At 70.0% G+C, this 175,519-nt stretch carries 145 protein-coding genes, 5 tRNA genes and 1 CRISPR repeat array; of the genes, 78 read left to right on the top strand and 72 right to left on the bottom strand.

All coding sequences use genetic code 11. The annotated features are described in order from the left end of the window. Positions 1-88: 88 nt before the first annotated feature. Positions 89-517, bottom strand: coding sequence for a nucleoside deaminase (locus QQA02_RS04270; protein WP_284773868.1), 429 nt, complete (start codon positions 515-517; stop codon positions 89-91). A gap of 170 nt (positions 518-687) precedes the next feature. Further along, on the bottom strand, positions 688-1,221 hold the full coding sequence (locus tag QQA02_RS04265) for a tRNA adenosine deaminase-associated protein (RefSeq protein ID WP_284773869.1): 534 nt from the start codon (positions 1,219-1,221) through the stop codon (positions 688-690). A 37-nt stretch (positions 1,222-1,258) separates the two neighbouring features. Here QQA02_RS04265 and QQA02_RS04260 point away from each other — a divergent pair, with 37 nt between their 5' ends. After that, on the top strand, positions 1,259-2,314 hold the full coding sequence (locus tag QQA02_RS04260; RefSeq protein ID WP_284773871.1) for a prephenate dehydrogenase: 1,056 nt from the start codon (positions 1,259-1,261) through the stop codon (positions 2,312-2,314). Between the two features lie 287 nt (positions 2,315-2,601). Here QQA02_RS04260 and QQA02_RS04255 read toward each other — a convergent pair. The 5 genes from QQA02_RS04255 to QQA02_RS04235 form a co-directional block, all read right to left on the bottom strand. Next, positions 2,602-2,674 (bottom strand) — tRNA-Arg (locus tag QQA02_RS04255). 256 nt (positions 2,675-2,930) lie between these two features. Then, positions 2,931-4,514 carry an SLC13 family permease gene (locus tag QQA02_RS04250; protein ID WP_284773873.1) on the bottom strand — a complete coding sequence of 528 codons (1,584 nt, stop codon included), beginning with the start codon at positions 4,512-4,514 and terminating at the stop codon, positions 2,931-2,933. 512 nt (positions 4,515-5,026) lie between these two features. Beyond that, positions 5,027-6,388 (bottom strand): magnesium transporter, encoded by a 1,362-nt coding sequence (gene mgtE / locus QQA02_RS04245; RefSeq protein ID WP_284773875.1) that lies wholly within the window; start codon positions 6,386-6,388, stop codon positions 5,027-5,029. Positions 6,389-6,506: 118 nt separating this feature from the next. Beyond that, a tRNA-Arg gene (locus QQA02_RS04240) sits at positions 6,507-6,582 on the bottom strand. A gap of 1 nt (position 6,583) precedes the next feature. Beyond that, positions 6,584-6,674: transfer RNA gene (locus tag QQA02_RS04235), tRNA-Ser, on the bottom strand. 255 nt (positions 6,675-6,929) lie between these two features. Between QQA02_RS04235 and QQA02_RS04230 the strand changes: the two genes are divergently transcribed. Beyond that, entirely contained in the window at positions 6,930-7,967 is a 1,038-nt protein-coding gene (locus QQA02_RS04230; protein ID WP_284773877.1) for a histidinol-phosphate transaminase, read from the top strand. A gap of 92 nt (positions 7,968-8,059) precedes the next feature. Next, the gene (locus QQA02_RS04225; RefSeq protein WP_284773878.1) at positions 8,060-9,067 is read left to right on the top strand and encodes an MDR family oxidoreductase; all 1,008 of its coding nucleotides are present in this window, start codon (positions 8,060-8,062) and stop codon (positions 9,065-9,067) included. Positions 9,068-9,172: 105 nt separating this feature from the next. Here QQA02_RS04225 and QQA02_RS04220 read toward each other — a convergent pair. Further along, positions 9,173-9,257: transfer RNA gene (locus QQA02_RS04220), tRNA-Ser, on the bottom strand. A 169-nt stretch (positions 9,258-9,426) separates the two neighbouring features. Here QQA02_RS04220 and QQA02_RS04215 point away from each other — a divergent pair. Then, complete coding sequence (locus QQA02_RS04215) at positions 9,427-10,404, top strand: NAD(P)H-quinone oxidoreductase (protein ID WP_284773879.1); 978 nt, start codon at positions 9,427-9,429, stop codon at positions 10,402-10,404. 312 nt (positions 10,405-10,716) lie between these two features. Here the strand turns inward: QQA02_RS04215 and QQA02_RS04210 are convergent, their stop codons facing one another. The 3 genes from QQA02_RS04210 to QQA02_RS04200 form a co-directional block, all read right to left on the bottom strand. Further along, a complete protein-coding gene (locus QQA02_RS04210) occupies positions 10,717-11,763 on the bottom strand; it encodes a hypothetical protein (RefSeq protein ID WP_284773880.1) in 1,047 nt (348 codons plus the stop codon). Positions 11,764-12,104: 341 nt separating this feature from the next. Next, the gene (locus tag QQA02_RS04205; protein WP_284773881.1) at positions 12,105-12,452 is read right to left on the bottom strand and encodes a hypothetical protein; all 348 of its coding nucleotides are present in this window, start codon (positions 12,450-12,452) and stop codon (positions 12,105-12,107) included. A gap of 201 nt (positions 12,453-12,653) precedes the next feature. Further along, entirely contained in the window at positions 12,654-13,940 is a 1,287-nt protein-coding gene (locus QQA02_RS04200) for an aminotransferase class V-fold PLP-dependent enzyme (protein ID WP_284773883.1), read from the bottom strand. Between the two features lie 313 nt (positions 13,941-14,253). Between QQA02_RS04200 and wzm the strand changes: the two genes are divergently transcribed. From wzm to glfT1, 7 genes are all read left to right on the top strand, one after another. Next, positions 14,254-15,102, top strand: a complete 849-nt coding sequence (gene wzm, locus QQA02_RS04195; RefSeq protein ID WP_083666743.1) for a galactan export ABC transporter permease subunit Wzm/RfbD — start codon at positions 14,254-14,256, stop codon at positions 15,100-15,102. Between the two features lie 24 nt (positions 15,103-15,126). Continuing rightward, entirely contained in the window at positions 15,127-16,038 is a 912-nt protein-coding gene (gene wzt / locus QQA02_RS04190) for a galactan export ABC transporter ATP-binding subunit Wzt/RfbE (protein ID WP_284863375.1), read from the top strand. A 137-nt stretch (positions 16,039-16,175) separates the two neighbouring features. Further along, the gene (locus QQA02_RS04185; protein ID WP_284773887.1) at positions 16,176-16,382 is read left to right on the top strand and encodes a hypothetical protein; all 207 of its coding nucleotides are present in this window, start codon (positions 16,176-16,178) and stop codon (positions 16,380-16,382) included. Positions 16,383-16,386: 4 nt separating this feature from the next. Continuing rightward, the gene (locus QQA02_RS04180) at positions 16,387-17,181 is read left to right on the top strand and encodes a hypothetical protein (protein WP_284863374.1); all 795 of its coding nucleotides are present in this window, start codon (positions 16,387-16,389) and stop codon (positions 17,179-17,181) included. Positions 17,182-17,315: 134 nt separating this feature from the next. Then, positions 17,316-17,930, top strand: a complete 615-nt coding sequence (locus QQA02_RS04175) for a hypothetical protein (protein ID WP_284863373.1) — start codon at positions 17,316-17,318, stop codon at positions 17,928-17,930. Positions 17,931-17,954: 24 nt separating this feature from the next. Beyond that, positions 17,955-18,479: a hypothetical protein gene (locus tag QQA02_RS04170; RefSeq protein ID WP_284773893.1), complete on the top strand. Its 525-nt coding sequence runs from the start codon at positions 17,955-17,957 to the stop codon at positions 18,477-18,479. 122 nt (positions 18,480-18,601) lie between these two features. Beyond that, entirely contained in the window at positions 18,602-19,510 is a 909-nt protein-coding gene (glfT1, locus tag QQA02_RS04165; protein ID WP_284863372.1) for a galactofuranosyltransferase GlfT1, read from the top strand. Here glfT1 and QQA02_RS04160 read toward each other — a convergent pair. The 4 genes from QQA02_RS04160 to QQA02_RS04145 all read right to left on the bottom strand — a co-directional run bounded on the left by QQA02_RS04160 (position 19,507) and on the right by QQA02_RS04145 (position 22,490). Beyond that, positions 19,507-19,989, bottom strand: coding sequence for a hypothetical protein (locus QQA02_RS04160; RefSeq protein ID WP_284863371.1), 483 nt, complete (start codon positions 19,987-19,989; stop codon positions 19,507-19,509). The genes glfT1 and QQA02_RS04160 overlap by 4 nt on opposite strands. A gap of 75 nt (positions 19,990-20,064) precedes the next feature. Next, on the bottom strand, positions 20,065-20,565 hold the full coding sequence (locus QQA02_RS04155) for a GtrA family protein (RefSeq protein ID WP_284773899.1): 501 nt from the start codon (positions 20,563-20,565) through the stop codon (positions 20,065-20,067). An 11-nt stretch (positions 20,566-20,576) separates the two neighbouring features. Next, positions 20,577-21,614 (bottom strand): hypothetical protein, encoded by a 1,038-nt coding sequence (locus QQA02_RS04150; RefSeq protein ID WP_284863370.1) that lies wholly within the window; start codon positions 21,612-21,614, stop codon positions 20,577-20,579. A gap of 249 nt (positions 21,615-21,863) precedes the next feature. Next, positions 21,864-22,490, bottom strand: a complete 627-nt coding sequence (locus QQA02_RS04145; RefSeq protein WP_284863368.1) for a hypothetical protein — start codon at positions 22,488-22,490, stop codon at positions 21,864-21,866. A 42-nt stretch (positions 22,491-22,532) separates the two neighbouring features. Between QQA02_RS04145 and QQA02_RS04140 the strand changes: the two genes are divergently transcribed. The 5 genes from QQA02_RS04140 to QQA02_RS04120 all read left to right on the top strand — a co-directional run bounded on the left by QQA02_RS04140 (position 22,533) and on the right by QQA02_RS04120 (position 31,742). Further along, positions 22,533-22,757, top strand: coding sequence for a hypothetical protein (locus QQA02_RS04140; protein WP_284773904.1), 225 nt, complete (start codon positions 22,533-22,535; stop codon positions 22,755-22,757). A 425-nt stretch (positions 22,758-23,182) separates the two neighbouring features. After that, positions 23,183-24,607 carry a decaprenylphosphoryl-beta-D-ribose oxidase gene (dprE1, locus tag QQA02_RS04135; RefSeq protein WP_284863367.1) on the top strand — a complete coding sequence of 475 codons (1,425 nt, stop codon included), beginning with the start codon at positions 23,183-23,185 and terminating at the stop codon, positions 24,605-24,607. Between the two features lie 136 nt (positions 24,608-24,743). Beyond that, on the top strand, positions 24,744-25,505 hold the full coding sequence (gene dprE2, locus QQA02_RS04130) for a decaprenylphospho-beta-D-erythro-pentofuranosid-2-ulose 2-reductase (RefSeq protein ID WP_284863366.1): 762 nt from the start codon (positions 24,744-24,746) through the stop codon (positions 25,503-25,505). A 540-nt stretch (positions 25,506-26,045) separates the two neighbouring features. Continuing rightward, positions 26,046-28,133: a galactan 5-O-arabinofuranosyltransferase gene (locus tag QQA02_RS04125; RefSeq protein ID WP_284863365.1), complete on the top strand. Its 2,088-nt coding sequence runs from the start codon at positions 26,046-26,048 to the stop codon at positions 28,131-28,133. A gap of 138 nt (positions 28,134-28,271) precedes the next feature. Next, a complete protein-coding gene (locus QQA02_RS04120) occupies positions 28,272-31,742 on the top strand; it encodes an arabinosyltransferase domain-containing protein (protein WP_284863364.1) in 3,471 nt (1,156 codons plus the stop codon). Here the strand turns inward: QQA02_RS04120 and QQA02_RS04115 are convergent. Beyond that, complete coding sequence (locus QQA02_RS04115; protein WP_284863362.1) at positions 31,739-33,049, bottom strand: PrsW family intramembrane metalloprotease; 1,311 nt, start codon at positions 33,047-33,049, stop codon at positions 31,739-31,741. The two genes, QQA02_RS04120 and QQA02_RS04115, sit on opposite strands and share 4 nt — an antisense overlap. Next, a complete protein-coding gene (locus QQA02_RS04110; protein ID WP_284863361.1) occupies positions 33,046-33,903 on the bottom strand; it encodes a hypothetical protein in 858 nt (285 codons plus the stop codon). The genes QQA02_RS04115 and QQA02_RS04110 overlap by 4 nt, the downstream gene beginning before the upstream one ends. A 49-nt stretch (positions 33,904-33,952) precedes the next feature. On the opposite strand from QQA02_RS04110, the gene QQA02_RS04105 reads away from it, so the two are divergent. Continuing rightward, positions 33,953-35,890 carry a M13 family metallopeptidase gene (locus tag QQA02_RS04105; protein ID WP_284863359.1) on the top strand — a complete coding sequence of 646 codons (1,938 nt, stop codon included), beginning with the start codon at positions 33,953-33,955 and terminating at the stop codon, positions 35,888-35,890. A 273-nt stretch (positions 35,891-36,163) separates the two neighbouring features. Here QQA02_RS04105 and QQA02_RS04100 read toward each other — a convergent pair whose 3' ends face one another. Together QQA02_RS04100 and QQA02_RS04095 are read right to left on the bottom strand one after the other, a co-directional pair. Beyond that, positions 36,164-38,302: an acyl-CoA dehydrogenase family protein gene (locus QQA02_RS04100; RefSeq protein ID WP_284863357.1), complete on the bottom strand. Its 2,139-nt coding sequence runs from the start codon at positions 38,300-38,302 to the stop codon at positions 36,164-36,166. Positions 38,303-38,540: 238 nt separating this feature from the next. Beyond that, positions 38,541-39,839, bottom strand: coding sequence for an acetyl-CoA C-acetyltransferase (locus tag QQA02_RS04095; RefSeq protein WP_284863356.1), 1,299 nt, complete (start codon positions 39,837-39,839; stop codon positions 38,541-38,543). 290 nt (positions 39,840-40,129) lie between these two features. On the opposite strand from QQA02_RS04095, the gene QQA02_RS04090 reads away from it, so the two are divergent. Next, positions 40,130-41,527 (top strand): 3-oxoacyl-ACP reductase, encoded by a 1,398-nt coding sequence (locus QQA02_RS04090; RefSeq protein WP_284863355.1) that lies wholly within the window; start codon positions 40,130-40,132, stop codon positions 41,525-41,527. 3 nt (positions 41,528-41,530) lie between these two features. After that, positions 41,531-42,574: a MaoC/PaaZ C-terminal domain-containing protein gene (locus QQA02_RS04085; protein WP_284863354.1), complete on the top strand. Its 1,044-nt coding sequence runs from the start codon at positions 41,531-41,533 to the stop codon at positions 42,572-42,574. A gap of 184 nt (positions 42,575-42,758) precedes the next feature. Here QQA02_RS04085 and QQA02_RS04080 read toward each other — a convergent pair whose 3' ends face one another. Next, the gene (locus QQA02_RS04080) at positions 42,759-43,394 is read right to left on the bottom strand and encodes a CG0192 family protein (protein WP_284863353.1); all 636 of its coding nucleotides are present in this window, start codon (positions 43,392-43,394) and stop codon (positions 42,759-42,761) included. A 90-nt stretch (positions 43,395-43,484) separates the two neighbouring features. Between QQA02_RS04080 and QQA02_RS04075 the strand changes: the two genes are divergently transcribed. Beyond that, a complete protein-coding gene (locus QQA02_RS04075; RefSeq protein WP_284773930.1) occupies positions 43,485-44,447 on the top strand; it encodes an alpha/beta hydrolase in 963 nt (320 codons plus the stop codon). A gap of 12 nt (positions 44,448-44,459) precedes the next feature. Here QQA02_RS04075 and QQA02_RS04070 read toward each other — a convergent pair whose 3' ends face one another. Both QQA02_RS04070 and QQA02_RS04065 read right to left on the bottom strand, forming a co-directional pair. Then, a complete protein-coding gene (locus tag QQA02_RS04070; protein WP_284773932.1) occupies positions 44,460-46,226 on the bottom strand; it encodes an ATP-binding protein in 1,767 nt (588 codons plus the stop codon). A gap of 315 nt (positions 46,227-46,541) precedes the next feature. Beyond that, a complete protein-coding gene (locus tag QQA02_RS04065) occupies positions 46,542-47,417 on the bottom strand; it encodes a hypothetical protein (protein WP_284773933.1) in 876 nt (291 codons plus the stop codon). A gap of 80 nt (positions 47,418-47,497) precedes the next feature. Here QQA02_RS04065 and QQA02_RS04060 point away from each other — a divergent pair, with 80 nt between their 5' ends. After that, positions 47,498-48,052 carry a hypothetical protein gene (locus QQA02_RS04060; RefSeq protein ID WP_284773934.1) on the top strand — a complete coding sequence of 185 codons (555 nt, stop codon included), beginning with the start codon at positions 47,498-47,500 and terminating at the stop codon, positions 48,050-48,052. 154 nt (positions 48,053-48,206) lie between these two features. On the opposite strand, the gene QQA02_RS04055 is transcribed toward QQA02_RS04060, so the two are convergent. The 4 genes from QQA02_RS04055 to QQA02_RS04040 all read right to left on the bottom strand — a co-directional run bounded on the left by QQA02_RS04055 (position 48,207) and on the right by QQA02_RS04040 (position 50,557). After that, entirely contained in the window at positions 48,207-48,551 is a 345-nt protein-coding gene (locus QQA02_RS04055) for an MGMT family protein (protein WP_284773936.1), read from the bottom strand. Position 48,552: 1 nt separating this feature from the next. Then, entirely contained in the window at positions 48,553-49,383 is an 831-nt protein-coding gene (locus tag QQA02_RS04050; RefSeq protein WP_284773938.1) for a VOC family protein, read from the bottom strand. After that, the gene (locus QQA02_RS04045; RefSeq protein ID WP_075663028.1) at positions 49,384-49,674 is read right to left on the bottom strand and encodes an RNA-binding S4 domain-containing protein; all 291 of its coding nucleotides are present in this window, start codon (positions 49,672-49,674) and stop codon (positions 49,384-49,386) included. A gap of 187 nt (positions 49,675-49,861) precedes the next feature. Continuing rightward, positions 49,862-50,557: a LysE family translocator gene (locus QQA02_RS04040; RefSeq protein WP_284773941.1), complete on the bottom strand. Its 696-nt coding sequence runs from the start codon at positions 50,555-50,557 to the stop codon at positions 49,862-49,864. Positions 50,558-50,751: 194 nt separating this feature from the next. Here QQA02_RS04040 and cas7g point away from each other — a divergent pair, with 194 nt between their 5' ends. From cas7g to cas2, 6 genes are read left to right on the top strand one after another with little or no spacing between them, the layout of a single operon-like run. Beyond that, a complete protein-coding gene (gene cas7g / locus QQA02_RS04035) occupies positions 50,752-51,960 on the top strand; it encodes a type I-G CRISPR-associated RAMP protein Csb1/Cas7g (protein ID WP_284773942.1) in 1,209 nt (402 codons plus the stop codon). Positions 51,961-51,963: 3 nt separating this feature from the next. Then, on the top strand, positions 51,964-53,505 hold the full coding sequence (csb2, locus tag QQA02_RS04030; protein ID WP_284773943.1) for a type I-G CRISPR-associated protein Csb2: 1,542 nt from the start codon (positions 51,964-51,966) through the stop codon (positions 53,503-53,505). After that, positions 53,498-56,329 (top strand): type I-G CRISPR-associated helicase/endonuclease Cas3g, encoded by a 2,832-nt coding sequence (gene cas3g / locus QQA02_RS04025; RefSeq protein ID WP_284773944.1) that lies wholly within the window; start codon positions 53,498-53,500, stop codon positions 56,327-56,329. The genes csb2 and cas3g overlap by 8 nt, the downstream gene beginning before the upstream one ends. A 26-nt stretch (positions 56,330-56,355) precedes the next feature. Beyond that, a complete protein-coding gene (locus tag QQA02_RS04020; RefSeq protein WP_284773946.1) occupies positions 56,356-57,402 on the top strand; it encodes a hypothetical protein in 1,047 nt (348 codons plus the stop codon). 59 nt (positions 57,403-57,461) lie between these two features. Beyond that, entirely contained in the window at positions 57,462-59,030 is a 1,569-nt protein-coding gene (cas1, locus tag QQA02_RS04015; RefSeq protein WP_284773947.1) for a CRISPR-associated endonuclease Cas1, read from the top strand. After that, a complete protein-coding gene (gene cas2, locus QQA02_RS04010) occupies positions 59,027-59,335 on the top strand; it encodes a CRISPR-associated endonuclease Cas2 (protein WP_284773948.1) in 309 nt (102 codons plus the stop codon). The genes cas1 and cas2 overlap by 4 nt, the downstream gene beginning before the upstream one ends. A gap of 199 nt (positions 59,336-59,534) precedes the next feature. Continuing rightward, positions 59,535-60,224: direct repeats of the CRISPR family, unit length 37 nt; unit sequence ATCGCTGCAGCAATCTGCTGCAGCCCTTCATTGAGGC. A 93-nt stretch (positions 60,225-60,317) separates the two neighbouring features. On the opposite strand, the gene QQA02_RS04005 is transcribed toward cas2, so the two are convergent. Together QQA02_RS04005 and QQA02_RS04000 are read right to left on the bottom strand one after the other, a co-directional pair. Then, positions 60,318-61,052: an SDR family NAD(P)-dependent oxidoreductase gene (locus tag QQA02_RS04005; protein ID WP_284863352.1), complete on the bottom strand. Its 735-nt coding sequence runs from the start codon at positions 61,050-61,052 to the stop codon at positions 60,318-60,320. Between the two features lie 157 nt (positions 61,053-61,209). Then, positions 61,210-61,896, bottom strand: coding sequence for an alpha-ketoglutarate-dependent dioxygenase AlkB (locus QQA02_RS04000; RefSeq protein WP_284773951.1), 687 nt, complete (start codon positions 61,894-61,896; stop codon positions 61,210-61,212). 29 nt (positions 61,897-61,925) lie between these two features. Between QQA02_RS04000 and QQA02_RS03995 the strand changes: the two genes are divergently transcribed. From QQA02_RS03995 to hrpB, 3 genes are all read left to right on the top strand, one after another. Next, positions 61,926-62,564 (top strand): sugar O-acetyltransferase, encoded by a 639-nt coding sequence (locus QQA02_RS03995; protein WP_284773953.1) that lies wholly within the window; start codon positions 61,926-61,928, stop codon positions 62,562-62,564. 641 nt (positions 62,565-63,205) lie between these two features. Beyond that, complete coding sequence (locus QQA02_RS03990) at positions 63,206-64,723, top strand: hypothetical protein (protein WP_284773955.1); 1,518 nt, start codon at positions 63,206-63,208, stop codon at positions 64,721-64,723. Positions 64,724-64,817: 94 nt separating this feature from the next. Then, positions 64,818-67,265 carry an ATP-dependent helicase HrpB gene (hrpB, locus tag QQA02_RS03985; RefSeq protein WP_284773957.1) on the top strand — a complete coding sequence of 816 codons (2,448 nt, stop codon included), beginning with the start codon at positions 64,818-64,820 and terminating at the stop codon, positions 67,263-67,265. A gap of 65 nt (positions 67,266-67,330) precedes the next feature. Here hrpB and QQA02_RS03980 read toward each other — a convergent pair whose 3' ends face one another. Together QQA02_RS03980 and QQA02_RS03975 are read right to left on the bottom strand one after the other, a co-directional pair. Then, positions 67,331-67,492 carry a hypothetical protein gene (locus QQA02_RS03980; protein ID WP_284773959.1) on the bottom strand — a complete coding sequence of 54 codons (162 nt, stop codon included), beginning with the start codon at positions 67,490-67,492 and terminating at the stop codon, positions 67,331-67,333. A 10-nt stretch (positions 67,493-67,502) separates the two neighbouring features. Further along, on the bottom strand, positions 67,503-67,958 hold the full coding sequence (locus QQA02_RS03975; protein ID WP_284773960.1) for a TSUP family transporter: 456 nt from the start codon (positions 67,956-67,958) through the stop codon (positions 67,503-67,505). Positions 67,959-68,123: 165 nt separating this feature from the next. Between QQA02_RS03975 and QQA02_RS03970 the strand changes: the two genes are divergently transcribed. Further along, positions 68,124-69,182, top strand: coding sequence for an AbrB family transcriptional regulator (locus tag QQA02_RS03970; protein ID WP_284773962.1), 1,059 nt, complete (start codon positions 68,124-68,126; stop codon positions 69,180-69,182). Between the two features lie 17 nt (positions 69,183-69,199). On the opposite strand, the gene QQA02_RS03965 is transcribed toward QQA02_RS03970, so the two are convergent. Further along, positions 69,200-70,876: a DUF885 domain-containing protein gene (locus QQA02_RS03965; RefSeq protein WP_284773964.1), complete on the bottom strand. Its 1,677-nt coding sequence runs from the start codon at positions 70,874-70,876 to the stop codon at positions 69,200-69,202. A 263-nt stretch (positions 70,877-71,139) separates the two neighbouring features. Here QQA02_RS03965 and QQA02_RS03960 point away from each other — a divergent pair, with 263 nt between their 5' ends. Next, on the top strand, positions 71,140-71,868 hold the full coding sequence (locus QQA02_RS03960) for an NAD-dependent deacylase (protein ID WP_284774013.1): 729 nt from the start codon (positions 71,140-71,142) through the stop codon (positions 71,866-71,868). Between the two features lie 259 nt (positions 71,869-72,127). Next, positions 72,128-73,282, top strand: coding sequence for an ROK family transcriptional regulator (locus QQA02_RS03955; RefSeq protein WP_284773965.1), 1,155 nt, complete (start codon positions 72,128-72,130; stop codon positions 73,280-73,282). A gap of 57 nt (positions 73,283-73,339) precedes the next feature. Here QQA02_RS03955 and QQA02_RS03950 read toward each other — a convergent pair whose 3' ends face one another. Together QQA02_RS03950 and QQA02_RS03945 are read right to left on the bottom strand one after the other, a co-directional pair. Next, positions 73,340-74,404, bottom strand: coding sequence for an FAD-dependent oxidoreductase (locus QQA02_RS03950; RefSeq protein ID WP_284773966.1), 1,065 nt, complete (start codon positions 74,402-74,404; stop codon positions 73,340-73,342). Positions 74,405-74,408: 4 nt separating this feature from the next. Beyond that, positions 74,409-74,738 (bottom strand): ArsR/SmtB family transcription factor, encoded by a 330-nt coding sequence (locus tag QQA02_RS03945; RefSeq protein ID WP_284773968.1) that lies wholly within the window; start codon positions 74,736-74,738, stop codon positions 74,409-74,411. 144 nt (positions 74,739-74,882) lie between these two features. On the opposite strand from QQA02_RS03945, the gene arsB reads away from it, so the two are divergent. Further along, positions 74,883-75,944, top strand: coding sequence for an ACR3 family arsenite efflux transporter (arsB, locus tag QQA02_RS03940; protein ID WP_284773970.1), 1,062 nt, complete (start codon positions 74,883-74,885; stop codon positions 75,942-75,944). A gap of 58 nt (positions 75,945-76,002) precedes the next feature. On the opposite strand, the gene QQA02_RS03935 is transcribed toward arsB, so the two are convergent. Both QQA02_RS03935 and QQA02_RS03930 read right to left on the bottom strand, forming a co-directional pair. Next, positions 76,003-76,539, bottom strand: coding sequence for a gamma carbonic anhydrase family protein (locus QQA02_RS03935; protein WP_284773972.1), 537 nt, complete (start codon positions 76,537-76,539; stop codon positions 76,003-76,005). Next, positions 76,536-77,132 carry an HAD family hydrolase gene (locus tag QQA02_RS03930; RefSeq protein ID WP_284863350.1) on the bottom strand — a complete coding sequence of 199 codons (597 nt, stop codon included), beginning with the start codon at positions 77,130-77,132 and terminating at the stop codon, positions 76,536-76,538. The genes QQA02_RS03935 and QQA02_RS03930 overlap by 4 nt, the downstream gene beginning before the upstream one ends. A gap of 59 nt (positions 77,133-77,191) precedes the next feature. Here QQA02_RS03930 and QQA02_RS03925 point away from each other — a divergent pair, with 59 nt between their 5' ends. Next, on the top strand, positions 77,192-77,605 hold the full coding sequence (locus QQA02_RS03925) for a phage holin family protein (protein ID WP_284863349.1): 414 nt from the start codon (positions 77,192-77,194) through the stop codon (positions 77,603-77,605). Between the two features lie 87 nt (positions 77,606-77,692). On the opposite strand, the gene QQA02_RS03920 is transcribed toward QQA02_RS03925, so the two are convergent. From QQA02_RS03920 to QQA02_RS03910, 3 genes are all read right to left on the bottom strand, one after another. Then, complete coding sequence (locus tag QQA02_RS03920) at positions 77,693-78,271, bottom strand: nitroreductase family protein (protein WP_284773976.1); 579 nt, start codon at positions 78,269-78,271, stop codon at positions 77,693-77,695. Positions 78,272-78,429: 158 nt separating this feature from the next. After that, positions 78,430-79,821, bottom strand: coding sequence for an amidohydrolase (locus QQA02_RS03915; RefSeq protein ID WP_284773978.1), 1,392 nt, complete (start codon positions 79,819-79,821; stop codon positions 78,430-78,432). Between the two features lie 5 nt (positions 79,822-79,826). After that, positions 79,827-81,548, bottom strand: a complete 1,722-nt coding sequence (locus tag QQA02_RS03910; protein ID WP_284863347.1) for an AbgT family transporter — start codon at positions 81,546-81,548, stop codon at positions 79,827-79,829. Positions 81,549-81,812: 264 nt separating this feature from the next. Here QQA02_RS03910 and QQA02_RS03905 point away from each other — a divergent pair, with 264 nt between their 5' ends. Both QQA02_RS03905 and QQA02_RS03900 read left to right on the top strand, forming a co-directional pair. Next, a complete protein-coding gene (locus QQA02_RS03905; RefSeq protein WP_284773982.1) occupies positions 81,813-84,176 on the top strand; it encodes a DUF6541 family protein in 2,364 nt (787 codons plus the stop codon). A 134-nt stretch (positions 84,177-84,310) separates the two neighbouring features. Next, positions 84,311-86,068, top strand: coding sequence for an FAD-binding dehydrogenase (locus tag QQA02_RS03900; protein WP_284773984.1), 1,758 nt, complete (start codon positions 84,311-84,313; stop codon positions 86,066-86,068). 128 nt (positions 86,069-86,196) lie between these two features. Here QQA02_RS03900 and QQA02_RS03895 read toward each other — a convergent pair whose 3' ends face one another. Together QQA02_RS03895 and QQA02_RS03890 are read right to left on the bottom strand one after the other, a co-directional pair. Next, on the bottom strand, positions 86,197-86,979 hold the full coding sequence (locus tag QQA02_RS03895) for an ABC transporter ATP-binding protein (RefSeq protein WP_284773987.1): 783 nt from the start codon (positions 86,977-86,979) through the stop codon (positions 86,197-86,199). Between the two features lie 49 nt (positions 86,980-87,028). Beyond that, complete coding sequence (locus QQA02_RS03890; protein ID WP_284773989.1) at positions 87,029-88,060, bottom strand: FtsX-like permease family protein; 1,032 nt, start codon at positions 88,058-88,060, stop codon at positions 87,029-87,031. Between the two features lie 133 nt (positions 88,061-88,193). Between QQA02_RS03890 and QQA02_RS03885 the strand changes: the two genes are divergently transcribed. The 4 genes from QQA02_RS03885 (at position 88,194) to QQA02_RS03870 (ending at position 91,915) form a co-directional block, all read left to right on the top strand. Then, entirely contained in the window at positions 88,194-89,741 is a 1,548-nt protein-coding gene (locus tag QQA02_RS03885) for a sensor histidine kinase (RefSeq protein ID WP_284773991.1), read from the top strand. Positions 89,742-90,011: 270 nt separating this feature from the next. Next, complete coding sequence (locus QQA02_RS03880) at positions 90,012-90,785, top strand: response regulator transcription factor (protein ID WP_284773993.1); 774 nt, start codon at positions 90,012-90,014, stop codon at positions 90,783-90,785. A gap of 102 nt (positions 90,786-90,887) precedes the next feature. After that, entirely contained in the window at positions 90,888-91,466 is a 579-nt protein-coding gene (locus QQA02_RS03875; protein ID WP_284773995.1) for a Panacea domain-containing protein, read from the top strand. Next, a complete protein-coding gene (locus QQA02_RS03870; RefSeq protein WP_284773996.1) occupies positions 91,463-91,915 on the top strand; it encodes a type II toxin-antitoxin system death-on-curing family toxin in 453 nt (150 codons plus the stop codon). The genes QQA02_RS03875 and QQA02_RS03870 overlap by 4 nt, the downstream gene beginning before the upstream one ends. 9 nt (positions 91,916-91,924) lie before the next feature. Here the strand turns inward: QQA02_RS03870 and QQA02_RS03865 are convergent, their stop codons facing one another. Further along, positions 91,925-93,145, bottom strand: a complete 1,221-nt coding sequence (locus QQA02_RS03865) for an acyl-CoA dehydrogenase family protein (RefSeq protein ID WP_284773998.1) — start codon at positions 93,143-93,145, stop codon at positions 91,925-91,927. Positions 93,146-93,275: 130 nt separating this feature from the next. Further along, positions 93,276-94,175 carry a LysR substrate-binding domain-containing protein gene (locus tag QQA02_RS03860; protein WP_284774000.1) on the bottom strand — a complete coding sequence of 300 codons (900 nt, stop codon included), beginning with the start codon at positions 94,173-94,175 and terminating at the stop codon, positions 93,276-93,278. 272 nt (positions 94,176-94,447) lie between these two features. Between QQA02_RS03860 and QQA02_RS03855 the strand changes: the two genes are divergently transcribed. The 3 genes from QQA02_RS03855 to QQA02_RS03845 are packed head-to-tail and all read left to right on the top strand — an operon-like array spanning position 94,448 to position 97,340. Further along, positions 94,448-95,662, top strand: coding sequence for a CaiB/BaiF CoA transferase family protein (locus QQA02_RS03855; protein ID WP_284774002.1), 1,215 nt, complete (start codon positions 94,448-94,450; stop codon positions 95,660-95,662). A 6-nt stretch (positions 95,663-95,668) separates the two neighbouring features. After that, the gene (locus tag QQA02_RS03850; RefSeq protein WP_284774003.1) at positions 95,669-97,018 is read left to right on the top strand and encodes a TRAP transporter large permease subunit; all 1,350 of its coding nucleotides are present in this window, start codon (positions 95,669-95,671) and stop codon (positions 97,016-97,018) included. Positions 97,019-97,064: 46 nt separating this feature from the next. Beyond that, positions 97,065-97,340: a hypothetical protein gene (locus QQA02_RS03845; protein ID WP_284774004.1), complete on the top strand. Its 276-nt coding sequence runs from the start codon at positions 97,065-97,067 to the stop codon at positions 97,338-97,340. A gap of 118 nt (positions 97,341-97,458) precedes the next feature. Here QQA02_RS03845 and QQA02_RS03840 read toward each other — a convergent pair whose 3' ends face one another. The 3 genes from QQA02_RS03840 to QQA02_RS03830 all read right to left on the bottom strand — a co-directional run bounded on the left by QQA02_RS03840 (position 97,459) and on the right by QQA02_RS03830 (position 100,200). Beyond that, positions 97,459-98,109 carry an ImmA/IrrE family metallo-endopeptidase gene (locus QQA02_RS03840; RefSeq protein ID WP_336620408.1) on the bottom strand — a complete coding sequence of 217 codons (651 nt, stop codon included), beginning with the start codon at positions 98,107-98,109 and terminating at the stop codon, positions 97,459-97,461. A 19-nt stretch (positions 98,110-98,128) separates the two neighbouring features. Beyond that, complete coding sequence (locus tag QQA02_RS03835; RefSeq protein ID WP_284774005.1) at positions 98,129-98,578, bottom strand: hypothetical protein; 450 nt, start codon at positions 98,576-98,578, stop codon at positions 98,129-98,131. A gap of 242 nt (positions 98,579-98,820) precedes the next feature. Next, positions 98,821-100,200, bottom strand: a complete 1,380-nt coding sequence (locus QQA02_RS03830) for a hypothetical protein (protein ID WP_284774006.1) — start codon at positions 100,198-100,200, stop codon at positions 98,821-98,823. Positions 100,201-100,434: 234 nt separating this feature from the next. Between QQA02_RS03830 and QQA02_RS03825 the strand changes: the two genes are divergently transcribed. Beyond that, the gene (locus QQA02_RS03825; protein WP_284774007.1) at positions 100,435-101,673 is read left to right on the top strand and encodes an acyl-CoA dehydrogenase family protein; all 1,239 of its coding nucleotides are present in this window, start codon (positions 100,435-100,437) and stop codon (positions 101,671-101,673) included. 85 nt (positions 101,674-101,758) lie between these two features. Here the strand turns inward: QQA02_RS03825 and QQA02_RS03820 are convergent, their stop codons facing one another. From QQA02_RS03820 to QQA02_RS03795, 6 genes are all read right to left on the bottom strand, one after another. After that, positions 101,759-102,220 carry a hypothetical protein gene (locus QQA02_RS03820; protein WP_336620409.1) on the bottom strand — a complete coding sequence of 154 codons (462 nt, stop codon included), beginning with the start codon at positions 102,218-102,220 and terminating at the stop codon, positions 101,759-101,761. A 202-nt stretch (positions 102,221-102,422) separates the two neighbouring features. Continuing rightward, positions 102,423-103,550, bottom strand: coding sequence for an FAD-dependent oxidoreductase (locus QQA02_RS03815; protein WP_284863380.1), 1,128 nt, complete (start codon positions 103,548-103,550; stop codon positions 102,423-102,425). An 83-nt stretch (positions 103,551-103,633) separates the two neighbouring features. Beyond that, positions 103,634-104,443, bottom strand: a complete 810-nt coding sequence (locus tag QQA02_RS03810) for an amino acid ABC transporter ATP-binding protein (RefSeq protein WP_284773835.1) — start codon at positions 104,441-104,443, stop codon at positions 103,634-103,636. A 15-nt stretch (positions 104,444-104,458) separates the two neighbouring features. Continuing rightward, the gene (locus QQA02_RS03805; RefSeq protein ID WP_284773833.1) at positions 104,459-105,322 is read right to left on the bottom strand and encodes an amino acid ABC transporter permease; all 864 of its coding nucleotides are present in this window, start codon (positions 105,320-105,322) and stop codon (positions 104,459-104,461) included. 1 nt (position 105,323) lies between these two features. Further along, on the bottom strand, positions 105,324-106,211 hold the full coding sequence (locus QQA02_RS03800) for a transporter substrate-binding domain-containing protein (RefSeq protein WP_284773830.1): 888 nt from the start codon (positions 106,209-106,211) through the stop codon (positions 105,324-105,326). 560 nt (positions 106,212-106,771) lie between these two features. Continuing rightward, positions 106,772-107,803, bottom strand: coding sequence for a PucR family transcriptional regulator (locus tag QQA02_RS03795; RefSeq protein WP_284773829.1), 1,032 nt, complete (start codon positions 107,801-107,803; stop codon positions 106,772-106,774). 343 nt (positions 107,804-108,146) lie between these two features. On the opposite strand from QQA02_RS03795, the gene QQA02_RS03790 reads away from it, so the two are divergent. Further along, on the top strand, positions 108,147-110,186 hold the full coding sequence (locus tag QQA02_RS03790) for a hydantoinase/oxoprolinase family protein (RefSeq protein WP_284773827.1): 2,040 nt from the start codon (positions 108,147-108,149) through the stop codon (positions 110,184-110,186). Then, positions 110,144-112,150 carry a hydantoinase B/oxoprolinase family protein gene (locus QQA02_RS03785; protein ID WP_423777754.1) on the top strand — a complete coding sequence of 669 codons (2,007 nt, stop codon included), beginning with the start codon at positions 110,144-110,146 and terminating at the stop codon, positions 112,148-112,150. Before QQA02_RS03790 ends, QQA02_RS03785 begins: the two co-directional genes overlap by 43 nt. A 128-nt stretch (positions 112,151-112,278) precedes the next feature. On the opposite strand, the gene QQA02_RS03780 is transcribed toward QQA02_RS03785, so the two are convergent. The 4 genes from QQA02_RS03780 to QQA02_RS03765 all read right to left on the bottom strand — a co-directional run bounded on the left by QQA02_RS03780 (position 112,279) and on the right by QQA02_RS03765 (position 117,540). Next, positions 112,279-114,387: an MMPL family transporter gene (locus tag QQA02_RS03780; protein ID WP_284773824.1), complete on the bottom strand. Its 2,109-nt coding sequence runs from the start codon at positions 114,385-114,387 to the stop codon at positions 112,279-112,281. Positions 114,388-114,554: 167 nt separating this feature from the next. Next, positions 114,555-116,426: a DUF2075 domain-containing protein gene (locus tag QQA02_RS03775; RefSeq protein ID WP_284773822.1), complete on the bottom strand. Its 1,872-nt coding sequence runs from the start codon at positions 116,424-116,426 to the stop codon at positions 114,555-114,557. After that, positions 116,413-116,733, bottom strand: a complete 321-nt coding sequence (locus tag QQA02_RS03770; RefSeq protein ID WP_284773819.1) for a nucleotide pyrophosphohydrolase — start codon at positions 116,731-116,733, stop codon at positions 116,413-116,415. The genes QQA02_RS03775 and QQA02_RS03770 overlap by 14 nt, the downstream gene beginning before the upstream one ends. A gap of 111 nt (positions 116,734-116,844) precedes the next feature. Next, the gene (locus QQA02_RS03765; RefSeq protein WP_284773818.1) at positions 116,845-117,540 is read right to left on the bottom strand and encodes a TetR/AcrR family transcriptional regulator; all 696 of its coding nucleotides are present in this window, start codon (positions 117,538-117,540) and stop codon (positions 116,845-116,847) included. Between the two features lie 126 nt (positions 117,541-117,666). Between QQA02_RS03765 and QQA02_RS03760 the strand changes: the two genes are divergently transcribed. Genes QQA02_RS03760 through QQA02_RS03745 form a run of 4 tightly spaced genes read left to right on the top strand, consistent with a single transcriptional unit; the run spans position 117,667 to position 123,004 of the window. Next, a complete protein-coding gene (locus tag QQA02_RS03760) occupies positions 117,667-119,139 on the top strand; it encodes a flavin monoamine oxidase family protein (RefSeq protein ID WP_284773817.1) in 1,473 nt (490 codons plus the stop codon). A gap of 9 nt (positions 119,140-119,148) precedes the next feature. Further along, entirely contained in the window at positions 119,149-120,027 is an 879-nt protein-coding gene (locus QQA02_RS03755; RefSeq protein WP_284773816.1) for a universal stress protein, read from the top strand. A gap of 18 nt (positions 120,028-120,045) precedes the next feature. Continuing rightward, positions 120,046-121,602 (top strand): APC family permease, encoded by a 1,557-nt coding sequence (locus QQA02_RS03750; RefSeq protein WP_284773815.1) that lies wholly within the window; start codon positions 120,046-120,048, stop codon positions 121,600-121,602. A gap of 28 nt (positions 121,603-121,630) precedes the next feature. Continuing rightward, entirely contained in the window at positions 121,631-123,004 is a 1,374-nt protein-coding gene (locus QQA02_RS03745) for an NAD-dependent succinate-semialdehyde dehydrogenase (protein WP_284773814.1), read from the top strand. Between the two features lie 86 nt (positions 123,005-123,090). On the opposite strand, the gene QQA02_RS03740 is transcribed toward QQA02_RS03745, so the two are convergent. The 3 genes from QQA02_RS03740 to gabT form a co-directional block, all read right to left on the bottom strand. Next, a complete protein-coding gene (locus QQA02_RS03740; protein ID WP_284773813.1) occupies positions 123,091-124,389 on the bottom strand; it encodes an aromatic amino acid transport family protein in 1,299 nt (432 codons plus the stop codon). 144 nt (positions 124,390-124,533) lie between these two features. Then, positions 124,534-125,973 carry an NAD-dependent succinate-semialdehyde dehydrogenase gene (locus QQA02_RS03735; RefSeq protein ID WP_284773812.1) on the bottom strand — a complete coding sequence of 480 codons (1,440 nt, stop codon included), beginning with the start codon at positions 125,971-125,973 and terminating at the stop codon, positions 124,534-124,536. After that, positions 125,973-127,295 (bottom strand): 4-aminobutyrate--2-oxoglutarate transaminase, encoded by a 1,323-nt coding sequence (gene gabT / locus QQA02_RS03730; protein WP_284773811.1) that lies wholly within the window; start codon positions 127,293-127,295, stop codon positions 125,973-125,975. The genes QQA02_RS03735 and gabT overlap by 1 nt, the downstream gene beginning before the upstream one ends. Positions 127,296-127,417: 122 nt before the next feature. Between gabT and QQA02_RS03725 the strand changes: the two genes are divergently transcribed. Beyond that, entirely contained in the window at positions 127,418-128,869 is a 1,452-nt protein-coding gene (locus QQA02_RS03725) for a PucR family transcriptional regulator (protein WP_284773810.1), read from the top strand. On the opposite strand, the gene QQA02_RS03720 is transcribed toward QQA02_RS03725, so the two are convergent. Then, a complete protein-coding gene (locus tag QQA02_RS03720) occupies positions 128,853-130,358 on the bottom strand; it encodes an APC family permease (RefSeq protein WP_284773809.1) in 1,506 nt (501 codons plus the stop codon). The genes QQA02_RS03725 and QQA02_RS03720 overlap by 17 nt on opposite strands. Next, positions 130,355-131,518: a histone deacetylase-like amidohydrolase gene (locus QQA02_RS03715; protein WP_284773808.1), complete on the bottom strand. Its 1,164-nt coding sequence runs from the start codon at positions 131,516-131,518 to the stop codon at positions 130,355-130,357. Before QQA02_RS03715 ends, QQA02_RS03720 begins: the two co-directional genes overlap by 4 nt. A gap of 438 nt (positions 131,519-131,956) precedes the next feature. Here QQA02_RS03715 and QQA02_RS03710 point away from each other — a divergent pair, with 438 nt between their 5' ends. From QQA02_RS03710 to rbsD, 5 genes are all read left to right on the top strand, one after another. After that, positions 131,957-133,066, top strand: a complete 1,110-nt coding sequence (locus QQA02_RS03710) for a LacI family DNA-binding transcriptional regulator (protein ID WP_284773807.1) — start codon at positions 131,957-131,959, stop codon at positions 133,064-133,066. Between the two features lie 57 nt (positions 133,067-133,123). Next, entirely contained in the window at positions 133,124-134,731 is a 1,608-nt protein-coding gene (locus QQA02_RS03705) for a sugar ABC transporter ATP-binding protein (protein ID WP_284773806.1), read from the top strand. 80 nt (positions 134,732-134,811) lie between these two features. Beyond that, positions 134,812-135,726 (top strand): ABC transporter permease, encoded by a 915-nt coding sequence (locus QQA02_RS03700; protein ID WP_284773843.1) that lies wholly within the window; start codon positions 134,812-134,814, stop codon positions 135,724-135,726. Positions 135,727-135,759: 33 nt separating this feature from the next. Next, a complete protein-coding gene (locus QQA02_RS03695; RefSeq protein ID WP_284773805.1) occupies positions 135,760-136,725 on the top strand; it encodes a substrate-binding domain-containing protein in 966 nt (321 codons plus the stop codon). Positions 136,726-136,746: 21 nt separating this feature from the next. Next, the gene (rbsD, locus tag QQA02_RS03690) at positions 136,747-137,124 is read left to right on the top strand and encodes a D-ribose pyranase (protein ID WP_284773804.1); all 378 of its coding nucleotides are present in this window, start codon (positions 136,747-136,749) and stop codon (positions 137,122-137,124) included. Between the two features lie 272 nt (positions 137,125-137,396). Here the strand turns inward: rbsD and QQA02_RS03685 are convergent, their stop codons facing one another. Then, positions 137,397-138,629 carry an arginase family protein gene (locus QQA02_RS03685; protein ID WP_284773803.1) on the bottom strand — a complete coding sequence of 411 codons (1,233 nt, stop codon included), beginning with the start codon at positions 138,627-138,629 and terminating at the stop codon, positions 137,397-137,399. 79 nt (positions 138,630-138,708) lie between these two features. Between QQA02_RS03685 and QQA02_RS03680 the strand changes: the two genes are divergently transcribed. The 8 genes from QQA02_RS03680 (at position 138,709) to QQA02_RS03645 (ending at position 148,589) form a co-directional block, all read left to right on the top strand. Next, positions 138,709-139,584, top strand: coding sequence for an IclR family transcriptional regulator (locus QQA02_RS03680; RefSeq protein ID WP_284773802.1), 876 nt, complete (start codon positions 138,709-138,711; stop codon positions 139,582-139,584). A 292-nt stretch (positions 139,585-139,876) separates the two neighbouring features. Next, a complete protein-coding gene (gene hutU, locus QQA02_RS03675) occupies positions 139,877-141,580 on the top strand; it encodes a urocanate hydratase (RefSeq protein WP_284773801.1) in 1,704 nt (567 codons plus the stop codon). 208 nt (positions 141,581-141,788) lie between these two features. After that, on the top strand, positions 141,789-142,955 hold the full coding sequence (locus QQA02_RS03670) for an acyl-CoA dehydrogenase family protein (RefSeq protein ID WP_284773800.1): 1,167 nt from the start codon (positions 141,789-141,791) through the stop codon (positions 142,953-142,955). 99 nt (positions 142,956-143,054) lie between these two features. Further along, a complete protein-coding gene (locus QQA02_RS03665) occupies positions 143,055-144,230 on the top strand; it encodes a CaiB/BaiF CoA transferase family protein (RefSeq protein ID WP_284863341.1) in 1,176 nt (391 codons plus the stop codon). Positions 144,231-144,258: 28 nt separating this feature from the next. Beyond that, positions 144,259-145,635: a YjiH family protein gene (locus QQA02_RS03660; protein ID WP_284773798.1), complete on the top strand. Its 1,377-nt coding sequence runs from the start codon at positions 144,259-144,261 to the stop codon at positions 145,633-145,635. Between the two features lie 76 nt (positions 145,636-145,711). Further along, a complete protein-coding gene (locus QQA02_RS03655; protein ID WP_284773797.1) occupies positions 145,712-146,893 on the top strand; it encodes an amidohydrolase family protein in 1,182 nt (393 codons plus the stop codon). A gap of 262 nt (positions 146,894-147,155) precedes the next feature. Beyond that, a complete protein-coding gene (locus tag QQA02_RS03650; protein WP_284773796.1) occupies positions 147,156-148,028 on the top strand; it encodes a hypothetical protein in 873 nt (290 codons plus the stop codon). Between the two features lie 180 nt (positions 148,029-148,208). After that, a complete protein-coding gene (locus tag QQA02_RS03645) occupies positions 148,209-148,589 on the top strand; it encodes a hypothetical protein (protein WP_284773795.1) in 381 nt (126 codons plus the stop codon). A 75-nt stretch (positions 148,590-148,664) separates the two neighbouring features. Here QQA02_RS03645 and QQA02_RS03640 read toward each other — a convergent pair whose 3' ends face one another. Next, the gene (locus QQA02_RS03640) at positions 148,665-149,447 is read right to left on the bottom strand and encodes a hypothetical protein (RefSeq protein ID WP_284773794.1); all 783 of its coding nucleotides are present in this window, start codon (positions 149,445-149,447) and stop codon (positions 148,665-148,667) included. A gap of 41 nt (positions 149,448-149,488) precedes the next feature. On the opposite strand from QQA02_RS03640, the gene QQA02_RS03635 reads away from it, so the two are divergent. Both QQA02_RS03635 and QQA02_RS03630 read left to right on the top strand, forming a co-directional pair. Then, positions 149,489-150,631: an alkene reductase gene (locus QQA02_RS03635; RefSeq protein ID WP_284863338.1), complete on the top strand. Its 1,143-nt coding sequence runs from the start codon at positions 149,489-149,491 to the stop codon at positions 150,629-150,631. Between the two features lie 137 nt (positions 150,632-150,768). Next, complete coding sequence (locus QQA02_RS03630) at positions 150,769-150,954, top strand: PspC domain-containing protein (protein ID WP_284773792.1); 186 nt, start codon at positions 150,769-150,771, stop codon at positions 150,952-150,954. Between the two features lie 47 nt (positions 150,955-151,001). On the opposite strand, the gene QQA02_RS03625 is transcribed toward QQA02_RS03630, so the two are convergent. Beyond that, positions 151,002-152,888 carry an LppP/LprE family lipoprotein gene (locus tag QQA02_RS03625; protein WP_284773791.1) on the bottom strand — a complete coding sequence of 629 codons (1,887 nt, stop codon included), beginning with the start codon at positions 152,886-152,888 and terminating at the stop codon, positions 151,002-151,004. Between the two features lie 195 nt (positions 152,889-153,083). Between QQA02_RS03625 and QQA02_RS03620 the strand changes: the two genes are divergently transcribed. Together QQA02_RS03620 and QQA02_RS03615 are read left to right on the top strand one after the other, a co-directional pair. Further along, complete coding sequence (locus QQA02_RS03620; protein WP_284773790.1) at positions 153,084-153,683, top strand: DUF4352 domain-containing protein; 600 nt, start codon at positions 153,084-153,086, stop codon at positions 153,681-153,683. A 160-nt stretch (positions 153,684-153,843) separates the two neighbouring features. Beyond that, the gene (locus QQA02_RS03615) at positions 153,844-154,812 is read left to right on the top strand and encodes a hypothetical protein (protein ID WP_284773789.1); all 969 of its coding nucleotides are present in this window, start codon (positions 153,844-153,846) and stop codon (positions 154,810-154,812) included. Positions 154,813-155,137: 325 nt separating this feature from the next. Here the strand turns inward: QQA02_RS03615 and amn are convergent, their stop codons facing one another. Then, entirely contained in the window at positions 155,138-156,565 is a 1,428-nt protein-coding gene (gene amn, locus QQA02_RS03610) for an AMP nucleosidase (RefSeq protein ID WP_284773788.1), read from the bottom strand. Positions 156,566-156,657: 92 nt separating this feature from the next. Between amn and QQA02_RS03605 the strand changes: the two genes are divergently transcribed. Next, entirely contained in the window at positions 156,658-157,674 is a 1,017-nt protein-coding gene (locus QQA02_RS03605; protein ID WP_284863337.1) for an esterase/lipase family protein, read from the top strand. A 232-nt stretch (positions 157,675-157,906) separates the two neighbouring features. Then, positions 157,907-159,583, top strand: coding sequence for a peptide MFS transporter (locus tag QQA02_RS03600; RefSeq protein WP_284863335.1), 1,677 nt, complete (start codon positions 157,907-157,909; stop codon positions 159,581-159,583). 139 nt (positions 159,584-159,722) lie between these two features. On the opposite strand, the gene QQA02_RS03595 is transcribed toward QQA02_RS03600, so the two are convergent. Then, positions 159,723-160,475 carry an SDR family oxidoreductase gene (locus QQA02_RS03595; protein ID WP_284863334.1) on the bottom strand — a complete coding sequence of 251 codons (753 nt, stop codon included), beginning with the start codon at positions 160,473-160,475 and terminating at the stop codon, positions 159,723-159,725. Positions 160,476-160,505: 30 nt separating this feature from the next. On the opposite strand from QQA02_RS03595, the gene QQA02_RS03590 reads away from it, so the two are divergent. From QQA02_RS03590 to QQA02_RS03570, 5 genes are all read left to right on the top strand, one after another. Then, positions 160,506-161,966, top strand: a complete 1,461-nt coding sequence (locus QQA02_RS03590) for a succinic semialdehyde dehydrogenase (RefSeq protein ID WP_350309451.1) — start codon at positions 160,506-160,508, stop codon at positions 161,964-161,966. 151 nt (positions 161,967-162,117) lie between these two features. Beyond that, the gene (locus QQA02_RS03585) at positions 162,118-163,383 is read left to right on the top strand and encodes a hypothetical protein (protein WP_284863332.1); all 1,266 of its coding nucleotides are present in this window, start codon (positions 162,118-162,120) and stop codon (positions 163,381-163,383) included. Between the two features lie 114 nt (positions 163,384-163,497). Continuing rightward, positions 163,498-164,853: a M20/M25/M40 family metallo-hydrolase gene (locus tag QQA02_RS03580; RefSeq protein ID WP_284863331.1), complete on the top strand. Its 1,356-nt coding sequence runs from the start codon at positions 163,498-163,500 to the stop codon at positions 164,851-164,853. A gap of 252 nt (positions 164,854-165,105) precedes the next feature. After that, positions 165,106-166,713, top strand: coding sequence for a hypothetical protein (locus tag QQA02_RS03575; protein ID WP_284863330.1), 1,608 nt, complete (start codon positions 165,106-165,108; stop codon positions 166,711-166,713). Positions 166,714-166,766: 53 nt separating this feature from the next. Beyond that, the gene (locus tag QQA02_RS03570) at positions 166,767-168,620 is read left to right on the top strand and encodes a DUF5129 domain-containing protein (protein ID WP_284863329.1); all 1,854 of its coding nucleotides are present in this window, start codon (positions 166,767-166,769) and stop codon (positions 168,618-168,620) included. 19 nt (positions 168,621-168,639) lie between these two features. Here the strand turns inward: QQA02_RS03570 and QQA02_RS03565 are convergent, their stop codons facing one another. From QQA02_RS03565 to QQA02_RS03540, 6 genes are all read right to left on the bottom strand, one after another. Then, positions 168,640-168,912 (bottom strand): hypothetical protein, encoded by a 273-nt coding sequence (locus QQA02_RS03565; RefSeq protein ID WP_284863327.1) that lies wholly within the window; start codon positions 168,910-168,912, stop codon positions 168,640-168,642. Positions 168,913-168,927: 15 nt separating this feature from the next. Then, positions 168,928-169,119 (bottom strand): biotin synthase auxiliary protein BsaP, encoded by a 192-nt coding sequence (gene bsaP / locus QQA02_RS11695; protein ID WP_075664757.1) that lies wholly within the window; start codon positions 169,117-169,119, stop codon positions 168,928-168,930. Between the two features lie 241 nt (positions 169,120-169,360). Then, entirely contained in the window at positions 169,361-170,389 is a 1,029-nt protein-coding gene (gene bioB, locus QQA02_RS03555) for a biotin synthase BioB (protein ID WP_502870969.1), read from the bottom strand. Positions 170,390-170,900: 511 nt separating this feature from the next. Beyond that, the gene (locus QQA02_RS03550) at positions 170,901-171,380 is read right to left on the bottom strand and encodes a hypothetical protein (protein ID WP_284863326.1); all 480 of its coding nucleotides are present in this window, start codon (positions 171,378-171,380) and stop codon (positions 170,901-170,903) included. A 278-nt stretch (positions 171,381-171,658) separates the two neighbouring features. Further along, entirely contained in the window at positions 171,659-172,885 is a 1,227-nt protein-coding gene (locus tag QQA02_RS03545; protein WP_350309450.1) for an amidohydrolase, read from the bottom strand. A gap of 112 nt (positions 172,886-172,997) precedes the next feature. Next, positions 172,998-173,333, bottom strand: coding sequence for a CHY zinc finger protein (locus tag QQA02_RS03540; protein WP_284773777.1), 336 nt, complete (start codon positions 173,331-173,333; stop codon positions 172,998-173,000). A gap of 39 nt (positions 173,334-173,372) precedes the next feature. Between QQA02_RS03540 and QQA02_RS03535 the strand changes: the two genes are divergently transcribed. Continuing rightward, positions 173,373-174,110: an NAD(P)H-binding protein gene (locus QQA02_RS03535; RefSeq protein ID WP_284773776.1), complete on the top strand. Its 738-nt coding sequence runs from the start codon at positions 173,373-173,375 to the stop codon at positions 174,108-174,110. 294 nt (positions 174,111-174,404) lie between these two features. Here the strand turns inward: QQA02_RS03535 and QQA02_RS03530 are convergent. Next, positions 174,405-174,490 (bottom strand) — tRNA-Leu (locus tag QQA02_RS03530). A gap of 258 nt (positions 174,491-174,748) precedes the next feature. Between QQA02_RS03530 and QQA02_RS03525 the strand changes: the two genes are divergently transcribed. Continuing rightward, on the top strand, positions 174,749-175,519 hold a 771-nt coding region (locus tag QQA02_RS03525; protein WP_284863325.1), incomplete at its 3' end, for a DUF3662 domain-containing protein.

The raw sequence follows: 175,519 nt of genomic DNA, 5'->3' as shown, positions 1-175,519 counted from the left end.
CTTTCCGACGCCGCGCCCGTCACCGTCGCGGCCGCCGCGGCGGCGTCGGCGCCCCGCGCCGCGCGCACCGAGGCAGGCGCCCCACGCCTCACCGTCGGGCGGCGAAGAACTGCGCGAGCAGACCGGCGCACTCCTCGGCGAGCACCCCGGCGCGCACCTGGGGCCGGTGCATCGTGGCGGTGTCGCGCACGAGGTCGAAGGCCGAGCCGCACGCGCCCGTCTTCTCCTCCCAGGCGCCGAAGACCAGCGAGCCGACGCGCGCGCCCACCAGGGCGCCGGCGCACATCGAGCACGGCTCGAGGGTGACCACGAGCTCGCAGTCGGTCAGCCGCCAGTCCCCGCGCGTCTTCGCCGCCGCGCGCAGCGCGAGGACCTCGGCGTGCGCGGTGGGGTCGCCGTCGGCGTCGCGGCGGTTGGTCGCCGCGGCCAGTTCCTCACCGTCCGGCGCGAAGACCACCGCGCCGACGGGCACGTCACCGTCCGGGGTCGTGCGCGCGACCTCGAGGGCCCGGCGCATCCGCTCGCGTGCGCGACGCTCCCCCGTGGCCTCAGGAAGAACAGAGCCCCCGTCCCCGGCCGAACGGGACCCCGGCCCTCCGGCGGCCGCGGAACCGGCACCACCACTGCCCCCGCGCACGGGCGCGCCTGAGCGCCGGGCGCCGGGGGACGGGACGTCGGAAATCGAACTCAATGCTCCGGGATCTCGACCTCGTCGAAGAGCTCGTCGTCGAAGCCGAGCTCCTCGGCGACACGCACGATCTGCTCGCTGGCCCAGGCGTCGAGGTCGTCGGTGATCAGCCCCATGACCTGCTCGGAAAGCCCGAGGTCGGCGAGGATGTCGAAGTCGCCCTCGGCCCAGGGGTCGACGTCCTCGACCTCGTCGGGGTTGAGGTCCGGCACCTCGGCGCCGATCTCCTCGAGCGCGGCGGCGGCGATGTCGTCCTCCACCCCGGCGGTCGCGTCCGAGAGCAGCACGCGGGTGCGGTTCGGCGAGGGGCGCACCACGATGAAGTAGTCGTCGTCCACGCACAGCAGCGCGAACGCGGGCCCCTCGGCGCGCAGCGCACGCACCGCGCGGATCGAGGTGTCCAGGTCGTCGAAGTCGTCGTCGAACTCGCACACGTGCCAGTGTGCGTCCGTCCTGGTCACGGTCACCGCGAAACTGGCGAAGTCCTCGCCCTCGCCGTCGAAGTCCACGTCGTCCGTGGTCTGGGGCTGCATACCGGCAACGGTAGTCGTCTTGTGTCATGCTTGTCAGGTGAGCTCACAACGCATCTCCCGCCCCGTATGCATCCTCGGCCTCGGCCTGATCGGCGGGTCCCTGCTGCGCGACCTCGTGGCCGCCGGCGAGACCGCCTACGGCTACAACCGCTCCCCCGATGCCGTCGAGGAGGCGAAGAAGGAGGGCTTCGACGTCACCTCCTCAATTTCCGACGTCCTGTCCCGCGCCCAGGGCGATGACGCCCTGGTCGTCGTCGCCACCCCCATGGGCGCCGTCGGCGAGATGCTCGACGCCATCGCCGAGCACGCCCCCGACTGCGGCTTCACCGACGTCGTCTCCGTGAAGGGCGCCGTGCTCGACGCCGTGCGCGAGCGCGGCATGGCCGAGCGCTACGTCGGCTCGCACCCGATGGCCGGCACCGCCGAGTCCGGCTGGGAGGCCTCGCACGAGGGGCTCTTCCGCGGGGCGGCGTGGGTGATCGGGTTTGACCTGGCGTGCGGGGCCTCCGGTGCCGGGGCCTCGGGCACCGGCGCCGCGGAGGTCCCGGCCTCCTGGGTGGAGCTGTGGAAGGACGTTGCGACGCTGGCCGGCGTCGTCCACGCCGAGGTCGTGCCCGGCCGCGTCGGGGTGCACGACGCCGCGGTCGCCCGCATCAGCCACATGCCGCACGTCCTCGCCGAGGTGCTCGCCGTGGTCGGCGACCAGGGCGGCGCCCTGGCGCACTCGCTGGCCGCGGGCAGCTTCCGCGACGCCACCCGGGTGGCAGGCAGCGAGCCCGCCCTGGTCCGCGCCATGTGCGAGACCAACGCCGCGGCCGTGGTCGACGTGCTCGACGAGGTCCTCGAGCTGCTCAACGAGGCCCGCGAGTCGCTCTCGTGCCCCGAGCCCGACATCGCCGAGCTCGCCGACGCCGGGCACAGCGCGCGCATCCGGTTCAAGGCCCGCGAGGCCTCCGGGGCGCGCGGCGGCGAGTCGGTCAGCCCGGTGCCGGTCTCCTCGCGCCCGGTGCTGCGCGTGCGCCCGGGTGAGGGCGAGTGGGTCCAGGTGCTCATCCAGGCCGAGTCGCTCGGCGCCCGCGTCGAGGTGTTCTAGGGGTTGGCGTGGGGCGGCCTGGGGTGGTCTGGGGGCGTTCCGCGTGCTCAGTCGACGTGCTCAGTCGGCGCGCCTCGCTCCCCCGGCCGGCGCCGGCCAGCGCCCCGCGCGTGCGGTTTTACCGGGCGCGGGTCGGTAAAAGCGCGCGGATCCGGGCGGGAAACCGTCCCCGCTCCCCCGATTGGCCCCGATGACCGGCCGACCGGACCGGTCAATCAGTCGGCCCACCCGCTGAATCGGGTCACAGACACGAAAATGGACCCCACCTTTCGACGGGGCCCTGATCGTGCGCCCGGAGGGATTCGAACCCCCAACCTTCTGATCCGTAGTCAGATGCTCTATCCGTTGAGCTACGGGCGCAGTCCGTCACCGGGGCTAGCCCCTGCAACGAGGAAATACATTACCCCCGGCCCCCGCGGCCACCAAATCCCCTGCTCACCAGGCAAAAATGCGCCGGCAGGCCCGGCCTTTCGCCCCGGCCCACACACAGACCCGGATCACACACAAAACCAGCCCGCGCAGGACCCTCCCCACGAAACGCAGAACCGGCCCGGACCCCACGAGGGGGCCGGGCCGGAACCGGGGTCACGCAGACCCGACGGTCACCGCACGGACGTCACAACACGATGCCGAAGACCGGGATCGCGATGAAGTACACGGTGATGGTGGTCAGCACGACGGCGATCAGGTTCAGCCAAATGCCACCCTTGATCATGTTGTCGATGCTCACGTAGCCGGAACCGAAGGCGATCGCGTTCGGCGGGGTGGCCACCGGCAGCATGAACGCGCAGGTGGCGGCCAAGGCGACCGGGATGGTCAGCAGCAGCACGTTCTGCTCGTTGCCGCCCTCGGTCAGGCCGATGCCCACGGCCACGCCGGCGAGGATCGGCAGGAAGGTCGCGGCGGTCGCGGTGTTCGAGGTGAACTCGGTGAGGATGAGCACCAGGGCGGCCACGGCGGCCACCAGCAGGATCACCGGCAGGACCTGCAGGCCCTGGGCCAGGTCACCGATCCAGAGCGAGAGCCCGGACTCGGAGAACATCTTGGACAGCGCCAGGCCGCCGCCGAAGAGGAGCAGCACGTCCCACGGCAGGTCGTTGGCGGTCTTCCAGTCCATCAGCTTCACGCCAGGCTTGTAACCGGAGGGCAGGATGAACAGCAGCAGCGAGGCGGCCAGGCCGATCGCGGCGTCGGCGATGGTGACGGACCAGCCGAAGTTGTCGATGAGGATCGGCACGAAGATCCAGCACAGCGCGGCACCGGCGAAGACGATCGCGGTGACGGCCTCGGGCTGGTGCATCTTGCCTAGCTTCTTGATCTCCTCGCGGATGAGCTCCTTGCCGCCGGGGATCTCCTTCATCTCGGGCTTGAACGCGGTGACCAGCACCAGCCACGCGATGATGAGGAAGACCACGGCGATCGGCACGCCGACGAGCATCCACTGGCCGAAGCCAATCTCGATGCCGTGATTGTTGGACATGTAGGCGACGAGCAGGGCGTTCGGCGGGGTGCCGATGATGGTGCCGACCGATCCGATCGACGCCGAGTAGGCGATGGCGAGCATCAGGGCGGTGGCGAAGTTGCGCTGGTTGCGCATGCCGCCGACGGTCTCGGCGGTCAGCTGCAGCACGGACATGCCGATCGGCAGCATGACCACGGCGGTCGCGGTGTTGGAGACCCACATCGACAGGAAGCCGGTGGCCAGCATGAAGCCGAGCACGAGCCGCTTGGGCTGGGTGCCCACGGCGTTGACGACGGTCAGCGCGAGCCGGCGGTGCAGGTTCCAGCGCTGCATGCCGAGCGCGAGGATGAAGCCACCCATGAACAGGAAGATCGTGGGTTCGGCGTAGGAGGAGGAGATCTCGCCGAACTCGATGACCTGGAGCAGCGGGAACGCGACCAGCGGCACCAGGGCGGTGGCGGCCAGCGGGATGGCCTCGGTCATCCACCAGGCGCCCATGAGCACGGCGACGGCGGCGGTGATCCGCATCGCGCTGCCGGTGTAATCGACGCCGTCCTCGGCGTAGGCGTCGTTGATGCGCTCGGCCGCGCCGTCCGGGAAGATCAGGTAGATGACGACGGCCAGCAGCAGGCCGACGATCAGGCCGGTCACCCGCCGGCGGATGTCCTTGAAGTCTGGGGTGCGGGAGTCCTCGCCTACTGCGTGTGAGGAACTCTCTTGGACCTTGGGTGTGGTCATGGCTACGGCGTCCTTCGTGCTGGGGGTCCCGAGTTTTTCCGGGGGTTTTCCCGTGGGTGACCGCGCCTCCCGCCCAGGGAGGCCAGCACCTCCCGCCCGGGGAGGTCAACGGGGTGGACGTCGATATTCTCCACCACCGGCGGTTACGATAATGATCCTAACCACCGGAACACCGGACTCCCAGACGCCTCACACTCCCGCCCCACCTGTCACACATATGCGCAGGTCCGCCCGGTCAGGCGAACCTGGGTGCGGGGGTGGTGCCACCCCCGAAGCGGACGAAATAAATACACCCGGATTTCCGACGTCCCGCCGCTCGCCGCCGGCGCCCACCCGCGCCCATCGCGCAGATCACCCACGGCCCCACACCCCGCCGCGAACCCACCGCACACCTCACCCACCGCCGCTCCCCTGCCACCCGCACCCGCCGCGCGCCGCAGGCGCGCGGCCGCCCCACGCCGGACGGCGCACGGGACGCGCACGGGGTGGGGCGGGACGTCGGCAATCGAAGGTCAGAGGCCGAGCACGGAGATGGCGATGAGGAAGTAGATGATCAGGCCGGTGGCGTCGCAGAAGGTGGAGATGAACGGGTTGGAGAAGACCGCGGGGTCGGCGCCGACGGACTTGGCAACGATCGGCATCGCACCGCCGACGGTCGCGGACATCGTGCACACGGCCAGCAGGGTACAGCCGATCACGGCGCCGATCGGCACGCCGTAGACGAGCGCGGCCAGGCAGAAGCCGATCGCGCCGAGCAGCACGCCCATCATCAGGCCCACGCGCAGCTCGCGCCACATGACCTGCAGGATGTCGCGCTTGCGCACGTCGCCGAGCGCCAGCGCGCGGGTGACCGTCGTGGCCGCCTGGTTGCCGGTGTTGCCGCCGGTGCCCGTGAGCAGCGGGATGAACAGCGAGAGCGTGACCACCTTCGACAGCGTCTCCTCGAAGACGTCGAGGACCTGCACGGTCAGGATCGCCGAGACCGCCAGCACCAGCAGCCACACCACGCGCGAGCGCACCAGCTTGGCCACCGGGGTGGACAGGTAGGGCTGCTGCAGCGGCTCGGAACCGCCGGAGCGCGCGGAGTCCTCGCTGTCCTCCTCCTCGACGATGTCCTGGGCGTCGTCCCAGGTCAGAAGCCCGACGAGGCGGTCGGTGTCGTCGACGACGGGCAGGGCGAGGTAGTCGAGCGGCAGGAACCAGCGGGCGGTGTCCTCGGCGTCGTCGTGCGCGCGGCAGTAGACGGGCTCGTTCATGATCTCGGCCAGGCGCGTGTCGTCGTCGGCGGTGAAGATCTCGGTGAAGGAGCAGAAGCCCTCGAGCTTGCGGTCGTGGGCGACGACGGGCACCGCGTAGATCGTCTCGACGTCCTCGGCGGAGCGGCGCAGCTTCTCCAGCGCCTGCGCGGCCGTCATCGTCGAGTAGATCGTGGCGACCTCGGGGCTCATGCGGCGGCCGACCGAGCCCTTCGGGTAGCCCATGACGACCTCGGTGACGTGCGATTCGCCGGGGTCGAGCTGGCGCAGCAGGGCCTCGGCGATCTCCGCGGGCAGCTCGTCGAGCAGCGAGACGCGGTCGTCGGGGTCGAGCTCGTCGAAGAACTCGTAGATGTCGCGGTTCTGCAGCGCGCCGATCAGGTCGGCCTGGTGGCGCGGGTCGAGCGCGTCGAAGACCTCGATGGAGCGGCGCCGGCTGAGCAGGCGCAGCACCAGGGCCGCGCGGGTGGGGTCGCTGCGCTCGACGAGGGCGACGACGTCCTGGATCGGGGGTTCGGCCAGCCGGGCGGCGAGTTCGTGGGCCTGCTCGGGGCGCAGGCTGTCGGCGCGCAGGATGCGCTTGAGTCCGTCAAGATCCCAGGTTTCGGTGACGCCCACGGCGCACCTCCCGTCTGTCATGGTGCTTGTCCCCCGCCGCGTCCACCGACGCCGCGGCACGAATGAGGCCCCGCGCCCGCCGACTCTAACCGGCGGCCACGAGGCCGTCACTTCATGGTGGTGCGCCCGGAGGGATTCGAACCCCCAACCTTCTGATCCGTAGTCAGATGCTCTATCCGTTGAGCTACGGGCGCGTGGCGGAGACGAGAGGATTTGAACCTCCGGACCTCATCACAAGGTCAACTCCTTAGCAGGGAGCCCCATTCGGCCGCTCTGGCACGTCTCCTGACCGTCCGACTCGAAGTCGGACTGCGTAGAGCCTACCGGAGCGTCGCGTGCGAATTCAAACTTGCTTGACGACGTCCCGGGGCACCCGCCCAGCGCGCACCTGCGGCGTGGGTGGGGGCGGCGCTGTCCGGGCCCCGGGGACTGGGCGGGCGCGGCGCCGGCCGGGCCGGGCGTCCGGTGGTGGGCCCGCCGGGGCGGGCGTCCGGGCGGCGCCGGTGCTTCGGTGCACGCAACCGGTACTAGGGTGAATCCCATGATCCGCCCTGACCTGGACACGCTGCCCTCCTACGCCCCCGGCCGCAAGCTCGCCGACGCCCTGAAGCTCTCCTCCAACGAGGTGACCTTCCCGCCGCTGAAGGCCGCCGTCGACGCGATGGCCGAGGCCGCCGCCGGCGCCAACCGCTACCCCGCCATGCCCGCCGCCGAGCTGACCGCCGCGCTGGCCGACCACCTGAGCCTTTCCCCGGAGCAGGTCACCGTCGGCTGCGGCTCCTCCGCGCTGTGCCTGCAGCTGCTGCAGGCGACCACCCGTGAGGGCGACGAGGTCATCTACCCGTGGCGCAGCTTCGAGGCCTACCCCATCTTCGTGCAGGTCGTCGGCGCGACGTGCGTGCCGGTGGAGCTCACGGAGACCGGCCGACTGGACCTCGACGCGATGGCCGCCGCCGTGACCGAGCGCACCAGCGTGATCTTCGTGTGTAACCCGAACAACCCCTCGGGCCAGACGATCACGCGCGCCGAGTTCGCCGAGTTCATGGACAAGATCCCGGAGCGGGTCACCGTGGCCCTCGACGAGGCGTACTTCGAGTTCAACCGCGCCGAGGACACCCCGGTCGCCACCGAGGAGATCGCCGCGCGGCCGAACGTGGTGGGGCTGCGCACCTTCTCCAAGGCCTACGGCCTGGCCGGCGCCCGCGTGGGCTACGCCTTCGGCGAGCCGGGCATCATCGACGCGATGACCAAGGTCGGGGTGCCTTTCGCGGTCTCCGCCCCGGCGCAGGCCGGCGCGCTGGCCTCGCTGAACTCGGCGGACGCGCTGATGGAGCGCGTCGAGGGGATCGTCGCCGACCGCGACCGGGTCTCCGACGCACTGGGCACCGCGCCGACCCAGGCGAACTTCGTGTGGCTGCCCACCCCGGCCGGCGACGCGGACTACCCGCGGCGGGTCTCCGAGGCGCTGGCCGGGCACGGCGTGGTGGTCCGCGCCTTCCCCGAGGGCGTGCGCGTGACCGTGAGCACGCCCGAGGAGAACGACCGGCTGCTCGAGGCCTGGCGCGCCGCGGGGCTGTAGGTCCCGGGCCGCACCCGGCCGCAGTCCCGGGCCGCACCCGGCCGCGCGAAACCCCCTCACCGCGGCCGGGTTCTCTCCTACACTCACGAGGCATGAGCCACTCCCCCGCCTCCCCCACCCGTGCCGTCATCGTCCGCGAGCTCAAGCAGCCCGCGCAACTGACCGAGGTCGACCTGGACGCCGTCGAGGTCGCCGACGGTGACCTGCTCATCGACGTCGCCTACTCCTCCCTGAACTACAAGGACGCCATGGCGCTGGCCGGCAACCCCGGCATCGTGCGCACCACCCCGCTGATCCCCGGTATCGACGCCGTGGGCACGGTCCTCGAGGCCCCCGGCGGTGAGTTCCGCCCCGGCCAGACCGTCGTCGTCAACGGTGCGGGCCTCGGTGAGCGCCGCGACGGCGGCTATGTCGCACGCACGTCGGCCCCCGCGACGTCGGCAATCGCGGTGCCGGACCGCTTCGACGCGCGCCAGGCCGCCGCGATCGGCACGGCCGGGTTCACCGCGGCGCTGTGCGTGCAGGCGCTGGTCGACCACGGGGTGACCGCCGGCGACGCGCCGGTGCTGGTCACGGGCGCGACCGGCGGGGTGGGCAGCATCGCGCTGCACCTGCTGACCGGGCTGGGCCTGGACACGGTGGCGCTGACCGGGCGGGTCGACGAGCACGGCGACTACCTGCGCGGGCTCGGTGCCGGCGAGATCCTCGACCGCGCCGACTTCGCCGAGCAGGGCAAGCCACTGCAGAAGGCGCGCTTTTCCGGGGTGGTCGACACCGTCGGCTCGCACACGCTGGTCAACGCGGTCGCGCAGCTCAAGTGGGGCGGCGTCACGGCGGCCTGCGGCATGGCGCAGGGCCCGGACCTGCCCGGCTCGGTGCTGCCGTTCATCCTGCGCGGCGTCACGCTGGTCGGCGCGAATTCCGTGGACGCCCCGGCTGAGCTGCGCAAGCGCGCCTGGGCGCTGCTGGCCCGGCACCTGGACACGGAGGTTCTCGAGTCGCTGACCGAGGAGATCGACCTGTCCGAGGTCATCGACGCGGGCTCCGAGCTGCTGGCCGGCCGGCGCCACGGGCGCACGGTGGTACGCGTCGCCGATTGACGACGCCGCGCGGGTCGGCGTTGTGTGAATGGCGCGGGTCGGCGCGTGGTGACGTGAAAAGACCGCCCCGCGGATCCCGGTGGACCCGCGGGGCGGTCGCTCGCGCGGAGGCGGGGGGATTTGAACCCCCGGACGGTTGCCCGTCGCCGGTTTTCAAGACCGGTGCATTCGGCCGCTCTGCCACGCCTCCCTGCCCCCGGAACAATACCGAAGCGGGGCTCGACGACCCGCATGGGCCCGCCCGTGGACCAGGCTGCACCGGCGTCGGGACCGGGTCCGTGCCGGCGTCGGGGCGAGGTCTGCGCCCGGGGGCGGAAACGGTGGCCGCGGCCCCGCGGTCGCCTTTAGGGTGGGGCGGTATGAAGGCCATCACACAAAAGGACCCGAACGACCCGACCTCCCTCGTCCTCGAGGACGTCGCCGACCCGGTGCCCGATGCCGGCGAGATCCTGGTCAAGGTGCACACCGCCGGGGTCAACCGCGGTGACCTGCTCCAGGCCCGGGGCCACTACCCGCCGCCGCCCGGGGCCTCCGAGATCATCGGCATGGAGTGCTCGGGCACCGTCGTTGCGAACGACACCGGTAAAGGGCCTGCGGTCGGCTCCGAGGTCGGCTGTTTGCTGGCCGGCGGCGGCTACGCGGAGCTGGTCGCCGTGCCGGTCGGGCAGACCGCGCCGCTGCCTGCGGGGCTGAGCCTGGCGGAGACCGGCTCGATCATGGAGGTCACCTGCACCGCCTGGTCGAACCTCGGGATGGCCGCCGGCCTGCGCCCCGGCACGGCCGAAGGCAAGAAGGTGCTGGTCCACGGCGGATCCGGCGGCGTCGGCTCCTTCGCGGTGCAGCTGCTGCACGCGCTCGGCTGCGAGGTGGCGGTGACGGCGGGTTCGGCGGAGAAGCTCGAGTACTGCCGTGAGCTGGGTGCCTCGAAGCTAATCAACTACCGCGAGCAGGACTTCGCCGAGGAGCTCAAGGGCTGGGCCGACGTCATCCTCGACATCATGGGCGCGAAGTACCTCAAGGGCAACATCCGGGCGCTCGCGCCGGACGGGCAGCTGGTGATCATCGGGATGCAGGGCGGTACGAAGGCGGAGATCAACCTGGCGCCGCTGCTGCCGAAGCGGCTGACGGTGCGCGGCACGACGCTGCGGGCGCGCCCGGTCGAGGGCAAGGCGGAGATCGTGGCCGACGTGGTGGAGAACGTGTGGCCGCTGATCGCGGACGGGTCGATCACCCACCGCGTGCACGAGACCTTTCCGCTGGCCGAGGCCGCCCGGGCCCACGCCGCGCTCGACTCCGGCGAGGTGACGGGCAAGCTCGCGCTGCGGGTGGAGAGCTGAGGGAGGGGTCTTAGGCCTGTTGACCGGGTATCCGGGGCCGGTTTTCCGGTGAGTCTGGGGCCGGCCCGGGGTCGGCCCGGGCTTTCGGGTCTCCAGCCGAGGTCCGGCGACGCGGTTTTCCGGTCAGCCCGGGGCCGGTCCGACTTTTTGTGTCATCCCAGAACTCCGCTCGGATGCCGACCTGGGGAAACGCGGTTCGTTGAAAGCCCCCATGACACATTTTCCCGGTCCCCCCTGCTATCCCCGGTCGCCCCCTGCTATCCCCGGTCGCCGGTACCTCTCACTCACGCACACTCCCGGAATTCCGCCGACTCACGCACAGTCACGGAGATCCGGCGGCAGATGCCGACTGCCGCTCCCGGTCGGGTACCGGACTCCCCGGTCCCACTGCTCCGGGGACGGTGGCGGGGCCCAGAACCGCCGGTCCACCGGTCTTCCCCTCACCTGGAGCGCCCGGTGGAGGTCCTTCACCCCGAAGAGAGCGCTCGGATCCCGCAGTGTCTCGGCGTCGAGGTGGCGCAGCACCATGCCCAAGTTGTGGAAGCCACGGCTGCGGTGAAGCTCGCGCAGGGCAGTGTTCCTCCCCTCCGCCCCCGTCGTCTTCGCCGCTCCCTCGTATTCCAGGATCATCCCGACGTCCGGGAAGAAGAAGTCCACTCTCCCGATGAACACCCCGTCCCCGTCGAAGATCGACACCTGACGCAGGGGTGCCGGCAGGCCGACGGCGGCGATGTGCAGCGCCGAGATGCTCTCGGCCGGTGATTCGCCGTAGGGAGTGGCGATCTCCCGCGCCTTCCTCGCATACGGCATCCCTGGTGTCCCGGCCAAGAGGTCCAGTTGGACGTCCAGGTCATGTCCGGTCAGCCTCCCCTCGTGCCAGGCGTTCTCGAGAGGAACCAGCCCCGCCGCCGCGCCGTCGAACCGGGCCGCGTCGAGAGCAGCCCGGACCGGGGAGACCACGCGGACCGGCATCCCCGCCACCGTCGTAACGCTCGTCGGGAAAGTGCCACCGGTCTTCGGCCGGTGCAGGCGTACTCCCGGCAGCCGTCTCGGACGGCGGCCCTCGGGAAGGTAGAGGTCGATGCGCATCTGCCCCGGCCCACTCCAGGTCGACAGCCCCATCGCGAGTGCCGCGGCCTGCCCCGTCAGCACACCGCCAGGCACTGCGTGCTGAAGAGCCGCGACTCTGAGGAACAACCTCTGCTTCGGGGTGAGCCGGCGCCAGTCCTTGGAAAGCACATAGGCCCCCTTGGCCAGCTTGATCAACTTCGATTCCCCGTGAGTGTCCCGCCGCCGCAGCTTCTCCTGCTGCCAGGAGGAGAGCCTGTCGGTCAGGATCAGCGCCGCCCCGAAATCCATGACTCCACCCCAGCAGATGATGGGCCGGGAAGGTATCCCCCAAAGTCGGGACTGTGGATACCGCTTCCCGATCACAGCGGTCTTCCACAGGCGAGCGGAGCTATCCCGCGCGGGCCGCCGGCGGGTGCTATCGGCTGTCCTGCCACCGTGGAACGACTCTCCTGCCGCCAGAGAACGGCTCTCGAGCCACCGAGGACCGACTTTTTGTGTCATTCCAGAACTCCGCTCGGATGCCGACTTGGGAAAACGCGGTTCGTTGAAATCCCCCACGACACATTTTCCCGGTTGGGGCGCTTCGCGGCCCCGATCCTGGGCCACCAGGGCACCACTCCGGCGGGGCGCTACACCGGCGGGCCCGAGAAGCAGCAGCCGAACGCCACCGCGATGACCACGAAGGGCGCGGCCACGGCCAGCAGCGCCGCCAGGAACAGGTCGTATTTCTTCCTCGTGACCGCCAGATAGCAGTTCGCGGCGAAGACCCCGACCAGGACCGCGCAGGTCACGATGACGGCCGGCCACCACCAGTCCCGGCCGATGATCCAGAAGAGGTAGCCGACCACGTAGGCGAGGACGGTGAGTCCCCAGCCGATCAGACGAGGCGAGCGGGTCAGCAGAGAATCGCGGTTCGGAGAACCGCCGTCCGAGGAACCACCGTCGGGGCCTTTATCGACCGAATGCGACTCGACCATGGTGCGCCTCCCGGAACATGCGTGCTGCGCTTCTAGGAATAGGCACACAATAAGTGAGCTAGGTCTCGCTCACAAGGGGTCGCGGAGGCACCAGCGCCACGCCCACGGAGCCAACTGCCCCGCTGACCCCGCGGGACCCGCGAGCCCCGACCCAGCGAGGCCAGCGAGGCCACCGCGCCCCGCACCCACAAACCCCGCGGTCTAAGCCAGCGAGGCCACCACGCGGGTCAGGTGCTCGATGTCGTGGCTCTGGTTGAACGGCGCCAGCGAGACCGTCACGGCCCCGCCGACCTCGTCGGCGCCCATGTCGGAGAGCAGCCCGCCGGTCGGCGCGACCGTGGTGACCAGGCCGTTGTCCAGCAGCCGGCGGTGCACCGTCTCGGCGGGCACGCCGCGCACGGCGAAGGAGATCCGCGGCACGCGGTCGACCCGCGAGCCCTGCGCGACCTCGCCGGTGACGCCCAGGATGTGCACCGCGGGCAGCGAGCCGATGAAGGTCACCAGGTCGCGGCTCAGCGAGCGCAGGTAGGCGGCCATCTCGGTCGCCGAGCGCACCAGCCGGTCGCGCCGCGGCCCGCCGGCGCCACCGCGCGCCCCGGAACCGCCGCCGGCACCGGCACCCGAACCCTCCGGGCGCGCCAGCGCCGCGAGGTGCTCCACCAGCGGCGCCACGCCGCCGGCCAGCCCCTCGGAGACGGGGAACTCGAGGCTGCGGTTTGTGCCGCGCTCGGCGGCCGGGTCCACCGGGTCGAGGCGGCGCAGCATCAGCTCGTCGCGGAAGACCAGCGCCGCCAGCTGCGGCCCGCCCAGGCGCGCGAGGTCCACGCCGACGATGTCGGTGCCCCACTCGCCCATGTCCACCGGGCGGTAGGCCGCGTACGTGGTGGCGTCGACGAGCACCCACAGCCGGGCGGCGCGGTGCGCGGCGTCGACGATCTCGGCGACCGGGGTGACGGTGCCCAGAAGCTCGTGCGCCGCGGGCAGCGAGACCAGACGGGTGCCCGGCTCGACCAGGCGCTCGTACTGGTAGGCCGGCAGCTCACCGGTGCCCAGGTCGGGCTGCGCCCAGCGCACGTGGTCGGTGGCGGCGGCGAGCTGGTGACTCAGCTCGGGCCGGTCGAGGTTGGTCAGCAGCACGCTCGAGCCGCGCCGCCACATCGGCCGCATCGCGCGCGCGAGCGTCGCGTAGAGCTGCTCGAGGCTGGAGCCGAGCACGACCTTCTCCGGCGAGGAGCCGACCAGGTCCGCCACGGCCAGGCGCGCGGCCGTCAGGTGGAGCTCGCCTTCGAAGCCGCCGCCGGTGGTGCGCGTGTGCGAGCCGACGCGCCCGGTGGTCGGCGGCAGGGGCGCGGCGGACGTGCGGAAGGCACGCGCGACCCCGGCGGCGACCCGCTCGGGGATCTGGGGCCGGTCGTGCGCGTTCAGGTACGTCCAGCCGTCACCCAGCGACACGTACTGACCGCGCACCTCCGCGACGTCGTAGACCATGGTTCTCCTGACGAGAGTGTGCGCTGTAGTCCCCACCAGTATGCCCGCCCCCGCCCGCCGCGCCACATCGCCAGGTCAGGGCGGGCATGGGTGACGACCAGCACATAATGTGATCCGTCACTGACCGCCATTCACTTTCCGACGTCGCGCCGGGCGACGTCCCCACGCACCCGCGGCGTCGGCGCGCACGACGCCGCGCGGCGCGGCGTCGTCAAGCACGCCACGGCTCACGATCCGCCCACCCCGCCCGCTAGGCTTGGGTGCCGTGCAGGAACAAACACGTACCCAGCAACTGCGCGCGGACCTGGCGCGGATGACGTCGGAGCCCGAGGGCGAGGCCCCCGCCTCGCAGTCGCGCACGATGAAGGCCGCCTGGGCCGACCTGGTCCGGGGGCTCGGCCAGCATGAGCTGTGGCTTTTGCTGGGCTGGCAGGACATCAAGCAGCGCTACCGGCGCAGCGTGCTCGGCCCGCTGTGGATCACCATCGCCACCGGCGTCATGGCGCTCGCCCTCGGCCTGCTGTACTCGGTGCTGTTCAAGGTTCCGATCGCGGAGTTCCTGCCGCACGTGACCGTCGGCCTGATCATGTGGGGGTTCATCTCCGGGTGCATCAAGGAGGGCGCGGACATCTTCATCGACAACGAGGGGCTGATCAAGCAGCTGCCCTCGGCGCTGTCGGTGCACGTCTACCGCCTGGTGTGGAAGCAGACGCTCTTCCTGGCGCACAACATGGTCATCTGGCTGATCCTGGTGCTGATCTTCCCGCGCAACCTGGGCTGGGACCTGCTGCTGGCGATCCCGGCGTTCGCCCTGCTGATCATCAACGGGGTGTGGGTGGCGATGTTCTTCGGCATCGTGGCCACCCGCTACCGCGACATCTCGCCGCTGCTGGAGGCGGGCACGCAGCTGCTCTTCTACGTCACCCCGATCGTGTGGATGACCTCGACGCTGCAGGAGAACATGGCGGAGATGGGCTCGCGGGCCAAGCTCGCCCAGCTCAACCCGCTCTACCACTACCTGGAGATCGTGCGTGCGCCCCTGATCGGCGCCCCGCTGCCCGCCTACCACTGGTGGATCGTCATCGGGTTCACGGTCTGCGGCGTGATCCTGGCGCTGATCGCGATGCGCCAGTGGCGCTTCCGGGTCTCGTACTGGGTCTAGGTCTAGGCGGATAAGGAGCACATCATGGTTTCCATCGACACCCACCACGCGTGCGTGGACTTCCCGATCTTCGACGCGAAGACCCGCTCGCTGAAGAAGGCGTTCCTGGGCGCGGCCGGCGGCGCGATCGGCCGCAACACGGACAACGTGGTCGTCGTCGAGGCGCTCAAGGACGTCAACCTGCACCTGCGCGAGGGCGACCGCGTCGGGCTCGTCGGCCACAACGGCGCGGGCAAGTCGACGCTGCTGCGGCTGCTCTCGGGCATCTACGAGCCGACCCGGGGTTCCGCGACGGTGCGCGGGCGCGTCGCGCCGGTCTTCGACCTGGGAGTGGGCATGGACCCGGAGATCTCGGGGTACGAGAACATCATCATCCGCGGGCTCTTCCTGGGCCAGACGCGGCGGTCGATGAAGAGGAAGATGGACGAGATCGCGGAGTTCTCCGAGCTCGGCGAGTACCTCAACATGCCGCTGCGCACGTACTCGACCGGTATGCGCGTGCGCCTGGCGCTGGGCGTGGTCACCTCGATCGAGCCGGAGATCCTGCTTCTCGACGAGGGCATCGGCGCCGTCGACGCCGCCTTCATGGCCAAGGCGCGCGTGCGCCTGCAGGAGATGGTCAAGCGTTCGGGCATCCTGGTCTTCGCCTCGCACTCGAACGACTTCCTGGCGCAGCTGTGCAACACGGCAGTGTGGATCAACCACGGCGAGGTGCACCGCACGGGCCTGGTCGACGAGGTCGTCGAGGCCTACGAGGGCCCCGAGGCCGGCGCTCACATGCGCCGGATGGTCCGTCAGTTCCAGGGCGAGGACGCCGCCGTGTCCGTGGCTCCCGAGGACGAGGAGGCCCACGCCCGTGCGTTGGGCCTCGCGATTGACGACGCCGCGTCCCCCGCCCCGGGTGCGGACGCGTCCGGTTCCAGCGACGAGGCGTAGGCCGGCTAGCGCCGGCGGGGCCGGCGGGGGAGCCGGCGGATCTCCTCGCCGACTTTCGTTGTTCCGCACCTCAAGCACCTTAGACTCGGTACCACCACAGACTCGGCACGACCACCGCCGGCAGAGGGAGGCGAACCATGTCCAGCCCGACTTCCCCGCTTCGCTACGTCGTCCTCACCCGTGAGGAACCACTCGACGAGATCGACCGCATCCTTGAACGGGTCGGCATGACCGAAGACGAGCTGGGCGAGCTGGGCGAGAGCTCCCTTCTCTCCGAATCCGAGTACACGGATTGGCGGCGCCTCGATGGACCCCGCTGGTTGACGCGGCCCGACGCGGAGTAATCCCGTGAGCGCCAGAGACGATCGAGAGGTTCCCGGCGCCATCAGTGACTTTGTGTCGTCTTTGAACACGTCACTGGAGTTCTTCACTGATTGCCGCGTGGAGCTCGAGATCACCCGGCTCGAGAGCATCAACGACTTCTCTATCGCGCCACCCCAGAACGAAGAGGAGAAGGGCAGGCCGACGTCACAACTTGTCGCGCTCACTGCTTACGACGCGATTGCGGAACACCCGGTCGCGCTTCTGGGGCTTGATCTCAATTTCCGCGGATTCATCAGTGATCGACACGGCGACCTCACGATTCCGCAGTCCACGATCGCTGTGTGGCCACTCGCCAAGCGGAGAGGAACTCAGCTTTTCCGCTACGACTACCTACGCAAACCCGGCAGGGAAATTCCGGCGGCACATCTCCAAGTCGCAGCGCATCGAGATCAGTTCACCCACCTTCTCGGTTTCCCGGGACGAGGAACCCATCGATCCAGGGGACGCGCCAAACGAGACCTTTCCGCCAAAGTCCCCTCGGTCGCCGAATATCATTTCCCGCTCGGAGGCCCTCGCTTTCGCCCCTGCCTCGAAGACATCCTCGAGTCGCTGCGCGCCGAATTCGGTCTGGAGGTCGACACAAACAAGTGGAAAACCACACCTCGAAAAGCTCGTGACGAGTGGCACCGCATCCAGCTGACGGCCGCGATTCTCGACGATCCCCGCGTGGCCGCCGAGATTCTCTCCCGGTACACCAACTCGGAAATCGTCCTCGACGAAGAAAAGCTGCCTCAGCCCCGCTCTCCTCACTCCTGGTAGCTGGCCCGCGCGAAAGCTGAACGGCCCGTAGCCGAAGCCTCCGCAGAGTCCGAGGCCAACAGCTGCGCAGATACTTTTTGGTACACAAATGGCGGTATTTTTATAAATAGCATTCACTTTGGCATATTTACGAAGTGACCTTTGCAATCGCCGATAAATCCCTGAACGCGCTCGCGGCTCAGGTTCACCTCTTTGAGAGGATCTTCTCCATGAAGAAGCGCCTGATCGCCGTCGTCGCCGGCGCCACCATGCTGACCTCCGTCCAGGTCGCGCAGGCCGAGGAGGCCACCCCGGGCACCCCAGGAGAGTTCGCCTCTCACATCGGCGAGATCGTCAATCGGACCCAGAAGTACCCCAACTGGAACCACGGTACGGAGTGCCCCCGCTCTCAAGGGCTCCTGAGAAACCGCTCTCGAGCAGCAGCCGGGCAAGACCACAGATCAGAGCTCAAGGAGCACGACGACTGGCGGACCGCGGTCGGCTCCTCGATCGAGAACGACGCCAAGCAGAACTACCCTGAGGGCACCACCTGGGACATCCTGTGGGGCGTCGGTATCGCCACCGGCATCGTCGCTCCCCTGGGCGCGCTCGTCCAGGGCCTCGGCCTCCCGATCCCGGGCCTAGGCCGTCAACTCGGCTCTTTCGAGTCACCTGTAACCCGGCCCGTCGCTCCCTGCGGCGCGGCGGGGTTTCCTGCAACCACCACCCGTGCAGATGGCCACCTGAGAGCCACCCGGATAATCTTGTAACCCAGTCGTCCCGAAAGGAAGCCCATGAAGAAGCGTCTTCTCGCCGCCGTGATCGCCGGCGCCACCATGCTCTCCACCGTCCAGGTCGCCCAGGCCGCGGACAACGTTCCGCAGTCCACGGCCCCGGGCACCACCGCGGGCGCAGGCGCGAACGACAAAACCGACGCCGAGAAGGACCCCTTTCTCGACGGACTGGACCGCTACGGCAAGCTCCCTGAGATCGGCAAGCTCCGCGAGGAGCACCCCGAGTGGGCCGAGGGCAACGGCAAGAAGACCAGCGAGCCCTTCAACGGCTCTTCGGCGCTAAGCTCTGAGCGCAGCGACCTCGAGAAGGGCAAGGCCGCCGCCGATTGGTGGTCGATCGCCGGTTCCTCGGTGAAGAACGACGCCGAGAAGGACTACAAGGTGGGCACCACCTACGACATCCTGGCCGGCACCGGCATCGCCGCCGCGGTCATCGCCGTGCTCGGCAGCGTCGCCAACTTCTTCCTCAACGGCGGCCAGCTCCCGCCCCTGCCGCAGATCCAGCTGCCCGGTCTCCCGCAGTAGATCCCTCGTCCGCGCCCCCCACGCACGGGCGAGTTGGGCGACCGCCGAGCGGTGCGCCCCGGCCCCACCCACGTCGCGCGGCGCGGGCGGCGCGCCGGCGACCGTGTGCCAGAATTGAGCCCATGGAGATCCCGCCGCTCAACCGCGAAAACCCGACGATGGCCGTCATCGTCACCCACCACCGCGCCGAACTGCTGCGCAACTCGCTGAAGGTCGTCGCGGACCAGACGCACCGCGTCGAGCGGATCATCGTCGTCGACAACGGCAATGAAGAAGCTGTGCGCGACGCCGTCAATCACATCGCCGGGGACCGCGGGGTCTACCTGTCCAGCCGCACCAACCTCGGCGGCGGAGGCGGATTCGCCTACGGGTTCCTCACCGCGCTCGCGCTCGGCGCCGGCGCCGTGTGGTGCGCCGACGACGACGGCCGGCCCGCCGACGAGCACGTGCTGGAGAAGCTCTTCGACGCCGCCGAGGCCCACGGCCTGCACGAGGTCTCGCCCGTGGTCTGCAACATCGACGACACCGACCGGCTCGCCTTCCCGCTGCGTCAGGAGCTGACGTGGAAGCGTCGACGCTCGGAACTCGAGGGCGACCTGGTCGAGGGCATCGCCAGCCTCTTCAACGGCGCGCTGATCTCCGCGCGCACGATGGAGGTCATCGGCGTGCCGGACTACCGGCTGTTCATCCGCGGCGACGAGGTCGAGTACCACCGCCGCCTGGTGCGCTCGGGGCTGTCCTTCGGCACCGCGCTGAACACGGCGTACCTGCACCCGGACGGCTCGGCGGAGTTCCGCCCGATCCTCGGCGGGCGGATGCACACACAGTACCCGGACAACGAGAACAAGCGCTTCTTCACCTACCGCAACCGCGGCTACCTGATGAACCAGCCCGGCATGCGCCGGCTGCTGCCGCAAGAGTACGCGCGCTTCGGCTGGTTCTTCCTGGTGCAGCGTCGCGACCCGAAGGGGTTCCGCGAGTGGCTGCGGCTGCACCGGCTGGGCCGGCGCGAGCACTTCGAGCGGCCCTAGCGGGCGGTGGGGCCGGCCCCGGGCTCGCCGAGCTCCCCGCCCGTCTCGTCCCCGCGGCGCCGCTGCAGGAACAGCGCGGCCGAGGCGCCGAGCAGCACCGCGATCGGGCTGAGCGCCACCAGTTCCGCCACGCGCAGAAAGGTCGCCAGTCCCCCGGTGCCGATGGCCGCCGAGTAGACCAGCGACCACACCGCACGCACCGCCAGGTAGGCCAGCGCGCCGCTGAGCGCGATGCGCGCGTGCCCGCGGCGCTTGCCGGAGGTGCGCCGGAAGATGAACCAGGACACCGTAGCCAGGCCCAGGCCCGCGGCGACGCCGATGAACTCGACGCTGGCCATCACCCAGCTGATCGAGCTGCGCACGCCGCTGCCGAGCTCCGCGAACGAGTCGCCCATGAGCACGACGACGACCACGGCCAGGACGGCGGAGAGCACCCCGGCGCAGACCAGCTCGGCCCGGCGCGCGCGCACGGCGGTCATCGGCGGCTCCTCTCCTCGTGTTCCCGACCCGGTGATTCCTCCCCGAGACTACCGGGCGGGACGCGAGAGGTCAGATCAGCGGGCGCCGCGGAAGATGATGGTGCGCTGGATGACGAAGTTGGCCACCGTGGCCGTGCCCTGAGAGACGACGAACGCGATCAGCGTGGACAGCCAGTCCGGCAGCCCCCAGCCGGCCAGCAGGATGAAGCCGTACTTGTAGCCGCCGACGTTGATCAGGTACGTCACGCTGTAGAGCAGGCAGACCGCCAGGAAGCGGCGGACGGAAGGCTCGGCGCGGAAGGTCCAGCGCCGGTTGATCATGTAGGCGCTCAGCGTGCCGAAGATGAAGCCGACCGTGCGCGAGACCGCCAGGCTCTGCCCGAACAGGTACTGCATCACGGCGGTGAAGCTCAGGTCCACCACCGCCGAGGCGACGCCCGAGATGATGAAGCGGACCGCCTGGGTGCGCAGGCTGGATTCGTCGGTGCCCTTGATCACGGTCGTCTGCCTGCCTGAGTGGTGCTCCTCGTGGCCGGTCGGTTCGGTGCGGGAGTCGTCCTCACGTGCGTCGCGCATGGTGGGAAAGCCTAGTCCACCGGGGCCGCACCGCCCGCGAGCAGCGCACGGTAGAGGTCCAGGCGGCCGACCGGCGGGAGGCGGTCGGGGCCGTAGCCGCCGTGCGCGGCGAGCCGGTCGAGCGAGTGCCGGCACAGCCCACGGATCTCGTCGGCCTCCAGGTTGCCGCCGCCGGGGGCGGTCCAGCCGAGGGCGGCCATCGTGGTGGTGATCACTTCGTCGGTCAGTTCCTCGTCGGACAGGCACGTCAGCGCCAGCACGGTCGCCCAGAAGGCGTCGGCGCCGCGCTGGTCCTGCTCGAGGGGCAGCTCGGCGAGCGGCACGAGCTCGGGCGCGGCGTCGTCTGCGCCGGGCCCCGCGCCAGTGCGCGTACGGGCGCGGGGCGGGACGTCGTCAATCCGCTCCGCCGCGGTGAGGTCGAGGGCCTGCAGCAGGGGCACGAAGTCGAAGAGCCCGCTGCGCGAGATCAGCCCGCGCACCTGCGGGTGCACCGCCGCGAGGACGTCGGTGATCGTCTCCGCGCCGGTCAGGCGTGCGTTGATGCCCGGCAGGTCGAAGGGCGCGCCGGTGAAGCTGCCGTAGCCGCCGACGCACAGCGCGTCCGGGGTGGCCGCGTCGCGCGGGAAGCCGCCGACCACGGTCACGGGCACGGCCCACAGGCCCCAGTGGTAGGTGACCTCGTCGTCCTCCTCGGCGAGGTGGAGGTGGAGCTCGTCGTCGCCGTGGAGTTCCTCGTCGTCGCCGGGGGCGGTGTCGGCGGCCGCGGGGCCGAACCACCAGGCCACGGTGCCGTCGCCGGTGGCCTCGGGGGTGTCGAAGCCGAGGCAGACGTCCAGGATCTGGTGCAGGTCGAACAGGTGCAGGTGGTCGTTGACGCCGATGTGGCGGTAGACCTCCCCCTGGCTCTCCGCCCCCGCGACGCGCAGCACCACGGTGCGCGCGGCCGGGTCGTCGCGGGGCCCGCGGCTGCGCTCTCGACGCGCGGCTGCCAAATCGACGACGGTGTCGTCGTCGATCCCGTGGCGGACGCCGGCCGGAGACGGTGACATGAGCCCCAGCGTAGCCGCGTCCGGCCGCCTCCCGCCGGGGCGAAACCCGGGGGCCGGCCGGGGTGCGGCAGGCTCGTGGGCATTTTGGGTGGGTTTGTCGGATCGGCCCGGTATTTCCCCAGGTCAGATTCCGGCCGTCCGCGCAAACTGCAACAAAATGCCCAGGGTGGCCCGGGATCTGGAACCAGGTCAGGGGCCAGCCCAGCCCCTGCCAGGCCAGCCCAGCCCCTGCCAGGCCAGCCCAAACCCCTACCCCAGCTCGGGCAGGGGGATCGGGCGCACCGACTTACCGAACTCGTCCTTCAGGAAGGCCCGCGAGCGCCGCTTGTTCTCCACCGCGCGCCACCCGTCGACCACGTCGGCCACCGCGCGCGCCAGCGCCCAGCAGGCCTTCGCCCCCGGCTCCCCGTGGTAGGCCTCGGCGAGGTGCCCCGGGTCCGGGACCTCGACCTTCGGCAGCAGCAGCCCCTTGGCCTGCGGGTTCTTCTCCTTGTTCGCCGCGACGGCCGCGCTGATCTCCTTGGCCGCCGCGCGGATCGGCTCGACCAGCGCCGGCAGGACCCCGGCACCGGAGCCGGGTAGCACGCCGGCGGCCGTGGGAAAGTCAAGCCCCCGCTCCACCGCGGCCTCCGTGCGCGCGACGACCGTGCCCGTGAGCAGGTCGTCCAGCCGGTCCGGGTCCACGTCACCGTCGCCCTCCGAGAGCACCCACGCCCCCGAGAGGATCGCCGCCGGCGAGGAGAAGTCCGGGTTGGTCTGCACGTGCCAGACCACGGTGCGCGCCTCCCCGGCGTCGACGACGGCGATGACGGGGTGCTCGGCGGGGGCGGCGTTCTCAGCCGCGGTCTCTGCGGCGGTGGTCTCAGGCGACGTCATGGCTCCCGACGTTACCGCCCCGACCCCGCTAGCCTGGATGCCATGTCCGAGATCAGCCACGACGAACGCCACGGCGTCCACGAGGCCGCGCAACGCACCAACCTGCCGCTCGACGACTTCATGGTGCGCCTGGTCGCCCAGGAGCTGCCCATGGTGGACACCACCAGCCAGTCCCTGGTGCTCAAGGAGCTCCGCGAGTACTCCGGGCCCACGATCACCAGCCAGGAGGAACTGCCCGAACCCGTGCGCCGTCTGCTGGACCTCTGAAGCCCGATTGCCGACGTCGCGCCCCTCCCCGCCGGCGGTTCCCGCCCCCGTAGGTGGGCACCACCCCAGGGGCGGGCCCGCCGCGGGCGGGCACCGCACCACGGCGGGAACAACCCAGTGACGGAACGCACCGCACCACCCGGAGGGTGGCGCAGAGCTCATGTGACGGGACGTCGTCAATCACAACCGGGCAGAACCGGAAACACGGACACGCAGATGTACGCAGACTCACCCCCTGGACACAGCTGTTACATTGTGGATTCCTACGCCCACCCGGGTATCGTTGACCACGTATGAGACCGAAAAGGTCAACATATCCACCCTGCGCGTCGCGTAGGGCCTCTCGTCTGCCCCGAGGCCACAGCCACGGAACCGGGCACAATCCCACATCCATCGGCACCGAGCACAAGGAAAGATAGCTTCCCATGGCACAAGAGACCATCCCCACGACGGAACAGTCGCTGCACGGCTGGGGCCGCACCGCCCCGTCGACGGCCCACGTCCTGTCGACCCCGGACGTCGAGACGATCATCGACGCCGTCAAGATGACCGCCGAACGCAACTCGTCGCTGCCCGAGCGCGAGCGCCGCGGCATCATCGCCCGCGGCATGGGCCGCTCCTACGGTGATCCGGCCCAGAACGGCGGCGGCATCGTCGTCGACATGCAGCCACTCAACAAGATCCACTCGATCGACCCGGACACCGCCATCGTCGACGTCGACGGCGGCGTGACCCTCGACCAGCTGATGAAGGCCGCCCTGCCCTACGGCCTGTGGGTCCCCGTCCTGCCCGGCACCCGCCAGGTCACCATCGGCGGCGCCATCGGCCCGGACATCCACGGCAAGAACCACCACTCCGACGGCTCCTTCGGCGACCACGTCACCTCCATGGAGCTGCTCGTCGCCGACGGCCGCGTGCTCCACCTCGAGCCCGAGGGCAGCGAGGACGACCCCGAGGGCACCCTGTTCTGGGCGACCGTCGGCGGCATGGGCCTGACCGGCATCATCCTGCGCGCGCAGATCCGCATGACCAAGACCGAGACGGCCTACTTCATCGCGGACACCGACCGCACCAGCAACCTCGACGAGACCATCGCCGCCCACTCGGACGGCTCGGAGAAGAACTACTCCTACTCCTCGGCCTGGTTCGACGTCATCTCCCCGGAGCCCAAGCTGGGCCGTGCCACCATCTCGCGCGGCTCGCTGGCCACCCTCGACCAGCTCAAGGAGTTCGCCCCGAAGCTGGCCAAGGACCCGCTGAAGTTCAACGCCCCGCAGCTGATGACCGTACCGGACATCTTCCCGTCCTGGACGATGAACAAGCTGACGCTGTCCGCCATCGGCGAGGCCTACTACATGATGGGCGCGCCGGCGCGGAACCAGGTCAAGAACCTCACGCAGTTCTACCAGCCGCTCGACCTGATCGGTGAGTGGAACCGCGGCTACGGCAAGGCCGGCTTCCTGCAGTACCAGTTCGTCGTGCCGACCGAGGCCGTCGAGCCGTTCAAGGACATCATCAAGCAGATGCAGGCCAGCGGCCACTACTCTGCGCTCAACGTGTTCAAGCTCTTCGGCGAGGGCAACCGCGCCCCGCTGAGCTACCCGATGCCGGGCTGGAACGTCTGCGTCGACTTCCCGATCCGTCCGGGCCTGAACAAGCTGCTCGACGACCTGGACCGCCAGGTCCTCGAGTTCGGCGGCCGCCTCTACCTGGCCAAGGAGTCGCGCACCACCCCGGAGATGTTCCACAAGATGTACCCGGGCATGGAGGGCTGGCTGAAGACCCGCAACGAGATCGACCCGACCGGCGTGTTCGCCTCGGACATGTCGCGCCGCCTCGAGCTGCACTGATCCGGCGAGGGCGCCGTGCGGTCGCGGGCCGCGTGGTCGCGAGCCGCATGCTCGCACGCCGCGCCGCGCGGCGCCCACCTACACTCACCGCAAAGCCAAGCGAAGCTACAAGGTAAGCAACAAGGAGAGTCACCAAATGCTCAACGCTGTGGGACAGGCCCAGAACATCCTGCTGCTCGGCGGCACCTCGGAGATCGGCCTGGCCGCCGTCACCGAGTTCCTCGAGCGCGGCCCCGCCCGCGTCATCCTCGCCGCCCGTGAGGACTCGCCGCGCATCGAGGCCGCCGCCAAGCAGGTCCGCGAGGCCGGCGCGTCCGAGGTCGAGGTCATCGACTTCGACGCCACCGCCTTCGACACCCACGAGGAGGTCATCGACAAGGCCTTCGCCAACGGCGACGTCGACGTGGCCATCGTGGCCTTCGGCACCCTGGGCGACCAGGAGGAGCTGTGGCAGAACCACGACAAGGCCGTCGCCTCCGCGCAGGTCAACTACACCGGCCCCGTCTCCGTGGGTGTGCTGCTCGGCCAGCGCATGCGCGAGCAGGGCCACGGCACCATCGTGGCGATGTCCTCGGTCGCCGGCGTGCGCGTGCGCCGCTCGAACTTCGTCTACGGCGCCTCCAAGGCCGGCCTGGACGGCTTCTACACCCAGCTCGGCGTCGCCCTGAAGGACTCCGGCGTCAACGTGCTGGTCGTCCGCCCGGGCCAGGTGCGCACCAAGATGTCGGCCGGGGTCAAGGAGGCCCCGCTGACCGTGGACGCCAAGGAGGTCGGCGAGCGCATCGTCAACGCCGTGCTCAAGGGCAAGGACATCATCTTCGTCCACCCGGCCTTCGAGGCTGTCGCCGGCGTGTTCAACTTCATCCCGCGCCAGATCTTCAACCGCCTGCCGCTGTAAGGGTGGAGTCTGAGGCGGCGGCGCCCTAGAGCGCCGAACGTCCTAGCGCGCCCCGCGCGGAGTGAGACCCGGGTTCCGGTCCTTTGATGGGCCGGGGCCCGGGTTTCCTGTTGCTTGGAGGGGCTGGTGGGGTTGGTGGGGGGTTGGTTTTGGCGGGGTCGGTGGGGTTCGGCGCAGGGTCGGCGGGCATTTTGTGTCGTTTTGTGCCTGGACCGCGAAATCGACCTGGGAAACGTCGGCGCGGCCGGACAAACCCACCCAAAATGCCCACAGTCGGCCCGCCACAGCCCACGGCCCGCCCGCCACAGCCCACCGCCTACCCGCCACAGTCCACGGCCAGCCCGCCACAGCCCACGGCCCGCCCGCCAGAGCCACCCAGGAGACCCCACCAACCCCACCCGCCCCAGGTTCCCCGCGCTGCGGCCGCCTGCCCTCCCCGACCGACCCCGCCACACCCGCCCCCGAGCCCGCCGAACCCCACATGCGACCCGGGCTCCGGGGTGCCGGGCCGCAGACCACCAGTGTGCAAGACTTGAGCTCATGGCAACCAGCAGCACCGCCTCCCCCACCGGCGACCCGGAGATCCCGGTGGGTGCCTCCGCGGCCCCGGTGAGCGGGGAAACCACCACCGACCCCGAGGCCCACCGCCTCACCCCGCCGCCGGCACCGGTCCGCCCGGACCGCTGGGGCCGGGGCGCAACGGTGGCCGCGATCCTACTGGCCGCACTGGCCGGCGCGGTGGCCACGCTGGCCGGCTGGCTGGTGCTGCGCGCGGTATCGCTGCCAGCCTTCAACACCTCGATGGTCACCCGCGCGCTGGCCACGGCGGGGACGGTCGTCGTCGTGGCGGCCGTGGTGGTGCTCTGCGCGCTGTGGATCCGCGAACGCGACACAGACGCCGACAAGACCGGCGCCAACACCGGCGCCGACACAGACAACCCCCGCCCCCGCTGGCGCACCTGGCTGACCGTCGCCGTGACCTACCTGGCCCCCGCCGGCCTGGTCCTGACCTCCACGGGCGTCCCGCTCTCGGCGACCCGCCTCTACCTCGACGGCCTGCAGGCCGACCAGTCCTTCCGTACCCAGTTCCTCACCCGCATGACGCAGACCGCGCACCTGGCGGACATGAACTACTGGGACCTGCCCAGCTACTACCCGTCCGCCTGGTTCTGGGGCGGCGGCCGGCTGGCCAACCTGCTGGGGCTGCCGGGCTGGGAGGTCTACCAGCCGTGGGCGCTGGTCTCCATCGCCGCGGCGGCCTGCGCGCTGGTGCCGGTCTGGCAGCGGCTGACCGGCTCGCTGCCGCAGGGCGCGGCGATCGCCCTGGTGATTACCTCGATCATGCTGGTGATGAACCCCGAGGAGCCCTACGCGACGATCATCGCCATGGGGGCGGCGGCCGCGGTGCTCGTCGCCCGGCGCGCCGTGGACGGCTCCTGGTTCGCCACCCTCGGCGTCGCCGTCTACCTGGGTGTCTCGGCCTCGATGTACACCCTCTACACGGGCCTGCTCGCCGGCACCGTGGTGGTCCTGGCCTTCTGGGCCGCCGCCGCGCACCGCTCGATCCGCCCGCTGTTCCACCTGCTCGCCGCGGGCCTGGGCTCCATGGCGATCGCCGCGGTCGTCTGGGCGCCCTACCTGATCGAGGAGCTGACCGGCGGCCACGCCTCGGGGGCGACGGCCATGCACTACCTGCCCGGCGAGGGCACCCGCCTGCCGATGCCCTTCCTGGCCTTCTCCCTGGTCGGCTTCCTCTGCCTGGTCGGCCTGGTCTACCTCATCGCCGGCTGGCGTGACCTCGACGCGCGCGCCCTGGCCATCGCCACCGGCTGCTTCTACGGCTGGATCCTGCTGAGCATGCTGGTCACGGCGCTGGGCACCACGCTGCTCGGCTTCCGCGCGGACGTGCTGGTCACCGTGGCGCTGGCCACGGCGGGCATGCTCGCGCTGGCCCGGCTGCGCGCGGTCGGCTCGGACAAGCTCTACCCGGACCGCGTCACCCCGGCCGCGCGCCGCACGGTCAGCCTGGTGCTCGTCTGCCTGCTGGGCCTGGCGGGCCTGGCCTACGCCCAGCAGATCCCGGGCCGCAACGAGGAGCACATCGACCACGCCTACGTGGACACCGACGGCTACGGCGAGCGCGCGGACCGCTTCGCCCCGGACGCCACGCAGTACTACGCGGAGATCGACCAGACGATCCGCGAGGCCGGCCGCGTGCCCGAGGACACCGTCGTCTTCACCGACGAGATCCGCTTCATGGCCTACTACCCCTACTTCGGTTTCCAGTCCTTCACCAGCCACTACGCCAACCCGATGGGCGAGTTCGACCACCGCAACGAGGCCATCGAGCAGTGGGCGGACGACTCCTGGGAGGCGGACCCGCGGGGCTTCGTCGACGAGCTCGAGGACACCCCGTGGCGCGCCCCGGACGTCTTCGTCATGCGCGGCGACGTCGAGGCGGGGCTGGCCGGCGAGGACGCCTACAAGGTCCACCTCGCCGAGGACATCTACCCCAACCAGCCCAACGTCCGCTACCGCGCGGTCTTCTTCAACCCGGAGGTCTTCGACGACGCGGACCTGTGGACCGTCGAGCAGGTCGGCCCCTTCGTCGTCGCGGTGCGCCGCTAGGAGAGAGATTGCCGACGCCCCGACCTCGCCGCGCCGCACCCGCTGCGATGGCGCGTGGGGTGGGCGCCGCGGGCGCCCACCGGGCGGCCCGGGCGCGGCTTGGGGCCGCGCCGCGGGGCTGCCGTAGACTCACGATGTGTGACTGACCCGTCGAGATCCCCCAAGAACCCGCACCCCGACGCACCCGCGGCGGAATCGCCCGCGGCGGCCACGGCGACGTCGGCAAGCGTGCGCGGTGACCACGACGCACGGCGCACGCACACCGCGGAGCTGCCGCAGCCGGAGCGCCCGCTCGCGCCGCGGTGGCTGAAGACCCTGGCCGTCGTCACCGGCGTGCTGGCGTTCCTGTGCTTTTTGGCCGTGCCGTTCCTGCCGGTCAAGCAGACGCAGTCGACGCTGAACTGGCCGCAGGACGGCGACCTGGCCAGCGTGAACGCGCCGCTGATGTCCTACGCCCCGGAGGAGCTCGAGGCCACGGTGCCCGTCGACGCCGTCGACCGGCTCAACGAGGGCGAGACGCTGCTGCTGGGCACGGTGCCCTCGGACTCGGAGAAGTCCGGGCAGCGCGGGCTGTTCGTGCGCTCCGTCGACGGCGACCTGAGCGTGGCCAGCGCCGGCACCGTCTTCTTCCGGCTCTCGCCCGAGGAGGTCGACGCCCTCGACGCGGACGCGGCGCTGCACGTCAAGGTCACCGAGGATGCGGCGACCGTCGATGTGACCGGGCAGGCCGCCGGCGTGGGCACCCTCGACGAGGACACCCTGACCGGCGAGAAGCCCGACGAGGACCTGCGCCCGATGGTCACGGGCGTCTACTCCGAGATCGCCGACGCCCCCGACAACGCCGCCGCCCTGGCCGATGCCGGCCTGGACGTGCACGTGGAGATCAACTCCCGGTTCACCTCCTCGCCGACGGTGTGGAAGTCGCTGGTGATGTGGCTGGGCGTGGTGCTCACCGCCGTCTCCCTGTGGTGCCTGTGGCGCCTGGACCGCCTCGACGGGCGCGGCCGGCTGCCCGTGGTGCGCCCCGGGTCCTGGCGCCCGCGGGCGCTCGACTGGATCGTCGGCGGCGTGCTCCTCTTCTGGCACTTCTTCGGCGCCAACACCGCCGACGACGGCTACCTTTTGACCATGGCCCGCGAAGCCGGACCCAGCGGCTACATGGCCAACTACTACCGCTGGTTCGGCGTGCCCGAGTCGCCCTTCGGCACCCCCTACTACGACCTGCTGGCCCTGATGACGCACGTGTCCACCGCCTCGGCGTGGATGCGGCTGCCCGCCCTGGTCAGCGCCCTGATCATCTGGTTCGTGCTCTCCCGTGAGGTGCTGCCGCGCCTGGGCGAGGCCGTCGGCGCACGCAAGGTCACGCTGTGGACCGTCGCCGCGATCTTCCTGGCCTTCTGGCTGCCCTACGACAACGGCACCCGCCCCGAGCCCGTCATCGCGATGGGCGCGCTGGTGACCTGGGTCAGCTTCGAGCGGGCCATCGCCACCCGGCGCCTGCTGCCCGCCGCGGTCGGTCTGATCATCGCCACGCTCTCCCTGGGCGCCGGCCCGACCGGCCTGATGGCCGTGGCCGCCTTCCTGGTCAGCCTGCCGGCGCTGTTCCGCGTGCTCTTCGCCCGCCGCGCCATGGTCGGCTCGGTGCTGCCGATGCTCGCGCCCTTCCTCGGCGCCGGCACCGCGATCCTCATCGCCGTCTTCGCCGACCAGACGCTGGCCGGCGTGCTCGAGTCGACGCGCGTGCGCGGCGAGATCGGCCCCTCGCTGCCCTGGTACCAGGAGTTCGCCCGCTACCAGTCGCTCTTCGACGTCGGCACCGTCGACGGCGCGTTCACCCGCCGCTTCCCGATGCTCATCCTCTTCGTGGCCCTGGCCGTCGTGGTCCTGGCCGTGGTGCGCTGGCGGCGCATCCCGGGCACGGACCTCGGCCCGGTGCTGCGTCTGGTGGGCATCGTCGTCGGCGCGATGTTCTTCATGATGTTCACGCCCACCAAGTGGACTCACCACTTCGGCGTCTACGCGGGCATCGGCGCCGCGCTCGCGGCGGTGGCCGCGCTGGCGGTCTCGCTGCTCGCGCTGCGCTCGCGGCGCGCGCACACGCTGATCGTCGGCGGCTTCCTGCTGCTCTACGCACTCGCCCTGGCCGGCGACAACGGCTGGTGGTACGTCTCCAGCTTCGCGATCCCCTGGTGGGACCGCCCGGTGCAGTACCACGCGGTCTTCGCCACCTCGATCGTGCTGCTCATCGCCATCCTGGTGCTGGCCGTCGGCGTGGTGCAGGCCCTGGTCGCCGGGGTGCGCGGCACCAGCCCGGCGCCGAGGCAGAACGCCTGGACCCGCCTGGTCGCCGCCCCGATCGCGGTGCTCGGCGTGGTCACGGTGGCCTTCTCGGTGGCCAGCTTCGCCAAGGGCTTCATCGACCAGTACCCGGCCTACTCCGTGGGCAAGGGCAACCTGAACGACCTGCGCGGCAAGACCTGCGGGCTCGGCGGCGACGTGCTGGTCGAGGCCGACACGAACGACTCCTTCCTCACCCCGGTCGACGGCGTGCCGCTCGGCGAGTCCCTCGAGGCCGGCGAGGTGCGCGGCTTCGACCCGAACGCCGTGCCCAGCGACATCGCCCCGGACGACGTGGCCACCGGCGATGCCGGCTCCTTCGCCACCCAGGCCTCCCAACAGCAGAACACCGCGGGCGGTGACGACGCCACCTCCGGCACCACCGGCGGCGAGCGCGGCGGCGAGGCCGTCGGCGTCAACGGCTCTACCCAGGACCTGCCGTTCAACCTGGACTTCCGCCGGGTGCCGGTGATCGGCTCCTACACCCCGGAGGGTGAGCTCGGCGCGGCCGCCGCGGCCAAGACCGCCTGGTACGAGATGCCCGACCAGCGCAGCGGGGACAAGCCGGTGCTCGTCGTCTCGGCGGCCGGCTCCATCGAGCACCACGACATCAATGGCGAGCTCAAGGAGGGCCAGCGCCTGGTCCTCGAGTACGGCACCCGCGGCGCCGACGGCGAGGTCACCGACACCGGCACCGTCGAGCTCTACGACGTCGGACTCTCCCCGACGTGGCGCAACCTGCGCCTGCCGCTCGACGAGCTGCCCGAGTCGGCCGACGTGGTGCGCATCAACGCCCGCGACACCTCGCTCGACGAGGACGAGTGGCTGGCCTTCACCCCGCCGCGCGTGCCGACGCTAGAGCACCTGAGCGAGCGCCTCGACGCCGACGCCCCCGGCATGATCGACTGGTCGGTCGGCCTGCAGTTCCCGTGCCAGCGGCCCTTCGGCCACTACGCGGGCGTGGCGGAGATCCCCGAGTTCCGCGTCTCGCCGGACGGCCCGGGCAAGCGCACGCTCTCGCCGGTGCAGGACTACGCCGGCGGCGGCACGCTGGGCCTGGCCGAGACGGTCAACTGGTCCTACGAGCTGCCCGCCTACCTCGACGGCGACTGGCAGCGTGACTGGGGCTCCCTGGAGATCTACACCCCGCGCTCGAACTCGCAGGGCGATCAGCCGCGGGTGGCGCAGATCGACCACGAGGAGATCACGCGCTCGGGGCTGTGGAAGCCCTCCGAGATGAACATCGACACCCAGGACGAGGAGAAGAACTAGCGGCGGCCCTCGGACTCCGCGGCCCAGCCGCCCGGCTCCGGCCGGTACGGGTCATAGGCGCCGTAGGGGGCCGGGTACCGCTGGTGCGGACCCGCCGGAGGCTGGCTGTAAGGACCTGCCGGGTGCTGGTTGTACGGCCCGGCGGGGTACGGCCCCTGCACAGGCTGACCAGGCGAAGGCTGCACCGGCTGACCCGGCAGAGGCTGACCCGGTGCGGGCCGACCCGGCGCGCCCGGACCACCGATTTCCGACGCGCCCGGCGTCGGCTGCGTCCCCCACCCCGGCGCGCCCTGCGCGCCCGGCGCGGGGACGCCCTTACCGCCCCACCCGGCGCCCGGTGCGGGGAGCCCGGCCGCTGAAGCACCGGGGACACCGGGCCCGACCGCCGGAGCACCGGGAGCACCGCCCGCCGGGGCACCCGGCCCGGGGACACCGGGCCCCGGCACCTGCGCCCGCTGCCGCGCACGCCGGCGCATGCTGCCGTCGTAGTGCCACGGGCGGGCCTCCCGGTCCGCCCGGCCAAGCAGGTGCCCGCGCCACATCAGCCCGATGAACAGCGGGTAGCCCACCAGCGCGACCGCGATGTAGACGGCGATCTGCGCCGGGATCGAGCCGGTCATCATGTTCCAGCAGAAGTGCAGGGCGAATCCGGCGCCCACCCACGCGCACGCCGCGCCCCACCGCCGGGCGGTGCTCAGACGGGCGTCGAAAAGCGCCACGCCGATGCCCCAGCCGGCCAGGCCGGTGAACATCACGTGCAGGCCGGGGCCGAAGACCACGCGCAGCAGCCACATCCCCAGGGTGCCCTCGACGTCGGTGTTCGGGTCGAGCATCGCGCCGAAGCTGGCGTAGAGGGCGTTCTCGTAGGTCTCGAAGCCGAGGCCCACCAGCGCGCCGGTGACCAGCCCGTGCCAGGGGCGGTCCACGCCGCGGAAGCTGAGCAGGATCACGGCCACGGCGGCGGACTTGAGGATCTCCTCCGGGTAGGCGCCGCCGAAGGACATGTTCACCGCGTCCCAGCCGAGCTTGGTCACCACCGAGGAGATCGGCCCGGCCCACGGCAGCACGGCCGTGGCGATACCGATGCCGCTGGCCACGCAGGCGAACGCCCAGCCGAAGCCGGCCGCGGGCCAGTGGGCGAGCAGGCGCAGCAGCAGGATCCACGCGGCCATGTAGACCGCGCCGAGCGGCAGGCTCAGCAACAGCCCGGGCGGCGACATGATCCCGCTGGGTACCAGCAGCAGCGCGGAGACGGGCACCGTGACAATCACGAGCACCCACAGGGTGATCTGGAAGAGCCTGCTCATGCGCGCACCTCCTCGGCGGCGGCGCCCGCGCGGTGCACTCCCGCGCGGACGGCGGCGGCGCCCGCGCGGCCCGCACCGGCACCCGCCGCGTCGTAGAAACTGCCCCGGTGGTCGGAGAGATCGGGGAGATCGGGCACGCCCGAGCGTTCCTCGCGCCCCGGAAGCTCGGAGCCGGAGCCGCCGGGGCCGGCTCCGGGCCTGCCCAGCGCGTTGAGCTCCGCTTGCGCCTCGGCCGGGATCTCCCCGCCACTGAGCGCGCGCCAGACCGGCGCCACGAGCCGCGCGGCGTCGTCGCCCTCGACGACGGCGACGAGCATCGGGTCCGGGTCGTCCGCGCCGGCGCCCTCGCCGCGCGCGTCGGGGTCGATCATGGCCACGCCGACCACGGGTTCCTCGGAGGAGACCGCCATGCCGAAGCGCCCGTCCCAGTGCACCTCGACGTCGGCGAAGTCGGAGATGACGTTCTGCGACAGCGCCCGCATCGCGCGGCGCACCGACCGGTCGGCGTCGCGGTAGCCCTCGGCGGCCATCATGTCGATGCGCTCCCCGCCGCAGTTGTAGGCGGCGCCCGAGAGCGACTCCATGTCGGCCTCGCAGATCATCGTCTGGCCGGTGGCCGGGTCCTCGACGGGCAGCTCCCAGTCGAAGCCCTCGGCGCTCAGGACCACCTCGTCGTCGGCGTCGGCCTCGGGGAGGGCGAGGTCGAGGACGAAGGGGACGATCAGGGTCAGTGCCAGCAGCCCGGTCAGCAGCCACCATGCCCGGTACGGAGGTACGGGGCCGGGCCGCCAGGCGCGCGGATCGGCGATGGCCGCCCGCTCCCCCGGACTCACGCGCGGTGCCGTCAGTTGCATGGCGCCCAGGCTACGTGAGGCCCCCACCACCCGCTCTATGGTGGACGCCATGAACGATCTCTACCACTACGTCAACGGGCCGTGGATCGCGCGGCACACCATCCCCGCCGACCGCGGCGTCGACGGCACCTTCCACGCGCTTCGCGACGCCGCCGAGGCCGACGTCCGCGACATCCTCACCGCCGACGAGAGCCTGCCGGGGCGCCTGTTCGCCTCCTTCATGGACACCGAGGGCGTCAACGCCGCCGGCGTGGCGCCGCTCGCGCCGGAGCTGAAGAAGATTGACGACGCCGCGTCGGCCCCGGCGTTGGCGCGCGTGCTCGGTGAGCTCGACCGGGTGGGCGGCAGCGCCCCGGTCGGCTTCTGGGTGGAGAAGGACTCCGGCGGCGAGGAGGCCCTGGCCTACCTGGTGCAGGCCGGACTCGGCCTGCCGGACGAGGCCTACTATCGCGAGGAGGCGCACGCCGAGACGCTGCGCCGTTACCGCGGGCACGTCGAGCGCATGCTCGGCTTCCTCGACGGCGTGGACGAGGCCGCGGCCGCCGACGCCGCGAAACGCGTCGTGGACCTCGAGACCGAGATCGCGGCCGGCCACTGGGACGTGGTCGCCTCGCGCGACGCCGTCAAGACCTACAACCCGACCGAGTTCGCCGAGCTGCCCGAGGTGGTGCGCGAGATGCTCGCCGGCGGTGGGCTGCCGGAGCACCGCATCGTGGTGATGATGCCGAGCTACCTCGAGCACCTCGCCGGGCTGTTCACCGACGAGCGCCTGGACGACTGGAAGCTGTGGGCGCGCTGGGCGCTACTGCGCGCGAGCGCCGGGGTGCTCTCCGAGGAGATCTCGGCGGCCAACTTCGACTTCTACGGCCGCGTACTCTCCGGCGCGGAGGAGCAGCGCGCGCGCTGGAAGCGCGGCGCGGGCCTGGCCGAGCAGATGGTCGGCCAGGAGATCGGCAAGAAGTTCGTCGACGAGCACTTCCCGGCCTCCTCGAAGGAGCGCATGCTGGGCCTGGTCGACGAGCTGGTCGCCGCCTACCGCGAGCGCGTCAGCCAGCTGGAGTGGATGACCCCGGCGACCCGCGAGCGCGCCCTGGAGAAGCTGGGGCTCTTCCGCGCGAAGATCGGCTACCCGGACAACTGGCGCAGCTACGAGGGCCTGGAGTTCTCGGACAAGGGCGCCGACCTGGTGGCCAACACCCGCAAGGCCGCGGCGTTCAACCACGACTTCGAGGTGGCCAAGATCGGCAAGCCGGCGGACCGCGACGAGTGGGTGACCACCCCGCAGACCGTCAACGCCTTCTACAACCCGGTGGTCAACGACATCACCTTCCCGGCGGCGATCCTGCGCCCGCCGTTCTTCGACCCGGAGGCCGACGCCGCCGAGAACTTCGGCGCGATCGGTGCCGTGATCGGCCACGAGATCGGCCACGGCTTCGACGATCAGGGCTCGCGCTACGACGGCCACGGCAACCTGAACTCCTGGTGGACCGACGAGGACCGCGAGGCGTTCACGAAGCTGACCGACCGGCTGGTCGAGCAGTTCGACGGGCTGGTGCCCACCGAACTCAAGGAGGCCGGCATCGAGTCCGGCGGGGTCAACGGCTCGTTCACGCTGGGCGAGAACATCGGTGACCTCGGCGGCCTGGGCATCGCGGTGGTGGCCTACCTGCGCCATCTCAAGGCCGAGGGTGTCTCCCCGGAGGAGACCGAGAAGAAGGCCTTCGAGGTCTCGGACGCGGACCCGGAGATCGCCGGGCGCAGCTTCGACGGCCTGCAGCGGCTCTTCCTGGCGTGGGCGCGCGTGTGGCGCACGGCGATCCGCCCGGAGATGGCCACGCAGTACCTGGCCATCGACCCGCACTCGCCGGCGGAGTTCCGCTGCAACGTCATCGCGGCCAACATCGACGAGTTCTACGAGGCCTTCCCCGAGGTCGGCGGGGACAACCCGATGTACGTCGCCCCCGAGCGGCGCGTCACAATTTGGTGACCGTCGCTTGACGACGTCGCGCCGCACCCGCCGTGCGCACCGCGCGGCGTCGCGCGCGTGACGACGCTCCGCACGTGACGGCGCCCCGCACGTGACGGCGCTCCGCACGTGACGGCGCTCCGCACGTGACGGCGCTCCGCACCGTCACCTATAGATAAGGAGGCCGCCGATCCCGAACCGGGACCGGCGGCCTCCTTGTCTGTTCTCCGGCGGCGGCGCGTCAGCGTCGCCGCGCGTCAGCACCGCCGCGCGTCAGCACCGCCGCGCGGGTGTTTACTCGGCCGCCTGGCGCCCCGCGGCGTCGTCACCCGACACCTCGCGGTTGGGCACGCGGTCGGCGACGCCGGCGCTGGCGGCCAGGTCCGCGGCGATCTCCTCGCGGTTCTGCTCCGGCACGCCCTCGACGCCGGCGCGGGTGGTCAGCATCGGCACGTCGAGGACCACGTCCGGCACCCCGAAGCCGTCGACGAGCTGCTCGGCCCAGGGGCCCAGCGAGTCGACCAGGTCGTTGACCGCAGCGCGCGCGGCGGAGATCCGGCCGCCGACGAGCACGTTCTTCTCCTGGTACCAGCCCGAGTTCTTCAGTATGGTGTCCAGCGCGAAGAGCTGGCGGATCTGCTCGAAGACCTTGCGCAGCAGGGAGTCCTCCGGCAGGTCGTCCATGTCGGCCTCGGCCTCGAGGAGCGCCTCGAGCAGCAGGGTGTCCACGCGCGCCCAGGCGCAGTCGATGAGGTGGTCCTGGGCCTTGTCCACGACCTCGGCGGCCTCGGCCAGCGGCAGGTCCTTGGCCGTGCGCAGGCGGCGCCCCAGCGCGCGCAGCATGTTCTGCTCGCGCTCCTGGAAGAGCTTGAGCTGGTAGGACGCGTTGAACAGCGAGTTCTCGTCGTTGCGGCTGATGCTCTCGACCCAGTTCTGCACGGTCAGCGGGATCGGGGTGCGCTTGCGCAGGATCTCGCTGACGCTGTCTACGCCGAACTTGACGATGTCGATGCCCGACAGCCCGGACATCTCGCGCGAGTAGGCGGTGATGATCTCCTTGCCCACCAGCTGCGCGAGCACCGTGTTGTCGCCCTCGAAGGTGACGAAGACGTCGGCGTCCGCGCGGAAGGTGGTCAGCAGGTTCTCCGCCATGTAGCCGGCGCCGCCGCAGGCCTCGCGGGCCTCCTGGATGGCGTCCATGGCGTGGGCGGTGTTGGCGATCTTGACGGCCGCGGCGCGCGACTCGAACTCACGCTGCTTCCACAGGTCCTCGCCGGTGCGGTTGACCGTCTCGGTGTCGCGCAGGCGCTCGTCGGCGGTCTTGATCAGCTGGTTCTGCAGCAGCGCCAGCGCGTAGGAGCGCGCGATGCGCGGGATGAGGCGGCGGCGGTGCTGACGGTGGCCGATCAGGAGCCGCTCCTTGCCGGGCACCGTCTCAAATTGACGACGTCGCGTCGCGTACTTCGTGGCGATGGCCAGCGCCGAGCGCGTGGCGGCGCCGGCGGCGGCGCCGACCGCGATGCGGCCGCGGATCAGCGTGCCGAGCATGGTGAAGAAGCGGCGGTTGTCCGACTCGATCGAGGAGGAGTAGTGGCCCTTCTCGTCGACGTCGCCGAAGCGGTTGAGCAGGTTCTCGCGTGGCACGCGCACGTGGTCGAACTTCAGGGTGCCGTTGTCGACGCCGTTGAGGCCACCCTTGTGGCCGTTGTCCTCGATGGTCACGCCGGGCAGGGGGTTACCGGACTCGTCGCGGATCGGCACGATGAAGCAGTGCACGCCGCGGGACTCCTCGCTCTCCGGGGTGTAGAGCTGAGCGAAGACGGCGGCGATGGAGCCGTGCTTGGCGGCGTTGCCCAGGTAGGTCTTCTCCGAGGAGGGCGTCGGTGAGTGGATGTCGAACTCGCCGGTGGCCGGGTCGAAGTGGGCGGTGGTCTCCAGGTCGCGGACGTTGGAGCCGTGGCCGCGCTCGGTCATGGCAAAGGCGCCGAGCAGCTTCAGGTCGATGGTGTCCTGCACGTACTGGCGGTGGCGCTCGGTGCCGAGGGCGTCGACGGCACCGCCCCACAGGCCCCACTGCACGCCGGCCTTGACCATGAGCTGCAGGTTGACCCCGCCGATCATCTCGAGGCTGGTGAGCATGTTGCCGTTCTCGCCCTGGCCGCCGTTGGCCACGGAGAAGGCGCCGGACTGGATGCCGGTGGCGCCCATGGCCTTGACCTGGCCGAGCAGGCGCTCGCGCTGCTCGTCGAGGCTGAGGTGCGGGGCCGGCAGGAGGTCCGGGTTGTTGATGGTCTCGCGCACCTCGCGGCGCAGGCGGGCCCAGGGGCCGTCGAGGATGGCGCGCAGACCGCGGCCGATCTTGTCGTCGGTCTCGGTGGGCAGGACGGCCGGGCTACCGGACTCGGGCTTGGCCGTGGTAATTTTGTTACTCATAACATAGTCCTTTCCTCGTGTGCTATGGCTCACCCTAAAGGAGCCAACACTCCCCTGTCATGGAAAAACGAATAACGATTCGGTTGAGGACACCCGGTCCGACCCCGCCCCGGCGCGGCCCGGCATGGCCCGGCGCGGAGGCGCACCGCCGCGCGAGGCGGCCGGCACGTCCCGGCGCGGCCCGGCACTCGAGGCCGGCGCGCGAGGCCGGCGCGCGAGGCCGGGGCGGTGGCGCGGGTCAGCGCTCCAGGATGGCGACGATGCCCTGGCCGCCGGCGGCGCAGATGCTGACCAGGGTGCGGCCGCCGCCGCTCTCCTCGAGCGTCTTCGCGGCGGTGGCCAGGATGCGCCCGCCGGTGGCGGCGAAGGGGTGGCCGGCGGCCAGCGAGGAGCCCTTGACATTGAGCTTGGCGCGGTCGATGGAGCCCAGCGCGCCGTCGAGACCCAGGCACCCGCGGCAGTACTCGTCGGACTCCCAGGCGGACAGGGTGGCCAGGACCTGGGAGGCGAAGGCCTCGTGGATCTCGTAGAAGTCGAAGTCCTGCAGGCTCAGACCGTTGCGCTCGAGCATACGCGGCACGGCGTAGGTCGGGGCCATCAGCAGGCCGTCGGGGCCGTGGACGAAGTCGACCGCGGCGATCTCGGTGTCGACCAGGTAGGCACGCACCGGGATGTTGTGCTGCTCCGCCCATTCCTCGCTGGCCAGCAGGGCCACCGAGGCGCCGTCGGTCAGCGGGGTCGAGTTGCCGGCGGTCATGGTCGTCTGCGCACCGTGGCGCTCGGCGTCCTTCTTGCCGAAGACCGGCTTGAGCTTGGCCAGCTTCTCCGTGTCGGAGTCCGGGCGCAGGTTGGTGTCGCGCTGCACGCCGAGAAACGGGGTCAGCAGGTCAGAGAAGAATCCGGCCTCGTAGGCGGCGGCAAGGTTACGGTGCGAGGCGACGGCCAGCTCGTCCTGGGCCTGGCGCGTGATGCCGAACTCGCGGGCGGTGATCGCGGCGTGCTCGCCCATCGACAGCCCGGTGCGCGGCTCGCCGTTCTGCGGCTGCTCGGGCGCCAGCTGCTTCGGGCGGATCGAGCCGACGAGCTTGAGCTTGTCCGCGGTGGACTTGGCGGTGGTCAGCTTGATCAGGGTACGGCGCAGCTCGTCGCCGACGGCCAGCGGGGCGTCCGAGGTGGTGTCCACACCGCCGGCCAGGCCGGCCTCGATGCGGCCGCGCGCGATCGCGTCCGCCACGGAGACGGCGGCGGCCAGGCCGGTGCCGCAGGCCTGCTGGACGTCCATGGCCGGGGTCTGCGAGCTCAGCGCAGAGCCGAGCACGCACTCGCGGGTGAGGTTGAAGTCGCGGGAGTGCTTGAGCACGGCGCCCGCGACGACCATGCCGAGGCGCTCGTCTTGCAGGCCGTAGCGGGCGACGAGCCCGTCGATGGCGGCGGTGAGCATGTCCTGGTTGGAGGCGTCGGCGTACTCGCGGTTGGAGCGCGCGAAGGGGATGCGGTTGCCGCCGAGGACGGCGACGCGGCGGGTGGAGGTGGTCATGGTGTACTCCTCGGTTGTCGTGGCCGCGGTTTTCCCGCGGGGCGTTCCCGGGGAATGATCGCACACTCCGACGTGTCGTGTGCAACTTTTCTTTTTTGATTTGTCTTGCGCCACACTTTCCGCTGCTACGGTGTAGCCGAACCGTGCAGCGGCACCGGCGCCCCGGGCCCGCCCGGGCGCCGCACGCTGCACCGTGCACCGACACCTACAAGACAGAAACCACCTGGGTCCAGGACCGCCGGGTCCGACTCCACACGAGTACAGCACCACCGACCAAGGGAGCCAACACCATGCCGAAGTCCGGACTGCTCGAACAGTTCATCAACTCCCCGCTCGCCGCCAAGGCCGGCGTGCCGCAGGGCGAGAAGCTGCGCCGCCACGCCCCGGGCGAGCCCGCCCTCGACGGCCCCGTCGTCATCGGCGGCGACGGCCGGCTGGCCGGCGGCCTGCGCGACCTGCTCGGCGGCGACTACCAGTACCTCTCCGCCGCGGCCGACACCAAGCGCGCCGCCCTCGTCTTCGACGCCACCGGCATCACCCGCCCCGAGGACCTCGAGGCCCTCTACGACTTCTTCCACCCGCAGCTGCGCAAGGTCGCCCCCTGCGCCCGCCTCGTCGTCCTCGGCACCACCCCCGAGGCCACCGCGGACATCGACGAGCGCATCGCCCAGCGCGCCCTCGAGGGCTTCACCCGCTCGCTGGCCAAGGAGCTGCGCCGAGGCGCCACCTGCCAGCTCGTCTACACCGACCCGGCGCTCCGCGCCGGGTCCGCCGCCACGGGTGCGGGAACCGGCGAGGGCGGGGCGCACGCGGCGTCGGCAAGCGGACTCGCCCCGCTGGCCTCCACGCTGCGCTTCCTGCTCTCCGGCAAGTCCGCCTTCGTCGACGGGCAGGTCATCCGCGTCGGCGCGCAGGCCGCCGAGGAGCCCGCCGACTGGGAACGCCCGCTCGAGGGACGCGTCGCCGTGGTCACCGGTGCGGCCCGCGGCATCGGCGCGACCATCGCCGAGGTGCTCGCCCGCGACGGCGCGCGCGTGGTCTGCGTCGACATCCCCGCCGCCGGTGAGGGCCTTGCCAACACCGCCAACAAGGTCAAGGGCACCGCGCTGCCGCTCGACGTGACCGCCGACGACGCCGCCGAGGTGATCGCCGAGCACGTGCGCGAGCGCTTCGACGCCCCGATCGACACCATCGTGCACAACGCCGGTGTGACCCGCGACAAGCTGCTGGCCAACATGAACGAGGGCCAGTGGAAGATGGTGCAGAACATCAACCTCGTCGCCCCGGTGCGCATCACCGAGACGCTGCTCGAGGCCGGTGCGCTCTCCGAGTCCGCGCGCGTGGTCGGCGTCTCCTCGATGGCCGGCATCTCCGGCAACCGCGGCCAGACCAACTACGCGACCACCAAGGCCGGCGTGATCGGGCTGGTCGACGCCCTCTCCGGCAAGTTCGCCGAGACCGACGCGGGCCTGACCGTCAACGCCGTGGCGCCCGGCTTCATCGAGACCGCCATGACCGCCGCGATGCCGCTCGGCCCGCGTGAGGTCGGCCGGCGCATCAACTCGCTGCAGCAGGGCGGCCAGACCGTCGACGTCGCCGAGACCATCGCGTACTTCGCCGCCCCGGCCTCGGCCGCGGTCAGCGGCAACACCTTGCGCGTGTGCGGCCAGAACATGATGGGGGCGTAGAACATGGCTGCTGCGACCAACGGTTACACGAAGCTTGCGGCCGTCCCCGACCTGATGGGCGAGTACCGCGCGGCGCTCGGCGGGCTGGTGCCGGGGCTGGGCGCGCTGAAGAAGGGGTCGGGTGCCGGCGGTTCCGGTGCGCGCTCTGGCGGTGGCGCCGGTGCCGGTGGTGCCGGCGCGCGGGAGATCCCGGCCGAGCGCTTCGAGGTCCACGGCGTGGTCCCCGACACCGCGCACCTGGCCGAGTACTGCCGCACCACCGGCCTGCGCTTCGGCGAGGAGCTGCCCGCGACCTACCCCTACGTGCTGGCGTTCCCGCTGGCCATCAAGGTGATGAACTCGAAGGGCTTCCCCTTCGGCGCCGTCGGCGTGGTCCATCTGACCAACGCCATCGAGCAGACCCGCCCGCTGCACGTCGGCGAGGCGCTCGACATCCGCGTGCGCGCCGAGAACCCGCGCGCCCACCGCGCGGGCATGCTCATCGACATGGTCACCGAGGTCACCATCCCCGCCGAGGGCGACGAGGTGGTCTGGCGGCAGGTCTCCGGCTTCCTGGGCAAGGGGGCCAAGACCGAGGGGCTGCCCGTCGCGGCCGACTCCACGGTCAAGGCCGCCGGGGAGCCTGCGGCCAACCCCGCCTTCGTGCGGGTCACCCAGGACACGATCTCCGCGTACGCCGAGGCCAGCGGGGACAAGAACCCGATCCACGTCTCCAAGGTGGGCGCGAAGGCCTTCGGCTTCCCGAGCACCATCGCCCACGGCATGTGGTCGGCCGCCGCGATGCTCGCCGGGATGGAGGGCCTGGTGCCCGAGGCCGCGCGCTTCGAGGTGGAGTTCGGCAAGCCGGTGCGGCTGCCCTCGAAGGTCGCGTTCACGGCCGACCGGGATGCGGACGGTGCGGGCGCGGACGGTTCGGGGGCGGCCGGCGGGTCGACCGGCGGGTCGACCGCGGTCTCCGCGACCGGTTCGGGCTGGGGGCTGCAGCTGCGTTCGGCGAAGAAGCCCGAGGTCGTCCACGCCGTCGGGCGACTCGAGCCGCTGAGCTGAGTTTGGCCGGGGGCGCCGAGGCCCCGGGCCAGCGGGGGTTACCGGGCCCGGGTCGGTAATCCCGAAATGGGCCCGCTAAACCCGCAGGTCACGGAAGCGGGCGAAACCGCTTACCGACCCCGGGTCGGTAAAACCGTGCGCGCACCCCGGAAATCGAACCGGAATCGCACCGGCCCCTGGCCCCCTACCCCATCCAGTACAGGTCGGCCAGCACGACCTCGGCTTCACCGAAGAGCTCGGGCGCCGTCGTCGTCAGCCGCAGCTTCGGCGTCTGGTACCCGGTGCTCGAGGGGCGGGCCGGGCCGGGCTGGGCGGCGATACGCAGCACGAAGTTCCTGTGCGCGCCGTCGACAAGCGCCACGCCGGAGGCACGCTGACGGGTGCACTCACGCACCTCCACCTCGCTGACCTCACTGATCGGGTCGTCGGCCACGCAGCCGCTGCCGTGCGCGGTGAGCACGGGGCTGCCCAGCGAGAAGTCCGCCGAGGTGTCGGCGCCGAGGATCGCGCGGATCATCTCGCGCACGGCGACCGGGTCGGCGGTGGCCATGCTGACCGCGCGCCGGCCGAGCTCACTGTGGTCCATCTCGGTGAAGGTCACGCCCTCGTCGAGCGCGGCCTCGATCGGCCGGTAGGTCACGGGCAGCTGGAGCACGCGGCCGTAGAAGTCGCGGCCTACGAGGATCTCGATGCCGACCTGGTCGTCGGGGTCGACCAGCCGCCAGGACCCGACGACCTCGTCGAAGCCGGCGAAGCGGCGAGCCAGTTCATCCTTGGTGGGGTTCAGCTCGGCGTCGTAGATGTGCGCGGTTCCGCTCATTGGCTCGCTCCTGCCCTTCGAGGCGTTTCAGCACGCTGTCTCCTCCTTATGTACCACAACCGGCTGTGGGACAGACCTAGACTGGGGCCCATGAACGACGCATCCCACGAGCACGACCAGGACCTCGAAAAACAGGCTGACCAGCGCACCGAGGAGGAGATCGACGCCGCCGAGCGCGCGGCCTTCCACGTCGGCGGGGTCGACCGCACCCCGACCGAGGAGGAGCAGCTCGAGCAGATCGGCTCCTACATCGACGCGCACTACCCGCTGCCGCCGTTCACCCCGCCGTGGGCCGGCGGCGACGGCGACCCGGAGCCGGCCGACAAGTGGACCGCGCTGCTGCCGGACCGCCTGACCCACGCGGGCATGCTGATGCTGGGCGCGGGCCTGGACCACTCGATGCCGGGCGTGGCCTTCGGCACCCCGGCCACGGTCGAGGATCTCCCCGAACTGGGCGCCGCCGCCTTCGTGCCGCCGGAGCCGACGGGCGCGTGGGCCGTCTCGCTGCACTCGGGCGGCTGGTGGCGCGGCGCCGGCGAGGCGATGGAGATGCAGTGGCGCCCCGAGGTCGCGGCCGCGGCGGTGCTCTCGGGCACGACGATCATCGACCTCGACTACCCGCTCGCCCCCGAGCACACGGTCCCGGAGATGGTCTCCGCCGTCGAGGCGTGCATCGACCACGCCCGCGCGCAGGGCGCGAAGACCGTCACGGTGTGGGGTTACTCCTCAGGTGGCGCGCTGGCGGTGCTCGCCGGCGCGCGTGCCGACGCCCTGGTGCTGACGTTCCCGGACCTGGGCAGCGTGGCCAAGCTTCCCGACGCCGTGCGTGACGGCGCCGAGCTTCCCGCCCCGTCCGAGTGGGCGCCGACGCTGGCGCAGATCGGCCTACAGGACGAGATCGCCGCCCGCCCGGAGGGGATTGACGACGCCGCGCAGATCACCGTGAGCGAGCTCGTCGCCCGACACCGCATCCAGACGCCGGCGGTGGCGCGCAAGAAGGTGCAGCAGGTCGCCGACTACCTGCGCGAGGTCACCCCGCGCGAGGGGAAGTAGGCGGGAGCCGGGTCAGCTTTCGGATTTGACCCGGTAGAAGGTCCGGCGGCTGCCTTGGCCGCCGACCATTTCTATGGCTTCGGCTTCGATCAGTTTGTTCACCGCGTAGCGCGCCTGCCCCTGAGTCAGCCCGGTGCCGTCCACGATGCCGGCGAAGTTCAGCGGGCCGGCCGCCAACGCCTCCATGACGAGCTGCTGGTTGGTGGGGACCCGATCGATCCCTCGGCCGGTCGAGGACGGTACCGGCTGCTCGTCAGGCCCAGCGGACTGTTCCTGCGGGAAGCTCGAAGACGGACCGGTATCGCGGTCGTTTGCCGGGCTCAGCGAAGCCGTCTCCAGGAAACCGTGTTCCCGCAACCACTCGATCTCGCTTCGAGCGCTTTCCCGGTCCAGCGGCGAGAACTCCTCGACTACCCGCTCCGGGGTCCACGTCTCTCCGGCGTCGCCGGCCAGAATGACCGTCTTCTGGATCGCCGAGAGATCAGTGCCGGGGAAACGCCGCTCCAGAGCCTTCTCGTCGTCGGCGGTGAACCGTCGTTTCCTGGGCAGCATGACGGTGAATTTCACGCCGTTGTCGAAGAGCCTGGGCCTGGCCAACCCCGCCTCACGCACGGAGTCGAACATCTCCCGGATTCCGCCGCCCTCTCCCTCGACCACGCGGGAACCGTCAGGGGTGACGGCGTACTTCATCAGCTGGTAGAGACGCTGGTTGACCTCAGCGGTGTGGACCTCGGCGCTCTCCAGCTGTTCAACCGACACGCCACGCAGACCGCCCGGGCTGGTGATCACCATTCGGTCGTTGTGGACCCGGACGTCGACGTGTCGGCCCGGCTCATCGAGGGACGCCGGGCCGAGATCCCGGTGGACCAGGGCATTGGCCACAAGCTCGCGGATCGCCCGTCCGGGGAACTCCGGACGCTGCTCCATGTGCCCGTCCTCGCGGTAGGCCTGCTCGGTACCGGTGTTCGCGGCGATCCAGTCCACCACGTCAGTGAGCATCTGCGGCACGGGTCCCTCGAAGTGAGTCAGATTCCGGGTTCGCGCCGGTCCCCGCCCCCGGTCGAGACGCACCGCCGCGGTCGCAGAGAGCGAGGGCAACCGTCCCTGCGGGTAGTACCCGAGTCCGTAGAGGCCGGCGACCGTCAGTTCCCCGTCCTTTGTCAGGACTCCGACTGCGCAAAGAAGATCGTCATCGGAGGACAACGCCCCGAGACGCCTGCTATGCCGTCGGATGCTGCCCAGGTAAGCGTCGGTCAGATCGCCATCGAGGTCTTCTCTCGAAGTGCCGGCCACCGGCCGTAGCTCGCCGGGCACCTGCCCACTGAACAGCAGCTTGTCGATCTCGAGAAGGCGTAGGTCATTGGCGTTCATCTGGTAATCGCCGTCACCCTGACGCAGGTACGCGACACCATCCACCGCTGCGGGGCGAAGACTCGGGTGGACCGGTCGCACTTCCGCGACCACGACGCTGACGCCATCGATCTCCACTGAGCTCGTGACTACGTGAGGCGCGGGATCCACCGTGGCACGGGTCTTTTCGACCAGACCCTGGGCGAGCACATTGGGTTGGCGGACACCGGAAATGGCGAAACCGTCATGCTGGTCGACACCGAGCAGAATGACACCCCCGCCCGGCATGTTCGCAAAAGCGCACACTGTCTCCGAGAGATTCTCGGGCAGTCCCCCGTCTGCGCGTTTGGCTTCCACCGAGACGAAGTCGTCACCGTAGCGCCGCAGGTCCTCGACAGCTGCACGCACCTTGTCCGCGGTCCAGTCCATATCGCCAGAGTACAACCAGAGTCATACTTTTACAATGAGTCAGTACAACTTTTAAAGTGAGGGCCCGTACAACACGAAGTCTCAGGGCGGGCAACCTCAATCACCGAGAAAACACCTGCACAAGGAGGCTATCCGGCTTCGCGGCCTCCAGACGAGACTCCCGGATAAATCACCGTCATCCACCCCAGAGTGTGAAACTTTCACACTCTGTTTGCACTCTGGCAACCACAATGAGACTCTCACTGTGGTTTCACTCTGACTTGCTCAGTGAGACTTTCTCACTCCGGCGATCGCGGCCGGACTCCCGCCGCCTGATCAGCAGGCCGGGATCGCGTCGGCGATCTGGACCGGGATCAGCCAGGCGTCGTCGATGCCGGCGCGCAGGTTGTACGGGTCGTGGCAGGCCAGACGCGCCTTGAGCTCGGCGCCGCTGACCGCGGGGATCGCCGAGGAGCCCAGGTCGATCGACAGCTGGCCGGACGGGGCGCCGGGCAGCTGCGGCAGGCCCGCGGGCAGCGCGGCGTGCACGTCTGCGGTGTGGGCCTCGCGGGTGCCGTAGGTGTTGGCCGCGAGCACCACGCCCGGGGCGATCGAGGCGGTCGCGTGCACGCTGCGGCGGTCGTCCGACCAGCCGAACTTGGTGCCGGTCACGCCGGGCACTGTCGCGGTGCCGTAGTCCTGGCGGTACCCGTCGGCGGCCACCGGTGCGGCGGTCTCCATGCCGCGGAACATCGGGGCGGCGACCGGGTCGTTGCGGGTGGCGTCGAGGAAGCGCGTCAGGTCATTGGCCGAGGTCACCGAGTTGCCCCAGAAACCGTTGCGGTGGGTGTTGGGCAGCCCGAACCAGCCGGCCGTCTCGTCGATGGCCTGCGGGTAGCGCGCGTCGAGTTCGCTGGCGATGCGGTCGTCGGAGAAGCGGATCATCTGCTCGACGCGGGCGGCGTCGCCCGGCGCGCCGTGGTGGAGGACCCAGTGGCCGAGGTACAGCTTCGACAGCGAGAGCGCCGGGCGCGGCTCGTCGGCGTTCGGGGTGGCCAGGCGCGGGCCGTTCTGCACCTGGACCGAGGCCTGGGTGCGCGGCGGGGTCGCCCCGAGCGGCAGGGCCGAGGCGACAGGCTGAGCGGAGACGGCGACGCCCACGGCGAGCAGGAGAGCTGCGGCGGAACTGGCTGTGCGCTGGGTGTTCCTCATGGAAACTCAGTCTAGACCCGCGAGGTCGCCGCGCACGTCAACCGCGTCGCCTCGTCGCGGCCCCCATTACGATGCCGCCTATGAGCTCCGGTTACGTCGCGTTCGCAGATGAGTCGATCATTCAGATGCCTTCTGGTCGACAGGCGTACCGAATCGGAGCGGCTCTCCTAGCTACAACTGAACTCGAAGCAGCACGTGATGTCCTTCGTCCTCTTCTCCTGCCGGGCCAAAGCAAACTTCATTGGAGAGACGAGAGTCCTCCCCGCCGCGATCAGATTTCACGACAGGTCGCCGCTACCGGGTCGATGCTCACCATCGTGACTCATTGGAGCGAAGTCCCTGCCAAAGAGGAGAGATCTCGCCGGAAGTGTCTCGAACGGCTCTACTACGAGCTTGCGTCGATGGATGTCCAAGATGCCTCCCTCGAATGTCGTCAGCAGGCACAGGACGCGAAAGATATTCGCCACATCGTTGCCCTCCAGGCACGCAATCAAGCGAAGAATCTGCGGCTCTCCCACCTACGCGGCAAAGACGAACCTTTGCTATGGATCCCCGATGCCGTCTTGGGGGCGCTGAATGCGGCGCAACTCGGCGAACCCAGGTTCTGGGATCAGGTCCGGGACACCGTGTGCTAGACATCACGACTTCGTAAGGCTCTAAACCTGCACATTAAAATGCGGCAACCCCGGGTCCAGTCGTCCGGCTGGCATCCCGGGGTTCCCTTCCGATCCTGTCGTAACAGGTGGCGTCAATGCCTAACTTAGCTGACGGAACATGTTGATGTCGAGGCTAAATTTCTCCCGGTCGCAGACCCGCGGAACGCATATCCACGCGGTAACGCGCGCCCTCGCGGGTGCGGGTCACCGTGTACGGGATGCCCTCCTCGTCCCAGTGGACACGTGCCCGCTCCCCCACCGGCGAGGTGCCGTCCGCGCGCACCACCCGCCACCAGGCGGTCAGGTGGCCGTGGGTGCGCATCGCGCGGCCCGCCCGGCGCGCGGTGGTGCCGGCGGCCGCACCGACCGCGCCGTAGCTGGCCACCCGGCCTGCCGGGATCTTGTCGACTACTGCGAGGACGGCGTCGGTGACGTCGTCCAACGCCAACGGCGAGTCGGGCGCGGCGTCGTCAAGCAAACTAGCCCAGGCCCTGCGCGCGCAGGGCCTCGAAGACGTCGTTGCCCTCCTGGATGTCGAGCTCCTCGTACTCCTCGACCTCGCAGAGCGTCACCGTCGCGCCGGTGGGGTCGGCGATGATGAGCAGGCGGCCGAACTCGGCGTCGAAGGGGCCCTGGATGACCTCGCCGCCGAGCTCGGGCACGCGCGCGGCGGCCTTGTCGACGTCGAGGACGCCCAGGAAGGTCTGCCAGAAGCCGTGCACGCCCTCGGGGAAGTGGCCGGCGGCGTCGCGCAGCCCGGCGAAGGGGGCGGAGTCGGCGAGCAGCGTGCCGTAGCGCGGCAGGTCCGTGCCCTCGCCGCCGACGGTGGCGGACTGCCAGCCGAAGAGGCCGGTGTAGAAGTCCAGCGCCTCGTCGAAGCCGGAGGTGCAGGTCAGCTCGTGCCAGACGGCGCAGCCGGGCTCGCCGCCGGCGACGAAGGCGTCCTCGCCGCGCGGTTCGACCAGGCCGAAGAGCGCGCCGTTCGGGTCGGCGGCGACACCCATGCGCCCGATCTGGGCGTCGGTGGGACCGGCGAGGACCTTGCCGCCGAGCTCGCCGATGCGGTCCAGCTGCGCCTCGAGGTCGTCGGCGAGGAAGTAGGTCACCCACGTCGTCGCGCCGCCGGTGGCGGGGATCAGGCCGGCCACCGGCAGGCCCTGCACACGGGCGACGAGGTAGCCGGAGCCCTCGACCTCCTCGTTGACCTGCCAGTCCAAAAGCCCGGTGTAGAAGCGGGCCGCGGCCTCGGGCTCGGGGGTGTTCAGGTCGATCCAGTAGGGCATGCCGCCCTGGGCGTTGAACGCGGGCATCTACATGTTCCTCCACTTCTCGGGGTCGAAGTCGTCGTCTGCGGTGGCCTCGTCGAAGTAGTCGTCCTCGCCGTCGTCCTCGGCGACCACGGCGCAGGCCTCGGCCACGCAGACCCGGTCGCCGATGGCGAGGTGGCGCCCGCGGCGCGTGTCGGTCTCGCCGTTGACGGTGACCAGGCCCTCGGAGATGACGGCCTTGGCCTCCCCGCCCGTGGCCACCAGACCCGCGAGCTTGATGAACTGCCCCAGTTTGATCGACCCGCCGGAGACGGGAACCTCAACGTCCTGCATGCGCACGAGTCTAACGGGCGGGCGGGACGGGCGGCCGGGTGGACGGTGGGGCGGGCAGGATTGGCAGGGCGGGTAGGATTCGGGCGCGGGGCGGCGCAGCCCTTCATTGAGGGAAGTTCGTTTAGCTGGAGTCCCTCGGAGCCAGTACATCGCTGCGCCGCCTCCTTAATCTCTTGGCCGTCGAGCACTAGCCGCCGAGCAGTCCGAGAACCCCCTCGACGACCATCACCGCGGCCAGCAGGCAGAAGATCGCTCCGGTGACGATGTCGATGACCGCGGAGTTCTCCGCGATGCGCGCCGAGAACGCGCGCACGGCCAGGGCGAAGCTGACGAACCAGACCAGGCCGACCGCGATGAGCAGCGCCGCGATGAACGCCGTGATCCCCCAACCCATGCCGGGCTCGATGAACTGCGCGAAGACGGCGCCGAAGAAGAGGACGGCCTTCGGGTTGGCCAGGTTGGTGGTGAAACCGGCGCGCCAGGCCTGCCCGGCGGTCGAGTCGGCGTCGGTGCGCTTCGGCACCGGCCCGGGCGTGACGGATTCGCGCGAGCCGGAGGGCACGTCGGCGTGCACGGCGCGGGCGGACTGGCAGCGGGTGGCCAAGCCGCCACGGATGGAACTGACGCCCAGGTAGGCCAGGTAGGCCCCGCCGATCAGCTGCAGCCAGGCCAGCAGCGCCGGGCGCGCGGTGAGCAGGGCGGACAGGCCCAGGAGGCTGGCCAGGATCCAGCCGGTGTTGCCCGTCATCACTCCGAGGGCGGCCCACACGCCGGCGCGCTTGGAGCGCGCGCCCTGGCGCGTGATCTGCACGACGTCGGGGCCGGGACTGATGATGGCCGCGACCCAGACCCCCAGCAGGGTGAGGATGGAACCGAATGTCATGATGGTCAGGTTACATCCTGCGTCGGGCATGACGTCGACCACACCTTAAAAGCACTACAAGTTAGTTTATCTTATTTGTCGCGACTTTCGTGTATGTTTGGTGCTGCATCGTCCGTTGCACCGCCCATGGGACCACAAGCCCGGGACGGAATCCCTTCCTCATCCACACTCCTGTTCGACCCGAAAGGATCGTCATGTCCGAAGCACAGACCTACGAGAACCTGCTGAGCGCCTGCCGCCGCGGAGGATCCAGCGTCCTCACCTCCACCACCGAACTGGGCGCCGCCGCCGGGGCGCACGCTTCGATCGCGCCGGCGAAGTTCGTCAGCCACTCCAACCCCACATTCGCCTTCGAGACCCGCTACATCGACGGCCAGGCACAGACCGTGGCCCTCATTGACGGCAAGCAGTCCTCCAGCAACCGCGGCGAGGCGGCACTGGCCCAGTCGATTCGCGACGCCGAACCGGTCGCCTCCCGTATCCCCCGCATGCGTGTTCAGTACGAGGACCGCGACTTCCTCTGCATGGAGCTTCCGCACCGCGCCTTCGACGGCCACTTCCGTGCCGCCACCCTGGAGGGCCGGCCCGCCACCCAGACCAATGTGTTCCAGGCGCTGCGCAACTGCACCCCCGCCGATTCCCGTGCGCTGCTCGAGACCTCCCCGATCAGCCTCGCCCTGGGTGCGTGGGACGCCACCCGCGCAAAAGACCAGGTGCGCATCCGCAGCTCGGTCACCGGCGAGATCATCGGCGTTCTCGCCGACCAGGAGGCCGAGGGGCGTGACCGCTACTCACTGCGCGGCGGTGCCCGCGTCGACCCGGTGGCCATGAGCGTCCAGCTGGACGGAGCCAGCATGGAACGCATCCTCGCCGATCAGGAGCACGACCTCAGTGCCAAAACCGTCGCGTCCCTGCGCTCCGAGATCAACAAGGCCAAGAAGGAGCCCGTCTCCGCCTCGTCACTGGGCCTTGGCGGCATCCCGCCGAGCCTCGATGCCCTGGGCGGGGTCGCCTGCTCCCGGATCATCCGCTCTTGGGTCCTCTCCTTCGCCTCCCTGCGCCAGCTGCGCTTCGGCGCGGGAGCCGAGGGTGACGCCGCCTGCCGCACCCTGCTCGCCGCACTCGACCTGGCAGTCGTCGCCCGAGCCGAGGAGGAGCTCTACCTGCGGGCGAACTGCGATCTCGTCGAGCTTTCCGAACCCGAGACCAAGCTGGACCTGCGCTTCGGCAAGTCTCAGCCGATCGACCCGATCACCGTCGACACCGCCGACGCCCTTCTCGAACGTGCCATGGACGAGGCCGAGGCCAAGGCCGGCATCCGGTGGCAGGGGCAGACTCTCGAGTTCATCGGCAATCCTGCGGTCCTGCGGGGCGCCGTCGACGAGTCTGAGGAAGAGGCCTGACCGATGACCCCGCTCGCCATCACCGCCCGGTTCCCCCTCGGGGTGTACGTCGGGCACCGTAGCGACGGCTCGCCGGACCCCTTCCCCGACCCGGCACGCCTGCACGCCGCACTCCTCAACGCCGCGGCCACCGGCTGCTCCGCTGTCGAAGACCCTGCCGGGCTGGGCCCGAGTCCCGAGTCCCTCGAGGCCCTGCGCTGGCTCGAGGAACACCCGCCGGAGGGCCTTTTCCTCCCCGAGCGCCGACCTCAGTCCGCCGACTCCTCCCGCATCATCTTCCGCAAGGAAGGCCTGGTCAACCCCAAGAAGTCAACCAACCACCGACGGGTGTCCGACGGCGTGAGCCTCAACGGTCCGATCGGATACCGCTGGTCGGAGGCCCCGGTAGCGGTCGCCGAGACCATCCGCCTGCTGTGCGCGGACGTCGCCGTCCTCGGAGAGACCGAGAGCGCCGTCGTCCTGAGCCACGAGGACTTCGAACCGAATCTCGTCCTCGACCGCGAGTCATCCATGTTCGCTCCGGGCGGGCATCCTGTCCGTGCTCCCGGGCCGGGCCGGACCGCCGGCCTCACCGCGGCCCACCGTGCGGCGAATCCCGGCAAAAACCCTGTCCAGAAAGCGACGAAGAGCGAGGTGACCCGCCCCGCCCCCGTCCCCGGCGACGGGCTGACCTCACTGCGTTACCGCAGCCCGGAGCCGCCTAAGCCCGAGACACCGTGGTCTCGCGTCCTGCTTCTCGAGCTCGGGGGCCCCGCACTCGCGCCGGAGGAGCGGATGGACTGGGCGGTGGCCTTCCACCGTGCGCTCATCGCCGCCATCGACGGACCGGTTCCGGCCATGGTCACAGGCGCTTACCCGAAGGGACAACCGCGTCCAGCCAACCAACTGGCCATCCAGTACATCCCCGCAGGCATGGCCTGCCACCACGGAATTGACGGCCACGGCCTGGCCTTGCTTGTGCCGACGGATGCAGCCGATGAGGATCTCGCCGCACTCGCCGGCGGCCTGGCGAACATCCGCAGCCTCTACTGCCGTCACGGTCGGCGCACGCTGCGTTTCCAGGGCGTCAGCGCCCCGGGAGACAGGTTCTGGGGTCCGGCCCCAGACGGCCACCGCCGGCTGTGGTCGCCTCTTCCCGTCGCCGTCACCGAGCACCGCAGCCCTAGGGCCACCGCCACCGGCGGCAAGCAGTGGGGCCTGCGGGAGGCCGGAGTGGTCTCGGTGGCCCACGTGTGGCGCGACGAGTTCCCCACCACCGCACGCGGTGACCGAAGGCTCATCGAGCTGCACGCCGCGGCATCGGCGCGCGGGGTGAAGGTCGGCGCCACGCGCCTCGTTCCTGGAGACTCCAACAGTTTCGTGCACAAGGCCTCGCCCCGGATGGTACCGCGGATGTGGAGCGGGCTGGTGGACCTGGGTGACCTCGCCCTGGACACCGCGATCACCGCGATCGGACAGTCACGGCACCTGGGCGGGGGCCTGCTGACGCCCGTCGACATACCCGAGGGCCTCTACCCGACGCTGATGGGAGATGACAATGACTGACTCCACCAATTTGTCTCTGTGGCATGGCGAATTCGGCGACTTCTTCGCGGCGCTCAATGACGGCCACGCTCCGTTCCGCTGGCAGGAGCGCCTGCTCGACGAGATTCTGACCGGGGGCGAATGGCCCGACCAGATTGTCGCGCCCACCGGCTCCGGTAAGTCCGCCGTCGTCGAGGTCCACGTATTCGCCAACGCGCTGGCCGCCGCCGGCGCCGCACCCCGCGTTCCGCGCCGCCTGTTCGCCGTGGTCAACCGGCGTGCGCTGGTGGACAACCAACACGACCGTGCCACCCGATGCGCAAAGCTGCTCGACGAGGCGCTCTCCGAAGACGCCCACCCCGGACCTTCCAGCGACGTCGTCACTCGGGTCGCTGCCCTGCTCAGAGGCCTGCGCACCCAACGCGCGACGGATCTCGACGACTCGGATGCGCAGGCCCCCTTGTTGGTCGGCCACATCCGTGGCGCGACCCGACCGGAGAACCCGACGCTCCTGGACCCGAGTGCTTGCGCGGTCGTGGCTGCGACGCCGGACATGTTCGGCTCGCGGATGCTTTTCCGAGCCTACGGCGCCACCCGATTGTCCCGGCCACGCGAGGCGGCGGTCATCGGGTATGACTCGGTGCTCGTCCTCGACGAGTCTCACCTCAACCGGCAGCTGTTACTCTCCGCGAGGCGCATCGCCGAGCTGGTCCACCGGGAAACCGACCTCGGGGTACCGGCACTCCAGGTCGTCGAGTCCACCGCCACGCCTTCCGGGGTCTCCGCCCGTCGTGTCGGGGTCTCCGCCGAAGACCTCGTCGACGGCGCCGACGAGGTGCTCAGTCGACGCGTCCGCGCCGCAAAACCCCTCGAGCTCGTCACCGATTCACGATGGAACGGCAAGAAGGCCACCGTCGCGTTGGCCAGGGCTTTCGCCGAGGAGATCGTGCGCGTGCGCGCGAGGGTGATACCCGGTACGGATCCGGACGGAACCTCGGCAAACAGCGCGGAGGCACAAGAGCTCCGGCCACACACGGTCGGCTGCATCGTCAACCACGTCGACACCGCCGTGGCTGTGGCCGCTCAGCTGTCGAAGCTGGACAAGTCACTCAACGTGCAGGTCCTCGTCGGCCGGATGCGCCCCTGGGACCTCCGACAGCTACGGAACGGCAAGCACCATGACCTGTTCACCCTTCGCGGTGACGCCACTGTTGATGTGCTGGTGGCCACCCAGACCCTCGAGGTCGGCGTGGACATCGATCTCGCCGGACTGGTCACCGAACTGGCGCCCGCCGATTCGCTCGCGCAGCGCTTCGGCCGCGTCAACAGACTCGGGATGCGCGAGTCCTCACCCGTGCGTGTCATCGTCCCCGAAAAGCTGCCCAAGAAGGTGGACCTGCCCTACGTCCGCGAGGACCTGAGTGCAGGTCTCCGCTGGTTGCACGAGCTCCGCGACCTCGGCGCCGGTGTCAGCCCCGAGGCGCTCGCTTCGGTCCCACAACCACCGGCTACCCCCCGTCGGCTTCTCTTCCAGCGCCCCGAGCACGCGGATCTCTTCCGCTGGGCACGCACCGGCGATGCACTCTTCGCCGACGACGACCTCGAGATCTGGCTGCGCGATGATCTCACGGCTGACATCGCGCAGGTCGGCATCGTGGTCCGCGACCTGCTGCCACGCGAGGATTCGACCGGTGCTCTCCAGATCTTGCGGGCACTCCCTCCACTGGAGGACGAGGCTTTCCCCGCCAACATTTCGGTGGCCCGCAGGATTCTCGCCGGAATCATCACCCCACGAAATACCGGTCACGCGCCGACAGCCCCGCCGCGCGCCTTCATTGTGCGCGAGGACACCGTGACGCTTGCCGACGCCGCGCATCCCCCCGCCTTGCGTCCGGGTGACACCGTGGTGCTGGACCGCGGGCACAGGTTCACCACCCGTGGAATCGTGGTCGACAATCCGCAAGACCGCACTTCCCCCGTTCCTGTTCCGGACATCGGCGGCCGGGTACTCGTCGACACGGATGCGGTACCCGAGCCTGCTGAGCTCGACGTTCCGGTGCGAAGCCTGCTCCGCGCCTTCGTGGGGCTCAGTTCCGAGGAAGCCACCCGGCTCCTCGCCGAGCACGGCATGGAGGGCACAGTGGTTCTTCCGCCCCATGATGAGACGATCCGTCAGCTGCCCTGGGCCGCCGTGGTGCAGAAGCCCGAGTCCTTCGACTCTCCGGTGTACCAGCGGTGGACGCCGTCGTCTGAGCCGGTGACCTTGGCCGCTCACAACTCGGACGTCGCCGGACGTGCCGAAGAAATTGCCGCGGCCGTCGGCTTGATCTCCGATTACGCCCGAAGGGTGAGTCTGGCCGGGCTCCACCACGATGACGGCAAGGTCGACGCCCGTTTCCAGCGGCTGCTTGGTAACAGCGGTGCGACCGGCCGAGGCGACGACGCGGAGGAGGATGCGCCGGTGCCACTCGCCAAGAGTCACGGCCCCCGAGCCCGTGCTGCACGGAGATCCGTCTCCGGGCTGCCCACCGGCTGGCGTCACGAGCAGCTCTCCGCGGCGCTTTTCGCCGCCGAGGCCAGCGGTTCAGGCGGCCAGGTCGACCGGCTCGTCCTGAGGCTAGTCGGCACCAGCCACGGCCACGGTCGCCGAGGCTTCCCGCATGTTGGCGGCGAACTCATCGAGGCGTCGAACCCCGCCTCAGCGGTAGCGACCGAGCTGTTCACCGCCGGCGAGTGGGACCGGTTGGTCGAGGACACCGAACGGTCCACCGGCGTCTACGCCACCGCATACCTCGAGGAGCTGCTCCGCGCCGCCGATAACCAGATTTCCCGGGAGGGACGATAATGAAAGCGTTTTTTATGGGTGGTTCCGTGCGCTCTGCCCTGACCCACTTCGCCCTGTACGGTCTCGCCGACATCATCGAGCAGGCCGGCGGACAGGCACGGCTCGGCTGGACCGACGAAGGACAACCCCGAGGTCGCGTGCTGAGCTCACTTGACGCAGAGGAGATCGCGACGGCGGTTCTCACAATCGCACGTCGTGACCGGGACGCCACCTGGGTCAACGCGGACGTCGACACCGGCGGACGCGTGCCAGTAGCCGCATTCTCACCCCGCGTCAAGACCCCTTCGGTGACTGACCGCCCCGGATGGCGAAGGCTCCAGCGCACGCGCCACGCAGCGCTGGACGAGCTCGACGTCGTCAATGCCGCATCGACACTGCGGTTGATCGACGCACTCGGTGAGCCCTCACACTGGCACATGGGACAGCAGAACCTGGAACCTGACCGGGGTGCGTCCCGATGGGAGATGAAGACGCGCAACCGCGGTGAGGAGTTCATCTCCCACCGTTACCGCCCGCTATGCCACGAGGTTGCGGATTGGCCTACTGAGCACATCATCCAAGGTCTCACGGGGGAAAAACTGCGGGATCCGCTAGGCAAGGACAGGGACACCTCACGCAGCTCGTCGGGCTTGACCACCCCCGGGCCGGCGGATAACGCCATGGTCTACTGCGCGCTGCGCGGAATCGCGCAGTTCCCCCTCGGGCACCGCGGTACCGCCGGCAGGTGGGGTACTCCTGTCAATGCGACCCCCGGCGTCTGGCCCAACGAGGTCACCCATCCTCGGAACATGGCCCTGCCCGCCCTCGTTGGCGAGGTCACTCCGGCACGGCTGCGCGCGATCCTCGTCTCCGCGCAGATGGACCTGGTGCACCGCGATCTGGTCAGGCCTCCCCGGGATGCCCCCGGTGAGTCAGCGGACGCGGATCGTACGGACCCCGCGTTGGTCGCGGCGGCGCGCGCATGGCTCCGGCAACGGCGTGTACCGGCAGTGATCGTGTTCCCGATCCTTAAGACGGGCAGCGGCAACGCTCCTGAACGTCAGGTTCAGTCCGGAAAGGTCCACGTGCTGTGACTGCCCCAGAGTCATCAGTGGAGGTCGGTGTCCCGGAGCCTCCGCTCCCGATCAGCCTCGTGGCTCACACCGTGTTCTGTCCGCGCCGCGCCTGGTTGGAAGCCGCCGGAGAGCGCAGCGACCATGTCCAGATTCAGGCGGGGAAACAGGCTCACCGCCGAGTCGATTCTCCCTCGGAGTCTCGGCCGGACGGGTTACGCAGCATGAACATCCACTCAGATGCCCACGGTCTGGTGGGCCGGACAGACGTCGTCACCGTTACCGGCGGCGGAGTTGAGGTCACAGAGTACAAGGCGACACCGACAAGAAAAACGCCCACGGTGACGGACGCGATGGTCGTCCAGCTCGCACTTCAAGGGCTTTGCCTTACAGAGGACGGGCAGCGCGTTGACGGACACCGGGTGTATTTCCCGGACAGCAACAAGTCGGTGTCAGTGGACATCGGTGCCGAGGAGATCGCGAACGCATTAAGCTACGTGCGGCAAACCAGAAAGATCTGCAACTCCGTGCAGGCCCCGGAACCGTTGGAGGATGATCCGCGGTGTACCGCTTGTTCGCACGCCGGGGTCTGCCTACCGGACGAGCGCAGGTTGCACACTGTGAGGCGGAGGATCCGGGTAGCCGATCCAGACGGGCAGGTCCTGCACGTGGCAACGCCGGGTGCACGCCTGAGTACACGACAGGGACGGGTGTTAATCAGCGTGCGGGGCGAAAGGCAAGCAACCGTTCCACTCGAGCGGGTCAACGGGCTGGTCCTGCACGGAAACGTCGATGTGTCGAGTGCACTGCTACGCAATCTCATGTGGCAGCGGATCACAGTGGTGTGGTGCTCGAGTTCCGGCAGAGTTTACGGATGGAACCAGCCAGGCGACGGGCCCAACGGTGCCGCACGCGTCCAACAGCACGTGGCATCTGCTCACGGGAGGGTGGATCTCGCGCGCGAGTTCATTGCCGGCAAGATTGCTGGCCAGGCGACACTTCTCCGACGCAACGCCGACCCATCTCAACCTGCCGCCGTGGCCAGCATGCGGGAATTGCAACGGATCGCCGCTGCTTCTACCTCTCGACAGGAGATTTTCGGTGTCGAGGGTTCGGCGGCCGCCTTGTATTTCGGTCACTTCGCCACCATGCTGCGCGGTACTCACCGGGGATGGTTTACCAAACGCTGGCCTGGACGTTCCGGCAGAGGCGCAACGGATCCACTGAACTCAGCCCTCAATTACACCTACGCCTTGCTGACGGCTGAGGCGGTGAAGGCCCTGATCGCGTGCGGCTTGGATCCGCATGCAGGATTTCTGCATTCCAGCAGCCGAAACAAGCCAGCTCTGGCCCTCGACTTGATGGAGGAGTTTCGCGCAGTAATTGCAGACTCGTGTGTGATCAGTTGCATTAACCGGGGTGCGCTTACTCCATCGAGTTTTTCGGAGGTCACCGGTACCCCTCGACTCACCCCAGAGGGGAGAAAGGCTCTGATCAGGGTCTTTGAGAACCGGATGAACACCGAATTCACCCACCCGACATTCGGATACAGAGTTTCCTGGAGGCGTGCGCTCGAGGTGCAAGCCCGCTTGGTTCTCGGTTGCCTTGACGGAACGCAGGAGCACTATGTGGCGGTGAAGACACGTTGAGCCGGAACGACGCGCGCAGAACACTCATCGCCTATGACGTTCCCAATGACAGGAGACGTACCCGGCTCGCAGATGCTCTGGGAAGCTACGGAGACCGGATTCAGTACAGCGTATTCGTAGTGGACATCAGTCCGGCGCGCCTGCTTCGGCTGGAGGACGCCATAAGGGGAATTATCGATGGAGAGGAGGACTCAGTGTTGTTCTGCGATCTCGGTAGGGTTGCGGATCTTGAAGAGCACAGGCGCCGATTCAGGTTCCTCGGCCAATCGAGAGAACCGACGCCGGACGGCCCATTAGTGTTCTGATTGGGTGGCCGTGAATTCCGATCAGCGAGCACCCACCTAATCCGACAATCTCGCGTGTCGCTCGCGAACTGTCTGCCCAGCTCACAAAGGTGGACCATGGCGAGGACTCAGGTGACCGCTTCGTTACGACCATCGAGGAATCCGTCACTCGCGGAACACCTGGTACGCTGCTACTCAGGGCGCTGTTTTATCCCGTGCTATCGCTGCAGCAATCTGCTGCAGCCCTTCATTGAGGCGCCCTCAATGTCCACAAGGACGACTTCAAGGACGAATCGCTGCAGCAATCTGCTGCAGCCCTTCATTGAGGCGCGATCAGTCTGCTGTGTGAGGAGACGGACCGGTATCGCTGCAGCAATCTGCTGCAGCCCTTCATTGAGGCCCGACGCCGAAGAGGCAGCCTGCGACGCCGCCGAATCGCTGCAGCAATCTGCTGCAGCCCTTCATTGAGGCGCGGAAGCCAACGCCCGCAGTGCTCGAAGCGCTCGATCGCTGCAGCAATCTGCTGCAGCCCTTCATTGAGGCGATAGTCACTCCGTGGCACTAGTCAAGTCCATCCGATCGCTGCAGCAATCTGCTGCAGCCCTTCATTGAGGCTGTTCTTAATTCCTTTGTCGGCGTCCCGGCAATGGACATCGCTGCAGCAATCTGCTGCAGCCCTTCATTGAGGCTGGCACCCCACAGAAAGGACCCCCTGTGCCTGACATATCGCTGCAGCAATCTGCTGCAGCCCTTCATTGAGGCGCACCGTAGAACGCGCACTGCACTACCCGCCCGACATCGCTGCAGCAATCTGCTGCAGCCCTTCATTGAGGCTCGTCCTCCCACGATGCGGTGTCGCGGCCGTGGACTCCGATCGCTGCAGCAATCTGCTGCAGCCCTTCTTCACAAACTCATGGAACCGCCGAGGACGGTAGCGTTCAGCGTCACTTTGACGTCGCCGACCGTAGCTCGCGCCAACCCACGTCCCGGGCCCGCCAACCCCCTACACCTGATCACGCGGCATGATGTGGATGCGGTCGATGTTGACGTGCGCCGGCAGCGAGGCCACCCAGCGCACGGCCTCGGCGATGTCCTCCGGGCCCAGGTTGACGTGGCCCTCGTAGACCGCGTCGGCCTTGTCCTGGTCGCCCTTGAAACGCACCAGCGAGAAGTCCGTCTTCACCCGGCCCGGGTCGATCTCGGTGACACGGATGTTCGTGCCCTCGGTGGCCTCCTCGATGCGCTGCACGCGCGTCATGGCGCGCAGGCCGAACTTGGCCGCGTTGTAACCGGCGCCGCCCGCGTACGGGTTGAGCGCGGCGACCGAGGCCATGTTGACGATCAGCCCTTCAGACTCGACGAGCTTGTCACGCAGCGCCAGGGTGACGCGCAGGGTGCCGAGCACGTTCGTCTCGTACATCCACTTCCAGTCCTCGAGGTCGGCCTTCTTGACCGGGTCGAGGCCCTTGGCACCGCCGGCGTTGTTGACCAGCAGGTCCACCCGTTCGATCTGGGCGGCGAACTCGGCGACCGAGTCGTCGTCGGTGACGTCCAGGCGCACCGCCTCACCCCCGATCTGCGCGGCGATCTTCTCCAGGCGGTCCACGCGGCGCGCGGCGACGATCACGTGCCAGCCGTCGCCGGCCAGCGCACGCGCGGTCGCCTCGCCGATGCCGGAGGAGCCGCCGGTGACCACGGCGACCTTCTGGTTGTCCTGTGCAATCTCTTTGTCAGCCATAGGACCATTCTGGCAGCGCCGCCCGCGCCTCGCAGACGGATCCCGCCCCGCCCCCACATCCGGGGCAAGCCACACTTACCCCGGGCTGTGCCCCTCCCGGACCGCCGCCGACCCAGTCGCGGCCCACCCGTTTCCAGCCCCGGCACCACCCCACGCCCTAGTAGTCCACCTGCCGGATCGTGATGTTGATGCGCCCCTCCTTCAGTCCCGCGTGCGCGGGCGCGGTACCGTCCTCGACCTGCGTGATGCCGTGGTAGGCCCGGCGCGCTGGCCCGCCGAAGACGACGGCGTCGCCGCTGATCAGCGGCACGTCCACGAAGGGGCCGGTGCGTTCCTCGGCGCGCCCGAGCCGGAAGAGCGCGGTGTCGCCGATCGACAGCGAGACCACGGGTGCGTCGGCGACCTCGTCGGCGTCGACGTGCAGGCCCATCCGCGAGCCCGGCGGGTAGTAGTTGACCAGCGCGACCTCGGCGCGCATGCGCCCCGCCCAGGGCGCCAACGCCGCGGAGCGCTCGCCCGCGACGACCAGCACGGCGTCGACAATCTCCTGGTAGTTCGCCGGGATCTCCGGTACGGGCACGCCCTCGAACTCGCGCACGTAGCGGTACGGATTGGTCGCCCAGTGCCGCCCGAGCGAGAGGATGTGCACGCTCATCTGCCCGGTGCGCGTGCGCGGGCGCGCCATGGCCACCGGCGTTCCGGCCACCGAGCGGGCGATCTCGCGCGCCTGCGTGACCAGCCCCGACTGCTGCCACGCGCCGAGAAAGCCCGGCAGGTGCACCGCGCCCGGGGCGAGTTCACGGGGCGGGCGGGGCAGGCCGGCGGCGTCGAAAAGCGTGGGCACGGGCACTCACCTCCTGGCACGATGGGGCCATGTCCGGATTCGACGCCCCAGCCTATTCCTCCATGGACCGGATGCGCTCCGGCGCCTGGTACCTCACCCACGGCGGGGACATCGCCGCCGAACAGCACCGCACCGCCGAGCTCATGCACGAATTCAATGAGCTGGCCAACACCGACCTCGAGCGCGGCCGCGCGATCATCCGCGAGGTCACCCACGCCGAGCACGCCGAGGCCACGCTCTTCGCGCCCGCGCGCATCGAGTTCGGCGAGAACGTCCACCTGGGCCGCGGGGTCTTCATCAACTTCGGCGTCACGATCCTCTCCTCGGCGGAGGTCACCGTCGGCGACCGCGCCATGATCGGGCCGAACTGCCAGCTGATCACGCCCACGCACCCGACTGACGACGTCGCGATGCGCCGCGGCGGCTGGGAACGTGCGGCGCCGGTGCGCCTCGGCGCCGACGTGTGGCTCGGCGCGGGGGTGACCGTGCTGCCGGGCGTGGAGATTGGCGACGGGACCACCGTGGGTGCGGGATCCACGGTGACGCGTTCCCTCCCGGAAAATTGCATTGCCGTCGGCACGCCGGCCCGCGTGATCCGTGAGTGCGACCCGGAGCGCCGGGAGCGCGGGCAGCTCGACGAGGGCAGCCCGGTCGAGCCCTTCGCCTGAGCCGCGGCGGTGGCGCCGGGGACCGCGCTGAGGCAGGCACGGCGAGCAACGCGCTGAGGCGGGCGCGGCGACCCGGCCACGCGGGGCGACCCGCCATTGTCGATTGGCCAACTTTCGCGATCTGAGGTACGGCCCCGGCTACATAGTCCCACTCCACCCCGCCGGCCCGGGCGGCGGGGCCGGAAGGCGCATATACCCTCCCGGGGTACCGGCGTTTCCGCAGTTCACAGACTCGATACAGAAATCGTTCAATCTTCTCCCACAAGGTTCCCGGGAGACGGTACGCTACCCCCGGCGATGGTTGACGCATCCCTGATCGGGCAGGCAAGGTAACGGATAAGACCGCCGCAGATGAAACAGGCACCCCCGGATTAGGGTTTTTGTTTCACGGGTTATGAACGATCTTCATTCCGCCAGCGACGCGACTATCAGGGGGAATGGTCTTACCTACGCCGGCGAAACGTGCACGGGAAGGTAAAACTTTCGTCGATAAAGCGGTTGCGGGGCGGCGGGCCCGGCGTCACCATTCACAGCGGCCCGTGGGACGCTGTTCAGCTCCCTCGGATTCGATTTTCATTCCCGGCGTGGCTCCGCCCCCGGTATCTCTCCCCGCAACACCTCTCACACCAGGAGAAAATTCAATGAAGCTCACCCGTCGCGTCTGCACGTGGCTGGCTGCCGCCTCCGTCGCGGCCACGGGCATCATCGCCCCGACCGCCGGTGCCGACACCTTCCACGAGACCTACCCCGAGACCCCCGCCCTGAACCCGGACCTGCCGATCGTCCACACCACGCACGGCTCCGACCACATCAAGGCCAACATCCTCAACCCGCGCCCCGTGTGCAACTCCGGTGAGGACTACCGCACCGTGGTCTACAAGGTCACCGACAACTTCTCGCCGGCCGGCACCATCTCGGCGACGAACAAGACGAAGAACGACATCCCGCTGACCCAGAACCTGTCGAAGTCGCAGACCGTCTCCCTGTCCATCAAGGGCGACCGCACCGACCAGACCTCCATCAACCTCGGCGGCTCCCACAGCCAGGACGGCACTGAGGGCTCCATCGGCATCGCCAAGACCATCACCGAGCAGATCGGCGGCGAGTTCTCCTACTCCCTGACCTGGGATGCCGGTCAGCAGATCGGGCCGTACGACGTCCCCGCCGGCCACACCGGTGAGGCCACCTACGGCTTCCGCACCATCAACCTGGACGGCACCCAGCAGTACTGCCGCCCGAACGGCACCTGGTCCACCCCGACCCCGTGGCGCGTCTTCGCCCCGATGAAGAACGAGGTCGAGGTCAAGCTGTACAAGAACGCCTCCGACTCCTGGATGGGCACCGCCCACGAGGTCGAGGAGGACGAGGCCGTCGACGAGTCCACCCAGACCGAGGACATCATCGACGACACCCTGACCGACGAGGTCGCCGAGGCCGACGCCGACGCCGTGGCCACCGACGAGGACACCGAGGTCGACCCGGAGGTCGACACCTCCGTCGCCGACCCGGAGGTCGAGGACGGCACCGACGCCGAGCCGGAGATCGAGCCGGAGACCGCCACCGACCCGGAGGGCGACCTGCCCGCCGACGGTGAGACCGTGCTGGACGAGGACGAGGCCACCGACGAGGAGGCCACCGAGGACGAGGCCACCGACGAGGAGGCCACCGAGGACGAGGCCAAGGCCGACTACGACCTGGAGCCCTACTTCACCGTGGCCGCCGGCAAGTCCGCCGGCTTCGCCGGCCTGGTCGCCCTGCGCGTCAAGAACGTCGGCGACAAGCGCTACTTCCAGGACAACATGGCCACCCGCTTCCGCATCGACGTCCACACCGCCGAGGGCCCCGAGGGCGTCGACCGCCTGATCACCCCGGGCTGGTTCAACGGTGCCTACACCCGCGACCTGGGCTTCGACGCCGAGAAGGGTGTCCGCTCCTTCGAGGTCACCCTGTCCAACCCGATCAACTCGGGTGACACCGCCCTGGTGGCCAACCTGAACTTCGGCGACGGCCTGACCAAGGAGGGTCGCCTGAAGAACTACATCACGGTCACCCAGACCGGCCGCATCGACGGTGACGAGACCACGTCCAACGACCAGGACGTCGACTCCCGCGAGCACACCTTCGATCACATGGGCCGCCAGAACAAGGGCATCTTCTAAGAGACAACAGCCCTGCTGCGCGACAGACCGGGCGTCCCGCCACCACGGCGGGGCGCCCGGTTTTTCCGTGTGCGCAGCTACCCTGGGATAAACCATGAACATCCCCGCCAGCCCCTTCGACCTCGACGCCATCGGCGCGGGTCTGCCCGTCGCCGGCGCGCTGCCGGAGATCGCCGAGGCCCTCGAGGCCCACCGCCGCGCCGTGGTCGAGGCCCCGCCCGGCACCGGCAAGACCACGCTGGTCCCGCCGCTGGTCGCCGACCTGCTCGCCCGCCGCGCCGCGAACGCAGCGGCCGACGGCACCAGGAACGGCGCCGCCCCGCTCAAGACCATCGTCACCGCGCCGCGGCGCGTGGCCGTGCGCGCCGCCGCCCGCCGCCTGCGCCACCTCTCCGGCAACGCCGGGGCCGTCGGCCACCGCGTGCGCGGCGACTCCCGGGCGGGCTCGGCCGTCGAGTTCGTCACACCGGCGGTGCTGGTGCGCATGCTGCTCTCCGACCCCGAGCTGACCGGGGTCGGCGCCGTGGTCATCGACGAGGTCCACGAGCGCCAGCTCGACACCGACCTCGCGCTGGCCTTCTCCGCGGAGCTGGCCGCCCTGCGCGAGGACCTCGACCTGGTCGTCATGTCCGCCACCCTGGACACCACGCGCTTCTCCGAGCTGCTCGGCGAGGCCCCGGTCGTCTCCACCCCGGCGGTGACCCACCCACTCGAGACCAGCTACCACCCGCACCCCGGGCGCATGGCCGCCGACCGGCGCTCCCGCGACGCCTTCTGGGCCCACCTCGCCGCGCTGGCGGACAAGGCCGTCGAGAAGTCCGGGCGCTCCGCGCTGGTCTTCGTGCCCGGCGCCCGCGAGGTCGAGCAGACCGTCGCCGCCTGCCGCACCCGGGCGCTGCCCCTGCACGGCCGCCTCGAGCGCGCCGCCCAGGACGCCGCCCTCGACGGCACGGGCCCGGCGCGCGTGGTCGTCTCCACCGCCGTCGCCGAGTCCTCCGTCACCGTGCCCGGCGTGCGCACCGTCGTCGACTCCGGGCTCTCGCGCGTACCGCGCCGCGACTCCGGGCGCGGCATGTCCGGCCTGGTCACGGTCTCGGAGGCGCGCTCGACGGCCGAGCAGCGCGCCGGCCGCGCCGGCCGTGAGGGTCCCGGCACCGTGCTGCGCGCCTTCACCTCCGACGACCTGCGCCACTTCGACGCCCACGTCACCCCCGAGATCGACACCGCCGACCTGACCCAGGCCGCGCTCTGGATGGCCTGCTGGGGCACCCCGCGCGGCGAGGGCCTCGCCCTGGTCAGCGAGCCGCAGCCGGCCGCCACCGCCGCCGCCGAGGAGACCCTGCGCGCCCTACACGCCGTCGACGCCGAGGGGCGGCCCACCGAACTCGGCCGTCGGCTCGCCGACCTGCCGCTCGACCCGCGCCTGGGCCGTGCGCTGCTGGCCGCCGGGCCGTCGGCGGCCGAGGTGCTCGCCGCGCTTTCCGACGGCGCGTCCGGCGACCTGGGGCGCGCGAGCGCACCGTCGCGGGAGGTCGCCCGCCTGCGCTCGGTCGCGACGCGCACCGGTACCGGGACGGGGCACCGCGCGACGTCGGCAAGCGACGGGGTGGCCGTGGGCCTGGCCTTCCCCGAGCGCATCGCCCGCCGCGAGCGCGACGGGGAGTACCTGCTGGCCTCGGGCACGCGCGCCGTGCTGCCCGGGGACACCGGGCTGAGCGGGGCGGAGTGGCTGGCCGTCGGCGAGGTCACCCGCTCCGGCACTCCGGGACGGGCCGGGCGCGCGGGCGCGACGATCCGCTCGGCGGCGCGCATCGACGAGGCCGACGCCCTGGAGATCATCGGGGTGACCGAGGAGCTGCGCGCCGACTTCGCCGGCGGGAGGCTGCGCGGGCGGGCGGTGCGCCGGGCCGGGGCCATCGAGCTCGCGGTCACCCCGACCACCGTGCCGCCGGAGCGGGCCGCCGAGGCCGTCGCCGCCGCGGTGCGCGAGGAGGGCACCGGCATGTTCCGCCTCGGCGAGAAGGCCGCCGCCCTGCGCGACCGGCTGGCCTTCCTGCACGAGCGGGTCGGCGAGCCGTGGCCCGACCCGGAGACCGCGGAGCCGGAGGTGTGGCTGGCCCCGGAGATCCAGAAGGCCGCCCACGGCACCCCGCCGGGCTCGATCGACCTCTTCGACGCCCTGCAGCGCCTGCTGCCCTGGCCCGAGGCGACCCGCATGGACGAGCTCGCACCCCGGCGCCTCGCGGTGCCCAGCGGCTCGCACCCGCGGGTGGACTACTCCACCGGTCGGCCCGTGGTGAGCGTCAAGCTGCAGGAGTGCTTCGGGCTGGCGGAGTCGCCCCGGTTCGCCGGGGTGCCCGTGCAGTTCCGGCTGCTCTCGCCGGCCGGGCGCGACCTGGCCGTCACCGACGACCTGGAGAGCTTCTGGTCCGGGCCGTACGCACAGGTGCGCGCCGAGATGCGCGGGCGCTACCCGAAGCACCCGTGGCCGGAGGACCCGTGGTCGGCGACGGCGACCGCGCGCACGAAGAAGCGGATGTGAGCCGCGCGCGGCGGGCGCGGTAAGCGGGCGCGGCCGGGTGAGTGCCCCGCGTGGGCCCCAATCTCTCAGCCCCACTGCTGCCAGGCGAGGTAGCCGCCCATGACCACCACGACCACCAGCAGCGCGGCGCGCAGGAAGCGGGTGCCGCCGGCGATGACGGTGCGCGCGCCGACGACGTTGGCCGCCGCGAGCACCAGCGCCAGGCCCCGGCGCGCACGCCCGGGCAAGGGTCGCTTGTCAGTAAGCCGAAGCCGGGGGTGCAGGGCCCCGGCGCGCACGCCCGGGCAAGGGAGCCGAGGTCTCCCGGCCCAGGGAGGGGTTGGTCGCCACGACGAGGCCTGCGGCCAGCATGAGCACGATGACCAGCAGGAGCATCACCTCGGCGGGCACCGGCGAGGTCGTCGCCGCCCCTGCCATCGCGCAGACGACGGCCACGGGCAGGTGGTAGCGCAGCAGGTGCACGGGCGGGCGGGCCTTGCACATCAGCGTCACCGCCGCCGAGCCGCTGCCGCAGATGACGGCGACCTTGTTGGTGGCCACCGCGACCGCCGGGGCGAGTTCCGGGGCGACGGCCATGATCAGCGGGATGAGGATCAGGCCCCCGCCGCCGACGACGGCGTCGGCCCAGCCGGCCACGAGCGCGCCGCCCGCGAGCACGGTCAGCGCCTCCGCCGAGAGTCCGAGGAAGAGCACGCGCGGGTCTCCTCTCGCTGATCATCCCGCGTCCTGTCTGGGGCGGGCGTCCCGCATCCTGTCGCACGGGATGTGCCCCGCCCTTTCAGCCTAGGCCCGGTGGGTGACCCACTAGGATCGGGAGCGCACCCCGCAGCCACGAAGGAGAGGATACCCGCACGTCCGATGGCTCTCACCCGCCCCGACAGTCCCTTGCGCTGGCTGTTCGTCGTGCCGGCCTCGATCGGGCTGGGCTGGCTCTTCGACCGCTGGAACGTGCCCGCCGGCTGGATTCTGGCCGCCATCGTCGTCTCCGGCACCGTGGCACTCGGTACCGGGCATGACCTGCAGGTCAACAAGTACTACCGGCGCTTCGGCCGCGGCATCATCGGCATCCTGGCCGCGATGCCGATCGTGGGTGTCTCCCTAGGCGAGATCGCCGGCACCCTGATCCCCGCCGCCGTCTTCGGGGCGGTGACCGTGGGCGCCGGGGTGGGCGGCGGCATCCTGCTGGGCCGCTCGGAGAAGGAGATCTCCACCGAGACCGCGATGCTGTCGATGCTGCCCGGCGGGGCGTCGACCATGCCCGCGCTGGCCGACGAGATCGGCGCGGACTACCGCTACGTCGCCCTCGTGCAGTACCTGCGCCTGCTCATCGTCTCGGTCACCCTGCCGGCCGTCGCGCACCTGCTGACACCGCCGGCCGAGGCCGGCCACGCCATCGGCGCCGACTTCCACTTCAACCTGCTGGCCGCCGTGATCATCGTCGCCGCCGCCATGTTCGGCGACCCCATCGGCCAGAAGCTGAAGATCCCGGCCGCCGGGGTGCTCTGCCCGATGCTGCTGGCCGTGATCGGCAGCTGGGTCACCCCGGACTCGATCAGCTTCGAGCCGCCGATGGTCTTCGCGGTCATGGCGTTCCTGTCCATCGGCTGGATCGCCGGCGGCGCGCTGTCGGTGCCGACGCTGAAGCTCTTCGCCCGTCAGCTGCCGGTGACGGTGGCCTACATCTTCTTCATGATGGCCGTCTGCGCCGGCGCGGGTGTCCTCGCCGCGCTGTGGACGGGGGTCACCCACTTCGAGGGCTACCTGGCCACCACGCCCGGCGCGCTCGAGACGGTCCTCGCGCTCTCCGCAGAGGGCGGGGCGGGCTCCGAGGTGATCACCTTCCAGATCCTGCGCCTGGTCGCGGTGCTGCTGCTGGCGGCCTGGCTGCCGCAGATCCTCCGCATCATGCGCAGATAGCTCACCGGGCGGGTCGCTCAGTCCAGCAGATCCTCGCGCAGCACGGACATCGGGATCGAGCCGCGGCGCAGCGCCTCGTTGTGGAACTGGCCCAGCGTCATGCCCTGATCGAGGGCGTCGTCGCGCAGCTCGCGCCACATGCGCTCGCCGAGCGCGTAGGCCGAGCCCTGGCCGGGCCAGCCGAGCAAGCGGTCGAGCTCGAAGACCAGGTTCGGCTCGGCCATCGCGGTGTTCTCGCGCAGGAAGGTCTTGGCGTAGGAGGAGTCCCACACCCCGCCGTCCGGCGTCTTCTTGCCCAGGTGCACGCCGATGTCCAGCGCCACGCGCGCGGCGCGCAGACGTTGGGCGTCGAGAAGCCCCATGCGGAAGCCGGGGTCGTCGCAGTAGCCCAGGTCGGCCATGAGCTGCTCGGCGTAGAGCGCCCAGCCCTCGCCGTGGCCGGCGATCCAGGTCACCGAGCGGCGCCACAGGTTCAGCGAGGACTCCGCCAGGCCGATGCCGATCTGCAGGTGGTGGCCGGGCACGCCCTCGTGGAAGACGGTCGAGAGCTCCTGCCACATGTGGAAGGTCTTCTGCTCCTCCGGCACCGACCACCACATCCGGCCGGGGCGGGCGAAGTCGTCGGACGGCGGGGTGTAGAAGATGCCGCCGGTGCCGGCCGGGTCGATGCGGCACTCGATGGTCTTGATCTCGTCGGGCACGTCGACCTCGGTGCCGTCGAGGTGCACAATGGCCTGGTCGGCCACGCCCTGCATCCACTCCTGGAGCGCCCCGGTGCCGTTGATCGTGTAGTGCTCGTCCTGGTTGAGCTGGTGCATCGCCTGGCGCACGGTGGTGCCGGCGCCATAGAGCTCGGCGGCGACACCCTCCTGGCGGGCGCGCAGCTCCGCGATGCGCTCGAGCGACCAGGTGTAGGCCTCGTCGAGGTCGACCACGTCGCCGAGGTGGTCGTGGGAGAACAGCTCGAAGCGGTCGCGGCCCACCGCGTCCGAGTGCGGGGCGACCGGGGCGAGGTGCTCGTTGAGCCAGTCGGCGAACTCACCGAAGGCCTCCTTGGCGGCCGCGACCTCACGCGAGTCGGGGTCCAGGCCCAGGCCCTCGAAGACGGAGCCGGTCTCCGCCAGCTCCTCGCACTGGGTGTTGACGGCGTCGACCTGGCGCAGCGGGGCGACCAGGCCGTGACCGGCGGCCTCGTCCAGCGAGGCGCGGTAGCCCTCGAGGGCGGCGGGCACCTTGGCCAGGCGCGCGCGCACGGCCTCGAGGTCCTCGGCCGTCTCGTGCGGCATGAGCAGGAAGGAGTCGCGGATCGTCTGCACGGGCGACTCGATGACGTTGAGGTCGCGCAGGTCCTCGGCGTGGTGGTGGCGGTCGAGGAAGACACCCAGACGGTCGCGCAGCGCGGCGGCGGTGACCTGGTCGACGTCGTCGAAGTCGTCCTCGTCGTCGGAGCTGTCGGTGGCCTCGTCGAAGGCGTCGACGTCCATGACCATCTCGCGGGTCCGCTCGCCCAGGGCGTCGTAGTACTCCGGGGAGAAGTCCTGCAGCTCACCGTCGTGGCCGGGCAGGCCCCACTCGGTGGCCCACGTCGGAGACAGCTCCGCGAGGTCGGCCACGAACGCCTCACAGGCGGCGTCGAGCAGGGAAGGCTCCCGGGATGCCTCGTCCGAGGAGCTCAGCGCAGTCGGAGAACTCATAAGCGGACAGTCTAGCCCCCAGCCCCGGAGCGGGGCCACCCGTGGAAAAATTACGGCTGACCTGGAATTTCCGGCGCCTTTCCCGCGCGCGCCCGCGCGGGCGCCGGTAGCCTCGGAGTCACAGCGAAGAGATAGAGGAGCAACCGGTGCACCACTCAGACACCCTCGACGCGGACATCGCGCGCGCCGCGGAGCTCATCGCCGCGGCCGCCGGGACGCACTCCGACGCGGCCGACGCGGCCGCCGCCGACCCCCACCACGACCTGCGCGTCGAGGTCTTCACCGGGGCCGGCATGTCCGCCGACTCCGGCCTGGACACCTTCCGCGACGCGGGCACCGGCCTGTGGGAGAACGTCGACCCCACCGCGCTGGCCAGCATCGACGCCTGGGCGCGCGACCCGGAGCCCATGTGGGCCTGGTACCTGTGGCGCGCACGCAAGTCGCTGGACGCCGAGCCCAACGCCGGGCACCTGGCCGTCGCCGACTGGCAGGCCGAGGGCCCCGGCCAGGTGCACGTGACCACCCAGAACATCGACGACCTGCACGAGCGCGCCGGCGCGCACGACGTCGCCCACCTGCACGGCTCGCTCTTCGACTTCCGCTGCACCATCTGCGCGCGGCCCTACCGCGGCATCCACGAGGGCGACATCCCCGTCGAACCGGTGGAGCGCGCCACCCCGCCGACCTGCCCGCGCTGCGGCAACCTCGTCCGCCCCGGGGTCGTGTGGTTCGGCGAGGCGCTGCCCCACGACGAGTGGGACGCCGCCGAGCGCTGGGCGCGGCGCGCGGACGTGATGATCGTCGTCGGCACCTCGGGCGTGGTCTACCCCGCGGCCGGCCTGCCGGTGCTCGCCGCGCAGTCCGGCGCCGTGATCATCGAGGTCACCCCACAGCCGACCGAGCTGACCGGGCTGGCCGCGGTGTCCCTTTCGACCACCGCCGCCCACGGGCTGCCGTTGCTTTACGACGCCGTGCTCGGCGCCGTCGGCTGACACGTGCGGCGCGGGCGCGGCCCCGGCGCGGCCCCGGCGCGTCCCCGGCGCGCCGCCGCGCGCCCGACGGCGCGGGTACCGCGCCCGGGGGGGACGGGCGGGGCGTCGGCAATTTCGTGTACCTTTACCCCGATACGGGTGAAACCGATGGTGGCTCCCCGGACGTATGAACTGGTGAGAACGCCCGGATTAGACCGAGCGGTACAGATTAGGGGGCATTTTTTGGACAACTTGGTCTACACAGGTTTATTGTGAACTCATGCACCGTCGCCCAGGCACCACAGCTTTCGCCCGCCCGCAGTCCCCTGCGGCGAAGTGCCTGCACCTGATCCGCCTGCGCAGAGCACGCACCCGCCCCGAGCTCATCGAGGCCACCGGGCTGTCGCAGCCGACGATCACGCGCGCCGTGACCACCCTGATCAACGCGGGCCTGATCCGGGCGCGCGCCGACCTGGCGGTCTCCGACGGACCGGGAAGGCCCACCACGCCGCTGGAGCCGGCCGACTTCCCGGCGGTATTCGTCGGCGCGGCCGTGGGCACCTCCTCGACGTACCTGGGACTCTACGACGCCGAGGGCCGCCGCCTGCGCGACCTGGACCTGAAGATCAAGGTCTCCGAGCACGAGGACTCCGACTTCCTCGAGCACCTCGTCGCCGGCATCAACCGGCTCACCGCGGGCGTGGCCACCCCGCTCGGCGCGCTCGGCGTGACCACCTCGGGGCAGGTCACCGAGCGCGGAATCGTGGACGCGCCCAACCTGGGCTGGCACGGCGTCGACTTCGCCGGGCGGCTGCGCTACCACTTCGACGTGCCGGTGACGGTCTCGGCGGCCGTGCCCGCCATCCTCGGCTCGGAGACCCAGTCGGCGAACCTGCCGGCGGCCGGCGACGAGCCGCCGCGCACGCTCGCGCTCTTCGCCGACGACTCGATCAGCGCCGCGGTCACCCACGCCACCGGAGTCACCCAGCTCAGCTCGCTGCCCGCACCCGCGCCCGGGCCCGGGCTGCCCACCACCGCCGAGGAGCGGCTGAGCACCCAGGGCTTCCTGGACACCGTCGCCGCGGCGGGGCTGGGCACGATGACGCTCGAGGACGCGGTGGGCCGCGCCGAGCACTCCCGGGAGCTGCGCGCGCTGCTCGACGAGCGCGCCCGGATGCTCGGCGACATGTGCGCCGCCCTCATCGCGCGCCACCACCCGGACACCCTGGTCCTGGCCGGCAGCGCGCTGACGGCCGACCCGCGCGCGCCGCAGACCTTCGCCAAGACGGTGCGCGGCCGGGTGGGCAACGACGTGGAGCTGCGTATGATCCCCGGTCACCGGGAGATCGTGGTCGCCATCGCGCGCGCCGTCGCGCTGGACAAGCTGCTGCGCGACCCGGTCGAGGTCGCCGACGGCGTCGGCGCCGCGGCCTGAAGGCTACGGCCGGTCCGGCTCAGCGCGCGGCACCCGGCTCAGTGCGCGGCACCCGTCTCAACGCGCGGTGTCCTTGACCTCCTCCGCCACGGCGCGGGCCGTCTGCTTGGCGTAGGGGCCGACCCCGAGGATCGTCGCCGAGCCCGGGCCGGTGCGGTCGCCGTAGCCGACCAGGTGCAGCCCGGGGACAGGTTCGTGCGGGTCGGCCCCGCGCCGGTCGGCCCCGCCGGCGCCGCCGAGGAGCCCGCGGAAGGGCCCGAGGGCCGGGCGGAAGCCGGTGCACCAGATCAGATGGTCCGCGCCGACCTGGGACAGGGAGGCGAACATCGGGGTGGCGGTGAGCCGCCCGGCGTCGCGCATGCGGCGCACCTGGGGCAGCACGACGATGTCGCCCAGCCGCGAGTCCGACCCCGGGTCGGGGCGGCCCGCGGCGATCTCCCGGAAGCGCTCCCGGTTGCGCCGGAAGAGCACCCGCCCGTCGACGTCGTCGGGCATCCAGCGCGGGGCGTGCCGGGTGTACCAGGTCACCTCGCCGACGTCCGGATCCTCGAGCAGTTCCGCGGCGATCTGGGCCCCCGAGTTCGCCGCGCCGACCACCGCCACCGAGCGCCCGGCGAACGGGGCCGGTCCGGGGTAGTTGGCCGAATGCCACTGCCTGCCGGAGAAACGGCCCGGATAGGCCGGCACGAACGGGGCCGACCAGGTGCCGGTGGCGCCGATGACCCGCGCGCACGTCCACGTCAAGTCCGGCACGGCGGCGTGCACCCGGAACCCGCCGCCGTCGAGCGCCTCGACGCGCCCGACCCGCACGGGCCGCTCAACGGGGATGCGGTAACGGCGCTCGTACATGGCCAGGTAGTCGACGACGTGCCGGGCCGGCGGGAAGCCCTCATGGGCGGGCATGGGCACGCCGGGCAGGTTGGAGAACCCGGCCGTGGAGAACAGCGTCAGCGACGGCCAGGCGTGCCGCCAGGCGCCGCCCGGGCCGGGCTGGTCGTCGAGGACCAGCACGTCGACCCCGGCGCGCAGCAGGTAGAACGCGGTGGCCAGGCCGGATTGACCGCCGCCGACGACGATCGCCTCGTGGTCGAACCCGGCCCCGGGTGCAGTGCACGCGACCATGCCGTCAGTCCATCTGGAGTACGGCGCGCAGCCGGGCGAACGGCTCCGGACACACGCGGTGCACGACGGTGCGGCCGATCTGCGAGCGCTCGAGCAGCCCGACCTCGGTCAGCTTCTTCAGGTGGTGCGAGACCGTCGGCTGGCTCAACCCCACCAGTTCTGTCAGCTCACCTACCGTGGTCGGCCCGCAGCCGCCGGCGGCGAGCTGGGCGAGGATGCGCAGGCGGTTCGGCTCGGCGAGCACCTTGAACAGCTCGGCATACCGGGCCGCCTCAGCGTCGTCGAGCGGCCCGCTGCCCAGTGAACAGCACTCCCCGGATCGTGGACTCGTCATGGCTCCAATGTTATATTGACGGCTGTCAATATGAAAGACGCGAGAGGAGCCCACCCCTTGTCCACCCCCTCACCGCAGGCCCGCGCCCCACGATCCGGAAGACCCGGGCAATCCGGGGCTCCCGGCACGCCACACCGTGCGCGCATGTCCGTCGCGGACCGGTACCTGCCGGTGTGGATCCTGATCGCCATGGCAGTCGGCCTGTTGCTCGGGCGCACGGTGCCGGGCCTCGGCACGGCGCTGAGCGCTCTCGAGATCGGCGGCGTCTCGCTGCCGATCCTGATCGGGCTTCTCGTGATGATGTACCCGCCGCTGGCCAAGGTGCGCTTCGACAAGACCGCGGAGGTCGCCGCCGACCGCAGGCTCATGGTGCTCTCGCTGACGCTGAACTGGCTGGTCGGACCGGCGTTGATGTTCGCTCTCGCCTGGATCTTCCTGCCCGACGAGCCGGAGCTGCGCACCGGGTTGATCATCGTCGGCCTGGCCCGGTGCATCGCGATGGTGCTCGTGTGGACCGAGCTCTCCTGCGCGGACCGCGAGGTCACCGCCGTGCTGGTGGCGGTCAACGCGCTGTTCCAGGTGCTCATGTTCGGCGTGCTCGGCTGGTTCTACCTGCAGGTGCTTCCCGGGTGGCTGGGGCTGGCCACCACCACCGCGGAGTTCTCCTTCACCGCCATCGTGACCTCGGTACTGGTCTTCCTCGGGGTCCCGCTGCTGGCGGGGCTGGTCTCACGCTGGATCGGGGAGCGCCGACGGGGCCGCAAGTGGTACGAGTCCCGGTTCCTGCCCGCGATATCCCCGCTGGCCATGATCGGCCTGCTCTACACCATCGTGCTGCTGTTCTGCCTGCAAGGCGAGCAGATCACCGCTCAGCCCCTGACCGTGGCCCGCGTAGCCCTGCCGCTGCTGATCTACTTCGTCGGGATGTTCGCCCTGGCGCTTCTGGCCTCACGGGCCGCCGGCCTGGGCTACGCGCGTTCAACCTCGGTGGCGTTCACCGCGGCGGGCAACAACTTCGAGCTGGCCATCGCGGTCTCGATCGGCACCTTCGGGGCGAATTCGGCGCCGGCGCTGGCCGGTACCATCGGTCCCCTGGTGGAGATCCCCGTGCTCGTCGGCCTGGTCTACGTCGCGCTCTGGCTCGGCCCGCGGCTCTTCCCCGGCGACCCGACGCTGCCCGCACCCCGCAGACCGCGGGCACGCTAGCCCACCGTGCGCGACCGACGCTCCCGGCGCCCGCCGCCCCGAGCCGCTGAACCCGCCCCTACGGCCGGTCGGGCTCGACGCGCGCGCCCTGCCCCTGCGCGGTCTGCACGTAGTTCGCGGCGTGCGGGATGAAGGCCTGCGACTCCTCGGCCGTCAGCTCGCGGCGTACCTTCGCGGGCACCCCGGCGGCCAGCGAGCGCGGCGGGATCTCCGCGCCCTCGAGGACCACCGCGCCGGCGGCGATGAGCGAGCCCTCCCCGATCCGGGACCGCGAGAGTACCTTCGAGCCCATGCCGATCAGGCAGCCGTCGGCCACGTGCGCGCTGTGCACCAGGGCCAGGTGCCCGACGGTGACGTCGTCGCCGAGCACGCACTCCTCGCCGGTGTCGACGTGCAGCACGCAGTTGTCCTGGATGTTGGTGCGCTCGCCGACGCGGATCGCGCCGACGTCGCCGCGCAGGACCACCCCGTAGAAGACGGAGGCCCCGGCGGCCACGGTCACGTCGCCGATCAGGGTCGCCGTCGGCGCGATCCACGCGTCCGGGTGCACGGTGGGCCGGCGGCCCTCGTACTCGTAGAAGTAGGGCCCGGTCATTTGAGCCCCAGCTCCCCGGCCACGGAGTCCCAGCCGGTGAAGAGCACCGCGCACAGGCCGGCGGCCTCGGCGCCGGCGATGTAGTCCTCACGGTCGTCGAAGAAGACGGTGTCGCGCGGCGAGGCGCCCAGCGCGTCGACGGCCACGGCGAAGGCCTGGGTGTCCGGCTTGGCCACGCCGATGTCGCAGGAGAAGGTCACCGCGTCGAACTCGTCGAGCCACCCGGAGTGGCGCCGGCGCACACGTGCTGCCAGCCCGGTCGGGATGTTGGAGAGGATGCCGACCTTGTAGCCCTTGTCGCGCAGGGCCAGCACGTTGTCGACGACCTCGTGGTCGGCCTCGAGGCAGTCGCCGTAGTCGGCGGCGATGGCCTCCTGGATGTCGAGGTCCTCGACCCCGGCGCGCAGGGCGACCTGGCGCCAGTAGTTGACCTCGGTGACCTGGGCGGCGTCCAGGGCGGGGCGCAGCTCGGCGTAGACCGGCCAGATGTCCTCGTTGCCGCCGGCGGCGACGAGGACGCCGCGGCGGAAGCTCGGGCCGGGCAGACGCATGAGCACGCCGTACATGTCGAACAGCAGGGTGGGGTGACTCATCAGGCATCCTTTCGTCGGTCACCACGATACGTACATTTTCGGCCCGTAGGATCGGCTCCATGCGCATGATCTGGAACCTCTTCGTGCACGCCGTGGCCACCGCCTTCGCCCTGCTCGTCGTCACCGCCTTCGTGCCCGGGGTGGACGTCTCCGTGCCGGCCGCCCCGCTGGTCGGCGACGGCGAACACGACCGCCTGTGGGTCTTCCTGGGCGTCGGCGCGATCATCGTGGTGCTCAACACGCTGGTCAAGCCGGTGGTCCAGCTGCTCGGCCTGCCCCTGACCATCCTCACGCTGGGGCTCTTCTCCCTGGTGATCAACGCGGCGATGCTGCTGCTCGCCGCGGCGGTGGCCCAGTCGGTGGGCCTGGGGCTGACGGTCTCCGGGTTCTGGGCGGCGGTCTTCGGCTCCATCGTGCTGGGCCTGGTCAACGCCGTCGTCAGCCCGATCACCGCGGGGCTGACCCGGCGCTGAGGCGCGGTCGCTTGCCGACGCCGCGTCGGTCGGCCCCGGCGCGTCCCACCCGGCCCCGGCGCTGAGGCGCCGGGGCCTCAGTGGTTGTCAGTAGCGGTCGTCGACGCGGCGGTTGGCCGCACGGCCCGGGTGGGCCGGGGTCTCGTCGGGGTAGCCGGCGGCGACGACGAGCGCAATGGAGCGGTCGGAGCGCCCGCCGAGCCCGATGGCCTCCTTGACCTTCTCCTCGTCCCAGCCGGTCGTCGGGCTGGTGGCCAGGCCCTCGGCCTGCGCGGCGACGAGCAGGAAGCCGCCGACGAGCATCGCGTCGCGCAGGCCGTGCTCGCGGCGGACGGCCTCGGAGCGCGTGGCGCGCCCGGCGCGTAGGTTCTTCGCGCGCTCGGCGCCGAGGATCTCCTCGTCGTCGTCCTGCTCGATCTCGGAGCGGCCGACGGCGACGAAGACGACGGGCGCGTCGAGGAACTGCCGCTGGCCCGAGGCCTCGAAGAGGGCTTCCTTGACGTCGTGGTCGCGGACGACGACGAGGTCGCGCAGCTGCGCGTTGAAGGCGCTGGGCGCCTCCAGGGCGAGCTCGGCGACGCGGTCGATGACCTCGTCGGAGGGGACCAGGTCGGTGTACTTGCGGGTGGCGCGGCGCGAACGGATGGCCTCTTCGACGGTGAGCATTCTGGAGAGCTCCTCAAGACATAGTTGACGCGTAAACGTTTCGCGGCGATCCTACGCGAACCCGCCCCGACACGACCATGCGTCAACGACATGTCGACGCGATCGACACATCGGGCAGACATGTCGATTTTTCTCCTCTGAATCGACATGTCCCCGCATCACCCCAGGTAGTCGGCCACCGCCAGGCGCCCGCCGGCCGCCTCGAACGCGGCGCGCGCCGCGGCCAGCAGCTCCGGCTCGTCGAGCATGTCCACGGCCACCTGGGCCAGGCCCGCGGCGGCGTCCACCGCGGCGTCGACACCCGCCTTACTGCGGGCGCACTCGGCGAAGCGCGCGGTGTGCAGCGCGGCGTCGTCGGGGCCGATCTTGATCATCGGGTGGATGCCGGGCACCAGGTGCGAGACGTTGCCGAAGTCGGTGGAGGCCGCCAGCGAGTCCGGCAGGATCCCGCCGGGCAGCGCGGTGCGCCCGCGCAGCACCTGGGTGCGCGCCCACCGCCGGGCGAGGACGTGGTTGTTGCGCACCGGCAGGCTCGGCGGGTGGATGTCCCAGTCCAGCTCGACGTCGACGCCGGCCATGCGCGCGGCGCCGAGCAGCACGTCGTCGACACGCGCAGACAGGTCGCGCAACGCCGCCGGGATCAGCGAGCGCACGTAGACCGACAGGCGCGCCTCGTCGGGGATGACCGAGGGGCGCCGCCCGCCCGAGTCGATGACGGCGTGCAGCCGGTCGCTCGGCGGCATCTGCTGGCGTAGCAGCCCGAAGCCCTGGTAGGCGAGCGTCGCCGCGTCCAGCGCGTTGCGCCCCATGAACGGCTGCGAGGAGGCGTGCGCGGAGATCCCGCGGAAGGTCGCGGTCATGGTGCGCCGGCCCACCCAGGCGTGTTCGGCGAGGTCGTAGCCGAAGGGGTGGACCATCACCGCGGCGTCGATGCCGTCGAAGGCGCCGCCCCGGATCATGTGCTCCTTGCCGGTGTGGCCCTCCTCGGCCGGGGTGCCCAGCAGCACGATCCGCCCCGGGCCGGTCACTCCCCGCTCGAGCTCCCGGGCGGCGGCGAGGAAGGCGCCGACCCCGGCGGCGGCGATGATGTTGTGCCCGCAGCCGTGGCCGAGGCCCGGCAGCGCGTCGTACTCGGCGAGGATCGCGACCGTCGGCCCGCCGTCGCGGGCGTCCCCGCCGTCGCCTTCGATTTCCGACGTCCCGCCGCCCGGCGTCTGCGCCACCGCCCGCAGGGCGGTGGGAAGGCCCCCGACGCCGGTCTCGACGCGGTGGCCGTGGGCGCGCAGCAGCTGCGCCAGGGCGGCGGCCGCGTGGTGCTCCTCGAAGGCCTCCTCGGGGTGGTCGTGCAGGTCGAGGGCCAGGTCGCGCAGCTCGCCGCGCAGCTCCTCGGCGTCGGCGGCGATGCGCTGCCACGACGGGGAGGGAGCTTCACTCCCTCCCCCGGAAGCTCCTCCGGCGTCGGCGGCCCCGGCGCGCTCCCGGGCACGGGCGGCGCGGGCGTCGAGAAGCTTGCGGGTGTGGTCGAGGTACGCGGTCGACGGCGTGTCCATGGGCCCTACCCTGCCAAAAAGACGCCCTGGCCGGGGCCCAACGGGAGATCGAAGTAGAACCAGACGGCCAGCAGGCTGACCCAGGTGATCCAGAAGGGCACGACGAAGACGACCAGCCGGCTCATCAGCGTGCCCAGCCCGGCCTTCGGCTCGTAGCGGCGCAGCAGGCCGAGGATGACGATCATGTACGGATTCATCGGCGTGATGATCTGGGTGGCCGAGTCGCCCACGCGGAAGGCCGCCTGCGTGAAGCCGGGCTCGTAGCCGAGCAGGGCGAACATGGGCACGAGGACGGCGGCCATCAGGGTCCACATCGCGGAGCCGGAGATGATCAGCAAGTTGAGCACGCTGGCCAGGATCGCGAAGCCGACGATGGCGGCGAAGCCGGTCAGGCCGATGGACTCGAGCAGCGCCGCGCCCTTGACGGCGGTCCAGGTGCCGATGCCGGTCCAGGTGCCGATGCCGGTCCAGGTGCCGATGCCGGTCCAGTTGAACAGCTCGACGAACTGCCCCAGGATGAACGCGAGCACGAGGAAGCCGGAGAGGTCGATCAGGGACTTGCGCATCATGTCGACGACGTCGTCGAAGCGGCGGATCGAGCCGGCGACCATGCCGTAGGCGATGCCCATCACCGCGAAGAAGACCACGACGATGAAGACGATCGAGTTGAGCAGAGGGGACTGCGGCAGGTAGCCGCCGTCCTCGTTGCGCCAGGGCGAGCCCGGCCACAGCACCGCGGCGGTGATGACCACGCCGACGAGCAGGGTCACCCCGAGCGAGACCTTCAGGGCGGCCCACTCGCGGGCGGTCAGCTCGGGGTCGAGGCGGTGGTCGTCGGCCTTCGCGGTCTCGAACTCCTGCTGGCCGGAGGCGGTGCGCTCGACCGGGACGTCCTGGCGCCACATGCGCGGTTCGAGGACGCGGTCGATCAGCCAGCCGGCGACGACACCGAGCAGCACGGCCGAAGCGATGTTGAAGAAGTAGTTGGACACCGGGTTGGCCTCGGTGGCCTCGTGGCCGGGAAGCGTACCCATCACGGCGTTGGTGATGCCGGCGAACAGGGCGTCGAGGCTGGTGGGCACCAGCGCGGTCGAGTAGCCGGCGCCCACGGCGGCGAATCCGCCGAGCAGGCCGGCGACGGGGTGGCGGCCGGCGGCGCGGAAGACCATGGCGGCCAGCGGCGGCACGACGACGAAGGCGGCGTCGGCCATCACCGAGGCGGTCACGCCGATCACGCCGACGGCGTAGGGCAGCAGGGTCTTGTTGGCGCTGCCGAAGAGCTTGCGGATCAGCGCGGAGAGCATCCCGGAGCGCTCGGCGACGCCGACGGCGAGCATGATCGGCAGCACGGTAACCAGGGGCGGGAAGCCGATGTAGTTCTCGGCGACGTTCTCGGTCAGCCACACCATGCCCTCGCCGGTGAACAGCCCCTTGACGTGGAGCTCCTCGTCGGAGCCGGGCACGGCGACCGAGACGCCGGCCCACGCCATCACCGAGGAGGCCAGGGCGGTGATCAGGAAGAGGTAGGTGAACAGGAGGAAGGGGGTGGGCAGCTTGTTGCCCACCTTCTCGACGCCGTCGAGGGTGCGGTCGCCGAGGCGGGCCAGCCGGGAGCGCGGGGCGTCGGCCTCCGCGGTGGCGGTGGCGGTCGCGCCGGACCCGGCGGCGCCGGAGCCACCCGCGCCGGACCCGGTCGATTCCTGGGTGCGGTCGGTCTTGTCGTCCATGAGCCGCGCCTTTCAGTGGATTCAGCCGGCGGGGAGACGGGCGGCGGGACCCGGGGCCCACCGCGGTGCCGCCTCCGCGCCGGTATCGACGTGTGGTGCAGTTCACTTTATTGCACCAAAGTGTCGCGTGTGGTGGAAAACGGGCCACGGACGAACCGGGGCCGTTGTGTCCCGGCCTCCCACTAGACTCAGTACCCGCATCACAACCCCACTCCGACCCTGCCCCGGCGGGCGGGCCGGCCGCGAGGAAGGACACGCATCATCGTGACGGTAACCGCCGCCCCAGCGCCGACGGCCAGCACCGCGGCCACCACCGCGGGCACCCCCGAGCTGGTCCTGCTGTGCGCGCTCATGCTCGCCACGCTGGTGGTCCCGGGCCTGCTCATCGGCCTGGCACTCACCCGCCGTCCCGGGCTGTCTGCGGCGGCCGCGGTGCCGGCCACCGTCGGCGTGCTCGGTTTCTTCGGGTGGGCCTTCGGCGGGCTGGGCATCCCGGTCAACCCGCTCAGCCTCACCCTGTCCTGGGTCTTCGTGCTCGCCCTGGCGCTGCCCCTCGGGGTGATCGCCACCCAGCGCCGGCGCGTGCGCGAACGCCTCGACGCCGAGCGCGACGAGAGCTACGACCCGCGCCGGCCCGGCGCCCTCGGCGCCGGCCACACGTACGACGGGCGGGGCGCACACGCGGTGCACCGGGACGTCGGCAATCGGGGCGCGCGCCACGCCGGCAGCAGCCCGGGGGCCACGCCGTGGGCCTGGGCGCAGGCGCTGCTCTCGGCGGGCACCGTCGCCGCGCTGGTCGTCTGGGCCTCGGTGGACGTCGCCCGACGCATCATCGAGGACGGCGACCGCGGCCTGCGCGCGATCCCGCAGGGCTGGGACATGCACTGGCACGCCTCGCTGGTGCACTGGGTCCACGAGACGGGCGTGATCTCGCCGACGCGCACCGGCGAGCTGCGCTACGCCGAGGACGCCAAGGAGGTCTACTACCCCACCGGATGGCACGTGGCCTGCGACTACGCCGGCGAGATCGCCTTCAGGGTCACCGGGCGCGCGTGGGACACCGTCGAGGTGATCAACCTGTTCATGGCCGTCTCGCTCGCCGTGGCGGCCGCCGGCTCGGCCGCGGCGCTGGTCTGGATCGGCGCCGGGTTCCTGCTGCGCCGCAGCGGCGACACCCCGCTGGCCCCGGCCGCGGCGGCGACGCGCTGGGCGGCGACGACGCTCGCGGCGGCCTCGGCGCTGCTGCTGCCGGCCTGGCAGATCATCTTCTTCGACGGCTCCTGGCCGGCCGGCTTCGGCATTGGGCTGGCGGGCGTCGCCGTGGCCGTCACCGCGGCGGCGACCGTCACCCTTGACGCGCGCTGGGCGGCCTCGACGCTGGCGGCGCTGGCCGTGCTCGGCGCGGCACAGACGCACGCCTCGGCGGCCACCGTTGTCGCCGCGGGCCTGGGGCTGTGGCTGATCCAGCAGCTGGTCAGGCCGGCCCCCGGGGTCACGCGCCTGGGCGCGCTGGGGCACCTCATCCTCACCGCGGTGCTCACGGCCGTGCCGTTCGCCCCGCAGTTCCTGGTGGGCCTGGGCAACGTCGGCGAGGTCACCGAGTCCACCCAGCAGCTGGTCGACGTGCGTTCCGATTCGGTGACCCAGGCGTTGATGCTGGAGACGAAGTTCTTCGACTTCTACGGCGACGACACCGTCTGGTACGCCCTGATCGTCGCCGGCCTGGTGGGTCTGGCCGTCCTCGCCTTCACCGGCGGGACCTGGCTGACCGCGCTGTGGGCGCTCGGCTTCGGCGGCACGGTCTACTGCCTGATGCCCTTCGACAACGGGCTGGGCGACGCGCTCGAGTTGTTCACCTCCTTCCACTACAACGCCTCGCACCGCGTCGCGCTCATCTCCGCGATGGCGGTCGCCGCCGGGGTCGGCGCGCTGATCGCCGCCCTCGGCGCCGGGTTGCAGTTGTGGGCCGCCCGCGCCCGGCGCGGCACGGAGGAGCCGATTGACGACGTCCCGGTGGTCGACGCCGGCGCCGGCCGGGCAGGCCGGGTGCAGGCCGCCCAGGCCGCGGCGGTCATCGGCGTGACGGCGCTGGTGATGACCACCCAGCTGCCCGCGGTGGCCGGCGCGGAGGACCAGGGCCTGCAGATCATGGCCGCCGCCGGCGACAAGACCGGCCGCGTGGTCTCAATGGCGGACCTGCGTGCCTTCGACTTCCTGCGCGGGCAGGTCGACGCCTCCCCGACGCCGTTCTCCATCCTCTCCGCACCCGAGGAGGGCATGGGCTGGGGCTACGTCACCCACGACCTGCCGATGGTCTTCACGCACTACCTCAACGACCGCCAGGCCGACCCGCTGGACACCACCGACGTGCTCTTCCACGCCGACCAGCTCAACGGCGACCCGGCCAACCCGGTCGACCAGGCCGCCTGCCGGCTGGGCATCCGCTACATCGTCGCCTCGCCGCCGATGTTCTGGTCCTACCTGGACCCGTACCCGTCCTTCCTCAACCTGCACAACGCCCCGGGGCTGACGCCGGTCTACGAGGAGAACGCCCCGGACCCCGAAGACCAGGTCTTCGTCTACGAGGTCGACAGCTGGGACCCGCGCTACTGCCGCAGCGTGCGCTGAGGCGTGGGCAGGCGCGGCGTCGGCAAGCGGGCGCGCGGCGCCGCGCACGCCGTGCCGGAACCTGCGCGGCGTCGGCAAGCCCGCGCGGGCGATAACGGGGACAGCGGCGGCGAACGCGTGTTAGCTTCGTTGCCATGACGGACAAAACTTCCTCCGCAAAAGCCTCCGCGGACGCCGGGTTCGACCACGACCCGGCCTGCGACTTCGCGCCGGACGTCATCGTCGTCGGCGCGGGCCTGGCCGGCATGGTCGCCGCCTTTGAGGCGCAGAAGGCCGGCGCGCGGGTGCTCGTCGTCGACCAGGAGAACGCCGCCAACCGCGGCGGCCAGGCGTTCTGGTCGCTCGGCGGGCTGTTCCTCATCGACACCCCCGAGCAGCGCCGCCTGGGCATCCACGACTCCCTCGAGCTGGCCCGCCACGACTGGTTCGGCTCGGCCGGCTTCGACCGCGCCGAGGACCACTGGCCGCGCCGCTGGGCCGAGGCCTACCTCGAGTTCGCCCACCATAAGAAGCGCGCTTACCTGCGCGAGCTGGGGCTGCGCACCATCCCGATGGCCGGCTGGGCCGAACGCGGCGACGGCACCGCCGACGGCCACGGCAACTCCGTGCCCCGCTTCCACGTCACCTGGGGCACCGGCCCGGAGGTCGTGCGCGTCTTCGACGAGCCGCTGCGTGCCGCCGAACAGCAGGGCACCGTGCGCTTCGAGCACCGCCGCCGCGTCGACCAGGTCATCGTCGAGGGCGGGCAGGTCGCCGGGGTGCGCGGGGCGAAGCTCATCGAGTGCGACGAGCTCGAGCGCGGGGTGGCCAGCCCGCGTGAGGAGGTGGGCACTTTCGAGTACCGCGCCCCGGCGGTGCTCATCGCCACCGGAGGCGTCGGCGGCAACCTGGAGGCGGTGCGCCGCTGCTGGCCCGAGGACCGGCTGGGGCCGATGCCGGCGGACGACCAGATGGTCGTCGGCGTGCCCGCCCACGTCGACGGACGCGGCATCGAGATCGCCGAGGCCGCCGGCGCGCACCTGGTCAACCGCGACCGGATGTGGCACTACACCGAGGGCATGATGAACTGGGACCCGATCTGGCCGGGCCACGGCATCCGCATCATCCCGGGGCCCAGCGCGATGTGGTTCGACGCCGAGGGCGAGCGGCTGCCCGTGCCGCTGATCCCGGGCGCGGACACCGTGAAAACCATGACGCACATCCTGGCCACCGGGCACACCTACTCGTGGTTCGTGCTGGACAAGACCATCGTGGGCAAGGAGTTCCTCTTCTCCGGCTCGGAGCAGAACCCGGACCTGACCGACAAGGACCTGCGCAAGCTGGTGGGCAAGCTGACCTCCGGGGTGGCCGAGCCGATCCGGAAGTTCATGGACAACGGCGAGGACTGGGTGGTCGCCGACACCCTCGAGGAGCTGGTGGCCGGCATGAACGCCACCGCGCGTGAGGCCGACCCGCAGGCCCCGGAGCTCGACGTGGAGCGGCTGCGCGCCCAGATCGAGGCGCGCGACACCCAGATGGCCAACAACTTCGCCAAGGACTACCAGGCCAACGTGGTCAACGCGACGCGGCGCTACCTGGGCGACAAGTTCGCCCGCACCGCCGCCCCGCACCGGCTGCTCGACCCCGAGCACGGCCCACTGATCGCGGTGCGGCTGCGGCTACTGACCCGCAAGACGCTCGGCGGGATCGAGACCGACCTCGAGGGCCGCGCGCTGACGCTCGGCGGCGAGCCGCTGCCGGGTCTCTACGCGGCCGGTGAGGCCAGCGGCTTCGGCGGCGGGGGCATGCACGGCAACAACGCCCTGGAGGGGACGTTCCTGGGCGGGTGCATCTTCTCCGGGCTGACGGCCGGGCGCGCGATGGCGGAGGCCGCGCGGGAGGCGCGCGGGTAAGGCCTCTGGGCCTAGGGCCCTGGGCCGGCGCCCGGCTGGGACCCGGCACGGCGAAGGCGCCCGGCTGGGGCCCGGCTGGGTCCCGGAACGGCGAAGGCGCCCGGTTGGGGCCGGGCGCCTTTTGTCTTCTAGGCCGCGGCGGTGGCCGGGTCGATGGCGCGCAGGGTGCCGTCGCGCATCTCGACGGCGACGTCGGCGTAGTCGAGCAGCGAGCGGTCGTGGGTGACCAGGACCGTGGCGGTGCCCAACTCATCGGTCACGCTGCGCAGCAGCCCCGCGATCTCGTGGGAGAGCTCGCGGTCCAGCGCGCTGGTCGGCTCGTCGGCGAGCAGCACCGAGGGCCTGTTCATCAGCGCGCGGGCGATGTTGACGCGCTGGCGCTGGCCGCCGGAGAGCTGGTGGACGCGGCGGTCGCCCATGCCGACCAGGCCGACGGTCTCGAGCAGCTCGTCGGCGCGCCCGCGGTCCAGGGCGTTGCCGCGCAGGTGGTCGGCGATGAGCAGCTGGTCGCGCACCTTGAGCGAGGCCAGGAGGTTCGGGTTCTGGAAGACCACGCCCTCGCGCTCGCGGCGCACGCGGGCCCGCTCGTTCTCGTCGACGGCGGCCAGGTCCACGGCGTCGGCCTCGGCGGAGGCGGTGGCGGCGGCGCCGGCCTTCGCACCCGCACCGGCACCCGTTCCCCCGGCACGGCCGCGCACCAGCACCTCGCCGGCACTCGGCACGACCAGCCCGGCGGCCACGGAGAGCAGCGTGGACTTGCCGGAGCCGGACTCGCCGACCACGGCGGTCAGCGTGCCGGGCACGGCGGAGAAGTCGATGCCGTCCAGGGCGGTGACGGTCTGGTCGCCGTCGGGGTAGGTCACGGTCACGGAGCGCAGGTCCAGGGCCGGGGTGGTGTTCTTGTGGTTCATGGTGGTTCTCTTCAACGTCCTTTTGTGTCCGGTTGTTCTCAGATGCAGGTCACGCGTTGAGCGCCAGCTGCGGGTCGACGCGGGCGACGCGGCGGGTGGCCACCACGGCGCCGATCAGGCCGAGCACCACCACACCGACGACCGGGCCGGCGACGGTGGCCAGCGTCAGCGCGAAGGGCACGGCGCCCGCGGCCAGGGCGCCCAGGCCCCAGCCGACCAGGCCGCCGCCGACGGCACCGGCGAGCACCACAGCACCGGCCTGGGCCAGCGCGTCGCGCAGCACGTAGCCGCGGGAGGCGCCCAGGGCGCGCAGCACGGCGATGTCGCGGGTGCGCTGGATGGTCCACACGCTCAGGAAGGCGACGATGACCAGCGCGGAGATGCCGTAGAGCAGGGCCTGCATGGTCACCAGCGAGCCGCGCTCGGAGCGGTAGGCGGCCAGGCCGTCGTAGGAGTCGCGCAGGGAAACGGCGGTGGAACCGGTCTGGTGGGCGACCTTGTCCGCGACGTCGTCGGACGGGGCGTCGGCAAGCAGGACCGTCGGCTCGTCGCTGTGGGTGACCTCGCGCCAGGTGGTCATGTCGGTCCACACGACCGGCAGGTGCGAGTAGTACTCGGTGGGCACGGTGCCGGTCACGGCGACGTCCTGGCCGCCGAGGACCAACTCGCCGGAGTCGAGCTCGTCGGGGATCAGCGCGCCGGAGTCCGGCACGGTGCCGCCGGGAACCTCGGTGCCGGCGGGCAGGCCGAAGACGGCGACGGCCGTGGCCTGGCCGGACACGTCGGCACGCGTCTGGCCGGCGCCGAGCGGGGTGACGTCGGTGACCTCGCGCCAGGCGCGCTCGGTGGACTCGTCGACGTGGGATTCGGCGAAGTCGACCTTGGGCTCCTCGCCGGCCGGGGCGCCGGCGAAGACGACGCGCTCGGGCTCGAGGGCGTCGAGCGCGGAGGTGTTGCGCTGGGAGAGCCCGCCGGTCAGCCCGGTGAGCATGACGAGGAGCAGCGTGACCAGCGCGATCACGGTGCCGATGAGGGCGAAGCGACCGCGGGCGTGTGCGATGTCGCGCAGTGCGAGAAACATTGTCGGGTCCTTTCTTCGATGTACTCTCATCCTCCGTCCAAGCCTGTGACCTGCACATCGGCCGCGGACCTCACTTTCCGGTCAACCGGTCGGTTGATCCGTCACCGACGCCGGGGCGGCTAGGTTGGGCGCCATGGCCCCCTCGATTTCCGACGCCGCGCCTTCCGCACCGCCGGCGCCCGCCGCGCCGTCGGGCGCGGGTGCGGCGCCCGACGCCCCATCCGCGGCGGGTGCGGCGCCCGACGCCCCGTCCGCGGCGGGTGCACCGCTGGCCCGGCTGCTCACCGCGATGCGCGTCGGCGTGCACGTCCTCTTCGCCCTGCTGCTCGCGCTCGCCGCGGTGCTGAGCTGGCGGGGCGCGCGGTATCTCGAGCAACAGGCGCCGGGCGGCGGGTGGACGGGAAACCCCGACCATCCGTTCCTGGGCGCGGCCTCGGCGTTCTTCCCCCACGACGCCACACCGCTGCGCTGCCTCGTGCTGGCGCTGACCGCCGCGCTGGCGGTCTGTTACCTGGTGGGCACCACCTGGGACCACCGCCTGGCGATGGGGCGGACCACCCGCGGGCCCGGTGCGCTGCGCGGCTGGTGGCTGGCGGTGGTGCTGCTCCTGTGGTTTGCGTTGCTGATGCTCAGCACGGACTTCCTCTGGCTGCTCTTCCCGCTGGTCTTCGTGATCATGCACGTCGCCGGCGACGGTGTGCCCGGCATGGCCGTGGTGGCGGCGACCTTGGTGGTGGGCGTGACGGTGCCCGCGCTCGGGCTGCCGGTGATCTCCGAGGCGGACGGCTGGAACGTCGGCGGGCTGATCGGCCCGACCCTCGGCGTGGCCTTCGCCGTGGCGGTGCGCCACGTCTACCGCGCGCTCGTCGAGGAGCTGGAACGCCAGCGCGAGATCGCCCGGCAGCTGGCGCTGACCCGCGCCCGGGCGCTGGCCGCCGAGAACGAGGCCGGGCGGCTCGCCGAGCGCGAACGCATCTCCCGCGAGATCCACGACACCCTCGCCCAGGGCTTCAACTCGGTGGTGCTCTTCTCCCGGGCCGCCGGCAAGGCGCTGGACAGCGGCGACACGCGCACGGCCGCCGAGCGGCTCGGGGTGATCGGCGAGGTCGCCGCCGAGAACCTCGCCGAGGCGCGCCGACTGGTCGCCGCCGGACGCTCGGGAGCGCGGGGCGGGCGCTCGGGGGCGGTGGATGCCGCGGCCGATCCAGTGGGTTCGGCTGACGGCGCGGATGCTGCCGGTGGGTCGGGGTCGGGTGCCGCCGGTGGGTCGGCCGCCGGGAACGCGGTGGCCGCCGGACCGGACCTGCGCACCCGGCTCGAGGAGCTGGCCGCGGCGACCACGCGGCGCTTCGGGCTGCCCGTCGAGGTCGTCGTCGACCCGCCCGGCGAGGTCACCGGCCCGGCCGCCGAGGTGCTCGAGCGGGTCACCCGCGAGTCGTTGACTAACGCGGTGCGCCACTCCGGTGCCGACCGGGCCCGCGTGACGCTGGGCGTCTGGGAGCACGAGGCGACCCTCGACATCCACGACGACGGCCACGGCTTCGACCCGGACGCGGTGCCCGAGGGCCACTTCGGGCTTGCAGGCCTTCGCGACCGCGCGGCCGAGGCAGGCGGGTCGCTGGCGATCGACTCCTCGGACCGCGGCACGACGGTCACCGCCCGGATCCCGCTGGCGCGGTGAGGCGGGGCGGAGCGGGGTGCCGAGCCTGGCGGGGTGCGGAGCCTTGGCAGGGTGCGGAGCCTGGCGGGGTGCCGCGGTCCGCAGGGCGGGGCCACAGGCCGATCCCACCTGCCCCTCCAGGCCCATCAGTACCCTGTCCGGTGCACCCGGGCCGGGCGCACCTGCAAAATGTGTCACTCCAGCTTTGGACCCCGGCGTTTCCCCAGGTCGGATGAGACTGCAAATTCTGCAATGACACAATTTCCCGGTGCCTCATATCCTGGGGGCACGATGACACCTCCCGCCCAGCACCCGTCCCCCGCCACCGAGCACACCGAGCGCACCGCCGGCACCGCTGACACCACCGACACCCCCGGCACCGGACCGACCGTCCGCGTGGTGCTCGTCGACGACCACCCGGTCGTGCGCGCGGGCCTGCACGCGATCCTGGAGTCCTTCCCCGAGATCACCGTCGTCGCCGAGGGTGCCAGCGGCGAGGACGCACTGCGCCTGACCGGCGCCGACGGGGCGGGAAGCGCCGACGGGTCCGACGGGGCGGGAAGCGCCGACGGGTCCGACGGGACGCCGAAAAGCGTGGACGTGGTGGTCATGGATATCCAGATGCCGGGAATCGGCGGCATCGAGGCGATCCGGCGGCTGCGCGCGGCGGGCGGGCCGCCGGTGCTGGTGCTGACCACCTACGACACGGAGGCCGACATCGTCGCCGCCGTGGCCGCGGGCGCGCTGGGCTACCTGCTCAAGGACGCCCCCGAGGAGGAGCTGCACCGGGCGGTGCTGGCGACCGCACAGGGCCGGCGCACGCTCTCCCCCGAGGTCGCGGCGGCCCTGGCGGAGCGGCTCTCGAGCCCGCAGGAGGCGCTCTCGGCACGCGAGATCGAGATCCTCGACGCACTGCAGACCGGGGCGTCCAACCAGGAGCTGGCCGACCAGCTGTTCATCTCGCTGGCGACCGTCAAGACGCACCTGCTGCACATCTACCAGAAGCTCGGGGTGGACAACCGGACCGCGGCGATCACGACGGCGCGGGCGCGGCGGCTGATCTAGCGGCGCGACGCCATCCTCCGAGGGCACGCGCCCGTACCATGGTTTTTGAGGGATAACCCGGATACAGTGACCGGGTAATTCAACACCGCGAGAGGAGGAATCATGACACGCATCGTCGACGTCGCCCAGTACATCGTCGAGCGCCAGCCCGACGTCGACCGCATGAAGCTGCAGAAGCTTTGCTTCTACTCCCAGGCCTGGCACCTCGCCTGGGCGGGAGGACGCCTTTTCGAGGAGGACATGCAGGGTTGGACGTACGGCCCTGTCGCGCCTCGGCTCTGGAAGGCCGTGAAACTGGCCGAGAACGATGCACGGTCCTCCTCCGCTCCCGTCGAGAGCATCCGAGGCGGTGATTCCTCGCGACTCTCCGAGTACGAGCGCGCGGTCATCGAGGCCGTGGTGGCTCACTACGGCGATCTGAAGGGGACGGTCCTCTCCGACAAGAGCCACAGCACTCGCACGTGGCGGGAGAGCCGCGCGGGCCTGACGAGGACGGACCGCGGGAACGTCCCGCTCAGTCTGAAGACGCTGAGGGCGGAGGCCGTGGCGTCCTCCATGACCGGCGAGTCGCCGACCCCTCCCGCGATATTTCCCCCCGTCAGCGCGGATGGACTCGCCGCTGCGGTCGACCGCGTGGAACGCCGGAACTGGGACACGCTCCGGGCGCTGGCTGACCTGTGAACGACGATTCCTATTGCGACGAGACCAAACGCCAGGTCGAGGCGCTGAAGGACGCGGCCCGCACCGCCAACCGGCGGTGCGGGGCACGCATCGATCCCGTGCACGGCCCCGAGCACTATCGCGGGTACGGAGTGGACGAAAAGGCCCTCGACTCCGCGATCTCGGCCGCGTTCCAGACAATATTCGGCGAACCGGCCTTCCCGACCGTGTTCGAGCGCGCGGCGGCTCTCATCGCGTATCTCGCGAGAAGGCACGCATTCGACGACGGAAACAAGCGCACATCCCTCAGCGTCGCGCTGGCCTACCTTGAGAGCCGGGGCGTGGTCGTGACCGCACCGAAGCAGGCGATGATCGACCTGATTCAGGAGATCGTCGGATCGAAGGCGGCCCCACGCCAGGAAGACATCAAGCGGGTGGCCAAGCTCCTGCTGGAATGGTCCAGTCTCTGATTCAACCCCTCACGCGAACGCGGCGATCCCCGTCAGCTTCCGGCCGAGGATGAGCGTGTGCACCTCGTCGGTGCCCTCGTAGGTGCGCACGGACTCGAGGTTGACCGCGTGCCGCAGCGGCGAGTGCTCGGTGGTGATGCCGTTGCCGCCGAAGACGGTGCGCGCCTCGCGGGCGATCTCGATGGCGGTGCGGCAGTTGGCCAGCTTGGCGGCGGAGATCATGTGCGGCTCGAGCGTCCCGGCGTCCTTGGCCCGGCCCAGCCGCAGGGCGAGCAGCTGGCCCTGGTTGAGCGCGACGGTCATGTCCACCAGCTTCTTCTGCGTCAGCTGGAAGCCGGCCAACGGGGTGTCGAACTGCCGGCGGCTACCGGCGTAGTCCAGCGCGGCCTCGATGGAGTCGCGCGCAGCGCCCATCGCGCCCCAGGCGATGCCGTAACGGGCCTCGTTGAGGCAGAGGAACGGCCCGCGCATGCCGGGGTTTTCCGGCAGGATCGCCTCGGCGTCGAGCTCCACGCCGCGCAGCTCGATGTCGCACTGCAGCGAGGCGCGCATGGACAGCTTCGACTCGATGGGCGTGGCGGTGAAGCCGGCCGCGTCGGTCGGCACGATGAACCCGCGCACCTGCTCGTCCACGCCCTCCCTGAGGCGGGACTCGTCGAGCACCCCGGCGGCGCGCGCGGAGTCGTTGTCCACCTTCGCCCAGATGATCGCCACATCCGCGATCGAGGCCAGCCCGATCCAGCGCTTGGCGCCGTCGAGGATCCAGCGCCCGCCGTCGAAGCGGGCGCGGGTGGTCATCCCGGCCGGGTCGGAACCGGCCTCGGGCTCGGTCAGGCCGAAGCAGCCGATGAGCTCGCCGGCGGCCATGCCAGGCAGCCACTTCTCCTTCTGCTCCTCCGAGCCGTGCTTGGAGATCGCGCTCATCGCCAGCGAGCCCTGCACGGAGATCACCGTGCGCAGGCCGGAGTCGCCGGCCTCCATCTCCTGCATGGCGATGCCGTACTCGACGGCGCTGCGCCCGGGGCAGCCGTGGCCTTTGAGGTGCATGCCGAACAGGCCGAGCCCGGCCATCTCGGGGATCAGCTCGACGGGCAGGTGGGCGGCGTCGAACCAGGCGCCGATGTCGGGGCGCACGCGCCGGTCGACGAAGTCGGCGATGCGGTCGCGCACCTCCAGTTCCTCGGCGCTGAACTCGGATTCGATGTCCATCAGGTCGGTCACGCTCGGCATGTCGTTCTCCCTCTCGGCTGCGCCCTCGGCGGGGCGGTCGGTGTCAGGTAGGTGGCTGCCATCTTGGCGGTCCCGTGCGCGTTGCGTGATGGTTTTGCTTAACGACGTCCCGGCTGTTGCGGCGGCGGTATCAATTCGGCGTGGGCGTCGCGTAGAGCTCGCGGGCCAGGTCGACGAAGACCTTCAGCGCCTGGCTGCGGTTGTCGCGGCGCCACACGAGGCGCAGGTCGAGGGTGGGCCGGCCGGGCAGGCGGGAGAAGGAGACCCCGTGGGCGGTGAGGTTCTCGCGGATGGAGTCGAGGGTCAGTGCCACGCCCATGCCGGCGCCGACGAAGAGGAACTGCGTCATCGAGTCGGGGGCGACCTGGCCGACCTGGGCGGTGAAGCCGGCGGCGCGGGCCTGGTAGTTCAGGCGGTTCTGCAGGCCGGCGGACAGCCCGCCGGGCAGCACGATCCAGTTCTCGGCGGCCAGCTCGGAGAAGTCGATGTCGTCCTGGCCGGCGAGCCGGTGGTCGTCGGGGAGTGCGACGAGGAGCTCCTCGCGGGCGACGACTATCGACTCGATCTCGTTGGGCCAGGTGTCCCAGCGGCCGAACGTGGCGTCGAGGGTGCCTGCGGTGACCTGGCCGATGCCCTCGGGCGAGAGGCAGCCGGAATGCAGGTTGAGCTCGATGCCGGGGTGGGTGCGGGCCAGCTCGCGGGCGAGGGTGCCCACCCCACGCTGGAAGGAGGTGCCGGAGAAGCCGACGGCGATGCGCCCGGTGCGCCCGGAGGCGGCGTCACGCACGGCCTGCTCGGCGCGGCGGGCGGCGGCGACGAGCTCGCGGGCGGGCTCGACGAGGGCGGAGCCGGCGGGGGTGAGGGCGACGTGCCGGGTGGAGCGGGCGAAGAGTTCGGCGCCGAGGTTGGTCTCGAGCTGCTTGATCATGCGGGACAGGGGCGGCTGCGCCATGTGCAGGCGCTTGGCGGCGTGGCCGAAGTGCAGTTCGTCGGCGAGGACGAGGAAGGCCTGTGCCTCACGGACCTCCACGGCGGGCTCCTTCCGGTCGCGGGTCTTGTCGGTCGCGGGTCTTGTCGGTCGCGGGTGGATCGCGGCCAAGGGGCGGATCGCGCTCGCGGGTGGATTGATACCGAATGCGAGACCAACTTATCCGACTGTATGCCGTACGTCACCTTTTGCATACATTTAGGGTCCACCTCACTGCGTTAGGTGCCGGAAACGGTTCCGGTACCCGCGCCGGTTCCTCAGAGCCCGACGCGCCTGAGGAATGACCCCGACGCCCCCTACAACGAGGAGAGACGATGACCCGACCGCCGCAGGACACCAGAGCCGAGGACGACGAGGCCGCGCCGAGCGGGCCGCTGGCCGGCGTGGTCGTCGCCGACTTCTCCCGGGTTCTCGCCGGGCCGTACGCCACGATGCTGCTGGCGGACCTGGGCGCGACCGTCGTCAAGGTCGAGTCGCCTGGTGGTGACGACACCCGCGAGTGGCGCCCGCCGGTGCGCGACGGGGTGAGCACCTACTACCTGAGCGTCAACCGCAACAAGCGCTCCATCGCGCTGAACCTCAAGGACCCGGAGGACCTCGCCACGGCGCACCGGCTGGTGGGCGCGGCGGACGTGTTCATCGAGAACTTCAAGCCCGGCGGGCTGGCCAAGTTCGGCCTGGACCCGGAGTCGGTGGCCGAGCGGTGGCCGCGGCTGGTGCACGCCTCGATCACCGGTTTCGGCACCGCCGGCGGGGCGAATCTTCCCGGCTACGACATGCTGGTGCAGGCGACCAGCGGGCTGATGACGATCACCGGTGCGGCCGACGGCCCGCCGCAGAAGGCGGGCGTGGCGATCTTCGACGTGATCACCGGCCTGCACGCCGCGGTGGGGATCCTCGCGGCGCTGCGCGAGCGGGAGGCCTCCGGGAAGGGCCAGCACATCGCGCTGAACCTGCAGTCCTCGGCGCTCTCGGGCCTGGTCAACGCGGCCGGGGCGGTGGTCGCCGGCGGGGTGGAGCCGCGCCGGCTGGGCAACATCCACCCCTCGCTGTTCCCCTACGGGCCGTTCGCCGCGGCCGACCGCGAGGTGGTGATCGCCTGCGGCAACGACGCGCAGTTCGGCAGGCTCGTCGCCGCGCTCGGGGCACCGGGGCTGGCGGCCGACGAGCGGTTCGCCACGATGGAGCAGCGCAACGCCCACCGCGGGGACCTGCAGGAGCTTCTCGAGGAGCGGCTGGCCGCCGGCACCGCCGACGAGTGGACGCAGCGGCTGCGCGAGGTCGGCGTGCCGGCGGCGCCGATCATGAGCATCGGCGAGGGTGTGGCCTTCGCCGAGGAGCTCGGCCTCAACCCGGTGGTCGACGCCTGCGGGGTGCCCACGGTCGCCGACCCGATGGGTTTCTCGCGAACGCCGGTCGACTACCGGCTGGCCCCGCCCGCGGTCGACGAACACCGCGCGGAGATCCTCGCGTGGTTGGCGGAACGCGAGTCGTCGACGGCGGCCGATACCCCGGAGACAGGGAGGTGATCTCCGATGGGCATCGTCGCTCTCATCGTCCTGATCGGCGCGACCGTCGTCGTCAATGTCATTCTCAAGCGTGACATCGCCGAGGCCTTGTTCGTGGGGTTGGTCGGCACCTGCCTCGTCGGTGGACTCCAGGCGCCGCAACTGCTCTGGTACGGGGTGACCTCGGCACTCGCCTCTGAGGTCACCTTCGCAGCCATGGCCTTCGTGTTCATGGGGATCATCGTGCAGTCGACCGGCCTGATCGACCGGCTCATCACGATCCTCGACTCCATCTTCGGGCGACTGCGCGGCGGCGCCGGCTACGTTTCGACGGTCGGTGCCGCGATGATCGGCCTGATCGCCGGAAACGGGGCTGGCAACGCCGCGACCGTCGGCACCGTCACAATCCCGTGGATGAAGGAGACCGGCTGGAGCTCGAACCGCTCCGCGACCATCATCGCGGGCAACGCCGGACTGGGCATCGCACTGCCGCCGAACTCCACGATGTTCATCCTGCTCGCGATGCCCGCGGCGGCGGGCGCCTCGCCCTCGAGCGTCTACGTCGCCCTCGCCTGCGCGGGCGGCTACGCGGTCCTCTACCGACTGTTCGTCATCGGGATGTGGACACGCAAAGACGGCGTGCCGCGCACCCCTCACGAGAAGATGGTCCCCTTCCCCACGGCGCTGCGGCGAGGATGGACCTCACCGTTCATCTTCCTCGGGATCATCATCCCGGTGATCCTCACCGTGGGCCCGCTGGCCAAGTGGTTCACCGAGAGCACGCCCATCGGCGAGGAGGGACTCGGCTCGATCTCGATCATCGTGTGGGTGCCCATCCTGATCACGATCATCGCCCTGATCGAGGGGCGCCACCGGATCCGCCAGAACAACGAGCACTTCCGGGTCCAGCTGGCCAAGGACGCCGGCCAGTTCGCGACGGTGGGCATCTCGCTCTTCGCCGCGCTCGCAGCGGCGAACGTCATGCAGAAGCTTGGGCTCAGCGAGCAGCTCGAGGGCTGGCTGGACACGTTGAGCCTGCCGAAGATGGTGCTGCTGGGGCTCATCATCGTCATCGTCGTGATCGTGGCGACCCCGCTGTCCTCCACCGCGACGGCCGCCTCGGTCGGCGCCCCTGCGCTCGCCGCACTGGTCTCGGTGGGAATCGACCCGACGGTCGCGATCATCGTGCTGCTGCTGTGCACGTCCACGGAGGGCGCGTCCCCGCCCATCGGTGCGCCCATCTACCTCGCGGCGGCCATGGCCAAGGCGGATCCGCCGAAGATGTTCCCCGCCCTGATCGCGTTCTACGTCCTACCGGTGATGCTGCTCGCCTGGGTGATCGGCATGGGCATACTCCCGCTGTGGATACCCGGCTGACCGCCCTCGAACCTGAACTCAAGATCAGAAACCAGGGAGTTGCCCCATGAACATCTTCTTCGCGATCATCCGCACGCTTTTTCTTTTCACACTTTTTTGTTTCGTAGCGGGTGGAATGTTGATCGTCGCCGTTCAGACGGCGGGCCTGATCGGCATGCAGCCCGGGTGGGTCACCGACATCTACGAGCAGTTCGGCCCGTGGGTGTTCTCGGCGTCCTCGATCTGCGCGATCCTCGCGTTCGTACTGAAGTTCCGCCCGCACCCGGAGCACCACCATCACCACAGAAACGGGGAGCACGGCACACACGAACACGAGAGCTGAGCGTCGAGAAACCCCAAAGGTCAGGCACTTACCCTGACGGGAGAGGCCGAGAACCCTCCGGAGCATCCATGATCCGGCCCCGGACAGACAATGAAGACGTTGGAGTCGATGAGGTAGGTCATGCCGCTCCCCGCCGCGCCAGTTGGGCGTCGAGACTCCCGATCTTCAGGTTTGTCAGGCTCATCGTCTCCGTGTAGCTGGTGCCGCCGGCCAGGACGTCGGAGAGGATGGCCGCCAGGGCCGTCTTGCCGACCCGGACAGGCACGGTGAGGTGGAAGTTCTCGCCACCCTGGGTCTTCGCCTGGGCGGCCTGAGCTGCCAGGGCGGCCAGACGCCGGGACTCCCGCCGGAAGACGTCTTCGACGAGATCGGCGTCGACCATCCCCGCATCCTTCACCACCAGCAGCACCAAGAGCTCGGAGCAGCAGTAGCGCCCGGCCAGACGCTGCGCGTCCTCGACGAGGCTCTCCGCCCGCACCGGCTGCCTGTGGAGGTCCTCCGGAGGCACCAGCACCTGCGCGGCGACGCTGTTGCACCACCGTTCCGGACCGGTGCCGGCACGTGCCCCCGGAACGCTGTCCGCGCTGACCCCGCTCTCCCCGCGCCAGATGTGCGCACACTCGTGGAGGAAGGAGAACACCTGGCCGGCTTTTGTGTCGGCCGTGTTGACGAAGATCAAGGGCGCGGTCTCGTCGAAGAGGCTCAGGCCGCGGAACTCGTCGACGGAGAGCTTCCGGTGAGTGTCATTGCCCACCACGGAGTTCCGCATGACCAATCCACCGAGCTCCTCAAACCGGTCGACGAGGTGGGTGAGGGCTCTGGCGGTGCCGGATCGTCGCGGCGGTCTCCTCGACGCCCCAGTCCCGCGCGGAGCCGGGGAAGTCCAGCGGTTCGGCGCCTTCCCGCTCGGCGTAGTCGATGTACCAGTCCTGGACGCGTTGACAGTGGTAGACGGTGTCGAGGAGTTCGGGACTGACATGCTCCGGTGCGCCGTGCCCGGCCCGGAAATCGGTGACCGGCAGCTCCAGGACCGGCGGTTCGTCGAGCAGCAGAAAACCGAAGGGCACATGGGTCCGCTTCGCGAGGTCCCGGACCTGCTTGACCGTGGGCTTCGCCTCGCCCTCCAGCCACGCGCGCCACTTCGGCCACGTCCGTTCGGCCGTCTCGGAGTCCAGACCGGCCCTTTCGGCGGCCCACCGCAGCACTTGGGGGTTGACGTCGGCACGAGGAGCGGCCATCCCGGTATCCCTCCCTTTCACAGTCCGCGGGGTGTCTGTCTCTCCGGACGGCGTTGCGCACCCGCCCACCGTCATCATCGCAGGATTCCGGGGCGAACGCCGCCATCTGATTAGACGGCTCGGCGCGTCTCATGGTTCCGCTGCACGGCGTCACCGCTACACAGCGACTCCGCTGCGCGAACTCCGGTACCGACACGGGACGCGGCGGACCGAGGAGCCGGCCGACTTCTAGCCCCGCAGGGTCACGGTGCCGTCGGGTGGTGGACGGTCACGCTGCCGTCCGAGTGGTGGACGGTCACGCTGCCGTCCGAGTGGTGGACGATGACCACCACGGTGCCGGCGCCGTAACCCTCCGAGCCACCGCCGGTCTCGCCGAGCTCGGAACCGTCGGAGTCACCCGGCTTGTCCGGCTCGGGCTTGTCCGGCTCGGGCTTGTCGGGCTGTTCGGGCTTGTCGGGCTGGTCGGGCTTGATGGGCTGCGCTGGCTCCAGCGGGGTCCAGGGCACCGAATGCCCGGGCTCGCCAGGTTCGGTCGTGCCCGGCTCCGAGGGCTCCGAGGGATCCGAAGGCTCAGTGGTGCCCGGCTTCTCGTCCGGTTTGTCCGAGCCGTCCTCCTCCGAGTCGCGCGGCTTCGTCGGCTTCGTCGGCCCCTCCGGCTCGTTGGGCTCGGCGGGCTCCGAGGAGGAGCCGTCCGAGCCCGGCTTCGGGGTCGTGCCTGGGTCGGCCGACTCATCGGAGTCGCCGGGCTTCGAGGGCTTCACAGGCTTGCCGGGCTCGAGGATCCCGCCCGGCACCGAGCCGTTGCCCGGGACCAGGACGAGGCCACCGGAACCGGTGTCCTCGCCACCTGGCTGCACCGGGGTCGGACGGGCGATGATCGTCGTGCCGTCGCCTCGGCCCGTGGACGGGGCGGACCCACCGTTGCCGGAACCGCCGTTACCGCCGTTGCCGCCGCCGGAGGGCACCAGAGGCGCGGGCGCCGGAACGGGCACCGGCACGGGCGCAGGTGCCGGGGCGGGCGCAAGCGCCGGAGCGGGCGCGCCGCCGCCTGCGGGACGGCTGCCACCGGCGGGACGACCGCCGTCGGCGAGGACCGAGGCGTTGCCGGAGACCCCGGTGCCCTGGCGCGCGGTGCCGGCGCCACCGGTGAGCCCCGGTGCCACGCTCGTACCGCCGGAACCGACCGAACCCGCAGAACCCGCGGACCCCGCGGACCCGGCCGAACCGCCGCCCTGCGCGATGTTGGCCTGCCCGGCCGGACGCGCCGCAGAGGTGGAGCGAGAACCGGAGGAGGAACGACGCGGGGCCTTGCCGTCGCGCTCGGCCTCCCAGTCGTCCCACATCAGGTTGAAGCAGTGACCGGTCAGCCCGACGCTGCCGTCGGCGAAGTAGGTGGTGCCCAGCTCCTCGGCGCGCCAGTCGCCGCAGCCGGAGATCTCCCCCATCGCGCCGCCCGGGCTGAGCCCCTCCGGGCTCTCGCCCAGCTTCGGCCGCTTCAGCCCGTCGCGCCCCTTCGACCCGGAGGCGTGGGAGCCGACGGAGTCACCCCCGTCTACCCCCGTGTCATCACCGCATGCGGCGAGGCTCAGGACGAGAGGTGCGCAGGCAAGCGCAGCCAACAAGCCCCGGACACTATTCATGGCCTTATTCTCTCATATGCACCCCCTGTGAACCACCTGGCAGGTGGAGATATTAGCCACGGCGCACGGGACGTAGTGCGGAAGAACTCACGGAAACAGGGGCGGACGGGACGTCGGCAATGTAGCGTGCATCACAAACGAACGGTGATTCGTATCGCCGTCGCATAACCCCGTACGCACACGGAAACCCACACACCCGTGCCCGAGGAGGCCGACATGTCCCTGCAGCCCACCCCGCACCCCGAGGCCAAGAAGCTCACCGACGCCGACTACCCCGACTTCCTGCTGCTCGACGCCGACCTGCCCGCCGACGTCATCGAGCTGCGCGACCGCATCCGCGCCTTCGGCCGCGACGTCGTCTTCGACGTGATCAACGAGTACTGGGAGCGCGCCGAGTTCCCGCCCGAGGTGGTCAAGGGCCTGGCCGAGCTCGGCATCGCCGGCGGGCAGATCTCCGGCTACGGCTGCCCGGGCCACTCCGAGCTGGCCATGGGCATCGTCGCCCGCGAGCTGGCCATGATCGACGGCTCCGTCAACACCTTCTTCGGCGTGCACTCCGGGCTCGGCATGGGTGCCATCCACACCCTCGGCGACGAGGAGCAGCGCCAGCGCTGGCTGCCGGCGATGGCGCGCTTCGAGAAGACCGGCGCGTTCGGCCTGACCGAGCCCTACCACGGCTCCGACTCGGTCTCCCTGGAGACCTCCGCACGCCGCGAGGGCGACGAGTGGGTGCTCAACGGCCACAAGCGCTGGATCGGCAACGGCCACCAGGGCGACGTGATCGTCGTCTTCGCCCGCGGCGAGGCCGACGGCCAGGTCAAGGCCTTCGTGGTGGAGAAGCGCGGGGACGGCAGCTACCCGGAGGGCTACCGGCCGACGGCGATCGAGGGGAAGTTCGGCAAGCGCGCCATCCAGCAGGCCGACATCGAGATCGAGGACCTGCGCATCGCCGAGACCAACCGCCTGCAGAACTGCAACAGCTTCAAGGACGTCAACAAGGTCCTCGGCGCCACCCGCGGCGGCGTGGCGTGGGAGGCCGCCGGGCACGGCGTTGCCGCCTTCGCCGTGGCGCGCCAGTACGCGCTGGACCGCACCCAGTTCGGCGCCCCGATCGCCGGCTACCAGCTCGTGCAGGAGAAGCTGGCCACGATGCTCGCCGGGGTCACCCAGAACGAGCTGCTGTGCCGCCGGATGATCGAGCTGATCGACCGCGGCGAGTTCACCCACGCGATGGCCTCCATGATGAAGATGCAGACCGTGCGCAACTCGCTCGAGGTCTGCCGCATCGGCCGCGACATGATGGGCGGCAACGGCGTGCTGCTGGAGAACCGCGTGGCCCGCCACCTCTCCGACATGGAGGTCGTGGCCACCTACGAGGGCACCGACTCCATGCAGGCGCTCATCCTCGGCCGCGAGATCACGGGCGTCTCCGCGTTCACGAGCGTGAAGCGGTAGCGGGGCCGGCGCCGGAGGGGCGCGGGCGCATCAATTGACGACGTCGTCGTGGTCGCCGTGTGCGGTCATGCGCGGCCACGTGCGGTCATGCGCGCCGCAGGGCGGCGCGGGCGATCAGCCCGGCCAACTCACCGGGACGGCTCCACATCGGCCAGTGTCCTGTGGGCAGGTCGATGAACTCGACGTCGCCGAGCTTCGCGACCTCGGCGAACATCGGGTGCCCCGCCTGCGCCATCTCCCGGACCTGTCGCGCGGACATCGAGCAGCACACCATCGTGGTCGGCACGTGTGCGCGGGCCTCGTTGCCCAGCTCGACGGCGGCACGCATCACTCCCGCCGGCTCGGGCACCGCCCGTTCCCGGAAGCGGTCGAGGTGCGCGGCGCTCAGCCCCTCGAGGCTGGCCTGCGCACCGAGCACGTCGAAGGCCGGCAACGGCACCTCCGTGACGGACCCGGGCAGATCGGGGGCGTAGACGCTGCCCGGCATGACGGGGCCGGAGTCGACCCACACGCCCCGGCGGATCAGTTCGGGGTGCCGGTCGATCACGGCGGTGACCAGAGCGCTTCACCAAACGCTACGACTCCGAACGCCAACGGAGACCACAGGCAAGTACCTAACAAGATCAGCACAACCCGTACAAACCGAGCAGAGAACCGTGGCGACGAGCCATTGCCCAGCAAGAACCCCGAGACTGAGCACCGATCACCACAGAGCCCAACCAGCGCCCAGCCCAAGAAACTCCCGCAAGCTAAACCGCGAACCGCGACAGCGAGAATGAATCGTCAAGCACGTCTTCCTCCAAGACGGTTCGAGCAGCACGCTTCCCCAAGCCGCACGACATTTTGAAGCCTTTGCCGGACAGACCCCCGACCACCAACACCGACCTTGAGGAATCCACCCAATCGAACAAGAAATCACGATCGGACGTATAGAGATCCGGGTAACCGGTCGCACGGACGGGATATTTGCTCACCCCCCTCATGGCCGACCCCACTATCGTCCCGGCCTCCCGTAGCTCCTCGACACTCGCTGAAGAGTCAAAATCTAGCCCTCCCGGGGCGAAGTCCACCTCCTTATGCGGAACCAGGCCCGAAATTTTAACGTGCCGCCCGTCCAGGGCAGGAGCACCGTAAACATTCAAACCCCCAATCGTCCGAGAGAACACCGGAAACGCCGCCGGGGAGAAACCGTGACTCCGTGCCTGGAACCAAGTCATCAGCACCCGACGTGGAGAAGAAAAGCCAGCTAGCTTCGGGAGGAGCGAGGCGCCCCAAGCCCCAGCTGAAACGATGACACGATCGAACATTTCTACGCGATCGCCAACTGACAACGCGACAGCTTCACCCCTGGTCGACACCCCAGAGACGGGATCGTTAACTACTTCTGCGCCATTCCTGCAGGCATCCTCTACAGCGTCGTTGACGGCTAGGTCCGTGCGGAGAAAGCCTCCCGAAGGGTCGAAAAAACCAACCTCTCCATCCCTTAAGACATGCTGCGGAAACCGGCGAGCCATTTCCGCACGGCCCAAGATTTCATAGTCCAGTCCGAATTTTTCGGCATAGTCAGAAAGCGTCCTTAGGGATCGCCCCTCAACGGGAACGATCGAAAGCGCGCCACACTCCACGAACACCTCTGGCGAGGTTAGGTTGGGGTCACGCCATATCTCATAGGACTCCTCGATTAGATCGTGGAAATGCTGACCTTCCCGGTAGACCCTTCGAAAAAGCCGAGTATCTCCTCCAACCGCCGATCTATCACCACCGACGCCTGCCATTTCAAAACCAACGACACGGGCGCACCGACCTGCCAGCGAGCGGAGCGCGAACGACCCAACTGACCCAAGACCTACAACTGCAACGCGAGCGGAACAAACCATATTCCCACCAATCAACTCACACTTTTCCGACAACGAAACTCAAAGCCAAAGAACGACATCCCAACAAGCGTCAAATAGAAGCTTCACGATTGCCTAGCGGCAGCGAAGAATCGGCGAGCCCTATCGGACTTCGCGTTGTCAATAACCTGGTCTGCAGGCCCCTGTTCGGCTATCTTCCCGCCATCCAAGTAGATGACGGTATCCGCAACCTCACGCGCGAACTCGATTTGGTGCGTGACGATCAGCATCGTCATACCTTCCTCTGCGAGTTGCCGGATGACCGCGAGGACTTCGCCGACCAACTCGGGGTCTAGCGCAGAAGTCGGCTCATCCAAAAGCATAAGCCGAGGCCCCATCGCCATCGCTCGGGCAATCGCCACACGCTGCTGCTGCCCACCCGAGAGCTGATCCGGATAGTGCCCGGCAAAGTCTTCAAGTCCGACTTTCTTCAACTCTGCGATGGCGTCTTTACGGGCATCCTCTTTGCGCTTTTTCAAAACGCAAACAGGCGCTTCCATCACGTTTTCAAGAGCCGTCTTATGTGGAAACAAATTAAATTTTTGAAATACCATGCCAACCGATTGACGATCAATTGCGAGCTTTCCGTCCCCACTAATACGTATCGATCCAACGCCTTCAGGCTCATAACCAAGTAGATCGCCAAATACCTCGATCCGCCCAGAATCAATTACTTCCAGCCGATTGATACATCTGAGCAAAGTGGACTTCCCAGACCCGGAAGCACCCAACAGGCAAACCACTTCTCCTTCGTTTTGAACGAATGAAATTTCATCCAGAACCCGCCTCTCACCAAAACTCTTTGAGACACGGTCGACCGTGATCGCATGCGCAATCTGGTCATGTTTATTTTCTTGCTGTCGACGTGCATGCATTTACCTCAACCCCTACTATTTATTCGAGACGTAGCGTCCTCGACTCAAGCGTCGTTCAAGCCGGATTTGAACTGCGGTAAGTATTGTAACCATGACCAAATACCAAATGGAAGCAACCAGCAGAAGCGGAATCACCTGATAGTTGTTCGAATATATTATCTGCGCCGAGTAAAGCAGGTCATTAAGAGCAATTACACTGACGAGAGACGTGGTTTTCAACATCGTGATGACCTGATTTCCGGTCGGCGGAACGATGACCCTGAGCGCTTGGGGCAGGATGATCCGAGACATCCGTTGCCGAGAGTTCATGGCAAGTGCTCCAGCAGCCTCCCACTGTCCGCTATCGATGCTCGATATTCCTGAACGTATAATCTCAGCCATGTAGGCACCCTCGTGCAGCGAGAACGCCAGAAACGCTGCCATAAATGGAGATATTATTTGATTCGCGTTGAACTCCAGGGAAATATCCAAACCTGGCACTTCCACGCCAGTAGCCGGAAAAAGCGCAGCCAAGTTGAACCAAAGCAGAAGTTGCACAAGCAGCGGCACACCTCGGAAAATCCATATGTAGCCCTCTGCGATTATGTATAATTGTTTCGATTTCGACAATTTCATCAACGCCAGAAGCGCCCCGATAACCGTACCGCAGACCGTTGCCGCTATTGTCAAAAGTACAGTATTTACAATCCCAATAAGGATGTTGGGGTCAAATAGAAATTCGGCTACCGTAGGCCATCTGAAGTTCGGGTTAAGCGCGATCACTACAGTGGCAACAACCACGATTGATATAGCTATGTATCCGCCGATTTTTGCACGCGTGTCGCGGGCTGGTAGCACCCGGGCGGGGGTTTGTTTGACGTTTTCCGCAATAGTAGCCATGTCAACCTTCAATCTCCGTGGATTCAATCCGCTGGTCTTGCATCGAATATTTTTCAAGCAACCGGTCATAACCTCCGTTTTCCATCAGTTTCTTCATGGCCATTTCTATAGCTTTCGAAAGGTCAGATCCTTTCGTCACCCCTATCCCCAGTGTTGAACCTTGGGTGAGCTTTCCATTTTCCACTAATCGCGTTTCTTGGGACGCGGCATAGGAGAGTACTGGTGCATCTACTGCCGTAGCGTCCACCCTCTGGCTGAGCAAAGCTAGCAATGCTTTTTGCTGGTCAGGGAATGCCGCTGTTTCAAGCTCAGGAGCGCCTATTTGTTCACATTTTTCAGCTTCTTCAGGAAGTACCGTCGTCATTTGGTATGAACCTGCCGATGCGCCTACTTTGCGACCACATAGCGTCTCGGGCGTTACTTCATTTTCGCGCCCTTCAAGTACGCCAAGGGAAGTGGACGATTGGTAGTAGTGGACGAAGTCCAGTACTTCTCGGCGCTCATCCGAAATCGCCATGTTGGAAAAGGTGACTTCGTACCGTCCAGCCTGTAACCCCGGTATAATTTGGTCGAAAGGAGACGCGTGAATATCCGTTTCGAGCCCCATTAGAGCTGCTACATGGGTGGCTAGATCAGGGTTGAACCCCTCTATCTTCCCTGTTGCCGCATCCGGTATGTTTAGGGGCGCCATTCCGTCCGCGGTTATAACAGTTAGTACCCCATCGCTTGCAACGTCTTCAGGTACTAGAGCAGTAACTTCTGGGTCGGGGTTAGGCAGCGGAATATCATGATTTCCGTCTGTCCCGGTAGTCTCAGTCTTTACCGGGGAACATGCACTGACGAGCAGAAGCCCAGTGCATGCAATCGTTTTTAGGCCACGGTGCTTCATTTTTCCTCCTGGCCATCTTGTCGCTCGGGCGGAAGATCTTGCTTAGCTGGATCTGATTCGGTGATGCCTCTACAAATCGATACGGTCCTGGCTTGATGCCGGATAGTATCAAGGGCAAATGTTGTTTTGTGCATTTTTCTAGGCTCGGTGTTTGTTGGTACTTTTTATGTATCAATCTGCAGTCTTCAGGGCTTCCCCCGAACCCCGCGGTGCAGTACCCAGTCTTCTTCGGTTTTTCGTTCCTCTATTGGTGTGTACCCGGGTTGCTCCAGGAACATCACCTACATCACGGCCATGAGCACTGCTGCCGTTTTTGCTGGCGGAGCTGCACGCTTCCTTGCGCTCTCGACTCCACGGTCGTTGTTCGCGCGTGGATTCAAATCCTGCGGAACATGCGATTGTCGATAGCGTCGGGCGTCGTACCCGTCTTCGCTTCGGGTACCTTCTTCGCACAGGCCCGGGTTTTGCCGAGCCTTCTTAGAAGTAGATGCCCAGGGGTGTAGTCGCTCTCCCATTGCACCTCAGAATTGCCTCCTTTCCCCTTGCACGGTTGGCTTCCGTTACAGGTCGGTATGGCGTTGCCGTGAGACCTCCGGATACAGCGACAGGCACAGGTTGGTCAGGGTCAACGGATCCGAGAGCGACTCCCCCAGCAGCTCCTCGATGCGCCGCAGCCGGTAGCGCACCGTGTTCTCGTGGACCAGCAGCTGCGCGGCCGTGCTGGAGACCGTCAGCCGGGAGCGTAGGTAGACGATGAGGGTCTCGCGCAGTTCGGGGTGCTCACTCAGGGGTGCCACGAACCCGGTGAGCGCCTCCTGGCCGGCCCGCGCGCGGTTGGCCGCGAGCAGCCACTCCGCCGGGGTGAGGTCCTCGGCCGCGATCACCGCGGGTGCGCCCGCCTGCCCTTCCTCGGCGCGACCCGGCACCCGGCGGCGCGCGACCTCCGCGGCCGTGCGCGCCGTGCGCACCGCCTCCGGCACGCGCGTGAGCTGGTCGAATGCGGCCGAGAGCCCTGCGATCACCGACGGGGTCGCTGCCACGTCCGCCGCGCCCTCGGCCTCCCGCTCCCCCGGCTCTTCCCGCTCCCCCGACCCCGCCAGCGCGGCGGCGAGCCCGCCGCGCGCGCTCTCCGCGGGCAGCGCCAGCAGCAGTTCGGTCTCGCCCTCGCCGCTCGCCTCGAGGGCGAGCATCGGCAATTCGGCGACCCCCGCGGCGTCGGCAAGCGCCGCCACCGCCTCGGGCGCCAGCCTGTCCCCGGCCGCGTCGGTGCACACGGCCAGCCGCAGCGGGGCGTACGGGGTGAAGCCGAACTCTGCCATGCGGCGCCAGGCGCGGTGCTCGCCGGCCGGGCTGACGCCGAGGCGCAGGTCGCGCAGCAGTTCCGCGGAGCCGATGCTGCGCTGGGTGCGCGAGAACTCGTCGACGGCCCCGTAGGAGCCGAGCACTGCCTCGACCGCCTCGAAGGCCGGCGGGGCCACGGCACGCACCCGCCCGGCGTCGAAGGCGGCGAGGACGAACTGGTAAGCGTGCGCGCCGACGCGGACCTCGCGGGCGGCGGTGAACCAGCGCCCGATCTCGCCGTGGCCAGCCACTCGCGCACGAGCGCCACCGGCGCCCCGCCCGAGGAGCCGAGCAGCTGCGCGCCGTCGCCGAAGACGAGTGCCGCGCCGTCGACGGCCTGCGCGAGGGCCTCGACCAGGCCGGTCAGCGGTTCCAGGCCGGTCCCGGCGCGCAGGACCGCGCGCATGACGGCGAGCTCCTCCTTCGGGTCCGTCATGGATCTCCCCTCGCTCGGCCGTTTCCTTCCGCGCGGCCTGCCCGCGCCCGGGTCTTGTGGTTTCCACAAATCCGGTTGGGAAGAATCATAGTTTTTTCATGGTCGTCGCGGACACACCGAACGCCAGATATGGCACAACTCATATAGAGGAGGAAACCATGTCAGAGCTCAGAGTCGCGGTCGACGTCGGCGGAACCTTCACCGACGTCTGCATCTTCGACGACACCGAGAAGTCCATGCGAGTCACCAAGGTCCCGTCCACCCCCGACGACCCGATGCGGGCCGTCATCGCCGGCGTCGAGCGCGGCGAGATCGACCTCAGCAACGTCGAGTTGTTCTCCCACGGCACCACCGTGGCCACCAACGCCCTGATCACACGCCGCTTCCCCAAGACCGCGATGGTCACCACGAAGGGCTTCCGGGACGTCCTCGAGATCCGCGACGGCACCAAGGACGAGCTGTGGGACGCCTACAAGGACGTCTCCGGGCCCTACCTGCGCCGCCGCGACCGCTTCGAGGTCACCGAGCGCGTCGACTCCGCCGGCCGCGTCGTCGAGCCGCTCGACGAGGACGAGGCCCGTGACCTGGCCCGCCTCCTGCGCAAGCGCGGCGTGGGCACCGTGGCCGTGTGCTTCATCAACTCCTACGCCAACGGCGACAACGAGGTGCGCATGCGCGAGATCCTCGAGGAGGAGCTGCCGGAGGCGACGGTGTCGACCTCGGCGGAGATCCTGCCGGAGATCTTCGAGCACGAGCGCTTCAACACCACCGTCTCCAACGCGGTGCTCGGACCCCTGGTCGCCGGGTACGTCGAGCGCCTGGACGGCAAGCTCAAGGACGGCGGCTACGACGGCGACCTGCTCCTGCTGCACTCCGGCGGCGGGTCAATGACGCCGACGATGGTTAAGCGCTTCCCGGTCCGCCTGGCGGCCTCGGGCATCGCGGCCGGGGCGATCGCCGCCCAGCACATCGCCGAGCAGTGCGGCTACCGCAACGCCGTCGGCCTGGACATGGGCGGCACCTCGACGGACATCTCGATCGTCGCCGACGGCGAGCTGCGCGTGACCAAGGAGTGGGAGGTCGAGTACGGCCACCCGATCGTCTTCCCCAGCATCGAGGTGCTGACCATCGGCGCCGGCGGCGGCTCGCTGGCGCACATCGATATCGCAGGCTCCCTGCGCAACGGCCCGCAGTCCGCGGGCGCGGACCCGGGCCCCGCCTGCTACGACCAGGGCGGCACGGAGCCGACGAACACCGACGCGAACCTGGTGCTCGGCCGCCTGGGCACGCAGCTCGCGGGCGGCGCGATGAGCCTGAACGCGGAACTGGCGGAGCAGGCCGTCAACGAGACGATCGCCGGCCCGCTCGACCTGGAGACGGCGGAGGCCGCGGAGTCGATCCTCAAGGTCGCCAACGCGAACATGGCCGACGCGGTGCGCCTGGTCTCCATCCGCCGCGGCCTGGACCCGCGTGACTTCGCGCTGATCGCCTTCGGCGGCGCCGGCGCGCTGCACGGCGCGGAGGTGGCCCGCGAGCTGGGCATCCCGACCGTGGTGGTGCCGCCGAACCCGGGCGTGACCTCGGCGATGGGCTGCCTGCTCGTCGACGTCCAGCACGACCTGGCCACCATGTACACCACCTCCACCGACGACGCGGACCGCGACCACCTGGAGCACGAGTTCGCCGCCCTGGAGGACGAGGCCACCGAGCGGCTGCGCCACGAGGGCGTGGCCGAGGAGGACCGGGAGCTGCGCCGCGGCATCTCGATGCGCTACGCCGGGCAGTGGCGCTCCCTGCAGGTCCCGATCGGCTCCGGCCCGGACGCCCTGGACGCGGTGGTCACCCGCTTCCACGAGGAGCACGAGCGCCAGTTCTCCTTCCGCAACGACGAGACCCCGGTGGAGATCTACCAGCTGCACCTCAAGGCCGTGGGCAAGACGCCGAAGCCGGCGTTCACCCCGACCCCGGACGCCGGGGAGAAGACCCCGGAGCCGACGGCCACGCACAAGGTGCACTTCCGCCGCGACTGGCACGAGACCCCGGTCTACAACCGCGACGCGCTGGGCCCGGGCATGGAGATCGCCGGGCCGGCGATCATCAACCAGCTGGACTCGACCACGGTCGTGCCGCCGGAGACCCGCGCCGAAATCGACGAATGGCTCAACATCCGCATCCACCTGACGGGAGACGACCAGTGACCACCACAACCGATTCGCCCACCAGCCTGCACCCGGTCACCTTCGAGGTGCTCAAGAACGCCTTCGCCACCAGCGTGGACCTGATGAGCGAGCAGATCCTGCGCACCTGCTACTCCTTCGTGATCTACTCGCGCGACTTCTCCTCGGCCCTGTGCGACGCCGAGGGCAACACGGTCATGCAGGGCTCCGGCGACATCGCCGTGCACGTCGGCACGCTGCACTTCCAGTGCAAGGCGGTGCTCGAGGAGTTCGCCGACGACATCCACCCGGGCGACGTCTTCTGCGTCAACGACCCGTACCACGGCGGCACCCACATCAACGACGTCAGCTTCATCCGCCCGATCTTCGTCGGGGACGAGATCATCGGCTTCGCCCAGAACAAGGGCCACTGGGCGGACATCGGCGGCAACGTGCCGGGTTCCTTCGACGTCAACGCCCGGGAGCACTTCTCCGAGGGCCTGCGCATCACCCCGGTGCGCGTGCGCAGCGAGGGCCGGCTGCTTCACGACGTCGCGCAGTTGCTGGTGTCCAACACCCGCGCGCCCGAGCAGGCCTTCGGTGACCTCAACGCGCAGACCGAGGCGACGGCGGTGTGCGAGCGCGAGGTGCTGCGCCTGGTGGACAAGTACTCCAAGGACACCGTGGTCACCGCGATGCGTGAGACGCAGGACTACGTGCGCCGCACGGTGCTCGGCAGCCTGGCGGACCTGCCGCACGGGGAGTGGGAGACGGTGGACTACATCGACTCCGACCCGGCCTTCGGCGAGGGCCTGGTGCCCATCAAGGTCAAGCTCACCCTCGACGGTGAGGGCATCCACTACGACCTCTCGGAGTCGGCGCCGGCGGTCTCGACGTTCCTCAACTCCGGTTACGGCGCGACGCACTCGGCGATCTACGCGGGCACCAAGACCTTCTTCCCGGAGGTGCCGCTCAACTCCGGCTTCTACGCCGCGGTGACCGCGGAGCTCGGCGGGGAGGGCTCGGTGGTCAACGCCGGCTGGCCGTACGCCGTGTCGGGGTTCTGCTCGGGCCCGTACGAGAAGGTGATGAACGCCGTCTTCGAGCTGTGGAGCCAGATCATGCCGGAACGGGCCATGGCGTGCGCGTTCAACCTGGAGTATCTGCTGGTCGGCGGGCATGATGCGCGCACCGAGGAGCAACGGTACTTCATGTGGTACGACTGGATGGCCGGCGGCTGGGGTGGCCGCTCGACCAAGGACGGTTCCTCGGCGACGGCGCCGGTGTTCGGCACGGGCCTGGCGGTGCAGTCGGTCGAGGGCCAGGAGCGCCTGAACCCGGTGCTGACCACGGGCCATGAGATCAAGGCGGACTCCGGCGGGCCGGGTAAGTTCCGCGGCGGCTGCGGCGTGGAGAAGGGCGGCACGCTCACAGACGCGCTGAAGGCCGTGATGAGCTACTGCTGCGACCGCGGCCGCTCGGTGACCTGGGGCATCGAGGGCGGGCTGCCGTCGGTGCCGCACGGGGTGTGGCTGAACAAGGGCAGTGACGAGGAGCGCTACCTGGGCGCGACGTTCTCGGACGTGAAGATCCGCCCGGGCGACACCTTCACCCGCCCCTCGGCCGGTGGCGGCGGCTACGGCGACGCGCTGGAGCGCGATCCGGAGGCGGTGCTGGAGGACGTCATCGACGGCTATGTGAGCATCCGCCGCGCCGGGCGCGACTACGGCGTGGTCATCCACGAGATCGACGCGGAGCTCGACGAGTACGAGATCGACGAGGCCGCCACCACCGCCCGCCGCGAGGAGTTCCGTGCGGCGCGTGCGGAGTGGCTCAACGCGGATCCCGAGGAGGTCGCCCGCGGTTACCGCGAGGGCGAGCTCGACGTCTACGACGTGGTCCGCCGGCACGGCGTGATCCTCGAGTGGGGCTCCGGCGAGCTGCTGCCGAAGACCACCGAGCATTACCGGGAGACGATGCAGCGTCGCTCGGCGAGCGCCTGGTGATTGCCTCCCGCTGCAGTTGACGACGCCCCGGGGGCCACCCGGGGCGTCGTTTCTTGCGGTCGGTGGGGCGCGACGGCTGCGCCGCCGCGACGGGAAGTACCACGCTCACGCGCGGCGCGGTCTGGCGGCTACGCGGCGGTCGGCTCCTTCTGAACCTTGGTGAAGGGCTTGGCCGGCCACCAGAACTTCTCGCCGAGCAGCTGCACCACCGCCGGGATGAGCAGCGTGCGCACCACGAGAGTGTCCAGCAGGACGCCGAGGAAGATGACGATGCCGATCTGGGCGAGCACCACCAGTGGCAGCACGCCGAGGGCGGCGAAGACGGAGGCCAGCAGGATGCCGGCGGAGGTGATCACGCCACCGGTGGCGGACAGCGCGCGCAGCACGCCGCGGCGCGTGGCCTCGCCCGGGGCGGCGATGCCGACGGCGACCGAGCCGCCGGCGGCGGCCTTCGAGGCACCGGCAGCACCGGCGCCGACCTCCCCAACCGAACCGTCGGGCTTAGCTGACGCGAGCTGGGCGGCCTCTTCCTTGGCGCGGGCGACCAGGAAGATCGAGTAGTCGATGCCGAGGGCGACCAGGAAGACGAACGCGTAGAGCGGGGTGGTCGAGTCGAAGCGGTCGAAGCCGAAGATCCCGGTGGAGGCCCACCAGCCCAGGCCGAGTGCGGCGATGTTGGTCAGCAGCACGGTGGCGGTCATGATCAGTGCCGCGAGGAACCTGCGCAGCAGGAACACCAGGGCAATGAAGATCAGGCCGAGGATCAGCGGGAAGACGACGGTGCGGTCGCGCGCGGCGGCCTCCTCGGCGTCGACAAGCTGGGCGTCCTGGCCGCCGACGAGGGACTCCGCGCCCACCCCGGAGAGCGCCTCGCGGGCGGCGGTGGTGTCGAGGTTGGAGACACTGAGCATGGCGTAGTCGTCGGCGGCGCCCTGCTCGCGCACGGTGGCACCGGCGTCCTCGAGCGCGGTGGTTGCGGCGGCCGCATCGCGGGTCGCGACCTGCGCCGGGGTGGCGTCCTGCTCGGGGAAGGCCTCCTCGAGGTTCTCGGCGGCGGTGATGGACTCAGGCGTGTCGAGGAACTGGTCGGACTGAACGAGCCCCGTGGTGATGCCGAGGGCACCGGTGCAGGCGGCGCCGATGACGATCAGCGAGGTCGCGGTGACGGCGACGGGCTTCTTCTCCACGAAGCCGGCGACGCGGTCCCACAGCTTGTGCTCGGGCTCGTCGCCGACCTTCGGGATGCGCGGCCAGAAGACCCAGCGGCCGAAGGTCACGAGCACGCCGGGCAGCACGAACATGGCGAAGATAAAGGCGACGACGATGCCGATCATCGCCGAAAGACCGAGCCCGCGGGTGGTGGGCACGACGCTGGCGAGCAGGCAGACCACGCCGAGCACGACGGTCGAAGCCGAGGCGGTCACGGTGCGCAGCGTCGGGGCCCAGGCCCGTGCCATGGCGGCGAACCGGTCGTCAGTGGCGGCGAGCTCCTCGCGGTAGCGGGAGATCAGCAGCAGCGCGTAATTGGTGCCGGCGCCGAAGACGAGCACGGAGAGGATGCCGGCGGTGGACTCGTTCCACACGGTGCCGGTAGCGGAGAGCACCCAGGTGAACACGGTGGCGGCCACGCGGTCGGCGATGCCGATGACGATCAGGGGCAAGAGCCAGAGCACCGGCGAGCGGTAGGTGACGATGAGTAGCACCGCCACGATGGCGCCGGTGACGGAGAGCAGCAGGACGTTGGCGCCGGAGAAGACGCCGGAGAGGTCGGCCTCGACGGCGGCCGGGCCGGTGACCTGGGAGGTGACGCCGTCGGGCAGGTCGGCGGCCGCGTCGTCGCGTAGCTCGGTAACGGCGTCGGCGTTCTCGGTCAGCCCCTCGGAGGCCACCTCGACGGGCACGATGGCGGCGGTGGCGTCCTCGGAGGGGATGAGCGGTCCGCCGAGCTCCTCGGCGCGGGTCTGCAAGGCGGCGAGGGCGTCGGGCTGCAGGATGGCCCCGTCCTCGGTGTTGAACAGCACGACGGCGGCCTGGGAGTTGGTCTCATCGTCCGAGCCTGCCTCATCCTCCGAGGCCTGCTGCTGCAGTTCGGCGATCCGGGTGGAGTCGAACCCGTCCGGGAGGGTGGCGGTCGGTGAGTTGGGTTTGTCGGCCGCGCCGATGGCCATTGCCCCGACGCCGAGGGCGATGAGCAACACCGCGAGCCAGCGGAAGGCCTTCATACGTGTGGAAGCCACAACATCGACACTACGTGTTCCGCTGAATATCCCTACTTCGGATGCTTAACGACGCCATGTCGCGAAGCTCTTGACCCTGAGTAATTCCTGGCTTAAAACCGAGGAGCCAAAGGCAGGGCAGCGAACGAGCCCCCTGAGTGCAGGGGTAAATATTCCAGCCACGCCGATCACTCGAGCGGCACGGTCGCCGTCTTCGTTGAGTCGGATTGAGCCCGAAGGAGCGCCTCCTGCAGCTGCTCGTCAACCGCATAGATGAAGAGTCCGTGGACACCTCGGGTGAGCAGGACGTTCAGTTCATTGGCGATGAGCTCATCACCCAACCTCCGCTTGGACTTGTCTCGCAGAGTGCGCTGCTGCGTTGCTTTGGAGTGGGCACTCGCCGAAGGATCAATGATCACCCGCCCGTCCCGGTATTTGATCGAAGGGCCCAAAATCACCGCGGCATAGTTGAGATCAAGCCCCTGGACGGTAAAAGTAGAACCGACTTCGTTGATCGTGAAGGACTGCTCCGCCCAGGAGCTCCCCTCGTATTTTTTCTTCTTTTCTTTCATCTGGAGATTCCACGGTAGAGACAGTTTCCCGACGTCTACCATCCACATCCTGGGTTCGTTCTCCGGAGGCTTTTGTGAGAACGGCCAATCAAACGTAGCAAGCAACCTCGACAGCCCTGACTCCACCGGGCTTTCGGGATCCTTTTCATGGGTACGGTTAGCTTCGACAGCAAGCCGCTTATTGATCTCTTTAATCTTCTCGTACATGGCTACGGGGTCGTCAAAAATCCTCAGCTCAAATCCATGCGAATCTTTGGATCCCGCCGGAACCGGGAACGGCCTGATTGACCGGTCATCCACCAGCGCTCTGATCCAGTTGACCGTCGCTGCCGCAGCGTCCATGCGCATCTGGTTCTTCAACTCAATGTGCACGTCGCATTGGCCGAAAACTTCGTCGAACAGATCAGGCTCCCAGTACTGCGACGTCTCCAGGATCTGTTTATGGTCATAGACCGCCACGACCATGCGTGCCCGCGCAAGGATGTCACGCATCTGATTCTTTCCGCTGTATCCCTGGTCTCCCTGAGTGAGCAGCAGATGCGCCTCATCGACCAGCACAAGATCGACGGGATCCGAAGGATCGACCAGGTTGATGAACCTCGACGGCTTCACCACTCGCTCGGGACCGCTCTTCTCATTCCCTGTTTGGAGAATGCCGAGCTTCTTCGCGATGTCCTGATAGACGGCAAGTTGCTGGTTGTGATTGACGACCAGATAAGCGTCCATGTTCTCGAATTCGGGATCGACGCTTGGATCCCCCTCACCGGTCAGGAGGTCCAGGAAGAGACTGCTGATGAGGACAGTCTTCCCCGAGCCTGCCTCACCCGAAACCACGATCAGCTTTGACGGGTGTTCCGCATGCTGCTGTTTCTCCACGGCCTGGAGAATCTCCTGTCGAGCATTCTCCTGCTCATCGGTCAACCTATGGAAGGGCGACGCCTTGAATATCGCAGAATCCCGAACTTTCTTGGCCGGCGGGAACAGCAGTGGATCGTACGCGTTCAGCCTCTCCCAGATCGCGTTGAAAGTACTGTCGAGGTACTCCTCAGTGTAGTACCTGCCCTGGGGATTCGTCCGGCGGTTATTCACCGTGACGACGCGATCGACCGCCGTGACGTACTGCATCAACCGGTTCTCGATGTCCAGTGTCAGAGACTTGTTGAATCGCTCATTGGCCACGACATACATCTCAGAGCCCTCAGCCAGGTAAAGATCGTTGAAGTCACTCCTGCTGATCCGGTCTCCCCGGAAGTGCTGCTCGGTCCGCCGGACGATGTCGTTGGTCTCTCCGACATATACGGTGTACTGCTTTTTCTTCCCGCTCCCGTCTGCGATGACATACACGGTCGGAAACTCGAGAAGGTACATGGCGTCTTCTTCTGAGCCAGCCGCGACCTTGTTCTCCCACTCAACCAAGGATTCTTCCTTGTACTTGAGCCGTTGCACCATGGTGCGCCCAACTGGCGACAACTGATCAGAGACGGTCATACTTCGTGGACTTTCCGTAGGCCTTGTCGACGGGATACTTCGCCCGGGTGATCTCGAGCTTCTTCAGGATGAGCTCGCCGGGGTCCTCCCCGAGACGATCCGCCAGGAAAAAGCAGTACGTCAGAACATCGGCGAGCTCCAACCGAACCGCCTCTGCATCGCCACTGTCGCCCCACTGAAAACACTCGAGAAGCTCTCCCGCCTCTATGGAGATCGACTTCGCGAGATTCTCTGGGCTGTGGAACTGGCCCCAATTCCGCTCCGCCGCGAATTCCCGGAGTGCGGTAAGAACACGGTCATCAGTCACGGCGCCATCCTATCAACGCATTTGGTACTCGAAGCTGGGCAAATCCACCGCTGACGTCGATCAAGCTGGAGGGAAGGACTATCCGCTACCTCAGCGTTCTTCCATCTTCGACTAGCCCGGGATGAGCCCCTCGACCAGGACCTGCAGACCAAGCCGGAACGGCAGGTCAGCGTACGGGTTGGTGTTCTCCCCGCCAGCCGGTCGGTGCGCCAGAACGGAGCGCAGCGCCTCGGTCTCGACGCGCTCGTCCTGCGTCTCGTTGTCCCCTTCCGGAGCGCCCTCCGGCACATCGAAGATGTCCGCCGGAGCCTCGGCATCGAAGGCGGACCCAAAGACGAAGGACTCCACCGCCACGATGACGGCCATCACCTGTTCATCGGCGACCCCGGCCAGGCGCAGCACCCGCACGACGTTCTCGTACATGACCGCGGTCTCCCGGGTACCGAAGATCGACATCACGGCCACCGTCCCGATCAACGGCGTGTGTCTGGCCAGCACGTCGCGATAGGAGATAGCCCACTCCGTGACCGCCTCCCGCGGGCTGAGCGATCCCGCCAGGCAATCCGTCAGCGCAGTCACGTCAACCTGCGCCATGACCGCGTCCTCGAGCATATAGAGCAGCTCCTGTTTGCCGGCGACGTGGTTGTAGAGCGCACTCGGCGCCACGCCCAGGTCACGGGCGACGGCCGCCATGCTCAAAGCGGCGTAACCCTTCGCAACCACGACGCGTAACGCGGCGTCGGCAATTTTCTCCCGCGTCACCACCGCTTTCGTCGGGCGGCCGCGAGCGCGCTGTCCGTTAGACACAAATAACCCTTTCCATGTCACACGCGGTCGTGTACTGTGACCTGCAACGCAAAATGATGACTATTCATTTTGCCCGTCTTGATCAACCGAACGCCCTCAACCATCGGGCAGACGCAAGGAGGAAACGTGACCGCAATTGAACGCGACGTTGTCATTGTAGGTGCCGGTCCCGCCGGCTTGACCGCTGCATACACCCTGCGCAACAAGGGTCTTTCGGTGGCTGTCGTCGAGGCCCGCGACCGCGTCGGCGGCCGCACCTGGAACGGCCTGGCCCGCGACGCCGAGGGCAACGACCACTTCATCGAGCTCGGCGGACAGTGGATCTCCCCCGACCAGACCCGCCTGACCGCGCTCGTCGAGGAGCTCGGCCTGGAGACCTTCCCCCGCTACCGCGAGGGCAAGTCCATCTACGTCTCCCCCGACGGCACCCGCCACGAGTACGAGGGCACCACGTTCCCGGCCTCCGAGAAGACCATCGCTGAGATGGACAAGCTCACCGGGATCCTCGACGAGCTCGCCGCCGAGATCGACCCCGCCAAGCCCTGGGAGCACCCGCGCGCCGCCGAGCTCGACGCCGTCTCCTTCCGCTCCTGGCTCGAGGAGCTCTCCGACGACCCCGAGGCGATCGACAACATCTCGATCTACATCGCCTCCGGCATGCTGACCAAGCCCTCCTACACGTTCTCCGCGCTGCAGGCGCTGCTCATGGCCGCCTCCGCCGGCTCCTTCAGCAACCTCGTCGACGAGGACTTCATCCTCGACCGCCGCGTCGTCGGCGGCATGCAGTCCGTCTCCCTGACCCTGGCCGAGAAGCTGGGCGAAGACGTCTACCTCTCCCAGCCCGTCCGCCACATCGAGTGGACCACCCCGGACGAGACCACCGGCGACCCGGTCAACAACATCGCCCCCGACGTGCGCAACGGCGTGGCCGACAACGGTGAGGCCGGCTCCGTGACCGTCCGCACCGACGAGCTCGAGTTCCACGCCCGCAACGTCGTGCTGGCGGTGCCGCCGAACCTCTACTCGCGCATCAGCTTCACTCCCCCGCTGCCCCGCGAGCAGCACATCGCGCACCAGCACATCTCCATGGGCCTGGTGATCAAGGTGCACGCCGTCTACGAGACCCCGTTCTGGCGCGAGGAGGGGCTCTCCGGCACCGGCTTCGGCGGTGGCCGCCTCGTCCAGGAGGTCTACGACAACACCAACTACTTCGGTGCCGAGCGCGGCGAAGACACCTACGGCACCCTCGTCGGCTTCGTCTCCGACGTCTACGCCGAGAAGATGTGGGCCCTGCCGGCCGAGGAGCGCAAGGCCGCCATCCTCGACGCCATCGCCGACTACCTCGGGCCGAAGACCCGTGAGCCGATCGCCTTCTACCTCTCCGACATGGCCGCCGAGGAGTGGACCCGCGGCGCCTACGCCACCAGCTATGACCTCGGCGGGCTCTCGCGCTGGGGCCACCTGCAGAACGAGCCGACCGGGCCTATCCACTACGCCTGCTCGGACATCGCCGGCGAGGGCTACCAGCACGTCGACGGCGCCGTGCGCGTGGGAGAGGCCGTCGCCCTCGACATCATCGCCCGCAACGGCGCCAACTGAGGACCAGCCATGACGAACCCCCCGCGGATCATGGTGGCCTACATCGCCACCGGCGGCGGCATCGACGCCCTGCGACTGGCCACAACCCTGGCCAAGAACAGCGGAGCGGCGATCGACATCGTCATGGTCGCCACCGAGGGTGAGGTCGCCCCGGGCATCTACCCGCACGACCACGGCTATTCCGGCCTGGTCGAGGAGCAGATGGGCCGCTGGCTCGCCGAGGCGGCGGCCGAGGTGCCCGCAGACATCGAGGTCACCGGCCACATCGTCGTCGGCGGCTCGGTAGCCACCGCGCTGATCGACAAGGCCGGCGAGCTCAACGCACAGACGATCGTCGTCGGCTCGCAGGGCGGCGGCATGTTCAAGCGGTTGACGCTCGGCAGCGTGGTCAACTCGCTGCTGCACGCCAGCCCGGTACCCGTCGCGCTCGCGCCGAAGGGCTACAACCACCCGGGTCCGGTGGAGCGGATCACCGTCATGTTCGGTCCCAAGCCCGGCGCCACCGACATCGTCGAGGTGGGGCTGCGCCATAGCACCGACCTCGGCGTGCCCGTCCGCTTCGTCTCCCTGGCCATCACCGGCGAGAAGAGCACCGGAACCGACGCCGTGGCCGCCCTGCGCACCACCGCAGGCGACCGGCCCGCCCGGCGCGCCGCCGAGCTCATCTTCACCGGCCGAGCCACGGCCGAGGTGATCGAGGCCCCGAACGTGGAGAGCGCCGTGGGCCGGCTCGACTGGTCAGCCGGCGACGTCGTCTACATGGGCTCCGCCCGCCTCGCCCCAGAGGGCCGGCTCTTCCTCGGCTCGACCGCAACCCAGATCCTGCGCCACACCCCGGCGCCCGCCATCGCCGTTCCCAACGGATACACCACCGGAGCGCACGAGTAAGGAGGTGACCTCACCCCCATGAGCACCGCACCCGCAACACCCGAGACCGCTCGGACCAGCGGCCCGACGACCTCGTCCAAGGGCCTGTCCACCGGCAAGGTCGGCCTGATCGGTGCCGTCGTCATCGGCATCAGCTGCATCGCCCCGACGTACACCCTGACCTCGGGCCTCGGGCCCACCATCTCGGAGGTGGGACGCCACGTCCCGGCCATCCTGCTGCTCGGGTTCATCCCGATGCTGCTCGTGGCCTTCGCCTACCGGGAACTCAACAACGCCGTGCCGGACTCGGGGACGAGCTTCACCTGGGCGACGAAGGCCTTCGGGCCCTACGTCGGCTGGATGGGCGGCTGGGGACTGATCACCGCCACCATCCTGGTCATCTCGAACCTCGCAGCCGTCGCGGTGGACTTCTTCTACCTGCTCATCGCACAGCTGACGGGGCACCCCGAGATCGCGGACTGGACCCGCAACCTGTTCATCAACATCCCCACCACGGTCGTCTTCCTGGCGATCGCGTGCTGGATCTCCTACCGGGGACTCGACTCCACCCAGAAGCTGCAGTACGTGCTCGTCGCGCTGCAGCTGGCCGCCCTGCTCGTCTTCGACGTCGTCGCCCTGCGCCAGGCCTACAACGGCGGGGGCTTCAACTTCACCGCGTTCGAGCTCGAGTGGTTCAACCCGCTGGAGATCGGCAGCTTCACCATGATCGCCGCAGGCATCTCGCTGTCGATCTTCATGTTCTGGGGCTGGGACGTCACCCTGACGATGAACGAGGAGACCAAGGACCCCGAGCACACCCCGGGTCGGGCGGCCACCGTGACCGTCCTGGTCATCATCGCCGTCTACGTCCTCACCGCGGTGGCGATCGTGGTGTGGGCCGGAACCGGCGACACCGGGCTCGGCGCCGGGAACCCGGACAACCAGGAGTCCATCTTCGCGGCCCTGTCCTACCCGGTTCTCGGGCCCCTGGCCATCCTGATCTACTTCGCGGTGCTGGCCAGCTCCTTCGCGTCGCTGCAGTCGACCATGGTCGGCCCGGCGCGCACCCTGCTGGCCATGGGCCACTACCGGGCGCTGCCCCCGGCCTTCGCGAAGATCTCGCCGCGCTACCTCAGTCCGTCGACCGCCACTGTCTCCTCCGCGATCGCCGCCGGCGTCTTCTACATCGCCACCCGCCTGGTCTCGGAGAACGCCCTGTGGGACACGATCACCGCCCTCGGGCTGATGATCTGCTTCTACTACGGCATCACCGCGGTCGCCTGCATCTGGTACTTCCGCCGCGAACTGTTCACCAGCGTCCGCAGCGTCGTCTTCCGGCTGATCTTCCCCGGACTCGGCGGCGGCTTCCTGCTGTTGATGTTCGCCGTCACCGCGATCGACTCCCTCGACCCGGCCTACGGATCCGGCACCTCGATCTTCGGCGTCGGCGCCGTGTTCGTCCTCGGCATGGGCATCCTGCTGCTCGGGGTGGCGGCGATGCTCTTCACCCGGATCGCGCACCCCGCCTTCTTCCGCGGCGAGACCCTGCCGCGCAACGAATCCACCACCGACGAACAGACCCCCCTTCTCGACTGACCGACACTAACTGACAAGGAGAAACCTCATGTCCACCGAATACCGCATCCAGAACCCCGCCACCGGCGAGACCGTCAAGACCTACCCAACCGCGACCGACGAGGAAATCACCCGCGCGATCGACAACGCCGCCGGCGCCTACGCGGACTGGGCCGCCAAGTCCTTCGACGAGCGCGGCGCAGCCCTGCACCGCCTCGCCCAGGCCCTGCGCGACAACGAGGAGAAGCTGTCCACCCTCTCCGCGACCGAGATGGGCAAGCCCTACGAGGAGCTGATCGAGGAGATCCAGTTCTCCGCCGAGATCATCGACTACTACGCGGACAACGGTGCGGACTTCGCCGCCGACCAGTCGATCCCCACCCCGGACGGCGAGGCCGTCATCCGCCGCCTGCCGATCGGTGCGCTGCTCGGCATCATGCCGTGGAACTTCCCCTACTACCAGGTCGCCCGATTCATCGCGCCCAACCTGATGCTGGGCAACACGATCATCCTCAAGCACGCCGAAATCTGCCCCGGCTCCGCCGAGGCCATCGCCGAGCTGTGCGCCGAGGCAGGTCTTCCCGAGGGCGTCTACAACAACGTCTTCGCCTCCCACGACCAGGTCTCGACGATCATCGAGAGCCCGAAGATCCAGGGCGTGTCCCTGACCGGCTCCGAGCGCGCCGGCGCCGCCGTCGCCGAGCAGGCCGGCCGCAACCTCAAGAAGGTCGTCCTCGAGCTGGGCGGCACCGACCCCTACATCGTGCTCGACACCGATGACATCGCCGCGGCCGCGAAGCTCGCCTGGCAGACCCGCATGGTCAACACCGGCCAGGCCTGCAACTCCAACAAGCGCATCATCGTCATGGACGACATCTACGAGGACTTCGTCTCCGAGCTGGTCTCGCTGGCCTCCGGGATGCGCCCGACGACCTTCGACCAGGTCGACGAGAACTCCTACTGCCCGCTGTCCTCCCGCCAGGCGGCCGAGGACCTCAACGAGCAGCTCCGGGCCGCCGTGGCCGAGGGCGCGAACCTGCGCGTGGGCGGCGAGCTCTCCGAGACCGGCGCCTACGTCTCGCCCGCCGTGATCACCGACATCCCCCGCGGCTCGGACTCCTACTACCAGGAGTTCTTCGGCCCCGTCGCCGAGGTCTACCGCGTCTCCTCCGACGAGGAGGCCGTGGAGCTGGCCAACGACTCCCAGTACGGCCTCGGCGGCGCTGTCTTCGCCTCCGACGAGGAGCGCGCCCGCCGCGTCGCCGCCCGCCTCGAGGTCGGCATGGCCAACGTCAACACCCCTGCCGGTGAGGGCGCCGAGCTGCCCTTCGGCGGTGTGAAGCGCTCCGGCTACGGCCGCGAGCTGGGTCCGCTGGGCATGGACGAGTTCGTCAACAAGCAGATGTACTACGTGGCCAAGTAGCCGGTACCCGCCCGCGCCGCCCGGCGCGGGCGTCGGCAAGCAAAAAGGCGCTCCCCGCGACGGGGAGCGCCTTTTCGACCCTCAGGTCACTGCCAACCGGCGGGGACCAGGCCCAGGATCGTGCCCACGGAGTACAGCCCGGCAAGGCCGTAGACGGCGATGATCGTCCACTGGATCAGCGGGTGAGCCGACCAGCCGACCTGCCACGCGGGCTCGCGATCACCGCGCGCCCGGGAGGCACGCAGCAGCATGACCGGCACGATCGACATGACCACGCCCGCCAGGCCGCCGGCGTAGCTGAGCGCCGAGACGAACCCGCCCATGCCCGCAAAGCAGATGATCAACGGCGGCACCGCAGTCAGCGCCACGGCCAGACCACGCTGCCAGCCGTGCTGGGGCCAGTGGGCCATGTCCAGGATGTTGCGCATCGTCGTGTAGCCGATGGCCATGAAGGACGTGAACATCGCCAACAGAGCGAAGACGTTGGCCAGGTAGTAGGCCGCCGGACCGAGCTCCTCGCCCCAGGACAGGGTGACCACCTCGGAGACCTTCTCACCCATGAGGCCGAGCGCGGCGAAGGGCACCAGCGAAAGGGTGAAGCCCGTGATGACCATGCCGGCGATGATCGCCTTGGAGATCTGCGCGGAGTGGTCCTGCTCCAGGCCGCGGACCATCTCCGGGACCACGTACTGGGCCATAAAGGTGAACACGGCCAGGTTCATGATCGGGATGATGAAGTAGGGGTGCAGCACCACGACGTTGGCCATCTCGATGCCCGGGCCGATGAAGGTCCAGCCGCAGAGGATGAGGATGATCGTCGCCATGCCGGCGGTGATGAGCATCTCCGTGACGCCAGTGGCCTCCAGGCCCTTGTACATGATGGCCGTGCCGATGGCGAAGAAGATCAGCGTGCCCACGATCTCCGGAGCGCCGGTCAGGTTGTGGATCAGCTCGCCGGAACCGGCGGCGTAAGCGATCAGGGCGCCGATGCCGTTGACCATGATCGCGATGAAGACCGCCCACCGGCCCCAGTTGCCCAGGTAGTGCTCGGCCAGGCCGGAGAGCTGCAGCGGGCGCTTCGTGCGCAGGGAGACCTCGGCGACGTAGAACATCGAGATCGTCGTCAGCGTGCCCGCGATGAGCAGCGCGAGCACCAGGGCGAGGAAGCCACCGTTGCGCCCGGCGTAGGGCAGGCTGAGGATGCCGGCGCCGATGTTGGTCCCGAAGATCAGCGCCACGCCCTGCAGCGGGGTGATCGTGCTGGCCCGGTAGTCGAGGTCCTGGTCCGTGTCGGCCGGGGTGGCTGGGTTCGCCGCGCCTTTCGGCTTGCTGACGCCCTGCGGGGGCGTGGCCGAGGCGGCGGGCAGATTCTGGGTGGCTGTCATGGTCTCGGTGTCCTTGCTGGTTTACGGTGTCGTGGGTGGTGGGTCCTCGGTGGCCGATCGCGTCGCGCCCGATCAGCTGGCGCTGATCGGGCGGGTCGGCCGGGTAGAGGTGGGGCGTGGCGGGTGGCGCGCGCCCCGCCGGGGTCAGAGGGCGACGTAGCGGGTGTCGAGGTACTCCTCGATGCCCTCCGTTCCGCCCTCGCGGCCGAAGCCGGACTGCTTGACGCCGCCGAAGGGCGCCGCGGCGTCCGAGATCATTCCGCGGTTGATGCCGACCATCCCGGCGGTGAGCTCGGTGGCCAGGCGTCGGCAGGTGTCGATGTTGTCGCTGAACCCGTAGGCCGCGAGGCCGTACTCGGTGTCGTTGGCCAGCGCGATGCCCTCGTCGAGGTCCGCGAAGGTCACCACGGTGGCGACCGGACCGAAGATCTCCGCGTGGAGGATGCGCGCGTCGGCCGGCACGTCGGTGAGCACGGTCGCCGGGTAGAAGTGGCCGGGGCCTTCGGCGACCGCGTCGCTGCCGCCGCCGGTGAGCGCGGTCGCGCCGGCGGCCAGCGCGTCATCGACGAGCTCGGCGATGCGGTCGCGCTGCTTGGCGGTGATGACCGGGCCGAGGGTCGAATCCTCCTCGAGGCCGTGTCCCGGCCGCAGCGCCGCCATCGACTCGACGAGCCGACGGGTGAACTCCTCGGCGACGTGCTCGTGGACGAGGAAGCGGTTCGCGGCCACGCAGGCCTCGCCGCCGTTGCGCATCTTGGCCTGCATGGCGCAGGTAAGCACGCGGTCGAGGTCGGCGTCGGCGTTGATGAGGAACGGGGCGTTGCCGCCGAGCTCCATCGAGCTGCGCAGCAGGTTGTCCGCGGATTGACGGACCAGCAGCTTGCCGACGGCGGTGGATCCCGTGAAGGTGATCTTGCGCAGTCGCTCGTCCGCCATCAGGCGGCTGGACAGACCGGCGTCGTCGGTGGTCGGCAGGATGCTCACCAGCGCCTCTGGTGCAGCGGCCTCGGCGAGCACGTCGGTGATGATCTTCCCGGCGAGGAGCATGGTCAGCGGGGTCTCGCTGGCGGGCTTGACCAGGATCGGGCAACCGGCGGCCAGCGCCGGGGCGATCTTGCGGGTGGCCATGGCCAGCGGGAAGTTCCACGGGGTGATCGCCAGCACCGGGCCGACCGGGGTGCGGGTGACCAGGATGTCGCCCGCGCCCGAGGGCGAGGGGGAGAACCTGCCGGGCAGGCGTACCGCCTCCTCGGCGAACCAGCGGAAGTACTCGGCGCCGTACGCGACCTCGCCGCGCGCCTCCGCCAGCGGCTTGCCCATCTCGAGGGTGATGGTGCGGGCGAGGTCCTCGGTGCGCTCAACGAGGGCCCGGTACATGTCGGTCAGGATGACCGCGCGCTCACGGGGGCTGACCTTCGCCCACGCGGCCTGTGCTTCGACGGCAGCGGCCAGCGCGGCGTCCCACTCTTCGGCGGCGGAGTCGTGGACGTGGGCGACGGTCTCCTCGGTGGCGGGGTCCCGGACGTCGAAGTAGGGCTCCGCGCCGGTGGGGATGTCCTGGGGCAGGTGCTCGGAGAGAATCATCAGGCACGCTCCTTCGCCTGGGTGTTGATCGCCTCCGCCATGATCTCGAGGCCCTCGACCAGGAGGTTCTCCGGGATGGTCAGGGCGGGCAGCAGACGGATGACGTTGCCGTCCAGGCCGCAGGTCAGGATGAGCACGCCGGCGGCCTTACAGGCGGCGGCGACGGCGCCGGTGATCTCGCCGTCGACGAGCTCGACCGCGATCATCGCACCGTGGCCGCGGACCTCTCGGACCACATCGAGCTCGAGCAGCGGCTCGAGGTGGCGGCGGATGATCGTCTCCATCTCGCGGGCACGGCCGGCGAGATCGTGGGTCTCCATCTCCTCGATGGCGGCCAGCGCGGCGGCGCAGGCGACCGGGTTGCCGCCGTAGGTGCCGCCGAGGGCGCCCGGGATCGGGGCGTCCATGATGTCGGCGCGACCGGTGACCGCGGAGAGCGGCATGCCGCCGGCGATGCCCTTGGCGGTGGCGACGACGTCCGGCACCACGCCCTCGTGGTCGACGGAGAACCACTCGCCGGAGCGGCAGAAGCCGGCCTGGACCTCGTCGGCGACGAAGACGACGTTGTTCTTGCGGCACCACTCGACCAGGGCGGGCAGGTAGCCCTCGGCCGGGACCACGAAGCCGCCCTCGCCCTGGATCGGCTCGATGACGACGCAGGCCAGGTTCTCCGCGCCGATCTCCTGCTCGAGGACCTTGATGGTGCGCTCGGCCGCCTCCGGGCCGGTGAGCCCGTCGTGCAGCGGGTAGGACGACGGCACGCGGTAGACGTCGGAGGCAAACGGCCCGAAGAGGGTCTTGTAGGGCTTGTTCTTCGCGGTCATCGCGAGGGTGAGGTTGGTGCGGCCGTGGTAGGCGCGGTCGAAGACCGCCACCGCGTTCTTGCCGGTGTAGGAGCGGGCGACCTTCACGGCGTTCTCGACGGCCTCGGCGCCGGAGTTGAACAGGGCCGACTTCTTGGCGTGGTCGCCCGGGGTGAGCTCGGCGAGCTTCTCGCACACGGCGATGTAGGACTCGTAGGGCGAGATCATGAAGCAGGTGTGGGTGAACTGGGCGGCGGCCTCGGCCACGGCGGCCGCGACGCGCTGGTTCGAGGCGCCGACGCTGGTCACGGCGATGCCGGAGGCGAAGTCGATGAACGAGTTGCCGTCGGCGTCGACGAGGACGCCACCGTCGGCGGCGACGACGTAACCGGGCAGGCCGGGAGAGAGGGCGCGGGCGACGGCGTTCTGGCGACGGGCGTCGAGCTCGCTGCTGACCGGGCCCATGCCCTGGGTGGAGATGGTCCGCTGCTGCGGAACGTGGTAGTCGAGATCCTTCATTGTGGGCTCCTGTTCACACGGGACGTTGGCTTGGTTCCAGTGAGTATGGAGCCTGATTAGTGATTCACGCCATGTACGATGTGGCGAAGATATTCCACCAATTTGTACAAGGCGGCGATTGCATGGATCTCAGCTTCGGGTGGTTGCTGGCGCAACGGTCACTCTCCCTGCGACAGCTGTGTCGCCCGACGGTGGAGACGTTCAGCTTCGTCCAGCCCAGCGAACTGGAGGACGCCTCCGAGTTCATCCAGCCGGATTCGCTGGTCCTCACCGTCGGCATCGCCTTTCAGGACCGCCCCGAGCAACTGCCCCGGTACATCGAGCACCTCATCGACGCCGGCGCCGTGGCCATCGGCTTCGGCACCGGCGTCGGGTTCCCCACGGTTCCGGAGCAGGTCCTGACCACCGCACGGCGGCGCGGTGTGGGTGTGTTCGAGGTGCCCCGGCACGTCCCGTTCATCTCCATCGTCACGACCGCCGGCCAGGAGCAGCGGCGGCGCGAACAGCTGGAGTACCAACGCCTGGTCGACGCACAGGCCCGATTGACGACGACCGCGGTGACGGGCTCGCTGCGTGGGCTGCTCACGGCAGGCGCCGAGCTCCTGGCCGCCCGGCTGGTGCTCAGGAACGCCGACGGGGAGATGATCGACTCCGCGGTCTCTCCGGAGCTCACCCGCGCGGAAACCGCGGGCGAGCGGACCTTCTATTCCGCCTACAGAATGGCCTCCCGCGCCGACCGCCACCACAGCCTCGAGGTCAGCTCGGCGAAGGCGTTGAACACCCAGGACCAGGCACTGGTGCGGCACTGCACCGGCCTGGCGGACATGTTGCTCGCCCGGCCCGCGGACCTGCGAAGCGCACGCAACGACATCAACTCGCTCGCGCTCGCGCTGCGCCTTGACCTCTCGGACGGCCCACTCCAGCTACCCGCGGACCGCGACTGGCCCGTCGACGCCGAGGGCATGACCCGACCGGTGGTGGTGGCCGCCGACAACGCCCGGCTGCTCGCCCGGGCCCGGCACGCCTTCGACGCCGCATCGGAGCAGCAGGGCCGGTTCCTCTATGCGCTGAACGTTTCATCCACCTGTTTCATCGCACTGTGCCGGCCCGGACAGTCGGCGGAGACCCTTTTGGACATGTTCGGCCCCACCGCCACCAAGGTGCGCATCGCGATCGGGCGACTCGTTCCCGTCGACGAGATCGACGCCGACTACGTCAGCTCTCTGGCCACCCGCGCCTTCCACCTGGGCGTGGGTGAGCATCTGGGCCCGACGGACACGGACATGTCCTGGCTCGCCGAGCCCGCCGTCCGCTCCGCCTTCCGCGCTCGAGCGGCGGAGATCTTCGGGCCTCTGCGTGAGCACGACGCCACCCACGGCACCGAGTACGCCCGCACCTTGACCGTGTATCTGCGCCACGGCGGTCAGCTCTCCGCCACCGCGGAGGCCCTCGGCGTGCACCGGCACACCACACGCAACCGGATCGCCCAGATCCAGCGCATCTGCGAACTCGATCTCGGCGATCCGGCAGTCTTCGCGGAGGCGTTCTTCGCCGCCGCTACGCCCGCGAGCTGACCTTCTCGTCAATCCCGTCGGCGTCTCCGAGGTCTTCACCCCGGTCCAGGGTCGGCGCATGGCCGGAGCCGATGTTCCGGTAGATATGAGGCCGGCGGTAGCGCAGGAACTCTCCCCGGATGTAGCCCGCGACGCCGCAGGCGAGGATGATGCCCGGGATGATGAAGACGAGGTACCACAGTCCTTCGTCTCCGATGAGCTTGTTGAAGTTCGCGAGAACGACGAAGAACATCGTCCCGAAGCCGACCGTCGCGATCGCCGGCGCAATCGTGGTGATGAACACGGAGTAGGAGTTGTCGTTCTTCCGGAGGTAGAGGATCACCGAGATGCTCGTGATGAGCAGAAGGAAGATCAACCCGAACCCGCCGGCGTTGCTCATCCACGAGAACACGATGTCCGCGGGGAAAGCGTCGCCGTAGCCGATGATCTTTTCTGCAATGTACGCGAGGACGATCGCGCAAGCGCTGAAGACCGACAGAGCCAGCGAACCGTTGACGGGCGCTCCGCCCTGCCCCATCGTCCCGAGCTTCGGCCAGATGACCCGCTCACGACCGAGTGCCATGAAGTACCGGGCCACGGTGTTGTGGAACGAGGTAACCGCAGCGAAGAGGGAAGTCAGAAGCAGCAGCCGGATGAACGGGACCAGTCCGCCAAGGCCGTTGTCAGCGAGGAAGTTGAAGAAGAGGTCCGCTCCTTCATCCTGAGCCGCCGCGATGATCGATGACTCGCCCACGCTCTGCGCGATGGCCCACGCAGAGAACGAGTAGAAACCGGCCATCAGGGTGACCGCGATGAGTGTCGCCCGCGGGATGGTCTTCTCCGGTCGTTGGGCCTCCTCGGAGTACATCGCGGAGCTCTCAATGCCCATGAACCCGGCGATCGTGAAGGCCAGCACGGTACCGGTGCCGGCACCGAAGAGAGCAGACGGCATCAAAGTCGATGTGTATATGCCTTCAGCAGGCCGACTGAGCGAGACCACGCAGTAGATCAGGACGGCGAGGAATTCCAATGCGAGCAACACTCCGAGGATGCGGGAGGCGACGTCCACGGAACGCACCCCGAGAAACGCCACGCCTGCCGCCGCCAGCAACGACCAGATCACCCAGGAGATGTTCACGCCCGCGACTGAGGCGATAAGGCCTTGGGCCGTGAACCCCAGAAGCGCGTAGAGCGCGGTCTGCATCGCGATGTAGGAGACGATCGCGAGCCAGGAAGCAGCCAAACCGTGGCTTCGCCCCATACCTGCCGACACGTAGGAGAAGAACGCTGCGGTGTTGGGGATTTCGCGGGCCATCGCACAGAATCCGACAGCAAAGACCGCGACAAGTGCCCCACACAGCAGATAACCGACCGGCACACCCGCCATCTCGGAGGTGGCATATGCCGCCGTCGCGCCCGCAGAAACCACCGTCAACGGAGCCGCTGCGGCGACCACGAGGAAGACGACATGGTGCGTCTTCAGGCTGCGGCCCGAGTCTGGCGTCGTCATGACGCCACCTCTCCCAGCCCCGTCGAGGCTTCGCTGAAGTAGGCCTCGCGCGCGCGATCCAGGTGCTCGCGCTGTTCAGCTGTGATTTCGGTGCGGATCTGCCCGTCGACGATCGACGCGTACGCGTCGTCGAAGCCCGCCGATCGCTCAGTGAGGGATTCCATGGTCGCCAGCCCGCAGAAGGGGACGTAGTACTGGCAGTAGCCGCCTTCCTGGATGAAGACGAGCTTGCCTGCACAGAGACGCTTTGCAGCACCGATCATCAAATCGGTCATCTCCCGGTAGCCCTCGGTGGTCACCATCATCCGACCGAGCGGGTCCATCATGGCCGCGTCATAACCGGTCGCGACGACGATCAGATCCGGCTGGAACTCCTCGAGAGCCGGGATGACCGACTCCTTGATCGCAGCCAGGTAAACCTCGTTGCCGGCACCTGGAGGCAGCGGAATGTTGAAGTTTGCGCCAAGGCCCTCGCCGGCACCTCGCTCTTCGATGAAGCCGGAGTCAACCGGGAAGTTGCGGTCCTGGTGGATCGAGACCGTCAGGACGCGGGGATCCTCCCACCAGATGTCCTGGGTGCCGTTGCCGTGGTGGACGTCCCAGTCGATGATCGCGACTTTGGAGACCTCGGGCCGCTCGAGAGCGTCAGCCACCGCCACCGACGAGTTGTTGAAGAGGCAGAAGCCCAGGGAACGATCGCGCTCCGCATGGTGTCCGGGCGGGTTGATCAACGCGTAGGCGCGGTCAACCTCGCCGTCGAGCACCGAGTTGACCGCGGTGATCGCTCCACCCGCCGAAAGCTGCGCGATCTGCAGGGCATTGTGGCCGAAGGGGGACCCGCCGTCACCGCAGTCACCACCCTTGGGCAGTTCCGACTGGGAGACGATGTAGTCGTAGTGGCGCTTCGTGTGCGCCCTCAGGATCTGCTCCTCAGTGGCCGGAGTGGCCTGGAGATGCGTGAGATGCTGACGGAGATCCGAGACCTGGATGATCTCGTTCAGTCGACGCTTCGGCCCCGGAGCCGAGAAGTGTCGGTTGACCGGCTGAAGTCCGCGGGCGGGGTCAGAGGGCTCGTCGCCTCCCGAACCGGTGTCGTGCCAACCGTAGAGCGTCTCCCAGAGGAAACCCACACGGGGCTTGTCAAGGTTGTCGGTAGTCATGTCAGCACTTCCTTCCGAAAATGAACGGCCGTCATATTGTGATTGCCGACATAGTAGATTCCCAACATGTTCATTGTCGCTGGCCATTCGCAAAAGCCGGGCCCAACCCCCCACACACTTCGCCGCCGACCGCATATTCTCCGGCGAAAATATCGAATTGTCTGGAAAAATAACGATCGCCAATAAAGCCTGAATCGATTGGCAATATCACCCCCATCTAGGGGGCATGCCACCCCAGCCCCGGGGTCATCGCGTCACCGCATGCAAACGCCGACCCGATCGCCGGTCGAGCATGCCGCCAAACCAAAAACCTCCCCCGGTCACGATCCGGCCTCATCCCACCCCCGCCCCTTGCCCCCGTCCCACATCCGGGCTACCGTTGACCCTAATGCAAACGTTTGCACACCACCCCCACGGCACGGGAGATGAGGAGTCGACATGACCGTCAGCCGCACACACCGCCCGACGTTGAAGGACGTCGCACGCGCCGCCGACGTCTCCGTGTCCACCGCCTCCCGCGCCCTCTCCGGCAGCGACCGCATCTCCCAGGCCACCCGCGATCTCGTCGCGCAGGCCGCCGCCGAGATCGGCTACCGCCCCAACATCCAGGCCCGCGCACTGCGCATGTCGCGCTCCACCACCATCGCCGTGGTCGTGCCCAGCCTGGTCAACCACTACTTCGCCGCCATGGTCACCGCGATCCAGGAGCACGCCGCCACCCGCGGGATCACCACCATCGTCGCCGCGACCAACGAGTCCGCCGAAGAGCACTCCAAGGCCCTCGACGCCCTGACCGACCAGCGCGTCGCCGGCATCATCTGCGTGCCCCACGAGGACTGCGCCGCCCAGATCCGCGCACTCGCCGCAGGCGGCACCCCCGTCGTCCTCGTCGACCGCACCCTGCCCGACCCGGCACCGCCGACGTCGGACACCGCCGAGGACGCGGCGTCGGCAAGCAGACCTGGACCACAGGCCACGCCCGCCATCCCCACGGTGACCTCGGACCCGCGCCCCGGCATGACCGCCGCCCTCGAGCTGCTCGCCGACGCCGGCAGCCTGCCCGTCGGCTACCTGTCCGGGCCGATGTCCACCTCCACCGGCCGCGAGCGCCTCGAGGTCTTCACCTCCGCCGCAGCCGGGCTCGGCCTCGATACCAGCCACGTCTTCCGCGGCGGCTACGAGCAGGAACTCGGGCGCCGCGGCGCCGAGGAACTCATCGACCAGGGCGTGGCCGCCCTCTTCGCCGGCGACTCCATGATGACCGTCGGCGTCATCGAGGCCTGCCACCGCCGCGGCCTCGAGATCGGCGTCGACATCGCCGTCATCGGATTCGACAACCAGCCCCTGTTCGACCTGCAGCCGCGCCCCATCACCGTCATCGACCAGGACGTGCGCCGCATGGCGCTGACCGCCCTGCAGATCCTCGCCGACCTCGTCACCGGCGCCCCCGGCGACACCACAACTGAAACCGACCACACCGGCCGCCCGGCGCACATCCGCGTGCCCACGCGCCTGATCACCCGCCGCTCCGTACCCAAATCCAACTGAACCCAGAACACCGACCCCACTCTCCCCACCATCAGCCCCCACCCCAGGAGGTGAACGATGACCGCCCCAGACACCGCGCCGCTGATCGAGCTGCGCCACGTGAGCAAGTCCTTCGGCCCGGTCCGAGTGATTGACGACGTCTCCGTGGCCGTGCGCCCGGGCCAGGTACAGGCCCTGCTCGGCGAGAACGGCGCCGGAAAGTCCACCATCATCAAGATGATGGCCGGCGTGCACGAACCCGACTCCGGCGAGATCCTCGTCGACGGAAAACCCGTGCGCATCCCCGACACCAAGACCGCCGAGTCCTTCGGCATCGCCACCATCTACCAGGAACTCAACCTGGTGCCCACCCTGTCCGTCGCCGAGAACATCATGCTCGGGCGCACCCCGGCGCGCGGCGGACTGGTCAACTTCACCGAACTGCGCCGCCGCGCCGCCGAGGCGCTGGACCGCGTCGGCCTCGAGATCGACCTGGACACCCCCGTCGGCGAGCTGTCCGTGGCCCGCCAGCAGCTCGTCGAGATCGCCAAGGCGCTGTCCACGAACGCGCGCATCCTCATCCTCGACGAGCCGACCGCCTCGCTGACCGGCCACGAGATCGACCAGCTCTTCCGCGTGGTCGACGAGCTCAAGGCCGCCGGCGTGGGCATGATCTTCATCTCCCACCACCTCGACGAGATCGCGCGCATCTCCGACTCCGTGAGCGTCCTGCGCGACGGCTCCTTCGTCGCCGAGGTCGCCCCCGACACCGAGGAGGCCGAGTTCGTCCGCCTCATGGTCGGCCGCGACATCGACGACCAGTACCCGCGCCAGGCCGGCACCCCCGGCGAGCCGCTGCTCGTCGTCGAGCACCTCTCCTCGGCCGGCAAGTTCGAGGACGTCAGCCTCACCGTCCGCGGCGGCGAGGTCGTCGGCGTCGCGGGCCTGGTCGGCGCCGGGCGCACCGAGCTGGTCCGCGCCATCGCCGGGGCCGACTCCTACGACTCCGGCACCGTGACCGTGCGCGGCAAGAAGCTGCGCAAGGGCGACGTCAAGGGCGCGATCGACCACGGCGTGGGTCTGGTGCCCGAGGACCGCAAGAACCAGGGCCTCGTCCTCGACGCCTCCGTCGGCGAGAACATCGGCCTGGCCACCCTGTCGTCCTCGGCGACCGCCGGTCTGGCCGACCTCAAGGGCCAGCGCACCCTGGCGAGCTCCGTCGCCGAGAAGCTGCGCGTGCGCATGGCCGGCATCGACCAGCCCGTGCGCGATCTGTCCGGCGGCAACCAGCAGAAGGCCGTCTTCGGCAAGTGGGTCATGGCCAACTCCATGGTCCTGCTGCTCGACGAGCCCACCCGCGGCGTCGACGTCGGTGCCAAGGTCGAGATCTACAACATCATCAACGCCCTCACCGAGACCGGCGGCGCCGTGCTCATGGTCTCCTCGGACCTGCCCGAGGTCCTCGGTATGTCCGACCGCATCCTCGTCATGTCCGGCGGACGCCTCGCCGGCGAACTGGCCCCCGAGGCCACCCAGGACGAGGTCATGACACTGGCGGTCTCCCGCCTCTCCGACACCACCGCCGGCCCCGCCGACACCACCACCGCCACCACCGCCAGCACCGCCACGACCGACACCTCCGGGCGCACCGGCACCGACACCGCCGAGAAGGAGAACCAGCAATGACCACCACCACAACCTCCCGCGGCGCCACCGCCGCGGCGGAGAAGTCCCCCTCGTTCGGCCGCCGCCTGGGCAACTGGGCGATGGACAACGGCGCCCTCGTCGGCCTGATCGCCCTGATCGTCATCCTGGTCATCGCCACCCCGCATTTCCTGAGCGTCGACAACCTCATCAACGTCGGCGTGCAGGCCGCCGCCATCGCCATCCTGGCCTTCGGCATGACCTTCGTCATCGTCACCGGCGGCATCGACCTGTCCGTCGGCGCGGTCGCCGCCCTCGGCGGCATGGTCACCGCCTACTCCTTCGCCGAGATGGGCCTGCCCGGCTGGATCACCCTGATCCTCGGCCTTCTGACCGGCCTGGCCTGCGGTGCCATCGCCGGCGCCTCCATCGCCTACGGCAAGCTGCCCGCCTTCATCGCCACCCTGGCGATGATGTCCATCGCCCGCGGCCTGACCCTGGTCGTCTCCGAGGGCTCCCCGCAGCCCAGCCCGGACGCCGTCAACTGGATGGGCACCGACCTCGGCTTCCTGCCGATGCCCATCGTGATGATGCTGCTGGCCGGCCTGATCTGCTGGTTCGTGCTCTCGCGCACCGTGCTCGGCCGCTCCATGTACGCCATCGGCGGCAACATCGAGGCCGCCCGGCTGTCCGGCCTGCCCGTGCGCCAGATCCTCATCGCCGTCTACACCCTCTCCGGCCTCTTCGCCGCCTGGGCGGGCCTGGTCATGACCGCCCGCCTGTCCTCCGCCCAGCCCCAGGCCGGTGTCAGCTACGAGCTCGACGCCATCGCCGCCGTCGTCATCGGCGGCGCCTCCCTGTCGGGCGGCCGCGGCAAGGCCACCGGCACCTTCGTCGGCGCGCTGCTGCTCGCCGTCATCCGCAACGGCCTGAACCTGCTCAACGTCTCTTCCTTCTGGCAGCAGATCGTCATCGGCATCGTCATCGCCGCCGCCGTCGGCTTCGACGTCATCCGCAACAAGACCATCGCCCAGTAGAGGCCGCAACCGGAAAGGACAGAGGAGCACAACATGTTCACCTTCATCAACCGGTCACGCGGCCGTCGGACGGGCGCAGCCCGTCCCGCCCGCCGGGCCGCAGCGTTGGTCACCGCCGTGGCACTCGCGACGTCGTTAAGCGCCTGCGGGCGCGGCGAAGCCGAGCAGGAGATCACGCTGGCGCTGTCCACGCAGTCCAACCCGTTCTTCGTACAGGTACGCGACGGCGCGCAGCAACGCGCCGAGGAGCTCGGCATCCCGCTGAACATCCAGGACGCCGGCGACGACGCCCTCAAGCAGGCCGACCAGCTCAACAACGCCGCGGCCATGCACACCGGCGTGGTCATCGCCAACCCCGTCGACTCCGACGCCGTGGCCAACTCCGTGACCGCGCTCAACCAGGCCGACATCCCCGTCGTCGCCGTCGACCGCACCTCCAACGGCGGCGAGCTGACCTCCTACGTGGCCAGCGACAACATCGCCGGCGGACGCCAGGCGGCCGACGCCATGGCCGAGGCCATCGGCGGCAAGGGCAAGATCATCGTCCTGCAGGGCATCGCCGGCTCGTCCTCCTCGCGCGACCGCGGGCAGGGCTTCAAGGAGGGCATCGCCAAGTACCCCGACATCGAGATCGTCGGCATGCAGACCGCTGGCTTCGACCGCACCAAGGGGCTCGACGTCGCATCCAACCTGCTGCAGGCCAACCCCGACGTCGTGGGCATCTTCGCCGAGAACGACGAGATGGCGCTCGGCGCAATCGAGGCCGTCGGCGGGCGCGCCGGAAAGGACATCGCCGTCGTCGGCTTCGACGGCACCCTCGACGGCCTCGAGGCGGTGGCCGCCGGCACCATGGCCGCCACCATCGCCCAGCAGCCCGACCAGCTCGGCGTGGCCGCCGTCGACCAGGCCGCCCTGCTGCTGCAGGGCAAGGAGGTCGCCGACGTCCTGCCCGTCGACGTGGTCACCGTGACCGCCGAGAACGTCGCCGAGCACCAGTAGGCACCAGTAAAGGAGAACACCATGCTCAAAAAGGGCATCCTCAACGCCCCGCTGGCCGGGCACCTCGCCCGGCTGGGCCACACCGACACCGTCGTCATCGCCGACTGCGGCCTGCCCGTGCCCGCCGACGTGCCCGTGGTTGACCTCGCGCTCGTCTTCGGCATCCCCCGCTTCGTCGACGTCCTCGACGCGCTGACCGACGTGCTCGAGATCGAGCACGCCACCATCGCCACCCAGACCCCGAAGGAGATCCGCGCGATCGTGCCCGCCGAGGTCGAGCTCGACGAGGTCGACCACGAGGAGCTCAAGGCCCGGGTCGCCGACGCCAGCTTCGTGGTCCGCACCGGCGAGACCACGCCCTACGCCAACGTCATCCTGCGCAGCGGGGTGCCGTTCTAGAGACCTGGGCCGCCGGGGTGCCTCGACTCCATGCGTCGGGGTGCCCGGGCGGTCCCCTCTCTTTTTGTTGTTTCCGGGGGTTGGGGCGGCTGTCAGCCGGGCCCGGGGCCGCCTGCCCAGCAAGGCCCCGTATAGCAAGGGCGGTTTTCGACCCAGCAAGGCGTGCCCTTGCTATGCGCGAGCTTGCTGGGTCGAGGGCGGGCAGGGGTAAGCAGACACAGACGAGGCTGCCCGGGAGAGCCAGGCGGGAGGAATCCGCGGGGCCGGGCCCGCTACTTCCCGGCGACGCTCGTGATGTCGCTGATCAGGCGGGCGGCCACCTTCGCGGTGCGGTTGTCCACGTCGAACTCGGGGTTGAGCTCGGCGACGTCGACCAGGCGCAGCTTGCCCGAGGCCGCCGCCGCGCGCGCCATCGCCCGGTAATGCGCCAGGCTCACGCCCACCGCCGCCGGGGCGCTCACGCCGGGCGCGACCGAGGCCGGCAGCCCGTCGAGGTCGATGCTCAGGTGCACGTGATCCGCATCCGCCACGGCCTTCGCGACCAGCTCGCCCGCCTGCTGCGGGGTCATCTCCGCCAGCTCGTCGTCGAGGACGGTGTGCACGCCGAGGGCCTCGGCGGTCTCGAAGAGGACTCGGGTGTTGTTCGGCTCCGAGATGCCGAGCACCGTGTAGTCGAAGTCGTGTGATTCGGGCCGGCCGGCGGAGTCCGGACCGGCGGCGCCCTGCTCCGCAGCGGGTCTCGAGTCCGGGATCGGGGCACCTGCCGCCGGACCACCCGCGCCGTGCAGGCGGGCGATCTGCAGGAACGGCGTACCCGAGGTCGGCCGGTCGGCGGCGCGCAGGTCGAAGTGCGCGTCCAGGTTCACCACCGCGATCCGCTCGCGCTCGCCCGCCGGCGCGGGTGCGGCGTCGTCTCCCTCCGAACCGGAACCGGCGGCACCGGAGCCCGCAGCGCCGGAACCGTCCGCGCCGGAGCCCTCAACACCCGAACCGGCCACCGCCTCGAAGAGACCGCGGTGCGTGGCCCAAGCGATCTCGTGGCCGCCGCCCAGCGCGACCACCAGGCGCCCGGCGCGCACGAGGTCACGCACCGCGTCGGAGAGCTCGCGCTGCGCGCCCTCCAGGTTCGGGTCCTCGGTGCGCACGGTGCCGGCGTCGGCGCGAGCCACCTCGTCGTGGACGGCGAGGCTGGCCAGCGCCTTCCGCAGCGCCGCCGGGCCGGCGGCCGCGCCCCGGCGCCCGCCGTTGCGCTCCACGCCCTCGTCGCTGGCGAAGCCGAGCAGCGCGAGCCCGGCCGCGCCGGCCCCGGTAATCGCACCGGCCCCGGAAGCCACACCGGCCCCCGCACCGGACCCGGAGCCGGACACTCCGGCGCCCGCACCGGTCCCGGCACCCGAGGCCTCCCGCGGGTCGAGGCCCTCGATCACCGAGTGCCAGCGGGCGTGCTCACGCCCGGGTCCGTCGTCGCGTCCGGTCCAGTCTGCGGGGTCAAAGGGGGTGTACATGCCGCGCACCCTAGTTCCCGCGCGCCCGGCGCGCCGCGCCTCGGCCCACCGGCGCGTCTCGGATGCGAGACTTTGACCCATGGCCCAGGTCCCCGCCGCCCGGAACACGCTGCGCATCCTCGCGCTGCTCTCGCGAATCGACGTGCCCGTCTCCGCCGCGCGCATCCGCGCCGAGCTCGACCTGCCGCGCTCGAGCACCTACCACCTGCTGCGCGAGATGGAGGCCGCCGGATTCGTCATGCACATCCCCGGCGAGCAGACCTACGGCCTGGGCGTGGCCGCCTACGAGATGGCCCAGGCCTACACGACCCAGCAGCCGCTGGTGCGCCTCGGCCAGAAGCGGCTGCGCGAGCTGGCCGTGCAGGCCGGCGGCTCCGGGCACCTCTCACGCCTCGTCGGCCCCGAGATCGTCTACCTGGTCGAGGTCCGCTCGCCCGGCGCGCAGGCGCTGATCACCGACGTCGGCGTACGGCTTCCCGCCCTGCGCACCGCCTCCGGCCTGGCGATGCTCTCCGTGCTCAACGACGCCCAGGTGAAAGCCGTGCTGGCCAGCCTTCCCGACATCCCGTCGGGCCCCGCCCCGGTTCCCGCACCGTCGCTGGCGGGCGGCGCGGACGCCGCCGCGCCCGGCCCCGACCACGACACCGACCACGCCACCACCCCCGCCTCCGGCGACTTCGCCGCATCGACCGACACCACCCGCCCCACGCTGCGCCGGCTGCTCGCCGAGCTCGACGCGATCCGCACCCGCGGCTTCGCCCTCGAGCGCGAGGCCGTCGCCCGCGGCCAGGAGTCCGTCTCCGTGCCCGTGCGCGACCACCTGAGCCGCCCGGCCGCGGCGATCACGGTCACCCACCCGGTCGACAGCCTCGACGAGGCCGGCCGCGCGGGCCTGGTGCGCAGCCTGCGGGAGGCCTCGGCCGCGCTCGGCGCGGCCGTCTTCGGCGCGCGCTGAGGCGCGCGGCCGGGCGCGCCCAACCCCCGCGACAGAACGCACGCCCAGCCCCCGGCACCCGCGCCGACGCCCACGCCGCCCCGCGCCCGCCCGCACGTCACCGCCGCCGGCGACCACCGGGACGTCGGCAATTTAACCGCGCTTGCCTGCACTGTCTCGAATACCAGACACCACCCCCTCGACGAATCTACCGCGCCACATGTGACCGCCGTTACCGTCACGGACACAGTTGATCCACGACATAGCGCGCCGCACCGGCCGCGCCTGGATGTCGCCGACCCGAGGAGGAACAGTGACCGAGCAGAACACCGACACCACCCAGTCCGGCCCGCGCACCGTGCGCGCCCCGCGCGGCACCGAGATCAGCGCCAAGAGCTGGCAGACCGAGGCGCCGCTGCGCATGCTGATGAACAACCTCGACCCCGAGGTCGCCGAGCGCCCCGAGGACCTCGTCGTCTACGGCGGCACCGGCAAGGCCGCGCGCAGCTGGGAGGCCTTCGACAAGATCGTCGAGACCCTCAAGGACCTCGAGGAGGACGAGACCCTGCTCGTCCAGTCCGGCAAGCCCGTCGGCGTGCTGCGCACCCACGAGTGGGCCCCGCGCGTGCTCATCGCCAACTCCAACCTCGTCGGCGACTGGGCCAACTGGCCGGAGTTCCGCAAGCTCGAGGCCGAGGGCCTGATCATGTACGGCCAGATGACCGCCGGCTCCTGGATCTACATCGCCACCCAGGGCATCCTGCAGGGCACCTACGAGACCTTCGCCGCCGTCGCCCAGAAGCGCTTCAACGGCACGCTCGCCGGCACCCTGACCCTGACCGGCGGCTGCGGCGGCATGGGCGGCGCCCAGCCCCTGGCCGTCACCCTCAACGGCGGTGTCTGCCTGATCGCCGACGTCGACGAGACCCGCCTGAAGCGCCGCCAGTCCAAGCGCTACCTCGACGAGGTCTACACCGACCTCGACGAGGCCGTCGCCCGCGCCCGCCAGGCCAAGGAGGACAAGGAGGCCGTCTCCATCGGCATCGTCGCCAACGCGGCGGACGTCTTCCCCGAGCTGCTCAACCGCCACCGCGCCGGCGAGATCACCGTCGACGTGGTCACCGACCAGACCTCCGCGCACGACCCGCTGAGCTACCTGCCCAGCGAGATCACCGTCGAGGACTGGCACCGCGAGGCCGCCGACGACCCGGAGACCTTCACCAAGAAGTCGCGCGAGTCGATGGCCATGCAGGTCCAGGCCATGGTCGAGTTCCAGGACGAGGGCGCCGAGGTCTTCGACTACGGCAACTCCATCCGCGACGAGGCCCGCCACGCCGGCTACCACCGCGCCTTCGAGTTCCCCGGCTTCGTGCCCGCCTACATCCGCCCGCTGTTCTGCGAGGGCCTCGGGCCCTTCCGCTGGGTGGCGCTCTCCGGCGACCCGGCCGACATCAAGGTCACCGACGAGGCCCTCAAGGAGCTCTTCCCCGACAACGAGCACCTGCACCGCTGGCTCGACGCCGCCGAGGAGTACGTCGAGTTCGAGGGCCTGCCCGCCCGCATCTGCTGGCTCGGCTACGACGAGCGCCAGAAGGCCGGCGTGCGCTTCAACGAGCTCGTCGCCGAGGGCAAGATCTCCGCGCCGATCGCCATCGGCCGCGACCACCTCGACTCCGGTTCCGTGGCCAGCCCCTACCGCGAGACCGAGGCGATGATCGACGGCTCCGACGCCATCGCCGACTGGCCGCTGCTCAACGCCCTGACCGCCACCTCCTCCGGTGCGACCTGGGTGTCCATCCACCACGGCGGCGGCGTGGGCATGGGCCGCTCCATCCACGCCGGCCAGGTCTCCCTGGCCGACGGCACCGAACTGGCCGCCCAGAAGCTCGAGCGCGTGCTCACCAACGACCCCGCCATGGGCGTGCTGCGCCACTACGACGCCGGCTACTCCCGCGCCAAGGAGGTCGCCGACGAGCGCGGTGTGCGCGTGCCGATGGACTTCAACCAGCGCGACTGATCCGATTGCCGACGCCGCGCGTGCCCCACGTCGGGCGCGTCGGCTGCGGCGTGGGCGCCGCGTCCCGGTGGCGCAGCGCGCCGGTGGCGCGGCGCTAGTGGCGCAGCGCGCACCCCGCCGGTGGCGCGAACCCGAAGAAGAACCGAGAGACACGAAGACAACAGCAGCAGACGACAAGCCGCAAAGCCGCAGAGAAAGGACCGAGACAATGGCCGGACGTTACCCCGAGGGCGACTTCTACGGATTCGAACAGGAGCTCTCCGCCGAGGAGCGCAGGATCCTGCTGAAGGTGCGCGACTGGGCGCAGAACACCGTCAAGCCCGTCGCAGCGGACTACTGGAACCGCTGGGAGTTCCCCCACGAGCTGATGGACTCCATCGCGGACCTCGACATCATCAGCCTGGTGCGCCACAAGGGCCGCAGCCGCCTGCTCGCCGGCCTGGTCACCGCCGAGATCCACCGTGCCGACGCCTCGGTGGGCACGTTCTTCAGCGGCCACGACGGCCTGTTCACCGGCTCGATCGAGCTGCTCGGCAGCGAGGAGCAGAAGCAGCGCTGGCTGCCGGACCTCTACGCCGTGCGCAAGACCGGCGTGCTGGCCATCACCGAGCCGGAGGCCGGGTCGGACGTGGCCAAGGGCATGCACACAACCGCCGAGAAGGTCGACGGCGGCTGGAAGCTCAACGGCACCAAGCGCTGGATCGGCAACGCCACCTGGTCCGACTACGCGGTCATCTACGCCCGCGACATCGCCGACGACCAGGTCAAGGGCTTCGTCGTCGACACCTCCGCGGAGGGCTACCGCGCGGAGCTGATGGAGAACCGCATCGCGCTGCGCGCCGTGCAGAACGCGGAGATCCACCTGACCGACTGCTTCGTGCCGGACGCCGACAAGCTCGAGGGCGCCAACACCTTCAAGGACACCAACAAGGTCTTCAAGTCCGCCCGCGCGACCGTGGGCTGGCAGGCCGTCGGCCTGCAGATGGGCGCGCTCGACGCGACCCTGGACTACGCCGATGAGCGCGAGCAGTTCGGCAGGAAGATCAGCTCCTTCCAGATCAACCAGTCGAAGCTGGCCACCATGCTGGGCAACCTCATCGCCTCCGAGTCGATGATGTACACCCTCAACCGCATGCAGGACCGCGACGCCGACCACAACGAGCACTCCGCCCTGGCCAAGGCCCAGGTCACCCACCTGATGCGCGAGACCGTCGCCCTCGGCCGCGAGGTGCAGGGCGGCAACGGCCTGGTCACCGACTACCACATGGCCAAGATCTTCTGCGACGCCGAGGCGCTCTACTCCTACGAGGGCACCTACGACATCAACCAGCTGATCGTCGCCCGCTCCATCACCGGAGAGTCCGCCTTCGTCTAGCCACCCCCTCGAGCCCGCCGGCCCGGACCGCACCGCAGTCCGGGCCGGCGGGCCCTACGGCATCGGGCCCCGCCCGCGGCCGACCGAAAGGAGACCACCATGACCACCGCCGGCCACCGCAGCGCGCTCGACGGCATCCGGGTCCTCGACATGTCCCGGGTCCTCGCCGGACCGTTCTGCGCCTCCATCCTCGCCGACCTCGGCGCGGACGTGATCAAGATCGAGACCCCCTGGGGCGACGACTCCCGCGAGTTCGGCCCGTTCTGGGAGGGCCACTCCGCCTACTACCGCCTGTTCAACCGCACCAAGAAGGGCATCACCCTCGACCTGAAGTCCGACGAGGACCGCGAGACCCTCATCGAGCTGGCCAAGCGCGCCGACGTGCTGGTGGAGAACTTCCGCCCCGGCGTCATGGAGCGCCTCGGCATCGCCCCGGAGGACCTGCTCGAGGCCAACCCCGGCCTGATCATCACGAGCATCAGCGGCTTCGGCCAGACCGGCTCGATGAGCAAGGCCCCGGCCTACGACCTCGTCGCGCAGGCGATGAGCGGCCTGATGTCCGTCACCGGCTGGCCCGGCGGCCGCCCGACGCGCACCGGCGTCAGCCTCGGCGACCTCATCCCGGGCCTCTACGCTGCGATCGCCACCCTCGGCGCGGTGCTCGAGCGCAACCACTCCGGCCACGGCCAGCACGTCGACCTGGCCATGTACGACTCGCTGGTCTCTGTCCTGGAATCGGTGGCCATGCGTGAGCTCTACGAGGACGAGACCCCCACCGCCGTGGGCAACGACCACGCGATGACCGTGCCCTTCAGCACCTACGCGGCCAAGGACGGCGAGGTCGTCATCGCCGTGACCAACGAGACCCTCTTCGGCCGCGTCGCCGACGCGCTCGACCTGGAGTACATGGTCGACGACCCCCGCTTCAACACCAACGCCGCGCGCCGCGAGCGCCGCGACGAGGTCCGCCGCCTCTTCGAGGAGAAACTGGCGGACTACACCGCCGACGAGGCGCTCAAGCACCTCGCCGAGCACGGCGTCCCGACCTCGCGCGTGCACGACGTCCACGACGCCCTCACCGGCGAGCTGGGCCGCGAGCGCGGCGTCGTCGCCGAGGAGTCCGACGGCTTCCGCACCCTCGCCTCCCCGATCAAGCTGCACGGCTCCGTCGCCCCGCGGCCGGCTCCGGGGCTCGGGGAGCACAACGACCTGATCGCCGATTGGCTCGCCGAGCCTGAGCGCGTCCCCGACGAGTCCGGTTCCGTCGACCGCTGACCCGGCCCATCCCCGAACGGAGGACACCATGTCCGAGAACTCCACCGCTGATCCGGTGCGTCCCGAGGAGGCGCCCACGCAGGCGCCCGGCGCGCGCCGGATGGACAAGCCCGTGCGCGGGCGCTGGCGGTTTTTCGTCTACAGCGCGATCGGCATCTTCGCCTTCTTCGTGCCGTTTTCCTACCAGGGCTCCAACTCGATCCTCCTGGACCACCTGGTGACGGTCATCGACGACCTGCTCGGTGACGCCAACAAGTTCGTCGCCTACGCGATCATCCTGGCCGGCACCGTCTTCCAGTTCGCCTCCGGGCGCTGGAAGCAGTCGATGGCCCGCCGGGTCTTCGCCTTCCTCAACGTCCTGGGCTCGGCCGTCGCGACGATGCTCGTGTTCAACTTCGGCCCGGACTTCCTCTTCCGCGAGGACCTCGGCCCCTTCCTGATGGACAAACTGGTCATCCCGGTCGGCCTGCTCGTCCCGGTCGGCTCCGTGTTCCTGGGCCTTCTCGTCGGCTTCGGTCTGATGGAGTTCATCGGGGTGCTCGTCCAGCAGATCATGCGGCCGGCCTACCGGGTGCCCGGGCGCTCCGCGGTCGACGCGGTGGCCTCCTTCGTGGGCAGCTACTCGCTGGGACTGCTGATCACCAACCGCGTCTACAAGGCCGGCGGCTACACGGCGCGCGAGGCCGCGATCATCACCTCGTGCTTCTCCACGGCCTCGGTGACCTTCATGGTCGTCATCGCGCGCACCCTGGACCTCATGCCGATCTGGGGCATCTACTTCGCCGCGACGTTCATCATCACCTTCATCGTCAGCGCGATCATCGTGTGGATCCCGCCGCTGTCGCGCATCCCGGACGAGTACTACCCCGGCTCCCACCCGGACCCGGAGGAGCAGGTCACCTCCAACCGCCTGCGCCGCGCCTGGGGCGAGGCCGAGGAGGTGCTCAAGCGCTGCCCCGGCGTGCTGCGCGTGCTGTGGGTCAACTTCGCCGACGGCGTGCTGATGACCATGCAGATCCTGCCGGGCATCATGTCGGTCGGCTTCATCGGCCTGACGCTGGCCTTCTACACCCCGGTGTTCACCTGGCTGGGCTTCCTCTTCCTGCCGTTCACCTGGGCACTGCAGGTCCCAGGCCCGCAGCTGGCCTCCGAGGCGCTGGCCATCGGCCTGTCCGAGCTATTCCTGCCGGCCACCCTGGTCGCCGGCGCCCCGAGCGAGACGCTGCGCTTCATCGTCGCCGTGGTCTCGATCTCACAGATCTTCTTCTTCTCGTCGATGATCCCGGCCGTGCTGGGCACCGAGATCCCGATCAAGATCTGGCACATGGTGGTCATCTGGTTCCAGCGCGTCGTCCTGACCCTGATCATCACCGTCCCGGTCGCGTTCCTCGTCACGGGCGGATAGACCGTAGGTGTGACCCCTGTTCCCTGACCCTCGTCCCCGCCCCCTTCTAGCTCCCGCGAACCCCAGAAAGGACCCCATGACCTCCACCCTGTTCACCAACATCGGCGAGCTGCGCACGGTCTCCGAGCGTGGCACCCTCAACGACGCCGCAATCGTCGCCGAGGACGGCGTGATCACCTGGATCGGCGAAGCCGCCAAGGCCCCCGAGGCCGACCGGGCCGAGGACCTCGGCGGGGCAGCCGTGCTGCCCGGCTGGGTGGACTCGCACACCCACATGGTCTTCGACGGCAACCGCGCCGAGGAGTTCGAGGCCCGCATGTCCGGCGGCGAGTACGCCGCCGGCGGCATCGCGGTGACCATGGAGGCGACCCGCTCGGCCGGGGCGGAGCGCCTCGACGAGCTGGTGGCCGCTCGCGTCGCGGCCGCCCGCGCCGGCGGCACGACCACCCTGGAGACCAAGACGGGCTACGGGCTGGACACGGCCAGCGAGAAGCAGGCCGCCGAGATCGCCGGGCGCCACGTCGACGAGGTCACCTTCCTGGGCGCGCACCTGGTGCCGCCGGGAGCCGACGCCGGCGAGTACGTCGACCTGGTCTGCGGCGAGATGCTCGACGCGGTGGCCCCGCACGTCGGCTGGATCGACGTCTTCTGCGAGCGCGGTGCCTTCGACGAGGACCAGTCGCGCCGGGTCATCGAGGCCGGCAAGACCAAGGGCCTGGGCGTGCGCGTGCACGGCAACCAGCTCGGCGAGGGCCCCGGGGTGAGCCTCGCCGTGAACTACGACGCCGCGAGCGTCGACCACGTCAACTTCCTCACCGACGCGGATGTCGAGGCGCTGGCCGCCTCGAAGACGGTCGCGACGATCCTGCCCGCCTGCGACCTGTCGACGCGCATGCCGCTGGCCCCGGCGCGCCGGTTGCTGGACGCGGGGGCCACGGTGGCCATCGCCAGCAACCTCAACCCCGGCACCTCGTACACGTCGAGCATGAACTTCTGCGTGACCACGGCGGTGCTCCAGCAGCACCTCTCCCTGGACGAGGCGATCGCCGCGGGCACCCACGGCGGTGCGGTGGCGCTGCGCCGCCAGGACGTCGGCGGCGGCCGTGACTCCCAGGGCCGCCCGGCCGTGGGCACGCTGGTCGAGGGCGCGGCGGCGAACCTACACGTGCTGCGCTCGGCCACCGCGATCGACCTGGCGTACCGCCCGGGCATGCCGGTCACCGCTGCGACCTACCTCACCGGCGAGCGCGTCGCCTGATCGCGGGGCGTTCCACCCGGCTCCCCGGCAAGGCCCCGTATAGCAAGGGCTCTTCCGTACCCAGCAAGGCGTGTCCTTGCTGGGTACGAGCTTGCTGGGTCGGGTACTCGCCGGGGCTCCCCGGAAGGCTGGTCGAGCTAGGCAGCGCTCCCCACAGGCCCCTTCCTCGGTGAACAGCCATAGATGGGCTGAAGATGTGCTGCAGAACCGCCGGAACCGTGTCCTGATCGCAATCATCGCGGTCCTCCTCGTCTTGCTCGGGATGCTCGCCACCACGGCGTTCTCGCGCAAAGTCATCGACCCCGACGTCTTCGCGCTCGGCTCCGACGACATGCCCGACATCGGCGACTACGTCTCGCTGGGCGTCCTCGAGGTCCGCGTCGACGAGATCACCGAGGAGGATCCCGCGGGCGCCGAGGAGGCCGCCGCCGGTTACCGCACCGTCCTGGGCGGGGCCGCCATCGAGGCGGTCACCGGCTGCCTCGCCGAGCCCGGCGCGAGCAGCGAAGGCGGCGGCGAGGGCACCGTCACCACCGGCACCACCGACCTGGTGATCATGAAGGTCACCCTGCGCAACAACGGCGACTCCCCGGTCGACTTCCGTCAGACCACGCCGCCGACGATGAGCCTGCAGACCGTCGGCGGCACCCGCGCCACGCCCGCCTGCGGCACACTCATCGAAGCCGGCCCCGAGGACCAGGTCGCCGAGCCCGGCGGGGCGATGCCCGGCATGGCCGCCTACCGCATCCCCGCCGGCGACGACCCGGGCTGGGTGCGCTGGGCCGACCCGGCCACCGGCGAGACCGCGACCACCGACGTCGGCGGCGGCGAGGACGCCCCGGGCACCTGCGAGGCGGCGGACCTCGACCTCTCCGAGACCGAATTCGGCGCCTACCTCGCCGCCCTGGAACTTCCGCTGGCAGACAGCGGGTTCACGCACCTGTCCCACCTGCGCGTGGTGGACAACCCGTTCGACCCGTGCGCCGAGCTGAGCTGGGTGACCGTCACCGGCATGCCGATGCGGGACACGCGCGGCGACCCGTACGACGATGAGCGCACGGCCGTCGTCTTCTTCACCGACGAGCATCTCGTGGACTTCGACATGAGCGTCTACCGCGAGATCGGCGAGGTCTGACGCACGGCCCCCGACGAGGTCACGCTGAGCTACAACGCGTATCTCAACAGGCCCGACCCCTTCGTCACCGTCCCTTATACGACCGCGGGCGCGAGCGATCCCGACGAGCCGCCGCGCGAGAACGGGTGCATCGACTTCGCCCCGGAGGCGCTGCCCGATGTCTCGGGTCCCGGCTCCCGCGTGCCGATCCCCTTCGGCAACGCCCACACCGCCGAGCCGCTCACCGAGATCTGGTCCTTCCCGGACGGTACCGAGGGGGACGCCGCCAGCGCGATCTTCACCGAGGTCTCCACCGCGATCACCGATTCCCCGCGGATCGAGCTCAAGCCCGGCCTCGCGCCCGCCGAAAGGAACATCGGGCATCCCCACGTCTTTCCCCCGGGCTCACGGGTGCTCGTCGACTCGGTGTTTGTCGTGGACACCACCGACGGCGCCGTGCGCATGTTCTTCGCCACCCGGGACAACGCGCGGGAGTTCCGGATCGACGAGACCCAGGTCCAGGACCTCCCGCTCGACAATTCGGCGAACCCCTACGGCCTGGACGCCTCCCGCTGGGCCTGAGCGTGGCGGCGCCGCGCCCCGGGGTCTGCCCTCCGAGGCCCGGCGCGCGGCCGACCGGGCCCCGCGCTCCGGGCCTTACCCCTGGTAGCTCGCCGCGTTCGCGGTCAGCCGCACGGTCTTGCCCACCACCGACGGGTCGGCCGGCGAGCCGTCGTCGGGGGTCTGCGTGGTGATGGTCAGCCCGTCCGCCCCAGCGGTGACCCGGTAGAAGCCGTAGGCCACCAGGGTCTCGCCCGGCTGCAGCTCGACGGTGCGCGCGTAGCCCCCGCCGCCCTGGCCGTCGTGGACGTCCACGCCGCCGCCGGTGAAGGAGAACGTCGCCTGATTACGCGCGGTGCCGGACTCGTCCGGCCACACCGCCGCATCCGCGGTGCACACCCCGCTAGCCTCGGAGGCCGAGAGACTGCAGGTCACCGTGTGGCCTGCCAGATTGACGACGATCGCGTCGCGCGCCGAGGCCGTCTCCGGCACCGTGAGCGTGCGCTCCCCGGTGCCACCCGCCTGCGACGCGCCCGCCGGGCCGGTCCCGGCGCCCCCGGAGCCGGTGCACACGCCGGACTCGCCCGCGCCGTGCCCTGCGCCGTGCGCGGAGTCGGAGCCCGGCGCCGCGGTGCCCGTGGCACCCGGCGCGCAGTCCTGCGCGCCGCCGGTCGGCCGCGGCGCAGCCGCGGCCTCCCCCGCCGACGTCGTCGGGTGCGCCGAGGTGTCGGACGGGACGTCGGAAATCGAGGGCGACGGGTGCACACTGGCCTCCTCGGCCTGGGGGGCGGGCGTGGGCTCGCCGGAGGGCGAGGAGCACGCGGTGAGTGCCGCGACGGCGAGCAGCGCGGCGGTGGCGAGGGCGGGGCGGGCGTTCATGGCACCAGCGTAACGCCGCGGCGGGCGGTACAAACGGGACCATGAGTATCTTGAACGAACCGTTATCGCTGGGATCACTCGAGATCCCGAACCGGATCATCATGGCGCCGCTGACACGCAGCCGCGCCGTGGACCAGGTGCCCACCGCGCTGATGGCCGAGTACTACCGGCAGCGCGCCGGCGCCGGGCTGATCATCTCCGAGGCCACGGCCGTCACCCCGATGGGGGTGGGCTACCGGGACACCCCCGGCATCTGGAGCGACGAGCAGGCCGAGGCCTGGGAGCCGGTGGTGCGCGCCGTGCACGACGCCGGCGGGCGCATCGCGCTGCAGCTCTGGCACGTGGGGCGCATCTCGCACCCGGACCTGCTGGGCGGGATGACCCCGGTCGCGCCCTCGGCGGTGCTGCCGGCCGGGCGGGTGCGCAGGCTGCGGCCGATGCGCGGATACGTCACCCCGCGGGAAATGACGCTCGACGAGATCAACGCGACCGTCGCCGACTACGGCGCGGCCACCGCGCGGGCGCGCGCGATCGGCTTCGACGGCGTGGAGATCCACGCGGCCAACGGCTACCTGATCGACCAGTTCCTGCAGGACTCCACCAACCGGCGCACGGACGCCTACGGCGGGCCGATGTCGAACCGCGAGCGCTTCCTGCTCGAGGTCGTCGGCGCGTGCTCGGACGCCTGGGAGCCGGGGCGCGTCGGCGTGCACCTCGCGCCGCGTGCCGACGAGCACGACATGGGTGACAGCGACCTCGCCGGACTGTTCACGCACGTGGCGGGCTCGCTGGCCGGGAAGGTCGGCTACCTGTGCGTGCGCGAGCACGAGGCGGAGGATTCGGTGGTCGGGGCGATCAAGGAGGCCTTCGGCGTGCCGGTGATCGGCAATGAGCGGATGAGCGCGGCGGACGCCCAGCGCCTGATCGAGGCCGACACGGTGGACGCGGTGGCCTTCGGCAAGGCGTACATCGCGAACCCGGACCTGGCCGAGCGGGTGCTCGCCGCCGACGCGCGCGGCGGGGTCGGGGCCGGGGCGGCCGACGCCTCGGGCGACGGCTGGCCGCGCCGCGTCGGGTCGGTGGAGCTCAACGAGCTGGTCACCGACACGATCTACCCGCCCTACGAGAACCCGCACGCGCACCTCGAGCGCGGCTACACCGACTACCCGGCGGCGCAGCTGTAGGTGGGCGACCCCTAGGGGTAAGACCGGGATGCTCCCCGATGCATTCGTCGGCGGAAATTGGTTCACTGGGAAGTGAACCGGAAAAGGAAGCCGCAACCGGCGGATTCGCCCCCGGTCGGAGCCAGAGGAGGCCCACCATGTCCAACTCCCGTCTGCACCGCTCGCCCGTCGACCGCTGGATCGGAGGTGTGTGCGGCGGCATCGCCGAGACCTACGGCTGGGACCCGGTCATCGTGCGGCTGGCTGTCGCCGCCCTCGGACTGGCGATGGGCTGGCCGATCCTGTTCTACATCGTCGCCTGGGTCGTCATTCCGCAGGCCTAGGCGCACCCCGGCGGGGCCGGGCCGGTGTGGCCCGACCCCACGGGCCGCTAGGCGCTCTGCCAGCTCTCCAGTGACTCCGGATCCGGCCACCGCGACTTCGACACCTTCACCGGAGGATCCGTCTCCTCGACCGGCCCGCCGAGGGTTGCCGAGTAACCGATGGAGTTGCTGCCCACCGTCAGCCCGGGGCCGTGGGTGCTCAGGACGTACGGGCCGAACCTGATCACGGACTCGTCCGGCAGCTCCTCGCCGCCGTCGGACAGGCTGCCGTCCGCGGCGTAGGTGCGCGCCCCGCCGCCGAGACCGAGGGCCACCTCGAAGCGGTTCGCCGGTTCGCCCTCCGGGGTGTCGTTCTGCGGCCCGGACAGCAGATCCTTCGCCGTCCAGTTCTTGCCGTCGGGTGCGTCACATGCCACGGTCACCCGCCCACCCAGCCGGCAGTTCAGGTAGGCCTCCCCGTCCTCGCCGACGGGCACACGCACACCGTACGTCCCGCGGCCGTCCCAGTCGATCCGGTAGTCATAGGCGGCATTGCGGGCGTTGCCCAGGTAACCGATGCGCGCCTCACCGGGCGTGACCTGACGATCGAAGTCGATGCGCGGGTAAGCGTCGTCCCCGTCCCATGCGCTCTCGACCAGCTTGTCGCCCTCGAGCCGGTAGTCGACCGTCGTCGTCGGGGCGTCCGAGCTGGTTCCTCCCTTGACACCGACGCTCACCGCGTCCGCGCCCTCGCGGGTGACATCCATGACCTTGGAGCCGGTGAGCGGGGCGGGGTCGGTGACCAGGTCGGGACCGTGGAAGAAGACCACGGTCTCAATCGGCTCGAGCCGGTCGCTCTCCAGGTGCACGGTCACCCAGCTCAGCGGCGCGCAGGGGTCGAACTGGTTGCTGAGGATCTCCGCCGAGAGACCGCGGCGAGGCCGATCGACCCACAGCCTGCCCGACTGCAGCCAGTACCCGAGCTCGGTCTCCATCAGGTCGAGGTTGTACTCCTCGCACTGCTCGCCACCGCCGGCACCCAGGTCGACGACCTTGCGGTCCTCGATGCCCTGGTCGGCCCCGTTCAGGCCGATGCTCGAGGGGCGTTCGTCCTCGGGCAGCTGAAAGACCCACAGGATCCTCAGCATCAGACCGTTGCAGTCGTTGCCGTCGTCTCCGTCGACCCGCTCAATCACGAGCGCGTTCAGTCCCGACATCGGCCGATAACCGCTGGCGGCGACGGTGGACAGGTCCGCGTGGATGGCCAGCTGCACGCCGGGCTCCACCGACTGCCCCTCGCCCAGGCACACCGATGCGGGGATGACGCCGAAGCTGCCGCCGTCCTCGGCCTCCATCTTCTCGGTCGGCGGGGTGTCACCCTCGCTTGCCGACGTCGCGTCTGCCCCACCGTGGGCGCCGGAGTCACCGTCGTCGTCGCGGTCCCGCGGGTCGTCCGAGCTGCCTGAGTCGCTGTCCCGGTCCTTGTCGGAGTCGCTCGAGCTTCCCGAGCCACCGTCGCCGCGCGTGGCCGTCGTGCCGTCGGCGAGGGTCGGACGCGGCCCATGGGCCGACGCACCCGAGTCGGATCCGGAGTCCGATCCACGGTCGGAACCGGACTTCGAGTCGGAATCTCCGTGCGACCCCGAATCGGAGTCTGAGTCAGAGTCCGAGTCGCGCTCAGGGCTGCGGTCCGAGAGCGTGGTCACGGCCGCGCGGTCCACGAGGTCCGGGATGTCGTAGTCCGCCGGATCGAAGCTGCGGCGCTGGTCGACGTCGTCGACGCGCACCTCGAGATCGCCGACCGAGACGAAGTCTCCGATGGTGGGCATGTTCGGGTTCGGGGCGGCCAGGATCTCAGGTTCCTTCGGGGCGGACGAGCAGCCCACCACGATGAGCAGGGCGCTCACCGCGGCGAGGACCGCCGCCGGGAACCTGCGGCTGCGAGTAGTGTCCATGCCCTAAACACTAACGGGCACGCGCGACATCCTCCCAGCCTCCGGGGAGCATTCTCCGCGCGGACGGCCATCTCTCAGTCGTGGCGTATGGACGCTTTCCGGAAGCGGAGCATTCTCCGCGCGGACGGCCATCTCACTTTCCGCGGACGCTAAACTCCCAGACAGAAAGCCAGCCGTCTCACCCCCAGGAGCCCCATGCGCGTCCACCGGATCCGCCGCCGCGTGACCGCGGCCGTCGTGCTCTCCCTGACCGGCCTGCTCGTGGGGTGCGGGAGCGGCGGTCTCGCAGGTCTCGGCGGGTCCGGTGACGCGGTGTCCTCCGCCCCGCTGACCACCGTCGCGAGCCCGGGCGACGCCGGCATCGGCGACGAGGTCTCCTTCGACGACGTCGCGGTCACCGTCACCGACGCCTACTTCGCCGGCGAGATCCAGCTGGGCGAGCCGTCCCAGTCCGGTTCCTCGCCCGCCTCGACCGCGATGGCCCCGGGCGGCCAGCGGTTCCTGATCCTGAACATCAAGCAGGTCAACCGGGGCAGCCAGCCTCTCACCCTCCTCGGCGCCGGGGCGCTGGACGTCAAGGTCACCGACGTGGCGGGCTCCCCGCACGCCTCGCTCGGCGAGCCCGAGCGCATCACCGGCAACCCGACCGACGGCGCCGCCGTCAACCCCGGTGAGCAGGGCAACGTCGCCCTGGCGTTCCTGCTCTCGGAGAACACGGAGGCTGAGAAGGTCAGCTTCGCTCCGGCCGGCGGCGGTCCGGCCCGCGCCAGCGTCTCCCTCGGCGGGAAGGCCTAGGGCGGGCCCTGCCCTGCCGCTCCCCTGCGCGCGCTCGCGGAATCCACCCCTGCCCAGGCTCCGATACGATGGAGCACAGGTGCCGCCAAGCTTGCGCCGGAGGGGTGCCCCCCTCCCCGGGCCCGGGACCGTCCCCGTCCGCCGACCTGAAGGACCCACAGTGAAACGCCTGCTTCTCGCGCTCGCCGCCGTCGCCTCCCTGACGCTCGCGGGATGTGGCGGGGGCGGTGATTCCGATGCGCCGGCCGACACCGAGACCACGTCGAGCACCCAGGCCGAGCACACCGTCGGTCAGATGGTGGAGGCCGAGGGCGTCGCGCTCCGCGTCGACGCGGTGACCGAGACCGACACGATCGAGCTCCTCAGCGATCACTCCACCGCCGACCCGAACGTCACCGAGAAGGTCCGCGAGGGCGGCAAGTACGTCGTGGTCGACACGACCGTGCGCAACGACGGCACCCAGGACATGGACCTGACCTGTTCCTTGGGAGTACAGGCGAAGCTGGTCACCGAGCCGCAGGCCGAATACGGGCCTGAACACGAGTTGCACCGCGTGCCCGGCAACCCGGGATGTAGCGATTACCTCGGTGCAGGCTTCGACACGACCATGACCTGGATTTTCGTCGTACCGAAGGACCGGAAGGTCACGGCGCTCGGCTTCGCGAACCCCGAGTACTCCTTCGACGACCTGACCTACATCTCCATCGACCGCATCGACTCCGAGCGCCCCAAGGGCAAGGGCCCGCACCCGACGACGGGTGCCGACGCCGCGGAGTCCGACGCAGGTGCGGAAGGTTCCGCGTCCACCTCCACTCCGACCGCGGAGGAGAACAGCGGGGACGCCGGCGGCTCCGACAGCGCGACAGGCGCGGCCGCCGGCGGGGCGCCCGCGTACGGAGTCGGTTGCTCAGCCTCGCAGGTGGGCATGCCCGCGCGCGACGGCGCCGGCGAACCGCTGGTCTGCACCTTCATGGGCGGTTCGAAGTACACGTGGGTCTACGGACCTGAGCCGCAGGGTGTCGGAACGGCCGAGGTCGGCGGCGAGTGCGTCGACGGCGAGCACGGCGGCCAGGACGCCGCGGGCCACGTCCTTCTCTGCATCGGCGGCGAGTGGGTCGCGGGGCCGTAGCCCGGCCGCGAACCGAGTCATGGCCCACCGGTGGGCAGCTACCACCGGCGGTCCCCGTCCTAAGATGTCAGATTGTGCGACGTCTAGGTCGCACATTCTGACGCCCCGATTTTCGGCGAAGCTCTGACCTGCGGGTTTTCGCGTAACGGTCGTGTGACCGTCAGAGTGTGCGACGCTGTGGTCGCACACTCTGACAGCGCTCCACCGACAAGACCCCGGGAGCGCGGCAAACGGGGCCGAAACCGCCCCGAAACCCCTGTCCCGACCCGGAAAGCCCTGGTCCGGCACTCCCGGCGCCGCCGAAACCGCCCCGGTCCCCCGCCCCCTACCGGAACGGCACCTCACCCATCGTGCGGCGCAGCTTGCGGGTGTGCAGCTTGGTCGGGTCCTTGGCCAGCCGCTCCATCGCGCGCACCGCGCACATCACGTGCGCCTCCTTCGAGGAGGTGTAGAAGGCCTGCGCCTGGGCGGGCAGCTTCGGCACCGCGTGCAGCGGCAGGTCGGAGACCGAGAGCAGCGTGCCGTAGGGCACCCGGAAGCGGTAGCCGTTGGCCGCGAGCGTGCAGGACTCCATGTCCACGGCCACGGCGGTCGAGCCGCGCAGCCACTCCCACAGGTCGCGCGGGGTGTGCCACTCCCAGTTGCGGTCCCCGGTGGAGAGCACCGTGCCGGTACGCATCAGCGAGCGGTCGCCGCCGTAGATGTCGTTGACGGAGGCCTCGAGGGCACGCTGCACCTCGGGCACCGCGGGTATCGGCACGTCGCGGGCGATCCGGGAGTCCAGGATGGAGTCCTCGCGCTGGTAGGCGTTGCCCAGGATGAGGTCGCCGATGCGCATGCGCCCGTCGAGGCCCGCGCAGTGGCCGATCATGATCCACGCCTCGGGGCGCAGCACCGCCAGCGAGTCCGTGATGGTCTTCGCGTTGGAGGGCCCGACGCCGATGTTGATCATGGTCAGCCCGTCGCCGGCCTCGGTGACCAGGTCGTAGCGGGGCATCTGGTGGCTCGAGGCCAGGTCCAGCTCGTCGAGTTCGGCGCCGTGGCCGGCCTCGAGCACCTCGCCGTTGGGCAGCAGCAGGCGGGTGTAGCGGGAGTCCGGGTCGTCGATCTCTCGCAGCCCGAAGCGCACGAACTCCGAGGTGTGCATCGCGTAGTTGGTGAACAGGATGTACTTCTGCACGCTGTCGACGTCGATGCCGGTGTAGTGCTCGATACGCGCGCAGGCCAGGTCGAAGCGCTGCGGTCCGAACTGGAAGAGCGGCTTCTCCTCGCCGTGGAAGGCGTCCCAGTGGCCGTCGACGATGGCGTCGTGGACGTCGTCGAGCGTGGGCCGCGGCACGGCGTCGCCGAGGTCCCCTGCTCGGCGCGCCTCGTCGATGTTGCCGACGCCGCGGATGTACTCCGGCGGGATGCGCGTCTGGCTGGGCCCGACCTGGATGCGGCAGGGGTAGTTGCCGGTCAGGGCCTCGAGCTGCTCGAGCAGGTAGCCGCGCAGCAGCTGCGGCCGGGCGAACTCGGCGACGTAGCGGCCGGCGGCGTTGACGTATCCGAAGGGCTCGGAGCGGTCGATGGGCCGCCACTCGAGCACGTTGACGGCGAGCTTGGGGTAGACCACCTCGTTCCACGAGACGTAATCGCCGCTCGCCAGGATCTCCCGGGCGCGCGCCGTCGCCGTCTCGTACAGCTCGACCAGCTTGTCGACGGCCGCGCGTGCCCCGTCGACCTCGACCAACTCACCGTGGGCTCCAGTCATGCCCCCGAGCGTACCGGCGTGCGCCCCGCCCGTCCGGGCGCGGAAAGCGAATCCCGGCACGCGCGCGGCCGGGCGCCTCTATCCTCGTGGCCATGGCTGAGGACCTGCGCACCGAACTCGTCCGCCTGCTGCGGCGTGCCTGGCGCAACCTGCCCGTGGAGAAGCTGCCCGGCACGCCGCACTCGATGAAGATCCCCGACGAACTGGCCCGACGCATCGCCGACGACCACCCCGACGCCACCCTGGACCGCGGGGCCAGCGGCGTGCCGCTGCTGTCCCGCCTGCGCCCCAACGGTCGCTTCGAGGACGACTGGCGCGCCCGGCCCACGAAGAAACGGCCCTGGCCGGTGGTGCTGGTGCACGGCACCGGGGCGACCAAGGGCGACTGGGAGGAGCTCGGCGCGGACCTGCGCGCGGACGGCTGGGCCGTCTTCGCCCCGGACCTCATCGGGCGCGCGACCAGCCCGCTGGCCGAGACCGCCGGTCACCTCGGCGCCTACATCGACGCGGTCCTACAGGTCACCGGCTCGCAAAAGGTCGTCGTCGTGGGCCACTCGCAGGGCGGGCTGCTGGCCCGCTGGTGGCTGCGCTTCGGCGGCGGCGCCGGCAAGATCCGCCACCTGGTCTGCCTGGCGACGCCGAACCACGGCACGACGATGGGCGGGATCGTCAGTTCGGCCGTGCGCGGCCCGGTGGCCGCGGGCCTCATGCGCGAGCTGGTGACCAGCTGGTTCGGTCCGGCCGGCTTCGACCAGATCCGCGGCGACGCGGGCAGCGGAGTCGTCGAGGCGGTCAACGCCGGCGACGAGCTGGTCGAGGGCGTGACCTACACGTGCCTGGCCACCCGCTTCGACACCCTGATCCAGCCGCCGAACTCGGTGTTCCTGCGCGACCCGGGCGACGACACGGTGCGCAACCTGTGGGTCGACTCGCTCGACGAGACCGCGGTGATCACCCACGACCAGATGACCCGCGCCCGCCCGGCGCGCCAGCTGGTGCGCGCCGACCTGGACCGGCTCTGCCGCGTGGGCGACCCCTGGACCATCTGCGACTCCGGTGCGCGCGACTCCCGTGCGCGCGACTCCCGCACCGGTAAACCGCGGGCCTGACAAGCGGGGCAGCCTGCGCGGACGTCCACTTTCCCGAGGTACAGGACACAACAGGACCAAGACCACAGAGGTAAGACGACGCGGCGTCGTCAAGCAACCCACGCAGGCGCGCGACCTGCACAGATGCGCACCACGCACGCACCCGTCACGACACTCGAAGCCCGCATCCAGCCGGCTTACACCGCGGCCTAAGTTGCCTCTGCCCCTGGTGAAGGGCGGATAATAAGCCGCGATGACTTCCACACCCCAAGACCCCAGACAGCCCGGGTCCGGCGATCCGGCGGCTGACGCCTCGCACGCAGACGCCGCCGCGGACCCGCACGCCCACGACGCCGCGTACACCGGGACCCACACGGCCGGCGTGCACGGCGCGGGCGCCGCCACCACCGAGTCCGCCACCGCCACCGACGCCGACTCCGGCTTCCACGGCAGCGACGTGACCTCCCTGACCGCCACGGTGAAGAAGAGCCGCAAGTTCCTCGGCCAGCCGTGGGGTCTGGCCAACCTCTTCGGCATCGAGATGTGGGAGCGCTTCAGCTTCTACGGCATGCAGGGCCTGCTGACCTTCTACCTGTACTACTCGGCCTCCGAGGGCGGCCTCGGCATGTCCGAGGCGGAGGCGGTCTCCCTGGTCGGCGCGTACGGCGGCTTCGTCTACGTCTGCTCGCTGGTCGCCTCGTTCGTCTCCGACCGCCTGCTCGGCGCGGAGCGCACGCTGTTCTACTCGGCGATCCTGGTCATGTGCGGTCACATCGCCCTGGCCCTGATCCCCTCCTTCGCCGGCCTGGCCATCGGCCTGGTGTGCATCGGTGTCGGCTCCGGCGGCGTCAAGACCGCCTCGCAGGTCGTGCTCGGCGACCTCTACGCACGTGAGGACCCGCGCCGCGACGCCGGCTTCTCCATCTTCTACATGGCCGTCAACATCGGCGCGTTCTTTGGCCCGCTGCTCACCGGCTGGGTCTGGGGCATGCAGGGCTTCCACTGGGGCTTCGGCCTGGCCGCCATCGGCATGGCCGCCGGCCTGACCCAGTACATCCTGATGCGCAAGACCACCATCGGCGCCGCCGGCTCCGAGGTGCCCAACCCGCTGCCGCGCAAGCAGTACATGCCGTGGGCCGTGGGCACCGTCGTCGTCATCGTCGCGGTGAGCCTGGCCATCGGCACGGGCCTGATCAAGGTCCAGTGGCTCTCGACGATCATGGCCGTCATCGCCTTCGTCGCCGCGGCCGTGCTGCTCGTCGAGATGTGCATGTCCCCGCTGACCACCGCCGTCGAGCGCTCGCGCCTGATCGGTTACATCCCGCTGCTGATCGGCGGCGTGCTCTTCTTCGCCATCTTCCAGTCGCAGTTCACCGTGCTGGCCGTCTACTCCGACCAGCGCCTGGACCGCAGCCTCTTCGGCTTCGAGATCACCCCGAGCCAGGTGCAGGCCTTCAACCCGCTGTTCATCATCATCTTCGCGGGCGTCTTCGCCGCGCTGTGGACCAAGCTGGGCGACCGGCAGTGGTCCTCGCCGGTCAAGTTCGGCGTGGCCAACCTGATCATCGGTGTCTCGCTGGTCTTCTTCCTGCCGTACTCGTCCGCCGGCGAGAACGGCACCCCGCTGCTGGTCATCGTGTGGATCCTCTTCCTGTTCACCATGGGCGAGCTGCTGCTGTCCCCGGTGGGCAACGCGCTGGCGACCAAGGTCGCCCCGCAGGCGTTCAAGTCGCGCCTCTTCGCCGTGTGGCTGATGGCCGTGGCCATGGGCACCTCGCTGTCGGGCGTGCTGGGTCAGTTCTACGACCCGACCGACCCGTCCGCGGAGCGCGCGTTCTTCATCACGGTCGCCATCGCCGCGATCGTGCTCGGCGTCATCCTCCTCGCGCTGCGCCCGTGGGTGCTGCGCAAGTTCGTCGACGTGCGCTGACACGCTTCAATTGCCGACGCCCCGCACATCACCGGTGTGCGGGGCGTCTCGGCGTCTGCGGGGCCGGGTGGCGGTTTCCCCGGGCGGGGCTGTGTTCGGGGCCGGGCGGCGGTTTCCCCGGGCGGGGCGGACCCCCGCCCTAGGCGGAGATGAAGCGGTTGACGAAGCGGGCCGTACGGTCCGGGCTGACCGAGCGCGCCCAGTACATCGCCTTGTCCAGCAGCGAGACGCCGTAGTGGATCTTGCCGCGCTGCCAGCGGTTGGCCGGGTGGGTGGCGTCCCAGATGACCTCGGCGATCTGCTCCGGGGTGATGTGCACGCCGAGGCGGCGCACCGAGGTCGCGTCGTTGTCGCTGAGCTTGGTCTTGGCCCACAGCGGCCAGATGTCGATCACGCGGATGCCGTCGGGCTCCCACTCCAGGCCGAGGGCCTCGGTCAGCCCGCCGACGTAGGACTTCGTCGCCGAGTAGACGGCGATGTCCGGCTGGCCGTAGATCGCCGAGGCGGAGGCCATGTTCACCAGCTGCGAGCCCTCGGTGGCCGCCAGGTAGCGGTGCGCGGCCCGCGCGCCGAGCGTGACGCCCAGGGCGTTGACCTGGATCTGGGCGGCGACCTTGGTCGCCGGCAGTGAGGCGAGCGCGCCGGCGGCAATTACCCCGGCGTTGTTGTCGAGCACGTCGAGCGTGCCGCCGGTGTGGGCGGTGAAGTCGGCGAGGGCGGCGTCCCAGCTCTCGACGTCGGAGGCGTCGAGGTGGCCGGCGACCAGGTTCGGGTGGGAGTAGGAGACGGGGGCGATGTCGTAGGCGCCGACGGTCCAGCCCTCGGTGAGGAAACGGTGGGCGACCGCACGACCGATTCCCTCGGCGGCCCCAGAAATGAAGATGGATGACATATAGTCAACGATATGACAGTCATCACAGTTGTGTCCCCGAGTTCCGGCGCGGAACTCGGCGAGGTCACCGCGCACACCGCCGAAGACACCCGTCACGCCTTCGACCGCGCCCGGCCCGCACAGCGGCGCTGGCAGGCGACCCCCGTCAAGGAGCGCCGCAAGGTACTGCTGAAACTGCACGACCTGGTCCTCGAACGCCGCGACGAGATCCTGGACCTGATCCAGGACGAGACCGGCAAGAACCGCACCAGCGCGTTCGAGGAGGTCATGGACGTCGCCATCACCACGCGCCACTGCGGTTACGCCGCCGGGCGGCTGCTGCGCCCGAAGCGGGCGAAGACCTCGCTGCCGGGGCTGACGCGCACCCGCGTCGAGCACGACCCGGTGGGCGTGGTGGGCATGATCTCCCCGTGGAACTACCCGTTCTCCCTGACCGCCGGCGACGCGATCGCCGCGCTGGCCATGGGCAACGCCGTGGTGCTCAAGCCGGACTCCCAGACGCCCTACACCGGCCTGCTCGTCGCCGACCTGCTGCGCGAGGCGGGACTGCCGGAGAACGTCTTCCAGGCGGTCACCGGCTCCGGCTCGGTGGTCGGCCAGGAGATCGTCGCCCAGTGCGACTACCTGATGTTCACCGGCTCGACGGCCACCGGCCGGATGCTGGGCAAACAGGCCGGCGAGCGGCTGATCGGCTACTCGGCGGAGCTCGGCGGCAAGAACCCGATGATCGTCGCCGACGACGCCGACCTCGAGCGCACGGTGCCGGGCGCGCGGGCGGCGTGCTTCTCCAACTCGGGCCAGCTGTGCATCTCGATCGAGCGGCTCTACGTCCACCGCGGCATCGCCGACGAGTTCATCCCCGCCTTCGTCGACTCGGTGGCCGGCATGCGCATCGGCGGCGGCCACGACTGGGAGACGGACATGGGCTCGCTGATCTCCGAGGAGCACTGCGAGCACGTCGCCGCGATGGTCGACGACGCGGTGGCCAAGGGCGCACGCGTGCTCACCGGCGGACGCCGCCTGACGGACCTGGGCCCGGCCTTCTACGCGCCGACGCTGCTGGCCGACGTGCCCGAGGACGCCGAGCTCTTCCGCGAGGAGACCTTCGGCCCGGTGGTGGCCATCGAGGTCGTCGAGTCGCTCGACGAGGCCGTGCTCAAGGCCAACGACACCCGCTACGGGCTCAACGCCAGCGTGTGGGCTAACCCCGTGACCGGCTCGAAGCTGGCCTCGCGGCTGCACACGGGCACCGTCAACGTCAACGAGGGCTTCGCCGCCGCGTGGTCCTCGGTGGGCGCGCCGATGGGCGGTTGGAAGCAGTCCGGCGTGGGCCGCCGCCACGGCGACGGCGGCATGCTCAAGTACACCGAGGCGCGCACGGTGGCCGTCCAGCACCTGATGTCGATCTCGGGCAACACCGTGGTGGACCCGGACGTCCTCGCCAAGACGGTGACGGCGGCGCTGAAGTTCGGCAAGCGGATCCTGCGGTAGGCGCGGCCGCGGCTCGCCGGGCGCGAATCGCCGCTGCCGCCGCCCTTCGGCCCGCGGTCTCCGCGAGGCCGCGGAAGGTCCAGCTGACGAAGACACTCACACTCCGATAAGTTGTGGGACAAATTCCCCACGACTTATCTAGGAGAGCCTTGTGAGCCGACCAGGTGGATGGCAGGACCAGCCGGGACGCCCCGGCACCCCGGACCAAAACGCCTTCCCGGGCGGATCCGGGTACCCCGCAAACCCCTCGACTCCCGGCGCGCCCGTCGGCCCCGTCGGTGCGGGCGCCCCCGGTGGCCCCGCGGATCCCGGCGCGCCCGCCCAGGCCGGCGCGGGCTCCGGCGGCTCCTCCGATTTCGTCGCCGCGGCGATCACTGGTGTGCTCGCGATCTTCGTCGCCCTGGCGGCGTTCCTGCCGGTCAACACGACCACCCTGTCGATGTTCGGCGTGGAGGTCAAGGTCACCCAGAACGGCTGGAACAACGTCTCGTCCGAGCTCACGGGCTCCTTCGACATGGGCGAGATCGACCCCTTCGAGGGCCTCGAGGACTACGGGTCCGGCCTCGGTTCCGACCCCGGTTCCGACCCCTTCTCCGATCTCGAGTCCGAACTCGAGTCCGAGTCCTTCGGCGACCTGGACTCCTACGGCGGTTCCGACAGCTTCGACTCGAGTGAATTCGGCTTCGGTTCCCACGGCTCCCCGGCGCCCTCCTTCGTTCCGGTGCAGCAGGACCCCTACAGCGACGATTTCGGCGAGGATTCCCTCGAGGGCTTCACTGACGGCCTGAGCCAGCAGCTCGAACAGGAGATGCAGCAGTACCAGGACCAGATGGAAACGGAACTGGAGCAGTCCCTCGAGGAGGAGTCGGGCGTCGGTGCCGGCATCGTCGCCATGATCCTGATCGTGCTCGCGCTCATCGCCGCGGCCGTGCTGTGGGCGCTGCGCCTCCGGCTCGCCGCCGCGATCGTCACGATCGTCTCCGGCGTGGCGCTGGCCGGCTACTACGTGTTCCTGATGGTCGGCACGAAGGCCTCCATCGAGGCGGATCTCTCGGAGATCACCACCGACACCGGCGGCATGGACTACACCTACGACCTGAACCTGGGCGCGTGGCTCATGCTCCTGCTGGCCGTCGCGGCGATCGCTTGGGGCGTCATCTCCTTGCTCGCGTGGCCGGGCGCTCTCAAGAAGAAGAGCCACGCCGCGGCGACCGCTCAGCCCGGCCCCGGCGGTGCGCCGTTCGGCGGCGGCCAGCCCGATCAGCCCGGTCAGCCGGGTCGGCCCGGCCCCGGCGGTGCGCCGTTCGGCGGCCAGCCCGGCGGCTTCCCCGCGGGCGGCCCGCAGCCGGGCGGCAACCCCGGCTGGGCGGGCGGCTCCCCGCCCGACGGCCCGCAGGGCTGGTCCGGCCGCCCGTAGTCCGGCGACCAACAACCACCCACCACCTACTAGACCGCCCGGTCCATCACTGACAGTCCGAGCGGTACGCCCCGGTCCTCGGACCACCGCCCGCCCCGCGTAGACTCCGGAGCCATGGCCACCACTGAAGCCCTGTACACCGAGACCCTCGACCTGCTGCGCGAGCTCATCCGCAACGCCTGCGTCAACGACCTGACCGCGGACTCAAGCGAGGAGCGCCGCAACGCCGAGACCCTCAAGGCCTTCTTCGCGCAGACCCCGAACGTCCGCGTCCAGGAGTTCGAGCCGCACCCGGGCCGCGTCTCGGTCATCTTCACCGTGCCGGGCACCGACCCCGACGCCGAGCCGCTGACCCTGATGGGCCACACCGACGTCGTGCCCGTCGACGAGGACGCCTGGGAGCACGAGCCCTTCGGCGCCGAGATCGTCACCAATACCGCCGGCGAGGAGGTCCTCTACGGCCGCGGCTCGGTGGACATGCTCTTCATCACCGCGACGATGGCCGCGGTCACCCGCGACGTCGCTAAGCGCGGCGGCGCGCGCGGGGAGCTGACCTTCGCCGCGCTCGCCGACGAGGAGGCGCGCGGCGGCCTGGGCGGCAAGTGGCTCTCAGAGAACGCGGCCGAGGCGTTCAGCTGGCGCAACTGCCTCTCGGAGACCGGCGGGGCGCACCTTCCGGTGGCCGACGGCTCGGACGCCGTCGTCGTCTACGTCGGCGAGAAGGGCGCCGGACAGCGCCGCCTGACCGTGCGCGGCGAGGCCGGCCACGGTTCCACACCCTACGGGCGCGATTCGGCGGTCGCGAAGATCGGCGAGGTCGCCGCGCGCATCGCCGCCATCGAGCCGCCGGTGACCGACAACCCGATCTGGCAGGGCTTCGTGCGTGCCTTCCGCTTCGACCCGGCCACCGAGAAGGCCCTGCTGACCGGCTCGGACGCCGCCGACTACGCCGTCTTCGGCGACCTGGCCGGCTACGCGCACGCCTTCTCCCACCTCACGCTGGCCCAGACCGTGCTGCGCGCCGGCGGGGCGATCAACGTGCTGCCGTCGAAGGCCAGCCTGGAGATGGACATCCGCCCGCTGCCCGGGCACACCCAGGAGGGCATCGACGAGCTGATCCGTGAGGGTCTGGGCGATCTCGCCGACGAGGTCGAGATCGATCACCTGATCACCGAGCCGGCGACCGAGTCGCCGGCCGAGGGCCCGCTGTGGGACGCGATGGTGGCCACCATCCACGAGGAGTTCCCCGACGCCGTGGTGGTGCCCGTCTACGCCACCGGCGGCTCTGACCTGCGCTTCGCCCGCCGCCTCGGCGGCAACGGCTACGGCTTCGCGCTGCACGCACGCGGCCGCGACCTGGCGGCGGCCAACCGCCAGCTGCACGCCCACGACGAGCACCTGCACCTCGAGGACCTGCGCCTGACCGTGGGCGCCTACTCCCGTCTGGTGGAGCGCTTCCTGGGGGCGTGATTTCCGACGCGCGCGGGGACCGGGTGCGCGCACTATCCTTGAGCACCATGAACGGCGCGCAGTCCGCCGGTGGTGACCGCCCCGGCCCAGGCTCGGCGGACTCCGCCCTGACGGCGGACGAGCTCGCGGCCGCCGACGCGCGCACCCGCCCCTCGCCCACCCGGGTCATCGCGCCTGCAACCCGGCCACACCCAACCCGACGCCACCCGCCCCTCGCGCACCCGGGTCATCGCCACCGCGGCGGCCGCCGCGGTGCTCGGCGCCGGCATCGCGGCCGGCGGCGCCTTCTTCAAGAACCCGGTGCCCGCGGCGTCGGAAATCTCCGTCGACTTCGCACAGACCGCACCCACGGCGCGCGTCGACGACCCGGACGGTCTGCTCGACGCAGGTGACCAGGACCGCCTGCTCGGAGAGGCGGCGCGCCTCGAGATGCCCGAGGTGGTCCACGAGCTGCGCTTCATGGTCTTCGAACAGAACGAGTACGAGGTCATCGGCACGGTGGTCGACCACCTGCGCGGCGGCGAGCCCGGGCTGATCGACGGGGACCGCTTCGCCGACGGCGTCCTCATCGTCGGCGTCGGGCTCAGCCCGCGGCAGTCCTTCGTCTTCGCCGGTGACGACGTCGCCGACCGGCTGGGACTCAACGCCGGGGACGCCCACCTCGACGCCGCCCTGGAGGCGATCAAACCGGACGTGCGCGCGGGCGACCTCACCGGCGGACTGCTCGCCGGACTGGGCGAGGTCGTCGACCCCGACGCCATCGCGCAGGCCCGCCACGACGCAGCCGCCGAGGAGCGCCTGCGCGCCACCGGGGTCTCCGGGGCGGTGGGCCTGGTCCTGGCGGGTGGCTCGGTGGGGCTCATCGGCACCCGCCGCCACATCCGCGGCCGCCGCCTGACCCGGGCGCGCGCCGAACTCGACGTGATCACCGACGAATACGCGCCGCTGGCCGAACGTCTCGACCGCGTCGACGCGCAGGTGGGCGCGCTCGCCTCGGCGCTGGCCGACGAGACCATGCACCGCCAGTGGGCCGAAGTGCGCGACCGCTTCCACGACGTGGGCCCCGAGATCGACCGGTTCGTCGGTCTGGAGGCCGCCACGCATCCCGACGGGGAGGACGGGCGCGGGGAGGCGCCGGCTGACGAGGCCCCGCACGCGATCGTCCCGGTCAGCCCGCGGGCGCGGAAGAAGGCGTCGCGCGCCGAGCGGCGCCGGCGGCAGGCCGCCGACGAGCAGGCCTTCCACGACGCCCGCGGGGAGATCGCGCAGGCGGCGCGCACGGTGCGCGACCTGGGCCGGGCCGCGGAGAGCATCGGGCGCATCGACCTGATGGAGCGCGGGGACACCACGACGCGCCTCGAGGAGCTCGACGACCTGCGCGACAGCGTCGTCGCCGTGCAGCTGGCCGCCCCCAACGCCACGCACGACTCCGCGCCCGAGGAGGAGACGGCGGTCCACCGGGAGCTGGTGGGGATCCGCAAGCGGACCGCACGGCTGCGCGGCACCGTGACCCGTCAGGCCGACGCGCAGGGTCCGGCGGACGCACCGAGCCAGGTCAGCGTTGAGCTCGACAGCGCGTTCCTGCGCGCCTACGTCGCGCTGCTCGGCGACTACCGCGCCGCGCTGGACCGGCTGCGCGAGGCCGAGTCTCCCCGCTCGAAGGCGACGCCACCGCACTCGCCGGCGCTCTTCGAGAAGGGCTACCGCCCCGGCTACCCAGCCGTCGGCTTCGTGCCCTTCGAGGCGATGAAGAAGGCCTACTCCTGGCGCGCGCCCGGCGACAGCACCAACACCGGCGAGTCGGGCGGCTCGTTCTCCGACTCGGGGTTCTCCGGGGCGGGCGGCTCCTCCCACTTCTGAGGCCCCGCCTGCCGACCCCTGCGCCGCCCCGCCCGCGGCGCTACTCTTTTCCCATGAACGCGGAGGACAACCCCAGAAGAGCCCGGCGCGCCCGGCGCCAGGAGATCCGCAGGCAGGCACGCGCGGACCGCCGGGAACGCTCCCAGGCCGTGCGAGCGGAGCGGGCCCGGCAGCACGACCGGCAGGAGCGCCGCGACCAGGCCGGCGACACCGCGCAGGCCACTCCGGAGACCGCGCTGACCGACGAGGAGTACCAGGCCGCCACCAAGGGAGTCGGCGGCTGGCGCGGCCGCTCGCTCGCGGCGTTCCTCGGCGCGGGCATCGCCGGGGCCGCGCTCGTCGGCGGGCCCATCGCGCTGGGCATCGACCGGCCGGTCCGGGAGGACTACGTGGTCGCCCCGGCGGCCCAGGAGCTGCACGCGGAGGTCTCGGACCCGGACGACGTGCTCTCGGACGACGAGGAGCGCGGCATCGTCGCCGACGCCGCGCGCATCCACGCCCCCGAGGTCGTGCGCGAGCTGCGCTACCTCGTCTTCGCCAAAAACGACTCCAACGTCAACGACACGGTGGAGAACTACCTGCGCGACAACGAGCCGGAGCTCATCGGCGAGGACCACTTCGCCGACGGCGTGCTCGTCGTCGGCGTGGGCCTCGACCCGCGCCAGGCGTTCGTCTTCGCCGGTGAGGACGTCGCCGACGATCTCGATCTGAGGGACGACAGCGACCACCTCGAGGCGAGCATTGAGGCGATCAAGCCGGGTGTGAAGGACGGCAACCTGCGCGGCGGGCTCTTCGCCGGCGCACACGAGGCCGCCGACGCCGAGACCGCCGGTGAGCGCGCCTACGAGACCGCCCGCGAGGACCGCACCGTCGGGGTCGTGCTGGGCTCGGTCGGCGGCGCCGTCGGGGGCATGACCGCCTCCGGGCTCTTCATCGCGGGCCGCAACAAACGCGCCCGCGCGCTCGCCCAGGCCCGCGCCGAACTGGACCTTCTCACCCGCGAGTACGGCGAGCTGGCGGGGCGCCTCGACGCGATCGACGTGCGCGCCCACTCTCTGACCTCCCCGCTGGTCGACGCCACGATGCGCCGCCAGTGGGAGGAGGTGCGCGACCGCTTCCTGTCCCTGCACGACGACGTCGACCGCCTCGGTGCCCTGCAATTGACGACGCCCGCGCGGCCCGGCGCGGGCGGTTCCCGCGCCGTGGGTGCGGGCGATTCCCCGGCCATGGGTGCGGGCGCAGGTACGGCCGCCGGGCACACCGGCCCGGCGGCGGACCGGCGCGCCGCCGAGGAGGCGGACAAGGCGCTCTACGAGCGCCGCGGGGAGATCACCGAGGCCGCCCGGGCGGTGCGCCGGGTCTCCTACGCCGAGGACAACATCGACCGACTGTTCCGCATGGAGAACGGCGACGCCACGGTGCGCCGCGAGGAGCTGCAGGCGCTGCGCGAGGACATCGTGGCCGCCCAGGTCGAGATCAAGGACGCCGGCTCCGGGCTCTACCGCGAGCTGCAGACGCTGCGCGAACGCGCCGAGTGGATGGACGCCGACCTGGCCACGCGCGAGGGCGACGGCACCGGTGCGGTAGCCTCCCCCGCGAACGAGGACGCCGCGTTCCTCGACTCCTACATGCAGCTACTCGGCGATTACCGCACCGCGCTGGCCCGGCTTAAGGACGAGAAGTTCGACGACGTCGACGCCGACGAGGCCACCGAGCTGCGCGCCCCGGCCATCTACGAGCCGGACTACCGGCCCGGCTACGGCGTGTACAACTTCGTGCCGTTCTGGACCATGGCCGCCTGGCACACCTCCAACGCGCAGACCCAGGCTGCCGCGGGCACCTCGGGGGCGGTCAACACCTCGTTCTCCTCGGGGTTCTCGGGCGCGGGCGGCTCGTCAAGCTTCTAGGCGCACCAGGCGGGTGCGCCTAACGGCCGGTCGAGCCCCTGTCCAGCAGGCCCAGGACGACGCTGACCGCCATCGCGTAGACCGCGACGACCAGCCAGGTGCCCAGCGAGAGGTCATTCCATCCGCGGGTCCAGGCCACGCCGAGCAGAACCGCCGCCGGCAACGCGAACAGCGCCGTGGCGCCGACCCACATGCGCCGCGGGCCGGCGTCGGTCCGCCTCCGGCTCAACACCAGGCCGACGAGCGGCACGACGACGGCCAGGACGAGGACGACGAGCATATGCAGGCTCATGGTTGCCTCTCCACCTCAGCGCTCCAGCCAGGCCGAGTCGAGCTCGCCGTGGCGGGAGCAGCGCGCCGACCAACCGTCCGGACGCACCTGCACGATCATGCGCCGGCCACACAGCCCGCAGTAGCGCGGCGGGTCGAACCCGGCCCGCACCCCGGGGTTGGTGCCCTCGTAGGCGCCCAGGTAGGCGGCCTGCCAGGCCTCGGGCAGCAGGCGGCCAGCCGCGTTGCGCGGCCCCTCGCCGAACTCCGAGGCTGAGGCGGCGCCTTCGGCACCGGCAGCGCCGGCGCCCTCGTCCACACCGGAACCCGCGCCCGCGGCGACGGACGCAGCTGGGGCGGCAGGCGCGGCGTCGTCAATCTCGAGGCGCACGCCGGTGAAGAGGTCGAACGGCAGGCGCTCGCCGGCCAGCACGGCGGCGGCGAGCTCGTCGGAGACCTCGCGCAGTCCCCTAGACGACACGGTTGAGCACCTTCAGCGGCAGCTGCATGCGGCCGAGCATGTCGAGGTCGCGCTCGGCGGGGTCGCCGAGCGTGGTCAGGTAGTTGCCCGCGATCAGCGCGTTGATGCCGCCGAGCAGGCCGGCCTCGGTGCCGTCCTGACCCAGCGCCAGCTCACGGCCGCCCGCGTAACGGATGACGGCCTTGGGCAGCGCCAGGCGCAGCGCGCCGATCGCACGCAGCGCGTCGGGGGTGTCGATGACCTCCTGGTCCTCGAGCGGGGTGCCCGGGCGCGGGTCGAGGAAGTTGATCGGCACCTCCTCGGGGTCGATCTCGGCGAGCTGGGTGAAGAACTCGGCGCGCTGGGCCAGCGACTCACCCAGGCCGACGATGCCGCCGCAGCAGACCTCGATGCCCTCGGCGCGGACCAGGTTGAGGGTCTCGCGGCGCTCCTCCCAGGTGTGGGTGGTCACGATCTCGGGGAAGTAGCTGCGCGCGGTCTCGAGGTTGTGGTTGTAGCGGTGCACGCCGCGCTCGGCCAGGCGGTGGGCCTGCTCGGGGGTCAGGATCCCGATCGAGACGGAGATGTTGATGTCCACCTCCGCGGCCACCGCGTCGACGGCGGCCTCGACCTCGCGCATCAGGCGCTCGTCGGGGCCCTTGACCGCGGCGACGATGCAGAACTCGGTCGCGCCGGACTTCGCGGTCTGCTTGGCGGCCTCGACCAGCTCCTCGATGTCGAGGCGGGCCGCGCGCACGGGCGACTCGGAGAAGACGCCGGACTGCGAGCAGAAGTGGCAGTCCTCGGGGCAGCCGCCGGTCTTGAGCGAGATGATGCCCTCGACCTCGATCATGTCGCCGCACCAGCGCAGGCGGACCTGGTGGGCGAGCTCGAGGAGAGCGGGGATGTGCTCCTCGTCGAGCCGGAGGATCTCGAGGATCTGGGCCTCGCTGAGGCCCTCGCCGCGCTCGAGGGCGAGCTCGCGGGCCTTGGTGAGGATGGCGGGCTCGGGGCCGGCCGCGGTTTCCGGAGTGGACACGGTGGTGCTCCTTAGTGACGAAAAAGCGAGTCTTCACGGTGCAGCATACGACTGCGCCAGAACGCTGTTCAATTCGACTTGAACAGAGTTCACCCCTGGTTGCGGTCATGCGGAAGATGGAGCGGGGCGGGCCCGGGCTGCGGGCGAGGCGCGAGCGAACGAGGACGGGCGCCGCGCCCCTACCCAGCAAGCCCCTACCCAGCAGGCGGACGCCTTGCTGGGTAGAAAACCGCCCTTGCTATACGGGGCCTTGCTGGGTCGAGCCGGAGGAGGCGCGGATCGGCGGACGACACCAGCGCGACCCGGCGGCCCGACCCTCCGCCCGACCCGCCGGCACGCCACACCCCACCGCCACGCCACACCCCGCCGGCACGCCACACCCCACCGCCACGCCACACCCCGCCGGCACGCCACACCCCGCCGCCACCCAAAGGAAAGCGCCCCCCGCCACCTCGCGGGAGGTGACGGGGGCGGGACGGGGAAGACCCCGGAAGGCGAAGCTACTGAAGGGCTACTTCGCGGCCTTGACAGCCTTGTCGGCCTTCTTCTCGGCCTTCTTCGCGCGCTTCTCGGCCTTCTTGGCGCGGGCCTTGTCGTTCGGCCACAGCAGCAGCGCCGCGCCGATGGCGACGAGCCAGGAGTCCTTGGCCAGCGCGGTGCCCTCCTGCGAGGGGCGGATGCCGTCGGACTCGGTCATGTCGTCGTTGCCGAAGTACATGGTCAGCAGGCCGGAACCGAAGGTCGTCAGCGCGGCGCCGGCGAGACGGGTGGAGACGAACGGGGCCAGCAGCGCGGCGCCGACACCCATCTCGGAGTAGGAGATGAACTTGCCGAAGGTGTCGGCGTCCATGTCCTTCAGCTGCGGGATGCCGGTGGCGGCCATCTCCTGCAGGCCGCCGGCGGCCTCGGCGGGCAGGTCCTTCTTGTTCCAGCCGGAGTTGAGAATGAACGCGCCGGTCACGGCGCGCAGGATGGTCGATGCGATGCTCATTGTCTGGGGATTCCTCTCGCGGGTGCGTCTCTACCGGGCGATTGCCGACGCCGCGCCCCTCCCCCGTGCGGTAACGGCGCGCGAGGCGGTGCGCGGCGTGGCGCCCGTCCACTCCTTTATAGGTTAATTCGGTTGTGTTGACACGTCAACTACCAGGTGCGATACGCCGCCCCGGCGCGCACCGGCCGGACGGGCGCCGCGCCGCCCCGGCGCCGCACGCAGGCCGGCCGCGCGTCTGCGCCGCGCCCGCCCGCGCCGCTCCCGCCCGCCCCAGCGGATCAGCGGATCAGCCAGGGCGCAGCCGCCGCGAGGATCGCCTCGGTGCCGCGGTCCAGGCTCGGCTGCAGGTCGGGGGCGAACTGCGGCGAGTGGTTCGACGGCGCGTTCTCCCAGTCGGAGAAGCCGCCGAGCGCCCAGAAGCAGTACGGCGCGCCGAAGGCGCGCGGGATGTTGGAGAAGTCCTCCGAGCCGGTCCACCGCCCCGGCTCGTGCACGCCCGCCTCGCCGAACGCCGAGCGGAAGGAGCCCATCACGGCGCCGGTGACCGCGGCGTCGTTAGTCGTCAGGGGCCCGCGGCCCTCGACGGTGAACTCGGGCTCGCGCTCGGCGCCGGCCGCCGCACACTCGGCGCGCACGATGCGCTCGACGGAGGCGAGCAGGCGGGCGTCGACGTCCTCGTCGTAGGCACGCGTGCTCAGCCGCAGCGTGGCGGAGTCGGCGACGGTGTTCGGGGCGTCGCCGGCGTGCACGGAGCCGACGGTGACCACGCCGAAGGTGCCCGGCTCGAGCTCGCGGGAGACGATCGTCTGGATCCGGCCGATCACCGCGGCGGCGATGACCACAGGGTCGATCGTGGTGTGCGGCATCGAGCCGTGGCCGCCGCGGCCGTGAATGACCACGCGCAGCTGCGTCGTCGTCGACAGCGCCGGCCCCCGGCGCGCGCCGACGGTGCCGCCGGGCAGGGTGGAGAAGACGTGCTGGCCGAGCACGACGTCGGGGTGCGGGACCTTCTCGGTCAGCCCCGCGGCGACCATCTCGGAGGCCCCCTGGCCGATCTCCTCGGCCGGCTGGAAGAGCGCGATGAAGGTGCCCCGCCAGGCGTCGCGGTTCTCCACCAGCGCGCGCACGGCGCCGAGCAGCGCGGTGGTGTGCAGGTCGTGGCCGCAGGCGTGCATGCGACCCAGCTGCGGGTCGGCCGCGTAGTCCTTGCCGGACTCCTCGGCGCACGGCAGCGCGTCGAAGTCGGCGCGCATCATCACCACGGGGCCCTCGCCGTTGGCCAGCACGGCGACCTTGCCGGTGGTGCCCACACTGACCGGGGAGAGCCCGAGGGCGGAGAGCTCCTCGCCGATGCGTCGCGAGGTCTCGTACTCAGTGAAGGCGGTCTCGGGGTGCCGGTGGAACCACTTGTAGAGCTCCTCGCGCTCGGCGCGGGTGGGCCCGAGGGCGTCGAAGAGGGTGCGCAGGCGCGAGTCTGCGGTGTCGGTTGCGGCGGGGTCGGTCACGGGCCGGGTCCTTCGTGTCTAAAAGTTGTGGTTATCGGGGTGCGGGGCCAGGCCGGGCACCACTCCCCCATTGTGCCGCCGCGGCGTCCCGGGCACGCGGCGCGGGCGGGGCTCACACCTGGAAGTAGAGGTGGGTGTGCAGTGAGCAGCCCGGATTAAAACCGTGGGCGCACGCCGGGCACGAGTCTGTGGAGGAGTACTCCGTGTAATTCATCAGGTGCCCGCACACACCACACACCACGGCCGGCGCGTCCAGCGGCGCGCGCCCGAAGGAGTGGTTGCACGCCTCCTCGTGGCAGCGGTGGCAGGACCAGTACTTCCCGCAGGTCACACACAGATTTCCGACGACGTCCCTCGTCCCGCCGTAGTGCGCACAGCGCCCCTCGGCGTCGACGCCCCGGCCGTGGATGGCGGGGCGGGTGCCGCCCGCGCCACGTTCGATGTCCATGGGGCCATTGTCCACCGGGGCGTCGGTAACGTGGGAAACATGCGCAACGTCCTGATCCTCGGCGCCGGCGGACGGATCGCGCGGCGCCTGACCAAGCTCCTGGCAGATGACAACTCCGTGCACCTGACCCTGTTCGCGCGCTCGCGCGACCGGCTGGGCGAGGTCCCCGAGGGTGTGGACGTCATCGAGGGCGACGTGCTCGACAAGGAGGCGCTCTGGGAGGCCGTCGGCGGCCAGGAGGTCGTCTACGCAGGCCTGGTCGGCGAGGTCGACAAGATGGCCGAGGCGATCGTGACCACCATGACCGGCCGGGGCGTGACCAGGCTGATCTTCACCGCCGCGCTCGGCATCCACGACGAGGTGCCCGGGGAGTTCGGCGAGTGGAACCGCGAGCAGCTCGGCGGGGCGCTGGAGCCGTACCGCAAGGCCGTGGAGGAGATCGCGGGCTCAGCGATCGACTACACGGTGCTGCGGCCGGCGTGGTTCATCGAGGGCGACGAGGTCGATTACGCGGTAACCAAACGCGACGAGGAGTTCCGGGGCACGGTGGTCACCCGCCAGTCGGTCGCCGCGCTCGCCGCCGAGATCATCCGCGATCCTGCGTTGTACAGCCGCGAGGACCTCGGCGTGGGCAAGCCGGGCACCGAGAAGGTGCGCCCGGTGTTCGCCGCGGAGAAGAAGGACGCGGAAGAGAAGGCCGGGGAGCAGAAGGCCCAGGAGGACCGGACAGCTCCCGAGGGCGGGACAGACCCCAAGGGCGAGGCCGAGAAGAAGTAAGGGCCTCGGATGAGCGGCCCGGCCGGCCCGGTGGGCGTGGTCGGCCGGCCACTCCCGTGGGCAAAATGTGCACCTTTGTCCCGCGCCGCTCTCGACCACCTGGGCAAACGCGGCAGGCGAACGGACATACGTCGACATTTTGCCCACGACCCCGGCGCGCCCGAACCACATCCAGCCAACCGGCCCCACAAACCCCACCAGTCAGCCAACCAGCCCCACTAACCCCACAACCCAAACCCACCCACCGAAAAAGACCCCCTCGCACTCCCGGAGGAGCGCGAGGGGGTCTCGCTGTGGGCGAAGGGGGACTTGAACCCCCACGTCCCGTAAAGGACACTGGCACCTGAAGCCAGCGCGTCTGCCAATTCCGCCACTCGCCCAAACAAGTGGCCGCGTTTGCGACTGCACTAACTCTAGACGGCCACGCCACCGCTCACAAATCGCCAGTTCAATGGCCATTTCCACGCGCCCGGGAGGCTCAACGTCTATCAGCTATGCGCTACCTGCCTCTATACTGGATCCATCGTGTGGCCGGACGCGGGTCGCCGCCGCGAGGCGCCGCCTCGACTCCGCGACGCACGGAAAGTCCAGACGCCAGAACATCAGCGCAGAGAACATGAGGTGGGAAGGAGGCCCCGATGGCGACGCTCGACCGTTTCGCGCGGTTCGACAGCACCCTGCAGCGGGGTCTCGACAACGCCTTCGCCCTCGTCTTCGGCGGCCGGCTCGTCCCCGCCGAGATCGAGGAGCTGCTCAAGCAGGAGATCGAGGACAACCTCTATCACGAGGACGACTACACGGAGGCGCCCAACGTCTTCCAGGTCGGCATCTCGCGGACGGACCTCGACAATCTCGCGGAGTCGCACCCCACTCTCCCGGAAATGTTCGCCGAGCAGCTCGCCCGCTACTGCCGCAACCAGGGCTGGGTGCCCGCCGGGCCGATCTCGGTGGTCCTCGCCGAGGAGACCGGCATGCGGACGGGCCAGCTGCGCGCATCCTCCTACTCCGACCCGTCCCCCGCGCAGGGCTGCGGTTTCGATGCGATTGACGACGCCGCGCCCGCGGACGTCGCAGGTACCGCACCCGTGGCGGACGACGACAGTGAGAACCCCGCGGGGCGGCACGCCTCCCCGGTTCAGGAAAGCGAGAACATGAACGCTCCGCACCAGGACAACGAGAACTTCCCCGCCACCGAGGTCCGCCAGGCCGCCGGCTGGGGCGACCCGCGCCAGGCGCAGGGCTGGACGAACCAGCCCAGCCGGCCCGACCAGGCCGACCGGGCCGACCAGGCCAACCGGGCCGCCGAGCAGGTGGGCCCCGACGACCAGTGGCACACCGGTCCGGGCGAGTCCGCCCCGGCCGGCGCCTCCGCGGCGGACGCCTCCGCCGTCGGCGCCGCAGGTGCCGCC

It is taken from the genome of Corynebacterium sp. MSK006 (assembly GCF_030232385.1).
Lineage (GTDB): Bacteria > Actinomycetota > Actinomycetes > Mycobacteriales > Mycobacteriaceae > Corynebacterium > Corynebacterium frankenforstense_A.
This window is presented reverse-complemented; position numbering and strand designations above follow the sequence as displayed.

Excerpts from the sequence above, each read along its gene's own strand:
- QQA02_RS03815 (WP_284863380.1), bottom strand. The coding sequence starts at position 103,550 with ATGGTTTGTTCCGCTCGCGTTGCAGTTGTAGGTCTTGGGTCAGTTGGG.
- QQA02_RS04105 (WP_284863359.1), top strand. The coding sequence starts at position 33,953 with ATGAACGATCTCTACCACTACGTCAACGGGCCGTGGATCGCGCGGCAC.
- QQA02_RS03885 (WP_284773991.1), top strand. The coding sequence starts at position 88,194 with ATGGCCCCCTCGATTTCCGACGCCGCGCCTTCCGCACCGCCGGCGCCC.
- QQA02_RS04070 (WP_284773932.1), bottom strand. The coding sequence starts at position 46,226 with ATGGACTGGACCGCGGACAAGGTGCGTGCAGCTGTCGAGGACCTGCGG.
- QQA02_RS03740 (WP_284773813.1), bottom strand. The coding sequence starts at position 124,389 with ATGACAGCCACCCAGAATCTGCCCGCCGCCTCGGCCACGCCCCCGCAG.
- QQA02_RS03680 (WP_284773802.1), top strand. The coding sequence starts at position 138,709 with ATGGCCCAGGTCCCCGCCGCCCGGAACACGCTGCGCATCCTCGCGCTG.
- QQA02_RS03825 (WP_284774007.1), top strand. The coding sequence starts at position 100,435 with ATGTCCCTGCAGCCCACCCCGCACCCCGAGGCCAAGAAGCTCACCGAC.
- QQA02_RS03865 (WP_284773998.1), bottom strand. The coding sequence starts at position 93,145 with ATGCCGAGCGTGACCGACCTGATGGACATCGAATCCGAGTTCAGCGCC.
- QQA02_RS03755 (WP_284773816.1), top strand. The coding sequence starts at position 119,149 with ATGACGAACCCCCCGCGGATCATGGTGGCCTACATCGCCACCGGCGGC.
- QQA02_RS04090 (WP_284863355.1), top strand. The coding sequence starts at position 40,130 with ATGCCGAAGTCCGGACTGCTCGAACAGTTCATCAACTCCCCGCTCGCC.
- QQA02_RS03900 (WP_284773984.1), top strand. The coding sequence starts at position 84,311 with ATGACGGACAAAACTTCCTCCGCAAAAGCCTCCGCGGACGCCGGGTTC.
- QQA02_RS04265 (WP_284773869.1), bottom strand. The coding sequence starts at position 1,221 with ATGCAGCCCCAGACCACGGACGACGTGGACTTCGACGGCGAGGGCGAG.
- QQA02_RS04215 (WP_284773879.1), top strand. The coding sequence starts at position 9,427 with ATGAAGGCCATCACACAAAAGGACCCGAACGACCCGACCTCCCTCGTC.
- QQA02_RS03950 (WP_284773966.1), bottom strand. The coding sequence starts at position 74,404 with ATGGTCGCGTGCACTGCACCCGGGGCCGGGTTCGACCACGAGGCGATC.
- QQA02_RS03790 (WP_284773827.1), top strand. The coding sequence starts at position 108,147 with ATGTCAGAGCTCAGAGTCGCGGTCGACGTCGGCGGAACCTTCACCGAC.
- QQA02_RS03835 (WP_284774005.1), bottom strand. The coding sequence starts at position 98,578 with ATGGCCGCTCCTCGTGCCGACGTCAACCCCCAAGTGCTGCGGTGGGCC.
- QQA02_RS03785 (WP_423777754.1), top strand. The coding sequence starts at position 110,144 with ATGGCTCAACATCCGCATCCACCTGACGGGAGACGACCAGTGACCACC.
- QQA02_RS03840 (WP_336620408.1), bottom strand. The coding sequence starts at position 98,109 with ATGCGGAACTCCGTGGTGGGCAATGACACTCACCGGAAGCTCTCCGTC.
- dprE1 (WP_284863367.1), top strand. The coding sequence starts at position 23,183 with ATGGCACAAGAGACCATCCCCACGACGGAACAGTCGCTGCACGGCTGG.
- QQA02_RS03915 (WP_284773978.1), bottom strand. The coding sequence starts at position 79,821 with ATGGACACGCCGTCGACCGCGTACCTCGACCACACCCGCAAGCTTCTC.
- QQA02_RS03930 (WP_284863350.1), bottom strand. The coding sequence starts at position 77,132 with ATGAGTCACCCCACCCTGCTGTTCGACATGTACGGCGTGCTCATGCGT.
- QQA02_RS03550 (WP_284863326.1), bottom strand. The coding sequence starts at position 171,380 with ATGAGCATCGCATCGACCATCCTGCGCGCCGTGACCGGCGCGTTCATT.
- QQA02_RS04115 (WP_284863362.1), bottom strand. The coding sequence starts at position 33,049 with ATGAGCAGGCTCTTCCAGATCACCCTGTGGGTGCTCGTGATTGTCACG.
- QQA02_RS03565 (WP_284863327.1), bottom strand. The coding sequence starts at position 168,912 with ATGAGCCTGCATATGCTCGTCGTCCTCGTCCTGGCCGTCGTCGTGCCG.
- QQA02_RS04060 (WP_284773934.1), top strand. The coding sequence starts at position 47,498 with ATGAGCTCCGGTTACGTCGCGTTCGCAGATGAGTCGATCATTCAGATG.
- csb2 (WP_284773943.1), top strand. The coding sequence starts at position 51,964 with ATGACCCCGCTCGCCATCACCGCCCGGTTCCCCCTCGGGGTGTACGTC.
- QQA02_RS04170 (WP_284773893.1), top strand. The coding sequence starts at position 17,955 with ATGAAGAAGCGTCTTCTCGCCGCCGTGATCGCCGGCGCCACCATGCTC.
- QQA02_RS04210 (WP_284773880.1), bottom strand. The coding sequence starts at position 11,763 with ATGGATTTCGGGGCGGCGCTGATCCTGACCGACAGGCTCTCCTCCTGG.
- QQA02_RS03650 (WP_284773796.1), top strand. The coding sequence starts at position 147,156 with ATGCTCGCCACCACGGCGTTCTCGCGCAAAGTCATCGACCCCGACGTC.
- QQA02_RS03805 (WP_284773833.1), bottom strand. The coding sequence starts at position 105,322 with ATGGCTACTATTGCGGAAAACGTCAAACAAACCCCCGCCCGGGTGCTA.
- QQA02_RS03605 (WP_284863337.1), top strand. The coding sequence starts at position 156,658 with ATGGCTGAGGACCTGCGCACCGAACTCGTCCGCCTGCTGCGGCGTGCC.
- gabT (WP_284773811.1), bottom strand. The coding sequence starts at position 127,295 with ATGAAGGATCTCGACTACCACGTTCCGCAGCAGCGGACCATCTCCACC.
- QQA02_RS03600 (WP_284863335.1), top strand. The coding sequence starts at position 157,907 with ATGACTTCCACACCCCAAGACCCCAGACAGCCCGGGTCCGGCGATCCG.
- QQA02_RS03810 (WP_284773835.1), bottom strand. The coding sequence starts at position 104,443 with ATGCATGCACGTCGACAGCAAGAAAATAAACATGACCAGATTGCGCAT.
- QQA02_RS03910 (WP_284863347.1), bottom strand. The coding sequence starts at position 81,548 with ATGGACGACAAGACCGACCGCACCCAGGAATCGACCGGGTCCGGCGCG.
- QQA02_RS03630 (WP_284773792.1), top strand. The coding sequence starts at position 150,769 with ATGTCCAACTCCCGTCTGCACCGCTCGCCCGTCGACCGCTGGATCGGA.
- QQA02_RS03670 (WP_284773800.1), top strand. The coding sequence starts at position 141,789 with ATGGCCGGACGTTACCCCGAGGGCGACTTCTACGGATTCGAACAGGAG.
- QQA02_RS03965 (WP_284773964.1), bottom strand. The coding sequence starts at position 70,876 with ATGAGTTCTCCGACTGCGCTGAGCTCCTCGGACGAGGCATCCCGGGAG.
- amn (WP_284773788.1), bottom strand. The coding sequence starts at position 156,565 with ATGACTGGAGCCCACGGTGAGTTGGTCGAGGTCGACGGGGCACGCGCG.
- QQA02_RS03970 (WP_284773962.1), top strand. The coding sequence starts at position 68,124 with ATGGCTCTCACCCGCCCCGACAGTCCCTTGCGCTGGCTGTTCGTCGTG.
- dprE2 (WP_284863366.1), top strand. The coding sequence starts at position 24,744 with ATGCTCAACGCTGTGGGACAGGCCCAGAACATCCTGCTGCTCGGCGGC.
- QQA02_RS04230 (WP_284773877.1), top strand. The coding sequence starts at position 6,930 with ATGATCCGCCCTGACCTGGACACGCTGCCCTCCTACGCCCCCGGCCGC.
- QQA02_RS03845 (WP_284774004.1), top strand. The coding sequence starts at position 97,065 with ATGAACATCTTCTTCGCGATCATCCGCACGCTTTTTCTTTTCACACTT.
- QQA02_RS03880 (WP_284773993.1), top strand. The coding sequence starts at position 90,012 with ATGACACCTCCCGCCCAGCACCCGTCCCCCGCCACCGAGCACACCGAG.
- cas3g (WP_284773944.1), top strand. The coding sequence starts at position 53,498 with ATGACTGACTCCACCAATTTGTCTCTGTGGCATGGCGAATTCGGCGAC.
- QQA02_RS03715 (WP_284773808.1), bottom strand. The coding sequence starts at position 131,518 with ATGACTACCGACAACCTTGACAAGCCCCGTGTGGGTTTCCTCTGGGAG.
- QQA02_RS03855 (WP_284774002.1), top strand. The coding sequence starts at position 94,448 with ATGACCCGACCGCCGCAGGACACCAGAGCCGAGGACGACGAGGCCGCG.
- QQA02_RS04225 (WP_284773878.1), top strand. The coding sequence starts at position 8,060 with ATGAGCCACTCCCCCGCCTCCCCCACCCGTGCCGTCATCGTCCGCGAG.
- QQA02_RS04065 (WP_284773933.1), bottom strand. The coding sequence starts at position 47,417 with ATGAGGAACACCCAGCGCACAGCCAGTTCCGCCGCAGCTCTCCTGCTC.
- wzt (WP_284863375.1), top strand. The coding sequence starts at position 15,127 with ATGGTTTCCATCGACACCCACCACGCGTGCGTGGACTTCCCGATCTTC.
- QQA02_RS04155 (WP_284773899.1), bottom strand. The coding sequence starts at position 20,565 with ATGCGCGACGCACGTGAGGACGACTCCCGCACCGAACCGACCGGCCAC.
- rbsD (WP_284773804.1), top strand. The coding sequence starts at position 136,747 with ATGCTCAAAAAGGGCATCCTCAACGCCCCGCTGGCCGGGCACCTCGCC.
- QQA02_RS04270 (WP_284773868.1), bottom strand. The coding sequence starts at position 517 with ATGCGCCGGGCCCTCGAGGTCGCGCGCACGACCCCGGACGGTGACGTG.
- QQA02_RS03920 (WP_284773976.1), bottom strand. The coding sequence starts at position 78,271 with ATGCTCACCGTCGAAGAGGCCATCCGTTCGCGCCGCGCCACCCGCAAG.
- QQA02_RS03625 (WP_284773791.1), bottom strand. The coding sequence starts at position 152,888 with ATGGACACTACTCGCAGCCGCAGGTTCCCGGCGGCGGTCCTCGCCGCG.
- glfT1 (WP_284863372.1), top strand. The coding sequence starts at position 18,602 with ATGGAGATCCCGCCGCTCAACCGCGAAAACCCGACGATGGCCGTCATC.
- QQA02_RS03945 (WP_284773968.1), bottom strand. The coding sequence starts at position 74,738 with ATGACGAGTCCACGATCCGGGGAGTGCTGTTCACTGGGCAGCGGGCCG.
- QQA02_RS04045 (WP_075663028.1), bottom strand. The coding sequence starts at position 49,674 with ATGCAGGACGTTGAGGTTCCCGTCTCCGGCGGGTCGATCAAACTGGGG.
- QQA02_RS03935 (WP_284773972.1), bottom strand. The coding sequence starts at position 76,539 with ATGACCGGGCCCTACTTCTACGAGTACGAGGGCCGCCGGCCCACCGTG.
- QQA02_RS04185 (WP_284773887.1), top strand. The coding sequence starts at position 16,176 with ATGTCCAGCCCGACTTCCCCGCTTCGCTACGTCGTCCTCACCCGTGAG.
- QQA02_RS03955 (WP_284773965.1), top strand. The coding sequence starts at position 72,128 with ATGCACCGTCGCCCAGGCACCACAGCTTTCGCCCGCCCGCAGTCCCCT.
- QQA02_RS03685 (WP_284773803.1), bottom strand. The coding sequence starts at position 138,629 with ATGTACACCCCCTTTGACCCCGCAGACTGGACCGGACGCGACGACGGA.
- QQA02_RS03640 (WP_284773794.1), bottom strand. The coding sequence starts at position 149,447 with ATGAACGCCCGCCCCGCCCTCGCCACCGCCGCGCTGCTCGCCGTCGCG.
- QQA02_RS03700 (WP_284773843.1), top strand. The coding sequence starts at position 134,812 with ATGGACAACGGCGCCCTCGTCGGCCTGATCGCCCTGATCGTCATCCTG.
- QQA02_RS03895 (WP_284773987.1), bottom strand. The coding sequence starts at position 86,979 with ATGAACCACAAGAACACCACCCCGGCCCTGGACCTGCGCTCCGTGACC.
- QQA02_RS04110 (WP_284863361.1), bottom strand. The coding sequence starts at position 33,903 with ATGCAACTGACGGCACCGCGCGTGAGTCCGGGGGAGCGGGCGGCCATC.
- QQA02_RS03595 (WP_284863334.1), bottom strand. The coding sequence starts at position 160,475 with ATGTCATCCATCTTCATTTCTGGGGCCGCCGAGGGAATCGGTCGTGCG.
- QQA02_RS04125 (WP_284863365.1), top strand. The coding sequence starts at position 26,046 with ATGGCAACCAGCAGCACCGCCTCCCCCACCGGCGACCCGGAGATCCCG.
- QQA02_RS04250 (WP_284773873.1), bottom strand. The coding sequence starts at position 4,514 with ATGACCACACCCAAGGTCCAAGAGAGTTCCTCACACGCAGTAGGCGAG.
- QQA02_RS04040 (WP_284773941.1), bottom strand. The coding sequence starts at position 50,557 with ATGACATTCGGTTCCATCCTCACCCTGCTGGGGGTCTGGGTCGCGGCC.
- QQA02_RS03540 (WP_284773777.1), bottom strand. The coding sequence starts at position 173,333 with ATGGACATCGAACGTGGCGCGGGCGGCACCCGCCCCGCCATCCACGGC.
- QQA02_RS03535 (WP_284773776.1), top strand. The coding sequence starts at position 173,373 with ATGCGCAACGTCCTGATCCTCGGCGCCGGCGGACGGATCGCGCGGCGC.
- QQA02_RS03655 (WP_284773797.1), top strand. The coding sequence starts at position 145,712 with ATGACCTCCACCCTGTTCACCAACATCGGCGAGCTGCGCACGGTCTCC.
- QQA02_RS03890 (WP_284773989.1), bottom strand. The coding sequence starts at position 88,060 with ATGTTTCTCGCACTGCGCGACATCGCACACGCCCGCGGTCGCTTCGCC.
- QQA02_RS03750 (WP_284773815.1), top strand. The coding sequence starts at position 120,046 with ATGAGCACCGCACCCGCAACACCCGAGACCGCTCGGACCAGCGGCCCG.
- QQA02_RS03800 (WP_284773830.1), bottom strand. The coding sequence starts at position 106,211 with ATGAAGCACCGTGGCCTAAAAACGATTGCATGCACTGGGCTTCTGCTC.
- QQA02_RS03745 (WP_284773814.1), top strand. The coding sequence starts at position 121,631 with ATGTCCACCGAATACCGCATCCAGAACCCCGCCACCGGCGAGACCGTC.
- QQA02_RS03720 (WP_284773809.1), bottom strand. The coding sequence starts at position 130,358 with ATGACGACGCCAGACTCGGGCCGCAGCCTGAAGACGCACCATGTCGTC.
- hrpB (WP_284773957.1), top strand. The coding sequence starts at position 64,818 with ATGAACATCCCCGCCAGCCCCTTCGACCTCGACGCCATCGGCGCGGGT.
- QQA02_RS03710 (WP_284773807.1), top strand. The coding sequence starts at position 131,957 with ATGACCGTCAGCCGCACACACCGCCCGACGTTGAAGGACGTCGCACGC.
- QQA02_RS04095 (WP_284863356.1), bottom strand. The coding sequence starts at position 39,839 with ATGACCACCTCCACCCGCCGCGTCGCCGTCCTCGGCGGCAACCGCATC.
- QQA02_RS03570 (WP_284863329.1), top strand. The coding sequence starts at position 166,767 with ATGAACGCGGAGGACAACCCCAGAAGAGCCCGGCGCGCCCGGCGCCAG.
- QQA02_RS03735 (WP_284773812.1), bottom strand. The coding sequence starts at position 125,973 with ATGATTCTCTCCGAGCACCTGCCCCAGGACATCCCCACCGGCGCGGAG.
- QQA02_RS04050 (WP_284773938.1), bottom strand. The coding sequence starts at position 49,383 with ATGCCCGCGTTCAACGCCCAGGGCGGCATGCCCTACTGGATCGACCTG.
- QQA02_RS03695 (WP_284773805.1), top strand. The coding sequence starts at position 135,760 with ATGTTCACCTTCATCAACCGGTCACGCGGCCGTCGGACGGGCGCAGCC.
- QQA02_RS04085 (WP_284863354.1), top strand. The coding sequence starts at position 41,531 with ATGGCTGCTGCGACCAACGGTTACACGAAGCTTGCGGCCGTCCCCGAC.
- QQA02_RS03725 (WP_284773810.1), top strand. The coding sequence starts at position 127,418 with ATGGATCTCAGCTTCGGGTGGTTGCTGGCGCAACGGTCACTCTCCCTG.
- QQA02_RS04075 (WP_284773930.1), top strand. The coding sequence starts at position 43,485 with ATGAACGACGCATCCCACGAGCACGACCAGGACCTCGAAAAACAGGCT.
- QQA02_RS03620 (WP_284773790.1), top strand. The coding sequence starts at position 153,084 with ATGCGCGTCCACCGGATCCGCCGCCGCGTGACCGCGGCCGTCGTGCTC.
- QQA02_RS04140 (WP_284773904.1), top strand. The coding sequence starts at position 22,533 with ATGTCCGAGATCAGCCACGACGAACGCCACGGCGTCCACGAGGCCGCG.
- QQA02_RS03990 (WP_284773955.1), top strand. The coding sequence starts at position 63,206 with ATGAAGCTCACCCGTCGCGTCTGCACGTGGCTGGCTGCCGCCTCCGTC.
- QQA02_RS03580 (WP_284863331.1), top strand. The coding sequence starts at position 163,498 with ATGGCCACCACTGAAGCCCTGTACACCGAGACCCTCGACCTGCTGCGC.
- QQA02_RS04150 (WP_284863370.1), bottom strand. The coding sequence starts at position 21,614 with ATGTCACCGTCTCCGGCCGGCGTCCGCCACGGGATCGACGACGACACC.
- QQA02_RS04080 (WP_284863353.1), bottom strand. The coding sequence starts at position 43,394 with ATGAGCGGAACCGCGCACATCTACGACGCCGAGCTGAACCCCACCAAG.
- QQA02_RS04100 (WP_284863357.1), bottom strand. The coding sequence starts at position 38,302 with ATGAGTAACAAAATTACCACGGCCAAGCCCGAGTCCGGTAGCCCGGCC.
- QQA02_RS04200 (WP_284773883.1), bottom strand. The coding sequence starts at position 13,940 with ATGGTCTACGACGTCGCGGAGGTGCGCGGTCAGTACGTGTCGCTGGGT.
- QQA02_RS04005 (WP_284863352.1), bottom strand. The coding sequence starts at position 61,052 with ATGGCTGACAAAGAGATTGCACAGGACAACCAGAAGGTCGCCGTGGTC.
- QQA02_RS03875 (WP_284773995.1), top strand. The coding sequence starts at position 90,888 with ATGACACGCATCGTCGACGTCGCCCAGTACATCGTCGAGCGCCAGCCC.
- arsB (WP_284773970.1), top strand. The coding sequence starts at position 74,883 with ATGTCCGTCGCGGACCGGTACCTGCCGGTGTGGATCCTGATCGCCATG.
- wzm (WP_083666743.1), top strand. The coding sequence starts at position 14,254 with ATGACGTCGGAGCCCGAGGGCGAGGCCCCCGCCTCGCAGTCGCGCACG.
- QQA02_RS03705 (WP_284773806.1), top strand. The coding sequence starts at position 133,124 with ATGACCGCCCCAGACACCGCGCCGCTGATCGAGCTGCGCCACGTGAGC.
- cas7g (WP_284773942.1), top strand. The coding sequence starts at position 50,752 with ATGTCCGAAGCACAGACCTACGAGAACCTGCTGAGCGCCTGCCGCCGC.
- QQA02_RS04145 (WP_284863368.1), bottom strand. The coding sequence starts at position 22,490 with ATGACGTCGCCTGAGACCACCGCCGCAGAGACCGCGGCTGAGAACGCC.
- QQA02_RS03635 (WP_284863338.1), top strand. The coding sequence starts at position 149,489 with ATGAGTATCTTGAACGAACCGTTATCGCTGGGATCACTCGAGATCCCG.
- QQA02_RS03775 (WP_284773822.1), bottom strand. The coding sequence starts at position 116,426 with ATGACCGTCTCTGATCAGTTGTCGCCAGTTGGGCGCACCATGGTGCAA.
- QQA02_RS03995 (WP_284773953.1), top strand. The coding sequence starts at position 61,926 with ATGTCCGGATTCGACGCCCCAGCCTATTCCTCCATGGACCGGATGCGC.
- QQA02_RS04160 (WP_284863371.1), bottom strand. The coding sequence starts at position 19,989 with ATGACCGCCGTGCGCGCGCGCCGGGCCGAGCTGGTCTGCGCCGGGGTG.
- QQA02_RS04205 (WP_284773881.1), bottom strand. The coding sequence starts at position 12,452 with ATGGTCGAGTCGCATTCGGTCGATAAAGGCCCCGACGGTGGTTCCTCG.
- QQA02_RS03850 (WP_284774003.1), top strand. The coding sequence starts at position 95,669 with ATGGGCATCGTCGCTCTCATCGTCCTGATCGGCGCGACCGTCGTCGTC.
- QQA02_RS03660 (WP_284773798.1), top strand. The coding sequence starts at position 144,259 with ATGTCCGAGAACTCCACCGCTGATCCGGTGCGTCCCGAGGAGGCGCCC.
- QQA02_RS03925 (WP_284863349.1), top strand. The coding sequence starts at position 77,192 with ATGCGCATGATCTGGAACCTCTTCGTGCACGCCGTGGCCACCGCCTTC.
- QQA02_RS03665 (WP_284863341.1), top strand. The coding sequence starts at position 143,055 with ATGACCACCGCCGGCCACCGCAGCGCGCTCGACGGCATCCGGGTCCTC.